Origin of the sequence: Pseudochrobactrum saccharolyticum (assembly GCF_008801715.1) — a bacterium.
In the GTDB taxonomy this organism is placed as follows: domain Bacteria; phylum Pseudomonadota; class Alphaproteobacteria; order Rhizobiales; family Rhizobiaceae; genus Pseudochrobactrum; species Pseudochrobactrum saccharolyticum.
In genome coordinates this window covers 1-230,686 of sequence record NZ_VZPG01000006.1, presented here as the reverse complement: position 1 = coordinate 230,686, position 230,686 = coordinate 1, and the positions used below count along the sequence as shown (strand labels likewise).

Genomic DNA, 230,686 nt, shown 5'->3' with positions numbered 1-230,686 from the left:
CCAGCTCACGCGCCCATTTCTCAGCGTCTTTTTTGGTATCGAAAGATTTGCAGCGGGGTTTCATGCCGCGGCGGCGCACTTGTGCTTGCCAGCGTCCTCTGAGTTTGCGAATTGTCGCCATTGCATGATCTCCAGGTGATACTGAAGATCATGCGTAGGATGCCCCGGATGGGGAGCCAAGGATTATCCCGGCACAATTATGGCGCGAGCTTCGACGAGGCCAATCCATCTCGTTTTTGACGCCATGGCACGATGAATAAGACGATGACAGCAAGCACATAGCAAAGCTAAGTCAGATAGCTTTGTTTTGCGTTCACCGACTTCAGAGAGGGGTATCAGGTGGTGAGCTTCAAATATAGACTCTTGGAGAGGCTCATCCAGGTCAGGCCGTGCCAGGTCACAAATCTCGCACCGTAACCCTGAGCGGCGACGGTCTTCTAACAGCATCTTTCGAATTTTTGGGTTCCGCTCTCGCCTGATATGTAGGGCGGTCAAGAGCCTTCCTTCAGGAAGCTCTTGTTCGATTTCCGGTAACTGCTCTGATCCGTTAATTATGATCCCGGACTTAATAGCATCGGCAATTAGTCTAACTTCTTCTGGGCGCTGCCCGAATTCAGCCCATATCTGGCGGTCCATATTGGAGACATTACCAAGACCTTTTCCAGTGGCCACCTGGCGAATATTCATAAGTTTGAAGCCAACCCCATCAGGATTTCGAAACGTGGGCTGCTTTGCGGCTTCGGCATGATAAGGTAGTGAACGAAGCAATTTGGAAAGTTCGGATATGCTTTCTGATTTCGTAGATGGAACTATACCATCGAACTGTAAATACAGATCCAAGGCGAGAATGGTCTCATCACGCGTCCAATTAGGATTTCCATGTCCTTGTGTTCTAGCCAACTTATTTTGTTCCTCCATCATATTTAAGAAAAATGAAGCCTATACAGTATTGAGTATCTGTTTTTGCATCCAATGATTTGCAGCTTGGTTTTATTTCCACGTCTGTTGACTTGTGCTTGCCAGCGCTTTGTGAGCTACTGGATTACTGCTTACATTGCACTTTATTTTTTATTTGTCCTAAAATCATGTATGGCTTCAAATATTACCTGCTTGGGCAAATTCGGACCTTCTAGCTATAATATCTACTGCTAGTTTCTGATTCTAAATGGAGAACATTAGGTAAATGCTAGAATTTCTCACATCTAATCAAATGACGTTGATATCTATCATCGTGATGATCATCCTGGCGATAATAGGGTGGACTTTTTTTTCGCAACGTAGCGGAAAGAGCATCAGACAAAATCAGAAAGGTAACGGCATCCAATCGGGGCGAGATACCAAGATCAATTTAAAAGACAGATGATGATAGTTCAGAGACAGAAAGTAGAATCCGGTGGATTGTCGATCCAAAGCGGTCGAGACACGATTATCACGACCTTGATTCCAGATGAACTTGAAAAGCTGATAAATATTCTTGCCGAAAAGCAGAATGAAACGTCGAAATTCATTTCAGAACTTGCGGTTGTATTGATGACTGATGAGAGCCGCCTCAAAGCTAAGCGCAGTTACGATGTTTACTTGCACAAAGCTGAATCTGACATGAAACCTGAAAGAACGAATAGTTTTTCAGAGTTTGCGAGCCGCGTTTTGCCTTTTCTTTTGGACAATGAGTATGTTTTTAATGAATGTGGCCCACATTCTAAAACCGCAGCCGAAACCCCCTTCTCTAATGCTTATCTAACATGGATCGCTCGTAAAATGGATACTATCCTCCCAAACAATCGCGCGATACTGGCACTAATTAAAGGTATTAGGTTTGAAGTGACAGCAGATCAGAGAGCGGCGATGTTGGCGTTTGAGGCTCATGCAAGAGCCTTCGAGCAGCATCAGTTCACTCGCCTCGATCATTATCCAACATTCCCTGGCAGCTTCTCCGATCTTATTAAAAGGAACAATAACATTGCCGAACGGTTCAAACGATATTGGCGTAAGGTATTCTCAGATCGCTTATTTTTGTGAGTTTCTTGATGGTCATCCTGCCGTAGATGGCTATACGAGGCGCGATGATATTGTGTTCGATGTTCAATTAAAAAATATGAACGCAATCACAATCCTTATTTGTAACGAATACACATGTTCACTTGCTCGAGTAATAGAGTTTGTTGCTCGTTTTGGACCATTGCATATAATAACGGTAGGCGGAAATTGGAATTCTTATACAACTGACGCAAAAGAGTTTTGTCTAGAGGCCGAGCTTGGACTCTATTCTGGAAGGGAGCTTTACCGTGCGCTGTTCCGACGTGAATACTGGAGTTTTCATTTTACTGACAAGGATGGTAATCCAGTTTACGGAGAATAATGAATGTTGCATTCATTCGGTCTATGGCTTCGGAAGCTTCTTTCGACAAGAAAAGTATAATGATATTGACCTTCTCTTTGTGCTGTCAGATCAAGGTCAGGACATTCTGACTGCGTGCAACAAAATAAATAAGTTTTGCTCTTGTTTGGATGAGCGTTTTCAGGAGACAATACATCCACTAATCCTTACCGTTTCGGAGATGCTATCTCGACCGCTGCGAAATATGGAACAGCTCAGCTTTATCTCAGGTAAAGCTTCACTACTTTGACTGTTATAGGAAAGGCCTGCAAGCTCAACCCGAGTGAAAGCATCAAGGCGCGATGTTAGGACAGCTGTAATATGCCGACATGAGGCTGTCCTGACTACAGTGTGCGCCTCACAAGTGGCGCTGTGATTTGCTGTCCTTATACTAGTGCAGATGAAAGTTTGAATTCACAACCAAGATTTTATCTAATTATTTGATTTAATAGAAATAACTGGCGGAGAGGGTGGGATTCGAACCCACGATGGAGTTGCCCCCACGCCGCATTTCGAGTGCGGTACTTTCAACCACTCAGCCACCTCTCCGCTGTGTCATCATATGAAAGTTTCAGACTAAACAATCTGTTTTCATATCAAATCATGCGATTTGCTGAATGTGTGTCGCGCTCATAACGCGGACAGCGGATTTAGACAAGTCCTAATCGTTCCGAACCCACCATAATTTCGCAGATAATGTGCTTTATGGTCTGAAAAACCTTGACGCGGCGGTGTTTTTGCCACTATATGCGGCCACGTCGCAGGAGGATGAGAATCCCCTTTGACTTTTGTTGTGTGTTTATCAGACCTTAAACTGATGTTTTTGCTAAGATAAATAATCAAACTGTCACGACTGACAAGAAGACGGTCCCTGCCTTGCGGGAGAGCCGGAAACGAACGACCCGAAAGGAAAACAAATGTTCGCAGTCATTAAGACAGGTGGTAAGCAGTATCGCGTTGCCGCCAATGATGTGCTTAAAGTTGAAAAAGTTGCCGGTGAAGCCGGTGATGTTGTAGAATTTGCAGAAGTTCTGATCGTTGGCGAAGGTGAAAACGCCACTGTTGGTGCTCCGCGCGTTGAAGGTGCTGTTGTAACTGCGGAAGTAGTTGAACAGGGCCGTGCGAAAAAAGTTATCGCGTTCAAGAAGCGTCGCCGTCAGAACTCCAAGCGTACACGCGGTCATCGTCAGGAACTGACGACAATCCGCATTTCGGAAATCCTCACCGGTGGCGCCAAGCCATCCGCTAAAGCTAAGGCCGCGCCGAAAAAGGCTGCGCCAAAAGCTGAAGCTGCTGAGTAATCAACGAATTAAAGGAGAATACCGATGGCACATAAGAAAGCTGGCGGTTCATCGCGTAACGGTCGCGATTCAGAGTCGAAACGCCTTGGCGTGAAAAAATTCGGTAGCGAAGCTGTTATCGCAGGCAACATCATTGTTCGCCAGCGCGGTACCCAGTGGCATCCGGGTGCAAATGTCGGCATGGGTAAAGATCATACCCTGTTCGCAAAGGCTGACGGCGTTGTGTCTTTCAAGACAAAAGCAAACGGCCGAACCTTTGTATCCGTGAACCCGATGGCTGAAGCTGCGGAGTAACCGGTGCTCCATTCATATACCGGTGTTCCTGTTGAACCCGATATATGAAGCCGCTTTACGGACAAAATATTGAAGGGGAGACGGGAAACCGTCTCCCCTTTTATTTTTCCCGGAGGATGGCCGGCAGGCCTGAAAGCAACAATGACAAAATTGCAGAGCGGAACAGAATTAAGAAGCGAAAGCAGACAGGCTGCACTGGCCACCGATGATGATCTCAGAGGTGCGGGGTTGACAGGAGCCTATGGTGCGAAAGTGACTTTGCGGGATTCCCCCGTACAGCTCACAGAGCGTCTTGTGCTGCGCCCGCCGCATGAAGAAGATATTGATGCGATCGCTGCATTGGCAAACAATATTAATGTGGCGCGTATGCTGGCACGGTTGCCTTATCCATATTCGCGCGAACATGCGGTTGATTTTATCAAGCTTGCAGCGTCCGGTGCGATCGGGCAATTTGTTTATGCGATTACACTTGCCGATACGGGCGAGTTTATTGGCAGCATCACTTTGCACGATCATAAATATGGCCCTGGCTATGAGATCGGCTATTGGCTGGGTGAGCCTTACTGGGGCAAAGGCTATGCCACAGAAGCAACGACGGCTTTGATCGATTTGTCGTTCCGTGAATTGTCGCTGGAGCAGATTTATATCAGTGCGCAAAGCCGCAATGAAGGCTCAAAGCGAGTAATTGAAAAATGCGGTTTCAGACATACCGGCTCTGCCATTGGCCACTCTGTTGTTGACGGAGATGTGCCGGTGGAGTGCTATATCATGACCCGTCAGCAATGGCTGGAATTGCGTGGTGCAGGGCAATAATGCTCTGTACTGCGACATAAGGATAAAAGCCGCTGTTCACTTTGTTGTCTCTGCACTGAAACTATAGTTTGCAACTGCAGCGGGCGGCGGTTTTCAAGTCCGGTTTTTTGCTGTATTGGCTCAGTTTAAATATCTCAGTTAAAATTGCGGTCGCATATATCTGCAATTTATTACCTCTTAATATCGGACTATCCGACAGCCGGCCTGTGCCGGAAAAGGCAAGCACATGAAGTTCCTCGACCAGACAAAAATTTATATCCGCTCCGGAAATGGCGGTGCTGGCGCGGTTTCGTTCCGTCGCGAAAAATTTCTGGAATTCGGCGGTCCTGACGGCGGTGACGGCGGTCGCGGCGGTGACGTCTGGGCTGTGGTCGTGGATGGTCTGAATACACTGATCGACTATCGCTATCAGCAGCATTTCCGGGCGAAAACCGGTATGCACGGTATGGGCCGTAACATGACCGGCGGTAAAGGCGATGACGTAATTCTGAAAGTGCCGGTCGGCACGCAGATTTTTGAAGAAGACAATGAAACGCTGATCTGCGATCTGACCACTGTCGGACAGCGCTACCGTCTTGCCAAAGGCGGCAATGGCGGTTTCGGTAACCTGCATTTCAAAACCTCGACCAATCAGGCGCCGCGTCGTGCCAATCCGGGTCTGGAAGGTATTGAGCGCACTTTGTGGTTGCGCCTGAAACTGATTGCGGATGCGGGTCTCGTTGGTCTGCCAAATGCCGGTAAATCGACTTTCCTTGCCAGTGTGACCGCTGCCAAGCCGAAGATCGCTGACTATCCTTTCACTACGCTGCATCCGAATCTTGGTGTTGCTCGTGTGGATGCGCGTGAATTTGTGATCGCGGATATTCCGGGGCTGATCGAAGGTGCAAGTGAAGGCATTGGTCTCGGTGACCGTTTCCTCGGCCATGTGGAGCGCACCCGTGTGCTGCTGCATCTGGTTTCGGCACAGGAAGAAGATGTGGCCAAAGCCTATAAGGTGATCCGCGGCGAGCTGGAAGCTTATGGTCATGGCCTTACCGATAAGATCGAGATTGTCGCATTGTCACAGGCCGATACGCTTGATCCCGATGCGCGCAAAGACAAAATGAAGGCGTTGAAAAAAGCGTGTGGTCGTGAACCGTTGTTGCTGTCGGCTGTGAGCCGTGAAGGTATTGAGACAACATTGCGTGAACTGGCACGTATTATTGATCAGAGCCGTGCGGAAGAGGCGGATCAGGAAGCTGCGAAAGCGGACGGTAAAGCCAAGTCGGATTACAAAGGTAAGTGAGCAGATCATGACGATCGGGGCGCTGAAGAATTATCGTCGTATTGTTATCAAAATCGGCTCGGCGCTTCTGGTTGATCGTGCTCAGGGGCTGAAGCAGAACTGGCTGACAAGTCTTGCTGCCGATATTGCGGCTTTGCAGGCGCAAGGTGTGGAAGTGCTGGTTGTGTCTTCCGGTGCTGTTGCATTGGGGCGCACGGTTCTGGGACTACCTTCGGGCACTCTGAAACTTGAGGAAAGTCAGGCATCAGCAGCAGCAGGGCAGATTGCATTGGCGAAAGCCTATGCTGATGTGCTGGGTGCCCATCAGATTATGGCAGGGCAGGTGCTGCTCACATTGTCTGATACGGAAGAGCGCCGCCGCTATCTCAATGCCCGCGCAACGATTGAAACGCTGCTGAAACTCAAGGCCGTGCCGGTTATCAATGAGAATGATACGGTAGCGACCAACGAAATCCGTTATGGCGACAATGACCGCTTAGCTGCCCGTGTTGCCACAATGATCGGCGCTGATCTGCTCATTCTGTTGTCTGATATTGACGGCCTTTATACCGCGCCGCCGCATAAAGATCCGAATGCGCAGTTTTTGCCGGTCGTGGAAGCGATTACGCCGGATATTGAAGCTATGGCCGGTGCTGCCGCATCTGAATTGTCACGTGGTGGTATGAAGACCAAGCTGGATGCCGGTAAGATTGCCAATGCGGCCGGAACTGCGATGATTATCACCTCCGGTACGCGGATGAACCCGCTGGCGGCGATTGATCGCGGTGAGCGGTCAACCCTGTTCAAAGCCTCCGATGCGCCGGTCAATGCATGGAAAATCTGGATTTCCGGTCATCTCGATGCCGCAGGGCAATTGGTGATTGATGATGGTGCTTTGAAAGCGCTGAAATCAGGTAAGTCTCTTTTGCCTGCCGGTGTGCGGGAAGTCCGCGGTGATTTCCAGCGCGGCGATACGGTTTCCATTCTCAACTTGGAAGGCCGTGAGGTTGCTCGCGGTCTGGCCGGTTATGATGCTGCCGATGCCGTGAAGATTGCTGGCCATAAGAGCGGTGAGATTGAGGAAATTCTCGGCTATTTCGCGCGTTCTTCGATGGTGCACCGCAATGATCTGGTGATCCGTGGCAGCCGTGCGCAAGGTGCTGCGAGCGCTGAGGGGGAAATGTGCAATGCAGGATAAGCAGGACACTCTGGCAGTTGCTGAAATGATGGCAGAGCTTGGCCGCAAAGCGCGTGCTGCGGCTGGCCCGCTGGCGATTGCCAGTGCCGAGCGCAAACATGCAGCTTTGATTGCTATGGCCGATGCCTTACTGCGTCGCAAAGACCTGATCCTCAATGCCAATGTGCTGGATGTCGCCGCAGCGGAAGCTGCCGACACTGCTGCGTCTTTCATTGACCGACTGAAACTGGATGAAACACGTATCCGTGCAATGGCCGATGGTATTCGCGCGATTGCAGCCCTGAGAGATCCGGTCGGTGAAGTGATGACCGAATGGGATCGCCCGAATGGTCTGCATATTGAACGCGTGCGCACGCCGCTTGGCGTGATCGGCGTGATTTATGAAAGCCGTCCGAATGTGACAGCTGATGCCGGTGCGCTCTGCCTGAAAGCCGGTAATGCGGTGATCCTGCGTGGTGGTTCGGATTCCGCGCATTCGTCGCGTGAAATTCATGCCGCATTGGCTGAAGGCTTGAAGGCCGCAGGTCTGCCGGAAGCTGCTATTCAGATGGTGCCGGTGACAGACCGCGCTGCAGTCGGTGAAATGCTCAAAGGTCTGCACGGTGCGATTGATGTGATTGTGCCGCGTGGCGGTAAAAGCCTTGTTGCCCGCGTGCAGGAAGAGGCGCGGGTGCCGGTTTTCGCGCATCTCGAAGGCCTGTGCCATGTTTATATTGATGCCAGCGCTGATCTGGAAATGGCAAAGAAGATCGTTCTTAATGCCAAAATGCGCCGCACTGGTATTTGTGGCGCAGCAGAGACTTTGCTGGTTGACCGCAAAGTGGCTGAGACGCATCTGGTGCCGGTACTGGATGAACTGGCAAAAGCCGGTTGCGTGATCCGCGGGGATGTTGATGTTTGCGCACTTTACACGCAAGCCGAACCGGCGACAGCGGAAGACTGGTCAACGGAATATCTGGATGCGATCATTTCCGTGGCGCTGGTTGACGGAATTGATGGTGCGCTGACGCATATCAACCGCTATTCATCTCATCATACAGAGGCTGTGATTGCTGAAGATACTGCGGTTGTTGAGCGGTTCTTTAACGAGATTGATTCAGCCATTTTGCTGCATAATGCTTCAACGCAGTTTGCCGATGGTGGTGAGTTTGGCATGGGCGCGGAAATCGGTATCGCGACAGGTAAAATGCATGCGCGCGGGCCGGTTGGTGTGGAACAGCTCACTTCGTTTAAATATCGCGTGCGCGGTAACGGACAGACACGGGTTTAAACACACGCATGTCCAAACCAGTGAAAGATCAGTCAGACAAGACCGCAGTGCCGCAAGCGTTTCAGGATGTTGCAAAAAAATATCTGCACATGCCTGTTGCACCGGCTGGCGCTAAAATCGGTCTGTTCGGCGGTTCTTTCAATCCGCCTCATGCAGGCCATGTTCTGGTGGCAGAATTGGCACTGGAACGGCTGGGGCTGGATCAGGTCTGGTGGGTGGTGACACCCGGCAATCCGCTGAAAGATGTGAGTGAACTGGCACCGCTGTCCAAGCGCATTGCGCTGAGTGAAGAGCTTATCACTGGAAAGCGTATTCATGTGACAGCATTTGAAGCCAGTTATCAGGTGCGCTATACGGCAGATACGCTGGCGCTGGTGCGTAAACACAATCCGGACAAGCATCTGGTCTGGATTATGGGCGCGGATAATCTGATGAATTTCCATCACTGGCAGGAATGGGATGAGATTGCCCGTACCTATCCGATTGCTGTCATCAACCGGCCGGGTTCGAATATGGCGGCGGAAGATTCCGTGATGGCGCAGCAGTTTGAGGCGGCACGCCTGCCTGAAACAGAGGCTGCAAAACTTGCAACACAGACGGCTCCGGCATGGGTTTTTATCCACGGGCCGCAGTCTGATCTTTCATCCACGCAATTGCGCCGGCAAGAGATGAGAGAATAAGACGCAAAATCAGCAGGTTATTTTTCCTGTCAAATTTCCATGAGCCCGTGTCTTGAAACAGACACAGGACTCTGCCACTTTTATAGTTACACGGGGAGTAGTTGCCGTGTGGCGTTGTTCTTTACGGAAAGGTACTCATTGAGAACAGCAATTGAAAAGAAGGGTGTTACCACGCCTTCACCAGCTGAGGTCAGCGGCGAAGCCACTGTGTCTCATGCTTTAGAGGTTCTGCTTGCAAGCCTTGATGACTCCAAGGCAGAAGATATCATTTCCATTGATCTGCGCGGTAAATCCGCTTTGGGCGATTATATGGTGATCGCTTCCGGTCGCTCCCAGCGCCATGTCGGTGCTGTGGCCGATCATATGCTGCGTGCGCTGAAAGAAATCGGTGTGCGTGATGTTCAGATCGAAGGTCTTGAAGCAGCAGACTGGGTTCTGGTCGATACGGGTGATATCATCATCCACATTTTCCATCCGGAAGTCCGTGAGTTCTATAATATCGAAAAAATCTGGCTCACACCGGAAGCGGATGAATTTAATCCGCGTAAAAAGTCAGTGCATTAATTTGCACGATGATTTGTAAGATCAGGCATGCCGGATTGTGACGGCATGCTGCTTAAACTGCCTGACATGCTATGGCAGGCAGAGGTTTTTTGATTATGCGTGTTACAGTTTTTGCGGTTGGAAAAATGAAAGCCGGTCCCGAACGGGAACTGGCCGAGCGTTATTTTGACCGTTTTGCCAAGTCCGGAACGGCCTTGGGATTTGAGTTTACCGGCGTCAGTGAGATTACCGAAAGTAGGGGCGGCAATGCGGATCAGCGCAAGGCCGATGAAGCTGCACGTGTTTATGAAGCACTGGATAATGGCGCAGCGCTGATCCTGCTGGATGAGCGCGGCAAAGAGCTTGGTTCTGAAGCCTTTGCCGAACAAATGGGTAAAATCCGTGATGGCGGCAAAAGACAGTTGATTTTAGCGATCGGCGGGCCGGACGGTCATGATCCGCAATTGCGGGCGCGGGCAGATCTGGTGTTGGCGATGGGCAAGATGACTTGGCCGCATCAGCTGGCACGTATTCTGATTGCCGAGCAATTATACCGTGCGGTGACTATTCTTTCCGGCCATCCCTATCATCGGGTGTAATTTGAGCGTATCCCGAAAAATGTGAAGCGGTTTCTGGATAAGATACGCGTAATCACAAATAAATAGAGCATTTACAGACGGATTTTGACACGGATAATCTTTGTTATAGATTCACCGCTATAACTGAGTGATCGCAACGGATCAGTATTCGAATTTTGATGAATAATAGCAGCATTTCCTTCCGGCTTTTTAAGATGAGCCGCATTTGTGCCGGACAGGCCAGATGCGTGTTTTCTGCCGGTTTGTTGCTGCTGTTGCCGGTTCCGGCTCTTGCGCAGGAGGCAGCACCATCCGCTCCGCCGCCGGTGCCGCTGGAAGAACAGCATCAAAAAGTCTCGGGCAGTCTGGATGCTATCAACAGCGAGATTGCGCTTTCCAAAGAAAAGCTGCAGCAGCTGGAAACAAGCGTTTCAGAACTGAAAAAAGATCAGGCAACCATTACTGCTGCATTGATCCAGTCTGCCAAGACAGACAAGAAACTCTCGGAAGATATTGAGGCTGCGGGGCAGAAACTGACTGCGCTCAGCGAGCAGGAAGACGGTATCCGGCTATCCTTGCGTTCCCGCCGTAAAGTTCTGGCGGAAGTGCTGGCAGCTTTGCAGCGTATGGGACTGAACCCGCCGCCTGCCATTCTCGTGCGCCCTGATGATGCGCTGTCCTCTGTGCGTTCTGCTGTACTGCTCGGTGCGGTGGTGCCGGAAATGCGGGCGCAGACGCTGGAACTGATGGCTGATCTGAAAGAGATGCAGCGCTTGCAGGCTTCGATCAAAGATGAGCAGGAGCGGCTGATTGCCAGCCGCACTGCGCAACTTGAAGAGCGCCAGAAACAGGAACTGCTGCTGGAAGAAAAGCAAAAGCTTTACAGCCAGTCTGAAGAAGAATTGCAGACTGAACGTGCTCATGCCGCAGAACTGGCGAAAAAAGCAACCAGCCTGAAAGATCTGATTGCCTCACTGCAGGAGCGGATGGATAAAGTCCGCACGGCGGCGGATGCCGCACGCGATGCCGAGCAGCAGCGGCTGGCAGACGGGCAGGAGCGCGCAGCACAGTCCGGCGAGAATTCGCTGGTGTCCCGTGCGAATTTTGCATCTCTGCGCGGACAGCTTGTGCTACCGGCCAGCGGTAAGATCGTACAAAAATTCGGTCAGAAAGATGATTTTGGCCGCCCGCGTGCAGGAGAAATGCTGCAAACGCCGCAAAACGCCACGATTACGTCACCTTCTGATGGCGTTGTACTTTATGCGGGGCCCTTTCGTTCCTACGGACAACTCTTAATCCTTGATGTTGGCAGCGGATATCATATCGTGATGGCAGGATTAAGCAGAATCAATGTTGCGCAGGGCCGGTTTGTGCTGGCGGGTGAGCCGGTCGGAACCATGGGAGATAAGCTTTTAACCAGTGTTGCTTCACTGGGGAGTGGTAATTCTTCACCGATGCTTTACATAGAATTTCGAAAAGATGGGAAATCCGTCGATCCGACCCCGTGGTGGACCGACAGGCATTCCGGAAGGACACAAGATGATACGTAAACTGTCGCTTCTTTTCGCAGGTGCCTTGATGGGGGCTTCGGCGATGGTTGCTGTGCAGGGGGCTCCGGCTTCAAGTGCAAATGCTGCCAGTAATGATACCTATAAAGAACTCGCAATTTTCGGCGATATTTTTGAACGTGTGCGCCAGCAATATGTGACGCCGCCGGAAGATAAGAAGCTGATAGAAACCGCCATCAACGGTATGCTGACCTCGCTTGATCCGCATTCCTCTTATCTCAACCCTGAAGCAGCGCAGGATATGCGCGTGCAGACAAAGGGTGAGTTCGGCGGTCTTGGTATTGAAGTGACGATGGAAAATGATCTGGTTAAGGTCATTGCACCGATTGATGATACACCGGCATCGAAAGCCGGCGTTCTCGCCGGTGACCTGATCACGCAGATCAATGGCGCGGAAGTGCGCGGCTTGTCGCTGAATGATGCTGTCGACAAGATGCGCGGGCCGGTTGATGAGGCGATTGAACTGACCCTGATCCGTCAGGGAGCAGACAAGCCGATCAAACTGTCGATCAAACGCGCGATCATCAAGGTCAAAGCTGTCCGCTACCGCGTTGAGAATGATGTCGGTTATCTGCGTGTGATTTCCTTCACCGAGAAAACCTCTGACGATCTGACAAAAGCGATCAAGGATATTCAGTCACAGATTCCTGAGAACAAGCTCAAAGGCTATGTGCTCGATCTGCGTCTCAATCCGGGTGGTCTGCTCGATCAGGCTGTGTCTGTATCGGATGCGTTCCTTGACAAGGGCGAGGTTGTTTCAACCCGTGGCCGTGACCCGCAGGATGTTACCCGTTTTGATGCCCGCGCAGGCGATCTGACCAAAGGCAAACCTGTTATCGTTCTGATCAATGGCGGCTCGGCCAGTGCGTCTGAAATTGTGGCCGGTGCATTGCAGGATCACCGCCGTGCAACGGTTCTGGGGACACAGTCCTTCGGTAAGGGTTCTGTGCAGACCATCATTCCGCTTGGTGAAAACGGCTCGCTGCGTCTGACGACAGCGCTCTATTACACCCCATCGGGCAAGTCGATTCAGGGTAAGGGCATTACACCGGATATCAAGGTGGAACAGCCGCTGCCGGATGAGCTGAAAGGCCGTGATGTAACGACCAAAGGTGAGGCCGGACTGAAAGGCCATATCAAGGGTGCTGAGGAAGATGACAGTGGTTCAGGTTCTTCGGCCTATGTGCCGCTGGAGCCAAAGGACGACATTCAGCTGGGCGAAGCTCTGAAGCTGCTGCGCGGTGAAATGGCCAATGCGGCATTCCCGCCGGATCCTAAGAAAGATCTGCCAAAGCCTGATAAACAATAAGCTTGTACACTTCAGAAAAACGCGGGGCAGTCCCCGCGTTTTTTGTCTCTGGTGATAAATAAACGGAATGAAAAACATGACTGAAAAGCGTGACCCCGCATCGCTGCCTTATCGCCCCTGTGTGGGCATTATGGTTTTGAACAGCGAAGGCAAAGTCTGGGCAGGACGCCGCATCATTGAGCCGAATGGTGAGATGGAAGGTGCAACGCAGCTTTGGCAGATGCCGCAGGGTGGTATTGATGCCGGTGAAAATCCGGCAACGGCATCGCTGCGCGAGCTCTATGAAGAAACAGGTATGCGCAGCGTCAGCCTTTTGGCCGAAGCGCCGAACTGGATCAATTATGACCTGCCGGAACATCTGATCGGTATTGCCTTAAATGGCAAATATCGCGGCCAGACACAGCGCTGGTTTGCTTATCGTTTTGAGGGCGACGAAAGCGAGATTGCAATCAACCCGCCACCGGGCGGACATGATGCTGAATTTGATATGTGGGCATGGAAACCGATGATGGAGCTGCCGGAACTGATCGTTCCGTTCAAGCGCCCTGTTTATGACGAAGTCATTCAGGCTTTCAGGCATCTGGTCTGAGGTTTTATCACTTACAAAAACGCCGCTCTTTTGGATGCCTATCTTGTCCGACAGAGCGGCGTTTTTTATGCCGGATCGTAGCGCATATTATTTGCCGGAGCGTCGAGCCGGAATTCCAGCCCCTGCGATAAATAATGCAGCTCGGCAGAGCCGCCGAGACTTGCAGCAAGGGTACGCTCAATCAGTCGCGAGCCGAAACCGCGCCGCGCAGGTTTCTCCACTCGCGGGCCATTCTTTTCTATCCAGTAGAACCGGAAGCGGCCATTTTCCACACGCCAGTTGATCTCGATATGTCCGTCAGGTGTTGAGAGTGCACCATATTTGACGGCATTGGTGCCAAGCTCATGCAGAGCCATGACCATGGATAAAGCCTGCCGTGACCCAAGCGTAACGGGAATGCCGCTGATATTTATGCGTTTTTCACCGGTTCCGGCATGAACGGACAGGCTGTTGGTGACAATATCCGCAAGTTCGGCACTGACAGATTTTGCCCCTTGGGTCAACACGTCCTGTGCTTTGCTCAGCGCCATAATACGGGCTTCGAAGGCGGCTCTTGCATCTTCCGCGCTGGTCGTACTGCGCAATGTCTGATTGGCAATGCCCTGAATAACTGCAAGAATATTCTTACTACGATGGGCCAGTTCTGCGGTCAGCATAGCCTGTTGTTCTTCTGCATGTTTGCGGTTTGTAATATCCTGTACGATACCGCGCATACGCACCACAGAACCCTGATCGTCGCTGATGAGTTCCGTTGACAGCGCAACCCAGCGTTGTTCATTATTATCCAGCCGGTGAATAAGATATTCGCTATAGCCGGAACGGGGCAATGCCAGAGAACCGGATTTTGCCGTATCGGTTTTATGCTCGTCACAATTGCGCGGCGACATCAGCTTTTCAAAAAGCTCAATCGTAATATTGGTGTCCGGCGCAATGCCGTAAATCTGCCGGATCTGGTTGGTGACGGTGATGGTGCGGCTGATCAGATTTATATCGAATGCCCCGATCCCGCCGGCCTCCTGAGAAAGACGAAGCATTTCTTCCTGTTCGCGCAAGCGTTCCTGCTGCTCGCGAACGAATGTGCGGTCCATGAGAATTTTGAGAAAACCCTGCATATGGCCGTCCTGATCGTAGAGCGGCAAAAGCTGGCCGCTTGCCCAGAACCGGCTGCCATCCTTGCGCATATGCCAGCGCTCCACTGCATCCTGCCTGTGATGCAAGGCGCTGACACGGCGCATTTCCGGTACATTTTTCTCACGCTCTTCCGGTGTGAACAGGATATCGACTGAAGATTTCAGCACTTCCTCTTCTGTCCAGCCGAATAATCTGCGCGCACCTGCATTCCAGCTGGTGACCTGACCGCTCAGTGTTGTGGTGATAATCGCATAGTCCAGCGCATTATCGATAATAAGCTGGTTCAGCTGCTCTTTGTGTTGCTGCCGGTGATGGCGCGCCTGCATTTCCATATGCGAACCGGCAATCTGTGCCAGCCTGCGAAGGTCCTTGAGTTGCTCGGCAGATAAATGGCGCGGCTTTTTATCGAGTATCAGCATCGTGCCGAAAATGGTGCCGTCATGGCCGGCCAGTTTTATTCCGGCATAAAAACGGTAAGGCGAGGTTCCGGTTACAAACGGTTCACCGGCAAAGAGCGGCGTTGTGCTTGCATCGCTGACGATAAAAATATCATCGGCGAGCAATGTCTGGCGGCAAAAATTATGTCCGGGAGGAGGGGCGTTCAGCGTCAGGCCGTAAACGGCTTTAAAAATCTGCTGCTCTTGGGAAATGAGATTGATAGCCGCGACCGGTGCGTCGCAGAGTCTGGCAGTCAGCGCAACCAGATTATCAAGAACAGGATCATTTTGTCCGTTCATGATTGTAAAGCGCGGTAAAACAGCCTGAAATAATGAAGATGCTTCGGACAATCCGAAAAGATTACTGACTGAGGTATCCCATCTGGCTTCCACCTGCGTATCCCCCATGCGAGCTTGTACTTTAGCAAATGTATAAATTTACACGATTTTAACAAGCGGAATATTTGAAGGTCAGTATCTCTGATTTTGAGGATGAAAATAAGGCGTTTCTTAAAATAGTGTTAATTTGCAAAACCGGGCTTTGTATTGTCTGTTTATGTCTGTGCCTTGTGTTTATGAAAAACCGGCTCCTGATTTTACCAGCACTGCTCTGATCCTGTTATATTTATTGATTTTATTATGCAGCCATGTGGTCTTTAATGCGTTATCCTGATGATGCGACCGGTCATTGTTGTCGGAATAATGAGCGGAATGCAGTAAATTCTGAAACAGGCAGCAATTAATATCGGAGATAATAATGGGTGCAGAAAGTTTACTGGTCTTTCTTATTGTAGGTCTGGTCGCCGGCTGGCTCGCGGGTCAGGTCGTGCGCGGTGGTGGTTTCGGTTTGCTCGGAAATCTCGTCGTTGGTGTGATCGGCGCGTTTCTGGCGGGCTGGTTGTTGCCGCGTCTTGGTTTCGCGATTGGCGGCGGTGTCATTGCCGCGATTGTGAATGCATTTATCGGTGCTGTTATCTTGCTGGTCATACTGAGACTTGTAAAACGAGCGTGATCTTTTAAAATTCATTATTACAGCCTGCCGGAACAGAAACCGGCGGGCTTTCATTTGTCCTGACGCTTGTTTTAGTGAGTTGTGATGACGCCTCCCGCCCGTTTGCTGACCGGTCTGGTTCTCACTGCCGTTGCCGGTTTTGTTGATGCGCTCGCTTTCATTGAGCTGGGCGGTTATTTTGCCTCTTTCATGAGCGGGAATACAACGCAGCTCGGGTTGGCAATGAGCGGGCCCGATGGTCGCGCGCTGCAATTGCTGCGCGGACAAAGCCTGTTTATGCCGCTGTTGCTGATCGGGCTGTTTTTCACTGGGGCATTTCTTGCGTCTTTTATCAGTGCCCGTGAGCAGCACTGGTATTCAGCACGGGTTATGCTGCTGGTTATCACCCTTCTCTTAATCACCATGCTGCTTGGTCAGATCCAAGGACTGGCATCAATGCCGGTCATTTTGCTGGCGGCGGCAATGGGTGCGCAAAATGCTGTGTTTAAACCGCATGGGGCAGCACGGCTTGGTACAACTTTTGTGACCGGAACGATTTTTAACGCCGCGAATGATCTGGCGCATAGTTTACGCGGACAGGCTCCGCGTTACCGCTGGCTGCAGCATATTTATGTGTGGCTTTCACTGGTCTTTGGTGCAGCCTGCGGGGCTGTCTTATATACCGGCACGGGTATCTGGTCGCTTTTACTGCCCGTCGTGGTTCTGACCCTGATGCTGGTCTTTTACCGGCTCAAAGAGAAGTGAGGATCGCGCCTAAATAAATAAATGGCGCTCCTGCTCCACCAGACCGGAAATGTAACCAGCAACAATATGGATGCGGCGCAAGGTGCGGGCTGTTTCATGATAGGACAGCCAGTAGGAGCGCTTGATACGTTTATGGGGCAATATTTCGGTCAGATCGGAATATTCGCGGGCAATGAAACCGTGTAAAATACCGATGCCGGCTGCGGCTTTGACAGCTTCAACCTGTCCCAAAGCACTCGAAACCTCAAAGGCAGGCTGCCAGTCGCGGCTGATTTCCCGTGCATAATCCAGTGTCGGCGTGGCAACCAGATCCTCCACATAGCCGATCAGCCGGTGATGATTTAAATCCTCAACAGTGTGCGGTGTGCCGTAACGTTCAAGGTAGTCTTTGTGCGCATAAAGGCCGAGATTGTAGCCGGTGAGTTTACGGGCAATCAGTCTGCCGGTCTCCGGTCGCTCGACACTGATGGCAATATCAACTTCACGGCGTGAGAGTGAGAAAGAGCGGGGAACGGGCACGAGCTGAATGGTCAGATCGGGATAGAGTGCTGAGAAACGCGCCAGTCTGGGGCTGAGAAAATTCACGCCGAAGCCGTCCGGTGCGCCGATCCTGATTGTACCGGCCACAGTAATATCCGCATTGGCCAGATGGGCATGGGCGCTGAGCATTTCTGCTTCCATTTTTTCTGCGGAGAGCAGAAACTCTTCACCGGCCTGCGTGAGTTCCGAGCCATTGGTGCGCCTGTTGAGCAATGTGGTTTTCAGGCTGCTTTCAAGTGCGGTGAGTCTGCGTGAGACTGTTGTGTGGTTAAGGCCGAGCTTCTTGGCCGCGCCGAGAATTTGTCCGGAGCGGGCAACAGCCAGAAATATGCGAATATCATCCCAGTTCATGACTTAAGCTTATATATATTTTTGCACAACGGATACGCTTTTCACCTACTTGAAAACTATTTTTTGCAGGGTGATGATGGAACAGAGATTTTAAATTTGGGAGAGAGTTGTGATGAGACAGGTCGGGCATTTTATCGGCGGCAAGCATGTGGCAGGCGCAAGCGGCCGGACGACTGAATTTTATCAGCCTATGGATGGTGTGGTGCTGGGGCAGGTTGCTCTGGCGACCAAAGACGAAGTGCGTGCAGCGGTTGAAAATGCCAAGGCGGCGCAGCCTGGCTGGGCTGCAACCAACCCGCAGCGCCGTGCGCGTATTTTGCGCAAATTTCTGGAACTGGTTGAGGCTGAATATGACAGCCTTGCGGAATTGCTGGCGCGTGAACACGGTAAAACCATTCCTGATGCCAAGGGTGATATTCAGCGCGGTCTGGAAGTGATCGAATTCTGCCTTGGTGCGCCGCATCTGCTGAAAGGTGAATTTACAGATGCTGCCGGTACCGGCATTGATGTCTATTCCATGCGCCAGCCGCTCGGTGTTGTGGCCGGTATCACGCCATTCAACTTTCCGGCGATGATCCCGCTGTGGAAGGCTGGCCCTGCGATTGCTTGCGGCAATGCCTTTATTCTCAAACCTTCCGAGCGTGATCCGGGCGTGCCGATGCGTTTTGCGGAATTGTTTATGGAAGCCGGTCTGCCAGCCGGTATTTTCAACGTGGTCAATGGCGATAAAGATGCGGTTGATGCGCTGCTAGATGATCCGGATGTCAAGGCAATCGGCTTTGTCGGCTCCACACCGATTGCGCAATATATTTATGCCCGCGGCTGCGCTAATGGTAAGCGTGTTCAGTGTTTTGGCGGTGCCAAAAACCACATGATCATTATGCCGGATGCGGATATGGATCAGACGGTTGATGCGCTGATCGGTGCCGGTTACGGTTCTGCCGGTGAGCGTTGTATGGCGATCTCGGTTGCTATTCCCGTCGGTCACAACACCGCCGAGCGTCTGATGGATAAGCTCATCCCGCGTGTCGAAGCGCTGAAGGTTGGCCCGTCAACGGATGTGTCTGCCGATTACGGCCCGCTGGTGACAAAACAGGCTCTGGATCGTGTACGCGGTTATGTTGATCTCGGCGTGGAAGAAGGTGCCAAGCTGGTTGTTGATGGCCGCAATTTCAAAATGCAGGGCTATGAAAATGGCTTTTATCTCGGCGGCTGCCTGTTCGATCATGTGACCAGAGATATGCGCATTTACAAGGAAGAGATTTTCGGCCCTGTGCTCAGCGTTGTCCGTGCCAAGACTTATGAAGAAGCACTTTCCCTGCCGAATGACCATGAATATGGCAATGGTGTCGCGATCTTCACCCGCGATGGTGATGCCGCCCGCGACTTTGCCTCCCGTGTTCAGGTTGGCATGGTTGGTGTGAATGTGCCGATCCCGGTACCGATTGCCTATTACACATTCGGCGGCTGGAAAGGCTCCGGTTTCGGTGATCTCAACCAGCACGGCCCTGATGCTTTCCGCTTCTACACCAAGACCAAAACCGTGACCTCACGCTGGCCGTCGGGTGTTAAGGATGGTGCAGAGTTCGTCATTCCGACCATGAGCTAACACCCGACTTTTACTTGTTTGCATGTCCTCACCACTTCGTGGCTGCGGGCATGCGACGGGGTGTCAAGGATGGAGCTGAGTTTGTCATTCCGACCATGAGCTAACACCCGACTTTTACTTGTTTGCATGTCCTCACCACTTCGTGGCAGCGGGCATGCGGCAGGGTGTTAAGGATGGTGCAGAGTTCGTCATTCCGACCATGAGCTAACACCCGACTTTTACTTGTTTGCATGTCCTCACCACTTCGTGGCTGCGGGCATGCGACGGGGTGTCAAGGATGGAGCTGAGTTTGTCATTCCGACCATGAGCTAACACCCGACTTTTATCTGTTTGCATGTCCTCACCACTTCGTGGCTGCGGGCATGCGGCAGGTGTTAAGGATGGTTCAGAGTTTGTCATTCCGACAATGAGTTGATATTTCGGCTCTGGCGGGCTGCAAATGGCACTTTGCTCCACTTGCATTTTGAGTTTTTCATTAGCCCTAATCAGGGCTAATGAGGGCTCACATATTTTAGTACGCTCCGCTCCGGTTTTCGCAAAGCACCACTTTCGCCACGCCATAACCAAAATATTGGCAGCGTCTCATTCTGAAACCCCGTTTGCAAAAACGGGGTTTTTATTATGCATGCAAGGTCACAATTGGTGGATTTTCCTGACAAAACCGCCAGTGAACAAAGCCCGTTGCTCCGTGCCATTGATAAACAACCTGCGGTGACCGGACTTCTTCCTGTCGCCAACGGGTGTTTTCTGACATTCGGAGTTGTGCATCATGTATCTGGAATGTTTTCGCGTTATGGAGAATGCGCCGCAGATTATTTCCGGTCGTGCCGAGCGTGACTGGATGGATGGTTTTCACATCCGGTTTCCCTATCGCTGCCTGCCATTGACCATGGCCAATACGACAGGTTGGGAAATTTTGTGCCCGACAGATATCCGGATTTGCTGGAATGGCGGTAAGGATAAGACCGATGTCACTATATCTTGCCGCGATCGTGAATTTTCACATTTTGTGGAATCGCATTTCAGCCACGGCGTTGTGACTTTTCATACCGGTTATCTGTTCCGCACACCGCCGCAATGCGCATTGCTGGCAGGTGGTGCGCCCAACCATGTTAAGGATGGTATTCAGCCTCTGACCGGTCTTGTTGAGACAGACTGGCTGCCTTTTCCCTTTACCATGAACTGGATCATGACACGGCCGGGCATTGTGCGTTTTAAAAAAGGGGAGCCGTTCTGTTTTTTTCAACTGACGGAGCATCATAAAATGGATGCGGTCAAGCCGGTGATCCGCAGGATCGAGGACGCACCGGTTTTGCAGCAGGAATATGAAACATGGTCAAAGGTGCGGCGCGAATTTAATCAGAATCTTATGAATGGTGATGTGCAGACTGTTAAACAGGCATGGCAAAAATTTTATTTCAAAGGCGAAAAGCCGGATTCTGATGGTGAGGGGCAGGCGGAAGGGCATGTGAATAAACGACGTTTACATATGCCGGAAATCGCAGATCAGTCATCTGTTGAGATGCCGGCAGAGAGTGTGACTGACGCCTGAAAGACAGATTATCGTCTTTGCAGCCCTGTTTCTTATAAAATTGACTTTACTATAGAATCCGGCGGGGGTTCTATAGCGACATATTTATATTCATGCCGGATATCTTCCATGACCGTTTCTGCGCCGACAAGCACCAATGCCGTAATCGTTATTTCCAGCCATGTGGTGCGGGGCTCTATCGGTAACAGAGCGGCTGTTTTTGCGCTGGAGCGGCTTGGCTATCCGGTTTGGGCTGTGCCGACCGTTATTCTGCCATGGCATCCGGGGCACGGGCCTGCGGGGCGGATTATTCCTGATGCCGCGCAGTTTTCTTCCTTGATCGGTGATCTTGAACGCGCGCCATGGCTGGGTGAGGTGAGTGCTGTACTGACCGGTTTTATGAGCAATGCTGCGCAGGTTGAAGCCGTCGCGCATCTCATAGCTGCCATGAAAGCCAAAAATCCGAACCTGCAATATATTTGCGATCCTGTGATCGGGGATATGAAGGGGCTTTATGTGGCGGAAAGCACAGCCATTGCCATTCGTGATCTGTTGCTGCCGCTGGCCGATATCGCCACACCGAACCGTTATGAGCTGGGCTGGCTGACGGGAACGGAACCGGCTGACAATCAGCAATTGATGGAAGCCGCTTTGCGTGCAGGGCCGGAGACCATGCTGGTCACTTCAGCCTTTGCTCTGATGCGCGATAGTATCAGTAATGTTCTGGTGACACGCACGCAGGCTTTAATGGCTGAGCACCGGATTGTTCACGGACCCGGTAATGGTATGGGCGATCTGACCTCGGCTTTGTTCCTTGCCCGTAAGATGAGCGGCATGAATGAAGAAAAATCATTGCAGCTGACCACAGCTGCCGTGTTTGAAATTCTTGCCCGCGCAGCGAAACGCGGTGCGGATGAACTGATGCTGGAGGCCGATGCAGCGAGTCTGGAGCGGCCGATGGCCATGGTGCAGTTGCGCCGTCTGGTTCATCCAAATCACGGCCAGGTCGCGGGATGAGCGCCTTAGAGGCGCTCTTTTTGCATTGTGGGGCATCAAAGCTTGAAATTTTTTGTAGATAAAATTTTTTTTGATAGATTGTTTGATGCGATCAAAAAGAGCGGAAAATAGTCTGATTTTGGATGAAAACAGGTTGTTTTTGCCGGTTTGAGCCGAAAAATGCAGGGTAAATTGAGCAAGGCAATTTCTGCCCGATGTCTGTGCTGTGTGAAATTCTGACTAATCTTTGATTGATCTTGGCAAAATATGGGTTTATCGAAAAATCATGGTAGATCTTCCAGACACACTCCTCGCCGGTTACCGCAACTTCATGGCATCGGATTTTGCCGATGAAAGAATGCGCTATAAGGAACTCGCAGATCAGGGGCAGACACCGGAAACGATGGTCATTGCCTGCTGTGATTCCCGCGCAGCGCCGGAAATCATTTTCAATACCCGTCCGGGTGAAATCTTTGTTTTGCGCAATGTCGCGAATCTCATCCCGCCCTATGAGCCGGATGGTGAATATCATGCTGCTTCTGCAGCACTGGAATTCGCTGTGCAGAGCCTCAAGGTCAAGCATATTGTTGTACTTGGGCACGGGCGATGCGGTGGCATTAAAGCGGCGCTAGATACGGATAGCAGCCCGCTGTCTCCGGGTGACTTTATCGGCAAATGGATGAGCCTGCTGGCACCGGCTGCAGAGAATGTCACATCCAACACGCTGATGACACAGACAGAGCGGCAGACTGCGCTTGAGCGTATTTCAATCCGCTTCTCGCTGAATAATCTGCGCAGTTTCCCATGTGTTGATATTCTGGAGAAGAAGGGTCGTCTCTCCCTGCATGGTGCATGGTTCGATATTTCGACCGGTGAATTGTGGGTGATGGATTCGCAGACCGGCGATTTTATTCGTCCGGATACGGATGAAATGCCGGTGCAGCCTGAAAGTAATGAAACACCTGCTGCCTGAACCTGAATTCAGATAATAAAAAAACCGGCTTTTCAGCCGGTTTTTTGTTGTCTTTAAGTGACGATTATTTACCGTCGATTGCCTGACCCATAATGGCAATAGCCTGCTGGTAAACGGTTGCAGCGTTCCAGCCCTGAATTGCCACATAGTTTGGCTGACCCTGCTGGTAGCCTGCACCGGCACGCCAGCCGTGAGCTTTCAGGAAGTTGGCGGTCGAAGCCAGTGCATCGGCACGGGAGCCAACCATGTCGATATGGCCGTTGCCGTCACCGTCTGCACCAAATTTAATGACGCTGGATGGCAGGAACTGTGTCTGGCCGATTTCACCATGCATTGCGCCAACAGCATTCGGGCTGAGATCACCGCGCTGAATCAGCTGCAGAGCTGCATAAAGTTCATTGGTGAAGAATTCCGAGCGGCGGCAGTCATAGGCCAGTGTTGCAACAGCTGAAAGCGTGTGCTGTTTGCCAAGATAATTGCCAAAGCCGGTTTCCATGCCCCAGATGGCCAGCAACGGGCCGGCAGGAACGCCGTAGCGCTGTTCAATCTTGGCGAACAGGGCTGCATTCTGCTTTTTCAGGGTTTTACCACGATTGATGATTGTGGTTGAACCGCGCTTCTTCATGAAGTCGTCGAGCGACAGCTTGAAGCTTTTCTGGTTGCGGTCAGCATTAATGGTTGCTGTTGCGTATTTTACATTGTCCAGAGCGGACAATGCATTGCCTTTGATGCCGCGCGCTGCTGCTTCCTGTTTGAAGCCCTGCACCCATGCCGGAAAGCCAGCGCCGGTATTGCCGCACTGGGCTGCCTGTGCAACGCCGGAAACGGCCAGCACAGCGATTGATCCGCCGATTACACGAATTGCCAACTGGCGGAGAGAAGATTTGATAGTCTTTGACTGCATGAAGCTGCCTCGTTAGAACTTTGCTCGGATGCTTTATAGATTTATATGGTTAACAGGGTTTTACAGAAAATATAATTCCGGCCTGTATATATATGAATGACGGCGATGTCTGTTGAATGTGGTCTGAATGAGGCGCACTGTTTTTGTACAGTTCCGTTTGAGCCTGACCGCGTTTTTTAGGTCACAGTTTAAAATGGGCGGAAGCATTTTATATTTAATCACGCGTCTGATGATTGCTTCCTCTGTAAAGGACGCAGCAAAAGCTTGACTCATAAACTGCAGATCATGTAAAGAACGCGCGATAATTCCGCTATGAGTATATGTTCTCAGGCAGCCGACCGGGACCCGTATGGTATAAAGAGATCCCGGAGGTCAACATCCGACAGCGCAGAGCGCCCTCGGGTGCTGTTTTGCTTTGGATGCAGCTCCGGTTTATAAACCGTCTGTCATATATGATTTCGGGATGAACCTGCACTCAGATCCGGCACATGACCGGTCTGAACAGAGATTGGGAAATTTGGATGTTTGAATCACTTCAGGAGCGTCTTGGCTCTATTCTGAACGGTCTGACCGGACGCGGGGCTCTCTCCGAGTCCGATGTTGCAGGCGCGTTGCGAGAAGTGCGCCGTGCGCTGATTGAAGCGGATGTGTCGCTGGAAGTGGTTCGCTCATTTACTGACCGCGTACGTGAAAAAGCGGTTGGGGCGGAAATTCTGAAAAGCATCAAGCCTGGTCAGATGGTCGTTAAGATCGTCCATGACGAACTGGTGGAAATGCTCGGCACCGAAGGTGTGTCCATTGATCTGAATGCACCGGCACCGGTTGTGATCATGATGGTCGGTTTGCAGGGGTCGGGTAAAACCACCACCACCGGTAAGCTTGCCAAGCGCCTGACTGATCGCCAGAAGAAAAAAGTTCTGATGGCCTCGCTGGATACACGCCGTCCTGCCGCGCAGGAACAGCTGCGCCAGCTCGGAACGCAGGTCAGCGTTGATACATTGCCGATTATCGCCGGTCAGTCACCGGTAGAGATTGCCGCGCGCGCCGTACAGGCTGCCAAGCTCGGCGGGCATGATGTGGTGATCCTCGATACTGCGGGTCGTACGCATATTGACGAACCGCTGATGGTGGAAATGGCGGATATCCGCAAAGCCGCCAATCCGCATGAAATTCTGCTGGTTGCCGACAGCCTGACCGGTCAGGACGCTGTTAATCTGGCGCGTAACTTTGATGAGCGCGTTGGTATTACCGGTATCGTGCTGACCCGTATGGACGGTGACGGTCGCGGCGGTGCGGCGCTTTCGATGCGTGCGGTTACCGGCAAGCCGATTAAAGCGATTGCCACCGGCGAAAAAATGGATGCGCTGGAGGAGTTCTATCCGAAGCGTATTGCAGACCGTATTCTCGGCATGGGTGACATTGTTTCGCTCGTCGAAAAAGCGGCTGAAACCATTGATGCTGAAAAAGCAGCGGCAATGGCCAAGAAAATGCAGGCCGGCAAGTTCGATCTCAATGATCTGGCCGAGCAGCTCAAGCAGATGAAGAAGCTGGGCGGTATGGGCGGTATCATGGGTATGATGCCGGGCATGGCTGGCATGAAAGACAAGGCAGCAGCTGCCGGTCTTGATGACAAGCTGTTTGACCGCCAGCTCGCAATTATCGGTTCTATGACCAAGGCTGAACGCGCCAATCCGGATTTGCTGAAGCATAGCCGCAAGCAGCGTATTGCCAAAGGTTCGGGCAGCAATGCTGCTGACATTAACAAGCTTCTGAAAATGCATCGCCAGATGGCTGACATGATGAAAGTCATGGGCAAAGGCAAAGGCGGCATGATGAAACAGATGATGGGCGGCCTTGCCGGTAAAATGGGACTTGGTGGTCTCGGCGGTATGGGCGGCCTCGGGGGCGGAATGCCGGATCTGTCTAAAATGGACCCGAAACAGCTGGAAGCTCTGCAGAAACAGGCTGAAGCAGCCGGTTTTGGTAAGAGCGGCGGTATGCCGGGTCTCGGTGGTGGCCAAGGGATGGGATTGCCTGGCCTTGGCGGTCCGAAACTTCCTGGTCTTGGCGGCGGTCTGCCTGGCCTGCCTAAGAAGAAGTGAGCACGATGAGCGAACAACAGACAATTCCTGCCGAACTGCTCGCTTTGCGTGCATCTATCGATAATATTGATGCGGCGCTGATCCATATGCTTGCCGAGCGTTTTCGCTGCACAAAAGCTGTCGGTGTTCTGAAAGCCGAGCGCGGTCTGGCCGCTGCTGATCCGGCGCGTGAAAAACGACAAGTGGAACGTCTGCGTAACCTTGCGCAGGACGCCAGTCTCGACCCTGATTTTGCTGAGAAATTCCTGAACTTCATCGTGAAGGAAGTGATCCGGCATCATGAGCATACCGCCGCAAACCATACCGGACAGTGATGTTCGTTTTGCGGTGTAAAATACCATTGCGATCGTTTTAACGGTCGTATTTCAGAAATTGTTACTGTTTAAGTGACACGACATAAACTTTAAGGAAAACACTATGTCCCTGAAAATCCGTCTGGCACGCGCCGGCTCCAAGAAGCGCCCTTACTACCACATCGTTGTTGCAGACGTTCGCGCACCACGCGACGGCCGTTTCATCGAAAAGCTGGGTTCATGGAATGCAACCCTTGCTAACAAAGAAGAGCGCGTTGTTGTTAATGCAGAACGCATTCAGTATTGGATCGGTCACGGCGCACAGCCAACAGACCGCGTTCTGCGCTTCCTCGATCAGGCTGGTATTGCTAAGCGTGAAGCCGGCAACAACCCAACCAAAGGCGTACCAGGCAAAAAAGCTCAGGAACGTCTGGCAATGGCTAAGCAGGCTGAAGAAGAAGCCGCTGCAAAGGCTGCAGAAGCCGCTGAAGCAGCAGCTGCTGCCGCTGCTGCGCCTGCTGAAGAAGCTCCGGCTGCAGAGTAATTCTGAGCAAAGCATTTCCAGCAAAAGTGGGTACCGCCTTCGCGGGGAAATCAGTTCACAGGACTGATTTCTTTTCCCGCTTCGATGCGTAGGATAATGCGCTAAATAAAAATAGAGTTTTTGCGGGTTAATATCCGTGATTAAAAATACCGTGCCTCTGTAAAGCGGCACGGTATTTTTTTGTCTTAAAAGACCGGTTTGAAAAGCTGCGCATTATTTGTATTTTTCATATTTATTAAGTGTGTATTTTCAAATGGGATTTTGCGGTTTATTTATAACAAATGATCTGCGCGAAACTTGTGCAAGATGAGGAGATATCCATGACCGGTCAGACTTCTGCTGTAACAACAGTTCCGCTGAAAATGCGCTCGCTGCTTACACTTGTTTTATTGATGTTCATGCCACTTCTGGCAGCATGCGGCTTCAACACTATTCCGACCAATGAGGAAAAAGCAAAGGCGGCATGGAGCGAGGTACTGAACCAGTATCAGCGCCGTACCGATCTTATTCCTAATCTGGTGGAAACCGTTAAAGGATATGCTGCCCATGAGCAGGAAACGCTGACTGCGGTGATTGAAGCCCGTTCCAAGGCAACGCAGACACAGATTTCTCCGGAAATGCTGAATAATCCGGAATTGTTCAAACAGTTTCAGGATAATCAGGCCAATCTGAGCAGTGCTCTGTCCCGTCTGATGGTTGTGGTTGAGAAATATCCTGATCTGAAAGCCAATCAGAACTTCCTCGCGCTGCAATCGCAGCTGGAAGGCACGGAAAACCGTATTGCTGTGGCACGTCGCGATTATATTGAAGCGGTACGCGTTTATAATACCGGCCTGAAGACCATGCCGACCATGTTGTGGAAGACATTGTGGTTCTGGAACAATGAACCGATGCCGACTTTCACCATTGATCCGGCCTCGCAGGCTGCTCCTAAAGTACAGTTCAACTGATGACAGCGGGCAGGAGAAATCCTGCCCGTTCAACTTTTGCTGGCAATTTAGGAGAATGGTATGATTTCTGCCCGTCTCGCCGGTCTGCGTATCATTCCGGAACAAGCTGCTTTCCGGTTTGCACTGAAAATGTTTCTGGCGGTGCTGCTGCTGGCATTCGCAAATCTGGCCTATGCGCAAAGCACGGATAAACCGGCCATTGCTTTAACCGATCGTGTGGTTGATGCGGCGGGGGTGCTGTCCTTTGCGCAGGAGCAGGAGCTGATTAACAAACTCAGTGCCTATGAAAAAGAGTCATCCGATCAGATTGTGGTGGCAACGGTTCCAAGCCTCAATGGTATGGATATTGAGACCTATGCTAACCGGCTCTATCGTGCATGGGGTATTGGCCAGAAGAGCGAAAATAACGGTATTTTGCTGCTGGTAGCGCCCAATGAACGCAAAGTGCGTATTGAGGTCGGCTATGGTCTGGAGGGCACGGTAACGGATGCTCTCTCGGCAATCATTATCCAGAATGCGATCATTCCTGAATTCCGCAATGGCGATTATGGTACCGGCATTACCAAAGGTACCGATGATATTTTGCAGGTTCTGCGCGGAGAAGGGGCAGAATTACAGGCGCGCGCAAAACGCAATCAAAAAGAGGCCGCAGACCAGACGGACTGGATTGAAGTCATTTTTCTGATTTTCTGGATCAGTATTTTCTTCGGCGGTTTTGGTTTTACTTTGCTGGCTCCGGTTTTTGGCAGAAAAATCGGCCCCGGCCGATATGAATGGCTGGGTGTGACGATTGCACTGGGCGGCGGCGGTGGTTCTTCAGGGCGCGGCGGCTATGGAGGTGGTTTCGGTGGTGGCTTTGGCGGCGGTTCATCCGGCGGTGGCGGCTTCTCCGGTGGCGGTGGTTCATCGGGCGGCGGCGGCGCATCGGGCAGCTGGTAAAGGGGCAGGGCTATGACACATTCTCAGCGTAACCATATTTCTCAGGAAGACCGTCAGCGTATTGCCTCTGCCATTCGCGATGCGGAAGCGCAAACGGGGGGCGAAATTTATGCAGTGCTCGCGCAGCGCAGCGATGATTATTTTTATGTGGCGGGTTTTATTGCCTGTTGTGGTATGATCGTCACTGCAGTGATTGCTGCTTTTGTGGCGCATTATTACTGGTTTGATCTGTCACTGCCGAAATTCGCACTGGCTATTCTGGCGGCCTTCATATGTCTGGTCGCGCTTTTGGCTTTTGTACCTGCATTGCGCATGGTGCTGGTTCCGCATCGGGTGCGCTACCGGCGGGCACATTTGAATGCCTTGCAACAATTTATCGCCCGTAATGTGCATCTGACCAATAAACGCACGGGTATCCTGTTATTCGTCTCCCTCGCTGAACGCTATGCGGAAGTGGTGGCTGATGCGGGAATTAATGAGCGGGTCGATCAGCAGGAGTGGAATGCGATTGTTGCCACGCTCAGCCGCCATGCAGCACAGGGAAGTGTTGCGGAAGGGTTTGTTGAGTCGATTGCCAAAGCCGGCAACCTGCTGGCGCAGCATTTTCCTAAAGAGGACGGCGACAAAAACGAGCTGGAAGACCATCTGGTGGAACTATAAGAATTTTATCCACCGCTGATTTTTATTTTTGCAGCGGGTTTATGATTTTTAAGAACGATTTAATTTCACTTTTGCTTGTTTGCGGGTGAAAAAATCGAAAAAAACGGTTCTTTTGTCACAATTTGCTTGTTATTTGAGAGAAAGAGCAGGCCGAAGGTAATTTAGGCAGAGGCGGTCTGTATAATGAGGAGTTTTACAGTGAGTGCCGATACAGACCATACCGCTCAGACCAAATTCGTTGTCGATTATCAGAATATCTCTGAGCCTGTAGCTTCTCAGTTCGCTAAGCTGTTGTTTGAATGGGCGCCGGCGGAAGATATTGCCGCCTATGATGCCGGTGATATGGAAGAAGCTGCAAAGCTCGCTTTGAAAGCTCTTGGTTCCTATCAGGCCGATAAGCCAGTCATCAGCGTCGATAATGACAGTATTCTGCGCCGTCGCGGTCGTCCGCTGACAGTTGTAACTCTGATCAACCGCAATATGCCGTTTCTGCTCGATTCGACGATGGCGGAAATTCTCGAGCGCTCCGGCATGATCTATATGGTTGTGCATCCGGTACTCAATGTTGCCTTTAATGGCAGCAGCTATGAAGTTCATGGCGAAGCAACCTCCGGTAAATCTGTTGCAGGAACGGAACAGGTCAGTGTTATTCAGCTGCATCTGCCGCAACTGGATGAAAGCGCAAGAACAGCTCTGGAACAGGCGCTCGGAATGGTGCTGGGGCAGGTTTATGCTGCTGTCAGTGACTGGAAACCGATGCTGGCGCGTCTTGATGAGGTGATTGCCTCTTACAGCGCTGTCAAAGGTCTGCCGGAAACAGCGGAAGGCCGTGAAGCTATTGCGCTGCTCAAATGGCTGCGCGATGGTAATTTTACATTTCTGGGTATGCGTGAATTTCGTTACGATGCGGCTCAGGGTACGCTCATTCAGGCTGATGCACCATCGCTGGGTATTCTGCGTGATGAAGCTGTCCGCGTATTGCGTCAGGGGCAGGATAATGCTTCGATCGCACAGGAATTGCAGGACTTCCTCAAAGGTTCTGAAAGCCTGCTGATTACCAAAGGCAACAGCCGCTCGCTCGTCCATCGCCGCGAATATATCGACTATATCGGTATCAAACTGTTTGATGCAGACGGTAAAGTAACCGGCGAAATGCGTCTGGTCGGATTGTTCACTTCGACGGCCTATACATCTTTCCTGAGCACGATTCCTTATCTGCGCGGTAAAGCGGAAGCAGTAATCGGTCGTCTGGGCTTCAATGCTGCTGACCATTCCGGCAAGGCTCTGGTGCGAGTGCTGGAAGATTATCCGCGTGATGACATGTTCCAGATTGATCTGGATGCCCTGACCGATCATGCTGAACTGATCGTGGCATTGGATGAGCGTCCGCGTGTGCGTGTGCTGCCGCGTATTGACCGTTTCAGCCGTTTTGTCAGTGTGCTGGTCTATCTGCCGCGCGACCGCTATGACTCGGTGGTGCGTGAAGCAATCAGCAATTATCTGATGGATGTTTATCACGGGGAATCCGTGGAGTTCCATCCGGTTTTCCTTGATAAAGGCGTGACCCGCGTTCAGTTCATCATCCGCCGCCATGACGGCAGCGTGAGCGAAATGGCACGTGAGGCTCTGGAAAAGCAGATCCGCACTTTCGTTCGCACATGGGAAGATGGTGTGCGTGATGCGGCAGAGGAAAGCTCGCAGACTTTCGCCCCGCGTGTGATCAGTCTGGCTTCCGGTTTTCCGGAATCCTATCGCGAGACCTTTAACGAATCCGAAGCGCTTGTTGATGCCGTACGTATTGAGGCGCTGACTGAAGAAAATCCGCTTTATGTTGATTTTTATCGTTATGACACACAGGAACCGCAGGCGGCTTTCCTGAAACTCTATCATTTCGGTGAAGCTCTGGCTTTGTCACAGCGCGTGCCGCTGCTGGAGAATATGGGTTTTCGTGTCATCAGCGAGCAGACCTTCGCTCTTCCGGTGCAGACGGCTACCGGTGGCAAGAACATGGTGCATGTCCATGATATGCTGATTGTCAGCGCATCGGACAAAGCCGTTGATCTCAGCGATGACGGTGATCTGCTGGATGATGTGTTCCGCACTGTATGGAGCGGACAGGCGGATAATGACGGTTATAACGGCCTTGCACAGAGCGGACGTCTGACAGCACGCCAGATTATGATCCTGCGTATGTATGGCCGTTATCTGCAGCAGGCTGGTATTACTTATTCGCAGGACTTTATTGCTGCAGCACTCAATCGTTATCCGGATATTGCCGCGCATCTCTATACATTGTTTGACCTGCGCTTTAATCCGGTGCTGGCAAAACAGGCGGATACAGAAGCGAAAGAACGCGCTGTTGTTGAAGCCATTGAAACCGCTTTGCAGGCTGTACCAAGCATTGATGATGACCAGATTTTGCGTCGTTACCGCAATCTGATTGAAGCTTCTCTGCGCACCAATGCCTATATGCATGACAAGGACGCTAATGCGCCGGTGACACTGGCGATCAAACTTAACCCGCGTGCTGTGGACGGCCTGCCGGAACCACGCCCTTACCGCGAAATCTTCGTCTACGGGCCGGAAGTGGAAGGTGTTCACCTGCGCTTTGGCGCTGTGGCGCGTGGCGGCTTGCGCTGGTCTGACCGTGCGCAGGATTACCGCACAGAAGTGCTGGGTCTGGTGAAGGCACAGCAGGTAAAGAATGCGGTGATTGTGCCGGGTGGTGCGAAGGGCGGCTTCTATCCGAAGCGTCTGCCGGTTGGCGGTGATCGCAATGCGGTGTTTGAAGCAGGGCGTGCTGCTTACATTACTTTCATTTCAACCATGGTTTCGATCACCGATAATATTATCGAAGGCAAGATCGTGCCGCCGGTCGATGTTATCCGTCAGGACAGTGATGATCCGTATTTCGTGGTTGCGGCGGATAAGGGCACAGCAACTTTCTCTGATACGGCCAATGCGATCAGTCAGGCACAGCATTTCTGGCTGGATGATGCTTTTGCTTCCGGTGGTTCAGCCGGTTATGACCATAAGAAAATGGCCATTACCGCCCGTGGCGCATGGGAGGCAGTGAAGCGTCATTTCCGCGAAATGGATATTGATATCCAGACCACGCCATTCACTGTTGCCGGTGTGGGCGATATGTCCGGTGACGTATTCGGTAACGGCATGTTGCTGTCGCCGAAAATCAAACTGGTAGCTGCATTTGACCATCGCGACATCTTTATTGATCCGATGCCGGATACCGATATCGGTTTTGCGGAACGTCAGCGTCTGTTCAACGTGCCGCGCTCCAGCTGGCAGGATTATGACCGCTCCAAAATCTCTGCCGGTGGTGGTGTATTCAGCCGCTCGCAGAAGGTGATTACGCTTTCTGAAGCGGCAGCCGAGGCCATTGGTCTGGGCAAACTGACCGCAAGCCCGAATGAAGTGATCGGTGCGATCCTGCGTGCGCAGGTTGATCTGCTGTGGTTCGGTGGTATCGGCACCTATATCCGTGCGAACGAAGAAAGTGATGCACAGGTCGGTGACCGTGCCAATGATGCGATCCGTATTACCGGTCGTGAGGTTCGAGCCAAAGTGATCGGTGAGGGCGCTAATCTGGGTGCCACCCAGCGCGGCCGTATCGAATACAGCCTCAATGGCGGTCGTTGTAATACCGATGCGATTGACAATTCGGCCGGCGTGAATTCGTCGGACGTTGAGGTCAATATCAAGATTGCTCTGACACCAAGCCTGCAGGATGGCCGTCTGACCCGTGAAGCACGCGACGTGCTGCTGGCACAGATGACTGATGAAGTGGCAGCACTGGTGCTGCATAATAATTATGAGCAACCGCTGGCTCTGTCGCTGGTTGAAAAACGCGGTGCATCCGAACTGCCATATCTGATGCGGATGATGTCGTCTCTGGAACGCCGCAAACTGCTGGATCGCAAGGTGGAATATCTGCCGGATGATCAGGTGCTCGCAGACCGCCAGAAACGCGGAGAGGCGCTGACCCGTCCTGAACTGGCCGTGCTTCTGGCCTATGGCAAAATGGTACTGTCCGATGATCTGATCGCCAGCAATCTGCCGGATGATACCTATCTGCATTCGCGCCTGTTCGGCTATTTCCCGCAGGAAATGCAGGAGCGATTTGCCAAGGATATTACCCATCACCGTCTGCATCGCGAAATCATTGCAACGCTCCTGTCCAATGATGCGATTAATCGTTGCGGGCCAACATTTATCAGTCGTCTGAATGATCTGACAGCTGAGGCACCGGCAGAAATTCTGCGGTCTTATGTAGCTGTGGCTGATGGTTTTGAAACCGAGCAGCTCTATCAGGCGATTAATGCGCTGGATAATAAGATTCCGGGCAAAGTGCAGAATGAATTCTACGCGCTGGTTGGGGAAATGTTGTTCTCAACCACCGCATGGGTGCTGCGCAATAACCGTTTTGATGCGACTTTGAGTGAAATGGTCAGCGCGGTGAAGCGGACACGCATGGCGCTGGAGCCGAAGCTCGAAGAGCTGATGCCTGATTTCATTGCGGATCTGATTACCGCAGATACAGCAAAATATATCGCCAAAGGTGCCGGTGAAGCGCTGGCGCGCAAACTTGCCCGACTACAGTCGGCTAAGCTGATGGCGGATATCGCGCTGATTGCCTATCAGGGCAAGGCAGAGCTGATGACCGCTGCGACGGCTTATTTCAAAATTGTTGATGCGTTCCGCATCGCCAATATTGAAAAGGCTGCGTCTGCGGTGCCGGTGACAGATTATTATGATGGTCTGGCATTGTCGCGTGCGACAGACACGATCACACAGGCAACCCGTGCTGTGACGATGGAAGCGCTCACCAAATTCAAAGGTGAGGCTGATCCGGTACAGAGCTGGCTGACCCGTGATGCCGAGCGGATTGACGGTGTGCGTCAGCGCATGATTGCACTGACAGAAGGCGGAGATCTGAGTGTTTCCCGTCTGGCCGTGGCAGCCGGTTTCATGGCGGATCTTGCGGGCTGATCATCGCTTGATTAACGACATAACAGAAAGGGCTGGTGTTAAACCGGCCCTTTTGTTTTAAATAGCCGAAATGATGAATTGGGGGCAGTGATTTGAGCATCACACATCCGTCTGCAGAACGACCGACGCATGACAGCGTATGGAATAAGGGCATCTGGGGTTGGATGTTTTTCGACTGGGCGGCTCAGCCGTTTTTTACCGTCGTAACCACTTTCATTTTTGGCCCTTATTTTATCTCGCGTATGTCGGCTGATCCGGTGGCAGGACAGGCGGCATGGGGCTACGGCGTGGCTTTTGCGGGCATCGTCATCGCAATTTTGTCTCCGGCGCTGGGCTCAATTGCTGATAAAACCGGTGCAAGAAAACCGTGGATCGGTTTCTTTGCTGTCATCAAAATCATCAGCCTGACTTTGCTGTGGTTCGCGGAACCGGGATCAAGCTATGTCTGGGTTCTGCTGGCCTTCATCTGCGCTTCTGTTGCCGCAGAATTCTCCATTGTTTTCAACGATTCCATGATGCCGAGGCTGATTCCAGCCTCGCATATCGGGCGGGTGTCGAATTTTGCATGGGGGCTGGGTTATCTCGCCGGAATGATCGTGCTGATCTTTGTCGTCACCTGTCTGGCAGCCTCGCCGGAAACAGGAAAAACGCTGATCGGCATTGAACCACTCTGGCATCTAGATGCACTGAAAGGTGAGGATGCCCGTATCACGGGGCCGATTGCAGCGCTGTGGTATCTGATTTTCATTCTGCCGATGTTTATCTTCACGCCGGATCAGGAAAAGGGCATGGGGCTGAAAGCCGCCATTGGCGAAGGTCTGGCAGAGCTGAAAGAAACGCTGCATGAAGTGCGCAAAAAGGCGGCTCTGTTCCGTTTTCTGATCGCGCGGATGATCTATCAGGATGGCGTCAATGCATTGCTGGCGCTGGGCGGCGGTTTTGCTGCGGCGATGTTTGGTTGGTCAATCACCGAGATTGGTCTGTTCGGTATTATCCTCAATGTCGTGGCGATTTTCGGCTGCTGGTTTGCCAGCTATGTGGATAGCTGGTTCGGCTCCAAATGGGTGGTGGTGATATCGCTGGTGCTGTTGCTGATTGCCACATTGGGCATTGTTTCTACAGGGCCGGACTACACGCTTTATGGTCTGGTACATTTTCCGCCCGACAGTAATACAGGTCTGTTTTCCTCCGGTGGAGAAAAAGCCTATCTGGCTTTCGGGATGCTGATCGGCATTGCTTTCGGGCCGGTGCAGGCGTCTTCCCGCTCGTGGTTTGCCCGCAGTGTCGAGCCCCATGAGGCAGGACGCTATTTCGGTATTTATGCACTGGCCGGACGCGCAACCAGTTTTCTGGCACCGTTTCTGGTGGCGAGCATGACAGCAGCCAGCGGCTCACCGCGCCTTGGTATTGCGGTACTGGTTCTGTTTTTTGTGGCCGGACTATATCTGGCGGTCAGAACGCCTTATCCGGCAAAATCAGAATAATAAAAAAGGCGGCTGAAAAGCCGCCTTTTTTATTTGAGTATGCCTGTTAGTGGCGGAAGTGGCGCATGCCGGTAAAGACCATGGCAATGCCTGCTGCATCAGCCGCTGCAATCACTTCATCATCACGCATAGAACCACCCGGCTGGATAACAGCTGTGGCACCGGCTTCAACTGCCGAGATCAGGCCATCAGCAAACGGGAAGAAAGCATCGGAAGCAACAACTGAGCCTTTGGTAAGCGGCTCGCCGCCAGCTACTGCTGCTGCATCTTCTGCCTTGCGCGCTGCAATACGGGAAGAGTCAATGCGGCTCATCTGGCCTGCGCCGACACCAACAGTTGCGCCGTCTTTAACATAGACAATCGCATTGGACTTAACGTGTTTGGCAACACGGAAAGCAAATTTCAGGTCAATCATTTCCTGTTCGGTTGGTGCGCGCTTGGTAACGACTTTAAGGTCGAGATCATCAACATTGCCATTGTCACGGTTCTGGATCAGCAGGCCGCCGGCAACGGTTTTAGCGGCAATGCCCGGTGCGCGGACATCCGGCAGACCGCCGGTTACCAGCAGACGCAGGTTCTTCTTGGCGGCAACAATTGCCTGTGCTTCCGGTGTTGCATCCGGTGCGATAATCACTTCAGTGAAAATCTTGACGATTTCCTCAGCAGCTTCCGCATCCAGTGTACGGTTGAGAGCGACAATGCCGCCGAAAGCCGAAACTGTATCGCAGGCATAGGCCTTGAGATAAGCGTCTTTCAGCGATGTACCTTCAGCTACACCGCACGGATTGGCGTGCTTGATGATTGCAACGGCTGCGACCTTCGCCGGATCAAATTCTGCCACCAGTTCATAGGCCGCATCTGTATCATTGATGTTGTTGTAGGACAGCTGCTTGCCCTGAAGCTGGGTGGCGGTGGCCACACCGGCGCGGGTTTCACCGGTCAGATAGAAACCGGCCTGCTGATGCGGGTTTTCACCATAACGCATCACGGAATGCAGTTTACCGGCGAGTGCACGGTGCAGTGGTGCTTCTTCCTTTGTGGTTTCAGCAAACCAGCCGGAAATTGCGGCATCATAAGCAGCGGTACGGGCAAAAGCCTTACCGGCCATGCGCTGACGAAAAGCATAAGGCAGGGAACCGTTACCGGTTTCCAGTTCAGCAACAACGCTGTCATAATCGTTAGGATCGGTGACGATGGTCACATAGGCATGGTTTTTGGCGGAAGCGCGGATCATCGCAGGGCCGCCGATGTCGATATTTTCAACGGTGGTGTCGTAGTCACCGCCCTGATAGCGCACTTCTTCAAACGGATAGAGATTGATTACTACCAGATCGATGCCGGTAATATTGTGGGCTTCCATCGCCGCAACATGTTCTGGATCATTACGCACAGCGAGCAGACCGCCGTGAACGCCCGGGTGCAATGTCTTGACGCGGCCATCCATGATCTCAGGGAAATTGGTAATTTCCGAAACGTCGCGCACCGGAATACCCGCTGCTGCGATGGATTTGGCGGTACCGCCGGTGGACAGAAGCTCAACGCCCTTTGCGTGCAAAGCGCGGGCAAAGTCTACCAGACCGGTTTTATCCGATACGGAAAGCAGTGCGCGGCGCACAGGGAAAAGATCAGGAGCGGGAATATGTTTGGAGCTGACAGCCATGACGGTCTCTTTGTGCTTTATGTCGGGACAATGCGTCTGGACGGATCTGATTACCCGTCGCATACATCAATCCGGTAAAGTGGGACAAAGGCGGCGTATCACAGGCGCGCGAGGAATCCTAGATTTTTATGACATTCATACATACTGACCAAGGCCGGTGCGGGTAAAGCGCCAGCTGACGTGGTCACTCGCTGTCGCAGAGAAGGTCAGCACGATCTGGCGCGAGCGCACAGGCCCACGGAAACCGGCGAAGAAGATGGAATCTTCAAGCTGCGGCATGACATCGGCACAGGAAAATGCCCAGCTGTCATCGTGATCGGCGGTCAGATGCACCACACCGTCTTCATCCATGCGGATATAGACCTGCGGATGAATATGAAAGCGCACTGTCACCAGATCGGATTGCTGTTTGTTTTTACCGCTGCGCGTGGTTTTCAGATGCGACTTGATAAAGCGGTCAACACCTTCAATCAGACTGCCATTATGAGAGAGCACAACCTGACGCTCATGGGTATAGCCGAACAGCCGCACATAACCGTCATGACTGGCAACAAAACCCTGTTCGCCCATACCTTCCAGTCGTTGACGTCTGACACTGGTCGGGCCTGCAATAATTGGTGTGCCGAGAACGCTGGAAATGCTGGAATTGAGGCTGAAACGGCACGAAGACGTGTCGTTGATCGTTGCCGTGGAATGGGCCGCTGTGGTGCGGCCAAGCGGCCGGAATTCCGGCGGGCCGTAACGGTCGATACCGGAATTGACAATGTAACGCTGGCGACCGGAGGACATTTCAAATGCCAGACAACCGGCATGGGCATCGCGTGATGCGGTGACCGGTGGCGGCAGACCCGTATCGGCAATGATTGTGGTCGAGCCCATATGCAGGCGCTCATAGCCGGAATGCGGTGCATGAGTGAGCGGCGCGCCATCCGTTTCATCATGGCGCAACACGGAAATCAGACGCTCCGGCAAGGTAGGTCCCACGCCATTGAACAATGCCAGACTGCCATCCTGATGACGGAAGAAACGCAAGGCTGGCAGCATACGCTCAACGGTTTCAATCAGAGCTTTGGGCGGCGATTCATTGCCGTTGCTATAGGTCTGGCGCAGTGGCAGCAGATCGGCCAGCAATTCCAGAATAGCAGCAGGATTGCGCGAAATATGGCCGCCATCGGCCAGTATCTGCCGGTTCAGCTCATATTCAAGATGGCGGCGTGCCGAACGCGCCATGGATTGCGAGACCGGCAGTGCAAGACTGGCAAAAGCCAGCGCAATACGTGCGCGTAATTTATCTTCACCATCATCCATCACACCGGTCATGGTGCGCAAATAGCGTACCTGCATCGCCAGCGAGCGCATGAATTTGCGATAGGTGGCGAGATCGGAGGTGGCAAGAATGATGTTGGAATGCTGGAGCCATGCGATAATGCGCTGCGCGGTAATTTCCGGCGACCAGGCAATGCCTTCAATGCGCTTGCCATGCATACGGATCCAGTCTTCGACCAGAGCGCGGGCATTGACCATAGCCAGTTCGGTTCCGGCGGCGCGCATATTGCGAAGCCAGCCAAAGGAATGCAGCGAGGCTTCCCATGCATCTGTCGGTGGTTCAATGGCAAAAGGGGAGATGCCGCCGGTTTCCACCAGACGACCGGCCAGCGCATAGCGGCCGTGATAAAATTCCTGTGCCAGCTGCGGATCAGCAACGCGCAAATCCGGCGGAGCAATCAGCACGCGTTCCGGTGTAAAGCCGGAAAAACGCCAGCGAAACATCGGCCCGCGCCGCACACGTCTGCTGAAACGTCGCCAGCCTTGGGCAACGGCCAGTGTCCACAGATGCGGGGTTTCGCTCAGCGCGACATTCACGGCAGGGTACTCCTTAGAGCGTATCGGTACGGACAAATCCGGCGGCGATATGCTTCGTTATTCATGCGCTATGATCTATCATTCCACGGCAATAGTGAACTCTTTGTTAACCAAGAGCTGCGGAATGATGTGGATCGGCATGTTTTTTTAAGAAACAGATAAGTTATTGGCTGGTTTTCAGGCCGGACGACGGAAGCGCGCAGCAAAGAAACCGTCAAGACCGGCCATTTTCGGCTCATCATGAGGCAAATCAGCAGGCGTTGAACGCAGGAAGCCCTGATCTGTAATCAGCTGTTCCATTCCCTTCAGTTCTTGCACCTTGAATGGTTCGGATTTCAGCACGCCTTCTGCAAGAATAGCCTGCGCCATATCTTCACCTTCCTCGCGGTTAAGCGAGCAATTGGAGAAGACAATAATGCCGTCCGGTTTGACCAGAGAAATGGCATGACGAAGAAGTTTGGCCTGTACCTGTGCCAGCCGGACAATATCATCCGGTGTTTTTGTCCAGAGTACATCCGGATGGCGGCGCACTGTACCGGTGGATGAGCAAGGCGCATCCAGCAGAATGGCGTCAAACAACTCGTCTGTCTGATAATCGAGAATATTGGTCGCGATCAGTTCCGCTTCCAGTTGCAGACGGTCGAGATTGCTTTTCAGACGCTTGAGGCGGTTCTTATTGATATCGAATGCGGTGACTTTAGCTCCGGCCATAATCAGCTGAGCAGTTTTGCCGCCGGGTGCGGCGCAAAGATCGGCAACGCGTTTGCCTTTGATATCACCGAGCAAAGTTGCAGGCAGGCTTGCTGCCGCATCCTGCACCCACCATTCGCCTTCTGCAAAACCTTCCAGCGAGGTGAGGGCGCCCTCAAAGGAACCGAGACGCACGGAGCCGTTTGGCAGCAGCGTGCCGCCGAGTTTTTCAGCCCATTCTGCCGGGTTGCTTTTAACCGTCAGATCAATGGATGGTTCATAGGCCTGCATCGCCAGAATGGCTTCTGCCTGTTTCTTGCCATAGGTTTTAGTCAGGCCTTCAATATACCATTCAGGGCCGTTCGGAATTTTCAGCTCGATAGCGCGTTCTTTATTGCGGGTGAGGCGGCGCAGCACGGCATTGACGAGGCTGGCATATTTGCGGTTGCGCGGATCGATATTGGCGGAAGTCACAGCCAGATCAACGGCTGCATGATCCGGTACGTCGAGATAGAGGATCTGTGCCGCACCGACATGGAGCAATTGCTGCAAGGCAGTCGCATTGGCAGGCAGCGGACGGTCGAGCAGCTTGCACAAGGCTGTTTCAATGGTGTTGCGATTGCGCAAGGCGGTGCCGAGAATAGCGCGCACAAGTGAACGGTCGCGGTCATCCAGTTCCATATATTGCGGGTGACCGTGATGCGCATCCGTGAGGCCGTCCAGCGATGTGTTCTTGGCAACCACGGCATTGAGCAGTTTGGCAGCGCATTGGCGCACATTCAGACCCGGATGCTCTGCTTCAAGCTTTGCGCGATATTCGGCCTCGGACTGACCAAGATTATGATCCTGATTTTGACTCTGCTTATCAAACGGCTTTTTATCTGAGCGAAAGCCGGTGCGTTTTGCGGCAGGGTTTTTATCGTTCAAGACCACGGTCCTTTATAGGGTTTTTCCGGCTCATCATCCGGTGATGAACCACTCTGCGGCGTTTGCCCCCACGGATTATTCCGTGACGGTGTACTGCGCGGGCGGTTCTGTGATTGGCTATTTGTCGGGCTATATGCACCAGACTGACGGTTCTGAAAACCATTATCTGTATTATCATAGACAGAATTAATGCCCATTTCCTGCGCAATGCCCTCCAGAGCGGCAATACGGTTTGCCGTATCAGGGTGGGTGGAGAACAGATTATCCGCGCCGCGGCCGCTCAAAGGATTGATAATAAACATATGCGCGGTTGCCGGATTATGCTCCGCCTCTTCATTGACAGTTTCATGGGCGCCGCGCGCAATCTTGTTCAAAGCCGAGGCCAGCCAGAGCGGGTTGCCGCAGATTTCCGCGCCGCGCCGGTCAGCGGCATATTCACGGGTACGGCTGACAGCCATCTGCACAATCATCGCCGCAAAAGGCGCAACAATCATCGCGATGATTGTGCCGATCATGCTCAGAGCATTGTTGTTTTCACGATTGCCGCCAAAGAACATAGCGAAATTGCCGAGCATGGAAATCGCACCGGCAAGCGTCGCGGTGATCGTCATGGTCAGCGTGTCGCGGTTTTGCACATGCGCAAGTTCATGCGCCATCACGGCAGCAACTTCCTGCTTGTTCAGACGCTGCAACAGGCCGGTTGTGGCAGCAACGGCTGCATTTTCCGGATTGCGGCCGGTGGCAAAAGCATTGGGCTGATCTTCGTTGATGACATAGATTCTAGGTGTTGGCAGACCGGCGCGATCCGACAATTCACGGACGATGCGGTAATATTCCGGTGCAGTATTTTCATCCGCCTCCTGCGCATTATACATACGCAGCACCATCTTGTCGGAATTCCAGTAGCTGAAGAAGTTCATGGCAACAGCTATCACCAGAGCAATCATCATGCCGCCTGAGCCGCCGATCAGATAACCGATACTCATAAACATGGCTGTCATGAAGGCAATCAGCATGGCAGTACGCATCATGTTCATTCAGTATCTCCGTTCCGGTTCGTCAATAAGGTCATTTTCATGTGATGATAAAATGGGGCTTGCAGACTATATCTTCAATAAGACAAGGGCTATGATAGCACTGCTAAAACTTAATTTGATATATGTTGCAGACGGACAGGATAAAACCCATGGATAATGAAACACCATCAGCGAATAATGTGGTTTCATTGGCAGATTATCAAAAATCGGATGCCCCTGCACCACGCAAAAAATTTGAAGACCTGCCACCTGCCGCCCAGCGTGCTTTGCTGGAGGCTGAAGAGCGCCGCGCCGCAGAACAGCAGGCAGAAGCGGCAAAAGAAATCGGTGGTCGCGGTGGTAAAGATCCGGCGCGCTATGGTGATTGGGAAATCAAAGGCCGGACAATTGATTTTTAAAGACGGATTTTTCCTTTTCTATGATTCACGTGAAATGGTGGGGAGGCGGGCATAATAGATGTCCCATTCATCCTCGCCGGTTTTGTGAAAGCCGTGTTTTTCATAAAATCGTGCAGCATCGCTTTTTTGTAAGACACTGAGCTTTATAATTTTCTTTGCCTGTTCAGCTTCGGTAATCAGTTGCGCTAAAACAAAGCTCCCTAAGCGAATTCCCTGAAATTCCGGCGCTATATAAAAATGCTCCAGAAGCCAGTCGTCTTTGTCAGGCCCCAGCGCAACACATCCGGCGAACTGGTTGCCGATCAGGATTAAGCGTGTGTGCTGCGGGCGGAAGCTGTTCTGAAAACGTTCAAACGCTCGCTGCGGGTCAAAACGGCCGATCCGTTCAAGGCTTTCCCGCATGGTGAGCAGGCGCAGCTCCAATAATCTGCTGAAATCTTCTGAACATGCGGGGCTGAAGTGAAAATGCATGATCCGGCCTCATTTGACTGCAAAGCGGTATGATTATTGCCAGAGCATTGCTATCAGGAAAACAGGTATTTCAAATACGGGTTTGACAGATGAAAATTGCGGTTACCGGTGCTGGCGGGTTTATCGGGCGCAGACTTGTCATGCATCTGCGTGAACAGGCGCATGAAGTACGGATTATTGCGCGGCATGAGCTGAGTGAGCCTGATTTTTCCGGTATAGAATGTGTCATCCATTGTGCAGGCATTGCGCACAGAAGCGGAAGCAATGCTGCCGACCCCGCAGAGATGGACGCGGTTAATCACCGGCTGGTTTTGGCTTTGGCTGAACAGGCACGCATGGCGGGAGTGAAGCGCTTCATCTTTGTTTCGACAATTAATGTGGTTGCGGGGCATCCGTCACCGCTGACAACAGATTTGTCCTATCGCCCGCTGTCTGATTACGGGCATGCAAAAGCACTGGCGGAACAAGGGCTTTTGAAAATGCAGGAGCTTGAAATCGGTATTGCGCGTCCTGCGCTGGTTTATGGTGCCGATGCCCCCGGTAATTTGCGCCTGTTATTGAAGCTTTGCGACAGTGCTGTGCCTTTGCCCTTTGGCTGTGCCAATAATCAGCGCAGTTTTGTTTCTTGTAATAATGTGGTGCGGGCACTGGAATTTATGGCTCTGGCCGGTCAGTCACAAATTGACCGCCGGATTTTCCATCTGGCTGATCCGGTTTTGCTGTCGACAAAACAGCTTGTCACAAGGTTGCGGCAGACAATGGGCAAAGCGAACAGAATGGTGCCTGTGCCACGCCCGCTGATGAAAGCAGGGCTGACACTCTTGGGCAAAAAAGCCATGTATGAGCAGCTTTTTGAAGATCTGATTATTGATGGCAGTGATCTGAAGGCAGCTGGTTTTATCTATCATGACGGCCAGCCGGATATGACCGCAATGGCCGATGCCTATATAAATAAAAAGGCCGGTTGAACCGGCCTTTTATTCTGTCACTTACGGTTCTGACGCTTTTCGATCAGATCATCCACCACTGCCGGATCGGCCAGAGTTGATGTATCGCCGAGTGCACCAAAATCATCTTCCGCAATTTTACGTAAGATTCGGCGCATGATCTTGCCCGAACGGGTCTTTGGCAGACCCGGTGCAAATTGGATCATATCCGGTGTTGCAATCGGTCCGATTTCACTGCGCACATGCTTGGTCAGTTCTTTGCGCAGCGCATCTTCATCATGCTCTGCTTCGCCGGTCATCAGCGTGACATAGCAATAGATGCCCTGACCCTTGATCGGATGCGGATAGCCGACAACGGCAGCTTCCGATACCGAGTGGTGCGAAACCAGTGCCGATTCAATTTCCGCAGTGCCGAGACGGTGGCCGGAAATATTCAGCACGTCATCGACGCGACCGGTAATCCAGTAATAGCCGTCTTCATCACGGCGGCAGCCGTCACCGGTGAAATATTTGCCCTTATAGGTGGTGAAGTAAGCCTCAATGAAGCGGCGGTGATCACCATAGAGTGTACGCATCTGACCCGGCCATGAATCGGTGATGCAGAGATTGCCGTCAGCCGCGCCTTCGATCACAGCACCTTCCGCGTCCACCAGCTGTGGCTTGATGCCAAAAAACGGACGGGTTGCCGAGCCCGGTTTCAGATCGGTTGCACCCGGCAGCGGGGTAATCAGAATACCGCCGGTTTCAGTCTGCCACCATGTATCAACAATCGGGCAGGTCTGATCGCCGACCACATTATAATACCATTCCCATGCTTCCGGATTGATCGGCTCACCGACCGAGCCGAGCAGACGCAGGGATTTGCGGGAATTGCGAGTCACGAATTCATCACCGGCACCCATCAGAGCGCGGATTGCTGTTGGTGCGGTATAGAAAATATTGACCTGATGCTTGTCGACCACTTCCCAGAAGCGTCCCTGATCAGGGAAGTTCGGCACGCCTTCAAACATCAGCGTGGTGGCGCCATTGGCGAGCGGACCGTAGACAATATAGGAGTGACCGGTGACCCAGCCCACATCCGCAGTACACCAGTAAATATCGCCTTCATGATAATCGAAGACATATTCATGGGTCATCGAGGCATAAACGAGGTAGCCGCCGGTGGTGTGCAGCACGCCTTTTGGTTTGCCGGTCGAGCCGGATGTATAAAGGATGAAGAGCGGGTCTTCAGCTTTCATTGGTTCCGGTTCGCAAACCGCATCGACGCTTGCAACTTCCTGATGATACCAGAGATCGCGGCCGCGACCCCAGTTGATCTTGCCGCCGGTACGGCGCACAACCAGAACCTTGTTTACAAACACATATTGTTTAGCGGCGATATCAATCGCGGTATCGGTATTTTCTTTCAGCGGAATAGGTTTGCCGCCGCGGATACCTTCATCTGAGGTGATGACGAATGTGGATTCACAGTCAATAATACGACCGGCCAGCGCCTCCGGTGAGAAGCCTGCAAAGACGATGGAATGCACTGCGCCGATACGCGCGCAGGCCAGCATGGCATAGGCGGCTTCCGGAATCATCGGCAGATAGATGGTAACGCGGTCGCCTTTGCGAACGCCGTGTTTTTTCATCACATTGGCAAGGCGGCAGACATTTTCATGCAGCTCGCGATAGGTGATTTTCTTGTCGATATAAGGGTTGTCGCCTTCCCAGATAATAGCGGTCTGATCTCCGCGCTTTTCCAAGTGACGGTCAATACAGTTATAAGAGACATTAGTGACGCCGTCTTCATACCAGCGGATGGAGACGTTATCTTCGAAAGACGTATCTTTCACCTTGGTATAAGGTGTGAACCAGTCAATACGTTTGCCGTGTTTGCCCCAGAATGCGTCAGGGTCGCTGATGCTTTCATTGTACCATGAAAGATAGGTGTCATTGTCGATCAGCGCGCGCGCTTTCGCCTCCGGCAAAATCGGATATTTCTTCTCGGACATAGTTCCTCCTCGCGCCGGCGGCCCTCCTTGCCGGCACATTGCATAAAAAACCGCACCATTGTTAATGCGTGCGGTTCGCATCGTAAATCAGGCAAAAAGTCTGATCTGCTCCCGTATTGGTGTCGGGGTGCCTCATAGCGTTCCCTCATAGGGTTCAATGACGGCGTAATCCCTCCGGCACAATTGTCGGAATTGCGCCGGAGTTTATAATTGTTACAGGGTGAAGCAAGACAATTATTTGCGACAAGTTGTTGTACTGTAAGATTACAGTGAAAAACTGCTCAGCTTGAAAAGAAGATTTGGTCAGGCCTTTGTTAAAGGCGGACGGCTGCCGAAAATTGCTGAACCGACACGCACATAAGTCGCGCCGAAAGCAATGGCGGTCTCGAAGTCACCGGACATACCCATTGATAATTCAGAGACGCCTGCTTCAGCCGCCAGCTTGCGTAGCAGGGCAAAATGCGGGCCCGGATTTTCATCAACCGGCGGAATGCACATCAGACCGGCAATCTCCAACCCGTGCACATCACGGCAACGGGCAACAAAGGCAACAGCTTCACGCGGATCAATACCCGCTTTTTGCTCTTCACTGCCAGTATTAATCTGAACGAATAATTTGACAGCGCGGTTCTGCTTCCTGATTTCTCCGGCAAGACTTGCGGCAATCTTTTCGCGGTCAACAGTCTGGATTACATCGAATAAAGCCACAGCGTCTGCCGCTTTGTTGGATTGCAGCGGGCCTATCAGATGCAGCTCGACGCCTGAGAATTTCTCACGCAGTTGCGGCCATTTTGCTTCTGCTTCCTGAACACGGTTTTCACCGAAAATACGTTGTCCCGCTTCCAGTGCAGGTGTGATTTCTGCGGCATCAAAGGTCTTGGAAACCGCAACCAACTGCACCGAACCTGCTGTCCGCTGCGCTTCATGTTCACTTTGCGCAATGGCCGTGCAAACTGCTTTGAGATTGTCAGCAAGGGTGCTGGCGGGTGCATTCATGGTATAAATCTCCTTTTTCTGCCGCTTCACTATGGGAGAAGGTTGACGCTTTGGCCAATCCATGATGAAGGTCGCACTACATATTCCATTCTCTTTGCATGAGTAAATACAGCCATGGTAACTGAACGGGCAACCGAACGATATAATCCGCGCGTAAGCGAAGCCCATTGGCAGAAGATCTGGGAAGAAAACAAGATCTTCGAAACGTCCAATGATGATCCACGCGAAAAATATTACGTGCTGGAAATGTTTCCTTATCCGTCCGGCCGCATTCACATCGGCCATGTGCGCAATTACGCAATGGGCGACGTGATTGCCCGCTATAAGCGCGCGCGCGGTTTTAATGTTCTTCATCCGATGGGGTGGGACGCCTTCGGTATGCCTGCAGAAAATGCGGCGATGCAGAACAAGGTTCATCCGAAAGAATGGACCTATCAGAATATTGCGACCATGAAGCGTCAGCTCAAAACCATGGGTCTGTCGCTGGACTGGTCTCGTGAATTTGCGACCTGTGATGTGGATTATTACCACCGTCAGCAGATGCTGTTCCTTGATATGTTTGAAAAAGGTCTGGTGACCCGCAAAACATCCAAGGTCAACTGGGATCCGGTCGATAATACGGTTCTGGCCAATGAGCAGGTTGTTGACGGCCGTGGCTGGCGCTCCGGTGCGCTGGTTGAACAGCGTGAGCTGACCCAGTGGTTCTTCAAGATTACTGATTTCAGTGAAGAACTGCTTGCCGGTTTGGATACGCTTGACCAGTGGCCGGACAAAGTACGTCTGATGCAGAAGAACTGGATCGGTAAATCGGAAGGCCTGCAGCTGCGTTTTGCGCTTGCTGAACGCGAAGGCGATATTGAGGTTTATACAACCCGTCCGGATACGCTGTTCGGTGCGTCTTTTGTGGCGATTGCTGCCGATCATCCGCTGGCGAAACAGTTGGCGGAAAGCAATGAAGGTCTGGCTGCTTTTGCTGCTGAATGCCGTCAACATGGCACATCTGTTGCGACACTCGAAACCATTGAGAAAAAAGGTTTCGACACTGGTTTGCGCGTTCAGCATCCGTTTGATCCTTCATGGACATTGCCGGTCTATGTCGCCAATTTCGTGCTGATGGAATATGGTACAGGCGCGGTCTTCGGTTGCCCTGCGCACGATCAGCGCGATCTGGATTTCGCCAATAAGTATAAGCTGACCGTTACACCGGTTGTTCTGCCTGCCGGTGCCGATGCGGCAAGCTTCACAATCACCGATACGGCCTATAGCGACGAAGGTACGCTGATTAATTCGCGTTTCCTCGACGGCATGACACCGGAAGCTGCGTTTAATGAAGTTGCAGATCGTCTGGAAAAGACTGATCTCTATGGCAAGCCGCAGGCGTTCCGCAAAACACAATATCGTCTGCGTGACTGGGGTATTTCCCGTCAGCGTTATTGGGGCTGCCCGATTCCGATGATTCATTGCGAAACTTGCGGAACTGTTCCTGTACCGCGCAATGACCTGCCGGTGCAGCTGCCGGATGATGTTACTTTTGACCGTCCTGGCAATCCGCTCGACCGTCATGATGGCTGGCGCCATATTAACTGCCCGAAATGCGGCAGCAAAGCCCGCCGTGAAACCGATACGATGGATACATTTGTTGATTCATCCTGGTATTTTGCGCGCTTCACTGCGCCTTGGGAAAATGAACCGACTGACCGCAAGGCTGCTGATGAATGGTTGCCGGTCGATCAGTATATCGGTGGTGTGGAACATGCGATTCTGCATCTGCTCTATTCGCGCTTCTTCACCCGCGCCATGAAAGTGGCCGGTCATCTGGAAGTGGAAGAGCCGTTCAAGGGTCTGTTCACGCAAGGCATGGTGGTTCACGAAACCTATAAGCATAATGGTCAGTGGGTATCGCCGCTGGAAATCCGTATCGAAGACAAAAACGGTGTTCGTTCGGCAACCATGCTGGATTCCGGTGAAACGGTAGAAATCGGCTCGATTGAAAAAATGTCGAAGTCGAAGAAGAACGTTGTCGATCCGGATGATATTATTTCGTCTTACGGTGCGGATACCGCGCGCTGGTTCACTCTGTCGGATAGTCCGCCGGAGCGTGATATCGTGTGGACAGAAGCCGGTGCGGAAGGTGCGCATCGCTTTGTGCAGCGCGTCTGGCGTCTGATTTCTGAAGCCGGTGATAACCTGAAAGGTGTTGCTCCGAAAGCTGCCTATGAAGGCGATGCCGCACAGATTTCCAAGGCTGCCCATAAGACTGTAAAAGCCGTCGGCGACGATATTGAGAAAATCGTTTTCAACCGTGCGATTGCCCGTCTTTATGAGCTGCTGAATGTGCTGAGCACACCTTTGCAGGCTGTTGCTGCCGGTAAAGCCGATGACGTAACCAAAGCTGCCACCCGTGAAGCGACCGATATGTTCATCAGCATGATTGCACCGATGATGCCGCATCTGGCTGAACAGTGTAATGCGGTTCTGGGCGCGACGGACTTGGTTGCCACCCGTGGCTGGCCGGTGATTGATGAAGCATTGCTCGTTGAAAATGACATTACGCTGCCGGTACAGATTAACGGTAAGAAGCGTGGTGACATTACAATTGCGCGTGATGCGGATCAGGCAACAGTGCAAGCAGCGGTTTTGGCTCTTGACTTTGTTCAGGCTGCGTTGAACGGTAGTCAGCCTAAAAAGCTCGTTGTTGTACCGCAGAGGATTGTGAATGTCGTTGTCTGATCATCACACTAAAGACAAATATCCGATCCGCAAAAAGCGGCTGGCAGTGCTGACAGGTCTCGTCCTGTCAGCGTTTGTTGCCGGTTGTACGGTGCAGCCGCTTTATTCATCAAGTGGCAGTGCCGGTGTCGGTGGTGTGCCTTCCAGTGTTAAAACCAAACTGGCATCTATCAAGGTGGATGATGTGGATTCCATTCCGGCGCAGGCGGTGCGTAACCGTCTGATCTTCGGCCTGTCCGGCGGGGCAGGGGAACCGTCGCAGCCGGCTTATCATCTGGCGCTTGGTTTCTCGACTTCTACGGAATCAGCAGTGGCTGTGGATGTCGGGGATAAAACTGAAGGTCGTGCTTCTGCCGGTACAGTGCGTGTGCGCTCCAATTATGTGCTGCGCGATAAGGATGGCAAGGTTGTAGCCAAAGGGCGTCGTCAGGTTATCGCATCCTATGACCGTCCGCGTCAGGAATTTGCGAACCTGCGTGCCCATCGTGATGCCCAGCAGCGTGCGGCCGAAGAGCTGGCGCAGTATCTTGTACTGTCTCTAGCTCAGGATATGCAGAAGCTCCCATAGCACCTGATCCAAAACCGCCAGACTGGGCTGCAAATGGCAATTTCCTGCGCTCCGGTACTCATATACCTCAAAGTACATTCCGTTCCGGTGCTCAAAAATCACCATTTTCGCCACAGCCTGACAATTTTTGACCGAGGTTCTATATCCGTGTTTCGTGAATACAAAAAAAGCCCGCTGAAAAGCGGGCTTTTTTATTCATGCGATGATTGCCTGATTAAGCAATCGACTGACCGGTTTTTGCCCAGTCTGCCAGAAATGCTTCCAGACCCTTGTCTGTCAGCGGATGTTTGACGAGGGCTTTCAGTGTGGCAGGCGGTGCAGTGATGACGTCCGCGCCGATCAGTGCAGCTTCCTTAACGTGATTGACGGTACGCACGGAAGCAGCAAGAATCTGGGTTTCAAAACCGTAATTGTCATAGATCGTGCGAATTTCACCGATCAGATCCATGCCATTCAGACCGATATCATCGAGACGGCCGATGAAAGGCGAAATATAGGTCGCACCGGCTTTGGCTGCGAGCAGCGCCTGATTGGCCGAGAAGCACAGGGTCAGGTTGGTTTCATGACCATCAGAGGTCAGAGCCTTACAGGCCTTCAGACCATCCAGCGTAACCGGCAGTTTGATGCAGATATTGTCGGCGATTTTCGCCAGCACTGCTGCTTCTTTCATCATGCCTGCATAGTCAGTTGCGGTGACTTCTGCGGAAACAGGACCGTTGACGATCGAGCAGATTTCCTTGGTCACATCAATGATGTTGCCACCGGATTTCAGGATCAGCGATGGATTGGTGGTAACGCCGTCAACCAGTCCCAGATCGTTGAGTTCACGGATGTCTTTGACATCGGCGGTATCCACAAAGAATTTCATTTCAGCTTATCCTCCGTTATGGGCTTGCTGTACAGACGGTATTATATCCGACAAAGATAGGATTGTTTAACGCATATTTCCATAAACCGAAACTGCCTTTGGTGAATAACAGCGCATCTCATCAAGAATTGAATATAAGCAGTGTTTGCGGTTAAGTGCAGTTATGAAAAATACCGGTGAAAACAGCATGCCGGAACTGATCGGGATAATTTTTTGAACGGGAAAACAGAGATTAAGACGCGTCGTGTTGTTCCGGTTCTTGTGCCGATGCCAGCGGAACGTCCCTATAGTTATCTGGTTCCTGAGGAAATGGACGTTCAGGCCGGTTCAATTGTGCGCGTGCCGCTGGGCCCGCGTGAAGTAGCCGGTATTGTCACCGATGATGCGAGCGATCAGGTCGATCCTAAAAAGCTGAAATCCATTCTGCATGTTTTTGACTGCCCGCCGGTGAGCCGCGATATGCTGCGCTTCATCCGCTGGACGGCGGATTACACACTATCACCGCCCGGTATGGTGGCAAAAATGGTGCTGCGTGCACCGGCCGCTTTCGATCCTGAACCGTTCATTCCGGGCTTGCGCTATATTGGCGGCAAAGCTGAGCGGCTGACAGCAGCGCGTGAAAAAGTGCTGGAGGTTGCCAATAATGGTCTGAGCTGGACGAAGTCCGGCCTTGCCCATGCAGCCGGTGTTTCCGGCAGCGTGGTTGAAGGGCTGAAAGCACAGGGGCTGTTCGAAGAGGTGATGATCCCGCCGCCGCCGGTGGTCGGTGAACCTGATCCGTTTTACGGGCAGGCGGAGCTGTCCGAGGGTCAGCAGGCTGCAGCACAATGTCTTGTCGAAGCGGTGGAAGAGCAAGCCTATTCGGTCTCGCTGCTGCATGGTGTGACCGGTTCCGGTAAGACAGAAGTCTATTTTGAGGCCGTGGCGCGCGCTGTCGAGTTGGGCAAACAGGTTCTGATCCTGCTGCCGGAAATTGCGCTGACCCAGCAGTTTCTCGACCGTTTTGAAAGCCGTTTTGGCACGCGTCCTGCAGAATGGCATTCTGATCTGGCACCACGCCAGCGGGAGCGCGTCTGGCGGCAGATTGCGGAGGGTACGGTCAAAGTGGTCGCCGGAGCGCGCTCGGCTTTGTTTTTGCCCTTTGCCAATCCCGGTCTGATTATTGTCGATGAAGAACATGATCCTGCCTATAAGCAGGAAGACCGCGTGTTTTATAACGCCCGCGATATGGCGGTGGTGCGCGGTTCTATCGGCAAGTTCCCTGTTATTCTGGCCTCGGCAACACCGTCGATTGAAAGTCTGGTCAATGCCAATCAGGGGCGCTATCGCTATGTGCCGCTGCAGGGGCGTTATGCCGATGCGGCATTGCCGGATCTGAAACCGGTTGATATGCGCCGTTCGCCACCAGTGGCAGGACGGTTTTTGTCGCCTGCTTTGACAGAAGCTGTCGGGCAGGTTTTGCAACGCAAAGAACAGGCTTTGCTGTTTCTCAACCGGCGCGGTTATGCGCCGCTGACTTTGTGTCGCGTCTGCGGGCACCGTTTTCAATGTCCTGATTGTTCAAGCTGGCTGGTGGAACATCGCTTCCGTGGTCAGCTGATGTGCCATCAATGCGGCTATCACGAGAAAAGTCCTGAAGCCTGTCCGTCCTGCGGGGCGCTGGATCATCTGGTGGCTTGCGGTCCCGGTGTGGAGCGTATTGCCGAGGAAACTGCTGCAACCTTTCCGGATGCGCGGATTATCGTGCTTTCATCCGATATGCTTGGCGGGGTGACACGGCTGCGCATGGAGATGGAGGCGATTGCCAAAGGGGAGGCGGATATTGTGATCGGCACCCAGCTGGTCGCCAAAGGCCACAACTTTCCGCTGATTACATTGGTGGGGGTTATTGATGCCGATCTCGGTCTGGCCAATGGTGATCCGCGTGCCGCAGAGCGCACATTTCAGTTGCTTAATCAGGTGACAGGTCGTGCAGGTCGTACAGGGCGTAAAAGTGTTGGTCTGATTCAGACCTATCAGCCTGATCATCCGGTATTGAAAGCGATTATTGCCGGTGATGCGCATGCTTTTTATGAACGGGAAATTGAAGAGCGTCAGCGCGGGATGCTTCCGCCTTTCGGGCGGTTGGCGGCGCTGATTATTTCGGCTGACAGCAGGGCAGAAGCGGAGAGCCATGCCCGTGCATTGCGACGTGCTGCGCCGAGAGATAGCGAGATTGAAGTGCTGGGGCCTGCCGAAGCGCCTTTGGCAGTGATTCGCGGGCGGCATCGCTTCCGGTTGCTGGTGCAGGGATCGAAACGTTCTGATCTGCAGTCCTATTTGCGGGCATTGCTGCAGGCAGCGCCAAAAGCGCGCGGTTCCTTACGGGTGCAGGTGGATATCGATCCGCAAAGCTTCCTGTAATCTGCGGATTTCAGAAGTTCTGATAAGACCGCTGTCATACCGTATGCTGATAATTTTGCTTTCCATGGCCACAGGTCAGGAATATAGCTCGTTAAATTAGTTATATTCGGTGTTGTCAGAGAGAGCGGCAGGTACTCCATCAGGCGTAAAAACTTGCTCTGACGAACAAACAACGACGGTTTTAAGAGGTGTAACGTGGCGTTTTATCTACCTTCAAGTCAGGGTGAATGGCTGGCATGGACTGTGGGCGTTATCACGTTGCTTTTTGGTTTGATCCTGATGTTTGCACCGGGAATTTCGCTGAAAATTCTGCGTCTCAACGCGCCTGATCTACGTGCCAATGCTCTTTCATCGGTACGGGCGACAATTGCAGGGCCTTATATCGGCCTTGGCGTGGCCTGCCTGTTATTCGCGCAACCGTTTTTATGGATGGCGTTGGGTTGCGTCTGGGGCTTTGTGCTTTTCGGCCGTCTGATTTCGATGATGTCGGATAAGGCTAACAGTTTTTATAACTGGATTGCCGTTGTGGTCGAGCTGATGCTGGCCGCAGGTCCGTTGCTCTTTGCTTTCGGCTTTGTTGCCTGACTTTTGAAACAGGCCGCGCTTCAGCAGAATCTGTCAGACAGAGGCTGAAGCGGGAATCAGTTGCGGCTGAATTATGCTCCAAAGAAAAATCGTATGATGTGAGCATAATTTTGCCGGAATTCTGCAAATGGTTAGCGAAATGCCTGTTTGGATAATCCGGCATTTTCTTCGCGGTAAAATCATCCTGCATATTCAATTAAGCTATTGTTATATTTGAATAATTATAAGCAGTGCTGATTTTTGCAGCCTGCAGTGCTTATGAACTTTAGCTCATGAAACTTGTCCGCAGCATCAAAATAGCACTGTAAAGCGCATGAAACGGCGGGATTCGCGTGTTGCGAGTCCTGATTGTCTATGCTAGACGGCTTTCGAATTTCAATGCAGTCAGGCGGGTCGTCCGCAGGGCACAGATGGTGGTGCAAATCGGCACTTCATCGGGGGGTATTGAAAAACATCAATAAAATCGCTGTTTTTGTGCATGGATAAACTATGCGTTAAAAGCGGGATTTCAACCAAGAGAGATGGTTATTCGTGACAGGATCGTCTTCGCTCATTTCCGGTGTTGCTCAGCGCTATGCTGGATCCCTGTTTGATCTGGCGCTTGAGTCTAAATCCGTTGCTCAGGTGGAGAAAGATCTTGGCCGCATCGAGGCTATGATCGGTGAAAGCGAAGAACTTCGCCGCCTGATCCACAGCCCGGTCTTCTCTGCTGAAGATCAGCTCCATGCAATTGCCGCAGTTGCAGACAAAGCCGGTATCACCGGTCTGGTCGGCAATTTCCTGCGTGTTGTTGCTGGTAATCGCCGGCTTTTCGTATTGCCGGACATGATCAAAGCTTTTTATCTGATCGCCGCTGAAAGCCGCGGTGAAGTTGCAGCTGATGTGACTTCTGCCCGCGAATTGACGCAGGCGCAGCAAAATGAATTGAAGGCGACGCTGAAGAGTGTGGCCGGCAAGGACGTGACAATCAATGTCACTGTCGATCCGTCGATTCTTGGCGGTCTCATTGTGAAGCTGGGATCGCGTCAGATTGACACTTCCCTTCGCACTAAACTTTCTTCTCTTAAGCTTGCACTGAAAGAGGTCGGCTGATGGACATCCGCGCTGCGGAAATTTCCGCAATTCTGAAAGAGCAAATCAAGAATTTTGGCCAGGAGGCAGAAGTCTCCGAAGTTGGTCAGGTTCTTTCCGTTGGTGACGGTATCGCCCGTGTATACGGTCTGGACAATGTTCAGGCCGGTGAAATGGTCGAATTTCCGGGTGGCATCCGCGGTATGGCGCTCAACCTTGAAAGCGACAACGTTGGTGTTGTTATTTTCGGTTCTGACCGTGACATTAAAGAAGGCGATACCGTTAAACGTACCGGCGCCATCGTTGACGTTCCAGTCGGTCCTGGCCTGCTCGGCCGCGTTGTTGATGCTCTTGGTAACCCGATCGACGGCAAAGGCCCGATCGTTGCAACCGAGCGTCGCCGCGTAGACGTTAAAGCTCCTGGTATCATTCCGCGTAAATCGGTTCACGAACCGATGTCAACCGGTCTGAAAGCCATTGACGCTCTTATCCCTGTTGGTCGTGGTCAGCGCGAGCTGGTTATCGGTGACCGTCAGACCGGTAAGACCGCAATCATTCTCGACACCTTCCTGAATCAGAAGCCGATCCATGATAACGGCCCTGACAAAGACAAGCTGTTCTGCATCTACGTTGCGATCGGCCAGAAGCGTTCGACCGTTGCCCAGTTCGTTAAAGTGCTCGAAGAGCGCGGCGCACTGGAATATTCGGTTGTTATCGCTGCGACTGCTTCCGATGCTGCGCCTCTGCAGTATCTGGCGCCGTTCACAGGCTGTGCAATCGGTGAATATTTCCGCGATAACAGCCAGCACGCTCTGATCGGTTATGATGACCTTTCCAAGCAGGCTGTTGCTTATCGTCAGATGTCCCTGCTGCTGCGTCGTCCTCCGGGTCGTGAAGCTTATCCAGGTGACGTATTCTATCTTCACTCCCGTCTTCTCGAGCGTTCAGCTAAGCTGAATGACGAACTCGGTGCAGGTTCTCTGACCGCTCTGCCGGTTATTGAAACTCAGGGCGGTGACGTTTCCGCGTTTATTCCGACCAACGTGATTTCGATCACAGACGGTCAGATCTTCCTTGAAACCAACCTGTTCCACCAGGGTATCCGCCCTGCTGTTAACGTTGGTCTGTCGGTTTCCCGCGTGGGTTCTGCCGCTCAGATTAAAGCGATGAAACAGGTTGCCGGTTCGATTAAGGGTGAGCTCGCTCAGTATCGTGAAATGGCTGCGTTTGCGCAGTTCGGTTCCGATCTGGATGCTGCAACCCAGCGTCTTCTGAACCGCGGTGCGCGTCTGACTGAACTGCTCAAGCAGCCACAGTTCTCGCCGCTGAAAACCGAAGAACAGGTTGCTGTGATTTTCGCCGGTGTTAACGGTTATCTCGATAAGCTGGCTGTTAATCAGGTTGGCAAATTTGAAGCCGGTCTTCTGGCATCGCTGCGCAACGAGCACAAAGATGTGCTGGATGCGATCCGCGATCAGAAGGCAATCAGCGACGAAATCAAGGGCAAACTCAAGGCAGCTATCGACGCTTTCGCCAAGAACTTTGCTTGATTAACTCTGACGGGATGAACGGATGCCTTCACTAAAGGATCTGAGAAACCGTATCGCCTCGGTTAAGGCGACGCAGAAAATTACCAAGGCGATGCAAATGGTCGCCGCGGCTAAGCTGCGTCGTGCCCAGGAAGCAGCCGAAGCGGCACGGCCGTATTCTCAGCGGATGAGTGCAGTTCTGGCCAATATTGCCCAGAATGTAAGCGGTGATGATGCACCGAAACTGATGGCGGGTACCGGTAAAGACGATGTGCATCTGCTCATCGTCGCTACTGCGGAACGTGGTCTGTGCGGTGGTTTCAACTCGCAGATCGCACGTCTCGCCCGTGAACATGCCCGCCAGTTGCTGGCAAAGGGTAAGACAGTAAAAATCATTACTGTCGGCAAAAAAGGTGCGGACATTCTGCGTCGTGACTTTAGCGGTCAGATCATCGATCACGTTGATCTGCGCGAAGTTAAGCAGCTTGGTTTCGCCAATGCCGACCAGATCGGTCGCAAACTGATCGCGCTTTTCAACAAGGGCGAATTTGATGTTGCGACACTGTTCTACTCGCAGTTCAAGTCGGTGATTAATCAGGTTCCGACTGCTCAGCAGCTTATTCCGGCATCTGCCAATGGCGGGGCTGGTGATGCTGGGGAAGCGGTTTCTACTGGTGGTGCGATCTATGAATATGAGCCGGATGCGGCTGCTATTCTTGACGATCTTCTGCCGCGCAACATCTCTGTCCAGATTTTCAGCGCTCTGCTTGAAAATGTGGCCGGTGAAATGGGCGCAAAAATGAGCGCGATGGATAACGCAACGCGTAATGCGGGCGATATGATCAACAAGCTGTCGATCACATATAACCGTCAGCGTCAGGCTCAGATCACCACAGAACTGATTGAAATTATTGCGGGCGCGGAAGCGCTCTAATCGGAAGGTAAGGATCGATGGCTAAAGCAGCGACACCGAAAACTACCAAGACCACGGCAAAGGCTAAGTCCGGCGAGGCTGCATCTGGTGCAGTCGGCCGTATCAAGCAGGTCATCGGCGCTGTCGTCGACGTCCAGTTTGATGATCATCTGCCTCTGATCCTGAACGCGCTGGAAACCGACAACCTCGGTAACCGTCTCGTTCTGGAAGTTGCTCAGCATCTTGGCGAAAATACAGTACGTACCATTGCTATGGACTCGACCGAAGGTCTGGTTCGCGGTCAGGAAGTACGTGATACCGGCGATGCGATCCGCGTTCCGGTAGGACCTGAAACACTCGGCCGTATCATGAACGTAATCGGTGAACCAGTTGATGAAGCTGGTCCGATCGTGACTGCTGCGACCCGCGGTATTCACCAGCCGGCTCCTGAATATATCGAACAGTCACCTGAATCCGAGATTCTGGTAACCGGTATTAAGGTTGTGGATCTTCTCGCCCCTTACGCTAAAGGTGGTAAGATTGGTCTGTTCGGTGGTGCGGGCGTTGGTAAAACCGTTCTCATCATGGAACTTATCAACAACGTGGCTAAAGCCCACGGTGGTTACTCGGTATTCGCCGGTGTTGGTGAGCGTACCCGTGAAGGTAACGATCTCTATCACGAAATGATCGAATCCGGCGTTAACAAGCTGGGTGGCGGCGAAGGCTCGAAAGCAGCTCTCGTTTACGGTCAGATGAACGAGCCGCCAGGTGCGCGTGCCCGTGTTGCTCTCTCCGGTCTGACGATCGCTGAAAGCTTCCGTGATGATGGTCAGGACGTGTTGTTCTTCGTGGATAACATTTTCCGCTTCACACAGGCTGGTTCGGAAGTGTCCGCGCTTCTCGGCCGTATTCCTTCCGCTGTGGGCTATCAGCCTACGCTGGCTACGGATATGGGCGCGATGCAGGAACGCATCACCACCACAACCAAAGGCTCGATCACTTCGGTGCAGGCAATTTACGTTCCTGCGGATGACTTGACTGACCCTGCGCCTGCGACTTCCTTTGCGCACTTGGATGCGACAACGGTTCTTAACCGTTCGATCGCTGAAAAGGGTATTTATCCTGCGGTTGATCCGCTTGACTCAACATCCCGTATGCTTGACCCGATGATCGTTGGTGAAGAGCATTACGAGACTGCCCGTCAGGTTCAGTCAATTCTGCAGCGCTACAAGTCGCTTCAGGACATCATCGCCATCCTTGGTATGGACGAATTGTCTGAAGAAGATAAGCTGACAGTGACCCGTGCCCGTAAGATCGAGCGCTTCCTGTCCCAGCCGTTCTTCGTGGCTGAAATCTTCACCGGTTCGCCAGGTAAGCTGGTTGATCTTCAGGATACAATCAAAGGCTTTAAAGGCCTTTGCGCAGGCGATTACGATCACCTGCCTGAAGCAGCTTTCTACATGGTCGGTTCGATTGAAGAAGCGATTGAAAAAGCACAGAAGCTGGCACAGGCCGCTTAATGTGATTGGTCAGGCAGGCTTTGGTCTGCCTGACCGTTCTTACAACAGGTGTGTCTCTTCAGACCCTCTTGTAAAACAGTTAAAACTGACAGCGTTGTTTCGATACGCTGACCTATAGAATTCAACGCCGGAACACTGTTTCAGAGCAGCTTGTTCAGGAAATTTGAGTGAGAATCATGGCTGGAACCTTCAAATTCGAACTGGTATCACCGGAACGCCTGTTGCTCTCTGCTGAAGTGAGTGAAGTGGTCATTCCCGGTAGCGAAGGCTATCTGACAGTTCTGGCCGGTCATGCTCCTTTGATGACCACCATTATTCCCGGTAAAGTAACAGTCAAAACTGCTGACGGTAAGAGCGATGCTTATATCGTTTTCGGCGGCTTCACTGACATTACACCGGAAGGCTGCTCATTGCTGGCAGAATCCGCACTTCATATTGATGAAGTTAAGCGTGAAGATATTGCTGCCCGCATCGAACATGCACGTCAACTGATTGATGATGCTGCTTCACCGGAGCATCGCACTGCTGCAGAATTGTTCCTGCATCAACTGACAACTCTTGAAGGCGCTATTCTGCCTGCATAATGCAGGGCGTTTGCAGCCTTTTGATTATAAAAAACCGCGATAAATTTATCGCGGTTTTTTTTGTATCTAAATAGATTTACAAAATCAGTTCTGTTCAATCGATACGCCTTGCTCACCGATTTTCAATTCGACACCTTTGGGTTTGGATTCCTGCTGATAGGTGTAAATCGAAAAGCCGATAATAATTACAATGAGCGCTCCGAGCAGAATATATAATCCGTTTTTATTCATAAGACCTCAGATATGCGGTGTTGTTCAGTGATCCCCGTGTATTACAGGGATCACTTCTGTCTTGCTGAAAGCTACGATCTTAACGGCGGGCTAACAGAGCCAGCACCAGACCGATACCGGCGACAAGCGCTGCGGTTGCCAAAGGATTTTCTTTGGCTGTTTCGGTCACGACCTGTGCCTGATGTCTGACTTCTCTTGCTGCAACGCGGCCGCGTTTACGGAGATTTTCATAGGTTTCGGATGCATTTTCGCGGGCATCATCGTAAAATGCAGAACCTTGCTCGGAGAGTTTCTTGGTCACCGAAGCCAGTTCGCTTTTCAGTTCCGCAATCTGGTCTTCAAATGTCTTTTCTGCATCATTACGCAATTTGGAAGCCATAGTGATCTCCTTGTGTGATGGCCATAAACCGGAGACGGGTATCTTCCGGTTCAGAAAACTATTCAAAGAGATAACGATGCAGTGCGAAATAAGTTCCTGTATTTAATAAATTACCTGTTTGAATGGCCGAATAGGAGGAACTTAGTCCTGCTGCAAGCGGGTGGAGCAGGGGTCAATCACCACTCCGCCCTTAAAGCTGTTGGTTAGCATCCCGCTGACTTCCACATGATCTCCGGCTTTCAATGCACTATTGTCATATTCAAGACAGATGACTTGTAGTCTCTGGTTCGGGCAAAGCTCTGTTACGGCAATCGGATTGGCCTCATGTACAGCTTTGACTTTTGCCTGCAGAGTAATTTCCGGCCATTGTTCGGATGTTTTGTCCCATTCGGCTGCAAGGGTGCCAATGGTCTTGCAGCTGGTCACAACCGGTCCCTGATAATCACTCTCAGCTGTTTGCGTAAAACCGGTACTGCTGAACATGAATAGCAGGCAAGGTGCTGTTAATAATTTGAATGAAAAATGCGAATTAAAAACAAACATATAGCCGATAAGCCTTTCGGAGATGAAACAGGCTTATCGGCAGCAATTACGGCACTTATGGGGTGAGTGTACGCAGATAGGCGATGAGCTGTTTTGCGCTTTCAATGGCGGCTGCTTCATCGCGGGAGACAATTGCGTCAATCATCTGCGTATGGGCGGTTGAAGAATCCTGCAGGCTGTTGTCACGGCGCAGGCGGAACCAGAAGCGGCGGCTGTGGCTTTGCAGAGGCGCGGCCAGACGTGTGGCGTAGCTGTTGAGTGAGGCGCTGCCAAGAACTTCATCAAACGCTTTATCGGCGTCCAGAAACAGTGGGATATCCTGCGTTGTGGCGGCTTGCTTCATCATGATCGCAGCTTCGCGCAGTTTCTCATGCTCATAAGCACCGGAATAACGCGCTGCATCGCGGCAAAGAATTTGTTCGACACCTTCGCGGGCATCCAGAACCTTGGTGAAATCCTTAGGGTCAAGGGCCGTAATCGCAATACCCGAGCGCGGCCGCACTTCCATAAGGCCTTCCCATGCCAGCCGCTGAATAGCTTCGCGCACCGGTGTTCTGCCCATGCCGGTGAGCTCGATCAGGACACGTTCATTGGTAACACTTCCCGGTTGCAGCTGCAGTGTAACAATATGGCGTTCGAGCAGCCGGTAAGCCTGATCCGAGAGGCTGAGTGCGGTTACGGTCTGCTGGTCGTCGGAATAGTCTGGCTGCCCTGACATAAAGGCTTTATCCTTGTTCTTGATAGCAGTTCTGCTGCCGACAGAATTTGCGGCAAGCTGTGCTCTGCTTTTAGTTTTTGCGAAGCCGATATCGCTGAAGCGCAATATGCAGGATGTATAAATTTCAATGATATTTTTCTGAGAGATACTACAAGAAGCCGGTTTTCTCAATATGAGTGCCGGTCGTCCTGGCTGGGCGATTGTTTATAAGTCTGCATTATCCCGTGCAGAATTTAATTGACGCGCATTCTGAATTTAGATATATCAGAAATATATCAATTGGGAGAGTGATTATGTGGTCAGGTATTTTTCCGGCAGTCACAACAAAATTTACTGAAAATGATGCTCTGGATCATAAAGAAATGGAGCGTTGCTTTGGTCTGCAGATTGATGCGGGCGTTGACGGTTTTGTTGTCGGCGGCTCACTGGGTGAAGGCCCGATGCTGTCGGGAGAGGAAAAGCTGGAAGTTTTCAAAACCGCCCGTGCGGTTGCCGGCAAACGTCCGGTGCTGATGACCGTTTTCGAGGCCGGTACACGTGAAGGTGCTGCTGCTGCCAAAGCTGCTGCGAAAGCCGGTGCAGACGGCCTGATGGTTGTGCCAAGCCCGATCTATTTCACCAATCCTCAGGAAACTGTCACTACGCTGAAAGCCATGGCTGCTGCCGGTGGTCTGCCGGTGATGATCTATTCCAACCGCATGGCCTATCGTGTGGATGTGACCGGTGAATGCCTTGAAGAACTGGCAAAGGACGATCTGTTTGTTGCGATCAAGGAATCCTCGGATGATATTCGTCGCACAATCGATATCGTCAATCAGTTCGGCGATCGTTTTGATCTTTTCACCGGTGTAGACAATCTGGCTTTTGAAGCACTGACAACCGGTGCAATCGGCTGGGTTGCCGGTGTTGTGACTTCGCTGCCGCGTGAAACGGTGGTTCTGTATCAGCTTATCAAACAGAAGCGTTATGATGAAGCGCTGCCGCTTTATCGCTGGATGCGTCCGCTGCTTGATCTCGATGTTTCAACCTATCTGGTGCAGAATCTCAAGCTGATTGAAGTTCATGCTATTCAGTCGAATGATCGTGTTCGTCTGCCGCGCCAGCCGCTGAGCGGAGAGCGCCGCGCACAGGTTGAAAAGATTGTAAAACAGGCTCTGGCGACACGGCCTGAACTGCCAAAAATCTGATGATCTGAACCCCGGTTAATTCAAAAATAATCGGGGTTTTTTCATAGCAAGAATGTATTTTACGGCGTAAGGTCTGCACCAGCTGAAATAACAATAAGTGTAGCAGGCAGGAGGGCACATGGCGTCGGTCAATAGCGTCAATGTGGATGGGAAGCAGAATAATTCTGAAGTAATTATAATCGGGGCAGGTATTGTCGGTATCGCTGCAGCAGCTGTGCTGAGTGAGGCTGGGCATTCTGTGCTGGTTGTGGATCGCACCGGTATTTGTGAGGAGACAAGTTCCGGTAATGCGGCGGCACTGGCATTTTCTGAAGTCTTGCCGCTCGCTTCCAAAGGTGTGATGAAAAAAGTGCCGGGCTGGCTGATGGATCCGCTGGGGCCCTTCGCTATCCGTCCGTCTTACTTGTTGAAATTGCTGCCATGGCTTTATCGCTTCTGGCGTGCCAGCAGCCCTTCGGCTCTGCGCAACAGTACTGTTGTGCAAGGGCAGATGATGCAGCTTGCCGAACGCGAAATGCTGGCATTGGCTGAACGTGCCGGTGTGACGGACATGATCCATCATGAAGGCAATCTTGAGCTTTATGAAAGTGAAGCTGAACTGCAGGCGGCTATGCCGGGCTGGGAAGCCAAAAAACAGGCGGGCATTGATTATACTGTGGTGCGCGGCGCTGAACTGGCAGCCTTGCAACCGGGATTATCACCGCGTTTTGTGGTTGGCTGTTTTGTTCCGAAATGGAAGAATGTCTCCGATCCGAAACTTTATGGTAAAGCTTTGTGGGCTTATGCAGAGAAACTCGGCAGTCGCTATCAGCAGGGTATTGTTACCAAAATCGCGCATATGCAGGGCGGAGCTGAAGTCACGCTGGCTGACGGCAGTAAGCTGCAGTGCAAAAAACTCATTGTTGCCGCAGGGGCTTGGTCACATCATCTGAGTGCTCAGCTGGGCGATGCGGTACCGCTGGAAACAGAACGCGGATATAATACGACACTGCCGGTCGGAGCCTATGACATCCGCCGTCAGCTGACATTCCCCGGCCATGCCTTTGTGATTACGCCGCTGACGACCGGCGTGCGCGTGGGCGGTGCGGTCGAACTCGGCGGGCTGACATTGCCGCCGAATTATGCGCGTTCAGAAGCTATGCTGAAAAAAGCAAAACAGTTCCTGCCGCAAATGAATATTGAGGGCGGACGGCAATGGATGGGCTATCGTCCTTCAACGCCGGATACGCTGCCGGTCATCGGTTATTCATCGGCTTCCAAAGATATTGTCTATGCTTTTGGCCATGGACATCTGGGGCTGACACAATCGGCGGCAACAGCACGGCTGGTAACGCAGCTGCTTAATCACGAAACAACCGCACTGCCTGTCAGTGCTTTCAGTCCGAAACGTTTTTGAGAAACATCATGGCAAAACATTCCTTCTTCTGTGTTGATGGTCATACCTGCGGCAATCCCGTCCGGCTTGTTGCCGGCGGGGGACCGAACCTGCATGGCTCAACCATGATGGAAAAGCGGGCGCATTTTCTGGCCGAATATGACTGGATCCGTACAGGGTTGATGTTTGAGCCGCGCGGTCATGACATGATGTCCGGCTCGATCCTGTATCCGCCGACACGGGAAGACTGCGATGTGGCTGTGCTGTTTATTGAAACATCGGGCTGCCTGCCAATGTGCGGACATGGCACGATCGGTACCGTGACTATGGCGATTGAGCAGGGACTGATCACGCCGAAAGTACCGGGCAAGATCAATCTGGATACACCGGCTGGTAAAGTCGCAATCGAATATGAGCAGAACGGCCAGTATGTGGAGAGCGTGCGGCTGACAAATGTGCCGGCATTTCTCTACGCAGAAGGTCTGGAAGTGGAATGTCCTGATCTCGGCATGCTGAAAGTTGATGTCAGTTATGGCGGAAATTTCTATGCAATTGTTGAGGCGCAACAAAATTACACGGATCTTGCCGATTATTCGGTACTGGATCTGATCGGCTGGAGCCCTGTTTTACGTCAGCGACTCAATGAGTTGTATAAATTTCAGCATCCGGAACTGGCTGATATCAACCGCCTCAGCCATATTTTGTGGACAGGAAAACCGACGAAACCGGAAGCTCATGCACGAAATGCCGTTTTTTACGGGGAAAAAGCGATTGATCGTTCACCATGTGGCACCGGCACCTCGGCGCGTATGGCGCAGCTGGCGGCACGCGGAGAGCTGAAGGCAGGCGACGATTTTGTTCACGAATCTGTGATCGGGTCACTGTTCCACGGACGTGTGGAGGCAGAGGTACAAGTTGCTGATAAGAAAGCGATAATTCCGTCAGTTGCCGGCTGGGCGCGCATGACCGGATATAATACGATTTTTATTGATGACCGCGATCCGTTCGCGCACGGATTTGTAGTTCGTTAAAGACGTCGCAAACGGAACATTGTTCAATCTTTGAAACAATGCAGAAGGGCGATTGACCGGCATTAAATTATGAGTAATCTTAAATTTCAGGAGCAGAGCAGGGGGAATATAATACTATATTACTAGTCGTTATTTCTATAGTTTCTGTGTATGCGAGCTATCCGGTTTGGCGCATGTTCAGCCAAAGACAGAGGGAAGCTTGTCTGACTACGCAGAAACTATCGGGGGAGAATTTTGCCTGAAATGCTGAAATGAATAATGCCGGTCTGTCCTTAGGGACATGCGGCGGATCTATAAATGCTGGGCGGTACCAAGGCGGATTTTGCCTGCCGGATTGTGCAGTAGGAGTAAACGATCTGAAATATAAGGGAAGAGCCTGTTAAAGGTGACAATAATTCAGATCATAAAAGGGTGACTTTGCAATGGAATATTTTATCCAGCAAGTGATCAACGGGCTCACGCTCGGATCGATCTATGGATTGATCGCCATCGGCTATACCATGGTTTATGGTATTATCGGCATGATCAATTTTTCTCACGGTGATGTTTTTATGCTCGGCGCCTTTATGGCGCTTATTGTTTTTTTATTGCTGACAACATTTGTTGGTGCAGTACCTGTCGTACTTGCAATCCTGCTGATGATGATTGTCGCTATGATCCTGACCAGTATGTGGAGCTGGACCATTGAGCGGGTCGCCTACCGGCCATTGCGCGGGTCTTTCCGGCTTGCACCGCTGATTACAGCAATTGGTATGTCCATTGCGCTGTCCAACTTCGTGCAGGTAACACAGGGTCCGCGTAACAAGCCGATCCCTTCGCTGATTAATGACTCTTATTCATTATTCGGTACCAGTGTTATCATCTCGCTGAAACAGATCGTTATCATTGCAGTTACCATCGTTCTGCTCACAATCTTCTGGTATATTGTTAACCGTACATCCTTGGGGCGCGCCCAGCGTGCCTGCGAACAGGATCGTAAAATGGCATCGCTGCTCGGTATCAATGTTGACCGCACGATTTCTCTGACCTTCGTTATGGGCGCCGCACTGGCCGCCGTGGCCGGTACGCTTTATCTCACATTCTACGGGGTTATCTCGTTTACAGACGGCTTTATTCCGGGTGTGAAAGCGTTCACCGCAGCGGTTCTCGGTGGCATCGGCTCGCTTCCGGGCGCTGTGATCGGTGGCTTGCTGATCGGTCTGATCGAGGCGCTCTGGTCTGCCTATTTCTCGATTGATTATAAAGATGTTGCTGCGTTCTCGATCCTTGCGATTGTGCTGATCTTTATGCCTTCCGGCATTCTCGGCCGTCCAGAAGTTGAAAAGGTGTAACATGACCAATACTTTTCAAACTTCTCCGGCGGGTGCACCGAAGGCTGAACCGTCAGATTTTGCAGCCGGTATCCGCGAAGGTATCATTGCAGCCATTCTGGCATTCGGCCTGTTCGTACTGATCGTCGGTTTCAAAACCGAGCAGAATATCAATAATGAGCTGGTGCTGGTTCAGCGCTGGGGGCTGTTGTTTACCCTTGTAGCTCTGGCAGGTATCGGCCGTTTTCTGCACCGCGCATTTCTTGTGCCTTATATGGCAAAGCGCGGGAAATCCGAAAAACAGGTTGTTGCCAGCGGTGATGTTTCGTTTTTCCGTAAGAATTTTTCGAAACTGGCAATCCTGTTCCTGTTTATCTATCCGGTGCTGATTGTTCTGACACTCGGTTTTCAGGGCTCCCTGAAATGGGTTGATAATTTCGGTGTGCAGATCCTCATCTATATCATGCTGGCATGGGGGCTGAATATTGTTGTCGGTCTCGCCGGTCTGCTGGATTTGGGTTATGTGGCCTTCTATGCGGTCGGTGCTTATTCCTACGCATTGCTGTCTTCCTATTTCGGACTGTCTTTCTGGACGCTGCTGCCGGTTGCCGGTATTCTCGCAGCTTTCTGGGGCATTATTCTCGGCTTCCCTGTGCTGCGTCTGCGGGGGGACTATCTTGCGATCGTTACACTGGCGTTCGGTGAAATCATCAGACTTGTGCTGATAAACTGGACGGCGGTCACCAAGGGTACTTATGGTGTGTCGGGCATTGCCAAGGCCACCTTCTTCGGTATTCCGTTCAAAGCCGGTCCTGATGGTTTTGCTGCCACTTTCGGCCTGCAATTTTCCGCAGCCCATTATAAAATTTTCCTCTATTACGTCATTCTGCTGCTGGCGCTTTTGACCGCATGGGTCACAATCCGTCTGCGTCGTATGCCGATCGGCCGTGCATGGGAAGCACTGCGTGAGGATGAAATTGCCTGCCGTGCGCTGGGTATCAATACGACAACAACCAAGCTGACCGCCTTTGCAACCGGCGCGATGTTTGGCGGCTTTGCCGGTGCCTTTTTCGGCGCGCGTCAGGGCTTTGTCAGCCCGGAATCCTTCATCTTCCTCGAATCTGCGGTTATTCTTGCTATCGTGGTTCTTGGCGGTATGGGATCGCTGATCGGTATTGCGATTGCTGCAATCGTGATGATCGGCGGTACAGAAATCCTGCGCGAACTTTCATTCCTGAAAGCCGTGTTCGGCCAAAGCTTTACGCCGGAACTCTATCGTATGCTGATTTTCGGTCTGGCTATGGTTGTGGTGATGGTCTGGAAACCGCGGGGTTTTGTCGGTCATCGTGAACCAAGCGCCTTCCTGAATGAGCGTAAGCTGGTGTCCGGTTCCTTTACCAAGGAAGGTCACGGTTGATGGCGGGGATAAATACTATGGCAAATTCTGAACTTGCTGAAAAAAGACAAAACGCCGATACCATTCTGAAAGTCGAGCATCTTTCCATGCGTTTCGGCGGTCTGGTGGCAATTAATGATCTGAGCTTTGAAGCCAAACGCGGCGAGATCACTGCGGTGATCGGGCCGAACGGCGCGGGTAAAACCACCGTGTTTAACTGCCTGACCGGTTTCTACAAGCCGACCGGCGGCATGGTGACAATGCAGCATAAAAACGGCGATAAGTTCCTGCTGGAACGGATGCCGGATTTTGTGATTACCAAAAAAGCCAAGGTTGCCCGTACCTTCCAGAATATCCGCCTTTTCACAGGTCTGACGGTTCTGGAAAATCTTCTGGTTGCACAGCATAATCCGCTGATGGTGTCATCCGGCTTTACCTTTCTGGGGCTGCTCGGATTTCCCGGCTATAAAAAGGCAGCGAAAGACGCGATTGAAAAAGCGCGTATCTGGCTTGAGAAGATCAATCTGATCCATCGTGCTGATGATCCGGCAGGTGATCTTCCTTATGGCGATCAGCGCCGTCTGGAAATTGCCCGTGCTATGTGCACCGATCCGGAAATGCTGTGTCTTGATGAGCCGGCTGCCGGTCTGAATCCGCGTGAATCTGCGGAGCTTAACAAGCTTTTGCTGGATATTCGTGCAGAGACAGGCACGTCCATTCTGCTGATCGAACATGATATGTCGGTGGTTATGGAAATTTCCGATCATGTGATCGTGCTTGAATATGGCACGAAAATCTCTGACGGCGCTCCGAGCTTTGTGCAGAATGACCCTAAAGTTATCGCCGCCTATCTTGGTGTTGATGATGATGAGGTAACCGATCTGATTGAAGGCTCCGGCGGTGACGTCGGGGAAGTCGATCAGCTGGTCACGCAGCTTGCAGATGTTGATCCTGCGGATGAGGTTGCTGCACCGGAGCATCTGGCCGGTGGTCTGGATGCCCCGCGTGGCGGTATTGCTGATAATCTGACCCTGATTAAAGGGATCGGCAGTGTTAACGAGACCAAGCTCAATGCCCATGGTATCTATCATTTCGATCAGATTGCCGCGTGGACAGAAGCTGAAATCAAACAGGCTGAGATGTATCTGAGCTTTGACGGCCGTATTGCCCGTGAAGACTGGGTAGGGCAGGCACGTCAGCTGGCCAGCGGCGGAAAAACGGAATTCTCATCCCGCGTGGAAGCCGGCAAAGTACCGTCCAGCCATGAGACATCCGAAGAGACAGATTCGACGAAGAAAACTGAGGGGGGTAAATGATGCAGGCTCAGAACCCGCTTCTGGTTATCGATAAGGTTGAAACCTATTACGGCAATATTTGCGCGCTGAAAGGTGTTGATGTCACGGTTAAATCCGGCGAAATCGTCACGCTGATCGGTGCAAACGGTGCCGGAAAATCAACTCTGATGATGACGATTTTCGGTACACCGCGTGCCCGCACCGGACGCATTCTTTTTGAGGGCAAAGATATTACCTCTATGCCGCCTCACGAGATTGCAAAACTGCGTATTGCGCAGTCTCCGGAAGGACGTCGTATTTTCCCGCGCATGAGCGTGATGGAAAATCTGCAAATGGGTGCCAGTCTCGATAATCAAAAATACTTTGATGAAGATGTGAAACTGATGTTTGATCTGTTTCCGCGTCTTAAAGAGCGTATCAATCAGCGCGGTGGTACTCTGTCGGGCGGTGAGCAGCAGATGCTGGCGATTGCCCGTGCATTGATGGCGCGGCCAAAATTGCTGATGCTGGATGAGCCGTCACTTGGTCTGGCGCCACTGATCGTCAAACAGATTTTTGAGGCGATTAAAGAGCTGAACCGCACTACCGGACTGACTGTGTTTCTGGTGGAGCAGAATGCTTTCGGTGCGCTGAAACTTGCCCATCGCGGTTATGTGATGGTCAATGGTGTGATTACTATGAGCGGCAGCGGGCAGGAGCTTCTGGCAAATCCGGAAGTCCGCGCAGCCTATCTGGAAGGCGGACGTCATTGATGGGAAAGCCGGACAAACAAATTGTCCGGCACTCTTCATAATGTTCAGCTTTAGACGAATTAACGCAGTTTCTGACAAGCCGGGGCGCTCAAAAATCAGCCTCACTTCCGGAAACTGCACCAGCCGGAAATTTCGTTCAGAAATCCGGTGAATTGGGGAGAATTATTGATGCAAGGCATTCTCTATGAAGAGCCGTCATTCTGGCTGTTTTTGTTGATTACCTGCATTCTCGGCGGTTGGGCCGCATGGATGACAGGGCGGGCCTGCGCACAAACATGGCGCCCATATGCAATGTTTGTGCTCTATCTCCTGCCTTTGACAGCGATGGTTCGTTTTATTCATTTTGCAATGTTTGAAGGAACATTGCTGTCGCTGCATTACTATCTGGTCGATTTTGTTGTGTTGCTGGTGATTGGCACGCTTGGCTATCGTTTCACAAAGGTGAAGCAGATGGTGCGTCAATATAACTGGCTCTATGAACAGACTTCACCATTTTCCTATAAGTCGAAATAACAGGCGATTTAAGGGAACCAAGAAACAACATCCCTGAGCTGATTATTGACTTTGGGGGTGTTTGAAATTGCAATATTCCGCTTTGCGGGAACGAAGTGAGTATTGTGATACGCCGGTGTAACACTCCGGTATGAACTGCCCGGGAAACCGGTTTCTGCTTAATGATTGTAATAAAAATAACCGGCCGATCATCGGTATTGCACCGCAAAACTTTGATCTCCGTATTTAATAAAACAAGGAAACTGATCTGCGGCAGACGGTTTCCGGCATAATCATTGTAATGGGAGCAGTTAATATGAAAAAATCTTTATTCTACAGCGTAGCAGTGTCGGCTCTCGTGGCTTTCAGCGGCTCGGCTTTTGCGGATGTTCTGGTGGGTATCGGCGCACCGCTGACCGGACCGAACGCGGTTTATGGTCTCCAGATTCAAAAAGGAGCCGAGGCTGCAGCAGAAGTCATCAATGCTGAAGGTGGCCTGAACGGAGAGAAAATCGTTTTCACCCTTGGTGATGACGTTTCCGATCCGAAACAGGGCATTTCGGTTGCCAACAAGTTTGCCGCTGACGGTGTTAAATTCGTTATCGGACACTTTAACTCCGGCGTAACAATTCCGGCTTCGGAAGTGTATCAGGAAAACGGCATTCTGGAGATTTCACCAGGTGCGACCAACCCTGTTTATACTGATCGCGGTATGTGGAACACATTCCGTACCTGCGGCCGCGATGACCAGCAGGGTATTGTTGCAGGTCAGTATATTGCTGAAAAGTTCAAAGACGCCAAAGTGGCTGTTGTTCACGACAAGACACCTTACGGACAGGGTCTGGCTGATGAAACCAAGAAAGCACTCAATGCAGCAGGTATGAAAGAAACCCTGTATGAAGGTGTGAATATTGGCGAGAAGGACTTCTCGGCACTGATCGCAAAAATGAAGCAGGAAGGCATTACCGTTATTTATTGGGGCGGTATGCACGCGGAAGCTGGTCTGATTATTCGTCAGCTCGGCGATCAGGGTCTGAAAGCGCAGTTCATTTCCGGTGACGGTATCGTCTCCAATGAGCTGGCTTCCATTGCCGGTAATGCGGTTGAAGGAACTCTGAATACTTTCGGTCCTGATCCGCGCAACAATCCGGCCAATGCTGATCTGGTGAAGAAGTTCCGCGATGCCGGTTTCGAGCCTGAAGCTTATACACTTTACTCCTATGCCGCGATGCAGTCGCTGGCCGGTGCAGCGAAAGCTGCAGGCAGCAATGATCCGGAAACAGTTGCGAAAGCACTGAAGTCCGGTACATTCAAGACTGTGCTCGGAGATATCTCTTTCGATGAGAAAGGCGATCCGAAGCTGCCGGGCTATGTCATGTATAAGTGGGAAAAAGGCGCTGACGGTAAGTTCACTTACATTCAGCAGTAAACCTGTCTTTGAAAATCAGCGGGGCCGGCTCAGTCCGGCCCCGTTTGATTGAAAGCTGTATTGCAGACAGCGGAGACAGTTTTTTGTTTCAGAACAGTTCCGTGTGAAACCGGTTTTCATAGAGGAGCTGTCGAAAAAAATTCTGCCGGATGTCTCATTCCGACAGAAAAATGCCGGTGTTCCGGCGACCTCAAAACCTGCTTTTTGTCAGTTTTTGAGCATATTCACGGGAGTAGGAAATATGAAGAAGTCTCTGTTCTGCGGTGTTGCACTGTCTGCAATGCTGGCCTTTAGCGGTTCATCATGGGCCGATATTCTGGTCGGTGTTGGTGCACCTCTGACGGGCGGTGGTGCCGCATATGGCGCACAGATTAAAAACGGTGTGGAAGCAGCTGTTGAAGTTGTGAATGCAGAAGGCGGTCTGAACGGCGAAAAGATCGTTCTTGTTTATGGCGATGATGTTTCTGATCCCAAGCAGGGCATGTCCGTTGCCAATAAATTTGCTGCCGATGGTGTGCAATTTGTCATCGGTCACTTTAATTCGGGCGTAAGCATTCCGGCTTCGGAAGTTTATGCCGAAAACGGTATTCTTGCGATTGCACCGGGCACAACCAATCCGGTTTATACCGATCGTGGTCTCTGGAATACATTCCGTACCTGCCGCCGCGATGACAATCAGGGTATCGCTGCCGCCAAATATATCGTCGATAATTTCAAAGACGGTAAAATCGCAATTGTTCATGATAAAACCCCTTATGGTCAGGGACTTGCGGACGCCACCAAGAACGCGATGAATGAACTGGGTCTGAAAGAGACAGTTTATGAAGGCGTGAATGTCGGTGAAAAAGATTATTCTGCGCTGATCGCCAAGCTGAAGCGTGACGGCGTTACTGTTATTTACTGGGGTGGTTTGCATCCGGAAGCCGGTCTGATTATCCGTCAGATGGGCGATCAGGATCTGAAGGCGCAGTTCATTTCCGGTGACGGTATTGTGTCCAACGAACTGGCTTCGATTGCCGGTGATGCGGTTGCCGGTGTGCTGAACACTTTCGGCCCTGATCCGCGTGAAGATCCGGCCAATGCCGAACTGATCAAGAAATTCCGCGATGCCGGATTTGAGCCGGAAGCCTATACTTTCTATTCCTATGCGGCAGTGCAGTCTCTGGCTGCGGCGGCAAAGGCTGCCGGTACCAATGATCCTATGACTGTTGCGACAGCCATGAAGGAAAAAGGTCCGTTCAAGACGGTTCTCGGCGAAATTTCCTATGATGAAAAGGGCGATCCGAATCTTTCGCCTTATGTCATGTTTGAATGGCGCAAAGGCGACGACGGAAAATATAATTATTTCCAGAAAAAATAATTCCTGAAATCAGGGAATTATTTCAGAATTAGAATAGTATTCTCTTTCTTGAAAAGAGGTCTAATACTTTGGAATAATTGGCTCAGCAATGCCCGGCACTTGTGTCGGGCATTGTTGTTTTAAGACGTATTTTCGCTGTTCTTTCACAAAAAAAACGATCAGTATGCAGGCGGAATTTTGCCGGTCACGGGAACGACCGGCATGTGTCAGAATAGAGCATAATTCCTTAAACTTGGATCAGTTTAAGGTGAAATTATGCTCTAATTTTAAAGTGTTAGAGCGACCTTTGTGTGCCAAGTCTGGCACACGGCGCTCTAGTTTTGCAGTGAGGGAGACCTGCTTTGCCTATCCATAAAATTCTTGTCGCAAACCGCTCTGAAATTGCTATCCGCGTATTCCGCGCTGCAAATGAGCTGGGCATGAAAACCGTGGCGATCTGGGCAGAGGAAGATAAACTTGCATTGCATCGCTTCAAAGCGGATGAGAGCTATCAGGTCGGACGCGGCCCGCATCTGCAGCGTGATTTGGGGCCGATTGAAAGCTATCTCTCAATTGAGGAAGTGATCCGCGTTGCCAAACTCTCGGGTGCTGATGCCATTCATCCGGGCTATGGTCTGCTGTCAGAGAGCCCTGAATTTGCTGATGCCTGCGCTGAGAACGGCATTATTTTCATTGGCCCGAAAGGCGATACGATGCGCCGCCTTGGCAATAAAGTTGCGGCGCGCAATCTGGCGGTTGAGGTCGGCGTGCCGGTGGTGCCTGCTAGTGACCCTCTGCCGGAGGATATGGATGAGGTGCGCAAAATTGCTGACAGCATCGGCTATCCGCTGATGCTCAAAGCCTCATGGGGCGGTGGCGGGCGCGGTATGCGCGCTATTCGCGAGGCCAAGGATCTGGCGCGTGAGGTGACAGAAGCCAAGCGCGAGGCCAAAGCCGCTTTCGGCAAGGATGAGGTCTATCTCGAAAAACTCATTGAACATGCACGCCATGTGGAAGTGCAGATTCTCGGCGATACCCATGGCAATGCCGTGCATCTGTTTGAACGTGATTGTTCCGTGCAGCGGCGTAACCAGAAAGTGGTGGAGCGTGCACCGGCGCCTTACCTCAATGATGGGCAACGTCAGGAACTGGCCGATTATGCGCTGAAGATCGCCCGCGCCACCCATTATATCGGGGCGGGGACGGTCGAGTTCCTGATGGATGTGACATCAGGGAAATTTTATTTCATCGAGGTCAATCCGCGCATTCAGGTGGAGCATACGGTGACGGAAGAAGTCACCGGCATTGATATTGTCAAAGCGCAAATCCGTATTCTGGAAGGCGCAGCTATCGGCTCGCCGGAATCCGGTGTGCCGGAGCAGAGCAAGATTGTTCTGCGCGGCCATGCATTGCAATGCCGTATCACGACAGAAGATCCGGAGCAGAATTTCATCCCGGATTATGGGCGGATTACGGCTTATCGCGGAGCGACCGGTTTCGGCATTCGTCTGGATGGCGGCACCGCCTATTCCGGTGCTTTCATCACCCGCTATTATGACCCGTTGCTGGAGAAGGTAACGGCATGGGCATCGACACCGGAAGAGGTGATCCTGCGTATGCATCGTGCGCTGCGGGAGTTTCGTATCCGCGGTGTGTCGACCAATCTAACCTTTCTCGAAGCGATTATTACGCATCCGAAATTCCGCAGTAACGAATATACTACGCGATTTATTGATACGACGCCGGAATTGTTCGAGCATGTGAAACGACAGGATCGCGCGACTAAGCTTCTGACCTATATTGCTGATGTTACGGTCAATGGTCATCCGGAAACCAAAGGCCGTGCCTTGCCGGACATGAATGCGGCCGCACCGAAAGTGCCTTATGTGCCTGATGGGGATATTCAGCACGGCACCCGTCAAAAACTGGCAGAGTTGGGCCCGCAGAAATTTGCGCAATGGATGCGTGAGCAAAAGCGGGTGCTGGTGACCGATACGACCATGCGTGACGGGCATCAGTCGCTGCTGGCCACACGTATGCGTACCTATGATATTGCGCAGATTGCCGAGACCTATGCGCGCCTGCTGCCGAACCTGTTTTCTCTGGAATGCTGGGGCGGTGCGACTTTCGATGTTTCCATGCGCTTTTTGACAGAAGATCCGTGGGAACGGCTGAGCAAGGTGCGTGATGGCGCACCGAACCTGCTGCTGCAAATGCTGCTGCGTGGTGCCAATGGCGTAGGTTATAAGAGCTATCCCGATAATGTGGTGACGCAATTTGTGCGTGAAGCAGCGCGTGGCGGCATTGATCTGTTCCGCGTGTTTGACAGCCTTAACTGGGTTGAGAATATGCGCGTGTCGATGGATGCCGTGCTGGAAGAGGGCAAGCTCTGCGAGGCAGCGATCTGTTATACCAGCGATTTGATGAATGCAGCGCGCCCGCAATATGATCTCAATTATTATCTGAAGCTGGCGCGTGAGGTTGAAAAGGCCGGAGCGCATATCATCGCCATTAAAGACATGGCAGGGCTGCTGAAGCCGCAATCGGCACGCAAACTCTTCACGGCCTTGCGGCAGGAAACCGATCTGCCGATCCATTTCCATACCCATGATACATCCGGCATTGCGGCAGCAACGGTACTGGCGGCTGTGGAGAGCGGTGTGGATGTTGTTGATGCGGCGATGGATGCCTTGTCTGGCAATACCTCACAGCCATGCCTCGGCTCGATTGTTGAAGCACTCGCAGGCAGTGAGCGCGATCCGCAGCTTGATCCGGCTTCGATCCGCCGGATTTCCTTCTATTGGGAGGCGGCACGCAATCAATATGCAGCTTTTGAGAGTGACCTGAAAGGCCCTGCCTCGGAAGTTTACCTGCATGAAATGCCGGGCGGACAATTCACCAATCTGAAGGAACAGGCACGCTCATTGGGGCTGGAGAGCCGCTGGCATGAGGTGGCGCAGGCTTATGCTGATGTGAACCTGATGTTCGGCGATATTGTTAAAGTCACGCCGTCTTCCAAAGTGGTCGGCGATATGGCGCTGATGATGGTCAGTCAGGATCTGACAACGACTGATGTGACCAATCCTGCCAAGGATATTGCCTTCCCGGATTCCGTGGTGTCGATGATGCGCGGTGATCTCGGACAGCCGCCCGCAGGCTGGCCGAAGGATTTGCAGGCCAAAGTGCTGAAGGGTGAGAAGCCGTTTACAGAACGACCGGGGGCGTTGCTGCAACCGGCTGATCTGGAAGCAGAGCGCAAAGAGATTGAAACCAAGCTGGAGCGCAAAATCAGCGATCAGGAATTTGCGTCCTATCTGATGTATCCGAAAGTCTTCACCGATTTTGCTGGCGCACAGACCCTTTACGGGCCGACAAGTGTGCTGCCGACGCCGGTCTATTTCTACGGGCTGGCACAGGAGCAGGAAGTCTTTGTTGAGATTGAGCGCGGCAAGACACTGGTTATCCGCAATCAGGCGGTGGGCGATGTTGACGATCAGGGCATGGTCACGGTGTTCTTTGAACTGAATGGTCAGCCGCGCCGTATCAAAGTGCCGGATCGCACACGCGGTGCCGCCAAAGGCGCCCGCCGTAAAGCCGAGCTGAACAATGAGACCCATATTGGCGCGCCGATGCCCGGCATTGTTTCAACCGTTGCAGTGGCCAGCGGGCAGAGTGTGAAAGCCGGAGATGTCTTGCTGTCGATTGAGGCGATGAAGATGGAAACCGCCCTTCATGCCGAGCGGGACGGTGTGCTGGCAGAAGTGCTGGTACGCGCCGGTGATCAGATTGATGCCAAGGATCTGCTGATTATTTACGCATAAAATTCAGACCGGCAGAGTTTACATGCTCTGCCGGTTAATCCTGTTCGCTGAAACTGATCAGGCGCGCCAGTTCTACGGCATTGCGCGCACCCATTTTCTCCATAATATGGGCGCGATGCACTTCAACTGTGCGGATGGTGATCTCCAGCCTGTCGGCAATCTGCTTATTGAGCAGACCCTCCAATATCATCGACAAGACTTCATTCTCGCGCGGGGAAAGCTGGGTGCGTTTGCGCCGTAATTCATCGCGCTGACGGTCTGAGGCAGCACGCTCTTTTGCTTTGTGCAGGGCAGCCAGAACCCTGTCGACCAGATTATTGTCGTTGAAGGGCTTTTCGAGAAAATCCGCAGCCCCCTGTTTCAGACATTCCACGGCCAGCGGAATATCACCATGTCCGGTCAGAAAAATCACCGGCTGACGGGCATGAAGCTTGATGAGCTTGTCGAAAACCTCAAGACCGGACATGCCGTCCATCCGCATATCCAGCAGAATACAGCCCTGAAGATCAGGCGACCAGTTTTGCAGAAAATCCTCACCGGACGGCCATGTGACAACGCCCACACCACGGGAGCGAAACAGCCATGACAGGCTGTCGCGAATGGCTTCATCATCATCAACAATATGGACGGTCATTGCGCGATTTCCTGCGTGCTTAGCGGTAAAGAAAGACAGAAGCTGGCACCTTGCGTGTCAGGTGTTGCCAGCAGCCATAAGCGGCCTTTGTGCGATTCCAGAATGGAACGGCAGATCGGCAGCCCCATGCCCATGCCCTCCGATTTTGATGAGATGAAGGGCGTGAAAATCTCATTCTCCATGCCTTCCGGAATACCGTGCCCGTGATCGGTGATGGTGATAACGGCTTCATGCTCATCACTCTCAAGGCTGATATGTAATTTCTGCCGGTTACGCGGCAGGCCTATGGCTGCCTCGCGGGCATTGCGGATCAGGTTCAGCAGGACCTGCTGGATCAGCACCGCATCAGCCCGCACGGCTACCGGCATATCGGGCAGGCGCATGTCGATATGACCGCCGCCCTTGATAATATCGCTGCTGACAAAACTGGCAGCATCCTGCAAAATTTTGCGCAGGTCGTGCTGTTCCGGCGTTACGGAGCGCTTGCGTACAAAATCATGCACACGGTGGACAATTGTACCGGCGCGCTGTGCCTGATCGGAGAGTTTTTGCAAGGCTCCGGTCAGATCAACGGGCTGCACCGTGCCTGATTGCAGCAGATTGAGACTGCCGGTCGCATAGCTGGTAATGGCGGCCAGAGGCTGGTTCAACTCATGCGCCAGTGTGGAGGCCATTTCACCCATCGTAATCAGACGGGCATTATGCTGAAGTTTTTCAGCCTCCGTCTGGCGGGCCTCTTCCAGTTTCTTTTTCTCGGTCACATCAACAAGCGAACCCATCCAGCCGATATGGGTGCCATCCGCATCAATCAGCGGGGCTTCATAGACCTGAATATCAATCAGCTTGCCATCAGGCCGGATGAAACGTGTTTCAAATTCACGCGGGGCAATACCGGTACTGCGCATATCATTCTGCCGCTGGATGCCTTCCGACATGATTTCCGGTGCCCAATAGGGATGCGGCGGCATCATGCCGATCAGCTGTTTCTCCTCATAGCCGACCATGCGGCAGAATTCCGGATTCACATAGATAATGCGTCCGTCGCGGTCACGGGCACGCATGCCGATGGTCAGGGAGTTTTCCATCGCCTGCCGGAATGCATATTCGGTGCGCAAAGCGTGCTCAGCTGCGGCTCTGCGCCGGTTCTGGCGATAGGCCATCCAGAGATTGATAATCACCAGAATGGTCAGGCCGATAATGGCGGCGGAAATGACAATCGGGCCGATGGCGGCACGGCTCTGATAGGGCGTGACAGTGATATAGGTGCCGGTCAGCGGTGGATCAAAAGAAATCGTGTGACGCGCCTGATCGTTGGTCGGCATGATGCTGGATTTTGAGATCAGGGGATCGCCGCCGGAATCTGTGAGCGAGACCTGATATTTTCCTGCAACCCACCAGGGCACATTGCGCGAGAGCAGCCTGTCCAGTGAGATGATGACCCAGATTGTGCCTGCGGAACGGTTATTATTGTAAACCGGTGCCACCATATCGACCACCCAGCCTTCGCTCGTATGGCGGGGTGAGGAATAAACCGGCTTGCCGAACAGGCGGCTATGCTCGGCCAGTGCCGGCTTATAGTCGGCGATAACATTGAGACCGGGTGGTGCGCTTTCCAGCAATTGGCCGTCCGGCGTGAACCAGCTGATATCGATGAATTCCGAATGGATGGAAACCAGATGCTGAGCCTTGGTTCTGATCGTGTCTTTCTGCTGCGGATCGCGTTCGATATCTGCCCCGAGATCGCGTAATTCTGTCTCAAAGGTTTGCAGCTGAAAACGCAGATATTGCTCAACCCAAAGCGCGTCAGTTGTGAGTTTTTTCTCCGTTTCTGACTGGTTATCACGCGAGGTCATCCAAATCAGCGCAACGATCAGGGTCACAATCAGCAGGATCGCGAGCAGGGGAATAGCCAGCGTATAATCACGCACAGATGCGCGGAAGCCGGAGAGACTCTGGCTATTGTCTTGCGAATTTGCTGCTGTATGACGAAATTTCATGTGATCGTCTGAATATCCTCACTATGCTTTATAAGCATAACCTCTTGTCTGCACGAAGTTATGCCTGTGGTAAACCACAATAGAAATACTGTGGTATTCCACAATAGAATTGAGGCTCTACTCCTTTTAAGGATTTTATCTGATTTTTACTCCGTTTGGAGTCCGTGCCGGTTTATCCGCCGGAATGTTTTACTGACAGATGCAGGCTTGGGAGGGCCTCTCAATGAAATTTCTTACAACTGCCGGTCTTGCTGCAATTCTCGCTTTTGGTGTGAGCACAACTTCGCTTGCGCAGGCAATTACCATTAAATTCAGCCATGTTGTGGCACCTGATACACCAAAGGGCAAAGCCGCTGAGAAGTTCAAGGAACTCGCTGAATCCTACACCGAAGGTAAAGTGAAGGTCGAGGTCTATCCGAACTCGCAGCTTTACAAGGATAAAGAGGAGCTGGAAGCTCTGCAGCTTGGCGCTGTGCAGATGCTGGCACCGTCTCTGGCAAAATTCGGCCCGCTCGGCGTGCGTGAATTTGAAGTTTTCGATCTGCCGTTCATTATGAAAGACTATAATGATCTGCGCAAAATCACCGATGGTCCGGTTGGCCGTGCGCTGCTCGACAAGCTGGATGCCAAGGGCATCAAAGGTCTGGCCTATTGGGATAACGGCTTCAAAGTGATGTCGGCAAACAGCCAGCTGCATGTTCCGGATGATTTCCTTGGTCTGAAAATGCGTATTCAGTCTTCCAAAATTCTGGAAGCACAGATGAAGGCGCTGGGTGCCGTACCGCAGGTTCTGGCTTTCTCCGAAGTCTATCAGGCTTTGCAGACCGGTGTTGTGGACGGTACGGAAAATCCGCCGTCCAATATGTATACCCAGAAAATGCATGAAGTGCAGAAACATGCTACGGTCTCAAACCACGGCTATCTGGGCTATGCGGTGATCGTCAATAAGGCGTTCTGGGAAGGCTTGCCGGAAGATGTGCGCACCCAGCTTGATAAGGCCATGGCTGAATCAACTGCCTTTGCCAACGAAATCGCCCAGAAAGAAAATGACGATTCTCTGGCGGCAATGAAGGCGGCCGGTACGACCACATTCTACGAACTGACACCGGAAGAGCGTGAAGAATGGGTTGCAGCGCTCAAGCCTGTGCATACTGAAATGGCTGACCGCGTAGGCGCAGACCTGATTAAGCAGGTTTATGAAGCCGTCGGTATGAAAGAGTAATCCTCTCAAGCCCCGCTGCCGGAGTTTCTCCGATCGCAGCGGGCCTGCCTGCCCTGACGATGGTGCTTGGGGCAGGCACATTTTCCGAATTCTGTTTTCAATCACATTTGTGCGTATCGGCTGTTATCACGGCTGGTTTTTTGCGCTCATAATTAACAAGACGGAGCACCGAAAAGCGGTGCGCCCTCACATGAGGAGCATCCTATGGTGTTGCGTATCCTCGACCGCTTTGAAGAAATATTGCTGTCTTTTTTGATTGCAGCGGCCGTTGTGCTGATCTTTGTCGCGGTTGCTCACCGTTATTCTATCGGGCTGGTTGCCGATGTGCTGTCCTGGGCACGCGCCAATGATTATGCCGAATTGCAGGGCTATGCCCGCAGCTTTTATCGCTGGCTGGCATCAATCAATCTGACCTGGGCTCAGGAAGCCTGTATTTATCTGTTTGTATGGATGGCGAAATTCGGCGCGGCCTATGGCGTGCGTATTGGCATCCATGTCGGCGTTGATGTGCTGGTGGAGCGTATGTCACCGAAAAACCAGCGCCTGATGATTATTATCGCTTTTCTGGCCTGTATCCTGTTCACGGGTATCGTGGCGTGGATCGGCACGGATTTCGTCTGGCATATTTCCAAAACCGGCCAGATTTCCGCTGATCTCGAAATGCCGATGTGGATTGTTTATCTCGCCGTGCCGCTTGGCTCTGCCTTGATGTGCTTCCGCTTTATTCAGGCGCTGTGGCTCTATCTCACCACAGGCACTATCGCTCATCACGATCATGGTCATGTTGACGGGCTGGAAGATGCGGAGGCCGCACGATGACCGCTCTGATTATCTTCCTCATTCTGGCACTGTTGCTTGTGACAGGGATGCCGGTTTCCATTGCGCTGGGTCTGACGGTTTTCACCTTCCTGTTCGGGTTCACCTCGATCCCGATGGATTCAATTGCGCTGAAACTGTTCACCGGTATTGAAAAATTTGAGATCATGGCGATCCCGTTTTTCATCCTTGCCGGTAACTTTCTCACCCATGGCGGGGTAGCCAAGCGCATGATCCGCTTTGCCACCTCGATGGTCGGGCACTGGTATGGCGGTATGGGGCTGGCTGCGGTTGCCGCCTGTTCGCTGTTTGCTGCAATTTCCGGCTCGTCACCGGCAACGGTGATGGCGGTTGGTTCCATCCTGATACCGGCAATGGTCAAGCAGGGTTATCCGCCGCAATTTGGTACCGGCGTTATCGCGACCTCCGGCGGGTTGGGCATTCTCATTCCGCCGTCGATTGTGATGGTGATGTATGCGGTGGCCACCTCCGGCATGGTGGTAACCGGCCCTGACGGTGCGCCGGTCATGTCGGCCTCAATCGGCACATTGTTTATGGCGGGTGTTGTTCCGGGGCTGATGCTGGCGGCAATGCTTGGCAGCACAACCATCTGGCGCGCATGGAAGAACGGCTATCCGCGGATGCAGAAAGCCAGCTGGCGTGAGCGCTGGGAAGCTTTCCGCTCCTCCGTCTGGGGGCTGATGCTGATCGTCATCATTATGGGCGGTATTTATGGCGGTATTTTCACACCGACTGAAGCTGCTGCGGTTTCTGCCGTCTATGCTTTTGTGATTGCAGTCTTTGTCTATAAGGACATTAAACTGCGCGATGTGCCGAAAGTGCTGCTGTCTTCGGCGGCGATGAGCGCGATGCTGCTCTATATCATTACCAATGCGGTGATGTTTGCCTTCATCCTGACCTCGGAACAAATTCCGCAGCAGATGAGTGCATGGATCGTGGAGCAGGGCTTTGGCATGATCGGCTTCCTGCTGATGGTCAATATTATTTTGCTGCTGATCGGCATGGTGATGGAGCCTTCTGCTGTGGTGCTGATTATGGCGCCGATCCTGTTCCCGATTGCCGTGAAACTCGGTGTTGATCCGGTGCATTTCGGGGTGATGATGGTGGTGAATATGGAGATCGGTCTGTGTACACCGCCGGTGGGGCTCAATCTCTATGTGGCCTCATCCATATCGAAAATGGGGCTCACGGCCGTGACCAAATCGACATTGCCTTGGATTATCACAACGCTGATCTTCCTCGGGCTGGTTACTTATGTGCCGCAGATCACGCTCTGGCTGCCACATACGCTGGGCATGAAATAAAGGCTTTAATAATCAGACAAAAGGCGGCTTCGGCCGCCTTTTTCTTTGGCTGCAACAGCTGACAGGCTTGTGACGGTTAGGTGATTTCTTTTGTCATAAAAATCGACTAAACAGAGGCTCAGGAGCAATTCTCGCTTTTCGGGATACGCTTTAAATAATGTTCTGAACCTGATGGAGCGGTTTTGTGAGCGGAGATGCAGGGATCAGTACAGTGCAGCCTGCTGTCATAGACAGTGGTGCGCGTTATTACCGCTGGGCAGTGGCGGGTGCATTTTTTTCCAACGGCTTTGTCACCGGCAGCTGGGCTTTGCATATTCCGCTGATGATGAGCCGGTTGGGCGTTTCTGAAGGTGTCTTCGGATTGCTCATTCTGGTTTTCGGTCTTGGCGCTCTGGCGGCCATGGGACTGTGCGGCCCGTTGCTGGCGCGCTATGGCTCGGATCGCGTGACCAAAAGCTTCGCCGTCGGCGTGGCGTTCTGGCTGATTGTCGTCGCTCTCACCAATAATCTTTATCTGGCTGTGCCGGTGCTGTTTATGCTGGGCGCGGTCTTCGGCGGTATGGATGTGGCGATGAATGCCAATGCCGTTGCGGTGGAGAAAACGCTCGGCCGTGCGCTGATGTCTTCCTCTCACGGTTTCTGGAGCCTTGGCGGTTTTGCCGGCAGTGCGCTTGGCAGCTTTTATCTGCACTATCAGGGCGCATTCAGCCATGCGGTTCTGGTGAGCGTGATTGCCGGTATCATCATGCTGATAACTTTGCCGCGACTGGTTATGGATCGTCAGCAGCAGACCAGCGAGAAAATCCGCTTCCGCCTGCCTAATCAGCCGGTGATCTATCTGATCGGTATGATGGCGCTGTTTGCAATGGTGCCGGAAGGTGCGGTGCTGGACTGGGCAGCGGTCTATATTCAGCAGGCCTTTTCCGCAGATCTGACTACAGCCGGTTATGGCTATGCGGCTTTTTCTGCCACAATGGCGCTGGTTCGTTTTCTCGGCGACGGCGTGCGTAATCGCTTCGGTGCCGTGCGGACATTCCGCGTGTCGATCATTATTGCCGCAGCGGGCTTGTTTGTCAGCGGTTTTGCACCACATGCGTGGATAGCAATTCTGGCGTTTGCCGTTGCCGGACTTGGTGTGGCCAATATTGTGCCGATCATTTTCTCGGCGGCAGGCAATCAGAGCGGCATCCATGCGGGCACGGCGTTAAGTCTTGTCACATTGATGGGCTATTCAGGCATTCTGGTTGCACCGTCCCTGATCGGTTATATCGGCGGGTATATCGGTTTTGGTCCTGTCTATATGGTGCTGGCGCTGATGCTGGTGGTGGTGTTTATGCTTTCATCGCTCGCAAGTGCCGCAGATCAGAAAAGAGAATAGAAGTTTTGAACGACCTGCTGTAAGACTGTCACAATTGCGGTTCAAAAGCTGTTCCGTCACGGTTATGGAACAGCATTGAACCGAGATGTTCCCGTATCACTGTAAGATTGCCCACTTTAAGATTGTATAATTATGGCTTCTGATAATCTGCACTATTATGCCCATCCCTTTGCCCGCCGCACATCTGTCGGGGTCAATGTCGGCGGCGTGATTGTTGGCGGTGATGCGCCGGTAGTTGTGCAATCCATGACCAATACGGATACGGCGGATATTGACGGCACAGTTGCGCAGGTGGCTGCCCTGCATCATGCGGGTTCCGAGCTGGTACGTATTACCGTTGACCGTGATGAATCTGCTGCCGCGGTGCCGAAAATTCGTGAACGCCTTGAGCGACTCGGTCTCAATGTTCCGCTGATCGGTGATTTTCATTATATCGGCCATAAGCTGCTATCAGACCATCCGGCCTGTGCGGAAGCGCTGGCGAAGTACCGCATCAATCCGGGCAATGTCGGTTTCAAAGACAAAAAAGACAAGCAGTTTGCCGAAATTATCGAAATGGCAATCCGCTATGATAAGCCGGTGCGTATCGGTGTAAACTGGGGCTCGCTGGATCAGGAATTGCTGACCACGCTGATGGATCGCAATCAGGCTGCCGGTGCACCAATGACCGCGCAGGAAGTGATGCGCGAGGCAATTATCCAGTCTGCACTGATCTCTGCTGATCTGGCTGAGGAAATCGGCCTGCCGCGCGACAAAATCATTCTTTCCGCCAAAGTCAGTCAGGTACAGGATCTGATTGCTGTTTATGCGGAACTGGCCAAACGCTGCGATCATGCGCTGCATCTGGGACTGACCGAAGCCGGTATGGGCACCAAAGGCATTGTGGCGTCTTCCGCCGCGATGGGCATTCTTCTGCAGCAGGGCATCGGCGATACAATCCGTATCTCCCTGACACCGGAGCCGAATGGCGACCGTACCCGAGAGGTACAGGTTTCGCAGGAATTGCTGCAGGTGATGGGTTTCCGTCAGTTTATCCCGATTGTAGCGGCGTGTCCGGGTTGCGGCCGCACCACCTCAACGGTGTTTCAGGAACTTGCGCAAACCATTCAGAATGATATCCGCACCAATATGCCGATCTGGCGTGAGAAATATCCGGGCGTTGAAGGCCTGTCTGTTGCGGTGATGGGCTGTATCGTGAACGGTCCAGGTGAATCCAAACATGCGGATATCGGCATTTCTCTGCCGGGAACCGGTGAGACACCATCCGCACCGGTTTTCGTAGATGGCAAGAAAGTCGCCACATTACGCGGTCCGGCAATCGCTGAAGATTTCCAGAAGATGGTGGCCGAATATATCGAAAACCGTTACGGGCTCGGTGCGAAAAAGCCGGAAGCCGCAGAATAAGAATAATAAAAAAGCTCTCATAAAATATGAGAGCTTTTTTATTGCGATTTTTATTGAATTTAGTTCTGACGCAGAGCGATAAAATGCGCGGCTTCTTTCAGAACCTGTGCTTTTTCTCCGAAAGGTGTCAGCAGGTCTTCTGCCTGCGCGACCAGACCGGCCAGCTGTTTCTTTGTCCAGTCAATGCCATGCAGTGAAACAAGGGTCGCTTTGCCTGCGGCAGCATCTTTGCCGGTGGCTTTGCCCATGGTTGCTGCATCGGCGGTTACATCCAGCAGATCATCGGCAAGCTGGAAAGCCAGACCAATGGCCGAGCCGAATTCAGCAAGGCGCTCACGCTCTTCTGTGTTTGCATTGCCGATAATTGCACCCGCTTCACAGGCGAAACGGATCAGCGCGCCGGTTTTCATCGCTTGCAGGGTAATAATGTCTGCTTCATCAGGACTGGCGGTTTCAGCCATCAGATCAAGCGCCTGACCGCCGACCATGCCGCCGACACCGGAGGCGCGCGATAAAGCCAGCACCAGATCAAGACGGGTTTTCACCGGCAGTTCTGTGGCATCATCAGCGATGATATCGAAAGCATAAGTGAGAAGGCCATCACCAGCGAGTATCGCTGCCGCTTCATCATAGGCTTTGTGAACGGTTGGCTGGCCGCGACGCATATCATCATCATCCATGGCAGGCAGATCATCATGAACCAGTGAGTAGCAATGGATACATTCCAGCGCTGCGGCAATGCGCAATGCAGCTTGGGGATCAGCATCATAGAGACGGGCGGTTTCCGTGACCAGAAACGGGCGCAGGCGCTTGCCGCCATTCAGCGCACCATGACGGATTGCGGCCATCAGGCGCGGCGGACGGATAACCTCGCCGAGACGCGGGCGCTCATCCAGAAGTGAGACCATCAGTTGCTCAACGGAAGCGGCATGAAGTGCCAGCCGCTGCCCGAAACCGGAAATGTCATGATCGTTTTTCATGGACAAGGGCATGAACCATTCGCCTGTAATAATCAACTCCTGTCCGGTCGGCTCAATATGAAATTTCTGTATCAGAGGTGATGCAGAAAAGCCGCGAAATGATTTTTACCAACAAAAAATGCCTGAAAACTGATATGTCTTGCAGCACCGGCTTTTCAATCGGCTGAAATTATGCAGTAACGATATGGCAAGTAACGGAGACACTGCGGGCACAATGACAAAATTTGTCATGTATAAGGAGGACGGAGATAAAGGGGACGGTCATCATGAAACCGCAGCTCCGAAAACCGTCGCCAGCTTTGTGGCGGATCCGGTGAGCGTGCGGCCGTGGTATTGGCTGAAGCGCTTTTTGCTGTTGCTGGCAATTGCGCCTTTCGCTCTGCTTTTTCTCTACAAGCTGCCCTTTGTGCATCCGGTCTCAACCCTGATGATCAAGGATCTGGTGACGCTGAAAGGCTATGAGCGCCAATGGGTGCCGCTGGAGGATATTGCGCCGGTGCTGGTCAATTCGGTGATGATGTCTGAAGACGGGCAGTTTTGCAGCCATTATGGCATTGACTGGAATCAGCTGAAACTGGTGCTGGGCAGTGACGGTGAGCCAAGTCGCGGCGCCTCGACAATCCCGATGCAGACGGTGAAAAATCTGTTTCTCTGGAACGGGCGCTCTTATGTGCGCAAGGCACTGGAATTCCCGCTGGCGCAGGCCGCTTCATTGATTCTTTCCAAGCGCCGGATGATGGAGATTTATCTCAATATCGTGGAGTGGGGTGACGGGATTTATGGTGTTGAAGCCGCTGCCCAGCATTATTTCAAGCGTCCTGCATCCAAATTAACGGCGCGGCAGGCTGCCTATCTCGCAGTCACGCTGCCGAATCCGATTCTCCGCGATGCGTCCAAGCCAAGCCGCGGTATGGTGCGGATTTCCCGTATTATTGAGCGCAGAGCCCAAAACAGCGGCGCTTATGTCGGCTGCGTGCAATAAAATCAGCAAAATTTGAGCAAAAGCGTGAAATCTTTTGTCCTTTAGCCGTGAATGATGCTATAGGGCAGCGACTGAAATACATTTCTGAGCAGGTTTTTAAGCCGGTAAATCGGGATTTGCATAAAAAAAATGCGAGTCCTGCTGGTCAAAAGACGTTTGAGCGTGTATAGGCAGCAAAACTTTCCGGAACAATGTCCGATGTGACAGCCTCGCTATGAGGCACCGGACATTCGATTGACTAATCACTGGAGCAGAATCAATGGCTGTACCTAAACGAAAAACTTCCCCTTCGAAGCGCGGCATGCGTCGTTCGGCTGATGCGCTGAAGGCTCCGACATATGTTGAAGACAAGAACTCCGGCGAACTGCGTCGCCCGCACCATATCGACCTGAAAAGCGGTATGTATCGCGGCCGTCAGGTTCTGGAGCCAAAGGAAGCGTAATTTCGCTTTTTCTTGGAGCTTTTAAAAAAAGACCGGCTTTTCAGCCGGTCTTTTTTTGTTTGCAATTTGCCTGTCTATTCCGCCAGCGCATCACCTGTGCAGCGAGGACCGGTTGTTTCTGGCGTATTTTGCGCAAAAGCACGGCAATCTGCCTGTTGTGCAGCACGGGGTTATGCGAAAAATTCAAAACCTTGATCGTAATTAGTACCAGCATCATTTGTAACTGACGTTATACTGAGGAAAAGCCGGTTCTGCGTATATGCGGAAAACAGGCATTATTGGGATGTGAGGAAGTTATCTGTCATGAGCAAAGAAACAACAGTCGTTATTGCCAGCGCTGCGCGTACTCCTGTCGGTTCATTCAACGGGGCTTTCGCCAATGTGCCTGCCCATGAGCTGGGTGCAACAGCAATCAAGGCTGCGCTGGAGCGTGCCGGTGTTGCTGCGGCTGATGTTGATGAAGTGATTTTCGGACAGGTGCTGACAGCAGGGCAGGGGCAGAATCCGGTGCGTCAGGCTGCAATCGCTGCCGGTTGCCCGATTGAGACAACGGGTTTTGCCGTTAACCAGCTTTGCGGCTCCGGCCTGCGCTCTGTAGCGCTGGGCTTGCAGCAGATTGCCAATGGCGATGCCTCGGTGATTGTTGCCGGTGGTCAGGAATCCATGTCCATGGCTCCGCATTGCGCACATCTGCGCTCCGGTACCAAAATGGGCGACATGACCATGATCGATACCATGATGAAAGATGGTCTGACGGACGCTTTCCACGGTTATCCTATGGGTGTAACAGCCGAGAATATTGCTGATCGCTGGCAGCTGACCCGTGAGGATCAGGACAATTTCGCTCTTGCTTCCCAGAACAAGGCCGAGGCAGCGCAGGTTGCCGGTCGTTTTAAGGATGAGATCGTGCCTGTCACTATCAAAACCCGTAAGGGTGAGGTGGTTGTGAGTGAGGATGAATATATCCGCCACGGCACCACGATTGAGGCTTTGCAGAAGCTGCGCCCGGCTTTTGCCAAGGAAGGTACGGTTACCGCCGGTAATGCTTCCGGTATCAATGATGGTGCGGCCGCAACAGTGCTGATGAGTGAAGCGGAAGCGGAGCGTCGCGGTATCAAACCATTGGCACGCATCACCTCCTGGGCAACGGCAGGTGTTGATCCGGCAGTGATGGGCACAGGACCTATTCCGGCCTCACGCAAAGCGCTGGAAAAAGCCGGCTGGACAGTGAAAGATCTGGATCTGGTTGAAGCCAATGAGGCTTTTGCGGCGCAGGCTTGCTGTGTAACCCGCGAGCTGGGACTTGATCCGGCTATCGTCAATGTGAATGGCGGTGCTATTGCTATCGGTCATCCGATCGGCGCTTCCGGTGCCCGTGTTCTGACCACATTGCTTTATGAAATGCAGCGCCGCGATGCCAAGAAAGGTCTGGCGACCCTGTGTATCGGCGGCGGCATGGGTGTTGCGCTCTGTGTTGAGCGCGACTGAGCGCGTTTGCCGATAAGTTAACAAGACCCATTGTTACGGAAATCGAAGCCCCGAAGGAAATTAACCTTTTCGGAGCTTTTTGTTGTTGCGAATTTGTGTTTCACCAAGGTCTAATACTATATGTGGTGTGCATTGATCTTTTTGACGCTGTATTTTGTGAAAACGAAACGGGAACTTTGATTCATCAGCGATTCGTCGCCGATTCGTTCAGGGTTTGGCCGAAAGCTTAATGAAAACATGTTGTTTTGCTGAAACATTGCGCATTCCGGTAAGGTATTTTTAATCTTTATTAATGCTGTGCGAGTTTTTAAATTGGTATTATGTGCATATTACCACATCGCTATGTGCGATCGGCGGTAAAAGTTAATTTCTCTGTTTTTTACCGCGCTGTTCCTGTGCTGCTGAATCTGTATATTGTGTCTCTGTTTATAGAAAACACAGAATGTTGTTTTGAACAAAATGAGAACTCGTGAAAACCATTGATTCGTAGCCTCTTTGTTCTTCTCGTGTTCTTTTCATTAAAATACAGGGTTATTGCGGGCGTTTTAGTGGATTCTAACGCCTGAAATGCACGTAAAATTCTGACAAGATCGGGTTTTTGTGAAGAGCTGACATGGTTTCCTGTCATTTTCTGAAGTTTTGATACAAAAGAAGTCATAAAGGTGCCGTTGTTACCCTTTTAGTCAGAGACAGATAATGCTACCTGCTTTGCTCAATCTGTACTGGCTGACGGCAGGCAGACAGAAAAAATGGGGTTTGCCGGATCGGGTTGGCTATATTGCAAAATATGGCACTGACCTGCGGGGCGGATTTCATGTGTAACGACTTCATGAGACGGGGAATAATCAATTCCGCATGAATGACCAGAAGAACTCATTGACGCCTCCGCTTGGGGCGGCGTCTCTGCATCAGGGAACAGCACCGCTTATTGTGAGTGGGCGCGATGTAACCGCTGTGCTCGGGCCTACCAATACCGGTAAGACTCATCTGGCGCTGGAGCGTATGCTCGCCCATGAGAGCGGGATCATTGGTCTGCCGCTGCGCCTGCTGGCGCGTGAAGTCTATAATAAGCTGGTTACCAAAGTCGGCCCTGAAAAAGTGGCGCTGGTCACCGGTGAAGAAAAAATCATTCCGGCCGGTGCGAAATATTCCGTATGTACCGTTGAGGCTCTGCCGCGCCAGACCAATGCCGCTTTCGTTGCCATTGATGAAATACAGCTGGCTGCCGATTTGGAACGCGGCCATATTTTCACAGACCGTCTTTTACATTTGCGCGGCCGGCAGGAAACCCTGCTGCTGGGCGCGGCAACCATGCGGCCTATTCTCGAAAAGCTGCTGCGCGGTATCAATATTATTACCCGTCCGCGTTTGTCGCATCTGGCCTATGCAGGTTCGAAAAAGATTACCCGCCTGCCGCGTCGCAGTGCCATTGTCGCTTTCTCTGCCGATGAGGTCTATGCGATTGCCGAGCTGATCCGCCGTCAGCGCGGTGGTGCAGCCGTAGTGATGGGCGCTTTGAGCCCGCGCACCCGCAATGCGCAAGTGGAGCTTTATCAATCCGGCGATGTGGATTTTCTGGTTGCGACCGATGCGATCGGCATGGGACTTAATCTTGATGTTGACCATGTGGCCTTTGCGCAAGCGCGTAAATTTGACGGATTTCAGTATCGTGATCTGAACCCCGGCGAGCTCGGGCAGATTGCCGGTCGTGCGGGTCGTCACCTGCGCGATGGTACATTCGGTGTCACCGGACAGGTTGATCCGTTTGATAAAGATCTTGTCGAGCGGATAGAATCGCATAATTTCGACGCGGTTAAAGTGTTGCAATGGCGCACGGCTCAGTTTGATTTTTCATCTGTTCGCGCATTGAAGCACTCATTAGACCGTTCAGCGCCTTTGGAAGGGTTGACACGGGCGCTACCTGCGGTTGACATGCAGGCGCTTGAAAATCTGGCGCGTGATGAAGACATTATGCGGCTTGCGGATACGCCCAAGCGTGTGGAAATTTTGTGGGATGCCTGTGCGCTTCCCGACTATAGAAGGATTGCGCCGGCACAACATGCCGATATTATTGCCGCAATCTATAAGGATATCATCCGCAAAGGTTTTGTGGATGAAGACTATATGAGCGAGCAGGTGCATCGGTCCGACAGGACTGACGGTGAGATCGACACTCTATCTCATCGTATTGCACAAATTCGCACATGGACTTTTGTGTCGCATCGGCCGGGCTGGCTGGCAGATCCGGCACATTGGCAAGAAAAGACGCGCGAAATTGAGGACAGATTGTCTGACGCGCTGCATGAACGGTTGACGAAACGCTTTGTAGACCGCAGGACAAGCGTGCTTATGAAGCGCCTGAGAGAGAATGCCATGCTAGAAGCAGAAATTAGCCCGACAGGGGATGTACTTGTCGAAGACCACAATGTCGGGCAGTTGGAAGGATTCCGATTTACCGCCGACGTCAAGGCCGAAGGGCCGGACGCGAAAGCGGTAAAGGGGGCTGCACAAAAAGCGCTGGCCGCTGAATATGACCGTCGTGCAGAGCGCTTCTCTGCTGCGGCCAATGGCGATTTTGCCCTTGGCTCGGATGGCATTCTGCGCTGGGTCGGCGCTCCGGTTGCAACTCTGGTTGCCGGTGACAGCGTGATGCGTCCGCGCAGCGTTCTGCTGGCTGACGAGCAGCTGACAGGTGCTTCCCGTGAGAAAGTACAGAGCCGTATTGACCGCTTTGTCGCCCATCATATTGAGACAGTTCTCAAGCCATTGCATGATCTGACCGAGGCTGATGCCCTGACCGGCATGACCCGTGGTCTGGCTTTCCGTTTGGTTGAGAGCTTCGGCGTGATCCAGCGTCGCGACATTGCTGAGGAAATCCGTGGTCTCGATCAGGATTCCCGCGCAGCTCTGCGTCGTTTCGGCGTACGCTTTGGTGCCTATCATGTATTTATCCCTGCTTTGCTGAAACCGGCACCTGCGGGTCTGATGACACTGCTCTGGGCGCTGAGCAATGACGGCCGTGAACGTGCCGGTTACGGTGATGTTGTTCATGTTCTGGCCGCAGGCCGTACCTCGGTTGTTGTTGATCCGGCTTTCGATCCGGTTTTCTACACACTGGCCGGCTACCGCGTTCTTGGCCGCCGCGCTGTGCGTTTCGACATTCTGGAGCGTCTGGCCGATCTGATCCGTCCGGCTCTGGCCTGGCGTCCGGGCGCAGGTCTGCGCGCCGAAGGTGCCTATGATGGTGCTCGTTTCATGGTAACGCCGTCGATGATGTCTATTCTTGGTGCGACACCGGAAGACATGGAAGAAGTGCTGAAAAGCCTCGGCTACCGTCATGAAGCGATGGAAGCACCGGCTGTTGCTGCCAAGCTTGCAGAACTTGATGCTTTTGCTGAAGCCGATGCTGCCAAGCAGACCGGCGAAGCTGTAACAGAAGCTGCCGCTGAAACTGAAGAACAGCCGGAAGCTGTGGCAGAAACCGTGAATACGGAAGAAGCTGAAGCACCGGTTGCAGAAGCGGCTGAGACTGCTGATGCTGTTGCTGAAGAACCAGTGAAAATGGTTCTGCTGTGGCGTCCGGGTCGTCACGACAACCGTGGCCGCGAGCAGGGTAAGGGACGCGAGCAGAATCGCAACCGTCCGCAGGGCAATCGCCGTGCGCCTGCTAAAGACGGCGCACCGGCTGATGCAGCTAAAGACAATGCGGGTGATAATCAGAACCGTGAAGGTCGCAGCAAGCGGTTTGAAAAAGCCGCACGTGTTGACTTCGGTAACGGTGAGCAGAAATCCGGCCGTAATGAACATCACGGCAAGCCGCGTCATGGCAAACGGGATCATGCTCAGGATCAGAAACGCGTTGAGCGCAATGAGCGTCCGGTGCAGATTGATCCTGATTCACCATTCGCCAAGCTGCTTGCTCTGAAAGAGCAGCTGAAGAAATAAGCGCATGAATACGGGTGCTTTAAAACAGCGCATTGATAAATGGTTGTTTTTCACCCGTGTCGTTAAATCACGCTCGCTCGCGGCAAAGCTTGCTGCCGGCGGGCGTGTTCGTATTAACCGCGATAAAATAGATCAGGCATCTCACGGAATTAAAATCGGAGATGTAGTGACGGTCACGCTGGATCGCCGCATATTGATTTATAAAGTGCGCGAGCTTGGAGAGCGTCGCGGCTCTTTTCCCGAAGCGCAATTGCTCTATGAAGATCTGACACCGCCAGCTGAAAAGACGGAAGAGCAGATGGCTGCGGCTGGTGAAAAACGGGATGCCGGTTCCGGCCGTCCGACAAAACGCGACCGCAGGGCAACGGAACGACTGAAACAAGGTGGTTCCGGTTTTGATGAGTTCTGAACTGCTTGATCGGGCTGATGTGAGTCGCATTCAGAGCATAATTCCGCAGGCTGACCGGTGTTTTCAGAAGCTGAACTATGCTTGAGATGCTGAGTCGGGTCTGACCATTCTTTCAAATCTTCGTGTTGGCTTATTTTCTGTCCGGAATGAAGAATGATGCGGCGGAAGGATTGTGCTTTGTTAAAAGCCAGCGGGGACGCAGTTTTTCAGAAATTACGGTGATAAAGAATGTGGTTCTTTTTTGCGGCGGAGCGTCGCGGCTGAGGGAAAACCCTCTTGCAAGCTGCGGCTAAAGCCTTTACCTGACAGACAGGTTTTCTGCCGTATTTCATATAGCGCAGTTGCTGAAAAACGGCATTCCGGTTTCGCAGGCCGGATGGCAGGAGCAGTCAGTTATCCTGACACCTGCCGGATGTTATGCCAAATGATATGATTGTAATTTTGGCCGCAGATTATGTGTGGCAGTTCAAAGCTCTGGGAGTTCGACAATGACTTATGTCGTGACCGATAACTGCATTCGTTGCAAATATACGGATTGCGTGGAGGTCTGCCCTGTCGATTGTTTCTATGAAGGCGAGAATATGCTCGTCATCAATCCTGATGAGTGTATTGACTGCGGCGTATGTGAGCCGGAATGTCCTGCTGAAGCAATCCGTCCGGATACGGAACCGGGTCTTGATAAATGGATTGAGCTGAATTCTGAATATTCAGCGAAGTGGCCAAATCTCACCGTGAAAAAAGACCAGATGCCTGAAGCCGCTGAAATGGATGGCGTCGCTAATAAGCTTGAACAGTTCTTCTCGGCAGAGCCTGGCGAAGGCGATTGATTCTCCGCTGATATGCCGGGATAACCACAGGATCAACCCTGTCAATTAACGGTTTATTAACACAAATCGCCCGGTCGGGCGGCTTGTGACGGCATTTTGTTGATTCTGCCGGTTTTTTGTGTTACTGTCCACGATAATGTCGATGAGCAGGCGTCATTTCGTGGCGGCTACAGGTATTCACTGAAAGGCTGATATAAATTACAGGCTGAAATAGTGCCGGGGCAAGTTTGTTTTTAAATTTTGCTCCCACCGTTTATCCTGTGATTTTTTTTGCTTAAGTTTTGCCTCAGCATCCCTTTTACATTCTGTTTCGGCACTTGTTTTAATCAGCTGTTATGCCCGTCCCGTTTCCCGCGGGGTTGGTCGCAGGACTGATTGTATCACCGCGTGTAAACCGGCGCTCCAGGTGCCGGACACTACAGGGAGTATTGAAGCGTATGTCATCCCAGCAGAAGAAGGCCGCCGTCCGTCAGGGTTTTAAGACGGGTGAGTCGATTGTGTATCCGTCGCATGGTGTGGGACAGATCGTTGCAATCGAAGAGCAGGAAGTTGCAGGCATGAAGCTTGAGCTTTTTGTTATTGATTTCGATAAAGATAAGATGCGCCTTAAAGTGCCGGTGGCTAAAGCGGCTACCATTGGTATGCGTAAATTGTCAGAAGGTGATTTCGTAGAACGCGCCTTGAAAGTCTTGCAGGGTCGTGCCCGTATCAAGCGCACCATGTGGTCGCGCCGGGCTCAGGAATATGATGCAAAAATCAATTCCGGTGATCTGATTTCCATTGCAGAAGTCGTGCGTGATCTTTTCCGTGCAGAAAACCAGCCGGAACAGTCTTATTCCGAGCGTCAGCTTTATGAAGCAGCTCTGGATCGTATGGCGCGTGAAGTTGCAGCCGTAAACAAGCTGTCTGATACAGAATCTGTACGCCTCATTGAAGCTAATCTGGCTAAAGGACCGAAACGCGGTGCGAAGACTGATGAAGCTGAAGTTGAGGATGATGAAGCCGAAGCTGCATAATTTTACGCAATTCAGGCTGAAACATAGTCCTTTATAACAATAACGCCGTTCTGTTCACTCAGAGCGGCGTTATTGTTTTATGTATATTTTCGCTACGTAGTAATGATTGCACAGCATGTATCTGCTCTGAAGCATGTGCTGGAGCACAAAAAGTGTTTTTCAAGCTCTCTGTTCAAAAAAATCATAAAATTAGCAGAAGATGAAGGAACCGGCCTTCCATTGATGCGTTTAACTCCTAGCGGATAACGTGATCCTCATAAGCAGGTTGCGTTGATATTTTCGTTATGGAGATTGAAATGAAGCCTGTAGCGTCCTCCTCCACCGAAGTTACGAAACGTACCGTCTCTTTTGTATCCTCCAGAAATCTTATTCGCAGTGCTATGTCCGCGCCTTATCTTGAACGGGAACAGGAACAGGAACTTGTTCAGCGCTGGAAAGAGCAGGGCGATCAGCATGCGCTGGATGAAATTACCTCATCTCATATGCGGCTGGTGATTTCCACCGCCGGACGTTTCCGCAAATTTGATCTGCCGATGGCCGATCTCATACAGGAAGGGACAGTGGGGCTTATGGAGGCTGCTTTCCGCTTTGAACCGGAGCGGGAGGTGCGTTTTTCCACCTATGCGATCTGGTGGATCAGAGCATCGATACAGGACTATATTCTGCGCAATTGGTCGATTGTTCGTGGTGGTACAAGTTCAACGCAGAAAGCTTTGTTTTTCAATTTGCGTCGCTTGCGTGCCAAACTGGTGCAGAGCAATGAAACCCTGTCGAAGCGCGAATTATATACCCGCATTTCCGATCAGCTCGGCGTGTCTGAAAAAGATGTGGAACTGATGGATTCCAGATTATCCGGCCCCGACAGTTCTTTAAGTATGACTGTTTCGCCGGATGACAGCAGCAGCGCGGAAAAGATTGATTTTCTGGTCGATGATCACCCGCTGCAGGATGAAATTGTTGAGAATATGATCGACAGCGAGCGACGTGTCAGCTGGCTGAAACAGGCATTATCCGTGCTGAATGACCGTGAATTGCGCATTATCCGCGAGCGTCGTTTGAAAGATGATGCCGTAACTCTGGAAATGCTGGGAGAGAAACTCGGTATTTCTAAGGAGCGTGTCCGCCAGATTGAAAACCGTGCTTTGGAAAAACTGCGGGCTGCGTTGCTTTCCCAGAATGGCATTGCAGCCTATCACGCCTAAGCACGACCAATGTGCCTATAAAAAAGCCCGCTTTAAAGCGGGCTTTCTCGTTTCAGGTTGAAGGTGTCGTCAGATGCCTGTCAGGCCGTCCATACCGATATAGGCAATGCGCAGCATATTGGTGTTGCCAGGGGTTCTGAGCGGCACACCGACAGTGATAATCACACGATCGCCCGGTTTGGCGAACTCTTCCCGATGGGCAATATGACAGGCGCGGTTGACCACGTCATCCAGATCACGCGCATCCTCTGTTACCACGCAATGCAGCCCCCAGACGATCGACAGACGACGTGCTGTCTCAACGACCGGCGACAGGGCAATAATCGGCGTCAGCGGGCGCTCACGCGACGCTCTGAGGCCTGTGGTGCCCGATGAAGTATAGCAGATGATCGCCGAGAGGTTCAGCGTGGTAGCAATCTGGCGGGCTGCCAGCGATACCGCATCCGCACCGGTGGCTTCCGGTTCGGAACGCTGATTATTGACGATGGACGGATAATTCGGATCACGTTCCACTTTCTCGGCAATCCGCGCCATGGTCGCAACCGCTTCCACCGGATAATCACCGGCGGCGGATTCCGCAGACAGCATCACCGCATCGGCACCGTCAAACACAGCAGTGGCCACATCGGAGACTTCCGCACGGGTTGGCACCGGAGCTGTAATCATGGATTCCAGCATCTGGGTGGCAACGACGACCGGCTTACCGGCTTTGCGGCAGGCGCGGACGATTTGCTTCTGAATGCCCGGAACGCTTTCCAGCGGCATTTCCACACCGAGATCACCACGGGCAACCATCAGCGCATCCGACAATTCGATGATTTCATCGAGACGGGTAACTGCCTGTGGTTTTTCAATCTTGGACATCAGTGCCACACGACCACGGGCAATCTTGCGGACTTCCGCGAGATCTTCCGGCCGCTGAATGAAGGACAGGGCTACCCAGTCAATATCTTCAAGCAGTACGGCATCAAGATCACGGCGGTCTTTTTCTGTCAGCGCACCGACCGGCAATGTCGTATCCGGCAGGCTTACGCCTTTGCGGTCAGAAATTTTGGTGCCGGAGATTACTTTACAACGGATAGACTTACCGTCGGTCGCTTCAGCCTGCAAAGCTAAACGACCATCATCAATCAACAGACGGTCACCGGCCTGCACGGCTTGCAGAATTTCCGGATGCGGCAGGAAAACACGATTTTCATCGCCCAGTGTCTCATCATCATCAAGCGTGAAAATCTGACCCGGTGTGAGTTCGACTTTGCCGTCTTTAAATTTGCCGACACGTAGTTTCGGGCCCTGCAAATCTGCGAGAATACCGATCGGGCGTCCGAGTTTGCGCTCTACATTGCGGATGCGGCGCACCAGCTCACGCATCAAATCGTGATCGGCATGGCTCATATTGATGCGGAAGACATCGGCACCGGCCGCGAATAATTTCTCAATAACCGCTTCATCCGAAGATGCGGGCCCAAGTGTTGCGAGGATCTTTACCTTACGCGCACGTCTCATTGGTGATTGGTTCCTGTTACTGTGGCATTGCCGGCCGGTGCATCATCAGTCAGCTGCACCATCCAGCTTGATTGTTCGCCCGTATCATATTCCTGAAAACCGGAGCGCTGATAACCGCGGGCAAAACAGTCATTCACGCCGTTAATTTTGAATTCGTTTTCAGCCACACACATATTGACCTTGCCGTCCCAGCGGCCGCCGCCTTCTGAATCCTCAGCATAAACATAGTAATAGCGGGAGGTCAGCGGGCCTTCGATCAGGGTCTTGCAGCTTGAACCGTTAATGTGCCACCAGCCTTCCGTGATCCATCCGCTCTTGGCACGATAGCCGATTGCGACACCGACAAGATTTTGCGTCGAATTACAAACGCGAAAATCGGCACGGGCTTCAGGTGCGGAAAAGATAACAGAAATCAATGTGACCGAAACAAAAGCCAGACAATAGAACAAGGTAGAATGAAGACGCATCCGCCAGAACCTTTCAGCGCACGGTACTGCTTAAATATGACAGCAAGGTGTAACAGCCTGACCATTACCACCGGACTGCATCTTTTGTTCGGCTCTGTTTCGGGCAGAAACAAATGATACAGCACTGTAAACAACCGGGTTGCGGCACCGTATCTGCTTCACCATGAAAATGCGATGCCGTAAAGCCGCATAATTCACGCAAGTTGCAGGCAGACTCAAGAGCCTGAGGTCAGTTTTCCGCTGTAAATCAGAACTAATTGCAAAATAGCCTGTCTTGCCGGTCAAGCCGCTATCGGCAACCTTTGTAATCATCTCCGGCAGATAGTGACGGATCACAGTCTGAAAAATACCTCCTGTTTTGCGAATTCAGTGGTTTTCAGTTGTCACAATTGTAATCAAATCGATTTAATTGCTGTTTTGTCTATAGCCCACACTCCGACCGGATACTAGAGCGTATCGCGTTTAATTATATCCGCTGCGTGTGCTCTATCTTTTTGTTTTTACGTCTATCCATTTGAACCAGGCATGCTCTGGCCTATCTTGCAAAATGGAGCGCCGGTCACAAATGGCTCGCAATTCCTTGCAATCCATTTATATGTTGATCATCCAATCCATAGCCGGAAACGAGATGACAGGTTTTTCCCCTTTTGAGACCATTGACGGTGATTTTGAGCAAGGTCTGCTGCTGATTGCCGATCATGCCAGCCGTGCAGTGCCTGAGGACTATGGTACGCTTGGGCTGGAGCCGCGTGTTTTTGAGCGCCATATCGCCTATGATATCGGCGTTGAGATGCTGACCAGAGCGCTGGCAGAAAAGCTGAACAGTCCGGCGGTGCTTGGCGGTTTTTCACGGCTGCTGATTGATCCGAACCGCGGTGAGGATGATCCGACGCTGATTATGCAGCTGTCTGACGGTGCTGTTATTCCGGCCAATTATCCGATGCATGAAGAAGAGCGGGAAAACCGGCTGAACCGCTTTTACCGCCCTTATCACAATGCGGTTGATGCAGCTTGCAACAAGATGCTGCAAACCTGTGGCCGCGCCCCTTTTGTCGTCTCTGTTCATTCCTATACGCCGGTCTGGAAAACCATACCGCGCCCGTGGCAGGTTGCATTGCTCTGGGATAAAGATGACCGGGCGATAACACCGCTTTTGTCGATGTTACGTGAAGACGGCACATTATCTGTCGGCGATAATGAGCCCTATGACGGCGCTCTGCGGAATGACACATTGTTTCGCCATTGTACCGCTAAAGGCTATGCCAATGTGCTGATTGAAGTGCGGCAGGATCTGATCGCAACACCGGAAGGTGTGCAGGTTTGGGCTGAGCGTCTTGCGCCGATGCTGGCACATATCAATATGATGGATGGTATTCACGATATCCGCCATTATGGTTCACGCACCGGTTCCGTTGAATGGATTTGAGCTGCGAAAGGAAATTGCATGACAAATATTACAGGTAATCAGCGTCTGGCCTATGAAGCGGCCGCTTTTCGCAAGCTGGTTGAGCATTTGCGCAACCGCACCGATGTTCAGAATATCGATATGATGAACCTGACCGGCTTTTGTCGCAACTGCCTGTCCAACTGGTTTCAGGAAGCGGCCAATGCTGATGGCAATGCGCTGACCAAAGACGAAGCACGCGCCGAGATTTACGGCATGCCTTATGATGAATGGCGGGAAAAATATCAGACACCGGCCAGTCAGGCGCAGCAGGATGCTTTTTCCGCACGAAAACCAAGCCACTAATAAAGCTGCTTCAGAAAAAGCGGCTACCGGTTTTTTGCCCGAAGCAGCGACAGATAAAAAACAGAGTGGTTTTTCGCTCGAAAATTGAACCACTCTGTAGATTTTAACCAGTATCTTACCGCTTGGCGGCTAGTTTAAGTTCCAAGATTCTTAAATCCATTGCTTGACCATGCGCTGCATGTGAGGCAACCAAGACCACCTGTTTTAAGGCCTGCGACTCGCCCGGCGTTTCATATGGTCTTGTCTATAATCGGAGAATGATATTGAGCGACGATATTACCGGCGACAACGCCCAGTCCATTGCAGTCGGCCAGCTGCGTGCATTTATTGAACGTATTGAACGTCTGGAAGAAGAAAAGAAAACCATCTCTGACGATATCAAAGAGGTTTTCGCTGAGCTGAAAGGCTCCGGCTTTGACTCTAAAGCTGTACGCACCATCATCCGCCTGCGTAAGAAAGAAGCGCATGAGCGTCAGGAAGAAGAAGCGATGATCCAGCTTTATATGGACGCGCTCGGCATGAGCTGATTTCAGCAGTGCTGAAACAAAAAGGGGGCTTTCGCCCCCTTTTTTATTGCTAAAAATCAGTGTCAAACATCAAGCAGTTTCTCAAAACCACCATAGATCATACGCTTGCCGTCAAAAGGCATGGATTCACCCATCGCCTGCATGCGGGGATCTTCCATCATTTTTTTCCAGGTTGTATCGCGCACAGTTTTGTTCGGAAATTCAATCCAGCTGAACACAACAACTTCGCCGTCTTTGGCCTGCACGGAGCGGCGGAAATCCGTCAGCTTGCCATCCGGCACATCATCGCCCCAGCACTCAACAATGCGGGTGGCGCCAAATTCTTTAAAAATCACAGCCGCTTCAGCTGCATGTTTACGGTAGTCTTCTTTGCGGTTTTCCGGCACAGAAGCGACAAAACCCTCGACATATCCCATTTTCATTCTCCTCCTTGTGGGCAACTTTATTCTTGCGTTGACTTAATATGTTGATATCAACATAATTGTAAAATGTCAATGAATGTACCATTTTCGACCACACTGGAAGTCCGTGATACATGTCTGTGCCTGCACGCACAGCGCGCAGCCCGTGCTTTAGCCCGTTATTTTGACGATGCTTTGAGGCCCTTCGGACTGACAAACGGCCAGTTTTCTTTGCTGATGGCTTTAAACAGGCCTGAACCGCCATCCATCGCACCGGTTGCCCAATTGCTCGCTATGGATCGCACGACATTAACGGCCGCACTCAAGCCGCTTCAGAAAAAAGCACTGATAGAAATTATACCAGATGCAGCAGACCGGCGCAGCCGATTATTACTGCTGACACCCAAAGGTTCAGCTCTGCTGGCAGAAGCCGTGCCTGTCTGGCGGCAGACCCATGCAGAACTGGAAAATAACCTTCTGAACGGTAACGGTGATTTTTTGCGCTCAATGCTGCTCAGCCTTGGGAATATCACTCCGGCATGAAACACAAAGCTGTGTTATCAGAATAGTTTGTCGCGCTTTTTCTTTCCCTCCGCATCTTTTTGGTCATAATCCGCTTTGAACGAATAATGCATATCCTGCGGAGGAAACGGAATGCGCATGAAACAACTCGGACGGTCAGATTTACAGGTTTCACCTTTCTGCTTCGGCGGCAATGTGTTCGGCTGGACAGCCGATGAAACCACATCTTTTGCCTTACTCGACCGCCTGCTCGATGCCGACCTGACATTTATTGATACGGCCAATGTCTATTCCCGCTGGGTAGAGGGGCATAAGGGCGGTGAATCGGAAACCGTTATCGGCAACTGGCTCAAAAGCCGTGGCAGTCGTGACAAGATGATCATTGCCACCAAGGTTGGTGCCGATATGGGCGAAGGCTTTACCATGGCGCCTGCCCATATCCGTGAATGTGTTGACGCTTCGCTCAAGCGCCTGCAAACAGATTATATTGATCTTTACCAGTCGCATTATGATGATCCGAATACGCCGTTTGAGGATGTGCTCGGTACATTTCAGGATCTGATCAAAGCCGGTAAAGTCCGTGCAATCGGTGCATCCAATATTACCGGCGAGCGCCTGCAAAGCGCATTGGAAATCTCTGAGAAACATAATCTGCCGCGCTATAACTCATTGCAGCCGTTGTATAATCTCTATGATCGCAAGGATTATGAAACCACGCTGGAGCCGGTGGTGAGCGCCAATCAGGTTGGCGTTATTCCTTATTATACGCTGGCGGCCGGTTTCCTCACGGGGAAATATCGCAGCGAGAAAGATCTGGGCATTAGTCCGCGTGGCAACAGGGTCGGCACCAGCTATCTCAATGCACGCGGATTGAAGATTCTGGAAGCAATGGATCAGGTGGCAGAACGCTATAGCGTGACTGTGGCGCAAATTGCTGTTGCATGGATGATGGCTCAGCCGTCAATCACCGCGCCAATTGCCAGCGCCACCAAGATTGAGCAGCTGGAAGAGCTGATTAAAGCGACTCAGCTGACGCTCGATCAGGATGCATTGGATGTTCTGAACAAGGCCAGCGCATAAAACAAAAAAGCCTGCCTGAGTGATATTCAGGCAGGCTTTTATCAGAGCATTGTGAAGGACTGATTAGCCTTCAATCTCCTCACGCAGCATTTCCAGTTCAAGCCATTCTTCTTCATGGGCTTCATTTTCACTGCGTTTCTTTTCAATCTCAGCAGCGATCTTGGCAAACTGCGCAGGGTCTTTGGTATAGAGCGCCGGATCAGCCATTTTCGCCTCAAGTGCTGTAATTTCTGCACTCAGCTTTTCCATCTTCGCCGGCAGTGTTTCCAGCGCAAATTTCTGCTTATAGGACAGTTTGCGCTTTTCATCGCGTTTTGGTGCGGGGGCAGCTTCCGCCTTGTCACTACCTGCGGGTGCGGCAGATTTTACCTGACGGCGTGCCAGCGCTGTTTCTTTGCGCTGCGCCATCATATCCGCATAACCGCCGGCATATTGCAGCCAGCGCCCGTCACCTTCCGGTGCAATCACCGATGTTACCGTGCGGTCGAGAAAATCACGGTCATGGCTCACCAGAATAACGGTGCCTGCAAAACTGGATACCAGTTCCTGCAACAGATCCAGCGTTTCCATATCCAGATCATTGGTCGGCTCATCGAGGATCAGCAGGTTGGCCGGACGCGACAGAACCCGCGCCAGCATCAGACGAGCGCGCTCACCGCCGGATAATTCACGGATCGGCGTGCGTGCCTGTTCCGGCTGAAACAGAAAGTCTTTCATATAGGAGACAACATGGCGCTGCTCGCCATTGACCACCAGCGATTCACCGCGCCCGTCGGTCAGATAATGCGACAGGGTTTCATCGGGATTGAGCTCACGCTTCTGATCCAGCTCGGCAAAATCCAGATTAACACCGAGACGGATTGTGCCGGAATCCGGTTCAAGTTTACCGGTCAGCATCGACAGCAATGTGGTTTTGCCTGCACCGTTCGGCCCGACAAGGCCGATACGGTCACCGCGATTGACGCGGATGGAGAAATCCTTGACCAGTACACGCTCATCATAGGCTTTGCTGATCTTATCTGCTTCAATCACCAGCTTGCCGGATTCTTTCACATCGCTGGCCTGCAGCGTTGCCACGCCTTGCGCATGGCGATGGGTGCGGAATTCATGGCGCATTGTATGCAGCTCGCCAAGGCGGCGCATATTGCGCTTGCGGCGGGCAGTCACGCCATAGCGCAACCAATGTTCTTCCCGGACGATCTGACGGCCGAGCTTCTGATGATCGCGTTCTTCTTCTTCCAGAACTTTGTCGCGCCATTCTTCAAAATGCGCGAAGCCCTGTTCAATACGACGCGTCACACCGCGATCCAGCCAGATCGTGGCGCGGCTGACATTTTCCAGAAAACGACGGTCATGGGAAATCAGCACAATCGCCGAGCGGATCTGGCGCAGTTCCTGCTCCAGCCATTCAATCGTTGCGAGATCGAGATGGTTGGTCGGTTCATCCAGCAGCAGCACATCCGGCTGCGGTGCAATGACCCGTGCCAGCGCTGCACGACGTGCTTCACCGCCGGAAAGCTGCTCCGGTGTTTCATCGCCGGTCAGTCCCAGATTTTCCAGAAGATAGGCCACGCGATACGGATCATCAGTCGGGCCGAGACCTGCTTCCACATAATCACGCACATTGGAAAAACCATCCATATCCGGTGCCTGTGCCAGATAACGAATGGTTGCGGAAGGGTGACGGAAAACCTCGCCGCCGGTTGGTTCAACCATACCGGCTGCAATTTTCAACAGTGTGGATTTGCCGGAGCCGTTACGCCCGACCAACGCAATCCGTTCTCCCTCACTGATCGACAGGCCTGCATCTTCCAGCAGCGGTGTGCCACCAAAAGTCAGGCTGATCTGGTCAAGTCGGAGAAGAGGAGGAGCCATGGATAATTACGCTTTAAAAAGAGAGGCCGAAGATTGTTACTGCTCATTACTGCATATTGCTGCAAACAGGAACCCTTACTGCTAAATTCCTGGATCAATGCGCAGGCATAAAAAAACAGGCCGGAAACCGGCCTGTTTTTAAATTCAATTTTGTAACTATTAGTTACAAGGCGCTTCGTAAACGCGGCCGTAATTGTCGCGGTAGCGGCAATACTGAACGCCGTTACGGGTCTGTGCTGCACCGAGCAGCGTACCGGCAACCGCACCGATTGCAGCACCGGTCAGGGCGCCACGGCCGTTACCACCAATAGCGCCACCGGCAAGCGCGCCGAGTGCTGCGCCGCCCACACCGTAACCGGCGGTGCGCTGTTCGCCTGTTGTACAGGCAACAGTCGAAAACGCGAGCACTGCTGTTACTGCGATCATAGAAAGACGTGATTTCATCTAAAGTTACTCCCGTTGAGGCTACTCACTTGCCATAATCTCCTGCATTTTATAGCAAAAAAGAAGACGGCAACTATCAAAACAATTTACAGGTTTTTACGTTCAGTCACATCAGATTGAATCAATGGCAGGCGATGCGACTAAAATTGCCGCCCCTCCACCTAACGTCACTGTTAAGTTTTCTTTTACCCTATTTGAAAGCGTTAAAGAAGAGCCAAACGGTACAGTCACATTATCCAGCGGCCATTCGGCGCCGGAAATTGATAATCTGGTTAATGTCTCAAAGCCCAGAATACTGAATAATGTTTCTTCCGGCAGGTCAAAACCGGTTTTCCCGTAGATCAGCGGTGTTGCTTCCTCGTGGCCGCTGGAGAGAAATATTTTACGTCCTGTATGTGCCTGCGCTACCGCCATGCTGAGATGCAGAAATGTGTGGTCGGTGCGTTCACCGCCGAATGCACCGGCCAAAATCACTTCTGTTGCGCCGCGCTCATAGGCTTCATGCAATGCCAGTTCGCCATCGGTCATATTCTTTGCAACGGGAAAGACCTGCCGCTCAATGTGTCCATATTGTGCGGCCAGTGCCGTATCAGTGGAATCAAAGTCGCCGAGCCATAATTCCGGCACCACGCCAAGGCCGGCCGCATGGCGCATACCGCTGTCTGCCGCCAAAACGCGTGCACCGGAAATCTGCTTTTTCAGCCGCGAAGTGACGGTCAGATCACCGCCGAGAAGAATGAGAAATTTTGACATGGTGCTGCATATCACGCTGTTTCAAAGACCGGAAGTCTGGAGCGTGTCGCGTTTAATCGTACCCACTGCGCTCGCTCCGGATTTTTTAATTGTCGCATGTTCGCAGCAGCTCAAATGAAACCATTCGAGCTCGACATGCTCTAACAATCCTCTTGCTCCGTGACGCTGTTTTATCCTATTGTCCGCTCGCTCTAACGGGGTGCCTTCGGTTTCGGAGGCTGAGAGGCCGGTCTCCGGCTAACCCGCTGAACCTGATCCGGTTTGTACCGGCGGAGGGATTAGATGCTGTCCGGCTTCCGGCGCTCAATCCTTGGATCAATTCATAACCAGAGGAGAGCCCGCGCGGCTGTTATCTCATGTTTATCAGAAATCTACTTCTCACAACCGGTCTTCTGTCCGTTTTAAGCCTCGGCGCAAGTGCAGCACAGGCTCAGGACCTGACCATCTATACCTATGACAGTTTTACATCTGACTGGGGGCCGGGGCCGAAGGTTAAAGAGAATTTTGAAAAATCCTGCGGCTGCACCGTCAATTTTGTCGCTGTTGCCGATGGTGTGGCCTTGCTCAACCGCCTGAAGCTGGAAGGCAAATCCACCAAGGCCGATATTGTGCTGGGGCTTGATACCAATCTTATCAATGATGCCAAAGCCTCTGGCCTGTTTGCCCCGCACGGATTGAACGATGTGAAAAGCAATGTGCCTGATAATTTTCAGGACGAGGTTTTCCTGCCTTATGATTACAGTTATTTCGCTGTGATTTATGACAGTGAGAAGATGAAAAATCCGCCGAAATCCATGGCAGAACTGATTGACGGCGATGCTTCGCAGAAAATCATTCTGATGGATCCGCGCACATCCACGCCAGGTCTGGGCATGATGCTCTGGGTGAAAGACCTCTATGGCGACAAGGCTGGGGAACAGTGGCAGAAGCTCAGCAAACGCGTGCTGACAGTCACACCGGGCTGGTCTGAGGGCTATGGTCTGTTTACCAAAGGCGAGGCGCCGATGGTGCTGTCCTATACGACTTCTGCCGCCTATCACATGATCTCGGATAAAACCGAGCGCTATAAAGCAGTGACTTTTGAGGAAGGTAATTATCTCCAGATTGAACTGGCCGGCCAGACGATAAACGGTGCTAAAAACCCGCGTGCTGCAGAGTTTCTGAAATTCATGACCACAGCCGGTTTTCAGGATGTTATTCCGCAGACCAACTGGATGTATCCGGCCTATGACACATCTGCGCCGCTCGATGCGGCTTTTGATGCTCTGCCAAAACCGGATAAGAGCCTGCTGATTGCTTCTGAAACCGTTGCACAAAACCGCAAAGCATGGGTTGATGAGTGGCTGAAAGCCATGAGCCGCTAAGGTACAACTGTTTCTGAGCTCAACATGACTGCTTCCGCCGCGTCGTGCGGCGGGGCATTTACGGAGAATTATGCAGGCCTTCCGTTTCAAAACTGTCTCAGGCTTTATCGCGCTGATGCTGCTGCTGGTGCTGACCGGCGGGGCCTTGCTGTCGCTTGGCATTCAGGGGCTGCAATCCGATAGCGATGCACTTGCAGCTTTTGACAGTTATTTGTGGAATATTACGCGTTTTACGCTGCTGCAGGCGCTGCTGTCAGTTCTGCTTTCAGTGCTGTTTGCACTGCCGGTAGCCCGTGCACTCCATGCCAATACCGCATTTCGCGGCCGCAAATTACTGCTGCGCTTTTTCGCGGTACCTTTGACATTGCCATCACTGGTTGCTGTTTTCGGTATTACCAGTATTTACGGGCGCAATGGTTTTATCGCGCAGGGCAGTACGGCTTTGGGTCTGCCGCTGATACCGGATATTTACGGGCTGACCGGTATTTTGCTGGCGCATGTGTTTTTCAATATGCCGCTTGCAGTACGTTTGCTGCTGGCCAGTCTCGAATCCATTCCGCAAGATTACTGGAAACTCTCGGCGCAATTAGGCATGGGCAGCTTTGCCCGTTTCCGGCTGATCGAATGGCCGGTGATTGCCCGAAATCTGAGCGGTATTGCAGGGCTGATCTTCATGCTCTGCGCCAGTTCCTTCACCATCGTGCTGACCTTAGGCGGAGGCCCCCGCGCGACTACGCTGGAAGTTGCCATCTATCAGGCCTTGCATTTCGACTTTGATCTGGCGCGTGCTGTTGCCCTCACGCTCACCCAGTTGCTGCTGACTATTGGCGTGTTGTGCCTGCTGCGTCTGACCGGTAAGCCGACAGAAGAGGGGCTGTCGCTGGTCACGACCAACAGAGATTATATTCACCACGGCAGATGGTCGAAAATCTCATCAGGTATCATTATCCTCATTGCCACCTTGTTCATTGCTTTGCCGGTTCTGGGCATGGTTCTGTCCGGTCTGGGTTCTGATCTGTGGCGTTTGCTGAATGAAACCGTGGTGCAGCAGGCAATTATCACCTCGCTTTTGCTGGCTTTTGGCGCAGCCAGTCTTTGTGTCGTGTTGTCTCTTACGCTGGTCACCGCACGCGAATTTAGTGCTGCGCAAAATCTTAAATCGCCGCACCGGCTGCGCAGCTTTTTCACCACTGCCCTCGACAGTGGTTCCAGTCTGGTGCTGATTATTCCGCCGATTGTGATCGGTGCAGGCTGGTTCATATTGCTGCGCCAGTTCACCGATGTATTCACGCTCGCGCCCTTCATGGTCATTGCTGTGAATGGTGTCATGGCTATGCCTTTTGCGGTGCGCTTGCTGCGCCCTGCATGGGACAGTGCAGCGGCACAGAATAACCGGCTCTGCACGTCGCTCGGTATCAGCGGGCTCAACCGTCTGCGTCTGATCGACTGGCCGGTCATCCGCCGTCCGCTTATCCTGAGCTTTATCTTTGCTATGGCGCTGTCTATGGGCGATCTCGGCACGATTGCTCTTTTCGGCAGCGATGCGGTGCAGACCTTGCCTTATCTTCTGCTGCAGCGCATGGGCAGCTATCGTACCAGTGACGCGGCAGGCCTTGCGCTGATCCTTGCCGCTATCTGCTTTGCACTGATGCTTATCACTGATAAAACCGGCAGCCGGATCAATTCAGGCAAATCTACTGAGCGGAATGCCTCATGACACGACATAATGCTGCAATCACCCTTGATAATGTTCGTTTCTCCTATGGAGCGACAGACATGCTGTTCAACCTGCATTTAAAGGCCGGTGAAACCGGTGTGATTGTGGGGCCAAGCGGTTCCGGTAAATCGACACTGCTCAATCTGGTTGCCGGATTTGAAGCACCGTTATCCGGCCATATTCTGATCGGTGACGAGGAAATCAGCACTGAAGAGCCCGCCGGACGGCCGGTTACGATGGTGTTTCAGGAGAATAATCTGTTCGCGCATCTTGATGTGCGCGCCAATGTCAGCCTTGGCCGGTCACCTGCGCTGAAGCTGAGTGAAGCGGATCATCTTGCGGTGCAAAATGCCATTGACCGTGTGGAGCTGACCGGCAAAGAAAACCGCAAACCGGAAGCGCTTTCCGGTGGCGAGAGGCAGCGTGTTGCGATTGCCCGTGCATTGGTGCGTGACAAGCCTGTTTTGCTGCTGGACGAGGCTTTTGCTTCTCTCGGCCCCGCCTTGCGACAGCAAATGCTGGATCTGATCCGTGAATTGCAACAGGAAACCGGTATTACCATTCTGATGGTGACGCATACGCCGGAAGATGCACTGCGTTTCGATTCAACGTTGTTTTTTCTCAAAGACGGGCAAATCAGAGAGCAGGGTGATGCAGCCATGATGCTCTCGCCCTCCGGCCCTCAGCCCGTGCGTGACTATATGGGCACGTCAGAGCATAAAACATCCTGATTACAATATGATAATCAGATTATCATAGCGAATGACGTGATATTGACACAAAGCATGCGCAGTTAAATGCTCGTCTTGAGCCGCCGACTATGCGGCGGTTCAGGCGATCCGGAGCGGGTGCATTACGATCATTTAATGCGACCGGCTCTGGTTAAACAAAGAAGCAGCCTATATCTACTAATGATGCAATAGCTGACAATTTGTGAAATATCGCAAAAATCATTTCACTTCTATTCAGAAGAGCATTGTTTATATTGCGGGCAATTCGCTTGCAGACGAGCAGACAGAATCGCTGAACAGGCCGTGCAACCGGCACCGCCAAATCAGCTTTGAAGTAAACGGGGACACGACACTGGATATGCTTTTAAGGGCAGCACGGTTTTCCGCAGCGGAAAAGCCCTCTATTTCTCCAGTTTTCAAACGATCAGCCGCTATTGGTCTGGTCGCGCTTTTATCTGCCTGCCGTACTGTAGATTTCAGTGATCCCGATGTGATCGGCCCGTCGTCCAATCCCGTTACGGTTGCCAATGTCAGCAAGAATGACAAGCTGGCACAGCTTGGCGCGCAGCAGCATCCGCGTATTCTCGCCACCTATGGCGGGGAATATAAAGATGCCAAGCTTGAGCGCATGGTTGCAAAGATCGTCGGCAATCTCACAACGGTTTCTGACAATCCTGACCAGACATACCGCATTACAATTCTCAACAGCCCGAATATCAATGCTTTTGCGCTGCCCGGCGGTTATCTCTATGTGACCCGCGGCTTGCTGGCGCTTGCTAATGATTCATCCGAAGTGGCTGCTGTAATCGCCCACGAAATGGGGCATGTCACGGCCAATCATGGTATTCTGCGACAGGCAAAAGAAGCGGAATCGGTACTTGCCAAACGCGTTGCCTCCGAGGTGTTGCATGATGATGCGGCCGGTCGTGAGGCGGCAATCCGCAGCAAGCTGCGCCTTGCCCAGTTCTCGCGCAATCAGGAATTACAGGCTGATGCAATCGGCATTAAAATGATCGGCGCTGCGGGTTATGACCCGTTTGCCTCGGCACGCTTTCTGCAGTCGATGGAAGCCTATACGGGCTTCCGCTCTGTCTCCGGTGCGACCGATGCCAGCCTAGACTTTCTGGCCAGCCATCCGGCCACACCACAGCGCGTTGATCTGGCCATCGGCCATGCACGCCGCATCGGTGCACCGGGTGTCGGCACCACTGACCGTCCTTCATTCCTGAACGGTATTGACGGCCTGCTCTATGGTGACACGCCGCAGGAAGGTTTTGTGCGTGAGCGCACCTTTATTCACCCGAAACTCGGTGTGACTTTCAGTGTTCCGCAGGGCTTTACGATTGATAATTCAGCCAGTGCCGTTATGGCCAGCGGTCCGGGTGAACTGGCTATCCGTTTTGACGGTGCAGCACTGCCACAGGGCGGTGATCTTGCAGCCTATCTGCGCAGCGGCTGGGTGACAGGTCTTGATGAGCAGTCTGTGCAGACAACCACAATCAATGGTTTGCCTGCAGCCACTGCGCGTGCCAGTGCCGATAAATGGCAGTTTGAAATTGTTGTCATCGCTTCCGGCCAGAAAGTTTATCGCTTCCTCATCGCCGCGCCGAAAAACAGCAATGCTTTGAGCACGACGACACAAGCGACCACACAAAGCTTCCGCGTGCTGACACCAGCCGAGCAGGCTGCAGCGAAGCCTCTGCGCATCCGCGTGATCAGTGTGAAAGCCGGGGATACGCTTGGCTCACTGGCCAACCGGATGCAGGGAACTGATCGCAAGCTTGATCTCTTCCGCCTTCTGAATGCTCTGCCGAGCGGCGGTACGGTTTCTGCGGGCGACCGTGTGAAAATCATCAGCGAATAAGCTAAAAGCCCCGTAAGGGGCTTTTAGAGCGCCGTGTGCCAGACTTGGCACTACACATGGTCGCTCTAATTGCGGGTTCAGAGGGCGGTATCGCTGTCAGCTTCCGTGAGCTTCAGCATTTCATCCTGCGCTTCTTTCATCATCGGATAAACGCTCAAAGCTTGCTCATAAAGCCGGAGGGCACCTTTGCGGTTTCCGGTTTCGCGTAGCAAAGTTGCATAATTGATGAGAACATCAAAATTGCGCGGCTCTAAAATCATTGCCTGCCTGATGTCATTGAGGGCAGGAGCCAGCTCGTTGCGGCGCAGATGTAAACGGGCGCGCAATTGCCAGACTGTTGCATTGTCAGGGCGCTGCGCCATCACCTCATCAATATAATCCTGCGCTTCCGCATCGCGTGATTGATTGAGGGCTGTTTCTGCCCAGCGCAGCATCAGATCCAGACTATCGCTGCCGGTGCGCACAAAGCTCTGGCGCAGGCGGCTGGCTATGGCATGGGACTTCTCCGGTGTGGATGCTTTACGCAAATCCGTGAACAGTTGCTCCTGTTCTTTCCGGCGGGTTTCTGTGAGCGGTCCTGCCATTTCCACATCGGGATTTTTCGGTTTTTCTTTGGGTTTTGCCGCCGTGTTGTTGATTGGTGCCGGTTTCGGAGCTTCAGGTATGGTTACGGCAGGCGGCATGGGCTGCGGCTCTGTTTTGCCGGTAGCACTGATATCTTCTGCCGCAGCAAAGCCCGCAGCGCCCGTGATCATCAGGGCTGATATCAGAGAAACGGTGAGGGAGCTGCGTGTCTTGGTCATAGTGCTATCATAAAGTAGAAACCGGCTGATTAAAGGCATAAAAACAGCGCCGGTAAATTAATACCGGCGCTGTTAAAATTCTCTACAACTTACTGTCTGAAACAACTCTCAGAGCTGTCTCACTCAGCTCATTAACCCCAAGATTAACCTTGGCGGGCTTTAAAGCGAGGAGCAGTTTTGTTGATGATGTATACGCGGCCCTTACGACGAACCAGCTGGCAGTCACGATGACGGCCTTTGAGCGCTTTAAGCGAATTCTTGATCTTCATGTTACTCACCAATGTGTTTGGCCCGAATTGGGCATATTCCTGGAACGTGTCTCATTTCATTAGAAACGCTGCGCTCGTTCCAGCTCTTTGTTTCTATACATGCCTTGTTCCCAAAACCGTTTCCCGTATTTGGGAGCATGTTTCAGAGCGAGCCAAAGAGCACGTTTGAATGGTTGAGGTGAAATAGTCAATGAATGGGTCAATTGTCAACCATTGATGCGCACGGAACCCGCAAAACGGTGTTATTTTCCGTTTTTAATGCGTGTGACATGCCCCATTTTGCGTCCTTCACGTGCTTCGGCCTTGCCATAGAGATGCAGTACCGCATCCGATTCTGCCAGAATCGCCGGAACTTTGAGCACATCATCACCGATCAGGTTTTCCATAACGCAGTCACTGTGACGTCGCGGATCACCGAGCGGCAGGCCTGCCACGGCACGGATATGTTGCTCAAACTGCGAAACAGCACAGGCCGCTTCTGTCCAGTGACCGGAATTATGGACACGCGGTGCAAATTCATTGGCAACGACAGAACCGTCCGGCAGAACGAAAAATTCAAAGCCGAGCACACCAACATAATCCAGCGCATGAAGCAGCTTCTGTGCGGCCTCGGTGCAGGCGGCTGCGGTTTCAGAGCTGATTGATGCCGGTATGGTTGAGGTATCGAGAATGCCGTTCTTGTGAATATTTTCTGCAATGTCATAAAGGCGGACATTGCCTGCCTTGTCGCGTGCGGCAATGACAGAAACTTCACGGGTAAATTCCACAAAGCCCTCAAGAATTGCCGGAGCATTTTTAATGGCAGCAATGGCTTCCGCCGCAGCGTCATTATCGAGGCTGTTCAGGCGCACCTGACCTTTGCCGTCATAGCCGAAACGGCGGGTTTTCAGAATGCCGCGCTCGTTCAGCGCGCCAAGCGCTGCGACCAGATCCTGCACATCGTCAACCACACGCCATGGTGCGGTGGCAATGCCGCTCTCATTGAGAAACTGTTTCTCGGCAACGCGATCCTGCGAGATTTCCAGAGCCAGCGGTGGCGGGGAGACAATGTTTTTTGTTGCCAGAAACTGTGCGGCTTCTACCGGCACATTTTCAAACTCATAGGTGATAACATCGCAGGCTTCAGCCAGTTCCAGCAAGGCGGCGCGATCATCATAGGCAGCCACGATCTGACGATTGGCGACCTGTGCGGCAGGGCAGTCCGCCTGCGGTTCCAGAATAATGGTTTTGAAGCTCAGGCGCGCTGCCGCCATGGCCAGCATACGGCCAAGCTGACCGCCGCCGATAATTCCGATTGTTGATCCTGCTTGCAGCATGGCTCAGCCCTCATCTTTTGGTGCGGCAGCCACGGCATCGGTCTGGGCTTTGCGATAGGCATCCAGACGCTCTGCCAGCGGCTTGTCATGCAGTGCCAGAACCGCAGCGGCAAGCAGTGCGGCATTGGTGGCACCGGCATTGCCAATGGCTACTGTGCCGACAGGAATACCCGCAGGCATCTGGACGATGGAAAGCAGTGAGTCCTGACCCGACAGCGCTTTGGACTGTACCGGCACACCAAAGACCGGCAGCGGCGTCATGGATGCAACCATACCCGGCAGATGGGCGGCACCGCCTGCACCGGCGATAATCACATGAAAGCCCTGATCGCGTGCCGTTTTGGCAAATTCAACCATGCGATCCGGCGTGCGGTGCGCAGAAATAATACGGGCATCATAAGCAACCCCCAGCGTATCCAGTGCCTGCGCCGCATTGCGCATGGTTGGCCAGTCGGACTGGCTGCCCATAATGATGGCGACTTTCGGGGAAGTTGGTGTGTTATCTGCCATGAAATGTCCTGTCAGGTGCTGGATTTAAAAAATAAAAAATCGGTCAGGCTTCGTAAAAGTCTGCCGGTCTTTTATCTGCGGTGAGAATGTGAATTGATCGGGTCAGATTCAGATCTGAATTTAGACCCGAAGTCAGGCAATAATATCCGGAATGATTTTATCTTCCAGCTTGCTCAGCTGATCCTTGATCGCGAGTTTTTTCTTTTTCATGCGCTGAATGCTGAGCTGGTTACAGCCGGTCTGCATCATCGCATTAATGGCAAGATCAAAATCCGTGTGTTCCTGGCGCAACCGTGCAACGGAGAGGCGAATTTCGGCTTGTTCCTGATCGGCCATGGCATATTCCATCTGATCTTGTCTTCACAGCGAGAACAGAACCGCAGACATCTGCATTTATCGCTCACCAATATGGGTTGCGATTTTCACAGAAGCACCGCAGGTCAGTATAATCCGCCCTTTTTCAGCTTTGCCGTAGCACAAATTTGGCAAAGTTGAAATGTGCCAAATATGAATTCGACATTAATCAAATCTCATGCAAGACTGTCATTGTTTTGTCATAGTCTGGTTCGAGGCTGGGAACTGTCACAAGCAGGTTCCTGCAGACCGAACGGGTCTTGGAGCCTGATCCGCTGACAAAATGAGAGTGACGCGTAAATATAAAGGAGAAGCAATAATGGCACTTGAATCCCATCTTGCCTCACTGGAAAAGAAGCATGATGCACTGGAAAAGGAAATTTCCGACGCCGCAGCATTGCCAGCTACTGATACGCTGACGATCGCCGATCTTAAACGCAAAAAGCTGTATCTGAAGGAACAGATAGAAAAGCTTAGGACACAAGTCACCCGACATTAATTCCGCTAAACTGTAAAGCACAGTTTCAGACAGAACCGCCGGATGGGCAGGCTCTGAAAGATGAGGTGCAGGCCGGATATCAGGCCCGCACCGGATTTATTTTCTTATGCTGATGAGCGTGATTATCAGCGAAAGCAGTGCAAGTCCTGCTGCCGTCAGCAAGGTGACAGTAAAGGCAAATCCGACGGATTTTGCAGCTGCATGAACAAGCTCTTCCTGTCCCAGTGCGGTAACAAATATTGTGGCCATGACAGATGCGCCGGTCATCAGTCCCAGATTGCGCGACAGGCCCAGCAATCCGGACAAGATACCGCGCTGGTCTTCGGGCGCTGCAAGCATGATGGCTGTATTATTGGCGGCCAGAAACAGCTGAAAACACGGTGTCAGCATTATCAGCGATAAAATATATCCTGCAGTTCCGAACCTGACGGGCAGTAAGGCCATGCAGATGAGTGCAATGCTCATAACAGCCAGTCCGTAAGCCAGCGCGCGTCTTATACCAAACCGGTCTGTAATGCGCCCGGCAGGAATACCGGCTAGCGCCGCAACAACAGGACCAACAGCGACAACCAGTCCTGTTATTGCTTCCCCCAGCAGCAGACCGAATGACAAGAAGAATGGCCCGACCACCAGCATTGCCATCATCACTGAGCTGATGAGCAGGTTGGTTATCAGCGAGGCGCTGATAACAGGATTGCGCAAGAGTGACAGAGGCACCAGCGGTGAAGAAGACCGGCTTTCAACACACGCAAAAATTATCAGGGCAACCAGAACCGCCGGAATGGTGATAGTCATATCCCAGTTCAGTCCGTTTTTATTTCCGGTCGTTATCACTGCATAGAGAAACAGCACAATAGCCAGTAGGGTCGCGCCTGACAGATCCAGCGAGCGGCTGGTTTTATGATTTGGCGGTGATGCCGGTATCGCTTTGATAGCAGGAACCAGTAAGACAAAACCGGATATTGCCAGCAGGATAAAGGCGGAACGCCAGCCAAAGACAGCAATCAGGATGCCTCCGAGTGCAGGGCCGAGCGCGGTTCCGATTGCTGACATGGAACCGAGAAGCCCCATGGCGGAGCCTGTCTGTTCGCCGGAAACCATGCCTCTTATGATTGAGACCGGTAATGCCATGATAATGGCTCCGCCTATGCCCTGTATCGCTCTGGCGGCGATGAGCATTGTGAGATTTGGCGCTGCGGCGCAAAGCAGCGAACTGAGTGTAAAGATTATCAGGCCCGTCAGCAGGATAAAACGATGGCCGAACAGGTCGGCACAACGCCCCGCCAGCACAATCACTATTGTGACGGACAACAGGTAAATCAGCACAATCCACTGAACCGCAGACACAGGAGCATCCAGTGTTCTGCTGAGTGCCGGTAATGCGACAGCGGTGATGCTCACGGCCATGGAGGCAAGTAGCATGGAACCTGAAAGAACAAGGATTGCAAGGCGAGGAGAAGTATCAGAGAGGGCGAAACGCACAGCTGTTCCTCTTGTGGCTTGTTTGAGTTGCTGTTACATTGCCACTTCAAGTCAACTTGAGGTCAAGTATGAAACTTCTTGATATAGGTGTGCTGGCGGAGAAGAGCGGAGTGTCACCTTCCGCGCTCCGTTATTATGAGGAGATCGGGCTGATCGAATCCTTCAGCCGCCATGGTTTGCGCCGTCAATATGCACCGGAAGTGCTGCAGCAACTGGCTTTGATTTCGCTGGGGAAGATAGCGGGTTTTCCGCTGTCCGAGATGAAAGGCATGTTCGGCAAAGACGGCTCGGCTGATCTGCCGCGGCAGGCGCTGCATCAGCGGGCAGACCAGCTGGATTTGCAGGTCCGCCAGCTGACAACACTCAGCAAGGCCTTGCGGCATGTGGCTGAATGCCCTGCAGAAACCCATACGGAATGTCCAAAATTCCGCAGGCTAATGCAGGCAGCACTCCATGCCCGTAAATAGCTATATTGGGTATAAGAGCTAACGACCCGTGTGTCAGTTCTCTGATTTCGCCGGTTCCGGTACAGGGACGGATTTCTCTTCCTGTGCCGCCTCAGAGCGCGGATCAAGCAGCACACTTTCCTGTGTGGCAGGGCGTTCCGCAGCCATGCTCTGGAACTGCTCTTTCTCGGAAGGTAGCGGCGAGGCGCGTTTACGCGAGCGCAGAATAGCATAACCGGCAATGGCAATATGCGAGACCGCTGTCACCAGAAACAAGCCGGAAGGCCATAAATTATTCATCGCTTCCGCAGCAATCAGCGGGCCGAGCATGGTGCCGAAACCATAAAGCAGCAGCAAACCGCCGGAAACCTTGACGAAAGTCTCAGGTGTTGCGTGGTCATTGGCGTGGGCAACGGCAACCGGATAAATCGCATAAGCAAGCGAACCGTATAATGCGGTCATGACCAGAATTAGTGTGCCGTTGGTTGGTGCGATGGCAAAAATCAGAAAACCGATAAGAGCGGCAGAACCGGCAACGCTGGCCATGACATAGCGGCGATCGATACGGTCGGAAAAGCGTCCGACAGGGATTTGCATTAATGCACCGGCAGCAATGGTGAAGCTGACCATCAGTGCGATTGTGGTTTTATCAATACCGCTGAGCGAGCCGAAAACCGCACCGAGTGTACCCCATGCACCATTGGCAATACCAATCAGAATAACACTGACAAAGGCAACCGGTGAATTGGCATAAAGCTTTTTCAGATCAAGCTGCACTTCGGTCAGCGGGCGCGGCGAAGATGCTTTGGAAGCTGCGGTTGGCAGCAGCGCAAGGCAGAAGAAGATCGCGGCAATCATGAACAGCGAGCTGCCTTCGACATCGCCGGTAATCACCAGCATCTGGCCGGTCATGACGGCACCGTAGTTGACCATCATATAGAGGCCGAAAATTTTACCGCGTGTTTCATTGGTGGCTTTTTCATTCAGCCAGCTCTCAATCACCATGAAAATACCGGCCATCGCAAAACCGGTAATGGCGCGCAGAACCACCCAGATTGAAGCGTCAACCATCAGGCCGGTCAGCAAAACCACAATTGCCGCAGTGGATGCGAAAAAGCCGAAAGCACGCACATGTCCGGCACGGCGCACCAGACGCGGTGCAAAAATACAGCCAGCAACGAAACCGCCTGCCCATGTTGTACCGATCAGACCCAGAGCCGTAACCGAGAAGCCTTCCACATTTCCGCGCAGTGGCAATAAAAGACCATGCAGACCTGAACCGATCAGCAGAAAAGCGGTGCCGCAAAGCAGTGCGAAAATCTGGACATAGGAACGGAACACGCAGAATCCTTTATTCTATTGCAGGCTATTTTACAGTTTTCTGATCTTGAAACCTGTTCGCCTGAAACTGCAAGGTGAAATTGCCGCTTCGGACAGATTGAGTGTAACCATGCTGACCTATCACTTGGAAGAGTGCAAGGCTTTGTATTGATGAGATATTGTGTCAGGTAAAATAAAAAGAACCTCCGCCTGTTTGAGAGCAGAGGTTCTGAAACTGTGGTGTATCCGGAAATAGCAAAGGCTTACAGGCGAAACAGTGCCTCAGCAGCCGCGCGGCTGCGGTTTCTGTCATTGCGATCGGTTTCCAACCGGCGGATCTCCGCTTTAAGCAAGGCAATACGATTGTCGATTTCAGCCGCTGAAAGCAGGGTCACATCCTCACCGATATGGTGATTATAGGTTGTTGTCTCCTGCGCATTATCATCAAAGAACATGGCGTTTTCCTCACTTCCTGCTGCAGCCTGTCCACGGCAGCTTTCAATATGGTTCGCAATATTCGTGACCTGTTTGCCTTTAAATACAGGGCGGGCAGGCCACATAAGTTTTCAGCATCTCATAAACCTGCATCATTAGCGATATGATTTTTATAGATTGCATTTTTTCAGCATAATATGGCTAGTGGATTGAATTTGCCGTTTGAACTCCCGTCGACACAAATGTTGTTTCAAACGACAAATTCGAAAAATCCACTAGCATTATTTAGTTGCTAGTGGTCTTTTTGATTGCGACATTTGCTCTGCGCCTGTCACGAACGGGCGCAAATGTCGTAATCTGACCACTAGATCAGGGAAAACGCTTTGGGCGGATCAGAGAATTTAAGGAGCGGATATGACAACGGAACTTGCTTCCCAGATGATGGCAATTGCGATTGAACAGGCCGGTGCGCCATCGGTACTGAAACCAGTCAAACGTGCCGTGCCGCATCCGGGTAAAGGCGAAATTTTGATCCGTGTGAAAGCTGCCGGAGTGAACCGTCCTGATGTGTTGCAACGACAGGGGCATTATCCGCCGCCTGCCGGTGCTTCTGATTTGCCGGGGCTGGAAGTGGCCGGTGATGTGGTGGCTATTGGCACAGGCGTGCAGCGCTATAAGGTCGGCGATGCGGTGACTGCCCTTTTGGCAGGAGGCGGTTATGCTGAATATGCCGTGGTTTGTGAAGGCAATGCGCTGCCGCTGCCATCCGGTTATGGTTATGTGGAAGCGGCGGCTCTGCCGGAAACACTTTTTACCGTCTGGCACAATGTGGTGCAGCGCGGACAGTTGCAGGCCGGTGAGACATTGCTGATTCACGGCGGCAGTTCCGGTATCGGCACAACGGCAATTCAGCTTGGCAAAGCGCTGGGTGCCAAAGTGATTGTGACGGCCGGTTCTGCGGAGAAATGCTCTGCCTGTCTGAAGCTTGGGGCGGATGTTGCGATTAATTATCGTGAGCAGGATTTTGTCGAGCAGGTTAAAGCTACCACCAATAACAAGGGTGCAGATGTTATTCTTGATATGGTTGGCGGGGATTATGTTGACCGTAATTATGATGCGGCGGCGGTTGAAGGGCGCATTGTACAGATCGCCTTTCTCGGCGGTGCCAAGGCAAAAGCCAATTTTGCCAAGCTGATGACCAAGCGTCTGACCCATACCGGTTCGACCCTGCGTGCGCGTGATGTGGCTTTCAAAGCGCAGATTGCAGCGGAACTGGAATCAAAGGTCTGGCCGTTGCTCGCCAGCCGCACGATTTCTCCGGTGATGGATATGATTTATCCGCTAAAAGATGCATGGCGTGCCCATGAACGTATGGAAGAGGGTAATCATATCGGTAAAATCGTTCTTGATGTCGCATAACCACTGAGAATGCGCTGAATTCCTGTGCAGGGTTTTCTTGCTCATTGTGTAAAATTTGGTTATAGAGGGAACGAATTCCCGGAAATTGTGGTTTACCCCACGTCCCGCGCTACCGGAGCGGGCGAACGAGAGGATTATATCTTATGGCCACTCAGCTTCTTATGCCTAAGGCAACAGCCGTATGGCTTGTCGATAATACTGCTCTGTCTTTTGACCAGATTGCAACTTTCTGCAAACTGCATGTGCTTGAAGTGAAAGCGATTGCGGATGGTGAAGCTGCACAGGGTATCAAGGGTCTTGATCCGGTTATCACCGGCCAGCTTTCCCGTGAAGAAATCGCACGGGCTGAGAAAGACATTAATTACCGTCTGAAACTGTCCGAACCAAAAGTGCGTGTACCGGAAGCCAAACGTAAAGGCCCGCGTTATACGCCTTTGTCCAAGCGTCAGGATCGTCCGAATGCGATTCTCTGGCTGGTGCGTAACCATCCGGAACTGAAAGATGCCCAGATTTCCCGTCTGATCGGCACTACCAAATCGACCATCGAACAGATTCGCGACCGCACTCACTGGAACTCGGCTAACCTTCAGCCGATGGATCCGGTAACACTGGGTCTCTGCTCGCAGATTGATCTGGATATCGAAGTTGACCGCGCAGCCCGCAATCGTCCGATTGAGCCAGAATCCGGTGATACATTGCTGCCGGCATCGGCAACAGAAAATCTGGATTACAGCCGCAATGACGAATCGGAAGAGCTGGATGCGGATAAAGTCTTCGCCAAGCTTTCTTCGATGAAGAGCGCACCGGAAGACGAAGAAGACGATCTGTAAGATCTCTTTATATTTGTAGTTTTAAAAAGCCGCCGGATCATCTCCGGCGGCTTTTTTGTATCTGATAATTGTCAGGCCGCAGGTTTTGTTGCTTCGGAGCAGGTGCCGATGCCACGTTGATGAAGGCAGTCACGGATATCATCCAGTGTCTGCGGATCTTCAATCGTGGCAGGCATTTTCCATGGCTCGTGGTCAGCAATTTTTTGCATGGTTGAACGCAGAATTTTGCCGGAGCGGGTTTTGGGTAATTTGTTGACTGTCAGAACTGTGCGCAGCGCGGCAACAGGCCCGATCTGATCGCGTACCCGTTCCACACATTCTGCTTCAATCTCACTATGGGCTTGCGTCACACCGGCCTTGAGCACGATGAAGCCGCAGGGGATTTGCCCTTTGAGCTTATCGGCAATGCCGATTACCGCACATTCTGCGACCTGTGGGTGACCGGCAATCACCTCTTCCATCGAGCCGGTAGACAGGCGATGTCCCGCAACATTGATGATATCATCAGTACGGCTCATGATGAAAATATAGCCGTCTTCATCCATGTAACCGGCATCAGCGGATTTATAATAGCCTTCGAATTCATCAAGATAGGCTTCATGGAAGCGCTGGTCGGCCTGCCATAAAGTCGGCAGGCAACCGGGAGGCATCGGCAGTTTGATGACAATATTGCCGAGCTCACCGGTTTTCGCCGGATGGCCTGCATCATCCAGCACCTGCACATCATAGCCGGGCATTGGTACACAGGTGGAGCCGTGTTTGACCGGCAATATGCCAAGGCCGCGCGGATTGCCGGCAATCGGCCAGCCGGTTTCCGTTTGCCACCAATGGTCAATCACAGGGCGGTTGAGCATCTGCTCTGCCCATTCCAGCGTATTCGGGTCTGCACGCTCTCCGGCGAGATACAGTGCTTCAAGACTGGAGAGATCATATTGATGCAGCAGCTTGCCTTCGGGGTCTTCTCGCTTAATCGCGCGCAAAGCGGTTGGTGCAGTGAAAAGCACTTTCACCTTGTGCTCGGCAACCACGCGCCAGAATGTACCGGCATCGGGCGTGCCGACAGGTTTGCCTTCAAATAGCACTGTTGTGGCGCCGATCAGCAGCGGGGCATAGACAATATAGGAATGGCCGACCACCCAGCCGATATCGGAGGCTGTCCAGAAAATATCACCGGCATGAATGTCATAAAGCGCGCCCATCGACCAGGCGAGCGCAACCATATAGCCGCCATTATCGCGCACCACACCCTTGGGCTTACCAGTGGTACCGGAAGTGTAGAGAATATAGAGCGGATCGGTGGCGGCAACGGATGTACAAGGTACTTCACGTCCTGCTGCCTGCTCACAAAGCTCTGTAAAGTCGTGATCGCGGCCTGTGATGAGTTCGCATCGGCATTGTTCACGCTGATGGATCAGACAATGCTTTATCTGATGTTTGGCGCTGGCAATGGCTTTGTCGAGCAGCGGTTTGTAGCTGACTGTCTTATTGGCTTCCAGCCCGCAGGAACTGGCAATAATCAGGGCAGGGGTGGCATCATCAATACGTGCCGCCAGCTCATCGGCTGAGAAACCGCCAAAGACCACAGAATGAATTGCACCAAGGCGGGCACAGGCCATCATGGCAAATAATGCCTGCGGCACCATCGGCATATAAATCAGCACCCGATCGCCTTTTTGAATGTCGAAATCCTGCATCACGGCGCTGAGCCGCATCACCTGCTCCAGAGTCTCGCTATAGGTGAAACGAGCCTTCTGGCCGCTGACAGGACTGTCATAGAGAATAGCGGGAACATCACTGCGACCGGCCTCGATATGACGGTCGAGCATGTTGTAGCAGGTGTTGCATTCAGCGCCTGCAAACCACCGTCCGTAAGGGCCTTGTTCAGGGTCAAAGATTTTTGTCGCTGGTTTATACCAGTCGATAAGTGCGGATGCTTTACCCCAGAAAGTTTGGGGATCATTTTTCCATGCCTGATAAATTTCGGGATAAGCCGAAGTCATGTATTCCTCCCATTGCAATGCAAGCTGTGCTTGCACCTCTCAGGCGCAGAATAACTTTCACCGGATCTTTGTGCGGTTTTGAAAAATATAAACTACGCCATTCTCCTCAGCCGATATTAATCCACACTGTTAAAGTGACGTCCATTCGACTAAAGAGGGGGCAAGATACAAGTCAGGCCGCAATAATATTCAGAGGATGCGCAATGGCAAAGATTGCACCGGTTTTATTGCTGATCCTGATGGGATTGCATCTGCTGAAGCCATTGGGATTGCCGGGGCTGAAGCGGCGCAGTGACTTCTGGAAAATCGCCGTTGCGGCCATTGCGGTGATGATGATTACAGTTTTGCTGCAGGCTCATACCGGTTATTAAAAGGTCAGATATAAAAAAGCCCGCGTTAAACGCGGGCTTTTTCAATTCAAAAGAAATGCGGATTAAGCATTCTTTTCCTGTGCTTCAGTCCATGCGCCGGTCGCGGCAAGGCCGTTCATGCGGGCGCGGTGAGTGAAGGCAGCCTGTGCTGCAGGAACGTTTTCGTCTTTACCGCCCCATGCCTTGATGGCAGCAGCCTGCAGAGCGCGGCCATAGGAGAAGGTCAGGTTCCAAGGCATATCATAACCGGCATTCATTGCGGAGAGATGTGCAGTTGCTTCAACATCCGACTGACCGCCGGAGAGGAATGCAATACCAGGAACTGCGGAAGGAACATTGGCTTTCAGCACGCGAACTGTCAGTTCAGCAACCTGTTCAACAGAAGCCTTACGGGCGTTTTTACCGTCGATAACCATGTTTGGCTTGAGGATCATACCTTCAAGCTTAACGCGGGCATCATAGAGTTCGTTGAAAACGGTTTTCAGAACCAGATCGGTCACTTCATAGCAACGCTCAATCGAATGGTCGCCCGGTACGCCGTCCATCAGGATTTCCGGCTCAACGATCGGCACGATACCGGCTTCCTGACACAGAGCTGCATAGCGAGCCAGTGCCTGTGCATTCTGACGCACTGCGCCCCATGTTGGCAGAGTATCGGAGATTGCAATAACGCCGCGCCATTTGGCAAAACGTGCGCCGAGTTCGTAATATTCGTTCAGGCGTTCACGCAGGCCATCAAGACCTTCGGTGATGGTTTCGTCAGCAAAACCGGCCAGAGACTTGGCACCGGCATCAACCTTGATACCTGGGATAGAGCCGGTTGCTTTGATGAGGTCTGCAAGACGAGTGCCGTCACGGGCGCTCTGACGCAGGGTTTCATCATAGAGAATAACGCCGGAGATGTAGTTCTTCATCGCATCATCTGCGCGGAACAGCATTTCGCGGTAATCGCGGCGCGCATCTTCTGTCGAAGTCAGATTGATGCTGTCAAAGCGCTTCTTAATTGTACCGGAGCTTTCATCGGCGGCAAGAATGCCTTTGCCTTTTGCTACCATGGCAACTGCAATATCTTCGAGACGTTCGCTCATAAAAAACTCCGTGTTAAGAAGGGCGTTGGAAATTGGTACCCAGCCGATAGCAGATGTGCCGGATAAAACAAATACTGTGCCAAGCACTTGAACCGATTGAATTAATTTTAACCGATTAAGTTCGGACAAGTTTTCTTAAAACTGGTTAAAATTACCGGATAAGTTTATCTGCACAACAGACTTGTCAACAGCCGCCGGATTGCGTTTGATGCAGCCAGTCATAATCAACCGGTCAAGGGGGAGAGCGTGCTGAACGGACGCGTCAAGATTACAGGTCTGAAACATGCAGGCATTCGTTATTTTCTGGTCTCTGCAATAGCAGCCAGCCTGTTCAGCTTACCGGTTTTTGCATCCCAATCTGTTAATGCCGGTGGCCGCGCAGCGGTTGCTGAAAATCCGTTTAAAGTGCAGGAAATTGCCGAATTTAATACGCCGTGGGCGATTGCTTTTTTACCGGATCAGCGTCTGCTGGTAACGGAAAAAGCCGGACATATTTTTCTGACAGATAGGGCCGGTAAAAAGACCGAAGTCAGCAATGTGCCTGCCGTGTCTTTTGAAGGGCAGAATGGTCTGCTGGATATTGCTGTTTCACCGGATTTTACCTCTGACCGACTGGTCTATTTTACCTATGCGGAGCCGGAGCGCAGCGGCAAAGACGTTCTTAGCTCGCTTACTTTGGCACGGGCAAAATTGAGCGAAAAGGATGGCAAAGCTTCGCTCGATGACCTGACTGTGATGTGGCGACAGCTGCCGAAAAGCAAATGGGGGCAACCGGGCGGCATTATCGCTTTCTCACCGGACGGAAAATATCTGTATTTAAGCTCCGGTGACCGGATGAACCCGAAAACTGCGCAAGATCCGAAACTGGCTCTGGGTAAAGTGCTGCGTTTTAACCGCGACGGTTCTGTGCCGCAGGATAATCCGCGTGCCGATCTGGCAGGGCAGGATGAGGATAATGCACGGGCGCTGACATGGACAACCGGCCATCGCAATCCTTACGGACTGGCTTTTGCGCCTGATGGCAAATTATGGCTGCATGAAATGGGCCCCAAAGGCGGGGATGAGCTGAACCTGATTAAACAGGGCTTGAATTACGGCTGGCCGGTGGTGTCGAATGGCACGCAATATAGCGGTGAGCCGATCCCGCATCATGAGACAAGACCGGAATTTGAACCGCCGGTTGTCTATTGGACACCGGTGATTGCCCCTGCAGGGCTCGCTTTTTATGAAGGCGCATTGTTCAAAAACTGGAAAGGCTCTGCTCTGATCGGCGGCCTTGCTTCCATGGCTTTGATACGGGTTGAGTTTAAAGAGGATGGCAGTGCTGATGAAGCGGAGCGCTATGATATGGAAAACCGTATCCGCGATGTGGCGATTGCCAATGACGGTTCCGTCTATGTGATCGAAGATGATATTCCGGGGCGGTTACTACGCCTCACACCGAAATGAGTGAACATTAAAAAAAGCCCGCTGAAATCAGCGGGCTTTTTTGATTTTAGTGCTTTTTCAGCACGTCTACACCCGGAAGCGGTTTGCCTTCCATCCATTCAAGGAAAGCGCCGCCTGCGGTAGAGACATAGGAGAAATCATCGCTGACTTTGGCGTGGTTCAGCGCTGCAACAGTATCACCGCCGCCGGCAACAGAAACCAGCTTGCCCTGTTTCGTGCGTTCAGCCGCATGTTTGGCAGCGGATACGGTTGCCGCATCAAAAGGATGCAGTTCAAAAGCACCGAGCGGGCCGTTCCAGACCAGTGTGGAAGCATCGCTGATTGCCGCATTGATGCGGTCAACCGAGAGCGGGCCCACATCCAGCATCATGCCGTCATGCGGGATGGCATCCACACCATAATTCTGGTGCGGGGCATCCGCTGCAAAGTGCCATGCAACCACAGCATCAACCGGCAGAATAATCGCGCAATTGGCGCTATCCGCTTTTGCCATGATCGCACGGGCTGTATCGGCCAGATCATGTTCACAGAGCGATTTACCGACATTGTGGCCTTGTGCTGCAAGGAAAGTATTGGCCATACCACCGCCGATCACCAGAGCATCAACCTTTTCAACAAGGTTGGAAAGCAGGTCGATCTTGGTGGAAACTTTGGCACCGCCGACAATCGCGATCACCGGACGGGCTGGCTGGCCGAGACCTTTTTCCAATGCAGTCAGCTCGGCTTCCATGGTCAGACCGGCAAAAGCAGGCAGAACATGTGCCAGACCTTCGGTCGAGGCATGAGCGCGGTGCGCAGCCGAGAAAGCATCATTGACATAGATATCGCCATTGGCAGCGAGCGCTTTGACGAAATCGGCATCATTCTTTTCTTCGCCTTTGTGAAAACGGGTGTTTTCAAGCAGCAGAACATCGCCGTCCTTCATGGCGTTAACGGCTGCAGCAGCTGCATCGCCGATACAGTCTTTGGCGAAAGCAACATGATGCTTAACGGCATGTGCCAAAGCAGGCACGATCTGTTCCAGCGAGAATTCAGCCTTCACTTCGCCTTTCGGGCGACCGAAATGCGCAAGCAGAATGACTTTGGCGCCATGTTCACGCAAAGCATTGATGGTCGGAATGATACGGTCAATACGGGTGGTATCCGAGACTTTGCCGTCCTGCATAGGTACGTTCAGGTCAACGCGGACAAGCACGCGTTTTGAAGCAACATCTGCGTCTTTAAGAGTGCGGAAATTCATAAGAGGTCTCCGGTTTTTGCGGAATAAAAAAGCCGCGCGTCCAGTGAGGTCACGCGGCTTCGGCATATTTGGTCCGAGCAGATGCTTAGATCAGCTTGCCAAGCGCAACCGCAGTATCGCTCATGCGGTTTGAGAAGCCCCATTCATTGTCGTACCAGGTCAGGATACGCACCATGGTGCCGTCCATCACTTTGGTCTGATCCATATGGAATACGGATGAATGCGGGTTGTGGTTGAAGTCGATGGAAACCAGCGGCTCATCAGTAAAGCCGAGAATGCCTTTGAGGCGGCCATTAGCAGCTTCACGGATTGCATTGTTGATTTCTTCAACAGTTGTGGAGCGCTTTGCTTCAAATGTCAGGTCAACAACGGAAACATTCGGGGTTGGTACGCGGATTGCAACGCCGTCGAGCTTGCCTTTGAGTTCCGGCAGAACCAGACCAACAGCTTTAGCCGCACCGGTTGAAGTCGGGATCATCGACAGGGCAGCAGCGCGGGCACGATACAGATCCTTATGCATGGTATCCAGCGTCGGCTGGTCACCGGTATAGGAGTGGATCGTGGTCATGAAGCCTTTTTCAATGCCGATTGCGTCATTGAGAACCTGAGCCACCGGTGCAAGGCAGTTGGTGGTGCAGGAAGCGTTGGAAATGACCAGATGATCTTTGCTCAGCTTGTCATGGTTGACACCGTAAACAACTGTCAGGTCAGCATTGTCCGCAGGTGCGGAAACGATAACGCGCTTGGCACCGGCTTCCAGATGAGCAGCGGCTTTATCGCGGGTTGCGAAAATACCGGTGCATTCCAGAGCAATGTCCACGCCTTCAGCCGCCCATGGCAGTTCAGCAGGATTGCGCACAGCGTGAACTTTCATCGCGCCGCGGCCAACATTAATGGTGTCGCCTTTGACAGTCACTTCTGCCGGAAAACGGCCGTGAACGCTGTCATAGCGCAGCAGATGCGCATTGGTTTCAACCGGACCCAGATCGTTGATTGCTACAACTTCGATATCGGTACGACCCGATTCGATGATGGCGCGCAGGACGTTACGGCCGATACGACCAAAACCGTTAATAGCGACGCGAACTGCCATATTATGACTCCCGAAACTGTTCGATGTTTTTCAGTCTGCTTTTGCAGGCTGAGAGAGAAAAAGGAGTAATCAGGTCACCTGATTACTCCTGATAAATTAACCCAGCTTGGCTTCTGCTGCGGCAACCACAGCTTCTGCAGTGATGCCGAAATGCTTGTAGAGATCATTGATCGGGCCGGAAGCGCCGAAGCCCTTCATACCGATGAATGTGCCGTTTTCGCCGATGAAGCGTTCCCAGCCCATGGAAATTGCTGCTTCAACCGCAATACGTACCGGCGCATTGCCGATCAGTGCTTTCTGATAGGCTGCTGTCTGGTTTTCAAACAGCTCAAAGCAAGGAACGGAGACTACGCGGGTCGGAATACCTTTGGCTTCCAGCTGTGTGCGGGCATTGAGCGCGATTTCAACTTCGGAACCGGTGGCGAAGATGGTGACTTTTGCATCATCCGAAGCGGTTGCCAGTTCATAGGCACCATAGGCGCAGAGATTGTCATCATCGTGCTGGGTGCGCACAGTCGGCAGGTTCTGACGGGTCAAAGCCAGTGTCGACGGTGTTTTGGTTGAGTTCAGCGCAATCTGCCAGCATTCAGCAGTTTCAACCGCATCAGCCGGACGGAATACGAAATGGTTCGGAATAGCGCGCAATGCAGCCAGATGTTCAACCGGCTGGTGTGTCGGGCCGTCTTCACCAAGACCGATGGAATCGTGGGTCATGACATAAGCAACGCGGATGCCCATCAGTGAGGACAGACGCATGGCCGGACGCGCATAGTCGGAGAAGCAGAGGAAGGTGCCGGAATAAGGGATAACACCGCCATGCAGCGCCATACCGTTCATTGCAGCGGACATGCCGAGCTCACGGATACCGTAATGGACGAAACGGCCATGGTAATTATCCGGTGTAATCGGCTTGGTCTGCGAGGTCAGCGTGTTGTTGGAGCCGGTAAGGTCAGCGGAGCCGCCGATGGTTTCCGGTACAACGCCGTTGATAACTTCCAGAGCCATTTCCGAAGATTTACGGGTGGCAACCTTCGGCTTATCTTCCGAGAGCTTTTTCTTATAGTCGATGATCGCCTGATCGAAGGCGCTTGGCAGATCGCCGCGCATACGGCGTTCAAATTCTGCACGAACCGATGCGTCAGCGGCAGCAAAGCGCTTTTCCCATTCGATACGCTTCTTCGCGGAGTTCAGACCGGCCAGACGCCATGCATCAAGCACATCCTGCGGGACAACAAATGGCTCATATTCCCAGCCGAGTGCCTTGCGGGTGGCTGCAATTTCTTCAGCGCCGAGCGGCGAACCGTGAACCTTGCTGGTGCCAGCCTTGTGCGGCGAACCAAAACCGATGGTGGTTTTGCAGGCGATCATGGTTGGTTTGTCAGATGCTTTGGCGAATTCAATAGCCTTGGCAATTGCATCCTGATCGTGACCGTCAACTTTCAGCGTGTTCCAGCCGGAAGCTTCAAAGCGGGCGCACTGATTGGTGGAGTCGGACAGGGAGATCGGACCGTCGATGGAGATATTGTTGTCATCCCAGAGAACGATCAGACGGTTCAGCTTGAGGTGACCGGCCAGCGAAATCGCTTCCTGACTGATACCTTCCATCAGACAGCCGTCACCAACCAGAACATAAGTGTGGTGGTTGACAAGTGCATCACCGAATTCTGCGTTCAGAATACGTTCTGCCAGTGCCATGCCAACGCCGTTGGCAATACCCTGACCGAGCGGGCCGGTTGTGGTTTCAATACCGGCAGCATGGCCGAATTCCGGATGGCCTGCAGTGCGGTGACCGAGCTGACGGAAATTTTTGATTTCGTCGAGCGTGATGTCTTCATAGCCGGTCAGATACATCAGGGAGTATAGCAGCATTGAGCCATGGCCTGCGGACAGGACAAAACGGTCACGGTCAGGCCATGTGGTGTTCTGCGGATCATGGGACATGAAACGGGTGTAAAGCGTGGTCGCAATATCAGCTGCGCCCATCGGCAGGCCCGGATGGCCCGAATTGGCTTTTTCTACTGCGTCCACAGACAGGAAGCGGATTGCGTTGGCCATCTGGTTCTGTTTATCGGAATTACTCATGGTTTCGGCTGTCTTTCCTGTGGTGCCTGCAGAATGTGTAAAGAGCTGTTAGCCTCAGACATCGGCAGATTTGTGAGCATTAGGACATAACTTGCAGTAAAAAGATAAAAAGAGCTCTGCTGCAAGGGTTGGCGACACATAACATTTGCATGAAGAGAGTCAACAAAGCGCTGGCATTCTGCACGTATAACAGGGGATTTCAGGCCTGCATGCGACACAGTGTGCGCGCTTAAAACGGTTGAAGTTACAACAGCGCTTGTCAAACCCCGTTGTAAATATGGTGTATGAGTTAACGCCTTTGTGTGACATTTGTTGCTCCACAGCATTGTGCTTATTAAAGTGATGGCAAATCTGCCGCTTCCGGCATGACGATTCGGCCTTATTTTGAAAAGCCGTTATCGGCAAAGGGAAAGAATATGGCTTCAGAAATTACGCTCAGACAGGCGATTGAACAACTGGAAAAAGCAATGACAACTCTTGAGCAGGCTGTTGAATTACGGCTTGAAAAAGAGGGGGACTTTGTGGAAGCGGAAGAAGAAGTACAGCGTATGAATGCTGACCGCTCCAAACTGGCACAGGAACTTGATTTGTCTGAGGCTCGTGCCGAGCGGCTGGAGACAGCCAATCGTGAAGTCTCGCGGCGGCTGGTAACGGCTATGGAAACAATCCGCACGGTTCTCGATCGTTGAGGCTCTTGCCGGACAAAATTTAGCAGCTATTTATGTTCTATAGCTTGCACGGCAAAATAATAAAAAACGGCAGAACGGAGGTCCCATGGCTACAGTAACAGTGACAATCGATGGCAAAGCCTATCGTATGGCCTGTGACGAGGGTCAGGAAGAGCATCTCTCCGGTCTGGCTGACCGTTTTGACCAATATGTTATGCATCTCAAAGGCTCTTTCGGTGAAATCGGCGATCTGCGCCTGACCGTTATGGCCGGTATCATGGTGATGGACGAGCTGGCCGAATTGCAAAAACGCTTGCAGGGGCTGGAAAATGAAGCGGAAACGCTGCGTCGCTCCCGTGATGATGCTTTGTCCCGTGCCGATAAAAGCGACAGCGCTTTGACACAGGCAGTGGCACGTGCTGCCCATCAGATTGAAGGTCTGGCTAAAAAAATTGCACCACGCGGCAATTGATCGGGCAGTTCTGATTTATTGTGATGAGTTGAATAAAAAAATCTGTATCCGTGAGAATGCCCTCTGGTGCAGGGGCATTAGAATCCCTATAATAAATACAGGCGTACTGCTCTTCACGACAGAAGGTTTAACATCCCCGGGGCCTTATTGATCTCTAAGGGAACTGTCCCTGAGGAGGCTCGAGGGCTTCTTCATATGGTGCCCACCTACGTTGTAGGTTCCCGGGATCAATCGCTTCATCGGTCGCTGTGGTTCGCCGCTCTTTCCTTTTTCATATTTGCCTTTTTTCGCGTCTTTCTGTTTTAATCGGGAAGAGGCGTTTAGAGCATAATTCCTTAAACTTGGATCAGTTTAAGGTGAAATTATGCTCTAATTTTAAAGTGTTAGAGCGAGTTTTGTGTGCCAAGTATGGCACACGGCGCTCTAGGTGTGTGAAATGAAGGAAAATGAGCATGGCGGATGGTGATCTGAAAATGCAGAAGGCCGATTTGCGGAAATCTGTTCTGCAGGCACGCAATGCTCTCCCTGAAATTTTCCGTAACACTGCTTCTGAGACCATTGTTCAGAACTTTCTGAATGGCATAACTCTGCCTGAGAAGGCCTGTGTCTCCGGTTTCTGGCCGATCCGCTCGGAAATTGACCCGCGGCCGCTGATGCGGGTGCTTGAAGCGCGCGGCATGACACTTTGTGTGCCGGCGATTTTGGATAAGCAGACTATTGAATTCCGCACCTTATCATTTGGCGATACGCTGGTTGAGACGGGCTTTGGTACAATGGGGCCACCGGCCGATGCGCCGGTTGTTGATCCCGATATTATGCTGATTCCGCTGGCGGCATTTGACCGTGCAGGCAATCGGATCGGCTATGGTGCGGGCTATTATGACCGTGCAATTGCAGCTTTACACCATAAAAATAAGCATCCGCTGCTGATAGGTGTTGCGTTTGATGCCCAACGGGTAGATCACATAGCCCATGAGCCACATGATGTGGCATTGAATTATATTCTGACTGAAACCGGACTTATTGCGGCATCGCCAGTGTGATATTTGCGTGATATTTGCGGAAAATCCAAAAGCAGGTTTGAAGGATCTATGCGTTTTCTTTTCTTGGGTGATATGGTTGGCCGCTCTGGTCGCACAGCAGTTTTTGAAAAATTACCGGGTCTGATTTCTGATCTGAAACTGGATTTTGTCGTTGTAAACGGTGAAAATGCTGCCGGTGGTTTCGGAGTGACGGAAGAAATCTTCCATGAGACCATCCGTGCGGGTGCCGATGTCATGACCACCGGCAATCATGTCTGGGATCAGCGCGAGGCTCTGGATTTCTCCCGCCGCGAAGATCGCTTTTTGCGCCCTGCGAATTTTCCGAAAGGCACTGCCGGTAGAGGTTCCGGTCTCTATATTGCTAAGAACGGTGCACGTGTACTGGTCGCCAATATTATGGGGCGTGTTTTCATGCATCCTGATCTGGATGATCCGTTTAAGGCCGGTGAGGAAATTCTCGGAGCCTGCCCGCTTGGTGAACAGGCAGATGCGGTGATCTTTGATTTCCACGCGGAAGCCACCAGTGAAAAGCAATGTTTCGGCCATTTTGTCGATGGCCGCGCCAGTCTGGTTGTGGGAACACATACCCATGTCCCGACTGCTGACTGCCAGATTCTGACCAATGGTACGGCCTATATGTCTGATGCCGGTATGTGCGGTGATTATGATTCATCGCTGGGTATGGACAAAGAAGAGCCGCTCAACCGTTTTCTCTCCAAAGTGCCGAAGGGGCGCTTTGAGGCTGCCAGCGGCCCTGCAACCATCAGCGGTATCGGGGTTGAAATTTCTGACCGTACTGGTCTGGCAGAAAAGGCGGCGCCATTACGCATCGGACCGCGGCTTGAAGAAACTATTCCGTCTTTCTGGCGCTAAAGTATCGTTTTGCTGAATAAAATTATAAAACCCGCATATTTTACGGATATGCGGGTTTTTTGTTTGGCCGAACATGCGAAATATTTCAGACAGAAATAAAATGTTGGGCTTCTGTTTTATTGAAAAACAGGCATTCTTTTCCCATGTGCCTGTCTCGTGATTTCATGAGATTGTAAAATATCTGTGCGTGTTCAAGTCTTTATTGCCTGTATAGGCGGTTTATAACCGGAACATGGACTGAGTTTTGAACTGTTTTGTCATAAGTAAAATGACGCAGCTCACCTGTCTCTTTGGCTTTGCGCACTATCTGATGCAAAGCCGCATGGTATTTGCCGGATATGCTTACATTACAGATCTATCAATAATTCTTCGACGCAAAGGGCGCCTGAATGGAATTTTTCGCTGAGTATTTTGGTTTTTTGAACAGCCCTGCGGGATGGGCTGCCTTGGTCACATTGCTGGTCATGGAAATTGTTCTCGGCATTGATAATCTGATCTTTATCTCGATCCTCACCAATAAGCTGCCGCTGCATCAGCAGGCAAAAGCCCGAAAAATCGGTATTGGTGCTGCGCTGATCCTGCGTCTCGGACTGTTGTTCACAATTTCCATCATCGTACAGATGAAGGATCCGGTGATTGAGCTGTTCGGTAATCAGTTCTCATGGCGCGATATTATTCTGATTGCCGGTGGTCTGTTCCTTGTCTGGAAAGCGACCAAGGAAATTCATCACACGGTTGATCCTCATGACGGTGCCAAAGCCGGTGCAGGTAAAGTTGTGACATTGAGCATGGGGGCTGCAATTACACAGATCCTGTTGCTTGATCTGGTCTTCTCTGTCGACAGTATCATCACAGCGGTTGGTATGACCGATGAGATCGTGATCATGGTGATTGCTGTTGTCGGTGCTGTAACAGTGATGCTGCTTGCTGCTGACCCGCTGTCGCACTTTATCGGTAAGAACCCGACAATCGTTATGCTGGCGCTGGGCTTCCTGCTGATGATCGGTATGACCCTGATTGCCGATGGCTTCGGTTATCATGTGCCGAAAGGCTATATCTATGCTGCGATGGGCTTCTCGGCGCTGGTCGAAATCCTCAATATGCTGGCACGTCGCCGTAATAAGCCTGCTGAGTAAATCAGTATAAAATCCGCATATGAAAAAGCCCCGTTGCAATGATCTGCAACGGGGCTTTTATTTTTGCCGAAGCTCAAAAGCGATTAAGCGTCTTTACGGAAAGAAGCTTTCAGGATCGAAGCGCCGAGAGCGGATTTGATCAGTGCGCCGATCAGGAATGGTGTAACACCAACCAGTACAGCTTTTTCAACACCGACTGACAGGCTCAGCCATGCTGCGCCGAGAACCAGAGCCAGAATATTGGCGGTCAGGAAAGCGGCGAAAGCTTTTGGCAGGCTGCTGCCGTTCCAGCCGCGTTCAGCCAGATAGCCGGTGAGGGCTGCGATAACAGGGAATGCAAACAGGTAACCGGCTGTCGGGCCTGCAAAAGCGGCCAGAGTGCCGTTGCCACCGGCAAGAACAGGCATGCCCATTGCTGCTTCACCGAGCCATGCAAGCACAGTGAGTGCGCCAAGACGCCAGCCATAAAGTGCGCCGATCAGCGGAACAACCAGTGTCTGCAGGGTGATTGGAACCGGCAGCATAGGCACTGTGATCTGGGAGGTCAGTGCGAGAATCATGGTGCCGGAAATGACGGCAAATAATTTCATGGCCGCGCTGCGATTGTCGAGATTGAGCGGGCTGAAAGCCGGTTTGCGAACTGCATGTGCGAGAGACATGAAAAGCTCCTTATAGCATGATGTGTATTCAAATGATCTTATTTGACGGGCACGATCATGCAATAAACAAAAACTGAGAGCGGGTGCAGCGGGTAAAATGATATGCGACACACTCTGGTGAAATTATAGATAGTTTGCAATGTGCATCTATCGTAAAAATCATTAGGTCAATTTGCACGACTTGGCCAGACAGAATTGTCGTAAAATTGTTTATAGACGGGTCGTAAACAGAGCGGATTACAGCTATTCGGGCAAGGGCAGGTTTTAAAACTGCCCGCATCTGCTCTGAGAGTTATGAATTGATATATTTTATAGATAATTTATGCGGAATTGGTTTTATTTTAACCGACAATCGCAAAGGCATCGCGCACTTTGCCTGACGGGCTGGTTACCGGCTTGCGGCCAATCCACTGCACATGGCGGGTGAGAATATTGGCAGCCTGCTCCACATCGCCGTCCCGCAGGGCTGCAAGAATAGCCAGATGGTCGTGATCGGTACGGGCTTCCCATTCTGCGCGCCATGAGACGAACAGAAAGCGTGCGCTGGCATCATGCAGATCATCAATCGTTGCCAGCAGACGCGGCATGGCGCAAGGTGTAATCAGCAGACGGTGAAACTTGCGGTTGGCCGCTTCCCATGAACGCACATCACTGGAATTATCACCGGCATGGGTGGCTTCTTCCGCCTCATCCAGAATGGCGCGGGTCAGATGCGGTGCAGCATGGCGCAAGGCCAGCACTTCCAGTGCGGCGCGCATTTCCGCAACTTCGCGGATTTCTGCAAGCGAGAAAGAGGCAACACGCACACCACGGCGCGGCTCGGACACTGCAAGCCCCTGTGCTTCAAGACGACGAAAAGCTTCGCGCACCGGCACATGGCTGGTGCCGAATTCATCGGCAATATGATCCTGACGCAGTTTTGCCCCCGGTTCCAGTTCACCGGCGATGATACGCTGCGACAGAATCTTGCTGATCTGTGCGGCTATCGTGTCGTTTTTCTGTCGCGGTGCGGCTGGCTGTTCGGTCACGTCAATCTATATCCGGTTTAACGGGCAGTTTCAGAGCTTGCCCGTGGATAGAGCATTCTGGGATTCAAATAAAGGTACGGGCAAATAAAGGTTTGAGAATGAGTATAATGCCAGAGATGCGGCATAATATATTCACGTTATTGATAAGGCGCATATCAGAGCGTGTCCAGTTGCAGAGCTCGGAACCGGTGTAAAAAACTATCATCTGCAATGAAAAGACGATATTATCGCAGCCTGCAAAGAAGTGCGGTGTGGTGTGGCTGGACGTGGCACACCATTTTCCTTATAAAGCGCACATTCCGCAGGGATGAATGCGGATGCCTCGCTCTTGCTGCGCCGCATATTCAATCCCGTGCCCAAATTTTAGAACCTGAACAGGGGTGCTATGGCCGGCCATTCACAGTTTAAAAATATTATGCACCGCAAAGGCAGACAGGATGCCATGCGGTCGAAAATGTTCTCCAAGCTTGCACGCGAAATTACCGTTGCAGCCAAGCAGGGTCTGCCTGATCCGTCGATGAATGCGCGTCTGCGTCTGGCAATTCAGAACGCTAAAGCGCAGTCCATGCCAAAGGACAATATCGAGCGCGCGATCAAAAAAGCTGCCGGTGCCGATTCCGAGAACTATGATGAAGTACGCTACGAAGGCTACGGCCCGGGCGGTGTGGCTGTTATCGTTGAGGCGCTGACAGACAACCGCAACCGTACCGCATCCAATGTGCGTGCTGCTTTCACCAAATCCGGTGGTGCGCTGGGTGAAACCGGCTCCGTGGGCTTCATGTTCTCCCGCGTTGGCGAGATCGTCTATAAGCCTACTGCCGGCGATGCTGACACCGTTATGGAAGCAGGGATTGAGGCCGGTGCTGAAGACGTGCAGTCTGATGAAGAAGGCCATGTCATTATCTGTGCTTTTGAAGATCTCGGCGAAGTTTCCAAAGCGCTGGAAGCAGCACTTGGCGAAGCTGAATCCATCAAGGCAGTCTGGAAGCCGCAGACTTCGGCTCCGGTTGATGAAGAAAAGGCACAGTCCGTTCTGCGTCTGATTTCGACACTGGAAGATGATGATGATGTGCAGAATGTTTACGCCAATTTTGAAGTCAGCGAAGAAGTGCTGGCCAAGCTGAGCGTATAATTTAGCATCCTTGCTCAATATTAAAACCTCCGGCAGCTGACGTTGCCGGAGGTTTTGCTTTTTGTGCCATATAATCGTCCTGTTGACCTTGGCAGGTAAAATCGGGACACTAAATTGATAGAGCATATCTGAGACGGGCCGGAGCATTTCAGCGTCAGGTTGAATAGTTTGATGGCAATGAAATGCGACGACTCTAAGAATCGAGAGCGATTGCTGTGATTTAATCCGGGCGTAAATCGCTCTCGAGGCGGACACCGTTCCGCAATACGGAAACGGGAGAATGATCTATGCACAGACCGATTGCTGTTTTTGATGCAGGTATCGGCAGCTATGCTGTCGTTGCGGAAATCCGCAACCGCTTGCCGCATCAGGATATTATTTATTTTGCTGACCGTGCCAGTTTTCCTTATGGCGGCAAAAGCCGCGCTGAACTGATTCAGGTGATGCGCCGCACGATTGATTATCTCTCAAGCTTCAATCCTTGTGCGATTGTGATCGCTTCCAATGCGCCGTCGATTATGGTGCTGGAGGAACTTAGTCAGGATATTCATCTGCCGCTTTTCGGCGTCTATCCGCCTCTGCGGGAGGCATGGGGGTTATCCCATAGCGGACATGTCGGGATTATGGGTGTTCAGTCGCTGGTGGAAAGTCCGATGATCGGTGAATTCGTGGCTGAACACAGCGCCTATAGTGACCGTGTGGCGCTGATTAATGCCTCGCCGATGGTGGAGCTGGTAGAATCAGGTGCGTTTCTGTTTGCACCGGAGAAAACACAGACAGCGGTTGATGCATTTCTGGCGCAAGTTTTTGCTAAATATCCGGAGATTGATGTGCTGACTCTTTCCAGTACACATCTGCCATGGTTGCGCCGGTTTTTTGAAAATGCCCGTCCGCAGTGCCATTTTCTCGATCCTGCCAAAGATATGGTTTCAAGGATCGGTCAGGGCACTAAGGGGCAGGGGAAGATCCGCGCCTTGGTGACGGAAGATGAACGCTACGATCTGGCGACATTCCGGAAGATGCTCAGCGCGATTGGCGTTGATATTCCGCTGGAACCGGTGCGGCCCTATTAAAACCTGCTGCATTTCCAGCAAAAGTGGGAACCGGTTTTGCGTGAGGTAAATGCACAAAACAAAGAGACAGGTCATAAAAAAGCTCCGCATTGCGGAGCTTTTTTATTCTCATCAAGAAGCTGGGAATTAGATACCCAGATTGCCGAAGCGGTTCTTGAACTTGGTAACGCGGCCACCGCGATCCATCAGCTGCTGGTTGCCGCCGGTCCATGCCGGATGGCTCAAAGGATCGATATCGAGGTTCATCGTATCGCCTTCTTTACCCCAGGTGGAGCGTGTTGAATATTCGGTACCATCAGTCATAACAACTTTGATGGTGTGGTAATCCGGATGAATGTCTGCTTTCATAGTCAGCTTCCTGAAAGGTTTATGGCATTTAGCCACGCCCCGGCCATCACCGGAACTGCGGCAGATACGCCCACTTGTCTCATTGAAGCTGCAGACAATACGGCTACGGCTTCCAAAAGGGTTGGGGAGCCTATACATCAGGCAGCAGCTAATAACAAGGGCGCAATATAGCAAGCAAGCAGAATGACAGCGACGAATTTACAAAACAAAGCGGTTTCTGAGGCCGAGAGCGGTAAAAAGCCACGCCGGTCCTTAAAGCCGCTGGCGCGAATCTTTCCTTACGTCCGTCAATATCCCCGCTCTGTTGCCGGTGCGCTGGTTGCATTGGTCACTGCCGCAATGGCAACCTTGGTTCTGCCGGTGGCTGTGCGCAGCCTGCTGGATAACGGGTTGATATCGGCTTCGAGCAGTCTGGTTGATACGTCTTTTGCTGCCTTAATGGTTCTGGCTGCGGTGCTGGCTGTGGCCTCTGCTGCGCGCTATTATTTCGTGATCACGCTGGGGGAGCGCATTGTTGCTGACCTGCGGCGTGATGTTTTTGCCCATGTTACCCGCCTTTCGCCTGCTTTTTTTGATGAAGTGCAGTCCGGAGAGATCGTTTCCCGCCTGACAGCCGATACAACACAGGTGAAATCCGCTGTCGGTGCTACGGCTTCTATCGCCTTGCGCAATCTGATTCTGGTGATCGGTGCGGTGGTGATGATGGTAGTCACCAGTCCTAAATTATCGGCGCTTGTGCTGGCTGCTATTCCGCTCATCGTATTGCCGCTGGTGGCCTTTGGCCGCTCTGTCCGCCGCCGGTCACGCCGCGCGCAGGATGAGCTGGCGCTGGCGACTGCCTATGCGGGAGAAAAAATTGCCGCAGTGCGCACCGTACAGGCTTTTACCCATGAAGCACCGGCAATTGCACATTATACCGGCGCGGTTGATGGCGCTTATGATGCGGCACAGCAATCGATTCTCTCCCGCTCGATCCTGACGGCTTTTGCAATCTTTATCATTTTCGCCAGCGTTGTGGCGGTGCTTTGGTTCGGCTCGCATGATGTGATGAGCGGCCGGATGTCTGCGGGCACATTGGGGCAGTTTCTGATCTATGCAGTGGTGGCGGCAGGTTCGCTCGGTGCTTTGTCGGAGGTTTGGGCGGAACTGGCACAGGCTGCCGGTGCGGCGGAGCGGCTGGTGGAATTGCTGAATGAAGAATCAGCTGTCGCTTCACCGGCGCAACCGGTCAGACTTATCCGTGCTGAAGGCCGCGTTGAATTTTCTCATGTGGAATTTGCTTATCCAACACGACCAGAGCACCAAGCCCTTCATGATGTGAGCTTTGTGATTGAACCGGGCAAGACAGTTGCGATTGTCGGTGCCTCCGGTGCCGGTAAATCGACACTGATCGCCTTGCTGCTGCGTTATTATGATCCGCTACAGGGCAAAATCCTGCTGGATGGTAAGGATCTGCGGCAATTGTCGCTGGATGATCTGCGCGGTAATATTGCGTTGGTGCCGCAGGATGTGACGATTTTTGCTGCCAGTATTCGTGAAAATATCGCTTTCGGACGACCGGATGCCAGTAATGCGGAAATTGAAGCTGCAGCAAAGGCTGCGCAGGCGCATGAATTTATCATGGCGCTTGAAGGTGGCTATGATGCACCGGTTGGTGAGCGTGGCGTAATGCTCTCCGGTGGTCAGCGTCAGCGCATTGCTATTGCCCGCGCTTTGCTGCGGGATGCGCCGGTGCTGTTGCTTGATGAAGCGACTTCGGCACTGGATGCGCAGAGTGAAATGCTGGTGCAGAAAGCGCTGGAACATCTGATGCAGGGACGCACGACACTGGTGATTGCGCATCGTTTGGCGACCGTGCTGAAAGCGGATCATATTCTGGTTATGGATCAGGGGCGCATTGTTGAGCAGGGCACTCATACAAGCCTGAGCCAGTCCGGCGGGATTTATGCCCGCCTTGCCAGCCTGCAATTTCAGCAGGCGGTAAACTAAAAAAGCCTGCAGTTTCAGCAGGTGCATTGAAATAAAAAGCCCCGTTTTAAACGGGGCTTTTGGTTATCTCTCAGTGAGTTTCAACTCGATACGCCGGTTGCGGCTGCGGGCATCGGAGCTGTCGTCAGCTTCCAAAGGTTGGTACTCACCAAAACCTGCGGCTACCAGCCGGTTCGCCGGTACGCCATTGGCAATCAGGAATTTAACCACCGCCGTTGCACGCGCTGAGGAGAGTTCCCAGTTGTCGCGATAACGGCCCGTGCCGGATAGCGGCACATTATCCGTATGGCCGTCCACACGCAGCACCCAGTTGATATCGTCCGGTATTTCCTTATTCAGCTCTACCACCGCATCGGCCAGCTTTTTCATTTCGATCAGGCCTTGCGGATTGATATCTGCTGAGCCGGTCGGAAACAGCACTTCTGACTGGAAGACGAAGCGGTCGCCGACAATGCGGATATTTTCACGATCGGAGAGAATCTCGCGTAAGCGTCCGAAGAAGTCGGAACGGTAGCGGTTCAGTTCCTGTACCCGCTGGGCAAGTGCCACATTCAGCCTTTTCCCGAGATCAGCGATCTTGGTATTGGATTCACGATCGCGGGCTTCGGATGCATTGAGTGCGTCTTCCAGCGCACCGATCTGACGGCGCAGGGCTGCAATCTGCTGATTGAGCAATTCGACTTGCGACAAGGCTCGTGCGCTGACCTGTTTTTCAGCATCCAGCGTTGCAGATAATTCACCGGCACGCTGCTCTGCAGCTGCACCGGAGCCACCGGAAGCGAGCAGGCTTTGCAGGCGGGATTTTTCATTTTCCGCAGCGGTGAGCGAAGCCTGAAGGCCGGCCAGTGTATCTTCCAGATCCTGCCCCTTGCCGCGTTCCAGCGACAAAAGCTCGGTCAGTTCGCTGATCTGACTGTTGAGCCGGTTCAGTACAGAATCCTTGTTATTGACCTCTTGTGAGAGCAGAAACTGCATCAGCACAAAGACGGACAGCAGGAACATGATCGCCAGCAGCAATGTGGACAGCGCGTCCACAAAGCCCGGCCAATAATCAACATGGCGCTCACTGCGACGGTTACGGGATAAGGCCATCGGTTCCGCCTTATTGTTCGCGCTTGGTAGCGGAGAGGATGGTGTTCAGTTTCTCAACAGCCTGACGCAGAGCTTTCTGCTCTTCGGCCTGCCGTTCAACCCAGTCACTCATGCTTTGCTGGTCATGGCGCATGGTTTTCACCAATGCCTGCACACCGTCTGCCAGATTGGCCAGAGCAGCGGTTGTGCGCTGGCTGGTGCCGTTGCCGTCCTGCATCGTTTGCAGACGGTCGGAGAACAGCCGGATTTCTTCCAGTGTTGTATTGCCGTTTTCCGCATCAACGCGCAGGTCGGAATTCAGATCGGTGACCGAGGACAGCCAGTTTTCCAGTTCCGTATAGAAACGGTTCTGGGCGCGACCGGATTGCAGATCGAGAAAGCCGAGAATCAGCGAACCGGACAGACCGAACAGGGAGGACGAGAAAGCCGTACCCATGCCGCTGAGCGGTGCCTGCAATCCGCTCTTGAGCGAATCCAGCACCGTGCCGGTGTCATTGGATTTCGGATCAAGGGACTGAATGGTCTGACCGATGGAGCCGATAGTTTCCAGCAACCCCCAAAATGTACCGAGCAGGCCGAGAAATACCAGCAACCCGATCAGATAACGGGAAATATCGCGGCTTTCATCCAGACGGGTGGCAATGGAATCAAGAATAGAGCGCATGGATGTGGCGGATAGTGCCATAGACTGGCGGCGGCCGATCATCGCCCGCATTGGTGCCAGCAGCACCGGATCCGTCGCGCCGTCATCACCGTTGCGGAAGGAATTGACCCAGCGGATTTCCGGCACAAGGCGCAGAACCTGAATGAAAGCCAATATGATACCGACCAGCAATACACCGAGAATCAGGCCGTTGAGGCCGGGATTGGTGACGAAGAAGGTCTGGATCTGCCGTACCAGAACCAGAGCCAGAAAAGCGACAAGAGCGAGGAATATAATCATAATCATCATGACCTGCCGCGGGCTGGAAAGCCGGTTCGGGTCGTAATCTGTTCCCATGCTGATATCCCGCTGCGCCATAATATTCTCTCGCCTGAGCCTGATGTGTTTTGCTTCAGATGCTGTTCTGCATTGTCTGAAACCGCTTTGTGATACAGGACGCTACTGCAAAATTTTCAAAACTGAAACTTTTATTCCTGTCATATTTCCGACTGTGGCAAGCTATAGCATGTCGCGGAAAAGTGGACACCGGTTTTCCGATAACGACATGCGTAAAAATAAAGCGATAGAGCGAGCGCAGCGGATACAATTAAACGCGACACGCTCTAGAGCGGTGAAAACGGGAACAGGATATAAAAAAATCCCCCGCGCATCAGAGATGAACGGGGGATTGGTGATTTCAGCCTGATCGTTTTATCAGACCGGCTTTTTGATTGTCCGCAGCAGCTGGCCGTGAATGAGCTCATTACCGGCTACGATGTTTTTCTGCTCATACATGTCCTGCTGGCCGTTTTTGTCGGAGATAAAGCCACCGGCTTCACGTACCATCAGAATACCGGCTGCCATATCCCAAGGGGACAGCGGCTCATCCCAGTAGCCGTCAACGCGACCGGCAGCGACATAAGCGAGTTCTAGAGAAGCGGCGCCAAACGCACGCATACCGGCGGCTTCACCCATAACATTGCGCAGTTCGATGAGGTAGTGACCATGCTTGCCGCGACCCAGATGCGGCATACCATGGGTAATCACAGCATCGGAAAGCTTGGAGCGGGCTGCAACGCGCAGGCGGCGGTCGTTGAGGAATGCACCGCCACCACGCTCAGAGGTATAAAGTTCGTCCGTTGCAGGATTGTAGATCACACCGGCAACAACCTGTCCCTGACGCTCAAGAGCGATGGAAACGGCAAAGGTCGGAATACCGTGCAGGAAGTTGGTGGTGCCGTCGAGAGGATCAACGATCCAGCGGTGCTGGCTGTCAGCACCTTCAACCGCGCCGCGTTCTTCCATCAGAAAGCTATAATCAGGACGCGCACGGCGCAGTTCGCTGAAAATAATATCTTCGGCTTTTTTATCGGCCTGACTTACATAATCGCCCGGGCCTTTGAGCGAGACCTGCAGATTCTGTACTTCACCAAAATCACGCGCCAGTGAGCGTCCGGCCTTGATTGCGGCCTGAACCATAACGTTGAGAATTGCTGAGCGCGCCATATTTTTCGTCCTGTCAGTGCATAAGTCCGGTGCTGGCTGAAGTCTGCATCGCCGGCCGGTACAATTTATGCGTTCGTGTCAAAGAGAAAACCGCTAAGCCTCACCAAAGACGAGGGGCAGTTTTCATGTGTGGAAACCGGCTGGCACAGACGTTAAATGTGAGCAGCGTCTGTTCGCCGGATAATCTTTTATATGCATAAAGATCATGCATAAATAATATCTGAGCTAAAAGCGAGAGACTGTTTAGAGCATAGTCCGGCACGGCCGGATCAGATCGACGCAGCCCAATAATATGAGCACGCGCACATTCTCCGAAAAGTGCTTTCGTTTTCTGGATCTATTCACAAATGTCAATGTGCTTAACAGCTTTTTCATCCGCAAAGCATGCCTTGCGGATGAAACAATATTTAAATCCTGAAGAGTACAGGTGGTATTTTGAGCCGGATCAGGCGCGGGATACGTAGGTCAGTTCGTTGGTGTCAACGATAACGCGTTCGCCGGATTCAATGAAAGGCGGCACGAGAATACGGATGCCGTTTTCCAGAATTGCAGGCTTGTAGGAAGAAGCCGCTGTCTGGCCTTTAACAACCGGATCAGCTTCGGTGATTGCCAGTGTAACCTGATCCGGCAGACGAATGCCGATCGGGCGTTCTTCGTGCATTTCAACGGTGACCATCATGCCGTCCTGCAGGAATGCAGCGCGCTCACCAACAAAGTCTTTGTTCAGTTCGAGCTGTTCGTAGCTTTCGGTATCCATGAAAATCAGAGCTTCACCCTGTTCATAGAGGAAAGAGAAGTCTTTCTGCTCAAGACGGATGCGTTCAACAGTTTCAGCAGAACGGAAACGTTCATTCAGCTTGGTGCCGTCGATAAGGTTTTTCAGTTCAACCTGATTATAGGCGCCGCCTTTACCTGGTTTAACCGCGTTGCATTTAACTGCTGCCCACAGGCCGCCATTGTGCTCAATGACATTGCCGGGACGGATTTCGTTACCGTTGATCTTCATATTCGTTCAATCCGGAATTAGTGTGAAATTTTCTCTGATTTACCCTTTGAAATTCTGCGTCGCTTCGCGCAAAACCGGTGGCGGTTTGGCAAAAAATGCCGCAGGCGGTATCAGAGGGCTCTCAAGCCATATCAATCGGGGTTTTCAAGACCATAAATCTGCAATTTTAGCAAGTCTGATACGATGCTTTGCCGGACTTCGGGCTGCACTAGAGCATAATTTCTTAAACTTGAATCAGTTTCAGCGAAAATTATGCTCTCATTTAAAGTGTTAGAGCGCTGTGCGCCTGATCGGGCGCACAGCGCTCTATGTTAGTAAAAATGCAATTTTACCGGTCAGCGCAGATTGTTTGCACGGGCGATGGCCTGCTGAATTTCTTCATCTGTCAGACCGTCCATGAAAGAATCGAGGTCTTTGGCATTGAGTTTTGAGCGCCGCGCCAGAATATACCATGCCGCAGCCTCAACCGAATTACCGTCTGTGCCGATACCGTCACGATAAAGCCGTGCCACACGCGCCATGGCTGCAATATTGCCGCCGCGCGCTGCTGTCAGCATCCAACGGAAACCGGCATCATAATTGCGCTCGCCACCACGCCCTTCGACCAGCCATGTACCCAGATCAAGCTGTGCCGTGTCATAATTTTTGCGGGCGGCACGCAATAAATATTCCCGTGCCTGCGCATCATCGCGCTTGATTGTTGCGGTGCCATTGGCAAGCAGCTGACTGACAGCATATTCACCATCGGCCAGTCCGGCATCTGCCGCTTTCTGGAACCATGGTGCGGCTTCATCCAGCCCTTTGGCTCCGGGACGGCGCATCATCAGCATTTGCGCATAATTGAATTGCGCCATGGCATTGCCTGCTTCGGCCGCTTTTTGCATCAGCTCTTCAGCTTTTTTCGCGTCCTTGGTGACGTAGATGCCCTGAAGCAGCATGGCGGCGTAGCGGAACTGGGCTTCATGTTCGCCTTTTTCAGCGGCTAAGCCATACCAGTGCGCTGCTTGTTTCTGATCGGATTTGACGCCAAGGCCACGGGCATAGATTTCAGCCACCAGTGTTTGCGCAGCCGGATCACCGGCTTTGGCGCGTTCCATGCCAAGATTGAAGGCTGTCAGATAAAGACCGCGCTGAAATGCACCAAAGGCCGGATCGGCAATTTTGTCCCCGAACCGGTTCTCGTTAAAAGCGGGCATGGCATCGGTCGTTGCCGGTTGCTGAAGCATGTCAGACTTTTCAGTCTGATTTTTCGACCATGATCCGGCAAGTTCCGGAATAGTGAAGCCGGTTGAAACTGACGGTACATCCATAGATGCGCCGGTCGAATCTGCCGGTTTATCCGTCTCTGTTTTATCCGTTTTGGACTTGTCAGCTTTGGACTTGTCAGCTTCCGGCACTGTTTTCTCAGGTGCCGGTTTTGCGGCCTCTGCAGCCATGACAGTGGTTGCCGGCATAACCGTCGCTGCGGCAACCAACCAGAAAGCACAGGTGCTGTTGAACAAAACGGATTTTTTCAGCATGGTCTAACTCTGTTACTCTTCAGTCTCAGCCGCGCTCATCTCATCGAGCTGGCGGTTTGCATCGGCAATAACCTGTGCAGGATCTTCTGCAGAAAACACAGAGGTACCCAATGCGATAAATTCCGCATGTGTGGCAAAACAAGCCGCGAGATCATCCAGTTTTGCACCGGCCTGCAAAATAGCCGGAATCTCGACCATTGCCGCCCACCATTCAGCCAGTGAAAGATTGCGCGGATGGGCTTCCGGTTTGGTATCGGCACCGATTTTGCCGAAGAACATATAATCCGGCTGCAATTCACCGACTTCCAGTGCTGTGTGACGCTCTTTCACATTGCCGGTGCCGACGATCATTTTCGGCGTATAGCGCTCAACAGCATCTGCAATATCGGCCAGAGAGCCTTCAATATGCACGCCGTCTGCGCCGACACGACCGGCGGTGCGGGTATCGTTCAGAATGATGGCCGCAGCACCGGCAGCCTGAATTTTGCCAACGGCCAATGTTGCAAAAGCCTGAAAGGATGCCTCGTCGGTTTTCCCGTTGTCGAGAATGACGCTGGCAATGTCGCCTGCAGTCAGGGCTTTATCCAGCGTGGCAAGCAGCGTATCTGCCGTATGCTCTTCCGAAGAAGGAGAAGGGACAACCAGCACTAGACGCGGACGGTTTGCAGGAAATTTCATCAGATAAAGCCTCGTTGAGCGGGCGCCAATAGCCCATAAAAATGGCAAAGTTCGGGAATTGCACAGTGTAAAATATGCAATATACCGGTCATTATCTTCTGTTTAGAGCATATTTGCCAAAAGATAACGCGGTTTTTAAAGACAGGTGCAAAAACATCGGAGCGCTGTCCTTTTTCCCCGAATTTCCCTTCGATCTTGATGCTAACAACTTATTGTCATTGTCGTTTTGTTTAGTTCTGGAAAATAATGTGATGGGGGTAAGCGGTGGCTTAGCCGCTTTCGTGTCCCATTTGAGTCGTATTGTTGTATGCAGACAAAAACTGTCTGCAGGACATGTTTTCGCTTCTTGAGAGATGAAAACATTCAGGCAAGTCAGGCAAAAGGCAGGCTGGCAATGACAATACATAATGCAGGACAGATGGTGAAAATGCGCGATACGCGTCTTGATGTTTTCAGGGCGCTGGCATTGCTGACGATCTTCATCAACCATGTTCCGGGCACAATTTATGAGAAATTCACGCATCGCGAATTCGGTTTTTCCGATTCTGCGGAAGCTTTTGTGCTGATTTCCGGTCTGGCTGTTGCGCTTGCCTATAGTTCCAAATTTATTGAAGGCAATCGCCTGCTGCTGTCATTGAAAATGGCACGCCGGTCGATGACGCTTTATATGGCGCAGATGATGACAACGCTCATCACACTGGCGATTTTCGGTTTTACGGCCATTTATATGAAACGGCCGGAAATGCTGGAAATGATCAATATCAAGACTGTGATGGAACAGCCTGCACAGGCTTTTGTCGGTCTGGCGACGCTTGGCCATCAGCTCGGCTATAATAATATTCTGTCGCTCTATCTGGTACTGATGCTGTTTGCGCCGGTCATGCTTTATCTGTCGCGGATCAGTATTTCGTTGATGCTGACGATTTCCGGTTCGATCTGGTTTCTGTCCGGCTATTATCATATTGCGCCGGTGAATTATCCGACACAGGGCGTGTGGTTCCTTAATCCGTTGTCGTGGCAGTTTCTGTTCGCCATCGGTATTGGTGCGATGACCTATGTGAAGCAGGGCGGCCGCTTTGATCAGAACCGTCCGCTGATGATTGCGGCGATCGGTTATCTGGTTTTCTCCCTGCTGTGGCTGCGTGTCCCGCATCCGAACTGGGATATTTCCTTTGGCCTGCCTGCGGTGCTGACCGGTTTTGACAAGACCTATCTCTCGGCAACCCGTTTGTTGCATGTGCTGGCGCTTGCCTATGTGATTGCCGGTATCCCTGCGCTGTCGGAAAAAGCCCGTCTTGATATGAACCATCCGCTGGCCTTGCTGGGTAAACATTCGCTGCCGGTTTTTGTAGCCGGTACTATTCTGGCGATGGTTGGTCAGGCGCTGCGCCATGTCTATCCGGTGAGCCTGTCCTTTGACACCTTGCTGATTGCGGGCGGTATTATGGCTCAGTTTGCGCTGGTCTATTATCTGGAATGGCTGCCGCGCATAGGCTGGAAAGGCAAAGCAGTTTCGAAAAGCCCTGTGCCGGAAATCGCAAGATCCGCACGGGCGGCAGAAAGCCGGAAACCAGCTCCTATAGCTGTGAAGCCGCGTTCGGTTCCTGCTTCCTGAAAGTGATAGAAGCCGCATTAACCAAATATTAAAGTTAACAAAAGAATATAAGGCTATCCGGTTTTGCCGGATTCTTACCGAGTGGACTTGGTCCCTCTGTATGACGCCTCCCTGTTAAACTTCTGAGAGCCGCTTTTGCGGCTCTTTTTTTATTTCCGGACCTGCTTTGTTTATCCGCAACTGAGAGCCGCTTTGTGGATAAAGCACTTCTACGAAAATCTGCCGACTGGTGTTGCTAGTACCTGAAAATACGGGCGATTCTGCTTAACTATCTGAACAGGCTGACTTTATTCGCCTGGATGGCATTATTTTCTCTGGCAAGCACAAAATCACAATTCATCTTTCTTTAACCATATTATTGCGCGAGCGTGTATGAGCGTGCATTTTGCTTGGATAGGCCATAGCCAAACGGTTTTTTACGATCACGCTTTGTGATGCAAACGAGTGAAGTGCAGCCTGATTATAGGGGATTCGCCTGTTTGGCCGGTTATAAACCGGAGAAAATACGGTGCTCTTATGTGGTCGGAATGCTTGTCAAAAATTACAACTGCGTTTCAGTGAACTGCAGTTGCCAGTGAGCAGAACAAGATGATGGAACAGACACATCGCAGCGAAAACAGAGTGCCGGACAATATGATCCGTCTGTCGGAGCGTATGGTGTTTTCAGACAGTTTCAAACCGCTTTACAGTGAAGGTATGGCGCTGGTGGAAGAAGCCGCCGCTTATCTTGACGGTGAGGGGAAAGACGCTGCGCGTTCTCTGTCTCACAAGGCTGCAACACTTTATGCCGCTGAATCCATGCGTCTGACCTCGCGTCTGATGCATATTGCCTCCTGGCTTTTGCTGCTGCGTGCCAGCCGTTCCGGCGATATGCCGCGCGAAATGGTGGCAAAAGAGAAGGCAAAGGTCAGTCTGGAAACCCATTCTGCCGGTGAAAAGACCGCAGGCTGGAAAGAACTGCCGCAGGCTTTCCGCGATATGATTGCGCATTCGCTGCATCTTCAGGACCGCGTGCGTTGCATGGATGGTGACAGCTATCACCAGCCGATCCGTGAACTGGTTGAGTGCAAGGGTAATCCGGTTTCGGATCAGATCATTCTGTTGCGCACAGCATTTGGCAGTAATTGATCTGCCGGAGCATGTCGCGGAAAAGTGGGAACCGGTTTTCCGATAACGACATGCGTAAAACAAAAAGACAGAGCGGCGCAGTGGCTATGATTAAATACACACGCTCTGGCATCTTCTCCCGCCCTAAAAATGCGATGTTTCCATTTTGTTCACATTTTGATTGTTGAATGCACCTTACACAAGGTAAGGTCAGCATATGAAACAGGCGATTCGCATTATTGGTATTGATCCGGGCTTGCGCCGCACCGGCTGGGGCGTGATTGAGTCCATGGGTAATTCCCTGCATTTTATTGCAGCGGGAACAGTCACCTCTGATGACAAAATGGATCTTGCCTCGCGTTTATGCCAGCTGCATGAAGGATTGAGCGCTGTTCTGCATCAGATGATGCCGGATGAAGCGGCTGTTGAACATACATTCGTCAATAAAGATGCAGGTGCTACGCTGAAGCTGGGGCAGGCGCGCGGTATTGCGCTGCTGGTTCCGGCGCAGGCCGGATTGCGAGTGGCTGAATATGCGCCGAATGCGGTGAAAAAATCCGTTATTGGTGTCGGCCACGGTGAAAAACAGCAAATTCATATGATGGTCAAAGTGCTGATGCCGCGTGCGAGTTTTGATACCAGCGATGCGGCGGACGCGCTGGCGATTGCCATTTGTCATGCCCATAACCGGCATAGCCTGTATAATCTGGCGGAACTGAAGAAAAGCGGGAGGATTGCAGCGATATCATGATCGGGAAACTGAAAGGTGTTGTCGATGAAATTGCTGACGATCACGTCATTCTTGATGTGCATGGGGTCGGCTATGTGGCTTTCTGTTCTGCGCGCACGCTGGGCAATCTGCCTTCAGCGGGTGAAGCGGCTATTCTGCTGATTGAGACCTATGTGCGTGAAGATGTGCTGCGGCTTTACGGTTTCGGCACGGCATTGGAGCGTGAGTGGTTCCGGCTGTTGCAGAATGTACAGGGCGTTGGTGCCAAAGTGGCACTGGCAGTGCTGGGCACATTAACGCCGTCTGAACTCGCCAATGCCATTGCTTTGCGTGATATTGCTATGGTGTCCCGTGCGCCGGGTGTCGGCAAAAAAGTAGCCGAGCGCATCGTAACTGAGCTGAAGAATAAGGCGCCTGCATTTGCCGGTGATGCTGCGGCCAATATCGGGCTGAAGCAGGAAATCGGTGAGGGTGTTGCCTCCACAGCAGTGAGTGATGCGGTTTCTGCGCTGAGTAATCTCGGCTATTCACGCGATCAGGCTGCCAATGCGGTGGCCAGTGCCTTGCGCGAGGTCGGAGAAGATGCAGATTCTGCCAAGCTGATCCGGCTTGGATTGAAAGAACTGGCGCGATAAGAGCGTTGCTTGAGAAAATGAATGCGGGTGTAACTGATGAGTGATGAAGATCGTCTGATTTCTGCGCAAAAGCGCGGGGAGGATACGGACACGGCTTTGCGCCCGCAAAGCCTTGATGATTTTGTCGGTCAGGCGGCAGCGCGCGCTAATCTGAAAATTTTTATCGAAGCAGCCAAAACCCGTGGTGAAGCTCTGGATCATGTGTTGTTTGTCGGCCCTCCGGGCTTGGGCAAAACCACATTGGCGCAGATTATGTCCAAAGAACTCGGCGTTAATTTCCGCTCTACTTCAGGGCCGGTGATTGCCAAAGCCGGTGATCTGGCGGCATTGCTCACCAATCTTGAAGACCGCGATGTGCTGTTTATCGACGAAATTCATCGCCTCAGCCCTGCGGTGGAAGAAATTCTCTATCCGGCGATGGAAGATTATCAACTCGATCTGATTATCGGCGAGGGGCCTGCGGCACGCTCAGTCAAGATTGATCTGGCGAAATTCACGCTGGTGGCAGCGACAACCCGTCTCGGTCTTCTGACCACGCCTTTGCGCGACCGTTTCGGTATTCCGGTACGGCTGAATTTCTATACGGTTGATGAGCTGGAATATATTGTGCGCCGTGGTGCGCGGCTGATGCAGCTGAATATTTCTGATGATGGTGCACGCGAGATTGCCCGTCGTGCCCGCGGAACACCGCGTATTGCAGGGCGTTTGCTGCGTCGTGTCCGTGACTTTGCGCTGGTAGCAAAAGCAGACATTGTGGATGCGAAGATCGCCGATGAGGCGCTGATCCGCCTCGAGGTAGATAATATCGGACTTGATCAGCTGGATCGTCGCTATCTTAATATGATTGCACGCAATTTTGGCGGCGGACCTGTGGGGATTGAGACGATTGCCGCTGGTCTGTCTGAACCGCGTGATGCGATTGAAGATATTATTGAACCCTATCTGATCCAGCAGGGTTTTTTGCAACGCACACCGCGCGGTCGTGTGTTGACAGCACTTGCATGGCAGCATCTTGGGCTGACGGCACCGACAGATCTGGCTGCACGGCAGATTACCCTGTTTGAGGATGAAGCCTGATGCCGGATGTAACAGTTCCAGACGATTTAAGCGCAGCTGAATCTGAAGTGATTAATGGCACGTTGACACCGGAAGGGCACCGGTTGCTGGCGCGGGTCTATTATGCCGATACGGATTTTTCCGGCGTGGTTTATCATGCCCGTTATCTGGAGTTTCTGGAGCGCGGCCGCACCGATTTTCTGCGCCTGAAAGGTGTGCACCATACGCAATTGGAAGAGGGACAGCTTGGCGAGCCGATTGTCTGGATCGTGCGACGCATGGAGATTGATTTCCGTTTACCTGCCCGCATTGATGATATGCTGGTAATTGAGACTTGCGTGACCGAAGCTTCCGGTGCGCGGGTGACAATGCGCCAGCGCATTCAGCGCAAAAATGGTGAGCTGTTGATTGAAGCACAGGTCGAAGCGGCATTGATTAATAAGCAGGGTCGTCCGAAACGGATGCCCAAAGAGTGGAAAGCGCTGTTTACAGCTTAATTTTCGGCAGAGATTTTAATCATCAAGCCGGGACAATTGGGCGGGCATAATCCTGCGGCATTTCAAAAATCGGGTGTGATCGCGCAGGCAGTGCTGAATGTGGTGCTGGCTCACAAACCGGCACCGGAAAATCAGGCGCAGCACGTAAAATTGCCCGCAATAGTGCGAATCCTAACTTATCTTTAACCATAATAGTTCATCTTTAGTCCAAGACGGAGAGGTGAGGGCATGAATCTGCCTGTCGCCTTCCTTTCACCAAAATTAACCGTAAAAAGCAAAACAGCCGGTCATGCACAAGATTGTGTCCGGCACTATGCAGATACGGCGCAAAGCAATTCGGCGGGCCGTGCAGGCAAACAATGCATCCGGACCGCTTAAGGTAACAACAGATCGAAACGGTTACGCAGAAAACTGCGCGGTGAACCGTTTTGCTTTTGCCGCCCGGTGATGAGCCGGGCGTTTGGATTCGAGGACAGGTGACAAATGGAAACGCTACCCATTGCAGCACATACAGCTGATGTCAGTCTCTGGGGACTGTTCATGCAGGCCAACTGGGTTGTGAAACTGGTCATGCTGGGCTTGCTGGCTGCCTCAATCTGGACATGGGCGATTATCGTCGACAAGACACTGGCCTATCGCCGTGCAACAAGTGCGATTGAGCGTTTTGAGCAGGTCTTCTGGTCCGGCCAGTCTTTGGAAGAATTATACCGCAATCTCGGTGAACGCCGTACCACCGGCATGAGCGCCATTTTCATGGCAGCAATGCGCGAGTGGAAAAAGTCTTTCGAAAAAGGCGCCCGTTCCCCGATTGCGTTGCAGATGCGTATCGAAAAAGCGATGGATGTGGCCTTAGCGCGTGAAAACGACAAGCTGGAATCACGCCTCGGTTTTCTGGCCACCATTGGTACATCTGCACCATTTATCGGTCTGTTCGGTACCGTTGTCGGTATTATGACCTCGTTCATGGCGATTGCCGCTTCCAAAAATACCAGCCTTGCCGTTGTGGCACCGGGTATTGCGGAAGCATTGCTTGCAACGGCGATTGGTCTTCTGGCCGCTATCCCTGCGGTTATTGCCTATAACAAGCTGACCGCAGACTCGGCAAAAATCACCGCACGTATGGAAGGTTTTGCCGATGAGTTTTCGGCCATACTGTCGCGACAAATTGATGAGAAGCTGACGCCGCGCGGATAAATTATCCGGTTTGTGTGCGTCAGTCGTTTTAAATTCAGGCCGGATATCAGGTCAAAAGATTAAGGCCGGAAGGTTCCAGATATGGGTATGTCATTAGGAAGTCAGGGCGGAGCAGGCGGTCGTCGCAGACGCGGCAGCAAGAAGGCTCCGATGAGCGAAATCAACATCACACCTTTCGTGGACGTGATGCTGGTGCTGCTGATTATCTTCATGGTGTCCGCACCGCTGCTCACCTCCGGTGTGCCGATTGATCTGCCGGATACGCAGGCCAAGGCGCTGAATGCCGATACTCAGCCGATTACCGTGTCCGTGAATGACAAGGGGCAGGTCTATTTGCAGGAAACCGAGATCGACATTGCAGAAGTGGTGCCAAAACTCGAAGCTATCGCCAAAACCGGCTATGAAGAGCGCGTTTTTGTGCGCGGCGATAAAAATGCCGATTACGGTACTGTGATGAAAGTGATGTCACGTATTTCCGCTGCCGGTTTCAAGAATATCGGTCTGGTGACCCTCCAGGAGCAGGATAGCTGACGCCATCATGAAGGCAGGTCTGACTTCCTCAACACTCATCCATGTGGTCATTATCGGCTGGGGACTGTTCTCGTTCTCTTCGCCGAAGCCTTTTGACATGACTGATACTGAATCCTTCCCTGTCGATATTGTACCGATTGAAGATATTTCACAGGTACAGCAGGGCGATAAAAAAGCGCCGAAAGCGGAAAAAGCAGCACCAAAACCAACAACCAAGCCGAAAACGGTTGAGCAGGCGGAAAATGCCGGTGACAGCGAGCTTGATCTGAAAACACCGCCGATGCCGAATGAAAAACCGAAGCCGGTTGAAACCGCAGAAGCGGCCAAACCTGCGGAAAAACCGGCTGAAAAGCCGGAACCTGTACAGGAAAACAAGCCTGAACCAAAACCGGAGCCGGTTAAACCGCCTGAACCGGTGAAGCCGCCGGAGCCAAAAGTGGAGCCGAAGCCGGAACCAAAGGCTGAGGTGAAGCCGGATCCTGTTGCGGAAGCAATTGCGCAGCAGCCGGAACAGGCTGAAGAAGTCAAATTGCCGGATCGTGTTCCGGCGCCGGAAGCCAAACCGAAACCGCAACCAACGGAAACGGCCAAGGCTGAGGATAAGAAAAAAGACGAGAAGAAACCGGAAAAGCCAAGCACAACCGCGCAGAATACGTCGAAAGATAAAGATGCGAAGGCTGACGAGGTTGCCGTTCTTTTGAACCGTGAGAAATCTGCAGGTGGCGGAGCTAAACGCTCTACCGACAAGGAAGCCTTTGGTGCCAAGAAAACGACCGGCGGAGCCAAACTCAGCCAGACGGAAATGGATGCTCTGAAAGGTCAGATCAGTGACAAATGGAGCATTCCCTCGGGTGTGGCCGATGCCGCTGATTTGCGTATTACCGTTAAGATGCAGCTGAACGAAGACGGCTCGATTAACGGCTCGCCGGAAGTCACCTATACGGGCGGCGATTCTATCGTTGGCCGTGCGGCAGCAGACAGTGCGCGGCGTGCGGTGATGCGTGCAGCGCCTTACAATCTGCCACGGGATAAATATGAAACCTGGGCGACGGTCATCGTGAATTTTGACCCGAGCGAAATGTTCTAAACGAAATACGGACCGGCGCTGTGCAGCGCCGGTTTCAGGGGCTTTCTGTGAAGCTCTTCAATATCAAAGCATGTGAGACGTCTCACAGAACCAAATATGATCAGGACAAACGAGGTCCACGCCATCATGAAAACACTGTTTAAAACCTTATTTTCAGTTCTCGCTGTCGCTGCGGCAGTGAGCACGGCTGCAGTGCTGCCTGCACGCGCCGTTGTGGAAGTAAATATTAACAAGGGTAATGTTGACCCGCTGCCGATTGCTCTGACCGACTTCTTGTCCGGTGATGCGCTGGGTGCGGAAATTACCTCTATCATCGCTGCGGATCTTGAGCGTTCCGGCCTTTTTGCGCCGATCGACAAAAAAGCATTCATTGAAAAAATCAGCAATCCGGATGTGGCACCGCGTTTTGAAGACTGGAAAGTCATCAATGCGCAGGCACTGGTTACCGGCCGCGTGACCAAGCAGCCGGATGGCCGTCTGAAAGCTGAGTTCCGTCTGTGGGATACTTTTGCCGGACAGCAGCTTGCAGGCCAGCAATTTTTCACAACACCGGAAAACAAGCGTCGCGTTGCCCATATTATCGCCGATGCGATTTATGAGCGCCTGACGGGTGAAAAAGGCTATTTCGATACACGTATCGTGTTCGTTGATGAGTCCGGCAGTGCGCAGAAACGCGTCAAGCGTCTGGCTATCATGGATCAGGACGGCGCGAATGTGCGTTACCTGTCGAATGGTAAAGATCTGGTGCTGACACCGCGCTTCTCACCAAGCCGTCAGGAAATCACATATATGTCTTTTGCCGGTGACCGTCCGCGCGTTTATCTGCTGCAGCTGGAAACAGGACAGCAGGAACTGGTCGGTAATTTCCCGGGCATGACGATTGCACCACGCTTTTCTCCTGATGGTCAGAAAGTGGTGATGAGCCTGCTGCAGGATGATGGTAGCGCCAATATTTACACGATGGATCTGCGTTCGCGCACAACCACCCGTCTGACCAGCAGTCAGGCCATTGATACCTCGGCATCCTATTCGCCGGACGGTTCCAAGATCGTATTTGAATCCGATCGTGGCGGTCGCCAGCAGATTTATGTGATGGGTGCCGACGGCTCCAACCCGCAGCGCGTTTCTTTCGGTAACGGCAGCTATTCGACACCGGTCTGGTCACCGCGCGGCGATCTGATTGCCTTTACCAAGCAGTCCGGTGGTCAGTTCTCGATCGGCGTGATGAAAACCGATGGTTCGGGTGAGCGCCTGCTGACAAGCGGCTTCCATAATGAAGGCCCGACATGGGCACCGAACGGCCGTGTTCTGATGTTCTTCCGTGAAAGCGGCGGTACATCTCGTCTTTACACGATTGATCTGACCGGCCGCAATGAACGCCAGATCCAGACGCCGAATGCGGCTTCTGATCCGGCATGGTCGCCATTGCTGAATTAAGTTTGAGATAAGCTCTGTGTGCTGAATAGGACACAGAGCTTATTTTTGAGGGCTGATGCTTTAGTCAAATCAGGCTTTTGTGATAACAAGCCGTGTTTTTGCCGCATTGCTTTCTAGGTTGCCGATAAATGGTTCGCTTTGAAATCAGGGAAGAACCACTTGAAACTGTCTCTGTGAATGAGCCGAAAAACGGATTTTTGACGGAGAAATCTTGAGTTTTTATGCTGATTAAGTAACAATTAACCATGTTATTTGAACGGTTTTTAACCTCAATATGATTAATCATCTGGTTAGTCATACATCATGTAAACGCATTATTCTTAAGGAGTACGGGCCATGCGCCGTTCCCAGTCGATTGCCCGCAGCCCGTTTGCTGTTGCCCTTTTCCTGTCGCTTGCCGTAGCCGGTTGCGCCAACAAGAAAAACCTGCCGAACAATGCAGGTGATCTTGGTCTGAACGGTATGGGTGCCAATGGTGCTGTTGCCGGTTCCGCACAGGACTTCACCGTGAATGTCGGTGACCGCGTGTTCTTCGATCTCGACAGTTCCGTGATCCGCGCTGATGCACAGCAGACATTGTCTCGTCAGGCTCAGTGGCTGGCCCGCTATCCGAACTATTCGATCACTGTTGAAGGTCACTCGGATGAACGCGGTACACGCGAGTACAACCTAGCACTTGGCCAGCGTCGTGCTGCTGCTGCCCGTGATTATCTGGCTTCCCGCGGCGTGCCGGTTAACCGTATGCGCACCGTTTCCTACGGTAAGGAACGTCCGGTTGCAGTTTGCGACAATATTTCCTGCTGGTCGCAGAACCGCCGTGCAGTAACCGTTCTGAACGGTGCCGGCAGCTAATCTGCAGCTAAAAAGTCATTTTTCGCTGCTCGTAACAATTGCGCGATAAAAAAGACACAGACTTATGGGAAAAGCGGCCTCAGGGTCGCTTTTTTCAGTTTGAACATAAAAGCCAAAATTTGGCCGCACTCAATTGCACCATTTCAACTGAGATTATAAAGATTGAACCGGTCCATCTGAGAATGTGATGATGACCCTTGGAACAGAATTCGGGCGCATGAGGTATTGCGAATGAAGAAAGCGATGAAAAGACTGGCTCTGGCTGTCAGTTTGCTGCCGCTGCTGGCTATGGCAACAGGCGGAACAACAGCCTTTGCTCAGGCCAGTGATCAGCGGGTAATTCAGTTGCAGGAGCAGGTTCGTGACCTGACCGGCAAGCTTGAAGAAATGAACTTCCAGATTTTGCAGATGCAGGAGCAGATGCGTAAAATTCAGGAAGACAATGAATTCCGCTTTGAAGAGCTTGAAAAAAAGAAAAAGGCCGACGCCGGTTCTGATCAATCCACACAAACAGCGGCGGCAGATTCTGCCGCTGTATCCTCTGACGGTGCTTCAGCAGATAAAGAACCGCGCCAGACGGCTTCGGCGAGTGCGGATAATGACAACACCGCTCAGGATTCATCTGATTTTCAGCCTGCACAGGATGCCAATACAGATAATTCCGCCGCTTCCGTTGCTACTGGTCAGCAAACGCCGGTTACAGTCACATCGCAGGCTCCGCGTGCGCTCGGCTCTATCCGCTTTGATTCCAGTGGCAATGTAATCGGCGGCAGCCTGAGTGACGAACCGGCACAGCAGACAGTTTCCCTGCCGCAGACCGACAATCCCAACGAACTTTATAATGCCGCCTATCAGTTTATTCTTGCCGGTGATTACCGCTCGGCAGAAGTGGCATTTCGTGCGCATATCGACCGCTATCCGGCCGATCCGATGACATCAGATGCCCGTTACTGGCTGGGTGAAGCGCTGTACGGACAGGATCGTTTTGCGGAATCAGCTACGGTTTTCATCGACAATCAGCGGGATTTTCCTGATTCCAAACGCGGTGCGGAGAATATGCTGAAGCTCGGTATGGCTATGGCCAAGCTGAATGACCGTGAAGTTGCCTGTGCGACGCTGGCAAAAATCAGCAGTCGTTTCCCTTCAGCCGCTCCGGCAGTGCTGAAACGTGCGGATGAAGAGCGTAAACTGAACCGCTGCTCATAAATATGGCACAGGGGGCTGACGCCGGATGCAGGGCACGGATGTGAATGCTGCGAAGACGGCAATTTCAGACGGTGGCACCGCTACGCTAATGCCGGATTTTCTGCCGCGAATTTTTGCAGGCTTTGATAATGCGCTGGCGGGGCAGCATCCGTCGGTGATGATTGTTGCGGTTTCAGGCGGCAGCGACTCTCTGGCTTTGCTGCTAGTGGCCAGACTTTATTTACAACAAAGATTACCGGAATGCCGCTTGGTAGCGGTGACTGTCGATCACAAACTACGCGCGGAATCTGCTGATGAAGCGGCGGGTGTTGCTGAGTTTTGTAAGAATATCGGCATTGCGCATCAGATTTTGTGCTGGACAGGTGATAAGCCTGTGAGCGGTCTTGCGTCTGCTGCCCGTTCTGCACGCTATGATCTGCTGGTGCAGGCTGCATGCCAGCATAAGGCTGATATTATTCTGACAGGGCATACGGCTGACGATCAGGTCGAGACATATCTGATGCGTCGGGAAAGAGAAGGCTTGGCAGCTGGTCTTGCCGGAGCTGAGCGCGGGCTTGCCGCTATGGCTGTGCAAACTCTGTTGCAAACGAAGGTTCTGCTGTGCCGCCCGCTGCTGGATATCTGGCGGGATGAGCTGAGAGGTTTTTTATCAGCACATAATATCCGTTGGGTGGATGATCCGAGCAATGAGAATCCGGCCTATGAGCGCCCGCGCGTGAGGCAGGTTGCGAAAATGCTGGATAAGCCAACTTTGTTGCAGGCCATTGATGCCGCAGCAGTGCAAAGACGTGCAGATAATCACCGCGTGGCTGACTTGCTGAAACAGGAAAACAGCCAGATCAGGCTGCTTGCCGGTGACAGTTTGTTTTTACCTGCCGGATGGGGCGCATCAGATCGGGATATTATCCCGCTGACACTGGGTTATTTGCTGGCTGCTATCGGCGGGCAGGCTTTTTTACCGGCACTGCGGGATTGTGCTGAGCTTACCAACTGGCTTGATGAACCTTCAATACCGGCCAAACAAAGGAAAACCCTGCATCGCTGTGTGATTGAAAAATCCCGTCATGGGACGATTATCCGTCGTGAACGACGTAATTTGCCCGTAATTCCATTGCAGAGGGAAGAAGAGGCCTTGTGGGACGGGCGTTATCATATCCGCAATGAGGGAACAGAACTGCTTGTCATTGCTGCGCTGAGTGAAAAGCAGTTGTCTGCTTATTTGCAGCAGCACAAGATAGGTACAGGAGAGGGGAAACAGGGATATTTTGACCGCAACAGTTTGCTCGCTGCACCGGCTGTCTTTTGTGACGGGGTGGTGACCGGTTTTCCTGCATTGTCCGGTCTGGTTCCGCAAAGTTCTGAAGTTCGGATAAAACGCACTCTTGCCTGTTTTGACAGGGTGCTTTCCGGCCATGATTTTGAGGTCGCACAGGTTGTAAAAGGGCTTTTAACCATGCCTTTCAACCATAATTACAGGTAAATTCTGCAAAGAATGCAGAAGAATCACTTATGAAGCTGTACACCGCCTTGGCAAGGCCGTGCATCGAACCTATGTTAGGTTTGAATATTTTTCCGGAAAGCGCCAAAACGGCAGATGAGCCGGAAAGACGTTGGTAATCGATTGGACCCGAGATGAATCCAAATTATCGCAACTTCGCCCTCTGGGCGATCATTGCTCTCCTGCTGGTTGCATTATTCAACCTGTTTCAGAGTCCGGCGCAGCGCGCGTCGTCTCGTGAGATTCCTTATTCGCAATTTATTGAAGATGTATCGGGCGGACGGGTTAAATCCGTCACCATTACCGGCCCGCGCATCGTCGGTTCCTATGCTGATAATAATGCGACATTCCAGACCTATTCCCCTTCGGATGCCAGCCTGATCGGCCGCCTTGAAGAGAAAAATGTTGCGATTACCGCAAAGCCTGAAAGCGATGGCTCGGGATCGCTGTTCGGTATTCTTCTGTCATGGCTGCCTATGATCCTGATCCTCGGCGTGTGGATTTTCTTCATGCGTCAGATGCAGGGCGGTTCACGCGGCGCGATGGGCTTCGGTAAATCCAAGGCGAAACTTCTGACTGAGGCGCACGGCCGTGTGACCTTTCAGGATGTTGCCGGTGTTGACGAAGCCAAAGAAGATCTGGAAGAAATCGTTGAATTCCTGCGTGATCCGCAGAAGTTCCAGCGTCTCGGCGGTAAAATTCCGCGCGGTGTGCTGCTCGTAGGTCCTCCGGGAACCGGTAAAACTTTGCTGGCGCGCTCTGTTGCCGGTGAAGCCAATGTGCCGTTCTTTACAATTTCCGGTTCTGACTTTGTTGAAATGTTTGTTGGTGTCGGTGCAAGCCGTGTCCGCGATATGTTTGAACAGGCAAAAAAGAACTCTCCTTGCATTATCTTCATCGACGAAATCGATGCCGTCGGTCGTCACCGTGGTGCGGGCTTAGGCGGTGGTAATGATGAACGCGAACAGACGCTGAACCAGTTGCTGGTTGAGATGGATGGTTTCGAAGCCAATGAGAATATTATTCTGATTGCTGCAACCAACCGTCCTGACGTGCTTGATCCTGCGCTTCTCCGTCCGGGTCGTTTCGACCGTCAGGTTGTTGTGCCTAATCCGGATGTGAGCGGCCGTGAACAGATCCTCAAAGTGCATGTGCGTAATGTACCGCTGGCACCGAATGTGGATCTGAAAGTTCTGGCTCGCGGTACGCCTGGTTTCTCCGGCGCGGATCTGATGAACCTCGTCAATGAAGCTGCACTGATGACTGCACGCCGGAACAAGCGTCTGGTGACTATGCAGGAATTTGAAGACGCCAAAGACAAGATCATGATGGGTGCGGAACGCCGTTCTTCGGCGATGACGCAGGCAGAAAAAGAACTGACCGCCTATCATGAATCCGGTCATGCGATTGTGGCCATGAATGTGCCTGTGGCTGATCCGGTCCATAAAGCAACCATCATTCCGCGCGGTCGTGCGCTGGGTATGGTGATGCAGCTGCCGGAAGGCGACAAATATTCCATGAGCTATAAATGGATGGTGTCGCGCCTTGCAATCATGATGGGTGGCCGTATTGCCGAAGAACTGAAATTCGGTAAGGAAAACATCACATCCGGTGCGTCATCCGATATTGAACAGGCAACCAAGCTTGCCCGTGCAATGGTGACCCGCTGGGGCTTTTCTGAAAAGCTCGGTTATGTTGCCTATGGCGAAAATCAGGAAGAGGTTTTCCTCGGTCATTCCGTATCGCGTACGCAGAATGTTTCTGAAGCAACAGCTCAGCTGATTGATGCGGAAGTTCGTGAGCTGATTGACAATGCCTATGTTGAAGCGCGCCGTATTCTGACAGAAAAGCATGATGCATGGGTCGCCATTGCTGAAGGCCTGCTGGAATATGAAACCCTGAGCGGTGAAGAGATCAAACAACTGATCGCCGGTCAAAAGCCGAACCGCGATACAGGTGATGACTCATCCTCATCGCGCGGATCGGGCGTTCCTAAAGCCGGTGCATCGCGCAAGAAGCCTGATGCTGAGCCGGAAGCCGGACAGGATATGAAGCCTGAACCACAGGCATAAGACTTGTACCGGTAACGACTGTGTTAAATAAGAACCGGGCTTTTAAAGCCCGGTTTTTTTATTTCGTTGATCTGAACGGGCACGCTGTGTCATTCGGAGGCAGCAATTTAAATATCCTGAGCGGATCTGTTTACCAGATGATCAGTTTCATGGTCTGGATATTTGACAAGAGATATAAAATCGCTGCATTGCTAGTTTTAAGAGAAGCCTGTTTTCTGTTCTTTAGAATAAGGCAGGTATGGCACTGCGCAAAGAAAAGGCTTGAATATGTCCCGTAAATATTTTGGTACTGACGGCATTCGCGGTAAGGCTAATTCTTTTCCGATGACGCCGGATATCGCTATGCGGGTCGGTATGGCTGTAGGCTTGTCATTCCGCGATGGCGGACAGGGGCAGCGTGTGGTGATCGGCAAGGATACCCGCCGTTCGGGCTATATGCTGGAAAATGCGCTTGTTGCCGGTTTTACCTCCATGGGCATGGAAGTGTTTCTTCTGGGGCCGATCCCGACACCGGCTGTTGCCATGCTGTGCCGTTCATTGCGTGCAGATATTGGCGTGATGATCTCCGCCTCGCACAATCCTTATTATGATAATGGCATCAAGCTGTTTGGCCCTGACGGTTACAAATTGTCAGACGCGCTGGAATTGCAGATCGAAAAGCTGATTGATGATGACATGAGCGCGCATATGAGCAGCCATGGCGAAGTTGGTCGGGCGAAACGCGTTGACGGCGATATTTATCGTTATATTGAGTTTGCCAAACGTACCATGCCGCGTCATTTGTCGCTGAATGGTCTGCGCATTGTTGTCGATTGCGCCAATGGTGCAGCCTATAAAGTGGCACCGGCTGCTTTGTGGGAACTCGGTGCTGAAGTTATCACCATTAATAATACGCCGAATGGTACGAATATTAATGAGGATTGCGGTTCCACCCATCCGGAAGGCCTGATCCGTAAAGTTCATGAAACCCGCGCCGATGTTGGTATTGCCCTTGATGGTGATGCGGATCGTGTGCTGATGGTTGATGAAAACGGCACCATCATTGACGGCGATCAGCTGATGGCTGTGATTGCGGAAAGCTGGTCAAAGAGCGGACGTCTCGTTGGCGGCGGTATTGTTGCGACCATTATGTCCAATCTTGGTCTGGAGCGTTTCCTCGGCGATCAGGGGCTGACACTGGCGCGCACCAAAGTCGGTGACCGTTACGTTGTTGAACATATGCGTGAGAACGGTTTTAATGTTGGTGGCGAGCAGTCCGGCCATATTGTGCTGTCTGAATTCGGTACGACCGGCGATGGTTTGATCTCTGCGCTGCAAATTCTTGCTGTTATGCAGGAGCAGGAACGTCCGCTGAGCGAAGTTTGCCGTAAATTCCAACCCGTGCCGCAGATTCTTAAAAACATCCGTGTTGCCGGCGGAAAATTGCTTGAGAATAAAACAGTTATTCAGGCGATCGAAGAAGGCAAGAATGCTCTTGGCAGCACCGGCCGTGTTGTGATCCGCCCTTCAGGGACTGAACCTCTGATCCGTGTAATGGCTGAGGGTGACGACCATAAACTGGTTGAAACTGTCGTCGATGATATTATCACATCAATCAGAACAGCAGCAAAATAACGGGCTGATTTACGAATTTGTGCCTGTTTTCATATGCGGTACTCTGTATCGCTCATATATAAAACTGAATATTTTCAATAAAAAGAGGGGCATTAAATGCCCCTCTTTTTTATATGGTTACATGCGTAATTATTAATAAATATCGTGAATAAACAAGGTTAAGTAGCATTTAACCTTTCCGAATTATGGTGTGTCTGAGAATAGTCGTCCCGGTGCTACATGGCCGTGGAAATGCGATAGGACACGCTATGATGAACTTAAAGAATTTGCTTATCGCCGGTGTTGCAGGGCTGACAATGGCGGGCTCTGTTTCCTCGGTCTTTGCGGCGGATATCGTAGATATCCCTGAACCAATCATTCCTGAAGTTGTTGTTCCGCCTGCGCCTGTCGGCGGCTGGTATCTGCGTGGCGATATCGGTTATGCCGGTGCGAAATTCAAAGGTGCCAATTATGCAACGATTGACAAGGGATGTGGCAGCACCTGCTCGGGAACCAGCTTTGGTGAAAATTCACTGGATGGTAAACTGAAAGGTTCGTTCCTGCTCGGCGGTGGTGTCGGTTATCAGGTGACGGATTATTTCCGTACAGATCTGACCGTCGATTATCTGACCCGCGCGAAGTTCAGCGGTTCAACGAGCGGCGTCTGCACAGCCAATAATGCTTATGCCGATTGCGTATCTAACGACACAGCAAAAATGTCGGCGCTTTCCATTCTGGCCAATGCCTATATTGATCTGGGTAATTTCAACGGTTTCACACCTTATGTCGGTGCCGGTATCGGTGGTACGCGTATCAAATGGGGCGATCTGACCAATACGATTGATCCTGGTTTTGATCAGTCCGGTTCTACAGTTCATTCCGGTTCTGCAAGCTGGCGTTTTACCTGGGCTTTGATGGCCGGTCTCTCCTATGACCTGACCCAGAGCCTGAAGCTGGATGCCGGTTATCGTTTCCGCCGCATTGAAGGTGGTGAAATGTTCGGTGCAACAAAAGATATCGGCCGCGGTTTTGATCGCAGCTTTGATATTCACGATGTCCGCGTTGGTCTGCGTTACCAGTTTGGCGGGTACAGCCGTCCGGTCGCTTATAATGATGTGACAACACCGGTCTATAAGTAAGTGAATTTGTGCTGCGCCTTAAAAGGTCAGCACAGTCCGCACAGATTTCCATTTAGTATTTCAGTCTCATGTGAGACTGAAAACAGAATTACAGGATGCAGATGATGAACAAATCTTCATTCACATCATTGCACAAGGCAGTGATTGCAGTATTCGCATTATCCGCTGCAAGCGGACTGGCTCAAGCTGCCGATCTCGATCAGGTGCTCTATGCAACTCCTGTCGAGCAGGACGTTTATAAGCCCGTTGAAATCGGCTCCGGCTGGTATCTGCGCGGTGATATTGCCTATGTGCCGTCTGACAATGTTAAAGCGCGCCTGAAAGGCTATAACCTGCTGGGCGAAGGACGCGGCGATACGAAAGCGACTGCTGCTTATAGCGGTGGTGTCGGCTATCAGTTTACCGATAATATTCGCGGTGACGTAACTGTCGGTTATCGCAAGATGACTGTCAGCCGTGAGCCGGTTGAAGCCGGTATCTGGGATGTGATGGCAAATGCCTATTATGATATCGGTAATTTCTCAGGCGTAACACCTTATGTCGGTGCCGGTCTTGGTATGGCGAAAGTCGATTACAAAGTACACGGACCAGTTGGTGAATACATTAATGGCCGTGATACGACGCGTCTGCAATGGGCGCTGATGGCCGGTGCGGCAATCGATGTGACCGAGAATGTCAAACTTGATTTCGGCTACCGCTATGCACGTATATCATCCGGCGATGCCGGAAATATCGGGCCATTGACGATTACGGATAATAGTTTGGAATCGCATCAGATTCGTGCAGGTCTGCGTATGACAACCTGGTGAGCAGGTTAAAATCTCTGCTATTATTGAAATGCCGCGTTTCCATAAACGCGGCATTTTTTGTTTAGCAGGCGGCGAGCTGTGCCAGATGTGTGTTCATATCTGTTGCTTCACCTGCGGCATTGATCGTGTCGAAATAATCATGCCAACCGGTAGCCGCAATCGCTTCCAGCAAAGCTGTAACGGCTGCTTTGTCACTGAATTTCCAGATGGCGAAAAACTGCTGCTGTGCCGGATGGAGTTGAGACGAATCGGTTTGACCGAAGGCCAGCGGTTCAATGCCAAGTTCAGACAGGCCGCCCATGCCTGACCCTATTGTGGCGAAAAACGCCTGACGTTGCTCGGGTGACAGGGTAAGCCATGCCGCTTTAGGGCTGTATAATTCTGCAAGATAATGGGTCATATCAGTCTCATTTACGGGGAGGATTATTTGTTGAGTGTCCGCAAAGCGCGTTTGCAGATGCGGGCGGTAGAAGGTGATGCGCTTTCCTGAAGCCAACGGTCGCAAAGGGCGCGTACCCAGTCCGGTGTGGTTTTGGAGGCATCATTGAGCCAGTTGGCGACAGAATCCTGCACATAAATTTCCGGATCACTGCGCAGTGCTTCAAGGATAGGGAGTGCCAGTTCCGGCTGGGTTTTCAGCAGGTTGAAATGGGCGCACCATACGCCACGTGGACGGACAGCCTCGCAGGCATAACGCCGGATTTTATAGGACGGATCATTCGTCCAAGGCTGCAACAGGCTGAAACTCAGTTCCGGTTGCGCGATCAGATCATTGCGCAGTGCCAGCCATGCCCATTCCCGCACGCCAAAATGATGATCATCGGCAAGCGGGCGGATCAGTTCCAGTTTTTCTTGCAGGGAAAGCTGCTGTTGCTGGGCGATGAAATAACAGGCCCAGCCGCGAATTGTATCTGATTGATATGTATTCAGGTCACGCAGACTGATTATATCGTGGCTGTGCAGTAATTGTGCTGCCAGTGCCATACGGGCGGTGATACCAGCCGAAGTGCCGCTTAACTGCTGATGCAGCTCTGCGGGTACTTCCGGAAAAACAGTCTGCATCAGCAGTGCAAAATCAATGGCAAGGCATTCCGTCAGTACGGTGGTTTCTGCTGTGCCGCTATTCAGCTCGGCCAGCCGTTCCGGTGTGATGTCGCTCATGCGGCGGACAGATTTAACGGGTGCTTTGGTCATGGTCTGCCGGCTCCTGTGCCGCTGTCCAGATTTTACCCAGTAAGGTACTGAGCATTTGTTTCTCTTGTTCATTCAGCGGAGCCATCAGAGAGGCAATCCATTGTGAATGATCGCTCACCAGCGATGTTGCGGTCTGTTTTCCCTTGTCCGTCAGTGTCACGATAATAGAGCGGCGGTCTGTCTGGCTGTGATTGCGAATGAGAAAACCATCGTGTTCCAGCCCGTCGAGCAGGCCGGTTAAAGTGGCGCGGGTGATTCCGGCACGCTCTGCCAAAAGATGGGGCGCCAGACCTTCCGACTCTTGCTGCAACAAAAACAGAATCACAAAACGGCTCTCGGAGAGCTGATAAGGGGCGAGGCGTTGTGCGCAGCTCAGATCAATCATTTTGGCAGTACTGAGCAGCTCAAAACACAGGCGCATATTCTGATAATGGCTGTTTTCCGGTGTTTCCGCACCCAAAAGGGCGTGATGTTTCATTTCTAGAATATCCATACGGCTACATATAGTATGGTGCCTAATTACATGTCAAGTTAATGCGAATGATGTAATTTTGTCGCAGATGATAAATTCAGTGGCGGTTTTGTTTCTGAGCCACTTGCGCAGGATGCGGCTTTTATATAGCTTCGTCAGTGGGCCACTTCTCCCCAACGGGAAGCGTGCTATCTGAAAGGGTAGATACAAAATGACGACTTTTCCAAAGCCAGACATCCGTCCGGCTAATGCACAATTTTCTTCAGGTCCTTGCACCAAGCGTCCAGGCTGGACATTGGAAGCGCTCACAGATGCACCGCTCGGCCGGTCGCACCGCGCTAAACTTGGCAAGACAAAGCTCAAAGCAGCGATTGACCTGACCCGTGAAATTCTTGCAATTCCAGCAGATTACCGCATCGGCATTGTACCGGCATCGGATACCGGTGCGATGGAAATGGCTTTGTGGTCACTGCTTGGTGAGCGCGGCGTTGATATGGTCGCGTGGGAAAGCTTCGGTGCCGGTTGGGTCACCGATGTTGTAAAACAGCTTCAACTCAAAGATGTCCGCACATTTGATGCGCCTTATGGTGAAATCGTTGATTTCGCTAAAGTGGATTTCGACCGTGATGTGGTTTTCACATGGAACGGTACGACTTCCGGCGTTCGTGTGCCGAATGCAGATTTCATTCCGGCAGATCGCAAAGGTCTGACCATTTGTGATGCTACTTCTTCTGCTTTTGCGCAGGATATGGATTACAGCAAACTCGATGTCGTTACTTTCTCATGGCAGAAAGTGCTCGGCGGTGAGGGCGCGCATGGTATGCTGATCCTTTCCCCGCGCGCAGTAGAGCGTCTTGAAAGCTATAAGCCTCAATGGCCGCTGCCGAAAATCTTCCGCATGACCAAAGGCGGCAAGCTGATTGAAGGTATCTTCACCGGCGAAACCATCAACACACCTTCGATGCTCTGCGTTGAAGATTATCTGGACGCGCTGCAATGGGCGCAGTCGATCGGTGGTCTTCAGGGTCTGATGGCGCGTGCGAATAAGAATTTTGCCGTGCTCAATGATTTTGTTGAAAAGAGCGACTGGCTTGCCAATCTGGCTGTTGTGCCGGAAACGCGCTCCAATACCTCTGTTTGCCTGTCGATTAAAGATGCACAGGTTGCAGCTTTGCCGGCAGATGCTCAGGCTGCTTTTGCCAAAGCGATTGTGGCTCTGCTGGAAAAAGAAGGCGTTGCCTTTGATATCGGTGCCTATCGTGATGCACCGTCGGGGCTGCGTATCTGGACCGGTGCAACGGTTGAAACATCAGACCTGCAGGCATTGCTGCCATGGCTTGACTGGGCTTTCCAGACGCAAAAAGCGCAGCTTTCCTAAGATCATTCATACGGCCGCAAGGCTATGAGCATTGTTAGAGCGTGATGTCTTTAGCTGAATAGTTATCCCGCTCTAATCTTTTGATTATGCATGATCTTATCCGAAAACCGGTTTCCACTTTTCGGGGTCATGCTGAGTACCCGCTGCAACTGTGTTGGGACGGTTGCGGCACACCACCCTTATTTTCTGCTATCACACAATTACGGAGGCCGTTATGGCACCTCGCGTTCTCGTTTCGGATAAATTGTCGCCAACCGCAGTGCAGATCTTCAAAGATCGCGGCGTTGAAGTGGATTATTTGCCGGATCTCGGAAAAGACAAAGAAAAACTGCTCGAAGTTATCGGCCAATATGATGGTCTGGCGATCCGTTCCGCTACCAAAGTGACCGATAAGCTGATTGCAGCAGCAAAGAATCTAAAAGTGGTTGGCCGCGCCGGTATTGGTGTGGATAATGTGGATATTCCTGCTGCCTCACGCCGCGGTATCATCGTGATGAATACGCCTTTTGGTAATTCGATCACCACTGCGGAACATGCGATTGCGCTGATGTTTGCTGTTGCCCGCCAATTGCCGGAAGCTGACCAGTCAACCCGCGCCGGTAAGTGGGAAAAGAACCGCTTCATGGGTGTGGAAATTACCGGCAAGACGCTCGCTGTCATCGGTTGCGGTAATATCGGTTCGATTGTTGCGACCCGTGCCATTGGCCTCAAAATGCATGTGGTGGCTTTCGATCCGTTCCTCTCCGAAGGTCGTGCGGAAGAGCTGGGCGTTGAGAAGGTCGAACTGGACGATCTGCTGGCACGCGCTGATTTCATCAGCCTGCATACGCCGATGACTGATAAGACCCGCAATATCATCAATGCTGAAAACATCGCCAAGATGAAAGACGGCGTGCGCATCATCAATTGTGCCCGTGGTGGTCTGATTGTTGAAGCTGATCTGGTTGCAGCCCTGAAATCGGGCAAAGTCGCCGGTGCCGGTATTGACGTATTTGAAGTTGAACCGGCAACAGAATCCGAATTGTTTAATTTGCCGAATGTGGTTTGCACCCCGCATCTTGGTGCTTCGACCTCGGAAGCGCAGGAAAATGTGGCGTTGCAGGTTGCCGAGCAGATGGCTGACTATCTGATCAAAGGTGCTGTGACCAATGCGATCAACATGCCGTCGATCACTGCGGAAGAAGCACCGCGCCTGAAGCCGTTTGTAAAACTGGCTGAAGTTCTGGGTGCCTTTATCGGTCAGGTGACGGATGAACCTATTCAGGAAGTGGAAATCCTGTTTGACGGTTCCACCGCGGCCATGAATACCCGTGCGCTGATGAGTGCTGCGCTGGCCGGTCTGATCCGTCCGCAGGTTTCTGATGTGAATATGGTATCGGCACCGGTAATGGTGAAAGAACGCGGTATTATCGTATCAGAAGTGAAGCGCGATAAATCCGGTGTGTTCGACGGTTACATCAAGATCACTGTGCGCACGACAACCCGCACCCGTTCGATTGCCGGCACCTGCTTCTCCGATGGTAAGCCGCGCTTCATCCAGATTAAGGGTATTAATCTGGATGCGGAAGTTGGTCAGCACATGCTTTATACGACCAATAATGACACGCCGGGCATGATCGGCTGGCTGGGTACAGTTTGCGGTAATCACGGCGTGAATATTGCAAATTTCTCGCTTGGTCGTGAGCGCATGGGCGGCGATGCGATTGCGCTTCTCTATCTGGATGAGCGTATTCCGGATGCGGTTCTTGATGTGTTGCGTGCCAATGAAGCCATTGTGCAGGCACGTCCGCTGGTCTTTGATATTGCTGCGGATTGATTAAGGCATTAAGCCTGAATATCTAAAATGAATAGGCATCCCGGAAAGCGTTTTGTGCTTTTCGGGATGTGCTTTATCAACTGACGGGAAATTGACGAGTCATTCCGTCATATGAATAAAGGCAATGATTATGTCTGAGAATAAAGCGCCGCTGACTGCTGCCTGGCGGCTGATGCAGCCATCCGACTTGTCGGAAGTGCATGATATGAGCTGCATAGTGCATCCGGATTTTCCTGAGGATCCGGCGATTTTTGCTGACCGGCTGAGTGTCTTTGCTGCCGGTGCTTTTGTGTTGCAGGGCGACAAACAATTGCTCGGTTATAGTTTCAGCCATCCGTGGATGCGTTTTTCCGCACCGGCGCTGAACACGCTTTTACATCAGGTGCCGGAAGGCGCAGACAGTTTCTATATGCATGATGTGGCATTGCTGCCGCAGGCACGTGCATTCGGTGCCGCACGCAAGCTGGTGACACTGCTCGTGGAAACGGCCGAAGCGCATGGTTTCGACTCACTGTCGCTGGTGGCCGTGAACGGATCGCAGCCCTATTGGGAAAAACAGGGATTCTCCGTGCAGGATGTGCCGCATTTGCAGAAAAAACTGCTCAGTTACTCTGAAGATGCCCGTTTCATGATGCGCAATCTGGCAAAATAAGCCAGTTTTTGCAGGAAGAGGTACGATTTCCGGCAATCGGGAGTCGCACTTTTTGTTGTGACGCTGTATAGAAGCTCACGTTCTGTAAAAAATCCGGGCTTGCATAAGCACGCGTTTTAGAAAGAGCGGGCCTAAAGCGGCATGTGTCACAGGCTCGATTCAAATTCCAAACAAGCTGTACATTCTGTACTGAGGAGTTTTCTTCATGGCTAATGTGATCGTCGTCGGCTCGCAATGGGGCGACGAAGGTAAAGGTAAGATCGTTGACTGGTTGTCGGAACGCGCTGATGTAATCGTGCGTTATCAGGGCGGCCACAATGCCGGTCATACTCTGGTGATTGACGGTGTAAGCTACAAGCTGGCACTGCTTCCTTCCGGCCTCGTACGCGGCAAACTTTCCGTTATTGGTAACGGCGTTGTCGTCGACCCGCATCATTTCGTGACAGAAGTTGAAAAGCTGCGCGCGCAGGGTGTTGAAGTAACCCCTGAAGTTCTGCGCATTGCTGAAAATGCTCCTCTGATCCTGTCTCTGCACCGTGAGCTGGACGCGATCCGTGAAGACGGTTCTGCCGGTCTGAAAATCGGTACTACCAAGCGCGGTATCGGCCCTGCATACGAAGATAAGGTTGGCCGTCGTGCCATCCGTGTGATCGATCTGGCTGAGCCTGAAAGCCTGCGTCCGAAAATTGAACGCCTGCTGACCCACCACAATGCGCTGCGTCGCGGTATGGGACTTGCCGAAATTTCCGTCGACAGCATCCATAATGAACTGACAGAAGTTGCTGACAAGATCCTGCCTTATGTGGATCAGGTCTGGAAGATTCTGGACGACAAGCGCAAAGCCGGTGCCCGTATTCTGTTTGAAGGTGCGCAGGGTGCGCTGCTCGATAACGACCACGGTACCTATCCGTTTGTAACTTCGTCCAATACTGTTGCCGGTCAGGCAGCGGCCGGTTCGGGTCTTGGCCCGACAGCAATCGGTTATGTGCTCGGTATTACCAAGGCTTACACCACCCGCGTTGGTGAAGGTCCGTTCCCGTGCGAACTGGATGATGCAATCGGTGAACATCTCTCGACCGTTGGTCGTGAAGTTGGCGTTAACACCGGTCGCTCCCGCCGTTGCGGCTGGTTTGATGCGGTTCTGGTTAAGCAGACTGTGCGCACCTCCGGTATTACCGGTATTGCACTGACCAAGCTGGACGTTCTTGACGGTCTGGATGAAATCAAGGTTTGCGTGGCTTACGAGCTGGACGGCAAACGCATTGATTATCTGCCAGCCTCTATGGATGCACAGGCACGCGTCAAGCCGATCTACGAAACGCTGGAAGGCTGGAAAGATACAACTGCCGGTGCCCGTTCATGGAATGAGCTGCCAGCACAGGCTGTGAAATATGTTCGCTATATTGAAGAGCTGATCGGTACGCCGGTTTCCATGCTCTCGACCAGCCCTGAGCGTGACGATACAATTCTGGTAACAGATCCGTTTCAGGACTAAAATTTCTGAAATTATGTGATTTGAAAAAGGCGGGATTTTGATCCCGCCTTTTTTGCTTTTTATGCCCCTTGATTGCGCAAGCGGAGTGCTCCATGTTGATCAGGGGACGATTTCAGGGTGATGGGGGACTTTTTAACGGTATTTTATCGTTTATGTTCGTCTGTAAGGTGTTGAATTACACAGTAAACTTTGCATTCGTTAAGACTTATGTTTAATAAAACATTCAGATTTCATCTGATTTTCTCATGAATAGGCTGATATGGCGCTGTGCAAAAGCGCTTGGAGAGGCAGATTCAGTCGCCAGTAACGGATTTGGAAGAGTATGGCAGATTTTGCAGCGGTACTGAAAAAGACAATTGATGCTCAGGAAAATCCTGATCAGGCGCTTCGTCAGCGTGTCTATGCGAAGGCCCGCTCCACGATCGAGCAGAAGCTGACGGCTGCAAATGCGCCGGACGCGGTTGCCCAGCGTCAGCGCCAGATGCTCGAAGCGGCGATTGAGGAAGTTGAAACCGATTACCGTGCTGCCGAGCGCGCTGCTGAAGAAGCTGCACAGCCGGAGCAGGCGACGGATCCGCTGGAAGATTTTCTGAAGGCGGTTCAGGAAGCCGGTGTTGCTGATGAGCAAAATACGGAACCTTCTGTCTTGCCGGATGATCCGCATGACAGCACATTGCATGGCAATACGCAGGATGACTGGCAGAATGACCGTGATGACACATCCGGTTTTGCAGAACGCTCCTCTTATAATGATTATGATGAAGAACCGCGCAGCCGCAGCTCCAAAAGGCTGATTGCCGGACTGATTGCAGTTCTGCTGCTTGGCGGTGCCGGTTATGCAGGCTGGACCTATCAGGATCAGATTAAGGATTATGTTTCTTCGCTCACAGCCGGTTCAACGGATAGCGGTGAGGGCACAGATGCAGGCGAAGATAGCGGTGATGAACCGGACACCGGAACAACAACACCGCCGGAAACAACACCACCTGCAACGAATAATGACAGTGGCGGTAATGCTGATAGCAACACAACACCGGCACAGACCAAGCCTGAAGGTGAGCAGAAACTGACCCAGCGTTTGCTGCCGGATGGCAGTGAAGTGGATGCAGGGACTTCTGGTGATAAGCCGACAGTCGGTGAGGGAACCTCCAATGCACCGGTGACAGGGACTGCTCCGGCGACCAATGGTCAGCCTGCGGCTAACACGAATACACAGGCGCAGACTATTCCGGTCGGACAGCCGGCTTTCTTCTATGAAGAACAGCGCGGCGGTGAAACATCGGCTGCAATCAAGGGTAATGTTGTCTGGTCAGTGGTGCAGGATTCACCGGGCGAAGGTGTGCCGGATGAACCGGCAATCCGTGCCGATGTCAGCTATCCGGACAGAAAGATCAATCTGCGCATGACCTTGCGCCGCAATGCGGATCAGTCAATTCCTGCAAGTCATCTGATCGAGATGATCTATACAGTGCCGGATGATTTCGACGGCGGCGTGATTGAGAATGTGCAGCGCGTGACCTTCAAGGATTCCGAACAGGCGGCAGGTAATCCGCTGGCAGCTATTCCGATGAAAATCGCGGATAACTTCTTCCTTGTGGCGCTGAATGATGCCCGTACGGCTGTTGATATGAACCTTTCGCTGATGCGCCGTCAGCAATGGATTGATATTCCGATCACCTATCGTAATGGTCGCCGTGCGCTGATCAGCATCGAAAAAGGTGTGCCGGGTGATAAGGTCTTTGATGAAGTGCTGAAAAGCTGGGGCAACACAGCACCGGCAGCCAACTGATAAGAATAAACAGGGCAAGAGCGTGTGAAATAAATGAAACGCGCTATGCTTTGGTTTTAAGTGTTAGAGCATTTCACCGCCAAGTTGGATCAACTTGACGCTCGTGATAATACGACCAAATAAAGAATCTAGAGCGAGCGCTATGATCCAATCTGGACGTAAACCGCTCTAGAGTGACCTTTGTGCGCCTAATCTGGCGTACTGCGCTCCAATAAAAAAACCGCCTTGTGCTTTGTACAGGGCGGTTTTGTTTTATTCCGGATGCTAAACGGGATATCCGCTTTTATGCAGCTTCCGCAGAGGCCATGACAGCCTCCTGTACTTTTTCAAAAGCGCGGACTTCAATCTGACGGACACGCTCACGGCTGATACCGAATTCGGTCGACAAATCTTCAAGCGTAACCGGTTCCTCTGCCAGACGACGGGCTTCAAAAATCCGGCGTTCGCGGTCATTGAGCTTGGACATTGCTGATTCAAGCATGGTGCGGCGGCTGTTCAGTTCGTCTTCGTCAATCAGAACCTGTTCCTGAGAGGCGCTGTCATCCACCAGCCAGTCCTGCCATTCACCGCTTTCACCTTCCGAAGCGCGGATTGGGGCATTCAGCGATGCGTCACCGCTCATGCGGCGGTTCATGGATACGACTTCTTCCTCAGAAACGCTCAGGCGGTGAGCAATTTCTTTCACCTGTTCAGGGTTCAGATCGCCGTCATCCAGTGCCTGAATCTTATTCTTAGCCTTACGCAGGTTAAAGAACAGGCGCTTCTGGTTTGCGGTGGTGCCCATTTTGACAAGGCTCCACGACCGCAGCACATATTCCTGAATCGAGGCTTTGATCCACCACATGGCATAGGTAGCGAGGCGGAAGCCGCGTTCCGGTTCAAAACGTTTGACAGCCTGCATCAGGCCGACATTGCCTTCAGAGATCACTTCACCGATCGGCAGGCCGTAGCCGCGATAGCCCATGGCAATCTTGGCCACAAGACGCAGGTGACTGGTAACAAGCTTATGGGCTGCTTCCGGATCAGCATGCTCGCTATAGCGTTTTGCAAGCATATATTCTTCCTGAGGCTGAAGCATCGGGAAGCGGCGGATTTCATCGAGATATCGTGTCAGACCACCATCACCTGCGGTGATAGCCGGTAAAGTTGCACGGGCCATATAGCACCCTCCTTTTTGTGACAGGTTCCCATTGAGGCGAACCCGCGTCTGTATGATAACCATTTCAGACAGTTCGTCGCATAAAGTGAGTATATAGGAAGAATTTAGGCGAAAACACGGTCAAAGTGACAAAACACGAGAATTTTATCAAAATGACTACAGAATTAAATTTTAGAAGCGTGTTTTAATTAACATATTGAAAATCAATAATATTATTGTGACGGAATGTCTGTAGGGAAAAAACAACCGGGAGCAAACATGCTGCCGCTCCCGATTGTTACAATTATTTAATATGGCGAACCGGTTTTAATCCGCTTTAAGACCGCCATGGCGGAAGGCTTCGAGCAGAATCTGCATATCTTCCGGCATGTCAGCCGTGAATTCCATAAATTCACCGGTCATCGGATGTTCAAAAGCCAGCAACCGTGCATGCAGTGCCTGACGATGGAAATTCTGTACGGTTGTTTTCAGTTCGTCAGTCAGACGGTTGGCCTTGGTTTTATAAGCGCCGCCATATTCACTATCGCCGATCAGCGGATGGCCGATATGCGCCATATGCACACGGATCTGATGGGTGCGTCCGGTTTCAAGGCGGCACTCTACGAGGGAAGCGAGTGCTGTGGCATCGCTGTTCTCACCGAAACGCTCTTCAATTGTATAATGGGTAATGGCGTAGCGTGCATCTTCACGGTCTTCACGTACCACCGCCTGTTTGGTGCGATCACGATGTGAACGGCCGAGATGGGCATCAATCGTACCGGCAGGGCGCTCAGGCATACCCCAAACTAAGGCCATATAGGCGCGTTCCAGCATTCCGTTACGACCGTGATCGGCAAATTGTGCGCTTAAGTTCTGATGCGCCTTGTCATGTTTGGCGACAACCAGCACGCCGGATGTGTCTTTATCCAGCCGGTGAACAATGCCCGGACGTTTGACGCCGCCGATACCGGAGAGGCTGTCACCGCAATGATGTATCAAAGCGTTAACCAAAGTTCCGGTCCAGTTGCCATTTCCCGGGTGTACAACCAGTCCGGCAGGCTTGTTGACCACAATTATGTCATTATCTTCATAAAGGAGATCAAGCGGAATGTCTTCCGGCTGTGGTTCAGCGGGTTCGGCTTCCGGAATGTGCAGTACAATCGTTGAACCTTCGCGCAATTTGTGCTTAGGCTCACTCACAGTCCGGTTGTCTACCTGTACATGGCCGGCACTTATGAGTGATTGGATGCGATTTCGTGAAAGATCAGGCGTGAGTTGAGAAGCAAGCCACTGATCCAGCCGCTTCCCTGCGGCATCTGCGTCGGCAATTAGCTCTTTCAATCGTCTCTTCCCTTCGTTATCACGCCTCGCGATATCAGTAATCGGAGACCTTAATGCAGGACCACTATTATCAAGAGCACCCGGAACAGCAGCAATATGCTGCTCAGACGTATCAGGAGCCTCAACTCGATCCGGCTATGGAACGTGTGCGTCGTAAAATGGTTCGCCTGCTGATTATATCAATCGCCATTATGGTGATAGGTCTTATGGCGGTGCTGGCTGCGGTTGTCTATAAAATCAACAAGGCACCCGATACAGCAGAAACTGAAACAGCTCAATTGGATATTCCGGGACAGGCTCCGAAAACAGACGCGCAGGCGCAGAATGCAGAAGGCAAAGCTGCCGAGCCGCTGCCAATGGTTGAATCCCAGCTGGAACTGGCTCCGGGGACACGTCTCCTGTCACAGAGCCTCTCGGGCAATCTTGTATCGCTTGAGACCCTGCTGCCGGATGGCGGTACCGAGATCATGATTTATGACTATCGCCAGTCGCGCTTTGTCGGACGTATGCGCCTCGGCAATCTCGAATAGATTTCTGTTTTGACAGATCAGCTCCGCACCGGACAGTACCGGTGCGGAGCTTTTTGTTGTCTGCAAATTTCCGCTGGGCATATATTGGACATATATAAGTGCGGGATAAACTATTGCACAATAACAGTCTGGCCGGATCAGGGCTTTGCCTGACCGGCATTCATTTATAAGTTGCACATCAGAGATTCTTCATTCCTGTTGGTTTGACGAGAGTTCCAAGTTTTGTAAAAGTGACATCTGAAATCGTCACGGTTCAGTTCCGCTGATGGTGCAGACATAGTATGCGTGTTTCACCCGCAATTGCGCTTGGCGCTGTGTTTAAGGCACAGTGTCGGGTTCTATGGGGATTTTAATAATGAAAAATGATTATGAAAAACAGCTTCGTGATGCGGGTGTACGGATCACGCGCCCCAGACGGGTTATTCTGGATATTCTGTCCCAGACGGACGGACATCCGGATGCGCTGGAAATTTTCAAGCGTGCTGTTGAAGTGGATAACAGTATTTCATTATCGACTGTCTACCGGACCATGAAATTGCTGGAAGAGCAGGGGGCTATTCACCGTCATGCTTTTGACGGCGGGCCGTCGCGTTTCGAGCAGGCAGGCAATCAGCATCACGACCATCTCATTGATATGGAAACCGGTGATGTGATCGAGTTTCACTCTGAAATGATTGAGAAATTACAAGAAGAAATCGCCCGATCGCTGGGTTATGAAATTATCCATCACCGTTTTGAACTCTATGGCCGCAAGCTGAAGAAATAAATTCCGGCGTGTTTCAGAATTTATTTTTAAATAATGCAGTTTCGTGTGAAACTTATTGCCTGGATGGGCGTTATGAACCTTGTGAAAGGCTGACTTTCCGCCCCCTCACAAGTTCGGCCTTTCACCGACCGCGGGCACGCCCCCTAATCCCCGGTCCGCGCGCTCACGGAGCTGTTGTTCCGGAGCGCGCTATTTTTTTATGCCATCCAAGAGAATTTAAAGTAGAGCGACCTTTGTGCGCCCAACGGGGCTCTAGAGCATTTTACAGTCAAGTTGGATCAACTTGACGACCGTGATAATGCGACCAAATAAATAATCTGGAGCGAGTGCTATGATCCAATCCGGACGTAAACCGCTCTAGGCGCTCTGATGCAGCAGATTTAATATTGCGCAATGGCTCAGCAGCGGGATATTTCCGGCGAGCTTAAAAATCGAAATTCCGGTGGGGAATGCGCAGATAATATTCTACGCTCTTATCCTCAATCCTGTAGCAGGCCGTACCGCTGACGGCCTGAGGAACGATCCGCAGCAAAACCGCGCTGCCGAAACGGGATGTTTCATAGGATTTTATTTTAAGGTCTGACACTTCATCATGCATGTGGTTTTCGGTAGCTAATATATCCGGCGGACGGCCGGACAGATCGTTTTCCGTTGCAGGACTTGTTTCCTTCCAGTGAATAATCAGATCCATCTCGCCTTCACCGTCCGGCTCCAGCTCCGCTGAAATCGTCAGACTGCCATTTTCACAGGCCAGTGCGCCATAAGAGGCGGAGTTGACAATCAATTCGTGGAAAGCAAGGCCGACATGCAGTGCTGCTCCGGGGAAAAGATAAACATCTTTGCCGGTAATCGTCAGGCGCGGATCTTTGGGATGGATGTATTTTTCCAGCTGTGAATGCAGCAATTCCCGAAAGGCTGCGCCATGCCAGTTGGAATCCGTTACCAGATCCTGCGAATTGGACAGGGAATAGAGACGGCCGCGGAATTTTTGCAAGAACTGATCCACCGAGCCGGAGAACCGTGCTGTCTGCATGGCGATACTCTGAATAATGGCCAGCAGATTTTTTGAGCGGTGGCTGACTTCGCGCAACAATATTTTGAGAACCTGCTCGCGGTGTTTCAACTCGCTTATTTCAACGGCAGTCGTGACGATGCCGATAGTTTCGCCGCTTTCATCCTTGTCGGAATCGATGAAGAATTCATACCAGCGGGGATTTTTCTTGTCGGGGAACGAAATTTCCAGACGCTGGGCATCGCCGGTCGCAAGCAGCTGGCTTTTGGCAGTTGTCAGTCTGGCCGCAATATCTTTGGGCATCAGGTCACTTTCACCGATGCCCGTGCGCCATGGCAAAAGCCAGAACTCCGGCAGATTTTCTACCCAAGTGTAATTCATATCCGTGGTTTGATAAAAAACCGAAACATTGCTGTTTCTTATGGCTCGCAACATAGAGCGTAACCGGATCTGAGCGGCACTGCTATATCCTGAAACGGGCGAAGTAGGAGCCATAGTCTGCGCTTTCTGTGCTTAAAACCGGCATAAGCTGCGGTACAGTATTGCTCCGCACAAGACAGGTTCGGGACGCGTCGCGGGCGTCCCGTTCAGATGTTTTCGGATCGTATTGCTTTGCAGCATTTATGCTTTCCTTATGATGCTGGCGATCAGTGACAGCAACAGTAAGCCGAGGAAAATAAAGAACAGAATTTGCGCTATGCCTGTTGATGCACCGGCAATACCACCAAAACCCAAAGCACCGGCGATAATGGCGATAATCAGAAAAACTACAGCATAATATAACATGTCAACCTCCTCTTGCAGGCAGGTAAAGAATTGCCCGCTTTATGGAATGACCGGATTTTTGAAGGTCATTGCATGTTAAAATAACGCCCGTTGCGGGTTTTGGTTCCGGCTAAAGCATTTTCAGCTCAAATCCCTGTTCAATTTGCCAATTATGATGCTCTTGCCAGCGAACCTTCTTCAAAAAACAGCGCCTGACTGATAAGCGCCTTCACCATATCCGGATTGAACGGTTTGGTAACGAGGAAGGTCGGTTCCGAGCGTTCTCCTGTCAGAAGACGTTCCGGGAACGCGGTAATGAAGATAACCGGAATTGTATCACTTTTGAGAATATCATTGACCGCATCGATGCCTGAACTGCCGTCTGCAAGCTGAATATCCGCCAGAACCATCGACGGTTTTTCTGCCTTATAAAGTGTCAGCGCTTCCTGATGGGTGCGGGCGATGCCCACAACTTCATGTCCCAGCGTCTCCACCATCTGTTCAATATCCATGGCAATCAGCGGCTCATCTTCGATAATCAGAATGCGGGTGGCAACGTGGCGGGAAATCTGCTCCGAGGCTTCCGTCAGCAGAGCTGAAAAACCGGCTTCGTCTTCCTGCATGATCTCTGCGGCTTCTTTTTCATTAAAGCCTTCAACGGAAACCAGAAGAAAAGCCTGACGCGAACGTGGAGTCAGCATTGCCAGATTATTTGCGGCCCGTTTTTCCCATGCATGCTGAGAGTCGGTTTCCGGAATTTCGACAGAAGTACGGTCGAAAATACTGGAATAAAGACGATAGAGCGCTATCTTATCGGATGAGGCCTCAGGAAATACAGAAATATCATCGATCAGAGTTTCGAGAATTGCTGCAACATATGCATCTCCGGCTGACTGAGAGCCGGTCACGGCGCGCGAGAAACGGCGCAGATATGGCAAATGTGGTGCAATACGCGTGGACAATGACATTGAATGCTCCATTTATATGGGCTGATAGGATTACAGCCTGTTTATGGTTCTAACGGCTGACTATAAAAATTGTTCCTGTGTTTGGGAACTAATTATTCACGCCCGCATTATGACTTGGATACAGCGTCTCAATCGGGCAGGGTTTTAGTGCTTGAAACAGGGCCGCACCAAGGCCGCATCAAGATCACATCAGAGCCGCAGCTGAGCTCTGGTGGCATTAACCGGAATACGACTGAGATGACCAACACTAAGAAACCGCTTCAGGATCAAGACAACGCTATGACCTCATTTTCGCGCGATTTTTCCGCGCAAGGCAGCTCGCAGGCCGGCAGTTTGAATAAAGGCGATGAACTGGGACCCAATTCCGAGATCGGTTCCAAATTGCGTGCTCTTTATTCCAGTATTCAGGATGAAACGATTCCTGACCGTTTTCTTGATCTTTTGGAGAAACTGGATCAGGCTGAACGTAAATCTGCTTCTCATTCAAGGAATTGACAGGAATGGCGGAGGAGAGAGACGAATTCAAGCGGCTGATGCTTGCGGCCCTGCCGGGCTTGCGGGCTTTCGCGGTATCTTTATCAGGTCAGCAGGATAAGGCTGATGATCTGGTGCAGGATACGATTATGAAAGCGTGGGGCAAGCGCGACAGTTTCGAAATGGGCACCAATATCAAAGCCTGGCTGTTTACGATTTTGCGTAATGAGTTTTACAGCCAGATGCGTAAGCGCGGCCGTGAGATACAGGATACGGACGGGTTGTATACGGAGCGGCTGGCCGTTCATCCGTCTCAATACGGATCGCTGGATTTGCAGGATTTTCGCAAGGCTCTGAACGAATTGCCGGATGATCAGCGTGAAGCCATTATTCTGATCGGCGCTTCCGGCTTTTCCTATGAAGAAGCTGCGGAAATCTGTGAATGTGCTGTCGGCACAATCAAGAGCCGTGTCAGCCGTGCGCGTGTCCGGCTGCAGGAATTGCTCGATGTTAAAGGTAATTCTGATTACGGCCCCGATGATACGTCGTCCCAAGTGACGATGCGCTCTTTCTAAACGGTTTTTGCGATCATCAGAGTGTGACCGAATGATTAGCTGTCATCCGGAGCGGAGATTTATTTGAAGATTATTGCTGTTCTCAACAGTCAAAGCGGCACTTTGCGGACGATGGATATTGATGCGTTTATTGATGACGCATGTGCTGCTTTTGCTGCCGAGGGGCACGAACTGTCCTGTGTGCTGACAGATGGTGATAATATTCTTGCCGCTTTGGAAAAAGCCGCACAAAATCATGATTATGATGTGCTGCTGGCCGGTGGCGGTGACGGCACGATTTCTGCGGCAGCTGCACTGGCCTGGCAGAATGATAAAATTCTGGGCGTGTTGCCAGCTGGTACGATGAACCTCTTCGCCCGCTCACTGAATATTCCGCAAAATGTTACTGAGGCCATTCACGCACTGGCAAAGGCTGGTGCTGAAAATGTTGATATCGGTACCTGTAACGGCCAGTCCTTTGTGCATCAGGTGGCGATAGGTCTCCATCCGATGCTGGTCAGATATCGTGAAAAATACAGCTATGCCTCGCGTTTGGGGAAAATTCTGGCGAATTTCCGCGCTATGGGGCAGCTGATTACCCATGTACCGCGCGTGAAAGCGGTTGCGGATATTGACGGGCGCGCAGTCAAAGGGGTGTATTCTGCCCTTGCCGTGTCGAACAATCCTTACGGAGACAGTGTGCTGCCCGTTGCACCGGATGTGCAGACAGGACATCTCGGTTTTTATCTGGCAAAGCCTCTTCCCGTCAGCGGTATGCTTAAGCTGTTCTGGGATATTGCGCGCGGACAGTGGCGCAGTAATCTGGCGATTGAGGAAGACCATGCCCGTTCAGTTCAGCTGACAATCCTCAATCATAAAGCGCATCAGTATATGTCTGTTGACGGTGAATTACTGCCATTACCGGCCGAGCTGGATATTCGTATTCATCCGGCGGCATTGCGCGTGCTGGTGCCGCAGAGTGAGAACTGACTGGTCAGAATTGGCGAGCGCATGAAAACACCGCACAAATCGCTTTGTGCGGTGTTGTTTATAGCCGGAGCAATCAGAGTGTGACGCGTTTAATTGTATCCACTGCGCTCGCTCTGTCTCCTTGTGTCGCGCATGTCGTTATCGGAAAACCGGTGCCCATTTTTCCGCGACATGGTCTGGCAGAAATGCTCTAAAGCGTTGCTGCTCCGGTCTCATCCGAACTGACACCGAGTGTTTCCAGTGCAAGTTCAATTTCCCGCAGGTCCTTGTTCAGCCCGTCATCAGGGTCCATGCCGCCTTCTGTTGCGGCGCGCTGAAGATCGCGCGCATCTTCCTGAAGTTTCAGAATAGCAGCAGATTTATCCAGATTGGTGAGGGACATATCTGCGAGGATCTCATTAAGCTGTGCTTTTGTTGAACTGGTCATTAATGGTCTCCTTAGGGTTTGGCTTTGCGGACTGAACTCCTTGACCCGAACATTGCGGCCCTAACACTGCGGCCCTAAAACTGCGAAGGGAGAGGGGGCGGAACTTATCCGCCCTGATCCTGCTTTTTATTGCCGGATTTTTTGTCCCGCGACAGCAATGTCACTGCAATCAGTCCTGCAAGCGGTACTGCTAAAGTTAAAAGCGGTTTTTTGAGCAAGGTCGGCACGGCGGCAACCGCTGCTGCTGTGAGCGCTGCATTGGTGTCAATCGCAGCGCGTCTTTCTTCTAGACGGCGTTTCTCGGCCTTATCCATCACGCGGTTGACGATATAGGCAAGGATCGCCAGCACCACACAGCCAGTTGTGATCATCAGAGCTGCGATAATCAGACCGTATTTCATCATGAGAATGAAAAAGACTGCGAGGAGCAGAAAGAACGCACCTGTGAGCAGCGCCACGGCCATAATCGCATAGAGAATGGCACTGCGTTTGGCGCGCTGCGTTGCGGCCTGCACTTCGCTGCCGATAATGGCTGAAATGACCGGTGTGAACAATTTCAGCATATCAGCGCCGTGTCAGAGCTGCGAAAAGATAACCGAACGCGGCTGCCAGAGCGATCGATGTGACCGGACGTTCCTGAACATAATCGGTGACCTGTTGCTCAAGGGAGCAGGCACTGTCCTTCAGAGAACTCAGAGCATCTTCGCCCTGTTCATAAATATCCTGATAGGCATCGGATGCATCTTGTCTGGCCTGATTGATTTTTCGTGAGCCCATTTCTGTCAGTGTTGCGGCAATCGATGCAATATCTTCTTTAAGCTGGGCAATCTGTGCCTGCAATTCTGCTGTGCTGTCGTCCTGAATGTCATTTACGATTTTGGTATCACGAGCCATGGATGCCTCCGGAAGCTGAAATTTCAAATGACTGAGCAATTTCATTTTCTTTGAGACTGCTCAGTCATATTGTCTGGGTTCAGAAATATAACGTGGCTTTAACGTAATGGTTCCGTGCATTCATCGCCAGAGAGCAGTTGCCGGTCAGGATGATATTCAGCTGCCAAGGTTAATTGCCACAGTTTCCAAATTCAGACCATGCGGAAGCAGACAGGCATATGCCGGGCATAGCCTGTATTGGAAACCTGAGAGAAAGTGCAGGAGTGTCAGGCAATCATAAGAATGAGAGCTGCAATCAGAATACAACCGGCTGTCACATAAAAACCGGTACGTAAGACCGCGTTTTCCTGTTGTTCCGGTTCATAAGATCCCGCCATTGCGGTACGGGCGGCAGTTTCAATGGTTTGCATGTCTTTGTGCAACATCTACTGTCTCCGGAGCATGATGATATTGGTGTCAGTCAATAACGGTATGCACTGCATTATGCGGCTTTAATGCGTCAGGTTTATGATTGTTCCTTGTCAGGATCTTAATATTTCCCTGATTATCGGGTTTGCGCTCAAACTTGTTTCAAATTGTCATATTATGGTTTTGCCGTTATAGTGCCCTCATAATCTGGAGCTGCGACTCACCGGAGCTGCATTGCGGATGTGAGAAATCCTTGCGACAGTGATGAAATTCGTAAAACATCCGTTTGTTTTGGTGAATAACTTCCGCTTTCCGGTCAAATAGCAGCAGAATGACGGGTTTTTTTAAAACATGACTTGCGAAGTCATGTTTGATGGTTGTATTGCATAACCCGAAAAAGGCAGTTGCTGGTTGATGCAGCACATCCGCATACATGCGGAGCAGGTTGATCCTGTACAGGCTGGAAATAATACAGGCCGGCTGTCCCTGATAATGAAATGCAGTGAGGTCGTCGCGGTGGTTAAGACAGTGTCCAAGGCAGCAATATCATTCAAGACAGGATTGTCAGCTTTCATTCTTTCCGCATTTCTTGCGGGCGGTAATGTGCTGACACTTTCAGCGCCGGTTATGGCGCAGGAAGCGCAGCCACAGCAGACTGCCCCACAAACCTCTCCGGCAACACAATCTGCGCCTCAGGCAGCGCCATCTGCTCCTGCTGCAGCGCCTGTAGCGCCAGCGGCACAGGCACCGACGTCCGCTCCGGCCACATCTTCTCCTGTCAATGAGCCTGCTGCCTCGCAGCCAGCCACAGGCACTGCTGCTCCGGCAGCAACAAATCCGGCTCCGGTCAATCCCGCAGCTCAATCCTCTCAGTCCGCGCCGTCTGCCGTAACGCCTGCGCAAACAGAACCTGCCGGTCAGCCGGTCAGTATTGCACCGGAAGTCGGTCAGTCTCAGGTTGCCGCACCGGTTCGTACTGCTGATAACGGCTTGCAGATTCCGCATGATCTTTCCCCTTGGGGTATGTTCATGGCTGCTGACTGGGTTGTTAAAGCCGTTATGATCGGTCTGGCGATTGCATCATTGGCCACATGGACAGTCTGGCTTGCCAAGACACTGGAAATTACCGGTGCCCGCAGCCGTGCACGCCGCGCCTTGAAAGAAGTATCTCATGCGGACAATCTGGCCTCTGCAGTGCAGGCACTGGATAAAACCCGTGGTCCCGGTGCGCATCTTGTCCGTGCGGCACAGGAAGAAGTAACACAATCTGCATCTGCTGCCGCCTATGTCGGCGGGGAAGGCCTGAAAGAACGCGTTGCTTCCCGTCTCAGCCGTATTGAAGCCGGTGCAGGACGCCGTCTTGCCAAAGGTACCGGTATTCTCGCAACAATTGGTTCTGTTGCACCATTTGTCGGTTTGTTCGGTACTGTATGGGGGATTATGAATTCCTTTATCGGTATTTCCGAAGCGCAGACCACCAATCTGGCTGTTGTGGCACCGGGTATTGCCGAGGCGCTTCTGGCAACAGCTATCGGTCTTGTTGCCGCTATTCCAGCAGTGATTATTTATAATATGTTTGCCCGCTCGGTGACCGCCTACCGCCATCTGCTGGCCGATGTGAGTGCCGGTGTTGAGCGTCTTGTCAGCCGTGATCTGGATATGCGTGCAGCCCGTGACATTGTGCAGAAACAGGCAGCCCGTCAGAATGCGGCTCAGACTGTTCCGGTCACGAAAGCAGCGGAGTAAAGAATATGGGCAGCCGTTTGCGTGAAGATGCCGGTGATGACCTGCAGGAAAGCCATGAAATCAACGTAACGCCGTTTATCGACGTGATGCTGGTGCTTCTGATTATCTTCATGGTGGCAGCGCCTCTGGCAACCGTTGATATTAATGTTGATCTGCCTGCGGCAAGTGCTACGCCGCAGCCACGCCCTGACAAGCCGGTTTATCTGACGCTGAAGGAAGATCTGAGCCTTAGCCTTGGTAATGACGCGGTAAATCGTGATTTGCTGGCGCCGACACTGGATCGTCTGGCGGCAGGCAATAAAGACACGCGTATTTTCCTCCGTGCAGACAAGACTGTCGGCTATGGCGAGCTGATGAATGTTATGAACCTGCTGCGTGAGGCCGGTTATCTCAAAATCGCGCTGGTCGGTCTGGAAACGCTTGGTGCGGGTGATGCAACCGGTGCGCCTGCAGCGGGATCACCGGCAGGTCAGCCTGAAGCTCAAAGCTCGGGTCAGACTTCGGGCCAGAATGCAGGAGAGTGAGACGTGAAGGAATTACCGATCGATCATCCGCCGGTTCGGGGTATGAAAAACGGTTCCGCAGTTGAACCGTCATCCGGTCTCTGGAAAGATATGGTGCGCTGGCTGGGTGCCGGTGCCGCCGTGCTGATGGCGCATGCAGCCGGTGCTTATGCTCTACATGCATCAGTACCGGAAATGGTGCCGGATGGTGAGCCGCCTGCAGCGATTATGATGGAGCTTGATCCGGTTCCTCAGGCACCGGAAGTGGAAGAAGATTCCATTGCCCCTTCTGCCGAGGCTTCTCAGAATCCCGATGAAGCTGAAATCGAACCGGAAAAACCGGTTGAACAGGTTGAAGAAGTAACGCCTGAAGAACCTGTTGAAGAGCCTCAGGAAGTGGCTGAAGCTGAGCCGGTAGAAGAAGAAGTTCCGGAAATCATTGAAGCGCCTAAGCCTGAAGTGGTTCTGCCGAAGGTTGTTGAAAAACCTAAGGTCGAAAAGAAAGAACCAAAGCAGGAAAAGCCTAAAGAAAAGCCGAAACCTAAAGAAAAAGCCAAGAAAACTCAGAAAGCTGAGCAGACACAGGCCGCTTCCGCACCGCAGATCAATGCGAAGAATTCTTCCCGCGTTGCGGCTAATGCCAATCGCCAGAGCTCGGCATCTGCCGGTGTCAGTTCGGCAAAATGGCAGTCGAAAGTGCAGGCACATCTTGAGCGTAAGAAACGCACAGCACAGCGCAAGCTTGGACGCGGCGATAAAGGTATTGTGCAGATTGCTTTTGTGATTGATGCAGGGGGCAATGTATTGTCTGCCCGTATTTCGGGGACATCGGGCAATCCGCAAGTGGACCAGGCTGCTTTGACAGCTGTGAAAGCGGCTTCACCGGTTCCGGCACCGCCACCGGCAATGGCAGCTGCACGGATTCCGTTTCAAGTGCCTTTCAAATTCAACTGATATAACAGCATAAAAAAGCCCCGCATGAGTTTCATGCGGGGCTTTTTTATTTTCAGCTTTACAGCACTCTTATTTATGGCCGGTTGAGCCAAAACCACCGGCACCGCGTTCGGTTTCGCCGACTTCTGAGCGTTCTTCTATTTCAACCTGCACAACAGGAGAAATCACCGCCTGCGCAATGCGCATGCCGCGCTCGATGCGGAAATCATCATCACCGAGATTGATCAGCAGGACTTTGACTTCGCCGCGGTAATCGCTGTCGATGGTGCCCGGAGTGTTCAGGCAGGTGATGCCATGTTTGAAAGCCAGACCGGAGCGCGGACGGATTTGCGCTTCATAACCTTCTTCCAGTTCAAAAATCAGGCCGGTCGGCACAAGTGTACGGCGACCCGGCAGCAGCACGATCTGGCGGTCTTCCGGTACGGCAGCACGCAGATCAACACCAGCAGAACCTGATGTTTCATAGGCCGGCAGATCAAGGCCTGCAGCATGTTCAAGACGGACAATTCCGAGCTTCGGGCGGCTGGATGATGAAGGGGAATTGGCAGACATGATAAACCCTTTTCAGCAATATATGATTTAAAATGAGCACTAAACATATTGAGGCCCTTTTTGAAAGAGCCGTATGCTTTTTTCAAAAATAATTAGAGCGGTTCCGGTTAACATTGCATCGGTAGAACCGCTCTAACTCTTTGTTTTACGCGTATCTTATTCGATAACCGCTTCGCACTTTTTGGGATACGCTTTAGGGGCTCTTTTCTTATGGTGTGTAACCGAAAAGCGGGATTTCCGTGCTGTCCTTAATTTCTTCCATTACGAAGGACGCAGAGACATCTGATAGCGGCACACGGGTGATGAGTTTCTGATAGAGCCGGTCATAGGCTTTCATATCTTCAATGCGGGCACGGATAATATAATCAAGATCCCCGCTCATGCGATAAACGCCGACAACCTCTGTCAGCGATGTGACTGCCGCGCGAAATTGTTCCAGCCATTTCGGATCATGATTGCTGGTTCTGATCAGCATGAAAACGGTGAGGCCAAGGCCGAGCTTGTCGGCATCCACGATTGCAACACGGCCTTTGAGAATGCCGTCATCTTCCAGCCGTTTCAGCCGCCGCCAGCATGCATTGCGCGACAGGTGGATACGGGCGGAAAGCGCGTCTACCGATAGAGTGGCATCTTTCTGTAATTCCTGAAGGATGCGGCGGTCTGTTTCGTCTATATTATGTGCCATATAGGGATAATTGTCCCAAAGATTTATATTATCAAGGATTTTTTGAGACAAAATATGCGTTTGGCGGTGTTAGTATTTTAAATCAGAAACCTATCTTGCTGATTTTAAAATTGATAACGGGGAAACTCATGCAAACCAAAATTTCACGTCTGTTTACGGAACATCCGGCATCCGTCAACGAAACCTATTTTGAACATATGGCTTTTGCGGGCAAATTTTCATTCAAGCTTTTTGCTGCCGCTTTTGCAGCTCTGATCCATGCAATTTTGCCATTTTTATTCGACAAAACAGCCAGCACTATTGTCGCGAAGCTTTATGCCAAAACGCATAAGCGCGCGGCTGAATAGTGAATTGTTAACTATAGTGGCGGAAGATCACTGTTGTAACCGGCTATAAATAACGGCAGGTTCCTATCTTTCGCTCACTTGTCAGAGTGTGTTTTCATGTGCCGCTGGGCTGCGTATTTCGGATCTGATCTGTATCTTGAAGATATTATCACTTCGCCTTGTCATTCGCTGATTGCGCAAAGCCATCATGCGACTGAGGCGAAAACCGCGACCAATGGCGATGGCTTTGGCGTGGCGTGGTACGGCACGCGCGAGGAGCCGGGATTATACCGCGATCTTCTGCCTGCATGGTCTGACCAGAATTTGCGCAGTCTTGCGCGCCAGATTAATTCGCGCCTGTTTCTGGCGCATGTGCGTGCTTCCACCGGTGGTGAAACCAGCCGTGCAAATTGCCATCCGTTCGTGTTTCAGCGCTGGAGCTTTATGCATAATGGTCAGATCGGCAGTTTTGACCGTTTGCGCCGTCCGCTGGAGAGTTTGCTGCCGGATGCGCTTTACAGCCATAAATCGGGTTCGACCGATTCAGAACTCTTCTTCCTGCTGATGCTGCATTTCGGGCTGGATGATGATCCGCTCCGTGCTCTGACGCGCACTGTCGAGACAATTTATGAGGCTGCGGAAAGTGCAAAAGTGCCGCCTTTTATCCGTCTGACAGCAGCATTCTCAGATGGTCATTCACTGTTTGCAGTACGCTATGCCAGCGATACTTATGCACCAACGCTTTACACCGCCAAAATGGCATCCTCTACGGGAATATGTGTTGTTTCTGAGCCGCTGGACGGTGTTGCAGAAAACTGGATGGCGGTGCCGCGCAATAGTTTTGTGACCATTAACAAGCCCAATCATATCTGCATTGAGCCGTTTATGGACGAGCAGTCTGTAGTGAAGCCTGCCGCAACGCTTGCTGTTGTGGCAGGCTAATTTTTATCAGGCATTACCGATAAGAATACCGGCTGCGAGCACCAGTGCACCACCGAGTACGACCTGAAAGGCTGCACGCATGAACGGTGTTTCCATGAAGCGGTTCTGGATATAGGCAATCGCCCAGAGCTCGACAAAGACGACGAATACCGCAATGCCGGTTGCAGTCCAGAAGTCGGTAATCAGATAGGGCAGGGCATGACCGAGGCCGCCGACAGTGGTCATAATACCGCTGGCAAGGCCACGTTTGACCGGCGAGCCACGGCCTGAAAGTTTGCCGTCATCATGGGCAGCTTCTGTGAAGCCCATGGAAATACCGGCACCGACGGAAGCAGACAAACCAACGAGAAATGTTTGCCATGTATCCTGCGTGGCAAAGGCCGCGGCAAAAATCGGTGCCAGCGTGGAAACCGAACCATCCATCAGACCTGCGAGGCCTGGCTGGATATAGGTCAGGATCAGTTGTTTGCGCTCACCGGCACGTTCTTCATCCTGCACATTATCCGGCGTCAGTTTTTCTTCCAGATGATGGGCGCGTTGCTCATGATGTTTTTCTTCCAGCGCCAGATCACCGAGCAATTTACGCGTGGCAGCATCGGAAACACGCATGGCTGCCTGTTCGTAAAAACGTGCAGCCTGCTCCTCCATCTGTGCCGCCATATTGCGTACTTTATCGATGCCGAGCGGGCGCACCAGCCAGTCGGGCTTGCGTTCATAATAACCGCGCACATGCTCGCGGCGGATCAGCGGAATGGTTTCGCCGAAGCGCTGGCGATGCAGTTCAATCAGACGTGCACGGTGATTGTGCTCTTCCTCGGCCATCGCCTCAAAAATTTTCGCCGATTGTGGGTAAGCCTCACGCAATCCGTCCGCATAGCTGAGATAGATGCGGGCATCATCCTCTTCGGAGGAAATGGCAAGTGCCAGCATTTCCTGTTCGGAGAGACTTTCAAAAGACCGGCGTGACGGCGAGAAAAGGGAGGAGAACATGGAAGTTCCTTTTTAGAATTGTTCTAAATTTAATAGTTTGGAATAATTCTAAAATCAAGCTCCTTTTGCAGAGCTTGACCAGATTAGTGCGTGTTCAGAGAATGCGTTGCATCAGTACCAGATCAAGCCAGCGGTCGAATTTTCGGCCGACCTGCGGCAGAAGACCGGTTTGTGTAAAGCCGTGTTTTTCATGCAGACGAAGAGAAGCAGTATTCTGCGCTTCAATAGCGCCAAGAAGGACATGGATATTATTGCCCGCTGCATGTTCCAGCAAGGCGCGCATTAGTCTGTCACCGGCACCTTTGCCGCGCGCATGACCGGCAATATAAATCGAGAGTTCTGCCGTATGTTTATAACATTCAAAAGCACGAAAAGCGCCGTAGCTGGCATAGCCGAGCAGCTCGTCCCCCTCTGTCAGCACCAGTACCGGAAAACCCGCGTTTTGGCGCGATGTCAGCCATTCCGCACGGTTTTGTAAATTGACCTTCTGGCTGATGAAAACGGCCGTCGTATTGGTAATCGCATCATTATAAATATCAAGGATTGCGGGCAGGTGGGTGGTGTCAGCGTGCTGTATGGTCAGCATGATCGGCCTCAAAGCATTTCCAGCAAAAGTGTGAAGCGGTTTTGCGTAGGATAATGCGCAAAAACAAAAATAAAAGTGGCGGACAAGAAGATCTTGTCCGCCACTTTTATGCCGCTTGTGAAAAGCGTCAAGAATTTATTTTTGGGCAGCTTTGAACTGCAAACGACGGGCATGGAGAACCGGCTCGGTATAGCCGTTTGGCTGCTCGCGGCCTTTAAAGACCAGCTCACAGGCTGCCTGAAAAGCGATAGAGCCATCAAAATCCGCAGCCATCGGCTGATAGGCTTCATCACCGGCATTCTGCGCATCTACCACGGCGGCCATGCGCTTCATAGTTTCCAAGACCTGTGCTTCGCTGACAATGCCATGATGCAGCCAGTTGGCGATATGCTGTGCCGAGATACGCAAGGTTGCACGGTCTTCCATCAGGCCGACATTGTTGATGTCCGGCACTTTGGAGCAGCCAACGCCCTGATCGATCCAGCGCACAACATAACCAAGAATGCCCTGTGCATTATTGTCGATTTCTGCCTGCACATCTGAAGGTGCCCAATTGGTGTCACGGGCAACAGGAATGGTCAGAATGTCTTCAAGCTTGGCTTTTGTGCGGGACTTGAGCTGGTTCTGCACAGCTGCCACATCAATCTTGTGATAATGCGTGGCATGTAATGTTGCTGCTGTCGGGGACGGCACCCATGCGGTATTGGCTCCGGCTTTCGGATGGGCGATCTTCTGCTCCAGCATCGCCGCCATCAGATCCGGCATCGCCCACATGCCCTTGCCGATCTGTGCATGGCCGGTCAGACCACAGGCGAGGCCGGTATCCACATTCCAGTTTTCGTAAGCTGCAATCCATGCCGCCTGTTTCATCTCGCCTTTGCGGATAACAGGTCCTGCTTCCATAGAAGTATGGATTTCATCGCCGGTACGGTCGAGGAAGCCGGTATTGATGAAGAAGACCCGTTCTTTGGCAGCACGGATGGCTTCTTTGAGATTCACCGTCATGCGGCGCTCTTCATCCATGATACCCATTTTCAGCGTATTCGGCTTAAGACCTGCCAATGCTTCAGCGCGAGCGAAGATTTCTGCGGCAAAGGCGACTTCTTCCGGCCCGTGCATTTTCGGCTTCACAATATAGACCGAACCGGTGCGGGAATTGAGATGCGTGCCTTTGAGTTTGCCGTCCTGCGTACCGATATCGTGGAGCGCAATCACTGCGGTGAAAGCTGCATCAAGAATGCCTTCCGGAATTTCATTGCCTTCGCTGTCGAGAATGGCAGGATTGGTCATTAGATGACCGACATTGCGGATCAGCAACAGTGAGCGGCCAGGCAAAGTGAGGGTGGAGCCATCCGGTGCGGTATAGCTACGGTCGGCATTGAGCTTGCGGGTGATGGTTTTACCGCCCTTGTCAAAGCTCTCCGACAAAGTGCCTTTGAACAGGCCGAGAATGTTGCGATAGGCCAGAACCTTATCGGCAGCATCAACTGCTGCAACGGAATCTTCACAGTCCTGAATGGTGCTGAGAGCAGATTCCAGTGTGATATCGACAATATGTGCCGGATCGGTCTTGCCGATGACATGAGCGGCATCGCAGCGGATCTCGATATGCAGCCCGTTATTCTTCAGAAGCACGAGGGAAGGGGCAGATGCATCGCCCTGATAGCCTGCAAAGCCTTGGGTATTTTTCAGGGATGCAGTTTTGCCGTTACCGAGTGTGAGAACAAGCTGGCCATTGGCGACAGAGAAACCGGTGACCTCATCCCAGCGGCCATCGCTCAGCGGGGTGGCTTCATCAAGAAATGCTTTTGCCCATGCAATAACTTTTGCGCCGCGCACAGGATTATAGGCTTTGCGTTTTTCCGCGCCATTGTCTTCGCTGATAGCATCTGTGCCGTAAAGCGCATCATAGAGCGAACCCCAGCGCGCATTGGCAGCATTGAGCGCATAACGGGCATTCATGACAGGTACAACAAGCTGCGGACCTGCAAGGCTGGTAATCTCACTGTCTACATTGGCAGTGGTGACCTGAAAATCTTCACCTTCCGGCAGGAGATAGCCGATTTCGCGTAAATAAGCCTGATAGTCCGCCATCGCGTAATTGCGGTTGGCTTTGTACCATGCGTCGAGTTTAGCCTGAATATCATCACGCTTGGCAAGCAGGGCTTTATTGCGGGGCGCCAGCTCTTTGACCATGCCGGCAAGGCCGCTCCAGAAGGCATCTGCCGCAATGCCGGTTTCCGGCAAGACTTCTCTTGTCAGGAAATTGCTCAGTTCCTGATCAACCTGCAGACCTGCATGTTCAATACGACCACTCATCACTCGCTCCCTGTCTGATCTCTGTGCTAACCAGCTTGTCCTGCGCAGCTTAGTCTGAACGGGCGGCAATGGACAAGCACGGTTACGGCTTTGTTTTGTCAAAGCTGTCAATGCATGTTTACATAATTGTCTACAATATTCAAAGCCGATAATGCGTATAATCAAACACTGTTTACGCTGTCTGGTCTGAATTCCTTATCAAAGCACGGAATTTTGAAAGCCGAGGGCTGATTTTGTTACAGGATTATCCATCGGCAGCATGAATAGAAATTGACTGATAAACAGTCTGGCTTCACAATACTGACATGTCCTGCTTACATATTATGACCGGTAAAAGCATTCGTTTTTCACGTATCATTCTGTCAGGTACATTGAAGAGTGAAGCGCCTCAAAAAATATAGCTGGCAGAGACGGAATGGAATGCAAGCAGGGTAAACCGCGTGTTTGCTCTGTCTCTTTGAAGCCGCGTTTTGCAATCGCATGAACCGCAGTGTTGCAAGATGCACAAAGGAGGTGTTTCTTGAACATTGCCGCATTTGCCGGCAAATTGCCGGCACTGGTTCTGAACGCGGATTTTCGTCCGCTCAGCTATTATCCTTTATCCCTCTGGTCGTGGCAGGACGCGATCAAAGCTGTTTTTCTTGAGCGCGTAAATATTGTTGCGGAATATGATGCGGAAGTCAGCTCTCCGACTTTTTCCATGCGGCTGCCAAGTGTTATTAGTCTTAAAACCTATGTAGCTCCGCCGACCTATCCGGCGTTTACACGATTCAATCTGTTTCTGCGGGATCGTTTTGAGTGCCAGTATTGCGGCGCGCATCATGAACTGACATTTGACCATGTTATACCGCGTTGCAGCGGCGGCGAAACAACCTGGGAAAATGTGGTCGCTGCCTGTTCTCCGTGTAATTTGCGCAAGGGTGGCATGATGCCTGCCAAAGCGCAAATGTGGCCGCGACAAAAACCCTATATGCCGAGTGTTTTTGATCTGCATAAAAACGGCAGGCGGTTTCCGCCGAACCATTTGCATGAAAGCTGGATGGATTATTTATACTGGGATGTGGAACTGGAGCCGTAAAGATACAGCTCCGGTTTTTTAGATCACGCTTTACGGGTTTTGAGCGATGCGCCGTAAAAGGCAATGATGGCGAGGATCAGCGAAGCAACACCATTCCATCCGGCAAAGGAAATACCGAGGAAGCGTCCGGCGGCAACATCGCAGGCGGCCGGTTTAACCGCATTGAGATCACCAAGCAGATTGCCTGCGCTGGTGGTGATGGATACTGCACCGGTTGCGCAATCAGCAGGACCTGCCCAGAATTTCCATTCCACACCCGAATGATAAATCGAAAGAATCAGGCCATAGGTCATCAGCAATCCGGCGATCAGCAGGAAAAGACGGGTCAGTTTTTCCGACTTTCCAAGCGCTGCCAGCAATGCACTGAGAAGCATCAGCGGTACGCCGATATAATAGGGAATGCGCTCTTCAAGGCATAATTTGCACGGCAGATAACCGCCAATATATTGAAACGCCAGTGCGGAGCCCACGACACCGGCCATGCTCACCGCAAGGAATGCTGAAATAAGCGTATGTTGCGAACGGGTTGTCTGAGCAGTACCGGTTGAAGACACAGGAAAATCCTTGTTGCAAAAATCAGTTTAAACCCAGCTCAGCCATGACCTTATGGCATAAACATGGCTGCCTGATGCTTTTTAGGCGTGAAGATATTTGACGACCATAAATAACAGAATCAGGATGACAGCAACCGTGGCCGCGATCAATCCGAGACGCTTTTCAATGAAGTTGCGGATCGGTTCGCCAAAGCGCTGCAACAGCCATGCCAGCAATATGAACCGTGCGCCCCGGGTGATAATAGCTGACAGGATAAACAGCCAGATATTGACGCCTGCGGCACCGGAGAGAATGGTTACAACTTTCATCGGCGGCAGATGAGACAGGCCGGAAGTGATGAGCAGCAGCAGAATCATATCGGCGCTGGTGCTGCCGCGCATGGCTTCGAATGTATCGAGCTTGCCGTAAAAATGCAGAACCGGCTTGGCGACGGTTTCATAGGCATAATGGCCGATATACCAGCCAAGAATACCGCCGAGCACGGACATGACCGTGGCAATCAGTGCGTAATGCCAGACTTTTTTCGGGCGGGCGATACCCATCGGTACGAACAGGACATCTGCGGGAATCAGAAAGACCGAGCTTTCGAGAAAAGCGATGACGGCCAGCCATGCAGCTGCGGATTTGCGCGCTGCAAGGGAAATGGTCCAGTCGTAGAGTTTGCGCAGCATGATGGCCTCTGTCGGTTCTCAGCAATTATGATGGTACGGCCAAAGCCATGCGGAATTTTGATGCTGTGTGTAAAACGAAAAACTTCGCAGGGCAATGTGTGCCGGAATTCGTTATGAATGGTTTTACAATCCGTGAGCAAAGGCTGAATTTTCTGCGCGGATGAATTTTGTTGAAATAATTTGAAACAAACAGGTTTTGCAGTTGACGGGAAGGTGGTTCTCACTATATTTCGGCGCACCAGTGCAGCGCTTTGAGTATGAAGTGCCTGCGAATGTGCGGGTGTGGTGGAACTGGTAGACGCGCCGGACTCAAAATCCGGTTCCGAAAGGAGTGTCGGTTCGATTCCGACCACCCGCACCACTTTTCCCTGACAAAATTTCGCCGTAACGTTCCTTCACTTTTTTACCGTTAAACCTGAGTAAAATTTACCTAATATCTCTTGAAAGATATGCGGACATATTTTACCGAAATAGAATATTCTCTAGGGCGGAAATTGCAGTGAAAGCCTATTTGATTAATCTGGATCGTTGTCCTGAACGCTTGGTGCGCATGCAGGAGCAATTTGCCAAAGCGTCAGTTCCTTTTGAACGTGTCGCGGCTGTGGATGGCAAAAATCTCAGCGATCAGGAGTTGGCGTCCATCATTCGCATACCGTCCTGGAAAGAGCCTCTGACAAGAACAGAAATCGGTTGTTTTTTGAGCCACCGGAAATGTCTGGAGCTCATAGCGCAGGGTGAAGATCGTTTCGCAGCAATTTTTGAAGATGATGTAACCCTGTCGAAAGACACGCGGCAGTTTTTTGAATCCACAGACTGGATTCCGGACAATGCCGAGCTGATTAAAATTGAAACTCAGGGCAAAAAAGTTCTGACTGACAAGCCGGTTGTGACAATTGCCGGTCGCTATACAGTGGCACAATTGCGCAGCCAGCATATTCTTGCTGCCGGCTATATTGTTTCCCGTGATTGTGCGAGAAAATTACTGTGCCGTATGAATGATGCGGCCTCGCCGATCGATCATCTCCTCTTTACGCCATCCTGTGGTTTCTTCCCGCAAATGACGGTTTATCAGGTCAGTCCTGCAATTTGCATGCAAGCGGGGCTGGAAAGCACATTGAGTCCTGAGCGGTCCTCGCAATATTGCCCGCCGGCCAAAATGCAAAGGCTGAAACGTGAAGTGAAGCGAGTGTTTGTCCGTGGTAAAACCGGTTTATGGGGACTTTACATCAATTGTTTCACAAAGAAGCGCTGGGGACGCGTTCCGGGCGCCCGTGACTGATTTTCTCAACTTTCGAGCTTTTCGCTTAAGAAATCGAGAAATACCCGCACCTTGGGTGCCAGATACTGACGAGACGGATAAAAGGCGTAAATGCCGGTTGTCATCTGCTGCCAGTCGTCCAGTGCTGTAACCAGTCTGCCTTCAGCAAGATCATTTTGTACATAGCTGAGCGGGATCAGGCTCAGGCCAAAACCGGCGCATAAAGCATCGCGTACTGCAAAGCTGGATGAAACAATATAGCGTCCGGTCACCGGTATGCGCTCTGTTCGTTCTCCTTTGCGGAATTCCCATTCATGGACATGTCCGGACAGGCTGTAGCGGATACAGTTGTGGTGACGCAGATCCGCTGGTTCCTTAGGCTTACCGTGCTTTTCGAAATAAGAAGGCGAAGCGCAAACCACATGATGGAGTGTGGACAGGCGTCTGCTTATGAGGCTGGAATTTTTCAAACTGTCGCTGCCTTTGACGGCGATATCATAACCTTCCCTGACAATATCAATCTGCCGGTCATCAAGGTTCAGTTCCAGTGTGATCTCAGGATAGCGCTCTAAAAATTCCGGTATGAACCGGGACAGACTGACAATCGTCATGGTCAGCGGTGCCGTCACGCGCAGCAGGCCGGATGGCTGATTATTATGTGGTGTCAGCGAGCGGTCGGCTTCTTCAAGCTGTTCGATGATCGGGGCAATCTGCTCATAATAGATCGTGCCGGCTTCTGTCAGGCTCATGCGTCGCGTGGTGCGGTTGAATAGCCGGACTTTCAGATGGGATTCAAGCTCACCGATGCTTTTTCCGACCGCTGCCGCAGTCAGACCGCTTGCGCGTGCAGTTTCGGCAAAACTGCCCAGTTCAGCGGTTTTGCGGAAGAGACGTAATGCGCTGAGCTGATCCATATCTTGCCTGTAATCAAAATATTCAAAACTTTTAGTTGGTAATATAATCGCAAAACAAGAAATTATCATCTCCAATAATTGTAATTATGGTGCGCTGTACCGGCATATGAGAACTTATGGAGACTGTATATGACATCGACACGCACGGATTTGCTGCTGACAGCATTGGCACCGGCGATCTGGGGCAGTACCTATATTGTCACCACGCAAATGCTGCCTGCCGGTTATCCGATGACAGTCGCGATGCTGCGTGCTCTGCCTGCAGGGCTGGTACTCTTGTTGCTTGTCCGCCAATTGCCGCAGGGTATCTGGTGGCTGCGTGTGTTTATCCTTGGTGCGCTGAATTTTTCATTCTTCTGGGCAATGTTGTTTGTCGCTGCCTATCGCTTGCCCGGTGGTGTTGCAGCCACCGTGGGGGCTGTGCAGCCGCTGATAGTCGTGTTTCTGGCGCGTATGGTACTGGGAACAAGATTGCGCATTGTTGCGGTTGCTGCTGCTCTGGCAGGGATTGTCGGTGTGGCATTGCTGGTGCTGAAGCCTGACAGTGCTCTGGATCAGACAGGGATCATTGCGGCGCTGGCCGGTGCATTTTCGATGGCTGCGGGCACGGTTCTGAGCCGCTACTGGCAGCCGCCGGTCTCTCCGCTCACCTTTACCGCATGGCAGTTGACGGCCGGTGGTTTGTTGCTGGTACCGGTGGCCTTGTCGCTGGAACCGGCTTTGCCGGTACTGACACTGACAAACTGGCTCGGACTGATTTATCTCGGCCTGATCGGCGGTGCTGTCACCTATCTTTTGTGGTTTCGCGGATTGGCACGGCTGGAATCATCTGTCGCTGCTTCACTCGGTTTTTTAAGCCCGCTGACCGCTGTGATCCTTGGCTGGGGGCTGCTGGGGCAGCAGCTGAACTTGTTGCAAATCACAGGTATGGCGATTGTGCTGTTCAGCGTCTGGCTCGGGCAGCGTGTACAGACGCGTAAAATTTGACGTTTAGCGTTTCAGCCGTTTTTGCAGGCGGGATTTGATGTGGCGTAATGCTGAGCGCAGGCGGTCATAGCGGTTGAGCTGGCGGGCTATTTTATACACGCTCTGCTGGCTTTGGGCGCTCAGGCCAAGAATGATCGTGCCGAAACTCTCGCGCTCATGAAACAGGCGCGACATAACCGGATGATCGGGAATGGCGCAGGAATCGGTGATGCGCAATGCCGGATTTTCGAGATGGTTTTTCAATACTTCAATCATCAGCAACACACCGGGGGAGTAGGCGCGCAGAGCTTCGTCATAGGCGGTTTTCCACGTCCATGCCTGATCCCCCTGCACAAAGACCACAAGGCTGGCAATGAGCCTGTCATCCAGTGTCAGGGTGTGAATGCGTACCAGATCACGCTCGGTCAAGGCGCGGACAGTTTTACGGGCAAAATCCGCATCAGCCTGTTTGCTCAGAAAAGCCGTGCCGCGTGTGCCTTTCCAGCCCGCAGCTTCCAGTGACAGAAAGTCATTGAATGCATTTTTGATCGCCGTTTTACCTGTAATAATGCGGTACTCCAGACTGCCTGTTTCGGACAGTCTGCGCCACAGGCGGCGATATTCACGACGATGATTTTTGCCGATTGCATTGGTTAGATAGGTTTCTGCATCACTGCCATTAGACAAAACCGGACGCTCTTCCTGTCGCGTAATGTGAAAAGGCAGATTTTTGCGCTGTGCCAGTTCTTTGATCGCAATTGCAACAGGGGCTTCGAGATTGATATCCGGCAGAATGAGCGTATCCGGTAACCCGCGCTCCGGTTGCTGTAATACAGCCAGCGCAGTTTCCAGAGTGTGTGTCGGATTGCCTGCAGCGATTAATGGTGTGCCTTGCGTGGCATAGATATTGCTCCAGCCGCAAAGTGACTTTTTAAAACCAAGTCCGGCACGGGTTATCTGAAAGGGCATCAGAAATGCGGTTTCAGGACCATCGGTAAGGAGTAATGCGCAATCATCGGATGCGAAATGCGCAAGTGCTGGATGCAAAAAATCCGGATGATTGAAAATATTTGCTTCTGCAACAGATGGGATCTGCAAATTTTTCAGATGCTCAAGAGCTTCAGCTTTCTGCAAGATTTGCATCATGATTAATCTCCGGCACGGCGGGCTGAAGGGGCAAACACAAACATTGTGATACCCAGACGTTTATAAACCACAAAGGAGAGGGTGGCTGCTTCTGTGGCCATAGCGCAGACCGTGGCAATTGCTGCGCCACTCAAGCCCAGAAGCGGGATCAGGGTAATGTTCAGCGCGATATTGACGATCAGTGCCAGCGCATAGAGCAGCGCGCAGATATTCTGATTGCCGGACATGGAGAGCAGGCTTTCGCAAGGGCCGACACTGGCACGCGCAATCACCCCGAAAATCAGGATGAACAGCAGCGGATAGCCTTTGGTGAATTCATGGCCGAACAATGCCAGCAAAGGCCAGCCGGCGGCCAGCAACAGAATACCGAGCAATAAAGACGGCCAGAATGTCCAGCGGGCGGAGTTGCGGGCGAAATCGTTGAAGGCCTGTCTGTCGCCGCCATGCAGCAGCTGGGAATAGCGCTGTGCCACACTGGATTTGACGGCAAAATAGACGAAATGTGCCAGTGCCAGCACTTTGGTGACCGCAAAATACAGCGCTACACTGTCCGGTTCCATCATGCGGCCGACCATCAGCACATCAATATTGATGAGCAGGAAGAAGAAACCTTCAATGAGGAATATCGGCAGGGATACCCGTATCCATTCCCGTAAATGATAGGTTCCCGCACCTTTTGGCAGAACTGTTGCAATGCGTTTGCGCAGGAATAGTTGTTGGCTGATGACGGTCAGCGCAGTGCCGGAAAAGGCTGCGATAAGTGCTGTGGTGGCTTGTGGCTGCCATCCTGTCAGCAGCAGCAAGATGAAGATCAGCAACATCATCAGCGGGCGGAGAATATAGCCGGGGCTGAGTGCTGCCAGAATCCAGCCCTGTGAGCGTGCTGTGCCGTCATAAATATTGCCGAGCGCAATCGCCGGAATACAAAGAATGCCGATAAGGAAAGCAGGCCAGTAATAGGGCGCAAATTGCGCACTCAGACTATTGAGAAGAACAATTGCAATCAGGGTAATGATGCTTGCGCTGATGAGCGCGAAAACGGGGCCGGTGCGCAGAATACCGCGTGCATCATCTGTTTGATTTTTCTGCAAATATTGCGGAACATAGCGGATAATCGTGGTGTGGAACCCGAAACAGGCGAGGTCGCCGAGAATAAGCGTAACCGTCCAGACAAGGACATAAATACCGAATTCAAAACTGCCCATCAGACGGGCCAGCACAACCTGACTGAGTAGTGCCAGAGCCGCACCGGCAATACGAATTGCAAAAGCAATCAGCGAAGAGCGTTTGGCCTGAGCCTGCTCATCCTCACCGGAGAACAAGCCGTCTACCCGCTGCAAAAAAGGACGCAACTGTTCTGCCCGTTTTGCAGGCAGGAATCTTTCAGCCAGTGATGTGATCTGAAATTTTGCAGGCAATGCGTCTCTCGGAAAAACTTTGATATGCAGCTGTTGTTGCACAGAATAGTTTAAAAGTCAGTCTATGTGCTTACCACAAAAGAAAACACCGCCTGCGAAGACAGACGGTGTTTTTATTCAGTGGTCTTATCGTTTAAACGAATGCGCCGTGGCAATGTTTGAACTTCTTGCCGGAGCCGCAAGGGCAGGCTTCGTTACGGGCAACACGACCCCATGTCGACGGATCAGCCGGATCACGGTCTGTCGGATCAACAAAGCGGTCGCTGTCTGCCAGACGCGGGCCTTCAGAACCTTCGCCGAAATCATCTTCACCTGTGGTGCCGTCAATATGGTGGCCATGCATTTCAGGCAGTTCCGGCTGCGGTTCTTCACGCATGATTTCCACACGCATCAGCTGCGATGTCACAACTTCACGCAGGTTGGACAGCATGGCCTGAAACAGTTCAAAACCTTCGGTCTTATATTCGTTCAAAGGATCGCGCTGGGCATAGCCGCGGAAACCGACAACGGAACGCAGATGGTCAAGATTGACCAGATGCTCGCGCCACAGATTGTCCAGAGACTGCAGGATAACGGATTTCTGCACATAGGCCATGATCTGCGGGCCGAAGCGCTCTGCACGGTCCGCAGCAGCCTTATCCGCAGCTTCCTTGATACGCTCTTCGATCTGCTCTTCAGCAATACCTTCTTCTGCCGCCCATGCATCCACCGGCAGGTCGAGATTGAGGACTTTGAGTACCTCTTCCTTCAACTCCGGCACACGCCATTGTTCGGCATAGGCATTTTCAGGAATATGGGCACGCACCATATCCTCGATCACTTCATGGCGCATTTCATCGACCGTTTCGGTCAGATCTTCTGCATCCATCATTTCCAGACGCTGTTCGAAGATCACCTTACGCTGATCATTCATCACATCATCATATTTGAGCAGGTTTTTGCGGATTTCAAAGTTGCGGGCTTCGACTTTTTTCTGAGCCTTTTCCAGCGCTTTGTTGATCCATGGATGCACAATGGCTTCGTCTTCTTTAAGACCGAGCTTCTGCAGCATGCTGTCCATACGGTCAGAGCCGAAAATGCGCATCAGATCGTCCTGCAGGGACAGGAAGAATTTCGACTTGCCCGGATCGCCCTGACGGCCGGAACGGCCACGCAGCTGGTTGTCGATACGACGGCTTTCGTGACGCTCTGTCGCCAGAACATAAAGACCGCCGGCAGCCAGTGCCTGTTCTTTCTTCTGAGCGATATCCGCTTTGATTTCCTGAATCTTGGCATCGCGCTCAGGACCGGCAGGTACATCCGCCAGTTCCACCTTCACGCGCATTTCCAGATTGCCGCCGAGCTGAATATCGGTACCGCGACCGGCCATATTGGTCGCAATGGTGATCGCGCCCGGAACACCGGCCTGTGCAACAATATAGGCTTCCTGCTCGTGATAACGGGCATTCAGAACCTGAATATTCTTCACTCCGTCTTTTTTCAGACGTTCAGCCAGAATTTCGGATTTTTCGATGGAAGTTGTACCAACCAGAACCGGCTGGCCTTTTTCGTGGGATTCACGAATATCGCGGATGATGGCTTTATATTTTTCATCAACCGTACGGTAAACTTCATCATCGGCATCAATACGGGCAACCGGCAGATTGGTCGGGATGGTTGCAACATCAAGGCCGTAAATATTGCCGAATTCTTCCGCTTCCGTTGCCGCTGTACCGGTCATACCGGCCAGTTTTTTATACATACGGAAATAGTTCTGGAAGGTGATCGAAGCCAGTGTCTGGTTTTCCGGCTGAATCGTTACTTTTTCTTTGGCTTCCAGTGCCTGATGCAGGCCTTCGGAATAACGGCGGCCCGGCATCATACGACCGGTAAATTCGTCGATGATGACCAGTTCGTCATTACGGACGATATAGTCCTTGTCGAGCTGGAACAGCTTATGGGCGCGCAGGGCGTTGTTGAGGTGGTGAACAACAGCCACATTCTCAACATCGTAAAGGCTTTCGCCCTTCAGGTGGCCTGCAGCTTCCAGCAGTCTTTCGATCTTTTCTGTACCGACTTCGGTGAAGATCGCAGTCTTCTGCTTCTCGTCAACTTCGTAATCTTCCGCTTGCAACTGCGGAATGAAAGTGTCGATCAGTGAATAGAAGTCTGAGCGGTCTTCCAGCGGGCCGGAAATAATCAGCGGGGTACGGGCTTCGTCGATCAGGATCGAATCAACTTCGTCGACGATGGCGTAGTTATGTTCGCGCTGCACCATCTGGGCGCGCTCATATTTCATATTATCACGCAGATAATCGAAGCCGAGTTCGTTATTGGTTGCGTAGGTAATATCGCAGGCATAGGCCTCGCGACGCTGATCGTCATCAAGGCCGTGAGCAATCACGCCGACAGTCAGACCGAGGAAGTTGTAAAGCACACCCATGGTCTGCGCATCGCGGGTGGCGAGATAGTCGTTGACTGTCACGACATGCACGCCTTTACCTTCAAGCGCATTGAGGTAAACCGGCAGGGTTGCCATCAGGGTTTTACCTTCACCGGTGCGCATTTCCGCGATGGAGCGGTCATGCAGCACCATGCCGCCGATCAGCTGCACATCAAACGGGCGCATACCAAGTGTGCGTTTCGCCGCTTCACGCACCGTGGCGAAAGCATGAGGCAGAATGTTATCCAGTGTTTTGCCGCTGCTAAGCTGGGCACGGAATTCATCGGTCTTAGCCTGAAGCTCAGCATCGCTTAAGCCTTCATATTGTTTCTCAAGCGCGGTAATTTCTGCTGCGCGAGGACGAAGGCCTTTGATGCGACGCTCATTGGATGAGCCGAAAATCATACGGGCGAGACCGCCAAAGCTGACCATCGCTGGTCCTTTCTTAAATCTTCAGCCAAGTGTGTCGCCGCCTGCGCGGCGCTCTGTCATCGGCTTTATTTGTTTATGCGAGACTTATGGCAAGAAAACACGCTGTCGAAAAGACATTTCGCGCAATTTCTCTCTGGCAGCTCTCTGGACGCAAAGCCGATGGACAGATAAGAGGGGAGTGCGGCGATGTCAATGATTTGACAACAGTCATAGTCCCGAGCAATGCGATTATATGCGCATAACAAAAGGGACTATTACTGCTGAAATATATATATTGTGCAGAAAATTGCCATATCGCCTAAAAACTATTCTGCTTTATCCGAATGAGAGCGAAGCAGCAAAATTCTGCCTTATTCTTGGGACGGTACTTCGTCCCCGAAGGAGAAATCACTGATGACCCGTACCCGTAAAGTCCTGATTCAGCTTGCAGCCGGTCTGCTTTTGACCACTGCTGCAGGCTCTGCCTATGCGCAAGGCACCGCTGCAAAGACTGAAACTGCAGCAAAACCGGCTGAAAAAGCCGATCCGAACAAAGTGCTTGCCACTGTAAACGGCGTTAAGCTGACACAGGGCGAAGTTGATCAGGCTTCGAGCGATCTGGATCCGCAGTTCTCCCGTTTGCCGGATGATCAGCGCCGTCTTGCTGCACTGGCTGCTCTGGTTGATATCAAAGTTCTGGCCGCTGCCGCGAAAACTGAAAAACTCGACGACAGTGCAGATTTCAAACAGCGCATCGAGTTTCTGAAAGACCGCGCGCTGCATAATGAATATTTCCAGACTGCAATCGTAGACAAGATCTCCGATGCAGATGTACGTGCCCGTTATGACAAGGAAATCGCGGCAATGCCTGCGAAGAACGAAGTTCGTGCGCGTCATATTCTCGTAAAAACTGAAGACGAAGCCAAAGCAATCATTAAGAAGCTTGAAGGCGGTGCCAAGTTTGAAGATCTGGCAAAAGAAAGCTCAACCGATGGTTCTGCCGCACAGGGCGGTGATCTGGGCTATTTCGGCGAAGGCATGATGGTGCCTGAATTCGAAAAAGCTGCCTTTGCACTGGAAGTCGGCAGCTATACCAAAGAGCCTGTGAAGTCGCAGTTCGGCTATCACATCATCAAGCTGGAAGATAAGCGCCAGCAGCAGCCGCCTGCATTTGATGAAGTGAAAGATCAGGTTCGCTCGATCGTCATTCGTGAAAAATATATCGAAATGGTCAAGAAGCTGCGTGACGGTTCGAAAATCACTTATGAAGACGAAGCTGTTGCCAAAGCGATGAAAGAAGCTGCCGACGCACAGGATGCAGCTGCGAAAGCCGCTCAATAAGCTTACATTTTGCTTTGATGTGATTGCCAATCTGGTAAGTTTAAGGCGAATTTTGATAAAAATGATCACCTGCGCTGATTATTTCGGGCAGGTGATTGCATTTTATGCCTATCCGTCATTTATTGGCCTCAACCTGAGGTGAAATGGCGGGTGATTTGATGTGCCGACAGCATCTGAAAGGCACTCAGGATACGAGCTGTTTTATTTCGGTTAAAATTCATTGGTATTTAGCCGCATGACCATGACGCAAAACTATTTTCAGTTTTGTCGGTAATGCTTTTATTCTCGAGGCACGCATGTCTTCTTCTGTTTCTCCGCTTGCACCAAAACATTATCCTGCCATGCCGGTGATTACCGGTGTGCGAATGGCAACTGCCGAAGCGGGGATTAAATATAAAAACCGAACAGACGTGCTGATGATGGTTTTTGATAAGCCTGCTTCTGTTGCCGGTGTTTTCACCCGCTCCAAATGCCCGTCTGCGCCGGTGGATTTTTGCCGCGAGAGCCTGAAACACGGAACAGCCAAAGCGGTGATCGTCAATTCCGGTAATGCCAATGCCTTTACCGGTAAAAAAGGTCGTGAAACAACGACAGCCACAGCCAAAGCTGCCTGTGAGGCGCTGGGCTGTGAAGCGCATGAAATCTTTCTCGCTTCAACCGGTGTGATCGGCGAGCCGCTGGATGCCGGCAAATTTTCGCATCTCTTCGGTGATATGAATGCGCGTGCCGATAATAATGGCTGGCTGGAAGCGGCCAAAGCGATCATGACCACCGATACTTATCCGAAAGTGGCAACGGAAACCGTGCTGCTTGGCGGTGTGCCGGTGACGATTAATGGCATCGCCAAAGGTGCCGGTATGATTGCGCCGGATATGGCGACCATGTTGTCTTTTGTGGTGACAGATGCGCCGATTGCCTCTGATGTCTTGCAGGGCCTGTTGTCCAAAGCGGTGGATTCCAGTTTCAATGCGGTGACTGTGGACAGCGATACTTCCACGTCTGACACGCTGATGCTGTTTGCGACCGGCACAGCCGCCGAACGCGGCGCTGTTGTTGTAACATCAGCTGATGATGACCGTCTGGCAGAATTTGACCGCGCTTTGCGTAAGCTTCTGAAAAATCTGGCTTTGCAGGTTGTGCGCGATGGCGAAGGCGCACGCAAAATGCTGGAAATCACCGTGAAAGGTGCGGTGTCTGATGTGTCTGCCAAGCGTATTGGTCTGTCAATTGCCAATTCGCCATTGGTGAAGACAGCGGCTGCCGGTGAAGATGCCAATTGGGGACGCGTGGTGATGGCTGTTGGTAAGGCGGGTGAACCGGCTGACCGTGATCGTCTCGCCATCAGCTTTGGTAATATCCGCGTGGCGGTCGATGGTGAACGCGATCCTGATTATTCGGAAGCTGCGGCTTCTGCCTATATGAAGGGTGAGGATATTCTCATCACGGTTGAGCTTGGTATGGGCGAGGGCACAGCCACGGTCTGGACTTGCGATCTGACCAAGGAATATGTGGCCATTAACGGTGATTACCGGTCGTGATGTCTGAAATTCGTCAGTTTGAAGAGCTTGGTTTTCATGCATGGCCCGCTTTGCAGGTCACGCATTTCGGGGACTGGGCTGTTCAACTGACACCTTACTATCCGTCAAAACGCGGCAATTCGGTTAATCTGCTGAACCCGACTGATGATGCGGATCTGGCGCAGCGGGCCGAGGCCTGTGAAGCGCTGTTTACAGCGCAGGGCAAACAGCCGGTTTTCCGGCTGACACCGCTGGCACCGCCCGCATTGGCCGATTATCTGGTAAAGCGCGGCTATACGGCCACGGGCGCATCATCAGTGATGGCCTGTGATTTGCGTGATAACGCAGCGTTGAAGACCCCGCAGCCGCGTCTGCCGTTACGGCTTGTGCAGTTTCGTGACGGGCAGGAGATCGGCTATAGCCGGATTTCCGGTGCGTTTCACGACCGTCCTGAGCCGCTGGTGGAGGGACTGGCGGAAGTTCTGCGTTCAATCAAGCCGCAGAAATATGTCATTGCCGGTTTTGCCGGAGCTGAACCTGCGGCAACACTGCTTTGTGTGAGTGAGAACGGCTATACCGGTCTGCTGGATTTGTGTATTGGTGAGGCGTTCAGACGGCGTGGTTTTGCAAAAGCACTGGTTCTGAATGAGATGGCGCAGGCCTTATCCCGCGGCGATCATTTTTTCTGGTTGCAAGTGGAAAGCGCGAATGCAGCAGCGCGTGCTTTGTATCAGGGGTTAGGCTTCACCACTGTCTATGATTATATTTATTATTGCAGATAGGTAGTATTTGATGACTGAGGGCAAAAAGATTGTGCTGGTGGCAGCCTGTGCGCTGATTGATACGGACGGCCGTATTTTGCTGGCACAGCGCCCTGAGGGCAAAAATTTGGCCGGTCTTTGGGAGTTTCCGGGCGGTAAAGTTGAAAGCGGTGAAACACCGGAAGATGCGCTGATCCGCGAATTGCAGGAAGAGCTGGGCATTATCACCAAACATGCCTGCCTCGCGCCGCTGACTTTTGCCAGCTATTCTTACGATAAATTTCATTTGCTGATGCCGCTTTATATCTGCCGGCGCTATGAGGGCATTGCCCGCTCGATGGAAGGGCAGGCGCTGAAATGGGTCAAACCAAAAGACCTCCGCTCCTATCCGATGCCGCCTGCCGATGAGCCGCTGATCCCTTTCCTGATGGATCTCCTGTAATCCTCCAGCGCATCCTTGATAATTGCCGGTTATTTTTAGTCGTAAGACGGGTTTTTACGATTTTGTTAAGGGATGATTCACTGACATGCCGCATGGTGGGATCATCGCGCCGGAGTATGACGATGAGCAGCAATCGCAGTCAGTATCAGTCAGAATTTCTGACAGACTTTTTTAAAGATGATGAAGAGACAAAATCGGGCTTTATGCCTGTTGCCAAAAGCGGCTTTGTCCGTTGCATTTTGCTGTTCGGTTCCGCAATTCTCGCATTGACGCTGGTCATCGTGCCGGTGCTGAGCCAGAAAGCCAATAAGCAAACCGCGCAATCGCTGTTTCCTGCCGGTGTGGATATGATGTCCACCGGTTCTATTCAGCGCGGCAATACTGACAAAGCCTATATTGAGCGCAAAAGCCTGCTGCAATCCTCACCGGAAGCAGTTTGCGTGATTGCCCGTGACGGCTCACAGCAGGGCGACTGCTGATCTTTCTTGTTACTTTTTCGGTTCTTTTTCCGTAGCAAGCAGGGCTTCAGCCAGTGAAGCCTTGGCCGATCCCGGTTTCAACGGCTGCTGCTGCGAGGCATGGGGTGCCCAGCCGGACATCCAGATGAATGAGAATGTTGCGCGGATGCGCCCGTCGGGATCGCTGAAGCGCTCGGCATAAATCTCCGCAGCCCGCATGAACAGACGACGGCCAACCGGTTTGCGCGAACGGCCGGTGAGAATATTGGCCATACCCATGGCGCGGATATCGGCCATCAACGCAAACATATTGTCATAGCGCACAGTGACATTCTCAATATCCGTCACCGGTAGCGCAAAACCGGCACGCTGCAACAGGGCACCACCATCACGCACATCGGCAAAAGGTGCCACACGCGGGCTGACGCCGCCGGTCAGTTCAGACTCGGCCTGCAACAGCGATTCACGCAGCTCTCCGAGTGTGCCGGCACCCGCCATGCAACCGAGAAACAATCCGTCAGGCTTCAGCGCCTGTTTGATTTGCATCATCAGTCCCGGCGTGTCATTGGTAAACTGTAATGATAGCAGTGAGATAATCAGATCAGCACTTTGTGGTTCCAGCGGCAGATATTCCGTGCTGTCTTTTGACTGATAGTCAATGCTTTCAATCACTTCTGCCTTGCCGGACTGTTGCAAAGATAAAGCAGCAGACGGCGTATAGGGATTGACGATTACAGCACGGGAAAACTGACGCTCAACCGTTGAAAGCCTGTCTTCCAGATCCTGCACCGTGCGCTCCAGCAGAAAATCCGCACCACTTACATTGCGCTGTATCGCCCGTTTCAGGCGCTGTTGCAGCAATGCGCTGTCGAAAATAGTGTTTGGTGTGGTTTCTGTTGCTGGCATTTCTCGTATCCCGATATTTCTCTGGACTACACCGGTGCATCTGGCATGGTGATGTAAATGCGTTCAATCGGGGGCGAATGCAATGGGGGAATTGCCGCTTTCTCATGAAACTGTTGTGAGAGAGACAGGTTTTCAGCGCTTGCTGCAAAATATACAAGCCTGTTTAAAAACGCTGCCGGACAGGATTTTTCCGGCACTTTGCGAGGGTTGCGACAGCCCCGTTTCACAGGCCGGCACTTTATGCGGGGCTTGCTGGAATGAGATGCGCTTTCTGGAAGCGCCATTGTGTCCGGTGATGGGTACGCCCTTTACACATGATTTTGGCGAGCATTTTCTCTCAGTCGAGGCAATTGCCGATCAGCCGCCTTTCCGGCGCTTGCGTTCTGTCGCCTGTCACGATGGTTCAGCCCGTCATGCCGGTATTTCGCTGAAATATTATGACCGGCTTGATCTCGCCCCCTGGATGGCACGCTGGATGCAGCGGGCGGGGCATGAATTGCTTGAGGGATGTGATGTGATTATTCCGGTGCCGCTGCATCGTAAGCGCTTGTGGAAGCGCCGTTATAATCAGGCAGCAGAACTGGCGCGGGTTTTGGCGAAGCTCAGTGGCAAAAATTATGAGGCTGCAGCCTTGCAGCGTATCAAGGATACACGGCAGCAGGCGGAGCTGAGCCAGTCCGAGCGGTTGCGTAATGTGGCAGGTGCATTTCAGGTGCCTGAGGCAGGGCGAAGCAGCGTGCAGGGGCGCACTGTGTTGCTGATTGATGATGTTTATACGACCGGTGCGACAGTCAAAGCGGCCTGCCGTGCTTTGCTGAAAGCAGGAGCGGCAGAGGTGGATGTGCTGACGTTCGGCAGGGTTTTACCGGACATACAGAAATAATACCCGCGACAACAAACCGGCAGCAAATGCTTGGATGATTGTGCAGGCATGGTTATATAGAGTTGAAACTCTGGAGACTCTTGAAATGAATGTTGAAATTTATACCCGTGACGGCTGTGGTTACTGCGCACGTGCAAAACAATTGCTGAATGAACGTGCGCCTGGCTACACGGAATTTAATGCGAGTGTTGATCCGAAATATCGCGAAGAAATGATGACCCGCTCCGGCGGTACAACATTTCCGCAGATTTTTATCGGTGATGTGCATGTCGGCGGTTGTGACGATCTTCATGCGCTGGATCGTGCAGGCAAGCTGGTTACTCTGCTGGAAACCGGTAAAGCAGACTAATCTATAAGGCATAAAGGGGAGAATAATGTCGATGGTTAAAGTTGCAGCAGTGCAGATGCGTTCAGATGGCGATATGTCCGCCAATATTGAAGCCCTCAGCCGTATGGTCGGAGAGGCTGCCGCCCAAGGTGCGCAATATGTGCAGACGCCTGAAAATACCGGCATTATTCAGAATGACCGTGCGCTTTACCGTGCCAGCCTTCATGCGGAGCAGGATGATCCTGTGGTGCGTGAAGCCTCGGTTCTGGCAAAGCGGCACGGCATTCATCTCCATATCGGTTCCACGCCGATTAAACTTGAGAGCGGGCTGATCGCCAACCGTGCTTTTGTTTTTGCGCCGGATGGCTCAAAAATCACCACTTATGACAAGATCCATATGTTTGATGTGGATCTGGATAATGGTGAGAGCTGGCGTGAATCCGATACGATTTCGGCAGGGGATCGCGCAGTAGTAGCGGAACTGCCATTTATGAAACTCGGACTGGCAATCTGCTATGATATCCGCTTTCCGCAACTGTTTCAGGCGCAGGCCAATGCCGGTGCCAATGTGATTTCCGCGCCTGCTGCTTTCACCCGTCAGACCGGTGAGGCGCATTGGCATATCTTGCAGCGGGCGCGTGCCATTGAAAATGGTGCCTTCCTGATTTCTGCTGCGCAGGGCGGTCTGCATAACGGCAATCGCCAGACCTATGGTCATACAATTATTGTTTCGCCATGGGGGAAAGTTCTGGCGGAAGCCGATCACGATAATCCGGCGGTGATCTATGCGGATATTGATGTGGCGGACAGCGCTGCTGCCCGTAATAAAATCCCGAATTTGAAAAATGCGCGGGAATTCAAACTGGAAACCATTGTCGCGGAAGGTGAAACGATCAAGGCATGATGCGGTTTTCTCTGCACTGTGACCAGTCCCATGAATTTGAGGGCTGGTTTCGTAATAATGAGGATTTCGACAACCAGACCGCACGCGGTCTGGTGCAATGCCCTGTTTGTCACTCACCTAATGTGAATAAGGCGCTGATGGCACCGTCCGTCACCACCGGTCGCACCAAAGAGAAAATTGCAGCGACCATGGGTGAAGCCCAGCGCAAATTGCTGGATGAGATGCGTGAGATCAGCCGCAAGGTGAAAGAGAATGCCGATTATGTCGGCGATCGTTTTGCCGAGGAAGCGCGTAAAATTCACCATGGTGAAACGGAAGAGCGCGGCATTTACGGTGAGGCAACGAAGGAAGAAATCACATCGCTCGTTGAGGATGGTGTGGAAATTCTGCCGTTGCCGGTGTTGCCTGAGGATTATAATTGAACCGTGCCGGTTCAATGGCTGAAGACTAGAGCGGTTTACGTTCAAGTTGGATCACAGTGCTCGCTCTAGATTCTTTAGTGGTCGCATTGTCATGCCATTCAAGTTGTATCAACTTGAATGTGAAATGCTCTATAACTGATCCGTATAAACGGATCAGTTTTTCCAAGCATAATTTAGCGGCGCTGCGCCAGAACCATATAATTCACGTCGAGATCGCGTGAGCGGCTCCATGTATCATTGAGCGGATTATAGCTCACGCCGGTTTTTTCCAGCACAGTCAGACCGGCAGCCTGCAATGGTTTTTCCAGCTCTTCGGGACGCACCAGTTTTTCATATTGATGGGTGCCTTTCGGCAGCCAGCGCAGCACATATTCTGCGCCGATAATCGCCAGACCCCATGCTTTGAGTGTGCGGTTGATGGTGGCAACAAACATCAGTCCCTGCGGCTTGACCATTTTCGCTGTCGCCGACATGAACAGATCAACGTCGGAAACATGCTCAACTACTTCCATATTCAGCACGATATCGAATTGTTCACCGGCATCGGCCAGATCTTCTGCTGTGGTGGCACGATAATCGATTTCAATGCCCATTTCCGCAGCATGGATTTTTGCGACTTCAATATTGGTGGTTGAGGCATCGGCACCGATAACTGTCGCGCCAAGGCGTGCCATCGGTTCGCAGAGCAGACCGCCGCCGCAACCAATATCCAGAATGCGCAGGCCTTCCAGCGGTCTTGCCGCCAGCGGATCACGGTTGAAATGCTTGCAGATCTGTTCTTTCAGATATTCCAGACGGGTCGGGTTGAATTTATGGAGCGGGCGGAATTTGCCCTGCGGGTTCCACCATTCGCTGGCAATGCGCGAAAAATGCGCAACTTCAGCGGGATCAATCGTGGTACGGCCGGATACGGATTCCGGTGGCTGTTGTGAGCCAGTATCTGTCTGTCTGGACGTGTCGGACATAGCTTTCTCCATTTCCTACCAATGGACTTGTCTGTTCATTGATGAAAGTCAAGTATCTTTTCGCCTGTTGCGCTTGCGAAGTGGTCATAATTTCGGTATGTCAGCATCACTTACCTGTCAGGAGTACCTCTCAGTACGATGGCAGGTTCCGTTGGTTCTCATTTTCATTTAGGATATGTCGACATAATGGCGCGCATTGTGATGAAATTCGGCGGTACTTCTGTGGCCGATCTTGAACGGATCCGGAATGTGGCGCGTCACGTTAAACGTGAAGTCGATTCCGGCAATGAAGTGGCAGTTGTGGTTTCGGCTATGGCCGGTAAAACCAATGAGCTGGTTGCCTGGACGCGTGAAGCATCACCGATGCATGATGCCCGTGAATATGATGCGATTGTTGCATCGGGCGAGCAGGTAACGGCCGGTCTTCTGGCGATTGTGCTGCAGTCTATGGGCGTGAATGCACGTTCATGGCAAGGCTGGCAGATCCCGATCAAAACCGACATGACGCATGGTGCGGCACGTATTACGGATATTGACGGTTCTTTCCTGATTAAGCGCTTTGGCGAAGGTCAGGTTGCGGTGATTGCCGGTTTCCAGGGTATCAGCCCGGATAATCGTATTTCGACGCTCGGTCGCGGTGGTTCCGATACTTCGGCTGTTGCCGTTGCGGCAGCGGTTAAAGCTGATCGCTGTGATATTTATACGGATGTGGATGGTGTTTATACGACCGATCCGCGCGTAGAGCCTAAAGCCCGCCGTATGGCCAAGATTTCTTTTGAAGAGATGCTGGAAATGGCATCCCTTGGCGCTAAAGTGCTGCAGGTTCGCTCCGTAGAACTGGCCATGGTGCATAAAGTGCGTACATTTGTACGTTCAAGTTTTGAAGATCCGCATGCGCCGGGCATGGGTGATCCGCTCAACCCTCCCGGAACACTGATTTGCGATGAGGATGAAATCGTGGAACAACAGGTTGTAACTGGTATTGCTTTCGCCCGAGATGAAGCTCAGATCTCATTGCGCCGCGTGGCCGACCGCCCGGGTGTATCTGCGGCGATTTTTGTCCCGTTGGCTGAAGAACATATCAATGTTGATATGATTGTTCAGAATGTTTCCGAAGACGGTTCAAAAACCGACATGACCTTCACCGTTCCTTCCGGTGATATGGATAAGGCTGTGCATGCGCTGGATAAGGTAAAGGCTGAAATCGGCTGTGACTCCATCCAGTCGGAAACCGGTCTGGCAAAAATTTCGGTGATCGGCACCGGTATGCGTTCTCACGCAGGTGTTGCAGCGACTGCATTTAAGGCGCTGGCTGAAAAAGGCATCAATATTCGCGCAATCACGACCTCCGAGATTAAAATCTCGATCCTGATTGACAGCGCATATACAGAACTGGCGGTACGAACCCTGCATTCTGTTTACGGGCTGGATAAGCACTAACAGCTGCGTGAGTTATAAAGTTTCAGAAAGGCAGTGCTTCGCGGCGCTGCCTTTTTTTCTGCCTTATTCTCTTCATTTCTGTTGGGCGGCAACATTATACCAGGCCGTGTTGCGTTTAATCACATTCATGGCGTTCGCTCTATCTCTTTGTTTTTACGCATGTCACTATCGGAAAACCGGTACTCACTTTTCCGCGACATGCTATTATCTTTTCAGGGGTAAACGGAAATACAGGGTTTAGCTATGCAGTCATTGCATAGCTGGCGAGCAAGAATAAGAGCAGAGCGATCCGGTTCTGGTCAGGTGCAGGCAGCGGGGCGAATAAAATCATTTTTGTTGATGGAGAGGCTTTAATCGGTTTATGCCCCATTTTAGACACGTAAACTGCAATAAGAGCACAATGAATAATAAGATTTGATAATTGTACTCTGGACGATTGTGAGAAAAATGCTCACAAGCAAACCAAACTGAGCTATGCACACAGCGGTGTGATTCGTGATCGGACTGGTCTTGTAGTATCAGGATGAAACAATGCCTGACCGGCCGATCGGAAAAGCGGTAAAAGCCGACGAGTAACCACATACATTGTGTATTGTGGTTTGAGATTGGCATGAGGCATATGGAGGAGCATTGAGACCCTATGCGTGAGCTGACAGCCGGACCCCGGATTTTGCTCAAGCGTCTTCGCGCTTTAATGGCGGAAGCGCTCGAACCGCAGGAACGTCTTGACCGTATCGTGCGCGAAATCGCGCAAAATATGGTGGCGGAGGTCTGTTCATTCTATGTGCTCCGATCTGATGAAATTCTAGAGCTCTATGCGACCGAAGGTCTGAATCCGCAGGCCGTGCATCTGGCGCAGCTGCGTCTGGGGCAGGGGCTTGTCGGTACGATTGCCGCAACCGCTCGCCCGCTCAATCTGACTGATGCGCAAAGCCATCCGGCTTTCACTTATCTGCCAGAAACCGGCGAAGAAATTTATAACTCCTTCCTCGGTGTGCCGGTATTGCGCGCAGGCCGGACGATGGGCGTGCTGGTTGTGCAGAACCGCACCAAACGGGCTTATCGCGAAGATGAGCTGGAAGCTTTGGAAACAACCGCCATGGTGCTGGCGGAAATGGTTGCCGCAGGCAATCTCACCCGCCTTGCGCGTCCCGGTGTGGAACTGACTAACGGGCGTTCTGTCAGCTTCAACGGTCATGCCTATAATGATGGCGTAGGCCTCGGGCATGTGCTGCTGCATGAACCGCGCATTGTTGTGACCAATCTCTTTAATGAAGATATTGAGCATGAGATCACCCGCCTTGATGAGGCGATGGGGTCTTTGCGTCTCTCGATTGACGATATGTTATCGCGCCGCGATGTGGCGGTAGAGGGTGAGCATCGGGATGTGCTTGAAGCCTACCGGATGTTTGCCCATGACCGTGGTTGGATGCGCCGCCTTGAGGAAGCTATCCGCAATGGCCTGACCGCAGAAGCAGCGGTTGAAAAGGTGCAGAGCGATACGCGCGCACGGATGATGCATCTGAGCGATCCTTATATGCGTGAGCGTCTCAGTGATTTTGACGATCTTGCCAATCGTCTGATGCGGCAGCTGATGGGGTATGACCCGAAAACCGCTGCGGAAATGATGGCGAAGGATTCAATCATCGTTGCCCGTTCCATGGGGGCTGCGGAACTGCTGGATTATCCGCGCGAACGTGTGCGCGGTCTGGTGCTGGAAGACGGTGCAACGACAAGCCATGTGGTGATTGTCGCGCGTGCTATGGGTATTCCGGTGGTCGGGCAGGCTAAAGGCGTGGTTGCACTGGCTGAAAATAATGATGCGATCATAATTGACGGCGAGGATGGCCGTGTTCATCTGCGGCCGCAGTCTGATGTTGAAGCAGCCTATGCGGAGAAAGTCCGTTTCCGCGCTAAAAGACAGGCGCTTTATCGTGAGTTGCGCGATAAGCCGACGATTACCAAAGATGGTCAGCCGGTTTCCTTGCTGATGAATGGCGGTCTGATTGTTGATCTGCCACAGCTGAAGGAATCCGGTGCGGATGGTGTCGGCCTGTTCCGCACGGAACTGCAATTCATGGTGGCTTCCACTTTCCCGCGTTCAGGACAGCAGGAAAAGCTCTATCGCGCAGTGCTGGAAGCGGCGGGTGATAAGCCGGTAACCTTCCGCACATTGGATATCGGCGGTGATAAGGTGCTGCCTTATTTCCGCTCCAACGCCCATGAAGAAAATCCGGCGATGGGGTGGCGGGCGATCCGCCTTGCTCTGGACCGGCCAGGTCTGATGCGTACGCAGTTGCGCGCGCTGCTGAAAGCTGCGGGCGGTCGTGAATTGCGCATTATGTTGCCGATGGTGACAGAAGTGGCAGAGGTGAAAGCGACCCGCGAGATTATCGAACGGGAAGTCAATTACCTGACCCGTTTTGATTATCAGCCGCCGAGCAGCCTGAAAGTAGGGGCGATGATCGAGGTGCCGTCACTGTTGTGGCAGCTGGATGAGCTAATGCGCGAAGTGGATTTCGCCTCGGTAGGGTCGAATGATCTGTTCCAGTTCATTATGGCGGTTGACCGTGGCAATGCGCAGATTGCGGATCGTTTTGACCAGTTGTCTCCGGCATTTTTGCGGGTGTTGCAGCAGATTGCCGAAGCGGGCAAGCGCCACAATAAACCGGTGACACTCTGCGGTGAAATGGCGGGTAAGCCATTAACGGCGATGATGCTGGTGGGGCTGGGCTTCCGCTCGATCTCAATGTCTGCAGCGGCAATCGGACCGGTGAAAAATATGCTGTTGTCGCTTGATGCGGCGCAACTGAATACGGTTCTGAGCGACCTCGTGCAGAGACCCGATGCCAACGGATCAATCCGCGAGCATCTGGTTCGTTTTGCAACTGTACAGGGCATTCCTCTGTAACAGACCACTAAAAGCGCTGACATTTGTGCAGAAAATTTCGCAATCAGGCATTTCCGTTTGATTGCGAAATGCTTTATGGGTGCCCTCATCAAGCTGAAAACTGAATTTCAGAGATATAATTATATTATCAGGATTATCGCATGGTCGCGCTTCCGCAAGACAGAATGGATCAGTTGTTAAAGCATTTTGTCATGCTTGAAGCGCAGATGGCGAATAATCCTTCGCCGGAAACCTATGTCAAACTGGCGTCGGAATATTCCGAGCTGCAAGATGTGGCGCTGAAAATCCGTGAATTGCAGGCTGCCCGTCAGGAGCTGAGCGATCTGGTTTCCATGCGTGATGATACGTCAGGCGATGCAGAAATGCGCGCTTTGGCTGAAATGGAAATTCCGGATACGGAAGAAAAAGTCGAGGCGCTGGAAGCCGAAGTCCAGATTTTGCTGCTGCCGAAAGATGCGGCGGATGAGAAAAACGCTATTCTGGAAATTCGTGCCGGTACCGGCGGTTCCGAGGCGGCCTTGTTTGGCGGCGATCTCTTCCGCATGTATGAGCGTTATGCAGCGGATAAAGGCTGGCGTGTGGAAGTTGTCTCTGCCAGTGAAGGTGATGCCGGTGGTTTTAAGGAAATCATTGCGACAATTTCCGGTAAGGGTGTGTTTTCCAAGATGAAATTTGAATCCGGTGTGCATCGCGTGCAGCGCGTGCCGGAAACAGAAGCCAGCGGACGTATTCATACCTCGGCGGCAACGGTGGCTGTACTGCCGGAAGCGGAAGATATTGATATTGAAATCCGCAATGAAGATATTCGTATTGATACGATGCGCGCGTCCGGTGCCGGTGGTCAGCACGTCAATACCACGGACTCGGCCGTACGTATCACCCATATTCCGACCGGGATTATGGTGGTGCAGGCAGAAAAATCGCAGCACCAGAACCGTGCGCGTGCGATGCAGATTTTGCGTGCCCGTCTTTATGACATGGAACGCCAGCGTGCGGAAAGTGAGCGTTCGGAAGCGCGGCGCAGCCAGGTTGGCTCCGGCGATCGTTCAGAGCGCATCCGTACCTATAATTTTCCGCAAGGCCGTGTGACGGATCACCGGATTAATCTCACACTCTACAAGCTTGACCGCGTGATGATGGGCGAGCTTGATGAGTTGGTGGATGCATTGATTTCGGATCACCAGACCGCATTGCTGGCGGAATTGGGTGATAATTGATCGCCGTTATGACTGAACCGAAAACTACAAATAACACGCTTGGTCAGCTTTTAGCCCATGTGCGGCTTGAGTTGCGACAGGCAGAAATTGATGGTGCCGAGCTGGATGCACGCCTGCTGGTGCAGCATTTTACCGGTGCATCGCTGACAGATTTTGTGATCCGTTCGGATGCAGTAGTTGCGCCGGATGTGACGGAGCAAGTGCTGGGTGCAATGCAGCGCAGGCTGGCCGGTGAGCCGGTACACCGAATCATCGGTGAGCGCGAATTTTATGGTCTGAGCTTTAAATTAAATGCCGATACGCTTGAGCCGCGCCCTGATACAGAGGCGTTGATCGGGCTGGTATTGCCGTTTCTCGAACAGAGAAGCTCGGAAAAGGGCTTCGTTGATCTTCTGGATATGGGCACCGGTACGGGGGCAATTGCGATTACCCTGTTGCATGAAATAAAGACCGTGCGCGGTGTTGCTGTTGATATTGCTGAAGGCGCCCTGCAAGCGGCACGGATCAATGCAAAATTGGCGGGTGTTTCATCACGTCTGGCTGTTCTGAAAAGTGACTGGTTTGGTGCTGTTCGCGGAAAATATGACCTGATTGTCTCGAATCCGCCCTATATTCCGGCAAAAACAGTGCTTGAACTGGACAAGGAAGTTAAAGATTACGATCCGCGCCGTGCTCTGGACGGCGGAGAAGACGGATTAAATTTTTATCGTGCTCTTGCAAAGCACAGTGGCGCCTACCTACATGATAATGGTATAGTTGCTGTGGAAATCGGGGCAGGACAGGCGGATGATACGGAGGCAATTTTTGCACAATATTCATTCCGTCTGACAAGCGTAGCCGAAGATTTGGCCGGTCATAAACGGGCATTGTCATTTCAGCGTTGACTTTAATGTTTAATATGCCCAAAAAAGACTTGGAATTTACGGCAAACACGTCTAATTTCCTGTCACCGCTACTGCATCGCATGTCCTGTAGGATGGATGAAAGATGCGGTAACAATTCGGACTAATGCGTAATCTCATTTTTAAACCGGCAGCGATTTAAAGAATTATGCATTGGTATGTCGGACAGGGTTGTCAGCCTGAAATTATATGTTTGAATTTGTATCTTTATAAAACCGTGTCATGCGACGCGAAATTATGAGTGATTCAGACATTTTGATCAGCAGCTGTCCGGTGGTTTTTCAACCGACCTCCTTTGCGGAGTTGCTGACACGGCAGCACAAAACTTAAATTAAAATTATACGCTGAAAGTGCGGGGCGCGCTTTCTGTTATTGTAGTTATGAAGTCGCTCAGCCCTTTCAGCTGAAATGATTTCTTCGCCCCTAATCTGAAAAGAGATGAGTATGAGGCCAGGACAGCAGAACAGGCGCATGCGTGGACGGGGGAATAATAACCGTAAGGGCCCTAATCCTCTTTCCCGTAATTACGAAAGTAACGGACCTGATGTAAAAATCAGGGGTAATGCGCAGCATATTGCCGAAAAATATATGACTTTGGCCCGTGATGCGCAGGCGACCGGCGACCGGGTGATTGCAGAAAATTATTTGCAGCACGCTGAACATTACAATCGCATTATTCTGGCGGCACAGGCACAAAATCCTGCGCCGGTGCAGCGCGATGAAGCTTTTGATGATGACTTTGATGATGAAGAAGGTATGGAGCAGGGTCATTCCGGCCAGTCCGTATCGCATCAGGAAGTCTATGATGGCAGCGGCCCGCAGCCTGTGATCGAAGGCACGCCTGCTGAAGTCATGTATGGCGAAGAAAATTCCCGTTCTTCCAACCGTAATAACCGTCAGCAGAATAATCGTCAGGATCGCGGCGACCGTAATGATCGCAATGATCGTAACGACCGTAACAATGACCGTCAGGGTCGCATGCAGCGTCCGCGCCGTCATCAGCGTCCGGAATATGGTGCAGATCAGGGACAGGAAGCGCCGGTTGCAGCCGCACAGGTGCCTTTTGATCAGTCTGCTGAACAGCCGGTTGTCACGTCAAACTTTGCTGAACCGGTTGTGACTGAAGTTGTGGAAGCGCCTGTTACCCGCCGTCGTCCGCGTGCCGCTGCGCCTGTTATGCAGGACGGTGATGATGCACCGGCAGTTGAAGCGAAGAAGGATGTTGTTGCTGAAGCAACCGGTGCGGATGAAGCACCGGCACCGCGCACCCGCCGTGTTCTGCGCCCGCGCCGCACGACAAGCCGTGCAGCGAAGGCTGATGGTGAAAATCAGGATCAGGATACCGCTTTTGCTGAAACAGAATAATCTGTTTGCATAAGAGAGAATAAAAACCGGCAGGGAAATCTGCCGGTTTTTTTATGTGCGGGGGGCATGACTGCGGCTTTGCATAACTACGGGCGGGGCTTAACCCCTGTTGTGATAATAATTTTTCACCTTCATGCTTTCAGCCCTTGCAGGGAGAGGACTATCGCCCCATATCCCTTGTGACAGGATGCCGGAGCAATTTATTCCATGCATTTCCAGTGAAACTGGTTCTGATTTTTGCCAGAATATTTTGTCCCGTTTATCTAAATCTGCTGAATAATGGTTCCTGCCTTTAAGGGGGAGCCGTCACCCATGATCTGCCGGTGCCTTGAAGGGCTGGCGGGCGAAAAGGAGACACTATGAATATTGAAAAATACAGCGAGCGCGTACAGGGTTTTCTCCAGTCAGCGCAAAGCTTTGCATTGAATTCTGATAACCAGCAATTTGCCCCTGAACATCTGCTGAAAGTTTTGGTGGATGATGAAGAAGGTCTGGCTTCCGGCCTGATCGAACGGGCAGGCGGTCGCCTTGCTGATCTTAAGCTCGGATTACAGAGTGCCTTGGCTGCGCTGCCGAAAGTAACCGGCGGTAGCGGACAGCTATATCTGTCGCCTGCACTTGCAAAAATCCTGACCACTGCGGAAGAACTGGCCACCAAAGCCGGTGACAGCTATGTCACGGTTGAGCGTTTGCTCACCGCTTTCACACTGGAAAAAAGCGCAAAAACCTATGAAATTCTGACACATGCCGGTGTCACAGCCAAAGCTTTGAATGAGGTGATTAATCAGATGCGTAAAGGCCGGACTGCCGATAGTGCTTCTGCCGAAGCCAATTTCGAAGCGCTGAAAAAATATGCCCGTGACCTGACCGAGGATGCGCGTTCCGGTAAGCTTGATCCGGTGATTGGCCGTGATGAAGAAATCCGCCGTACCATTCAGGTTCTGTCGCGTCGTACCAAGAATAATCCGGTGCTGATCGGTGAACCGGGCGTGGGTAAAACCGCGATTGCTGAAGGTTTGGCACTGCGTATCGTCAATGGTGATGTGCCGGAATCGCTGAAAGACAAGCGGTTGATGGCGCTGGATATGGGCGCACTGATTGCCGGTGCGAAATATCGCGGTGAATTTGAAGAACGCCTGAAAGCTGTGCTGACGGAAGTTGAAGCGGCGGCAGGCGAAATCATCCTGTTCATCGACGAAATGCACACTCTGGTCGGTGCCGGTAAATCGGACGGCGCGATGGATGCGTCTAATCTGCTGAAGCCTGCGCTTGCCCGTGGTGAGCTGCATTGTGTTGGCGCAACCACATTGGAAGAATACCGCAAATATGTTGAAAAAGATGCGGCGCTTGCCCGTCGTTTTCAGCCGGTATTTGTCAATGAGCCAACCATTGAAGATACGATCTCGATCCTGCGCGGTCTGAAGGAAAAATACGAGCAGCACCACAAAGTGCGTATCTCGGATTCTGCTCTGGTATCAGCCGCAAGCTTGTCGAACCGCTACATCACGGATCGTTTTCTGCCGGATAAGGCAATTGACCTTGTGGATGAAGCGGCTGCGCGTTTGCGTATGCAGGTGGATTCCAAGCCGGAAGAGCTGGACGAGATGGATCGCCGTGTCATGCAGCTGAAGATTGAGCGTGAAGCGCTCAAGCTGGAAACGGATACGGCTTCGAAAGACCGGTTGCAGCGTCTTGAAAAAGAACTGACCGATCTGGAAGAGGAATCCGCTGAGCTGACTGCCAAATGGCAGGCAGAAAAGCAGAAACTCGGCCATGCGGCAGATCTGAAAAAGCAGCTTGAAGATGCGCGTAATGCTTTGGCGACTGCCCAGCGGAATGGTGAATTCCAGAAAGCCGGTGAACTGGCCTATGGTACGATCCCGCAGCTGGAAAAACAGCTGAGCGATGCGGAAGCACAGGAAAATACCGGCACAATGCTGGAAGAAACTGTATCGCCGGATCATATTGCGCAGATCATTTCCCGCTGGACCGGTATTCCGGTTGACCGGATGCTGGAAGGCGAACGGGAAAAATTGTTGCGGATGGAAGACGAACTCGGCAAGCGGGTGATCGGTCAGGGTGAAGCAGTGCAGGCGGTCTCGCGTGCGGTGCGTCGTGCCCGTGCCGGTCTGCAGGATCCGAACCGTCCGATCGGCTCGTTCATCTTCTTAGGACCAACCGGTGTTGGTAAAACAGAACTGACCAAAGCTTTGGCCACATTCCTGTTTTCCGATGAAACAGCCATGGTGCGGATTGATATGTCCGAATTCATGGAAAAACACTCGGTTGCCCGTCTGATCGGTGCCCCTCCGGGCTATGTCGGTTATGAGGAAGGCGGTGTGCTGACAGAAGCTGTGCGTCGTCGTCCGTATCAGGTGATCCTGTTCGACGAGATTGAAAAGGCACATCCGGATGTCTTCAACGTGCTGTTGCAGGTGCTGGATGATGGTCGTCTGACCGATGGTCAGGGGCGTACGGTGGATTTCCGCAATACGCTGATTATCATGACCTCCAATCTCGGTGCGGAATATCTTGTTGCACTGAATGAAGATCAGGATGTGGATAGCGTACGTGAAGAAGTTATGGGCGTTGTCCGTGCATCTTTCCGTCCGGAATTTCTCAACCGCGTGGATGAGATTATTCTGTTCCATCGCCTGCGCCGCTCCGAAATGGGTGCGATTGTCGATATTCAGCTGGCAAGGTTGCAGAACCTGCTGAGTGACCGCAAGATCACGCTGGATGTTGAGGATGATGCCCGTAACTGGCTGGCCGATAAGGGCTATGATCCTGCTTATGGTGCCCGCCCGCTGAAACGGGTGATCCAGAAACAGGTACAGGACCCGCTCGCCGAGAAAATTCTTGGCGGCGATATCCTCGATGGTTCGGTTGTGGATATTTCGGCCGGATCAGACCGGCTGGTTTTCCAGCCCAAGCCGAAACACTGAGCTTCAGGGGGACAATACACCCTGATTGAGTGAAGAGATGGCAAGCGGCATCACTGAATGTGGTGCCGCTTTTTCATGGCGCTTTGGCTTTATTGAATTGTCGCATGCTCGCGGACGCTCAATGAGTCCATTGAGCTGCGTCATGCTTTATAAAAAATATCTGTTGCGGATTGTCTTCTTCATATGCAGTTAAGTTATTAACCATAAAAATGGCCTGATCTGTGACTAAGGCATTTCAGGTCAGGCGACTGGCTGAAGAAACAAGATTTGCGCTTTAAAGGGTGTGGTATGCATAAAATGCGGGGAATTCTACGGAAGACTTATCTCGGACTGTCGGTGACAGCGCTGACGGGTCTGACAGCGGCGACCGCTTATGCGTCCCCTTTTGATATTGGTGGTTCTGCTTCCGGTGAGGAGCGTCCCGTGTTGATGGCACAGCTTTATGATCCGGGTGAAGTTATTTATCAGGATAATAAAGTACGGGTCTATATTGATGCTTCAGGGCGTCAGGTGACCATGGATAATAGCGGCAAGATTTTGCGTATTCAGGAACAGCCGGGCGGCTATCCGCAACAGCCTCCGCAGCAACCGGATTCTAATGATAACTGGACATTGAACGGACCGGTCGGCGGCGGAGTGCCTTATGACGGCTTTGCCAATGTGCCGGATGATGCCGGCACGGATTATTTTCCGGCAGCACCACGAGGCAATACGGGTGTGAATAATGCAGCAGTTGACCGTTCTGCTTTGCCGGATGTCGGTGCTGCACCGTCACCGGATGATAATGATTTCAAACCGGCGATTGAAGATCCTTACGGACAATATCCGAACACGTCTTCCGGCATGTCCGGTTCACAGACACCGCCAGTTGTGATGCCGAAAGGTCAGGGTGCGAAAGCTAAATTTGCAGCCTATCAGATCATGCTGGATCGTGCCGGTACATCACCGGGCGTGATCGACGGCAAAGCGGGCAGCAATGTTGACAAGGCGGCGGCGTCCTATCTGGAAGTAACAGGTCTGAGCATTAATCCGGCAGATGAAACGCAGGTCAATGCCCAGCTCGAAGCCACAGGCGGCCCTGCTTTCACAGAATATACGATTACCAATGAGGATATCGGGCGCTTTTATCTGGCTTCTGTCCCCAATGATTACAGCGAGAAGGCAAAGCTGCCGGAAATGGCCTATGTCTCGCCGCGTGAAATGCTGGCTGAAAAATTCCACATTGATGAAAATTATCTTCAGGAAATCAATCCGGGGATCAGTTTCCGCCAGCCCGGTGAAGTGATCCGTGTGCCTAATCTGGGCAAGCAGAAGCGTGCGCCTATTGCCAAAATTATTGCGGATAAGGCGCGCAAACAAGTGCGCGGCTATGATGCAAACGGCAAACTGGTTGTGGCTTACCCGTCGACAATCGGCTCGGCAGATAATCCTTCGCCTTCAGGCATTGTGACGGTTGAGCGTATCGCGACCAATCCGAATTACACCTATAATCCGAAGATTAATTTTAAACAGGGTAATAATGACAAGGTGCTGATTGTGCCGCCGGGGCCAAACGGGCCGGTGGGCACTGTGTGGATTGCACTGTCAAAGCCGACTTATGGTATTCACGGCACCCCTGATCCGTCCCGTATCGGTAAAACAGCCAGTCACGGTTGTATACGCCTTGCCAACTGGGATGCGGAAGAACTGGTCAAGCTTGTAAAACCCGGAGTGACCGTGGAGTTTACGGAATAAGAAATAAAAAAGCGGCCTGAACGGCCGCTTTTTTATTCTATAAAATTATCAGCTTTTTGCCTGAGATGTATTGGCAACCTTGGCAGGGGCATCTCCCTTACCATCCAGCAGCTGATCAATACGGTTACGTTCACGCGTAAAGACTTCCAGCTGTTTTCCACCCAGAGACTGACTTTGCGGCATACGGATACGCATCGGATCAACTTTTGCGCCATTCACAATCACTTCATAGTGCAAATGCGGGCCGGTCGATAGACCGGTTGAACCGACATAACCGATCAGCTGCCCCTGACGAACGCGGGCGCCAGGTGTAATGCCGGAAGCAATCGCGTTCTGGTGGTTGTAACTGGTCTGATAGCCGTTGCCGTGACGAATAATGGTCTGATTGCCGTAACCATTGGCCCAACCGGCTTTTTCAACAACACCATTACCGGCAGCAAGAATCGGGGAGCCGCGCGGTGCGCGCCAGTCGACACCTGTATGCATGCGGACATAACCGAGGATAGGATGGCGTCGTCCGCCGAATGGCGAACCGAAGACACCGTTCGGAACCGGTTTACGGATCAGGAATTGCTGGGCACTGCGGCCATTCTCATCATAAAATTCCACGCTGCCTTCCGGCGACTGGTAGCGGTAGAATTTTTTGGTCGTGCCGCCCATATTGGCGCTGACATAGAGCAGCTGAGATTCTTCATTCGCACTTTCGGAATCTTCCGGCAGGGAGAAGAATGCTTCAATCGCATCGGAGCGGGTGATCTTGGATTGCAGATCGACATCATTCGCCAGCATTTTTATCAGCTGCCGTGCCATATCATTGGTCATGCCATAGGCAAGAGCTGCTTTATAAACGGCATCATAAACAGATGGCAGCTCACCGCGGATTGTCGGCGGCGGTGCATTATCATCAAATGCAGTTTGCAGAAGCGGGGTCATTTCCGGTTCATCAGACGGAACATATTGGTTTTGGTCATCAAGAGCGACCGTAACAATATGGGTTGTTCCGTTATAGAGTGTCACACGGACAATATGATCTTCTTCTTCAGAAGAGGTCACGCCCACACGCAATACGCTGCCAGCCTTCAGGCGCGGCGAATTCATCAACTTGCTCAGGGCTTCAGCAATATTATCCGCATCTTCCCCCTCATAGCCGCTCTTATTCAGAGCATCGATGATTTTCGAATCCGAACGGAAAGGAATAATATCTTCGGAGAAGCCGGTATTGGTTTCACCATCGAGAAGGCGGTTGCTGACGCTGACATTCTCCTGCGTGATACGCACGCCAAGCGGTTGTGTCAGGGTATAAGGGGAATCGCCGCTATTACCAAAGCGGAGCGGATCGACATAATGAAGAGACGCGATCTGCACATCGCCGTCAGTCAGCAGCTGACCGGTGCTGCGGACGACTTTTTCAACTTCGTCGCTGGTAAGATCTGATGCTGAATCATAATTTCCGGCATTAACCGGAAAATCGATCGTACGCAGACTGATTTCACTTTCAACCTTCGCGCCGTAAATTTGTCCGGTACTCGCAGCCTGCACCTGTTGTTTAGCGCCGTCAGAGAAAACAGCCATAGCATCAAATGCCGGATATTGGCGGCTTGCCGGATGATCGGCGGCCAAAGCCATACGGACATATTCAAAAGGTTTGGTACGGATAACCTCGCGCTCGCCAACTTTCTGCATGGTTGAAACTTCCATGCGGCGGCGGTCGCGGCTTTTTTGTTTGGTGACAGTTGCAATAACGCGGTTGCCCTTGGTGCTGTCCTGAGCATCCGATTTCGCCGGCATTTCTTCTTTTGTAACAAGCTCCGGAGGCGTCGCTAATTGCTGACGTCCGTCGAGTGCTGCAAAGAGTGCAACACCAATGAGTAATGAAGCTGTAATGCCGGTCAGAAAAGTACCGGCCAGCCATCGCGCAGAAACTTCACGCCGATCCGGTGGTCCGCGACGCCCGTCCGTGATGAGCGGCGGCTCATCTCCGGGGTCGCTGGAGTTGGTCACGATCTGCTGATTCATGCCGCGCAGTACCATTCCTTATTATATATTGCGCACCGCAGGCTGCGGAAAAATCTGCGTAATATTGAATTACCTCAGGTGAGGAGCAAAGTTTTGCCTGTGCATACCGGTCAAGTCAATGAGAAGACGGCAAACAATCGGGATATGTGGAATCATTCCACGATTATTCGCCTTATTTAAACCGGAGCACTGAACCTATTTCATTTCAGATGTGTGCGTACGACCGGAATGGGGCGTGTTTATGATCGCTACATTATTAGGCTGTGAAAAGCACTATATATAATGAGCATCAATGGTCTCATGAAAAACACTGTTTTGGACATGGATTCGGGTGTGAGGTGAATGATTCCGCGTTTTGATTCTGAATTTATGAGTCGAAACAAGGGTTTGTGGGTGTGATTTGATATATTTGGCTTTGTTTTTGGGGTGATTTGGGGAGGTTTTGGGTGTTGGAGTAGTGTGGTGAGGGGATAAAGCGGGGTGATGGGCGCTGTTTTTCGATTTTTGTTATAAAAATTCCATAAAAGGTGTTTTGTCGTGTTGACAGTTTGGATTGGTGGGGTCTATATAGCGACACAACGAGGGCGGCGGCGCTGCTAGCGGCAGAGAGCTTCGCCCCTGATATTGGTTGACTGAGGAATTGGTTAGCTGGTTAAAGCACTGAAAAGATTGAGAGATTGATT

At 51.9% G+C, this 230,686-nt stretch carries 210 protein-coding genes, 2 tRNA genes, 1 other RNA gene, 1 pseudogene and 1 riboswitch (1 of these 215 cut by a window edge); of the genes and pseudogenes, 138 read left to right on the top strand and 76 right to left on the bottom strand.

Annotated elements, in window-relative coordinates:
* On the bottom strand, positions 1-121 hold the start of the coding sequence (locus tag F7P81_RS16540) for a site-specific integrase (protein ID WP_151160311.1). 872 nt of this gene lie to the left of the window's left edge; the window shows 121 of its 993 coding nt (coding positions 1-121); the start codon lies at positions 119-121; the stop codon falls past the left edge of the window.
* A gap of 62 nt (positions 122-183) precedes the next feature.
* Positions 184-900: an HNH endonuclease gene (locus tag F7P81_RS16535; protein ID WP_151160310.1), complete on the bottom strand. Its 717-nt coding sequence runs from the start codon at positions 898-900 to the stop codon at positions 184-186.
* 459 nt (positions 901-1,359) lie between these two features.
* Here F7P81_RS16535 and F7P81_RS16530 point away from each other — a divergent pair, with 459 nt between their 5' ends.
* Entirely contained in the window at positions 1,360-2,019 is a 660-nt protein-coding gene (locus F7P81_RS16530) for a hypothetical protein (RefSeq protein ID WP_151160309.1), read from the top strand.
* An 817-nt stretch (positions 2,020-2,836) separates the two neighbouring features.
* Here F7P81_RS16530 and F7P81_RS16520 read toward each other — a convergent pair.
* Positions 2,837-2,926: transfer RNA gene (locus tag F7P81_RS16520), tRNA-Ser, on the bottom strand.
* Between the two features lie 368 nt (positions 2,927-3,294).
* Between F7P81_RS16520 and rplU the strand changes: the two genes are divergently transcribed.
* The 12 genes from rplU (at position 3,295) to F7P81_RS16460 (ending at position 13,784) form a co-directional block, all read left to right on the top strand.
* A complete protein-coding gene (rplU, locus tag F7P81_RS16515; protein WP_022712234.1) occupies positions 3,295-3,678 on the top strand; it encodes a 50S ribosomal protein L21 in 384 nt (127 codons plus the stop codon).
* Positions 3,679-3,702: 24 nt separating this feature from the next.
* A complete protein-coding gene (rpmA, locus tag F7P81_RS16510; RefSeq protein WP_022712235.1) occupies positions 3,703-3,972 on the top strand; it encodes a 50S ribosomal protein L27 in 270 nt (89 codons plus the stop codon).
* A gap of 141 nt (positions 3,973-4,113) precedes the next feature.
* Positions 4,114-4,785 (top strand): GNAT family N-acetyltransferase, encoded by a 672-nt coding sequence (locus F7P81_RS16505; protein ID WP_151160307.1) that lies wholly within the window; start codon positions 4,114-4,116, stop codon positions 4,783-4,785.
* Between the two features lie 226 nt (positions 4,786-5,011).
* Positions 5,012-6,070 carry a GTPase ObgE gene (gene obgE, locus F7P81_RS16500; protein WP_122092678.1) on the top strand — a complete coding sequence of 353 codons (1,059 nt, stop codon included), beginning with the start codon at positions 5,012-5,014 and terminating at the stop codon, positions 6,068-6,070.
* Between the two features lie 7 nt (positions 6,071-6,077).
* Complete coding sequence (proB, locus tag F7P81_RS16495) at positions 6,078-7,247, top strand: glutamate 5-kinase (RefSeq protein WP_151160306.1); 1,170 nt, start codon at positions 6,078-6,080, stop codon at positions 7,245-7,247.
* Positions 7,237-8,517, top strand: coding sequence for a glutamate-5-semialdehyde dehydrogenase (locus tag F7P81_RS16490; RefSeq protein WP_151160305.1), 1,281 nt, complete (start codon positions 7,237-7,239; stop codon positions 8,515-8,517). Before proB ends, F7P81_RS16490 begins: the two co-directional genes overlap by 11 nt.
* A gap of 8 nt (positions 8,518-8,525) precedes the next feature.
* On the top strand, positions 8,526-9,197 hold the full coding sequence (locus F7P81_RS16485) for a nicotinate-nucleotide adenylyltransferase (RefSeq protein ID WP_374828091.1): 672 nt from the start codon (positions 8,526-8,528) through the stop codon (positions 9,195-9,197).
* Positions 9,198-9,335: 138 nt separating this feature from the next.
* Positions 9,336-9,761 carry a ribosome silencing factor gene (gene rsfS / locus F7P81_RS16480; protein ID WP_028233940.1) on the top strand — a complete coding sequence of 142 codons (426 nt, stop codon included), beginning with the start codon at positions 9,336-9,338 and terminating at the stop codon, positions 9,759-9,761.
* A gap of 95 nt (positions 9,762-9,856) precedes the next feature.
* Complete coding sequence (gene rlmH, locus F7P81_RS16475) at positions 9,857-10,339, top strand: 23S rRNA (pseudouridine(1915)-N(3))-methyltransferase RlmH (RefSeq protein WP_151160304.1); 483 nt, start codon at positions 9,857-9,859, stop codon at positions 10,337-10,339.
* Between the two features lie 158 nt (positions 10,340-10,497).
* Positions 10,498-11,868, top strand: coding sequence for a murein hydrolase activator EnvC family protein (locus F7P81_RS16470; RefSeq protein ID WP_022712242.1), 1,371 nt, complete (start codon positions 10,498-10,500; stop codon positions 11,866-11,868).
* The gene (locus tag F7P81_RS16465) at positions 11,858-13,195 is read left to right on the top strand and encodes a S41 family peptidase (protein ID WP_022712243.1); all 1,338 of its coding nucleotides are present in this window, start codon (positions 11,858-11,860) and stop codon (positions 13,193-13,195) included. The genes F7P81_RS16470 and F7P81_RS16465 overlap by 11 nt, the downstream gene beginning before the upstream one ends.
* A 76-nt stretch (positions 13,196-13,271) precedes the next feature.
* Complete coding sequence (locus F7P81_RS16460; protein WP_238481661.1) at positions 13,272-13,784, top strand: RNA pyrophosphohydrolase; 513 nt, start codon at positions 13,272-13,274, stop codon at positions 13,782-13,784.
* 65 nt (positions 13,785-13,849) lie between these two features.
* Here the strand turns inward: F7P81_RS16460 and F7P81_RS16455 are convergent, their stop codons facing one another.
* A complete protein-coding gene (locus F7P81_RS16455) occupies positions 13,850-15,760 on the bottom strand; it encodes a PAS domain S-box protein (protein WP_151160302.1) in 1,911 nt (636 codons plus the stop codon).
* 349 nt (positions 15,761-16,109) lie between these two features.
* Between F7P81_RS16455 and F7P81_RS16450 the strand changes: the two genes are divergently transcribed.
* Complete coding sequence (locus F7P81_RS16450; protein WP_022709794.1) at positions 16,110-16,364, top strand: GlsB/YeaQ/YmgE family stress response membrane protein; 255 nt, start codon at positions 16,110-16,112, stop codon at positions 16,362-16,364.
* 84 nt (positions 16,365-16,448) lie between these two features.
* The gene (locus F7P81_RS16445; protein WP_151160301.1) at positions 16,449-17,108 is read left to right on the top strand and encodes a YoaK family protein; all 660 of its coding nucleotides are present in this window, start codon (positions 16,449-16,451) and stop codon (positions 17,106-17,108) included.
* 9 nt (positions 17,109-17,117) lie between these two features.
* On the opposite strand, the gene F7P81_RS16440 is transcribed toward F7P81_RS16445, so the two are convergent.
* On the bottom strand, positions 17,118-17,999 hold the full coding sequence (locus F7P81_RS16440; RefSeq protein WP_151160300.1) for a LysR family transcriptional regulator: 882 nt from the start codon (positions 17,997-17,999) through the stop codon (positions 17,118-17,120).
* Positions 18,000-18,111: 112 nt separating this feature from the next.
* Here F7P81_RS16440 and F7P81_RS16435 point away from each other — a divergent pair, with 112 nt between their 5' ends.
* The 4 genes from F7P81_RS16435 to F7P81_RS16420 all read left to right on the top strand — a co-directional run bounded on the left by F7P81_RS16435 (position 18,112) and on the right by F7P81_RS16420 (position 23,108).
* Complete coding sequence (locus tag F7P81_RS16435; protein ID WP_151160344.1) at positions 18,112-19,608, top strand: CoA-acylating methylmalonate-semialdehyde dehydrogenase; 1,497 nt, start codon at positions 18,112-18,114, stop codon at positions 19,606-19,608.
* A gap of 769 nt (positions 19,609-20,377) precedes the next feature.
* On the top strand, positions 20,378-21,160 hold the full coding sequence (locus F7P81_RS16430) for a DUF6065 family protein (RefSeq protein ID WP_151160299.1): 783 nt from the start codon (positions 20,378-20,380) through the stop codon (positions 21,158-21,160).
* A gap of 108 nt (positions 21,161-21,268) precedes the next feature.
* Positions 21,269-22,156, top strand: a complete 888-nt coding sequence (gene pdxY / locus F7P81_RS16425; protein WP_022709789.1) for a pyridoxal kinase PdxY — start codon at positions 21,269-21,271, stop codon at positions 22,154-22,156.
* 265 nt (positions 22,157-22,421) lie between these two features.
* Complete coding sequence (locus F7P81_RS16420) at positions 22,422-23,108, top strand: carbonic anhydrase (RefSeq protein ID WP_075657241.1); 687 nt, start codon at positions 22,422-22,424, stop codon at positions 23,106-23,108.
* A gap of 64 nt (positions 23,109-23,172) precedes the next feature.
* Here F7P81_RS16420 and F7P81_RS16415 read toward each other — a convergent pair whose 3' ends face one another.
* On the bottom strand, positions 23,173-24,012 hold the full coding sequence (locus tag F7P81_RS16415) for a lytic murein transglycosylase (protein ID WP_022709787.1): 840 nt from the start codon (positions 24,010-24,012) through the stop codon (positions 23,173-23,175).
* Between the two features lie 521 nt (positions 24,013-24,533).
* Between F7P81_RS16415 and ffh the strand changes: the two genes are divergently transcribed.
* From ffh to F7P81_RS16375, 8 genes are all read left to right on the top strand, one after another.
* Positions 24,534-26,114 (top strand): signal recognition particle protein, encoded by a 1,581-nt coding sequence (gene ffh, locus F7P81_RS16410; RefSeq protein WP_151160298.1) that lies wholly within the window; start codon positions 24,534-24,536, stop codon positions 26,112-26,114.
* Positions 26,111-26,428 (top strand): chorismate mutase, encoded by a 318-nt coding sequence (locus tag F7P81_RS16405; RefSeq protein ID WP_028233597.1) that lies wholly within the window; start codon positions 26,111-26,113, stop codon positions 26,426-26,428. The genes ffh and F7P81_RS16405 overlap by 4 nt, the downstream gene beginning before the upstream one ends.
* A gap of 103 nt (positions 26,429-26,531) precedes the next feature.
* Positions 26,532-26,951 carry a 30S ribosomal protein S16 gene (rpsP, locus tag F7P81_RS16400; protein WP_022710765.1) on the top strand — a complete coding sequence of 140 codons (420 nt, stop codon included), beginning with the start codon at positions 26,532-26,534 and terminating at the stop codon, positions 26,949-26,951.
* A gap of 320 nt (positions 26,952-27,271) precedes the next feature.
* Complete coding sequence (locus F7P81_RS16395) at positions 27,272-27,901, top strand: LemA family protein (RefSeq protein WP_022710766.1); 630 nt, start codon at positions 27,272-27,274, stop codon at positions 27,899-27,901.
* Positions 27,902-28,045: 144 nt separating this feature from the next.
* Positions 28,046-28,840, top strand: a complete 795-nt coding sequence (locus F7P81_RS16390) for a TPM domain-containing protein (protein ID WP_374828096.1) — start codon at positions 28,046-28,048, stop codon at positions 28,838-28,840.
* Positions 28,841-28,852: 12 nt separating this feature from the next.
* Complete coding sequence (locus tag F7P81_RS16385; protein WP_075657243.1) at positions 28,853-29,500, top strand: TPM domain-containing protein; 648 nt, start codon at positions 28,853-28,855, stop codon at positions 29,498-29,500.
* 198 nt (positions 29,501-29,698) lie between these two features.
* Entirely contained in the window at positions 29,699-34,507 is a 4,809-nt protein-coding gene (locus F7P81_RS16380) for an NAD-glutamate dehydrogenase (RefSeq protein WP_425499965.1), read from the top strand.
* Between the two features lie 164 nt (positions 34,508-34,671).
* Positions 34,672-35,991, top strand: a complete 1,320-nt coding sequence (locus F7P81_RS16375; RefSeq protein WP_151160342.1) for an MFS transporter — start codon at positions 34,672-34,674, stop codon at positions 35,989-35,991.
* Between the two features lie 46 nt (positions 35,992-36,037).
* On the opposite strand, the gene purH is transcribed toward F7P81_RS16375, so the two are convergent.
* From purH to htpX, 4 genes are all read right to left on the bottom strand, one after another.
* Entirely contained in the window at positions 36,038-37,651 is a 1,614-nt protein-coding gene (gene purH / locus F7P81_RS16370; RefSeq protein WP_151160296.1) for a bifunctional phosphoribosylaminoimidazolecarboxamide formyltransferase/IMP cyclohydrolase, read from the bottom strand.
* 135 nt (positions 37,652-37,786) lie between these two features.
* Positions 37,787-39,514 (bottom strand): heparinase II/III family protein, encoded by a 1,728-nt coding sequence (locus tag F7P81_RS16365; protein ID WP_151160295.1) that lies wholly within the window; start codon positions 39,512-39,514, stop codon positions 37,787-37,789.
* Positions 39,515-39,691: 177 nt separating this feature from the next.
* Entirely contained in the window at positions 39,692-41,131 is a 1,440-nt protein-coding gene (locus tag F7P81_RS16360; protein WP_151160294.1) for an RsmB/NOP family class I SAM-dependent RNA methyltransferase, read from the bottom strand.
* Positions 41,128-42,168: a zinc metalloprotease HtpX gene (gene htpX, locus F7P81_RS16355; RefSeq protein ID WP_151160293.1), complete on the bottom strand. Its 1,041-nt coding sequence runs from the start codon at positions 42,166-42,168 to the stop codon at positions 41,128-41,130. Before htpX ends, F7P81_RS16360 begins: the two co-directional genes overlap by 4 nt.
* A gap of 149 nt (positions 42,169-42,317) precedes the next feature.
* Between htpX and F7P81_RS16350 the strand changes: the two genes are divergently transcribed.
* Complete coding sequence (locus F7P81_RS16350; RefSeq protein ID WP_151160292.1) at positions 42,318-42,566, top strand: DUF1674 domain-containing protein; 249 nt, start codon at positions 42,318-42,320, stop codon at positions 42,564-42,566.
* An 18-nt stretch (positions 42,567-42,584) separates the two neighbouring features.
* On the opposite strand, the gene F7P81_RS16345 is transcribed toward F7P81_RS16350, so the two are convergent.
* The gene (locus tag F7P81_RS16345; protein ID WP_151160291.1) at positions 42,585-43,037 is read right to left on the bottom strand and encodes a GNAT family N-acetyltransferase; all 453 of its coding nucleotides are present in this window, start codon (positions 43,035-43,037) and stop codon (positions 42,585-42,587) included.
* An 89-nt stretch (positions 43,038-43,126) separates the two neighbouring features.
* On the opposite strand from F7P81_RS16345, the gene F7P81_RS16340 reads away from it, so the two are divergent.
* On the top strand, positions 43,127-44,005 hold the full coding sequence (locus tag F7P81_RS16340) for an NAD-dependent epimerase/dehydratase family protein (RefSeq protein ID WP_151160290.1): 879 nt from the start codon (positions 43,127-43,129) through the stop codon (positions 44,003-44,005).
* Between the two features lie 17 nt (positions 44,006-44,022).
* Here F7P81_RS16340 and acs read toward each other — a convergent pair whose 3' ends face one another.
* Both acs and F7P81_RS16330 read right to left on the bottom strand, forming a co-directional pair.
* The gene (gene acs, locus F7P81_RS16335) at positions 44,023-45,978 is read right to left on the bottom strand and encodes an acetate--CoA ligase (RefSeq protein WP_022709886.1); all 1,956 of its coding nucleotides are present in this window, start codon (positions 45,976-45,978) and stop codon (positions 44,023-44,025) included.
* Between the two features lie 303 nt (positions 45,979-46,281).
* Entirely contained in the window at positions 46,282-46,974 is a 693-nt protein-coding gene (locus F7P81_RS16330) for a YggS family pyridoxal phosphate-dependent enzyme (RefSeq protein WP_151160289.1), read from the bottom strand.
* 114 nt (positions 46,975-47,088) lie between these two features.
* Here F7P81_RS16330 and leuS point away from each other — a divergent pair, with 114 nt between their 5' ends.
* Both leuS and lptE read left to right on the top strand, forming a co-directional pair.
* Positions 47,089-49,704, top strand: a complete 2,616-nt coding sequence (gene leuS / locus F7P81_RS16325) for a leucine--tRNA ligase (protein WP_151160288.1) — start codon at positions 47,089-47,091, stop codon at positions 49,702-49,704.
* Positions 49,691-50,272 carry an LPS assembly lipoprotein LptE gene (lptE, locus tag F7P81_RS16320; protein WP_151160287.1) on the top strand — a complete coding sequence of 194 codons (582 nt, stop codon included), beginning with the start codon at positions 49,691-49,693 and terminating at the stop codon, positions 50,270-50,272. Before leuS ends, lptE begins: the two co-directional genes overlap by 14 nt.
* Positions 50,273-50,486: 214 nt before the next feature.
* On the opposite strand, the gene fsa is transcribed toward lptE, so the two are convergent.
* On the bottom strand, positions 50,487-51,140 hold the full coding sequence (gene fsa / locus F7P81_RS16310; protein ID WP_151160285.1) for a fructose-6-phosphate aldolase: 654 nt from the start codon (positions 51,138-51,140) through the stop codon (positions 50,487-50,489).
* Positions 51,141-51,407: 267 nt separating this feature from the next.
* On the opposite strand from fsa, the gene F7P81_RS16305 reads away from it, so the two are divergent.
* From F7P81_RS16305 to F7P81_RS16275, 7 genes are all read left to right on the top strand, one after another.
* On the top strand, positions 51,408-53,543 hold the full coding sequence (locus F7P81_RS16305; protein ID WP_151160341.1) for a primosomal protein N': 2,136 nt from the start codon (positions 51,408-51,410) through the stop codon (positions 53,541-53,543).
* 195 nt (positions 53,544-53,738) lie between these two features.
* Complete coding sequence (locus F7P81_RS16300; RefSeq protein ID WP_022709892.1) at positions 53,739-54,128, top strand: AGROH133_08824 family phage infection protein; 390 nt, start codon at positions 53,739-53,741, stop codon at positions 54,126-54,128.
* Between the two features lie 531 nt (positions 54,129-54,659).
* Entirely contained in the window at positions 54,660-55,220 is a 561-nt protein-coding gene (locus tag F7P81_RS16295; protein ID WP_022709893.1) for a F0F1 ATP synthase subunit delta, read from the top strand.
* Positions 55,220-56,749 carry a F0F1 ATP synthase subunit alpha gene (atpA, locus tag F7P81_RS16290; protein ID WP_022709894.1) on the top strand — a complete coding sequence of 510 codons (1,530 nt, stop codon included), beginning with the start codon at positions 55,220-55,222 and terminating at the stop codon, positions 56,747-56,749. The genes F7P81_RS16295 and atpA overlap by 1 nt, the downstream gene beginning before the upstream one ends.
* Positions 56,750-56,771: 22 nt before the next feature.
* On the top strand, positions 56,772-57,662 hold the full coding sequence (locus tag F7P81_RS16285) for a F0F1 ATP synthase subunit gamma (protein ID WP_022709895.1): 891 nt from the start codon (positions 56,772-56,774) through the stop codon (positions 57,660-57,662).
* Between the two features lie 17 nt (positions 57,663-57,679).
* Entirely contained in the window at positions 57,680-59,161 is a 1,482-nt protein-coding gene (gene atpD / locus F7P81_RS16280; protein WP_022709896.1) for a F0F1 ATP synthase subunit beta, read from the top strand.
* 176 nt (positions 59,162-59,337) lie between these two features.
* The gene (locus tag F7P81_RS16275; protein WP_022709897.1) at positions 59,338-59,745 is read left to right on the top strand and encodes a F0F1 ATP synthase subunit epsilon; all 408 of its coding nucleotides are present in this window, start codon (positions 59,338-59,340) and stop codon (positions 59,743-59,745) included.
* 84 nt (positions 59,746-59,829) lie between these two features.
* Here the strand turns inward: F7P81_RS16275 and F7P81_RS17155 are convergent, their stop codons facing one another.
* The 4 genes from F7P81_RS17155 to F7P81_RS16260 all read right to left on the bottom strand — a co-directional run bounded on the left by F7P81_RS17155 (position 59,830) and on the right by F7P81_RS16260 (position 61,616).
* On the bottom strand, positions 59,830-59,976 hold the full coding sequence (locus F7P81_RS17155) for a hypothetical protein (RefSeq protein ID WP_170265303.1): 147 nt from the start codon (positions 59,974-59,976) through the stop codon (positions 59,830-59,832).
* Positions 59,977-60,055: 79 nt separating this feature from the next.
* Positions 60,056-60,355, bottom strand: coding sequence for an ElaB/YgaM/YqjD family protein (locus F7P81_RS16270; RefSeq protein ID WP_022709899.1), 300 nt, complete (start codon positions 60,353-60,355; stop codon positions 60,056-60,058).
* Between the two features lie 141 nt (positions 60,356-60,496).
* A complete protein-coding gene (locus tag F7P81_RS16265; protein WP_151160284.1) occupies positions 60,497-60,838 on the bottom strand; it encodes a hypothetical protein in 342 nt (113 codons plus the stop codon).
* Between the two features lie 115 nt (positions 60,839-60,953).
* Entirely contained in the window at positions 60,954-61,616 is a 663-nt protein-coding gene (locus F7P81_RS16260; RefSeq protein WP_151160283.1) for a GntR family transcriptional regulator, read from the bottom strand.
* Positions 61,617-61,909: 293 nt separating this feature from the next.
* Between F7P81_RS16260 and F7P81_RS16255 the strand changes: the two genes are divergently transcribed.
* The 11 genes from F7P81_RS16255 (at position 61,910) to pyc (ending at position 77,043) form a co-directional block, all read left to right on the top strand.
* Positions 61,910-62,803 carry a dihydrodipicolinate synthase family protein gene (locus F7P81_RS16255; RefSeq protein WP_028233386.1) on the top strand — a complete coding sequence of 298 codons (894 nt, stop codon included), beginning with the start codon at positions 61,910-61,912 and terminating at the stop codon, positions 62,801-62,803.
* A gap of 118 nt (positions 62,804-62,921) precedes the next feature.
* On the top strand, positions 62,922-64,199 hold the full coding sequence (locus F7P81_RS16250; RefSeq protein ID WP_151160282.1) for an NAD(P)/FAD-dependent oxidoreductase: 1,278 nt from the start codon (positions 62,922-62,924) through the stop codon (positions 64,197-64,199).
* A gap of 8 nt (positions 64,200-64,207) precedes the next feature.
* The gene (locus F7P81_RS16245; RefSeq protein ID WP_075657259.1) at positions 64,208-65,209 is read left to right on the top strand and encodes a 4-hydroxyproline epimerase; all 1,002 of its coding nucleotides are present in this window, start codon (positions 64,208-64,210) and stop codon (positions 65,207-65,209) included.
* A 422-nt stretch (positions 65,210-65,631) separates the two neighbouring features.
* Positions 65,632-66,540, top strand: a complete 909-nt coding sequence (locus F7P81_RS16240; protein ID WP_022709905.1) for a branched-chain amino acid ABC transporter permease — start codon at positions 65,632-65,634, stop codon at positions 66,538-66,540.
* A 1-nt stretch (position 66,541) separates the two neighbouring features.
* On the top strand, positions 66,542-67,936 hold the full coding sequence (gene livM, locus F7P81_RS16235; RefSeq protein WP_151160281.1) for a high-affinity branched-chain amino acid ABC transporter permease LivM: 1,395 nt from the start codon (positions 66,542-66,544) through the stop codon (positions 67,934-67,936).
* 17 nt (positions 67,937-67,953) lie between these two features.
* Positions 67,954-69,231, top strand: coding sequence for an ATP-binding cassette domain-containing protein (locus tag F7P81_RS16230; RefSeq protein WP_075657260.1), 1,278 nt, complete (start codon positions 67,954-67,956; stop codon positions 69,229-69,231).
* Positions 69,231-69,962 carry an ABC transporter ATP-binding protein gene (locus F7P81_RS16225; protein ID WP_370637837.1) on the top strand — a complete coding sequence of 244 codons (732 nt, stop codon included), beginning with the start codon at positions 69,231-69,233 and terminating at the stop codon, positions 69,960-69,962. The genes F7P81_RS16230 and F7P81_RS16225 overlap by 1 nt, the downstream gene beginning before the upstream one ends.
* 168 nt (positions 69,963-70,130) lie before the next feature.
* Positions 70,131-70,475 carry a DUF6867 family protein gene (locus tag F7P81_RS16220; RefSeq protein ID WP_022709909.1) on the top strand — a complete coding sequence of 115 codons (345 nt, stop codon included), beginning with the start codon at positions 70,131-70,133 and terminating at the stop codon, positions 70,473-70,475.
* 295 nt (positions 70,476-70,770) lie between these two features.
* A complete protein-coding gene (locus F7P81_RS16215; protein WP_028233388.1) occupies positions 70,771-71,883 on the top strand; it encodes a branched-chain amino acid ABC transporter substrate-binding protein in 1,113 nt (370 codons plus the stop codon).
* 241 nt (positions 71,884-72,124) lie between these two features.
* Positions 72,125-73,243, top strand: coding sequence for a branched-chain amino acid ABC transporter substrate-binding protein (locus F7P81_RS16210; RefSeq protein ID WP_028233389.1), 1,119 nt, complete (start codon positions 72,125-72,127; stop codon positions 73,241-73,243).
* Between the two features lie 341 nt (positions 73,244-73,584).
* A complete protein-coding gene (pyc, locus tag F7P81_RS16205; RefSeq protein ID WP_151160280.1) occupies positions 73,585-77,043 on the top strand; it encodes a pyruvate carboxylase in 3,459 nt (1,152 codons plus the stop codon).
* A 34-nt stretch (positions 77,044-77,077) separates the two neighbouring features.
* On the opposite strand, the gene F7P81_RS16200 is transcribed toward pyc, so the two are convergent.
* Together F7P81_RS16200 and F7P81_RS16195 are read right to left on the bottom strand one after the other, a co-directional pair.
* Positions 77,078-77,677, bottom strand: a complete 600-nt coding sequence (locus F7P81_RS16200) for a response regulator transcription factor (RefSeq protein ID WP_151160279.1) — start codon at positions 77,675-77,677, stop codon at positions 77,078-77,080.
* Entirely contained in the window at positions 77,674-79,674 is a 2,001-nt protein-coding gene (locus F7P81_RS16195) for a sensor histidine kinase (protein ID WP_151160278.1), read from the bottom strand. Before F7P81_RS16195 ends, F7P81_RS16200 begins: the two co-directional genes overlap by 4 nt.
* Before the next feature lie 223 nt (positions 79,675-79,897).
* On the opposite strand from F7P81_RS16195, the gene F7P81_RS16190 reads away from it, so the two are divergent.
* The 5 genes from F7P81_RS16190 to ispG all read left to right on the top strand — a co-directional run bounded on the left by F7P81_RS16190 (position 79,898) and on the right by ispG (position 85,819).
* The gene (locus F7P81_RS16190) at positions 79,898-80,896 is read left to right on the top strand and encodes a TRAP transporter substrate-binding protein (RefSeq protein ID WP_151160277.1); all 999 of its coding nucleotides are present in this window, start codon (positions 79,898-79,900) and stop codon (positions 80,894-80,896) included.
* 204 nt (positions 80,897-81,100) lie between these two features.
* Positions 81,101-81,715, top strand: a complete 615-nt coding sequence (locus F7P81_RS16185; protein ID WP_075657263.1) for a TRAP transporter small permease — start codon at positions 81,101-81,103, stop codon at positions 81,713-81,715.
* Positions 81,712-83,037, top strand: a complete 1,326-nt coding sequence (locus F7P81_RS16180) for a TRAP transporter large permease (protein WP_022709917.1) — start codon at positions 81,712-81,714, stop codon at positions 83,035-83,037. Before F7P81_RS16185 ends, F7P81_RS16180 begins: the two co-directional genes overlap by 4 nt.
* 184 nt (positions 83,038-83,221) lie before the next feature.
* Positions 83,222-84,415, top strand: coding sequence for an MFS transporter (locus F7P81_RS16175; protein ID WP_245293665.1), 1,194 nt, complete (start codon positions 83,222-83,224; stop codon positions 84,413-84,415).
* Positions 84,416-84,547: 132 nt separating this feature from the next.
* Positions 84,548-85,819, top strand: coding sequence for a flavodoxin-dependent (E)-4-hydroxy-3-methylbut-2-enyl-diphosphate synthase (ispG, locus tag F7P81_RS16170; RefSeq protein ID WP_116089080.1), 1,272 nt, complete (start codon positions 84,548-84,550; stop codon positions 85,817-85,819).
* Positions 85,820-85,878: 59 nt separating this feature from the next.
* On the opposite strand, the gene F7P81_RS16165 is transcribed toward ispG, so the two are convergent.
* Positions 85,879-86,727, bottom strand: a complete 849-nt coding sequence (locus F7P81_RS16165; RefSeq protein WP_246176160.1) for a polyprenyl synthetase family protein — start codon at positions 86,725-86,727, stop codon at positions 85,879-85,881.
* 286 nt (positions 86,728-87,013) lie between these two features.
* On the opposite strand from F7P81_RS16165, the gene mtgA reads away from it, so the two are divergent.
* From mtgA to F7P81_RS16125, 8 genes are all read left to right on the top strand, one after another.
* Positions 87,014-87,781: a monofunctional biosynthetic peptidoglycan transglycosylase gene (gene mtgA, locus F7P81_RS16160; RefSeq protein ID WP_075657267.1), complete on the top strand. Its 768-nt coding sequence runs from the start codon at positions 87,014-87,016 to the stop codon at positions 87,779-87,781.
* 259 nt (positions 87,782-88,040) lie between these two features.
* Entirely contained in the window at positions 88,041-88,223 is a 183-nt protein-coding gene (gene rpmF / locus F7P81_RS16155) for a 50S ribosomal protein L32 (protein ID WP_022709922.1), read from the top strand.
* 303 nt (positions 88,224-88,526) lie between these two features.
* Positions 88,527-89,711, top strand: a complete 1,185-nt coding sequence (locus F7P81_RS16150) for an acetyl-CoA C-acetyltransferase (protein WP_151160276.1) — start codon at positions 88,527-88,529, stop codon at positions 89,709-89,711.
* A gap of 855 nt (positions 89,712-90,566) precedes the next feature.
* The gene (locus tag F7P81_RS16145) at positions 90,567-93,656 is read left to right on the top strand and encodes a helicase-related protein (RefSeq protein ID WP_151160275.1); all 3,090 of its coding nucleotides are present in this window, start codon (positions 90,567-90,569) and stop codon (positions 93,654-93,656) included.
* Between the two features lie 4 nt (positions 93,657-93,660).
* A complete protein-coding gene (locus tag F7P81_RS16140) occupies positions 93,661-94,065 on the top strand; it encodes an RNA-binding S4 domain-containing protein (RefSeq protein ID WP_151160274.1) in 405 nt (134 codons plus the stop codon).
* A 488-nt stretch (positions 94,066-94,553) separates the two neighbouring features.
* A complete protein-coding gene (gene fdxA / locus F7P81_RS16135; protein WP_022709929.1) occupies positions 94,554-94,892 on the top strand; it encodes a ferredoxin FdxA in 339 nt (112 codons plus the stop codon).
* 437 nt (positions 94,893-95,329) lie between these two features.
* Entirely contained in the window at positions 95,330-95,908 is a 579-nt protein-coding gene (locus tag F7P81_RS16130) for a CarD family transcriptional regulator (RefSeq protein WP_028233395.1), read from the top strand.
* Between the two features lie 296 nt (positions 95,909-96,204).
* Positions 96,205-97,110: an RNA polymerase factor sigma-32 gene (locus F7P81_RS16125; RefSeq protein ID WP_151160273.1), complete on the top strand. Its 906-nt coding sequence runs from the start codon at positions 96,205-96,207 to the stop codon at positions 97,108-97,110.
* A 69-nt stretch (positions 97,111-97,179) separates the two neighbouring features.
* Here F7P81_RS16125 and pyk read toward each other — a convergent pair whose 3' ends face one another.
* The 3 genes and pseudogenes from pyk to F7P81_RS16110 form a co-directional block, all read right to left on the bottom strand.
* Positions 97,180-98,616, bottom strand: coding sequence for a pyruvate kinase (pyk, locus tag F7P81_RS16120; protein WP_075657271.1), 1,437 nt, complete (start codon positions 98,614-98,616; stop codon positions 97,180-97,182).
* Positions 98,613-99,005: pseudogene (locus F7P81_RS16115) on the bottom strand (DUF1036 domain-containing protein); the annotation flags it as partial. The gene pyk and the pseudogene F7P81_RS16115, both read right to left, overlap by 4 nt.
* 108 nt (positions 99,006-99,113) lie before the next feature.
* Entirely contained in the window at positions 99,114-99,419 is a 306-nt protein-coding gene (locus tag F7P81_RS16110; RefSeq protein WP_151160272.1) for a hypothetical protein, read from the bottom strand.
* A gap of 292 nt (positions 99,420-99,711) precedes the next feature.
* Between F7P81_RS16110 and F7P81_RS16105 the strand changes: the two genes are divergently transcribed.
* The 3 genes from F7P81_RS16105 (at position 99,712) to F7P81_RS16095 (ending at position 101,360) form a co-directional block, all read left to right on the top strand.
* The gene (locus tag F7P81_RS16105) at positions 99,712-100,509 is read left to right on the top strand and encodes an N-formylglutamate amidohydrolase (protein ID WP_151160271.1); all 798 of its coding nucleotides are present in this window, start codon (positions 99,712-99,714) and stop codon (positions 100,507-100,509) included.
* Positions 100,510-100,527: 18 nt separating this feature from the next.
* Positions 100,528-100,833: a DUF1244 domain-containing protein gene (locus F7P81_RS16100; protein ID WP_151160270.1), complete on the top strand. Its 306-nt coding sequence runs from the start codon at positions 100,528-100,530 to the stop codon at positions 100,831-100,833.
* Positions 100,834-101,090: 257 nt separating this feature from the next.
* On the top strand, positions 101,091-101,360 hold the full coding sequence (locus F7P81_RS16095; RefSeq protein WP_033315879.1) for a DUF2312 domain-containing protein: 270 nt from the start codon (positions 101,091-101,093) through the stop codon (positions 101,358-101,360).
* Between the two features lie 62 nt (positions 101,361-101,422).
* Here F7P81_RS16095 and F7P81_RS16090 read toward each other — a convergent pair whose 3' ends face one another.
* The gene (locus F7P81_RS16090; protein ID WP_075657275.1) at positions 101,423-101,776 is read right to left on the bottom strand and encodes a DUF1428 domain-containing protein; all 354 of its coding nucleotides are present in this window, start codon (positions 101,774-101,776) and stop codon (positions 101,423-101,425) included.
* A gap of 72 nt (positions 101,777-101,848) precedes the next feature.
* On the opposite strand from F7P81_RS16090, the gene F7P81_RS16085 reads away from it, so the two are divergent.
* Together F7P81_RS16085 and F7P81_RS16080 are read left to right on the top strand one after the other, a co-directional pair.
* Positions 101,849-102,304, top strand: coding sequence for a MarR family winged helix-turn-helix transcriptional regulator (locus F7P81_RS16085; RefSeq protein WP_151160269.1), 456 nt, complete (start codon positions 101,849-101,851; stop codon positions 102,302-102,304).
* Positions 102,305-102,415: 111 nt separating this feature from the next.
* Positions 102,416-103,363: an aldo/keto reductase gene (locus tag F7P81_RS16080; protein ID WP_151160268.1), complete on the top strand. Its 948-nt coding sequence runs from the start codon at positions 102,416-102,418 to the stop codon at positions 103,361-103,363.
* Positions 103,364-103,426: 63 nt separating this feature from the next.
* Here the strand turns inward: F7P81_RS16080 and F7P81_RS16075 are convergent, their stop codons facing one another.
* From F7P81_RS16075 to F7P81_RS16065, 3 genes are all read right to left on the bottom strand, one after another.
* Positions 103,427-105,238: an ABC-F family ATP-binding cassette domain-containing protein gene (locus tag F7P81_RS16075; protein ID WP_151160267.1), complete on the bottom strand. Its 1,812-nt coding sequence runs from the start codon at positions 105,236-105,238 to the stop codon at positions 103,427-103,429.
* Between the two features lie 159 nt (positions 105,239-105,397).
* Positions 105,398-105,682, bottom strand: a complete 285-nt coding sequence (locus F7P81_RS16070; protein ID WP_075657278.1) for a glycine zipper domain-containing protein — start codon at positions 105,680-105,682, stop codon at positions 105,398-105,400.
* Between the two features lie 111 nt (positions 105,683-105,793).
* On the bottom strand, positions 105,794-106,435 hold the full coding sequence (locus F7P81_RS16065) for a thiamine diphosphokinase (protein ID WP_151160266.1): 642 nt from the start codon (positions 106,433-106,435) through the stop codon (positions 105,794-105,796).
* A gap of 185 nt (positions 106,436-106,620) precedes the next feature.
* A riboswitch (TPP riboswitch) is annotated at positions 106,621-106,730 on the top strand.
* A gap of 61 nt (positions 106,731-106,791) precedes the next feature.
* Here F7P81_RS16065 and thiB point away from each other — a divergent pair.
* The 4 genes from thiB (at position 106,792) to F7P81_RS16045 (ending at position 112,111) form a co-directional block, all read left to right on the top strand.
* On the top strand, positions 106,792-107,799 hold the full coding sequence (gene thiB / locus F7P81_RS16060) for a thiamine ABC transporter substrate binding subunit (RefSeq protein WP_151160265.1): 1,008 nt from the start codon (positions 106,792-106,794) through the stop codon (positions 107,797-107,799).
* 70 nt (positions 107,800-107,869) lie between these two features.
* Entirely contained in the window at positions 107,870-109,516 is a 1,647-nt protein-coding gene (gene thiP / locus F7P81_RS16055) for a thiamine/thiamine pyrophosphate ABC transporter permease (protein WP_151160264.1), read from the top strand.
* Positions 109,513-110,247: a thiamine ABC transporter ATP-binding protein gene (locus tag F7P81_RS16050; protein WP_151160263.1), complete on the top strand. Its 735-nt coding sequence runs from the start codon at positions 109,513-109,515 to the stop codon at positions 110,245-110,247. The genes thiP and F7P81_RS16050 overlap by 4 nt, the downstream gene beginning before the upstream one ends.
* Before the next feature lie 358 nt (positions 110,248-110,605).
* On the top strand, positions 110,606-112,111 hold the full coding sequence (locus tag F7P81_RS16045; protein WP_151160339.1) for a M48 family metalloprotease: 1,506 nt from the start codon (positions 110,606-110,608) through the stop codon (positions 112,109-112,111).
* 77 nt (positions 112,112-112,188) lie between these two features.
* Here the strand turns inward: F7P81_RS16045 and F7P81_RS16040 are convergent, their stop codons facing one another.
* The 5 genes from F7P81_RS16040 to F7P81_RS16020 all read right to left on the bottom strand — a co-directional run bounded on the left by F7P81_RS16040 (position 112,189) and on the right by F7P81_RS16020 (position 115,345).
* The gene (locus F7P81_RS16040; RefSeq protein ID WP_151160262.1) at positions 112,189-112,914 is read right to left on the bottom strand and encodes a hypothetical protein; all 726 of its coding nucleotides are present in this window, start codon (positions 112,912-112,914) and stop codon (positions 112,189-112,191) included.
* 143 nt (positions 112,915-113,057) lie between these two features.
* Positions 113,058-113,183: a type B 50S ribosomal protein L36 gene (ykgO, locus tag F7P81_RS16035; protein WP_075657282.1), complete on the bottom strand. Its 126-nt coding sequence runs from the start codon at positions 113,181-113,183 to the stop codon at positions 113,058-113,060.
* 242 nt (positions 113,184-113,425) lie between these two features.
* Positions 113,426-114,499: a 5-(carboxyamino)imidazole ribonucleotide synthase gene (locus tag F7P81_RS16030; RefSeq protein WP_151160261.1), complete on the bottom strand. Its 1,074-nt coding sequence runs from the start codon at positions 114,497-114,499 to the stop codon at positions 113,426-113,428.
* 3 nt (positions 114,500-114,502) lie between these two features.
* Complete coding sequence (purE, locus tag F7P81_RS16025) at positions 114,503-115,009, bottom strand: 5-(carboxyamino)imidazole ribonucleotide mutase (protein WP_151160260.1); 507 nt, start codon at positions 115,007-115,009, stop codon at positions 114,503-114,505.
* A gap of 132 nt (positions 115,010-115,141) precedes the next feature.
* Positions 115,142-115,345, bottom strand: coding sequence for a YdcH family protein (locus F7P81_RS16020; protein ID WP_033315775.1), 204 nt, complete (start codon positions 115,343-115,345; stop codon positions 115,142-115,144).
* Positions 115,346-115,679: 334 nt separating this feature from the next.
* On the opposite strand from F7P81_RS16020, the gene F7P81_RS16015 reads away from it, so the two are divergent.
* On the top strand, positions 115,680-115,862 hold the full coding sequence (locus F7P81_RS16015; protein WP_028233180.1) for a YdcH family protein: 183 nt from the start codon (positions 115,680-115,682) through the stop codon (positions 115,860-115,862).
* A 96-nt stretch (positions 115,863-115,958) separates the two neighbouring features.
* On the opposite strand, the gene F7P81_RS16010 is transcribed toward F7P81_RS16015, so the two are convergent.
* The gene (locus F7P81_RS16010; RefSeq protein WP_151160259.1) at positions 115,959-117,284 is read right to left on the bottom strand and encodes an MFS transporter; all 1,326 of its coding nucleotides are present in this window, start codon (positions 117,282-117,284) and stop codon (positions 115,959-115,961) included.
* 128 nt (positions 117,285-117,412) lie between these two features.
* Between F7P81_RS16010 and F7P81_RS16005 the strand changes: the two genes are divergently transcribed.
* Complete coding sequence (locus F7P81_RS16005) at positions 117,413-117,811, top strand: helix-turn-helix domain-containing protein (protein WP_116089059.1); 399 nt, start codon at positions 117,413-117,415, stop codon at positions 117,809-117,811.
* A 33-nt stretch (positions 117,812-117,844) separates the two neighbouring features.
* On the opposite strand, the gene F7P81_RS16000 is transcribed toward F7P81_RS16005, so the two are convergent.
* Positions 117,845-119,131, bottom strand: coding sequence for an MFS transporter (locus F7P81_RS16000; protein ID WP_151160258.1), 1,287 nt, complete (start codon positions 119,129-119,131; stop codon positions 117,845-117,847).
* A gap of 242 nt (positions 119,132-119,373) precedes the next feature.
* Positions 119,374-119,670 (bottom strand): DUF1192 domain-containing protein, encoded by a 297-nt coding sequence (locus tag F7P81_RS17300; protein ID WP_374828092.1) that lies wholly within the window; start codon positions 119,668-119,670, stop codon positions 119,374-119,376.
* A gap of 289 nt (positions 119,671-119,959) precedes the next feature.
* Between F7P81_RS17300 and F7P81_RS15990 the strand changes: the two genes are divergently transcribed.
* Positions 119,960-120,964 carry an NAD(P)H-quinone oxidoreductase gene (locus F7P81_RS15990; protein WP_151160257.1) on the top strand — a complete coding sequence of 335 codons (1,005 nt, stop codon included), beginning with the start codon at positions 119,960-119,962 and terminating at the stop codon, positions 120,962-120,964.
* Between the two features lie 143 nt (positions 120,965-121,107).
* Positions 121,108-121,794 carry a DUF1013 domain-containing protein gene (locus F7P81_RS15985; RefSeq protein ID WP_151160256.1) on the top strand — a complete coding sequence of 229 codons (687 nt, stop codon included), beginning with the start codon at positions 121,108-121,110 and terminating at the stop codon, positions 121,792-121,794.
* A gap of 71 nt (positions 121,795-121,865) precedes the next feature.
* Here F7P81_RS15985 and F7P81_RS15980 read toward each other — a convergent pair whose 3' ends face one another.
* The gene (locus F7P81_RS15980) at positions 121,866-123,794 is read right to left on the bottom strand and encodes a propionyl-CoA synthetase (RefSeq protein ID WP_151160255.1); all 1,929 of its coding nucleotides are present in this window, start codon (positions 123,792-123,794) and stop codon (positions 121,866-121,868) included.
* A gap of 203 nt (positions 123,795-123,997) precedes the next feature.
* Between F7P81_RS15980 and F7P81_RS17150 the strand changes: the two genes are divergently transcribed.
* Positions 123,998-124,165 (top strand): hypothetical protein, encoded by a 168-nt coding sequence (locus tag F7P81_RS17150; protein ID WP_022711757.1) that lies wholly within the window; start codon positions 123,998-124,000, stop codon positions 124,163-124,165.
* A gap of 62 nt (positions 124,166-124,227) precedes the next feature.
* Here F7P81_RS17150 and F7P81_RS15975 read toward each other — a convergent pair whose 3' ends face one another.
* Positions 124,228-125,253 carry a class I fructose-bisphosphate aldolase gene (locus tag F7P81_RS15975; protein ID WP_151160254.1) on the bottom strand — a complete coding sequence of 342 codons (1,026 nt, stop codon included), beginning with the start codon at positions 125,251-125,253 and terminating at the stop codon, positions 124,228-124,230.
* A 291-nt stretch (positions 125,254-125,544) separates the two neighbouring features.
* Here F7P81_RS15975 and F7P81_RS15970 point away from each other — a divergent pair, with 291 nt between their 5' ends.
* A complete protein-coding gene (locus F7P81_RS15970; protein ID WP_151160338.1) occupies positions 125,545-126,702 on the top strand; it encodes a PQQ-dependent sugar dehydrogenase in 1,158 nt (385 codons plus the stop codon).
* A 46-nt stretch (positions 126,703-126,748) separates the two neighbouring features.
* Here the strand turns inward: F7P81_RS15970 and F7P81_RS15965 are convergent, their stop codons facing one another.
* The 3 genes from F7P81_RS15965 to tkt form a co-directional block, all read right to left on the bottom strand.
* The gene (locus tag F7P81_RS15965; RefSeq protein WP_151160253.1) at positions 126,749-127,942 is read right to left on the bottom strand and encodes a phosphoglycerate kinase; all 1,194 of its coding nucleotides are present in this window, start codon (positions 127,940-127,942) and stop codon (positions 126,749-126,751) included.
* 85 nt (positions 127,943-128,027) lie between these two features.
* Positions 128,028-129,035, bottom strand: a complete 1,008-nt coding sequence (gene gap, locus F7P81_RS15960; RefSeq protein ID WP_075657293.1) for a type I glyceraldehyde-3-phosphate dehydrogenase — start codon at positions 129,033-129,035, stop codon at positions 128,028-128,030.
* 96 nt (positions 129,036-129,131) lie between these two features.
* Positions 129,132-131,117 (bottom strand): transketolase, encoded by a 1,986-nt coding sequence (tkt, locus tag F7P81_RS15955; protein WP_075657294.1) that lies wholly within the window; start codon positions 131,115-131,117, stop codon positions 129,132-129,134.
* A 416-nt stretch (positions 131,118-131,533) separates the two neighbouring features.
* Here tkt and F7P81_RS15950 point away from each other — a divergent pair, with 416 nt between their 5' ends.
* From F7P81_RS15950 to F7P81_RS15925, 6 genes are all read left to right on the top strand, one after another.
* Positions 131,534-131,806 carry a DUF4164 domain-containing protein gene (locus F7P81_RS15950; protein ID WP_028233611.1) on the top strand — a complete coding sequence of 91 codons (273 nt, stop codon included), beginning with the start codon at positions 131,534-131,536 and terminating at the stop codon, positions 131,804-131,806.
* A gap of 85 nt (positions 131,807-131,891) precedes the next feature.
* On the top strand, positions 131,892-132,257 hold the full coding sequence (locus tag F7P81_RS15945; protein WP_116089052.1) for a cell division protein ZapA: 366 nt from the start codon (positions 131,892-131,894) through the stop codon (positions 132,255-132,257).
* A gap of 100 nt (positions 132,258-132,357) precedes the next feature.
* Positions 132,358-132,516, top strand: a non-coding RNA gene (gene ssrS / locus F7P81_RS15940) — 6S RNA.
* Positions 132,517-132,703: 187 nt separating this feature from the next.
* Positions 132,704-133,300, top strand: coding sequence for a 5-formyltetrahydrofolate cyclo-ligase (locus F7P81_RS15935; protein ID WP_374828093.1), 597 nt, complete (start codon positions 132,704-132,706; stop codon positions 133,298-133,300).
* Positions 133,301-133,348: 48 nt separating this feature from the next.
* The gene (locus F7P81_RS15930) at positions 133,349-134,173 is read left to right on the top strand and encodes a TIGR00282 family metallophosphoesterase (RefSeq protein ID WP_151160252.1); all 825 of its coding nucleotides are present in this window, start codon (positions 133,349-133,351) and stop codon (positions 134,171-134,173) included.
* A 389-nt stretch (positions 134,174-134,562) separates the two neighbouring features.
* A complete protein-coding gene (locus F7P81_RS15925; RefSeq protein WP_075657297.1) occupies positions 134,563-135,309 on the top strand; it encodes a TerC family protein in 747 nt (248 codons plus the stop codon).
* A gap of 83 nt (positions 135,310-135,392) precedes the next feature.
* Here the strand turns inward: F7P81_RS15925 and F7P81_RS15920 are convergent, their stop codons facing one another.
* Both F7P81_RS15920 and F7P81_RS15915 read right to left on the bottom strand, forming a co-directional pair.
* Positions 135,393-135,968: a biotin transporter BioY gene (locus tag F7P81_RS15920; protein WP_225685269.1), complete on the bottom strand. Its 576-nt coding sequence runs from the start codon at positions 135,966-135,968 to the stop codon at positions 135,393-135,395.
* Between the two features lie 341 nt (positions 135,969-136,309).
* Entirely contained in the window at positions 136,310-136,996 is a 687-nt protein-coding gene (locus F7P81_RS15915; RefSeq protein ID WP_075657299.1) for a GntR family transcriptional regulator, read from the bottom strand.
* 385 nt (positions 136,997-137,381) lie between these two features.
* Between F7P81_RS15915 and F7P81_RS15910 the strand changes: the two genes are divergently transcribed.
* Entirely contained in the window at positions 137,382-138,128 is a 747-nt protein-coding gene (locus F7P81_RS15910; protein ID WP_022710828.1) for a YebC/PmpR family DNA-binding transcriptional regulator, read from the top strand.
* A gap of 287 nt (positions 138,129-138,415) precedes the next feature.
* Complete coding sequence (locus F7P81_RS15905; RefSeq protein ID WP_151160251.1) at positions 138,416-139,201, top strand: glutamate racemase; 786 nt, start codon at positions 138,416-138,418, stop codon at positions 139,199-139,201.
* A 126-nt stretch (positions 139,202-139,327) separates the two neighbouring features.
* On the opposite strand, the gene rpmE is transcribed toward F7P81_RS15905, so the two are convergent.
* Positions 139,328-139,549 (bottom strand): 50S ribosomal protein L31, encoded by a 222-nt coding sequence (gene rpmE, locus F7P81_RS15900; protein ID WP_075657301.1) that lies wholly within the window; start codon positions 139,547-139,549, stop codon positions 139,328-139,330.
* A gap of 183 nt (positions 139,550-139,732) precedes the next feature.
* Between rpmE and F7P81_RS15895 the strand changes: the two genes are divergently transcribed.
* The gene (locus F7P81_RS15895; RefSeq protein ID WP_151160250.1) at positions 139,733-141,538 is read left to right on the top strand and encodes an ABC transporter transmembrane domain-containing protein; all 1,806 of its coding nucleotides are present in this window, start codon (positions 139,733-139,735) and stop codon (positions 141,536-141,538) included.
* A 63-nt stretch (positions 141,539-141,601) separates the two neighbouring features.
* Here the strand turns inward: F7P81_RS15895 and F7P81_RS15890 are convergent, their stop codons facing one another.
* The 6 genes from F7P81_RS15890 to F7P81_RS15860 form a co-directional block, all read right to left on the bottom strand.
* Positions 141,602-142,630 carry a peptidoglycan -binding protein gene (locus F7P81_RS15890; protein ID WP_116089049.1) on the bottom strand — a complete coding sequence of 343 codons (1,029 nt, stop codon included), beginning with the start codon at positions 142,628-142,630 and terminating at the stop codon, positions 141,602-141,604.
* Positions 142,631-142,640: 10 nt separating this feature from the next.
* Positions 142,641-143,651 (bottom strand): MotA/TolQ/ExbB proton channel family protein, encoded by a 1,011-nt coding sequence (locus F7P81_RS15885; RefSeq protein ID WP_210307674.1) that lies wholly within the window; start codon positions 143,649-143,651, stop codon positions 142,641-142,643.
* Between the two features lie 336 nt (positions 143,652-143,987).
* Positions 143,988-144,779: an inositol monophosphatase family protein gene (locus tag F7P81_RS15875; protein ID WP_022710518.1), complete on the bottom strand. Its 792-nt coding sequence runs from the start codon at positions 144,777-144,779 to the stop codon at positions 143,988-143,990.
* Between the two features lie 445 nt (positions 144,780-145,224).
* Entirely contained in the window at positions 145,225-145,785 is a 561-nt protein-coding gene (gene efp / locus F7P81_RS15870) for an elongation factor P (protein WP_022710520.1), read from the bottom strand.
* Between the two features lie 335 nt (positions 145,786-146,120).
* A complete protein-coding gene (locus tag F7P81_RS15865) occupies positions 146,121-147,305 on the bottom strand; it encodes a tetratricopeptide repeat protein (protein ID WP_246176157.1) in 1,185 nt (394 codons plus the stop codon).
* A gap of 12 nt (positions 147,306-147,317) precedes the next feature.
* Positions 147,318-147,983: a thiamine phosphate synthase gene (locus tag F7P81_RS15860; protein ID WP_151160247.1), complete on the bottom strand. Its 666-nt coding sequence runs from the start codon at positions 147,981-147,983 to the stop codon at positions 147,318-147,320.
* Between the two features lie 394 nt (positions 147,984-148,377).
* Between F7P81_RS15860 and F7P81_RS15855 the strand changes: the two genes are divergently transcribed.
* From F7P81_RS15855 to F7P81_RS15775, 17 genes are all read left to right on the top strand, one after another.
* Positions 148,378-149,598, top strand: coding sequence for an OpgC family protein (locus F7P81_RS15855; RefSeq protein ID WP_151160335.1), 1,221 nt, complete (start codon positions 148,378-148,380; stop codon positions 149,596-149,598).
* Positions 149,599-150,219: 621 nt separating this feature from the next.
* Complete coding sequence (gene rcdA, locus F7P81_RS15850; protein ID WP_028233530.1) at positions 150,220-150,726, top strand: protease adaptor protein RcdA; 507 nt, start codon at positions 150,220-150,222, stop codon at positions 150,724-150,726.
* 196 nt (positions 150,727-150,922) lie between these two features.
* Positions 150,923-151,456 carry a crossover junction endodeoxyribonuclease RuvC gene (gene ruvC / locus F7P81_RS15845; protein ID WP_022710526.1) on the top strand — a complete coding sequence of 178 codons (534 nt, stop codon included), beginning with the start codon at positions 150,923-150,925 and terminating at the stop codon, positions 151,454-151,456.
* Positions 151,453-152,070 (top strand): Holliday junction branch migration protein RuvA, encoded by a 618-nt coding sequence (gene ruvA, locus F7P81_RS15840; RefSeq protein WP_022710527.1) that lies wholly within the window; start codon positions 151,453-151,455, stop codon positions 152,068-152,070. The genes ruvC and ruvA overlap by 4 nt, the downstream gene beginning before the upstream one ends.
* A gap of 36 nt (positions 152,071-152,106) precedes the next feature.
* A complete protein-coding gene (gene ruvB / locus F7P81_RS15835) occupies positions 152,107-153,147 on the top strand; it encodes a Holliday junction branch migration DNA helicase RuvB (RefSeq protein WP_121994085.1) in 1,041 nt (346 codons plus the stop codon).
* Entirely contained in the window at positions 153,147-153,623 is a 477-nt protein-coding gene (ybgC, locus tag F7P81_RS15830; protein ID WP_151160246.1) for a tol-pal system-associated acyl-CoA thioesterase, read from the top strand. The genes ruvB and ybgC overlap by 1 nt, the downstream gene beginning before the upstream one ends.
* Before the next feature lie 483 nt (positions 153,624-154,106).
* Positions 154,107-154,817, top strand: a complete 711-nt coding sequence (tolQ, locus tag F7P81_RS15825; RefSeq protein WP_022710531.1) for a protein TolQ — start codon at positions 154,107-154,109, stop codon at positions 154,815-154,817.
* An 81-nt stretch (positions 154,818-154,898) separates the two neighbouring features.
* Positions 154,899-155,348, top strand: a complete 450-nt coding sequence (gene tolR, locus F7P81_RS15820) for a protein TolR (RefSeq protein WP_151160245.1) — start codon at positions 154,899-154,901, stop codon at positions 155,346-155,348.
* A gap of 7 nt (positions 155,349-155,355) precedes the next feature.
* Entirely contained in the window at positions 155,356-156,435 is a 1,080-nt protein-coding gene (locus F7P81_RS15815) for a hypothetical protein (protein ID WP_022710533.1), read from the top strand.
* A 126-nt stretch (positions 156,436-156,561) separates the two neighbouring features.
* The gene (gene tolB, locus F7P81_RS15810; protein WP_022710534.1) at positions 156,562-157,872 is read left to right on the top strand and encodes a Tol-Pal system beta propeller repeat protein TolB; all 1,311 of its coding nucleotides are present in this window, start codon (positions 156,562-156,564) and stop codon (positions 157,870-157,872) included.
* A 336-nt stretch (positions 157,873-158,208) separates the two neighbouring features.
* Positions 158,209-158,724 (top strand): peptidoglycan-associated lipoprotein Pal, encoded by a 516-nt coding sequence (gene pal, locus F7P81_RS15805; RefSeq protein WP_022710535.1) that lies wholly within the window; start codon positions 158,209-158,211, stop codon positions 158,722-158,724.
* Positions 158,725-158,955: 231 nt separating this feature from the next.
* Entirely contained in the window at positions 158,956-159,930 is a 975-nt protein-coding gene (gene ybgF, locus F7P81_RS15800; RefSeq protein ID WP_022710536.1) for a tol-pal system protein YbgF, read from the top strand.
* 25 nt (positions 159,931-159,955) lie between these two features.
* The gene (gene tilS / locus F7P81_RS15795; protein ID WP_151160244.1) at positions 159,956-161,410 is read left to right on the top strand and encodes a tRNA lysidine(34) synthetase TilS; all 1,455 of its coding nucleotides are present in this window, start codon (positions 159,956-159,958) and stop codon (positions 161,408-161,410) included.
* A 152-nt stretch (positions 161,411-161,562) separates the two neighbouring features.
* Positions 161,563-163,500, top strand: a complete 1,938-nt coding sequence (gene ftsH, locus F7P81_RS15790) for an ATP-dependent zinc metalloprotease FtsH (protein ID WP_075657311.1) — start codon at positions 161,563-161,565, stop codon at positions 163,498-163,500.
* A 267-nt stretch (positions 163,501-163,767) separates the two neighbouring features.
* The gene (gene glmM / locus F7P81_RS15785; RefSeq protein WP_151160243.1) at positions 163,768-165,114 is read left to right on the top strand and encodes a phosphoglucosamine mutase; all 1,347 of its coding nucleotides are present in this window, start codon (positions 163,768-163,770) and stop codon (positions 165,112-165,114) included.
* 251 nt (positions 165,115-165,365) lie between these two features.
* Entirely contained in the window at positions 165,366-166,232 is an 867-nt protein-coding gene (locus F7P81_RS15780; protein ID WP_028233531.1) for an outer membrane protein, read from the top strand.
* Positions 166,233-166,333: 101 nt separating this feature from the next.
* Complete coding sequence (locus F7P81_RS15775; RefSeq protein ID WP_170265302.1) at positions 166,334-167,041, top strand: outer membrane protein; 708 nt, start codon at positions 166,334-166,336, stop codon at positions 167,039-167,041.
* A 61-nt stretch (positions 167,042-167,102) separates the two neighbouring features.
* Here F7P81_RS15775 and F7P81_RS15770 read toward each other — a convergent pair whose 3' ends face one another.
* The 3 genes from F7P81_RS15770 to F7P81_RS15760 are packed head-to-tail and all read right to left on the bottom strand — an operon-like array spanning position 167,103 to position 168,713.
* Complete coding sequence (locus F7P81_RS15770) at positions 167,103-167,441, bottom strand: DUF6616 family protein (RefSeq protein ID WP_151160241.1); 339 nt, start codon at positions 167,439-167,441, stop codon at positions 167,103-167,105.
* A gap of 23 nt (positions 167,442-167,464) precedes the next feature.
* Positions 167,465-168,235, bottom strand: coding sequence for a DNA alkylation repair protein (locus F7P81_RS15765; RefSeq protein WP_151160240.1), 771 nt, complete (start codon positions 168,233-168,235; stop codon positions 167,465-167,467).
* Positions 168,216-168,713, bottom strand: a complete 498-nt coding sequence (locus F7P81_RS15760; RefSeq protein WP_246176156.1) for a MarR family winged helix-turn-helix transcriptional regulator — start codon at positions 168,711-168,713, stop codon at positions 168,216-168,218. Before F7P81_RS15760 ends, F7P81_RS15765 begins: the two co-directional genes overlap by 20 nt.
* Positions 168,714-168,918: 205 nt before the next feature.
* Here F7P81_RS15760 and F7P81_RS15755 point away from each other — a divergent pair, with 205 nt between their 5' ends.
* The 5 genes from F7P81_RS15755 to F7P81_RS15735 all read left to right on the top strand — a co-directional run bounded on the left by F7P81_RS15755 (position 168,919) and on the right by F7P81_RS15735 (position 175,837).
* Positions 168,919-170,085 (top strand): phosphoserine transaminase, encoded by a 1,167-nt coding sequence (locus F7P81_RS15755; protein WP_151160238.1) that lies wholly within the window; start codon positions 168,919-168,921, stop codon positions 170,083-170,085.
* Positions 170,086-170,299: 214 nt separating this feature from the next.
* Positions 170,300-171,901 carry a phosphoglycerate dehydrogenase gene (serA, locus tag F7P81_RS15750; RefSeq protein WP_151160237.1) on the top strand — a complete coding sequence of 534 codons (1,602 nt, stop codon included), beginning with the start codon at positions 170,300-170,302 and terminating at the stop codon, positions 171,899-171,901.
* A gap of 130 nt (positions 171,902-172,031) precedes the next feature.
* Positions 172,032-172,553 (top strand): GNAT family N-acetyltransferase, encoded by a 522-nt coding sequence (locus tag F7P81_RS15745; RefSeq protein WP_151160236.1) that lies wholly within the window; start codon positions 172,032-172,034, stop codon positions 172,551-172,553.
* 205 nt (positions 172,554-172,758) lie between these two features.
* Positions 172,759-174,048, top strand: a complete 1,290-nt coding sequence (locus F7P81_RS15740; RefSeq protein ID WP_022710549.1) for an adenylosuccinate synthase — start codon at positions 172,759-172,761, stop codon at positions 174,046-174,048.
* Between the two features lie 322 nt (positions 174,049-174,370).
* Complete coding sequence (locus tag F7P81_RS15735; protein ID WP_151160235.1) at positions 174,371-175,837, top strand: transcriptional regulator; 1,467 nt, start codon at positions 174,371-174,373, stop codon at positions 175,835-175,837.
* Between the two features lie 283 nt (positions 175,838-176,120).
* Here the strand turns inward: F7P81_RS15735 and rpoH are convergent, their stop codons facing one another.
* Positions 176,121-176,996, bottom strand: coding sequence for an RNA polymerase sigma factor RpoH (gene rpoH / locus F7P81_RS15730; RefSeq protein WP_022710551.1), 876 nt, complete (start codon positions 176,994-176,996; stop codon positions 176,121-176,123).
* A 306-nt stretch (positions 176,997-177,302) separates the two neighbouring features.
* Entirely contained in the window at positions 177,303-178,316 is a 1,014-nt protein-coding gene (locus F7P81_RS15725; RefSeq protein ID WP_116089028.1) for an RluA family pseudouridine synthase, read from the bottom strand.
* 53 nt (positions 178,317-178,369) lie between these two features.
* Between F7P81_RS15725 and F7P81_RS15720 the strand changes: the two genes are divergently transcribed.
* On the top strand, positions 178,370-178,846 hold the full coding sequence (locus tag F7P81_RS15720; RefSeq protein WP_151160234.1) for a hypothetical protein: 477 nt from the start codon (positions 178,370-178,372) through the stop codon (positions 178,844-178,846).
* 340 nt (positions 178,847-179,186) lie between these two features.
* On the top strand, positions 179,187-179,612 hold the full coding sequence (locus F7P81_RS15715) for a Fur family transcriptional regulator (protein ID WP_028233722.1): 426 nt from the start codon (positions 179,187-179,189) through the stop codon (positions 179,610-179,612).
* A 424-nt stretch (positions 179,613-180,036) separates the two neighbouring features.
* On the opposite strand, the gene F7P81_RS15710 is transcribed toward F7P81_RS15715, so the two are convergent.
* The 3 genes from F7P81_RS15710 to F7P81_RS15700 form a co-directional block, all read right to left on the bottom strand.
* Entirely contained in the window at positions 180,037-181,119 is a 1,083-nt protein-coding gene (locus F7P81_RS15710; RefSeq protein ID WP_151160233.1) for a sensor histidine kinase, read from the bottom strand.
* Positions 181,120-181,245: 126 nt separating this feature from the next.
* Complete coding sequence (locus tag F7P81_RS15705) at positions 181,246-181,410, bottom strand: DUF1328 domain-containing protein (RefSeq protein ID WP_022711298.1); 165 nt, start codon at positions 181,408-181,410, stop codon at positions 181,246-181,248.
* A gap of 149 nt (positions 181,411-181,559) precedes the next feature.
* A complete protein-coding gene (locus tag F7P81_RS15700) occupies positions 181,560-182,357 on the bottom strand; it encodes a response regulator (protein ID WP_075657367.1) in 798 nt (265 codons plus the stop codon).
* A 279-nt stretch (positions 182,358-182,636) separates the two neighbouring features.
* Here F7P81_RS15700 and F7P81_RS15695 point away from each other — a divergent pair, with 279 nt between their 5' ends.
* From F7P81_RS15695 to F7P81_RS15685, 3 genes are all read left to right on the top strand, one after another.
* Entirely contained in the window at positions 182,637-182,852 is a 216-nt protein-coding gene (locus F7P81_RS15695) for a NepR family anti-sigma factor (RefSeq protein ID WP_033316082.1), read from the top strand.
* A 5-nt stretch (positions 182,853-182,857) separates the two neighbouring features.
* The gene (locus F7P81_RS15690; protein WP_022711295.1) at positions 182,858-183,406 is read left to right on the top strand and encodes an RNA polymerase sigma factor; all 549 of its coding nucleotides are present in this window, start codon (positions 182,858-182,860) and stop codon (positions 183,404-183,406) included.
* A gap of 63 nt (positions 183,407-183,469) precedes the next feature.
* Positions 183,470-184,375: a diacylglycerol/lipid kinase family protein gene (locus F7P81_RS15685; protein WP_151160232.1), complete on the top strand. Its 906-nt coding sequence runs from the start codon at positions 183,470-183,472 to the stop codon at positions 184,373-184,375.
* A gap of 190 nt (positions 184,376-184,565) precedes the next feature.
* On the opposite strand, the gene F7P81_RS15680 is transcribed toward F7P81_RS15685, so the two are convergent.
* The 4 genes from F7P81_RS15680 to F7P81_RS17145 all read right to left on the bottom strand — a co-directional run bounded on the left by F7P81_RS15680 (position 184,566) and on the right by F7P81_RS17145 (position 186,121).
* Positions 184,566-184,802, bottom strand: coding sequence for a hypothetical protein (locus tag F7P81_RS15680; RefSeq protein WP_022711293.1), 237 nt, complete (start codon positions 184,800-184,802; stop codon positions 184,566-184,568).
* A gap of 104 nt (positions 184,803-184,906) precedes the next feature.
* Positions 184,907-185,365 carry a hypothetical protein gene (locus F7P81_RS15675; protein WP_116089025.1) on the bottom strand — a complete coding sequence of 153 codons (459 nt, stop codon included), beginning with the start codon at positions 185,363-185,365 and terminating at the stop codon, positions 184,907-184,909.
* Position 185,366: 1 nt separating this feature from the next.
* Positions 185,367-185,696: an ElaB/YgaM/YqjD family protein gene (locus F7P81_RS15670; protein ID WP_028233720.1), complete on the bottom strand. Its 330-nt coding sequence runs from the start codon at positions 185,694-185,696 to the stop codon at positions 185,367-185,369.
* Between the two features lie 266 nt (positions 185,697-185,962).
* Positions 185,963-186,121 carry a hypothetical protein gene (locus F7P81_RS17145; RefSeq protein WP_022711290.1) on the bottom strand — a complete coding sequence of 53 codons (159 nt, stop codon included), beginning with the start codon at positions 186,119-186,121 and terminating at the stop codon, positions 185,963-185,965.
* 499 nt (positions 186,122-186,620) lie between these two features.
* Between F7P81_RS17145 and exbB the strand changes: the two genes are divergently transcribed.
* Genes exbB through F7P81_RS15655 form a run of 3 tightly spaced genes read left to right on the top strand, consistent with a single transcriptional unit; the run spans position 186,621 to position 189,307 of the window.
* Complete coding sequence (gene exbB, locus F7P81_RS15665) at positions 186,621-187,850, top strand: tonB-system energizer ExbB (RefSeq protein WP_425499964.1); 1,230 nt, start codon at positions 186,621-186,623, stop codon at positions 187,848-187,850.
* Between the two features lie 5 nt (positions 187,851-187,855).
* Entirely contained in the window at positions 187,856-188,374 is a 519-nt protein-coding gene (gene exbD, locus F7P81_RS15660; RefSeq protein ID WP_151160231.1) for a TonB system transport protein ExbD, read from the top strand.
* Between the two features lie 42 nt (positions 188,375-188,416).
* Complete coding sequence (locus F7P81_RS15655; protein ID WP_075657369.1) at positions 188,417-189,307, top strand: energy transducer TonB family protein; 891 nt, start codon at positions 188,417-188,419, stop codon at positions 189,305-189,307.
* Between the two features lie 69 nt (positions 189,308-189,376).
* Here the strand turns inward: F7P81_RS15655 and dut are convergent, their stop codons facing one another.
* Together dut and F7P81_RS15645 are read right to left on the bottom strand one after the other, a co-directional pair.
* A complete protein-coding gene (dut, locus tag F7P81_RS15650) occupies positions 189,377-189,859 on the bottom strand; it encodes a dUTP diphosphatase (RefSeq protein WP_022711286.1) in 483 nt (160 codons plus the stop codon).
* A 208-nt stretch (positions 189,860-190,067) separates the two neighbouring features.
* Positions 190,068-190,544, bottom strand: coding sequence for an Lrp/AsnC family transcriptional regulator (locus F7P81_RS15645; protein ID WP_075657370.1), 477 nt, complete (start codon positions 190,542-190,544; stop codon positions 190,068-190,070).
* Between the two features lie 128 nt (positions 190,545-190,672).
* Between F7P81_RS15645 and F7P81_RS15640 the strand changes: the two genes are divergently transcribed.
* Both F7P81_RS15640 and F7P81_RS15635 read left to right on the top strand, forming a co-directional pair.
* On the top strand, positions 190,673-190,891 hold the full coding sequence (locus F7P81_RS15640; protein WP_022711284.1) for a DUF6356 family protein: 219 nt from the start codon (positions 190,673-190,675) through the stop codon (positions 190,889-190,891).
* Between the two features lie 96 nt (positions 190,892-190,987).
* Positions 190,988-191,812 carry a class II glutamine amidotransferase gene (locus tag F7P81_RS15635; RefSeq protein WP_116089021.1) on the top strand — a complete coding sequence of 275 codons (825 nt, stop codon included), beginning with the start codon at positions 190,988-190,990 and terminating at the stop codon, positions 191,810-191,812.
* 6 nt (positions 191,813-191,818) lie between these two features.
* Here F7P81_RS15635 and mbfA read toward each other — a convergent pair whose 3' ends face one another.
* The 3 genes from mbfA to F7P81_RS15620 all read right to left on the bottom strand — a co-directional run bounded on the left by mbfA (position 191,819) and on the right by F7P81_RS15620 (position 195,707).
* Complete coding sequence (mbfA, locus tag F7P81_RS15630; protein ID WP_022711282.1) at positions 191,819-192,802, bottom strand: iron exporter MbfA; 984 nt, start codon at positions 192,800-192,802, stop codon at positions 191,819-191,821.
* Between the two features lie 94 nt (positions 192,803-192,896).
* On the bottom strand, positions 192,897-193,388 hold the full coding sequence (locus F7P81_RS15625; protein WP_210307673.1) for a GNAT family N-acetyltransferase: 492 nt from the start codon (positions 193,386-193,388) through the stop codon (positions 192,897-192,899).
* Between the two features lie 135 nt (positions 193,389-193,523).
* Positions 193,524-195,707: a malate synthase G gene (locus F7P81_RS15620; protein WP_151160230.1), complete on the bottom strand. Its 2,184-nt coding sequence runs from the start codon at positions 195,705-195,707 to the stop codon at positions 193,524-193,526.
* Positions 195,708-196,227: 520 nt separating this feature from the next.
* On the opposite strand from F7P81_RS15620, the gene F7P81_RS15615 reads away from it, so the two are divergent.
* Positions 196,228-196,785, top strand: a complete 558-nt coding sequence (locus tag F7P81_RS15615; RefSeq protein WP_022711279.1) for an HNH endonuclease — start codon at positions 196,228-196,230, stop codon at positions 196,783-196,785.
* Positions 196,786-196,808: 23 nt separating this feature from the next.
* On the opposite strand, the gene F7P81_RS15610 is transcribed toward F7P81_RS15615, so the two are convergent.
* Entirely contained in the window at positions 196,809-197,339 is a 531-nt protein-coding gene (locus F7P81_RS15610) for a disulfide bond formation protein B (protein WP_151160229.1), read from the bottom strand.
* An 81-nt stretch (positions 197,340-197,420) separates the two neighbouring features.
* On the bottom strand, positions 197,421-198,011 hold the full coding sequence (locus F7P81_RS15605; protein WP_022711277.1) for a YqaA family protein: 591 nt from the start codon (positions 198,009-198,011) through the stop codon (positions 197,421-197,423).
* A gap of 276 nt (positions 198,012-198,287) precedes the next feature.
* Here F7P81_RS15605 and F7P81_RS15600 point away from each other — a divergent pair.
* Both F7P81_RS15600 and F7P81_RS15595 read left to right on the top strand, forming a co-directional pair.
* Positions 198,288-198,372, top strand: a tRNA-Leu gene (locus tag F7P81_RS15600).
* Positions 198,373-198,510: 138 nt separating this feature from the next.
* Complete coding sequence (locus tag F7P81_RS15595) at positions 198,511-199,290, top strand: glycosyltransferase family 25 protein (protein WP_170265301.1); 780 nt, start codon at positions 198,511-198,513, stop codon at positions 199,288-199,290.
* Between the two features lie 5 nt (positions 199,291-199,295).
* Here the strand turns inward: F7P81_RS15595 and F7P81_RS15590 are convergent, their stop codons facing one another.
* Complete coding sequence (locus tag F7P81_RS15590) at positions 199,296-200,183, bottom strand: LysR family transcriptional regulator (RefSeq protein ID WP_151160227.1); 888 nt, start codon at positions 200,181-200,183, stop codon at positions 199,296-199,298.
* A gap of 129 nt (positions 200,184-200,312) precedes the next feature.
* Between F7P81_RS15590 and F7P81_RS15585 the strand changes: the two genes are divergently transcribed.
* The gene (locus tag F7P81_RS15585) at positions 200,313-201,170 is read left to right on the top strand and encodes an EamA family transporter (RefSeq protein ID WP_151160226.1); all 858 of its coding nucleotides are present in this window, start codon (positions 200,313-200,315) and stop codon (positions 201,168-201,170) included.
* A gap of 3 nt (positions 201,171-201,173) precedes the next feature.
* Here the strand turns inward: F7P81_RS15585 and F7P81_RS15580 are convergent, their stop codons facing one another.
* The 3 genes from F7P81_RS15580 to secA all read right to left on the bottom strand — a co-directional run bounded on the left by F7P81_RS15580 (position 201,174) and on the right by secA (position 206,567).
* Positions 201,174-202,295 carry a GNAT family N-acetyltransferase gene (locus F7P81_RS15580; protein ID WP_151160225.1) on the bottom strand — a complete coding sequence of 374 codons (1,122 nt, stop codon included), beginning with the start codon at positions 202,293-202,295 and terminating at the stop codon, positions 201,174-201,176.
* Between the two features lie 2 nt (positions 202,296-202,297).
* Positions 202,298-203,713 carry a lipopolysaccharide biosynthesis protein gene (locus F7P81_RS15575; protein ID WP_183956657.1) on the bottom strand — a complete coding sequence of 472 codons (1,416 nt, stop codon included), beginning with the start codon at positions 203,711-203,713 and terminating at the stop codon, positions 202,298-202,300.
* A 133-nt stretch (positions 203,714-203,846) separates the two neighbouring features.
* Positions 203,847-206,567: a preprotein translocase subunit SecA gene (gene secA, locus F7P81_RS15570; RefSeq protein ID WP_151160224.1), complete on the bottom strand. Its 2,721-nt coding sequence runs from the start codon at positions 206,565-206,567 to the stop codon at positions 203,847-203,849.
* Between the two features lie 393 nt (positions 206,568-206,960).
* On the opposite strand from secA, the gene F7P81_RS15560 reads away from it, so the two are divergent.
* From F7P81_RS15560 to F7P81_RS15540, 5 genes are all read left to right on the top strand, one after another.
* Positions 206,961-207,887, top strand: a complete 927-nt coding sequence (locus tag F7P81_RS15560) for a peptidylprolyl isomerase (RefSeq protein WP_075657333.1) — start codon at positions 206,961-206,963, stop codon at positions 207,885-207,887.
* Positions 207,888-208,183: 296 nt separating this feature from the next.
* Positions 208,184-209,425: a bifunctional glutamate N-acetyltransferase/amino-acid acetyltransferase ArgJ gene (argJ, locus tag F7P81_RS15555; RefSeq protein WP_151160223.1), complete on the top strand. Its 1,242-nt coding sequence runs from the start codon at positions 208,184-208,186 to the stop codon at positions 209,423-209,425.
* Positions 209,425-210,186 carry a GNAT family N-acetyltransferase gene (locus F7P81_RS15550; RefSeq protein WP_151160222.1) on the top strand — a complete coding sequence of 254 codons (762 nt, stop codon included), beginning with the start codon at positions 209,425-209,427 and terminating at the stop codon, positions 210,184-210,186. The genes argJ and F7P81_RS15550 overlap by 1 nt, the downstream gene beginning before the upstream one ends.
* A 10-nt stretch (positions 210,187-210,196) precedes the next feature.
* Complete coding sequence (mutT, locus tag F7P81_RS15545; RefSeq protein ID WP_075657337.1) at positions 210,197-210,607, top strand: 8-oxo-dGTP diphosphatase MutT; 411 nt, start codon at positions 210,197-210,199, stop codon at positions 210,605-210,607.
* A gap of 122 nt (positions 210,608-210,729) precedes the next feature.
* Positions 210,730-211,086 (top strand): hypothetical protein, encoded by a 357-nt coding sequence (locus F7P81_RS15540; RefSeq protein ID WP_022711265.1) that lies wholly within the window; start codon positions 210,730-210,732, stop codon positions 211,084-211,086.
* Between the two features lie 9 nt (positions 211,087-211,095).
* Here F7P81_RS15540 and F7P81_RS15535 read toward each other — a convergent pair whose 3' ends face one another.
* Positions 211,096-211,971, bottom strand: coding sequence for a methyltransferase domain-containing protein (locus tag F7P81_RS15535; protein WP_151160221.1), 876 nt, complete (start codon positions 211,969-211,971; stop codon positions 211,096-211,098).
* Positions 211,972-212,053: 82 nt separating this feature from the next.
* Between F7P81_RS15535 and F7P81_RS15530 the strand changes: the two genes are divergently transcribed.
* The 4 genes from F7P81_RS15530 (at position 212,054) to F7P81_RS15515 (ending at position 214,508) form a co-directional block, all read left to right on the top strand.
* On the top strand, positions 212,054-212,854 hold the full coding sequence (locus tag F7P81_RS15530) for a ComF family protein (RefSeq protein WP_151160220.1): 801 nt from the start codon (positions 212,054-212,056) through the stop codon (positions 212,852-212,854).
* An 85-nt stretch (positions 212,855-212,939) separates the two neighbouring features.
* The gene (gene grxC / locus F7P81_RS15525) at positions 212,940-213,203 is read left to right on the top strand and encodes a glutaredoxin 3 (protein ID WP_033316077.1); all 264 of its coding nucleotides are present in this window, start codon (positions 212,940-212,942) and stop codon (positions 213,201-213,203) included.
* 25 nt (positions 213,204-213,228) lie between these two features.
* On the top strand, positions 213,229-214,086 hold the full coding sequence (locus tag F7P81_RS15520; protein WP_022711261.1) for a carbon-nitrogen hydrolase family protein: 858 nt from the start codon (positions 213,229-213,231) through the stop codon (positions 214,084-214,086).
* The gene (locus tag F7P81_RS15515; RefSeq protein WP_151160219.1) at positions 214,083-214,508 is read left to right on the top strand and encodes a DUF1178 family protein; all 426 of its coding nucleotides are present in this window, start codon (positions 214,083-214,085) and stop codon (positions 214,506-214,508) included. Before F7P81_RS15520 ends, F7P81_RS15515 begins: the two co-directional genes overlap by 4 nt.
* A gap of 173 nt (positions 214,509-214,681) precedes the next feature.
* Here the strand turns inward: F7P81_RS15515 and ubiG are convergent, their stop codons facing one another.
* On the bottom strand, positions 214,682-215,473 hold the full coding sequence (ubiG, locus tag F7P81_RS15510) for a bifunctional 2-polyprenyl-6-hydroxyphenol methylase/3-demethylubiquinol 3-O-methyltransferase UbiG (protein WP_151160218.1): 792 nt from the start codon (positions 215,471-215,473) through the stop codon (positions 214,682-214,684).
* Positions 215,474-215,659: 186 nt separating this feature from the next.
* On the opposite strand from ubiG, the gene F7P81_RS15505 reads away from it, so the two are divergent.
* The 7 genes from F7P81_RS15505 (at position 215,660) to F7P81_RS15475 (ending at position 227,987) form a co-directional block, all read left to right on the top strand.
* Complete coding sequence (locus F7P81_RS15505; protein WP_022711258.1) at positions 215,660-216,913, top strand: aspartate kinase; 1,254 nt, start codon at positions 215,660-215,662, stop codon at positions 216,911-216,913.
* Positions 216,914-217,553: 640 nt separating this feature from the next.
* Positions 217,554-219,824, top strand: a complete 2,271-nt coding sequence (ptsP, locus tag F7P81_RS15500) for a phosphoenolpyruvate--protein phosphotransferase (RefSeq protein ID WP_151160217.1) — start codon at positions 217,554-217,556, stop codon at positions 219,822-219,824.
* 140 nt (positions 219,825-219,964) lie between these two features.
* Positions 219,965-221,041: a peptide chain release factor 1 gene (prfA, locus tag F7P81_RS15495; RefSeq protein ID WP_028233711.1), complete on the top strand. Its 1,077-nt coding sequence runs from the start codon at positions 219,965-219,967 to the stop codon at positions 221,039-221,041.
* 8 nt (positions 221,042-221,049) lie between these two features.
* Positions 221,050-221,925, top strand: coding sequence for a peptide chain release factor N(5)-glutamine methyltransferase (gene prmC, locus F7P81_RS15490; protein ID WP_151160216.1), 876 nt, complete (start codon positions 221,050-221,052; stop codon positions 221,923-221,925).
* A gap of 462 nt (positions 221,926-222,387) precedes the next feature.
* Entirely contained in the window at positions 222,388-223,308 is a 921-nt protein-coding gene (locus F7P81_RS15485; RefSeq protein ID WP_151160215.1) for a DUF4167 domain-containing protein, read from the top strand.
* A gap of 359 nt (positions 223,309-223,667) precedes the next feature.
* Complete coding sequence (gene clpB, locus F7P81_RS15480) at positions 223,668-226,253, top strand: ATP-dependent chaperone ClpB (RefSeq protein ID WP_022711252.1); 2,586 nt, start codon at positions 223,668-223,670, stop codon at positions 226,251-226,253.
* Between the two features lie 297 nt (positions 226,254-226,550).
* Positions 226,551-227,987: a L,D-transpeptidase gene (locus tag F7P81_RS15475; protein ID WP_151160214.1), complete on the top strand. Its 1,437-nt coding sequence runs from the start codon at positions 226,551-226,553 to the stop codon at positions 227,985-227,987.
* A 48-nt stretch (positions 227,988-228,035) separates the two neighbouring features.
* Here F7P81_RS15475 and F7P81_RS15470 read toward each other — a convergent pair whose 3' ends face one another.
* The gene (locus tag F7P81_RS15470) at positions 228,036-230,003 is read right to left on the bottom strand and encodes a M23 family metallopeptidase (protein WP_151160213.1); all 1,968 of its coding nucleotides are present in this window, start codon (positions 230,001-230,003) and stop codon (positions 228,036-228,038) included.
* Positions 230,004-230,686 lie beyond the last annotated feature (683 nt).

Coding starts and splice junctions, on each gene's coding strand:
- tolB (WP_022710534.1), top strand. CDS start 156,562: ATGAAAACACTGTTTAAAACCTTATTTTCAGTTCTCGCTGTCGCTGCG.
- mtgA (WP_075657267.1), top strand. CDS start 87,014: ATGACAAAATTTGTCATGTATAAGGAGGACGGAGATAAAGGGGACGGT.
- ubiG (WP_151160218.1), bottom strand. CDS start 215,473: ATGTCCGACACGTCCAGACAGACAGATACTGGCTCACAACAGCCACCG.
- ispG (WP_116089080.1), top strand. CDS start 84,548: ATGGCTTCTGATAATCTGCACTATTATGCCCATCCCTTTGCCCGCCGC.
- F7P81_RS16260 (WP_151160283.1), bottom strand. CDS start 61,616: ATGTCAGGGCAGCCAGACTATTCCGACGACCAGCAGACCGTAACCGCA.
- prfA (WP_028233711.1), top strand. CDS start 219,965: ATGGTCGCGCTTCCGCAAGACAGAATGGATCAGTTGTTAAAGCATTTT.
- F7P81_RS16340 (WP_151160290.1), top strand. CDS start 43,127: ATGAAAATTGCGGTTACCGGTGCTGGCGGGTTTATCGGGCGCAGACTT.
- rpmF (WP_022709922.1), top strand. CDS start 88,041: ATGGCTGTACCTAAACGAAAAACTTCCCCTTCGAAGCGCGGCATGCGT.
- F7P81_RS15675 (WP_116089025.1), bottom strand. CDS start 185,365: ATGCTGAAATTGTTCACACCGGTCATTTCAGCCATTATCGGCAGCGAA.
- F7P81_RS15865 (WP_246176157.1), bottom strand. CDS start 147,305: ATGCTGAAAAAATCCGTTTTGTTCAACAGCACCTGTGCTTTCTGGTTG.
- F7P81_RS16505 (WP_151160307.1), top strand. CDS start 4,114: ATGACAAAATTGCAGAGCGGAACAGAATTAAGAAGCGAAAGCAGACAG.
- livM (WP_151160281.1), top strand. CDS start 66,542: ATGACCAATACTTTTCAAACTTCTCCGGCGGGTGCACCGAAGGCTGAA.
- purE (WP_151160260.1), bottom strand. CDS start 115,009: ATGGCAGATAACACACCAACTTCCCCGAAAGTCGCCATCATTATGGGC.
- F7P81_RS15920 (WP_225685269.1), bottom strand. CDS start 135,968: ATGTCTCTCGCACATGCAGTTCGCAAACCGGCTTTCAGCCCGCTCAAT.
- F7P81_RS15945 (WP_116089052.1), top strand. CDS start 131,892: ATGGCTACAGTAACAGTGACAATCGATGGCAAAGCCTATCGTATGGCC.
- F7P81_RS15975 (WP_151160254.1), bottom strand. CDS start 125,253: ATGAGCGAACGTCTCGAAGATATTGCAGTTGCCATGGTAGCAAAAGGC.
- F7P81_RS16385 (WP_075657243.1), top strand. CDS start 28,853: ATGACACATTCTCAGCGTAACCATATTTCTCAGGAAGACCGTCAGCGT.
- F7P81_RS16125 (WP_151160273.1), top strand. CDS start 96,205: ATGAAGCCTGTAGCGTCCTCCTCCACCGAAGTTACGAAACGTACCGTC.
- ptsP (WP_151160217.1), top strand. CDS start 217,554: ATGCGTGAGCTGACAGCCGGACCCCGGATTTTGCTCAAGCGTCTTCGC.
- mutT (WP_075657337.1), top strand. CDS start 210,197: ATGACTGAGGGCAAAAAGATTGTGCTGGTGGCAGCCTGTGCGCTGATT.
- F7P81_RS15700 (WP_075657367.1), bottom strand. CDS start 182,357: ATGTCATTGTCCACGCGTATTGCACCACATTTGCCATATCTGCGCCGT.
- F7P81_RS16455 (WP_151160302.1), bottom strand. CDS start 15,760: ATGGGGGATACGCAGGTGGAAGCCAGATGGGATACCTCAGTCAGTAAT.
- lptE (WP_151160287.1), top strand. CDS start 49,691: ATGTCGTTGTCTGATCATCACACTAAAGACAAATATCCGATCCGCAAA.
- F7P81_RS15855 (WP_151160335.1), top strand. CDS start 148,378: ATGACAATACATAATGCAGGACAGATGGTGAAAATGCGCGATACGCGT.
- F7P81_RS16165 (WP_246176160.1), bottom strand. CDS start 86,727: ATGGTCTCACTTCTGGATGAGCGCCCGCGTCTCGGCGAGGTTATCCGT.
- F7P81_RS15620 (WP_151160230.1), bottom strand. CDS start 195,707: ATGAGTGGTCGTATTGAACATGCAGGTCTGCAGGTTGATCAGGAACTG.
- glmM (WP_151160243.1), top strand. CDS start 163,768: ATGTCCCGTAAATATTTTGGTACTGACGGCATTCGCGGTAAGGCTAAT.
- F7P81_RS16275 (WP_022709897.1), top strand. CDS start 59,338: ATGGCTGGAACCTTCAAATTCGAACTGGTATCACCGGAACGCCTGTTG.
- F7P81_RS16435 (WP_151160344.1), top strand. CDS start 18,112: ATGAGACAGGTCGGGCATTTTATCGGCGGCAAGCATGTGGCAGGCGCA.
- F7P81_RS15590 (WP_151160227.1), bottom strand. CDS start 200,183: ATGGATCAGCTCAGCGCATTACGTCTCTTCCGCAAAACCGCTGAACTG.
- ybgC (WP_151160246.1), top strand. CDS start 153,147: ATGCCGGATGTAACAGTTCCAGACGATTTAAGCGCAGCTGAATCTGAA.
- F7P81_RS15760 (WP_246176156.1), bottom strand. CDS start 168,713: ATGAAACATCACGCCCTTTTGGGTGCGGAAACACCGGAAAACAGCCAT.
- F7P81_RS17300 (WP_374828092.1), bottom strand. CDS start 119,670: ATGTGGCCTGCCCGCCCTGTATTTAAAGGCAAACAGGTCACGAATATT.
- rpmE (WP_075657301.1), bottom strand. CDS start 139,549: ATGAAAGCAGACATTCATCCGGATTACCACACCATCAAAGTTGTTATG.
- F7P81_RS16460 (WP_238481661.1), top strand. CDS start 13,272: ATGACTGAAAAGCGTGACCCCGCATCGCTGCCTTATCGCCCCTGTGTG.
- F7P81_RS15635 (WP_116089021.1), top strand. CDS start 190,988: ATGTGCCGCTGGGCTGCGTATTTCGGATCTGATCTGTATCTTGAAGAT.
- grxC (WP_033316077.1), top strand. CDS start 212,940: ATGAATGTTGAAATTTATACCCGTGACGGCTGTGGTTACTGCGCACGT.
- F7P81_RS16190 (WP_151160277.1), top strand. CDS start 79,898: ATGAAATTTCTTACAACTGCCGGTCTTGCTGCAATTCTCGCTTTTGGT.
- F7P81_RS16375 (WP_151160342.1), top strand. CDS start 34,672: ATGTTTTTCGACTGGGCGGCTCAGCCGTTTTTTACCGTCGTAACCACT.
- F7P81_RS16430 (WP_151160299.1), top strand. CDS start 20,378: ATGTATCTGGAATGTTTTCGCGTTATGGAGAATGCGCCGCAGATTATT.
- rpoH (WP_022710551.1), bottom strand. CDS start 176,996: ATGGCCCGTGCAACTTTACCGGCTATCACCGCAGGTGATGGTGGTCTG.
- F7P81_RS15735 (WP_151160235.1), top strand. CDS start 174,371: ATGGCAGATTTTGCAGCGGTACTGAAAAAGACAATTGATGCTCAGGAA.
- ruvB (WP_121994085.1), top strand. CDS start 152,107: ATGAGTGATGAAGATCGTCTGATTTCTGCGCAAAAGCGCGGGGAGGAT.
- F7P81_RS15625 (WP_210307673.1), bottom strand. CDS start 193,388: ATGCTGACCATACAGCACGCTGACACCACCCACCTGCCCGCAATCCTT.
- fdxA (WP_022709929.1), top strand. CDS start 94,554: ATGACTTATGTCGTGACCGATAACTGCATTCGTTGCAAATATACGGAT.
- ftsH (WP_075657311.1), top strand. CDS start 161,563: ATGAATCCAAATTATCGCAACTTCGCCCTCTGGGCGATCATTGCTCTC.
- F7P81_RS15815 (WP_022710533.1), top strand. CDS start 155,356: ATGAAGGCAGGTCTGACTTCCTCAACACTCATCCATGTGGTCATTATC.
- F7P81_RS15860 (WP_151160247.1), bottom strand. CDS start 147,983: ATGAAATTTCCTGCAAACCGTCCGCGTCTAGTGCTGGTTGTCCCTTCT.
- rpsP (WP_022710765.1), top strand. CDS start 26,532: ATGTCCCTGAAAATCCGTCTGGCACGCGCCGGCTCCAAGAAGCGCCCT.
- secA (WP_151160224.1), bottom strand. CDS start 206,567: ATGGTCAGCTTTGGCGGTCTCGCCCGTATGATTTTCGGCTCATCCAAT.
- F7P81_RS16395 (WP_022710766.1), top strand. CDS start 27,272: ATGACCGGTCAGACTTCTGCTGTAACAACAGTTCCGCTGAAAATGCGC.
- F7P81_RS15530 (WP_151160220.1), top strand. CDS start 212,054: ATGGGGGAATTGCCGCTTTCTCATGAAACTGTTGTGAGAGAGACAGGT.
- F7P81_RS16415 (WP_022709787.1), bottom strand. CDS start 24,012: ATGCAGTCAAAGACTATCAAATCTTCTCTCCGCCAGTTGGCAATTCGT.
- F7P81_RS15925 (WP_075657297.1), top strand. CDS start 134,563: ATGGAATTTTTCGCTGAGTATTTTGGTTTTTTGAACAGCCCTGCGGGA.
- F7P81_RS15905 (WP_151160251.1), top strand. CDS start 138,416: ATGCACAGACCGATTGCTGTTTTTGATGCAGGTATCGGCAGCTATGCT.
- F7P81_RS16085 (WP_151160269.1), top strand. CDS start 101,849: ATGTCAATGAATGTACCATTTTCGACCACACTGGAAGTCCGTGATACA.
- F7P81_RS15540 (WP_022711265.1), top strand. CDS start 210,730: ATGAGCAGCAATCGCAGTCAGTATCAGTCAGAATTTCTGACAGACTTT.
- F7P81_RS15745 (WP_151160236.1), top strand. CDS start 172,032: ATGTCTGAGAATAAAGCGCCGCTGACTGCTGCCTGGCGGCTGATGCAG.
- F7P81_RS15780 (WP_028233531.1), top strand. CDS start 165,366: ATGAACTTAAAGAATTTGCTTATCGCCGGTGTTGCAGGGCTGACAATG.
- F7P81_RS15710 (WP_151160233.1), bottom strand. CDS start 181,119: ATGGCTCCTACTTCGCCCGTTTCAGGATATAGCAGTGCCGCTCAGATC.
- htpX (WP_151160293.1), bottom strand. CDS start 42,168: ATGAACATGATGCGTACTGCCATGCTGATTGCCTTCATGACAGCCATG.
- F7P81_RS16200 (WP_151160279.1), bottom strand. CDS start 77,677: ATGACCGTCCATATTGTTGATGATGATGAAGCCATTCGCGACAGCCTG.
- F7P81_RS15670 (WP_028233720.1), bottom strand. CDS start 185,696: ATGGCTCGTGATACCAAAATCGTAAATGACATTCAGGACGACAGCACA.
- F7P81_RS15965 (WP_151160253.1), bottom strand. CDS start 127,942: ATGAATTTCCGCACTCTTAAAGACGCAGATGTTGCTTCAAAACGCGTG.
- F7P81_RS15895 (WP_151160250.1), top strand. CDS start 139,733: ATGACAGCGACGAATTTACAAAACAAAGCGGTTTCTGAGGCCGAGAGC.
- F7P81_RS15470 (WP_151160213.1), bottom strand. CDS start 230,003: ATGAATCAGCAGATCGTGACCAACTCCAGCGACCCCGGAGATGAGCCG.
- F7P81_RS15755 (WP_151160238.1), top strand. CDS start 168,919: ATGACGACTTTTCCAAAGCCAGACATCCGTCCGGCTAATGCACAATTT.
- tilS (WP_151160244.1), top strand. CDS start 159,956: ATGCAGGGCACGGATGTGAATGCTGCGAAGACGGCAATTTCAGACGGT.
- rplU (WP_022712234.1), top strand. CDS start 3,295: ATGTTCGCAGTCATTAAGACAGGTGGTAAGCAGTATCGCGTTGCCGCC.
- F7P81_RS15935 (WP_374828093.1), top strand. CDS start 132,704: ATGAGCATGGCGGATGGTGATCTGAAAATGCAGAAGGCCGATTTGCGG.
- F7P81_RS17155 (WP_170265303.1), bottom strand. CDS start 59,976: ATGAATAAAAACGGATTATATATTCTGCTCGGAGCGCTCATTGTAATT.
- F7P81_RS16065 (WP_151160266.1), bottom strand. CDS start 106,435: ATGTCAAAATTTCTCATTCTTCTCGGCGGTGATCTGACCGTCACTTCG.
- F7P81_RS17150 (WP_022711757.1), top strand. CDS start 123,998: ATGGCAAAGATTGCACCGGTTTTATTGCTGATCCTGATGGGATTGCAT.
- exbD (WP_151160231.1), top strand. CDS start 187,856: ATGGGCAGCCGTTTGCGTGAAGATGCCGGTGATGACCTGCAGGAAAGC.
- argJ (WP_151160223.1), top strand. CDS start 208,184: ATGTCTTCTTCTGTTTCTCCGCTTGCACCAAAACATTATCCTGCCATG.
- tolR (WP_151160245.1), top strand. CDS start 154,899: ATGGGTATGTCATTAGGAAGTCAGGGCGGAGCAGGCGGTCGTCGCAGA.
- prmC (WP_151160216.1), top strand. CDS start 221,050: ATGACTGAACCGAAAACTACAAATAACACGCTTGGTCAGCTTTTAGCC.
- F7P81_RS15720 (WP_151160234.1), top strand. CDS start 178,370: ATGCAGGACCACTATTATCAAGAGCACCCGGAACAGCAGCAATATGCT.
- F7P81_RS16020 (WP_033315775.1), bottom strand. CDS start 115,345: ATGGCCGATCAGGAACAAGCCGAAATTCGCCTCTCCGTTGCACGGTTG.
- F7P81_RS16530 (WP_151160309.1), top strand. CDS start 1,360: ATGATGATAGTTCAGAGACAGAAAGTAGAATCCGGTGGATTGTCGATC.
- proB (WP_151160306.1), top strand. CDS start 6,078: ATGACGATCGGGGCGCTGAAGAATTATCGTCGTATTGTTATCAAAATC.
- F7P81_RS15680 (WP_022711293.1), bottom strand. CDS start 184,802: ATGACCAGTTCAACAAAAGCACAGCTTAATGAGATCCTCGCAGATATG.
- efp (WP_022710520.1), bottom strand. CDS start 145,785: ATGAAGATCAACGGTAACGAAATCCGTCCCGGCAATGTCATTGAGCAC.
- F7P81_RS15505 (WP_022711258.1), top strand. CDS start 215,660: ATGGCGCGCATTGTGATGAAATTCGGCGGTACTTCTGTGGCCGATCTT.
- F7P81_RS16070 (WP_075657278.1), bottom strand. CDS start 105,682: ATGAAATCACGTCTTTCTATGATCGCAGTAACAGCAGTGCTCGCGTTT.
- F7P81_RS15990 (WP_151160257.1), top strand. CDS start 119,960: ATGACAACGGAACTTGCTTCCCAGATGATGGCAATTGCGATTGAACAG.
- F7P81_RS16265 (WP_151160284.1), bottom strand. CDS start 60,838: ATGTTCAGCAGTACCGGTTTTACGCAAACAGCTGAGAGTGATTATCAG.
- F7P81_RS15985 (WP_151160256.1), top strand. CDS start 121,108: ATGGCCACTCAGCTTCTTATGCCTAAGGCAACAGCCGTATGGCTTGTC.
- F7P81_RS16030 (WP_151160261.1), bottom strand. CDS start 114,499: ATGCTGCAAGCAGGATCAACAATCGGAATTATCGGCGGCGGTCAGCTT.
- atpD (WP_022709896.1), top strand. CDS start 57,680: ATGGCTAAAGCAGCGACACCGAAAACTACCAAGACCACGGCAAAGGCT.
- F7P81_RS15580 (WP_151160225.1), bottom strand. CDS start 202,295: ATGATGCAAATCTTGCAGAAAGCTGAAGCTCTTGAGCATCTGAAAAAT.
- purH (WP_151160296.1), bottom strand. CDS start 37,651: ATGGCTGTCAGCTCCAAACATATTCCCGCTCCTGATCTTTTCCCTGTG.
- F7P81_RS16210 (WP_028233389.1), top strand. CDS start 72,125: ATGAAGAAGTCTCTGTTCTGCGGTGTTGCACTGTCTGCAATGCTGGCC.
- ruvA (WP_022710527.1), top strand. CDS start 151,453: ATGATCGGGAAACTGAAAGGTGTTGTCGATGAAATTGCTGACGATCAC.
- rlmH (WP_151160304.1), top strand. CDS start 9,857: ATGCGTGTTACAGTTTTTGCGGTTGGAAAAATGAAAGCCGGTCCCGAA.
- F7P81_RS15885 (WP_210307674.1), bottom strand. CDS start 143,651: ATGGCGCAGCGGGATATCAGCATGGGAACAGATTACGACCCGAACCGG.
- F7P81_RS16225 (WP_370637837.1), top strand. CDS start 69,231: ATGCAGGCTCAGAACCCGCTTCTGGTTATCGATAAGGTTGAAACCTAT.
- F7P81_RS16185 (WP_075657263.1), top strand. CDS start 81,101: ATGGTGTTGCGTATCCTCGACCGCTTTGAAGAAATATTGCTGTCTTTT.
- F7P81_RS16245 (WP_075657259.1), top strand. CDS start 64,208: ATGGCAAAACATTCCTTCTTCTGTGTTGATGGTCATACCTGCGGCAAT.
- F7P81_RS15535 (WP_151160221.1), bottom strand. CDS start 211,971: ATGCCAGCAACAGAAACCACACCAAACACTATTTTCGACAGCGCATTG.
- F7P81_RS15695 (WP_033316082.1), top strand. CDS start 182,637: ATGACCTCATTTTCGCGCGATTTTTCCGCGCAAGGCAGCTCGCAGGCC.
- atpA (WP_022709894.1), top strand. CDS start 55,220: ATGGACATCCGCGCTGCGGAAATTTCCGCAATTCTGAAAGAGCAAATC.
- F7P81_RS16470 (WP_022712242.1), top strand. CDS start 10,498: ATGAATAATAGCAGCATTTCCTTCCGGCTTTTTAAGATGAGCCGCATT.
- F7P81_RS16305 (WP_151160341.1), top strand. CDS start 51,408: ATGCCAGCGGAACGTCCCTATAGTTATCTGGTTCCTGAGGAAATGGAC.
- F7P81_RS15930 (WP_151160252.1), top strand. CDS start 133,349: ATGCGTTTTCTTTTCTTGGGTGATATGGTTGGCCGCTCTGGTCGCACA.
- F7P81_RS16465 (WP_022712243.1), top strand. CDS start 11,858: ATGATACGTAAACTGTCGCTTCTTTTCGCAGGTGCCTTGATGGGGGCT.
- F7P81_RS16095 (WP_033315879.1), top strand. CDS start 101,091: ATGATATTGAGCGACGATATTACCGGCGACAACGCCCAGTCCATTGCA.
- F7P81_RS16330 (WP_151160289.1), bottom strand. CDS start 46,974: ATGAATGCACCCGCCAGCACCCTTGCTGACAATCTCAAAGCAGTTTGC.
- F7P81_RS16080 (WP_151160268.1), top strand. CDS start 102,416: ATGCGCATGAAACAACTCGGACGGTCAGATTTACAGGTTTCACCTTTC.
- F7P81_RS16450 (WP_022709794.1), top strand. CDS start 16,110: ATGGGTGCAGAAAGTTTACTGGTCTTTCTTATTGTAGGTCTGGTCGCC.
- F7P81_RS16180 (WP_022709917.1), top strand. CDS start 81,712: ATGACCGCTCTGATTATCTTCCTCATTCTGGCACTGTTGCTTGTGACA.
- F7P81_RS16440 (WP_151160300.1), bottom strand. CDS start 17,999: ATGAACTGGGATGATATTCGCATATTTCTGGCTGTTGCCCGCTCCGGA.
- F7P81_RS16220 (WP_022709909.1), top strand. CDS start 70,131: ATGCAAGGCATTCTCTATGAAGAGCCGTCATTCTGGCTGTTTTTGTTG.
- F7P81_RS16240 (WP_022709905.1), top strand. CDS start 65,632: ATGGAATATTTTATCCAGCAAGTGATCAACGGGCTCACGCTCGGATCG.
- mbfA (WP_022711282.1), bottom strand. CDS start 192,802: ATGTTCTCCTCCCTTTTCTCGCCGTCACGCCGGTCTTTTGAAAGTCTC.
- ruvC (WP_022710526.1), top strand. CDS start 150,923: ATGAAACAGGCGATTCGCATTATTGGTATTGATCCGGGCTTGCGCCGC.
- F7P81_RS15515 (WP_151160219.1), top strand. CDS start 214,083: ATGATGCGGTTTTCTCTGCACTGTGACCAGTCCCATGAATTTGAGGGC.
- F7P81_RS16010 (WP_151160259.1), bottom strand. CDS start 117,284: ATGCTACTTGCCTCCATGGCCGTGAGCATCACCGCTGTCGCATTACCG.
- F7P81_RS15645 (WP_075657370.1), bottom strand. CDS start 190,544: ATGGCACATAATATAGACGAAACAGACCGCCGCATCCTTCAGGAATTA.
- obgE (WP_122092678.1), top strand. CDS start 5,012: ATGAAGTTCCTCGACCAGACAAAAATTTATATCCGCTCCGGAAATGGC.
- F7P81_RS16345 (WP_151160291.1), bottom strand. CDS start 43,037: ATGCATTTTCACTTCAGCCCCGCATGTTCAGAAGATTTCAGCAGATTA.
- F7P81_RS15485 (WP_151160215.1), top strand. CDS start 222,388: ATGAGGCCAGGACAGCAGAACAGGCGCATGCGTGGACGGGGGAATAAT.
- acs (WP_022709886.1), bottom strand. CDS start 45,978: ATGTCCGAGAAGAAATATCCGATTTTGCCGGAGGCGAAAGCGCGCGCG.
- F7P81_RS16420 (WP_075657241.1), top strand. CDS start 22,422: ATGGTAGATCTTCCAGACACACTCCTCGCCGGTTACCGCAACTTCATG.
- F7P81_RS16485 (WP_374828091.1), top strand. CDS start 8,526: ATGTCCAAACCAGTGAAAGATCAGTCAGACAAGACCGCAGTGCCGCAA.
- F7P81_RS16040 (WP_151160262.1), bottom strand. CDS start 112,914: ATGACCAAGACACGCAGCTCCCTCACCGTTTCTCTGATATCAGCCCTG.
- F7P81_RS16105 (WP_151160271.1), top strand. CDS start 99,712: ATGACAGGTTTTTCCCCTTTTGAGACCATTGACGGTGATTTTGAGCAA.
- F7P81_RS16230 (WP_075657260.1), top strand. CDS start 67,954: ATGGCAAATTCTGAACTTGCTGAAAAAAGACAAAACGCCGATACCATT.
- F7P81_RS15605 (WP_022711277.1), bottom strand. CDS start 198,011: ATGCTGCGCAAACTCTACGACTGGACCATTTCCCTTGCAGCGCGCAAA.
- thiB (WP_151160265.1), top strand. CDS start 106,792: ATGTTTATCAGAAATCTACTTCTCACAACCGGTCTTCTGTCCGTTTTA.
- F7P81_RS15690 (WP_022711295.1), top strand. CDS start 182,858: ATGGCGGAGGAGAGAGACGAATTCAAGCGGCTGATGCTTGCGGCCCTG.
- fsa (WP_151160285.1), bottom strand. CDS start 51,140: ATGAAATTCTTTGTGGATACCGCCGATGTCAAAGACATCCGTGAACTC.
- F7P81_RS15740 (WP_022710549.1), top strand. CDS start 172,759: ATGGCTAATGTGATCGTCGTCGGCTCGCAATGGGGCGACGAAGGTAAA.
- pyk (WP_075657271.1), bottom strand. CDS start 98,616: ATGAGACGTGCGCGTAAGGTAAAGATCCTCGCAACACTTGGGCCCGCA.
- F7P81_RS16250 (WP_151160282.1), top strand. CDS start 62,922: ATGGCGTCGGTCAATAGCGTCAATGTGGATGGGAAGCAGAATAATTCT.
- F7P81_RS16490 (WP_151160305.1), top strand. CDS start 7,237: ATGCAGGATAAGCAGGACACTCTGGCAGTTGCTGAAATGATGGCAGAG.
- F7P81_RS15715 (WP_028233722.1), top strand. CDS start 179,187: ATGGGGATTTTAATAATGAAAAATGATTATGAAAAACAGCTTCGTGAT.
- F7P81_RS15950 (WP_028233611.1), top strand. CDS start 131,534: ATGGCTTCAGAAATTACGCTCAGACAGGCGATTGAACAACTGGAAAAA.
- F7P81_RS15910 (WP_022710828.1), top strand. CDS start 137,382: ATGGCCGGCCATTCACAGTTTAAAAATATTATGCACCGCAAAGGCAGA.
- ffh (WP_151160298.1), top strand. CDS start 24,534: ATGTTTGAATCACTTCAGGAGCGTCTTGGCTCTATTCTGAACGGTCTG.
- tkt (WP_075657294.1), bottom strand. CDS start 131,117: ATGAGTAATTCCGATAAACAGAACCAGATGGCCAACGCAATCCGCTTC.
- serA (WP_151160237.1), top strand. CDS start 170,300: ATGGCACCTCGCGTTCTCGTTTCGGATAAATTGTCGCCAACCGCAGTG.
- F7P81_RS16195 (WP_151160278.1), bottom strand. CDS start 79,674: ATGAAATTTCGTCATACAGCAGCAAATTCGCAAGACAATAGCCAGAGT.
- F7P81_RS15890 (WP_116089049.1), bottom strand. CDS start 142,630: ATGGCCTTATCCCGTAACCGTCGCAGTGAGCGCCATGTTGATTATTGG.
- F7P81_RS15520 (WP_022711261.1), top strand. CDS start 213,229: ATGTCGATGGTTAAAGTTGCAGCAGTGCAGATGCGTTCAGATGGCGAT.
- tolQ (WP_022710531.1), top strand. CDS start 154,107: ATGGAAACGCTACCCATTGCAGCACATACAGCTGATGTCAGTCTCTGG.
- F7P81_RS15585 (WP_151160226.1), top strand. CDS start 200,313: ATGACATCGACACGCACGGATTTGCTGCTGACAGCATTGGCACCGGCG.
- F7P81_RS16270 (WP_022709899.1), bottom strand. CDS start 60,355: ATGGCTTCCAAATTGCGTAATGATGCAGAAAAGACATTTGAAGACCAG.
- F7P81_RS15705 (WP_022711298.1), bottom strand. CDS start 181,410: ATGTTATATTATGCTGTAGTTTTTCTGATTATCGCCATTATCGCCGGT.
- F7P81_RS16445 (WP_151160301.1), top strand. CDS start 16,449: ATGACGCCTCCCGCCCGTTTGCTGACCGGTCTGGTTCTCACTGCCGTT.
- F7P81_RS16130 (WP_028233395.1), top strand. CDS start 95,330: ATGTCATCCCAGCAGAAGAAGGCCGCCGTCCGTCAGGGTTTTAAGACG.
- F7P81_RS15560 (WP_075657333.1), top strand. CDS start 206,961: ATGACCCGTACCCGTAAAGTCCTGATTCAGCTTGCAGCCGGTCTGCTT.
- F7P81_RS15980 (WP_151160255.1), bottom strand. CDS start 123,794: ATGACTTCGGCTTATCCCGAAATTTATCAGGCATGGAAAAATGATCCC.
- F7P81_RS16045 (WP_151160339.1), top strand. CDS start 110,606: ATGCTTTTAAGGGCAGCACGGTTTTCCGCAGCGGAAAAGCCCTCTATT.
- F7P81_RS16285 (WP_022709895.1), top strand. CDS start 56,772: ATGCCTTCACTAAAGGATCTGAGAAACCGTATCGCCTCGGTTAAGGCG.
- thiP (WP_151160264.1), top strand. CDS start 107,870: ATGCAGGCCTTCCGTTTCAAAACTGTCTCAGGCTTTATCGCGCTGATG.
- F7P81_RS16100 (WP_151160270.1), top strand. CDS start 100,528: ATGACAAATATTACAGGTAATCAGCGTCTGGCCTATGAAGCGGCCGCT.
- F7P81_RS16145 (WP_151160275.1), top strand. CDS start 90,567: ATGAATGACCAGAAGAACTCATTGACGCCTCCGCTTGGGGCGGCGTCT.
- F7P81_RS16255 (WP_028233386.1), top strand. CDS start 61,910: ATGTGGTCAGGTATTTTTCCGGCAGTCACAACAAAATTTACTGAAAAT.
- pdxY (WP_022709789.1), top strand. CDS start 21,269: ATGACCGTTTCTGCGCCGACAAGCACCAATGCCGTAATCGTTATTTCC.
- F7P81_RS16215 (WP_028233388.1), top strand. CDS start 70,771: ATGAAAAAATCTTTATTCTACAGCGTAGCAGTGTCGGCTCTCGTGGCT.
- F7P81_RS17145 (WP_022711290.1), bottom strand. CDS start 186,121: ATGTTGCACAAAGACATGCAAACCATTGAAACTGCCGCCCGTACCGCA.
- F7P81_RS15475 (WP_151160214.1), top strand. CDS start 226,551: ATGCGGGGAATTCTACGGAAGACTTATCTCGGACTGTCGGTGACAGCG.
- F7P81_RS16005 (WP_116089059.1), top strand. CDS start 117,413: ATGAAACTTCTTGATATAGGTGTGCTGGCGGAGAAGAGCGGAGTGTCA.
- leuS (WP_151160288.1), top strand. CDS start 47,089: ATGGTAACTGAACGGGCAACCGAACGATATAATCCGCGCGTAAGCGAA.
- dut (WP_022711286.1), bottom strand. CDS start 189,859: ATGTCTGCCAATTCCCCTTCATCATCCAGCCGCCCGAAGCTCGGAATT.
- F7P81_RS16150 (WP_151160276.1), top strand. CDS start 88,527: ATGAGCAAAGAAACAACAGTCGTTATTGCCAGCGCTGCGCGTACTCCT.
- F7P81_RS15640 (WP_022711284.1), top strand. CDS start 190,673: ATGCAAACCAAAATTTCACGTCTGTTTACGGAACATCCGGCATCCGTC.
- rpmA (WP_022712235.1), top strand. CDS start 3,703: ATGGCACATAAGAAAGCTGGCGGTTCATCGCGTAACGGTCGCGATTCA.
- clpB (WP_022711252.1), top strand. CDS start 223,668: ATGAATATTGAAAAATACAGCGAGCGCGTACAGGGTTTTCTCCAGTCA.
- F7P81_RS15655 (WP_075657369.1), top strand. CDS start 188,417: ATGAAAAACGGTTCCGCAGTTGAACCGTCATCCGGTCTCTGGAAAGAT.
- ykgO (WP_075657282.1), bottom strand. CDS start 113,183: ATGAAGATCAAGAATTCGCTTAAAGCGCTCAAAGGCCGTCATCGTGAC.
- F7P81_RS15875 (WP_022710518.1), bottom strand. CDS start 144,779: ATGGCGCGCTCAGCAATTCTCAACGTTATGGTTCAGGCCGCAATCAAG.
- F7P81_RS16090 (WP_075657275.1), bottom strand. CDS start 101,776: ATGGGATATGTCGAGGGTTTTGTCGCTTCTGTGCCGGAAAACCGCAAA.
- F7P81_RS16350 (WP_151160292.1), top strand. CDS start 42,318: ATGGATAATGAAACACCATCAGCGAATAATGTGGTTTCATTGGCAGAT.
- F7P81_RS15550 (WP_151160222.1), top strand. CDS start 209,425: ATGTCTGAAATTCGTCAGTTTGAAGAGCTTGGTTTTCATGCATGGCCC.
- F7P81_RS16140 (WP_151160274.1), top strand. CDS start 93,661: ATGAATACGGGTGCTTTAAAACAGCGCATTGATAAATGGTTGTTTTTC.
- gap (WP_075657293.1), bottom strand. CDS start 129,035: ATGGCAGTTCGCGTCGCTATTAACGGTTTTGGTCGTATCGGCCGTAAC.
- F7P81_RS16075 (WP_151160267.1), bottom strand. CDS start 105,238: ATGGCTCCTCCTCTTCTCCGACTTGACCAGATCAGCCTGACTTTTGGT.
- F7P81_RS15775 (WP_170265302.1), top strand. CDS start 166,334: ATGATGAACAAATCTTCATTCACATCATTGCACAAGGCAGTGATTGCA.
- F7P81_RS15765 (WP_151160240.1), bottom strand. CDS start 168,235: ATGACCAAAGCACCCGTTAAATCTGTCCGCCGCATGAGCGACATCACA.
- pal (WP_022710535.1), top strand. CDS start 158,209: ATGCGCCGTTCCCAGTCGATTGCCCGCAGCCCGTTTGCTGTTGCCCTT.
- F7P81_RS15770 (WP_151160241.1), bottom strand. CDS start 167,441: ATGACCCATTATCTTGCAGAATTATACAGCCCTAAAGCGGCATGGCTT.
- ybgF (WP_022710536.1), top strand. CDS start 158,956: ATGAAGAAAGCGATGAAAAGACTGGCTCTGGCTGTCAGTTTGCTGCCG.
- F7P81_RS16050 (WP_151160263.1), top strand. CDS start 109,513: ATGACACGACATAATGCTGCAATCACCCTTGATAATGTTCGTTTCTCC.